Annotated in this window: 202 protein-coding genes and 14 pseudogenes (1 of these 216 only partly in view); 64 read left to right on the forward strand and 152 right to left on the reverse strand. The window is 44.7% G+C overall.

The features are described 5' to 3' along the window. Positions 1–243, reverse strand: a pseudogene (locus P4S58_RS11240) (class I SAM-dependent methyltransferase) (it extends 490 nt beyond the left edge of the window). 37 nt (positions 244–280) lie between these two features. Between P4S58_RS11240 and gloB the strand changes: the two are divergent. The 3 genes from gloB (at position 281) to P4S58_RS11255 (ending at position 3,372) form a co-directional block, all read left to right on the forward strand. Next, positions 281–1,039: a hydroxyacylglutathione hydrolase gene (gene gloB / locus P4S58_RS11245; RefSeq protein ID WP_337164002.1), complete on the forward strand. Its 759-nt coding sequence runs from the start codon at positions 281–283 to the stop codon at positions 1,037–1,039. 72 nt (positions 1,040–1,111) lie between these two features. Next, entirely contained in the window at positions 1,112–2,689 is a 1,578-nt protein-coding gene (locus P4S58_RS11250) for a LysM peptidoglycan-binding domain-containing protein (protein WP_337164003.1), read from the forward strand. Further along, positions 2,686–3,372 carry a YIP1 family protein gene (locus P4S58_RS11255; RefSeq protein WP_102968542.1) on the forward strand — a complete coding sequence of 229 codons (687 nt, stop codon included), beginning with the start codon at positions 2,686–2,688 and terminating at the stop codon, positions 3,370–3,372. The genes P4S58_RS11250 and P4S58_RS11255 overlap by 4 nt, the downstream gene beginning before the upstream one ends. Here the strand turns inward: P4S58_RS11255 and P4S58_RS11260 are convergent. The 21 genes and pseudogenes from P4S58_RS11260 to rpsB all read right to left on the reverse strand — a co-directional run bounded on the left by P4S58_RS11260 (position 3,356) and on the right by rpsB (position 25,978). Further along, positions 3,356–4,207 (reverse strand): endonuclease/exonuclease/phosphatase family protein, encoded by an 852-nt coding sequence (locus P4S58_RS11260; protein ID WP_337164004.1) that lies wholly within the window; start codon positions 4,205–4,207, stop codon positions 3,356–3,358. The genes P4S58_RS11255 and P4S58_RS11260 overlap by 17 nt on opposite strands. A 100-nt stretch (positions 4,208–4,307) precedes the next feature. After that, entirely contained in the window at positions 4,308–4,679 is a 372-nt protein-coding gene (glnB, locus tag P4S58_RS11265) for a nitrogen regulatory protein P-II (protein ID WP_337164005.1), read from the reverse strand. 47 nt (positions 4,680–4,726) lie between these two features. Further along, complete coding sequence (locus P4S58_RS11270) at positions 4,727–5,038, reverse strand: c-type cytochrome (RefSeq protein ID WP_042480094.1); 312 nt, start codon at positions 5,036–5,038, stop codon at positions 4,727–4,729. Between the two features lie 71 nt (positions 5,039–5,109). Beyond that, positions 5,110–6,411, reverse strand: a complete 1,302-nt coding sequence (gene tilS, locus P4S58_RS11275) for a tRNA lysidine(34) synthetase TilS (RefSeq protein ID WP_337164006.1) — start codon at positions 6,409–6,411, stop codon at positions 5,110–5,112. A 142-nt stretch (positions 6,412–6,553) separates the two neighbouring features. After that, complete coding sequence (gene accA, locus P4S58_RS11280) at positions 6,554–7,513, reverse strand: acetyl-CoA carboxylase carboxyl transferase subunit alpha (protein WP_042480096.1); 960 nt, start codon at positions 7,511–7,513, stop codon at positions 6,554–6,556. 45 nt (positions 7,514–7,558) lie between these two features. Next, positions 7,559–11,038, reverse strand: coding sequence for a DNA polymerase III subunit alpha (gene dnaE, locus P4S58_RS11285; RefSeq protein WP_337164007.1), 3,480 nt, complete (start codon positions 11,036–11,038; stop codon positions 7,559–7,561). Between the two features lie 76 nt (positions 11,039–11,114). Continuing rightward, complete coding sequence (gene rnhB, locus P4S58_RS11290) at positions 11,115–11,753, reverse strand: ribonuclease HII (protein WP_337164008.1); 639 nt, start codon at positions 11,751–11,753, stop codon at positions 11,115–11,117. A gap of 2 nt (positions 11,754–11,755) precedes the next feature. Continuing rightward, positions 11,756–12,907, reverse strand: coding sequence for a lipid-A-disaccharide synthase (gene lpxB, locus P4S58_RS11295; protein WP_337164010.1), 1,152 nt, complete (start codon positions 12,905–12,907; stop codon positions 11,756–11,758). 121 nt (positions 12,908–13,028) lie between these two features. Next, positions 13,029–13,817, reverse strand: coding sequence for an acyl-ACP--UDP-N-acetylglucosamine O-acyltransferase (gene lpxA / locus P4S58_RS11300; RefSeq protein ID WP_337164012.1), 789 nt, complete (start codon positions 13,815–13,817; stop codon positions 13,029–13,031). Between the two features lies 1 nt (position 13,818). Beyond that, positions 13,819–14,250: a 3-hydroxyacyl-ACP dehydratase FabZ gene (gene fabZ, locus P4S58_RS11305; RefSeq protein ID WP_171137392.1), complete on the reverse strand. Its 432-nt coding sequence runs from the start codon at positions 14,248–14,250 to the stop codon at positions 13,819–13,821. Positions 14,251–14,377: 127 nt separating this feature from the next. Next, positions 14,378–15,412 carry a UDP-3-O-(3-hydroxymyristoyl)glucosamine N-acyltransferase gene (gene lpxD, locus P4S58_RS11310; RefSeq protein ID WP_337164014.1) on the reverse strand — a complete coding sequence of 345 codons (1,035 nt, stop codon included), beginning with the start codon at positions 15,410–15,412 and terminating at the stop codon, positions 14,378–14,380. Between the two features lie 29 nt (positions 15,413–15,441). After that, complete coding sequence (locus P4S58_RS11315; RefSeq protein WP_337164015.1) at positions 15,442–15,951, reverse strand: OmpH family outer membrane protein; 510 nt, start codon at positions 15,949–15,951, stop codon at positions 15,442–15,444. 14 nt (positions 15,952–15,965) lie between these two features. Further along, a complete protein-coding gene (gene bamA / locus P4S58_RS11320; RefSeq protein ID WP_337164016.1) occupies positions 15,966–18,380 on the reverse strand; it encodes an outer membrane protein assembly factor BamA in 2,415 nt (804 codons plus the stop codon). Between the two features lie 48 nt (positions 18,381–18,428). Next, positions 18,429–19,786: pseudogene (gene rseP, locus P4S58_RS11325) on the reverse strand (sigma E protease regulator RseP). Then, complete coding sequence (gene ispC / locus P4S58_RS11330; protein WP_337164556.1) at positions 19,783–20,991, reverse strand: 1-deoxy-D-xylulose-5-phosphate reductoisomerase; 1,209 nt, start codon at positions 20,989–20,991, stop codon at positions 19,783–19,785. Before ispC ends, rseP begins: the two are co-directional and overlap by 4 nt. A gap of 51 nt (positions 20,992–21,042) precedes the next feature. After that, positions 21,043–21,885, reverse strand: a complete 843-nt coding sequence (locus tag P4S58_RS11335) for a phosphatidate cytidylyltransferase (protein ID WP_337164017.1) — start codon at positions 21,883–21,885, stop codon at positions 21,043–21,045. 16 nt (positions 21,886–21,901) lie between these two features. Next, positions 21,902–22,654, reverse strand: a complete 753-nt coding sequence (gene uppS / locus P4S58_RS11340; protein ID WP_042480131.1) for a polyprenyl diphosphate synthase — start codon at positions 22,652–22,654, stop codon at positions 21,902–21,904. A 94-nt stretch (positions 22,655–22,748) separates the two neighbouring features. Continuing rightward, the gene (gene frr, locus P4S58_RS11345) at positions 22,749–23,306 is read right to left on the reverse strand and encodes a ribosome recycling factor (protein ID WP_337164018.1); all 558 of its coding nucleotides are present in this window, start codon (positions 23,304–23,306) and stop codon (positions 22,749–22,751) included. Between the two features lie 42 nt (positions 23,307–23,348). Then, entirely contained in the window at positions 23,349–24,074 is a 726-nt protein-coding gene (gene pyrH / locus P4S58_RS11350) for a UMP kinase (RefSeq protein WP_042480135.1), read from the reverse strand. Positions 24,075–24,275: 201 nt separating this feature from the next. Beyond that, complete coding sequence (gene tsf / locus P4S58_RS11355; protein ID WP_042480138.1) at positions 24,276–25,118, reverse strand: translation elongation factor Ts; 843 nt, start codon at positions 25,116–25,118, stop codon at positions 24,276–24,278. A gap of 131 nt (positions 25,119–25,249) precedes the next feature. Then, entirely contained in the window at positions 25,250–25,978 is a 729-nt protein-coding gene (gene rpsB / locus P4S58_RS11360) for a 30S ribosomal protein S2 (protein WP_042480140.1), read from the reverse strand. 116 nt (positions 25,979–26,094) lie between these two features. On the opposite strand from rpsB, the gene P4S58_RS11365 reads away from it, so the two are divergent. From P4S58_RS11365 to P4S58_RS11380, 4 genes are all read left to right on the forward strand, one after another. Beyond that, entirely contained in the window at positions 26,095–26,331 is a 237-nt protein-coding gene (locus P4S58_RS11365; RefSeq protein ID WP_156101997.1) for a hypothetical protein, read from the forward strand. Between the two features lie 31 nt (positions 26,332–26,362). Continuing rightward, positions 26,363–27,223, forward strand: coding sequence for a type I methionyl aminopeptidase (gene map, locus P4S58_RS11370; RefSeq protein WP_255209348.1), 861 nt, complete (start codon positions 26,363–26,365; stop codon positions 27,221–27,223). A gap of 138 nt (positions 27,224–27,361) precedes the next feature. Continuing rightward, positions 27,362–29,986: a bifunctional uridylyltransferase/uridylyl-removing protein GlnD gene (glnD, locus tag P4S58_RS11375; protein WP_042480754.1), complete on the forward strand. Its 2,625-nt coding sequence runs from the start codon at positions 27,362–27,364 to the stop codon at positions 29,984–29,986. A 161-nt stretch (positions 29,987–30,147) separates the two neighbouring features. Continuing rightward, a complete protein-coding gene (locus P4S58_RS11380) occupies positions 30,148–30,528 on the forward strand; it encodes a DUF3461 family protein (RefSeq protein WP_042480145.1) in 381 nt (126 codons plus the stop codon). Between the two features lie 128 nt (positions 30,529–30,656). On the opposite strand, the gene pgpA is transcribed toward P4S58_RS11380, so the two are convergent. From pgpA to P4S58_RS11465, 17 genes are all read right to left on the reverse strand, one after another. Beyond that, entirely contained in the window at positions 30,657–31,163 is a 507-nt protein-coding gene (pgpA, locus tag P4S58_RS11385) for a phosphatidylglycerophosphatase A (RefSeq protein WP_337164023.1), read from the reverse strand. A gap of 9 nt (positions 31,164–31,172) precedes the next feature. Then, entirely contained in the window at positions 31,173–32,147 is a 975-nt protein-coding gene (gene thiL / locus P4S58_RS11390) for a thiamine-phosphate kinase (protein ID WP_337164560.1), read from the reverse strand. An 88-nt stretch (positions 32,148–32,235) separates the two neighbouring features. Then, positions 32,236–32,706, reverse strand: a complete 471-nt coding sequence (gene nusB, locus P4S58_RS11395; RefSeq protein ID WP_042480152.1) for a transcription antitermination factor NusB — start codon at positions 32,704–32,706, stop codon at positions 32,236–32,238. Continuing rightward, positions 32,706–33,176, reverse strand: coding sequence for a 6,7-dimethyl-8-ribityllumazine synthase (gene ribH / locus P4S58_RS11400; protein ID WP_042480155.1), 471 nt, complete (start codon positions 33,174–33,176; stop codon positions 32,706–32,708). Before ribH ends, nusB begins: the two co-directional genes overlap by 1 nt. Positions 33,177–33,371: 195 nt before the next feature. Then, on the reverse strand, positions 33,372–34,481 hold the full coding sequence (gene ribBA / locus P4S58_RS11405; RefSeq protein WP_337164027.1) for a bifunctional 3,4-dihydroxy-2-butanone-4-phosphate synthase/GTP cyclohydrolase II: 1,110 nt from the start codon (positions 34,479–34,481) through the stop codon (positions 33,372–33,374). A gap of 68 nt (positions 34,482–34,549) precedes the next feature. Next, positions 34,550–35,206, reverse strand: coding sequence for a riboflavin synthase (locus P4S58_RS11410; protein WP_337164028.1), 657 nt, complete (start codon positions 35,204–35,206; stop codon positions 34,550–34,552). A 4-nt stretch (positions 35,207–35,210) separates the two neighbouring features. Further along, a complete protein-coding gene (ribD, locus tag P4S58_RS11415; RefSeq protein ID WP_337164030.1) occupies positions 35,211–36,332 on the reverse strand; it encodes a bifunctional diaminohydroxyphosphoribosylaminopyrimidine deaminase/5-amino-6-(5-phosphoribosylamino)uracil reductase RibD in 1,122 nt (373 codons plus the stop codon). Positions 36,333–36,369: 37 nt separating this feature from the next. Next, complete coding sequence (nrdR, locus tag P4S58_RS11420) at positions 36,370–36,819, reverse strand: transcriptional regulator NrdR (protein WP_042480166.1); 450 nt, start codon at positions 36,817–36,819, stop codon at positions 36,370–36,372. A gap of 164 nt (positions 36,820–36,983) precedes the next feature. After that, positions 36,984–38,234: a glutamate-5-semialdehyde dehydrogenase gene (locus tag P4S58_RS11425; protein WP_337164031.1), complete on the reverse strand. Its 1,251-nt coding sequence runs from the start codon at positions 38,232–38,234 to the stop codon at positions 36,984–36,986. Between the two features lie 13 nt (positions 38,235–38,247). Continuing rightward, positions 38,248–39,381, reverse strand: coding sequence for a glutamate 5-kinase (gene proB / locus P4S58_RS11430; protein WP_042480756.1), 1,134 nt, complete (start codon positions 39,379–39,381; stop codon positions 38,248–38,250). A gap of 123 nt (positions 39,382–39,504) precedes the next feature. Then, the gene (gene crl, locus P4S58_RS11435; protein WP_042480169.1) at positions 39,505–39,894 is read right to left on the reverse strand and encodes a sigma factor-binding protein Crl; all 390 of its coding nucleotides are present in this window, start codon (positions 39,892–39,894) and stop codon (positions 39,505–39,507) included. Between the two features lie 106 nt (positions 39,895–40,000). Then, positions 40,001–41,251: an esterase FrsA gene (frsA, locus tag P4S58_RS11440; RefSeq protein WP_042480172.1), complete on the reverse strand. Its 1,251-nt coding sequence runs from the start codon at positions 41,249–41,251 to the stop codon at positions 40,001–40,003. A 131-nt stretch (positions 41,252–41,382) separates the two neighbouring features. Further along, a complete protein-coding gene (gpt, locus tag P4S58_RS11445; RefSeq protein WP_042480174.1) occupies positions 41,383–41,847 on the reverse strand; it encodes a xanthine phosphoribosyltransferase in 465 nt (154 codons plus the stop codon). A gap of 61 nt (positions 41,848–41,908) precedes the next feature. Continuing rightward, entirely contained in the window at positions 41,909–43,198 is a 1,290-nt protein-coding gene (locus tag P4S58_RS11450; RefSeq protein WP_042480177.1) for an NCS2 family permease, read from the reverse strand. Between the two features lie 265 nt (positions 43,199–43,463). Next, complete coding sequence (locus P4S58_RS11455) at positions 43,464–44,783, reverse strand: TRAP transporter large permease (protein ID WP_042480179.1); 1,320 nt, start codon at positions 44,781–44,783, stop codon at positions 43,464–43,466. Then, on the reverse strand, positions 44,773–45,390 hold the full coding sequence (locus P4S58_RS11460) for a TRAP transporter small permease subunit (RefSeq protein WP_042480181.1): 618 nt from the start codon (positions 45,388–45,390) through the stop codon (positions 44,773–44,775). Before P4S58_RS11460 ends, P4S58_RS11455 begins: the two co-directional genes overlap by 11 nt. Positions 45,391–45,448: 58 nt before the next feature. After that, a complete protein-coding gene (locus P4S58_RS11465; RefSeq protein WP_102963853.1) occupies positions 45,449–46,465 on the reverse strand; it encodes a TRAP transporter substrate-binding protein in 1,017 nt (338 codons plus the stop codon). 221 nt (positions 46,466–46,686) lie between these two features. On the opposite strand from P4S58_RS11465, the gene P4S58_RS11470 reads away from it, so the two are divergent. From P4S58_RS11470 to P4S58_RS11500, 7 genes are all read left to right on the forward strand, one after another. Next, on the forward strand, positions 46,687–48,114 hold the full coding sequence (locus P4S58_RS11470; RefSeq protein ID WP_337164032.1) for an NAD-dependent succinate-semialdehyde dehydrogenase: 1,428 nt from the start codon (positions 46,687–46,689) through the stop codon (positions 48,112–48,114). A 47-nt stretch (positions 48,115–48,161) separates the two neighbouring features. After that, a complete protein-coding gene (gene gabT, locus P4S58_RS11475; RefSeq protein WP_269348659.1) occupies positions 48,162–49,433 on the forward strand; it encodes a 4-aminobutyrate--2-oxoglutarate transaminase in 1,272 nt (423 codons plus the stop codon). A gap of 83 nt (positions 49,434–49,516) precedes the next feature. Then, complete coding sequence (locus P4S58_RS11480) at positions 49,517–51,298, forward strand: aminotransferase-like domain-containing protein (RefSeq protein ID WP_102966128.1); 1,782 nt, start codon at positions 49,517–49,519, stop codon at positions 51,296–51,298. A gap of 608 nt (positions 51,299–51,906) precedes the next feature. Beyond that, on the forward strand, positions 51,907–53,379 hold the full coding sequence (locus P4S58_RS11485; protein WP_337164034.1) for an aminoacyl-histidine dipeptidase: 1,473 nt from the start codon (positions 51,907–51,909) through the stop codon (positions 53,377–53,379). 248 nt (positions 53,380–53,627) lie between these two features. Then, a complete protein-coding gene (locus P4S58_RS11490; RefSeq protein ID WP_042480196.1) occupies positions 53,628–54,071 on the forward strand; it encodes an ATP-dependent zinc protease family protein in 444 nt (147 codons plus the stop codon). Next, complete coding sequence (gene rimK / locus P4S58_RS11495) at positions 54,068–54,973, forward strand: 30S ribosomal protein S6--L-glutamate ligase (RefSeq protein WP_042480199.1); 906 nt, start codon at positions 54,068–54,070, stop codon at positions 54,971–54,973. The genes P4S58_RS11490 and rimK overlap by 4 nt, the downstream gene beginning before the upstream one ends. After that, the gene (locus P4S58_RS11500) at positions 54,933–56,039 is read left to right on the forward strand and encodes a succinylglutamate desuccinylase/aspartoacylase family protein (RefSeq protein ID WP_102954352.1); all 1,107 of its coding nucleotides are present in this window, start codon (positions 54,933–54,935) and stop codon (positions 56,037–56,039) included. Before rimK ends, P4S58_RS11500 begins: the two co-directional genes overlap by 41 nt. 77 nt (positions 56,040–56,116) lie before the next feature. Here P4S58_RS11500 and P4S58_RS11505 read toward each other — a convergent pair whose 3' ends face one another. The 3 genes from P4S58_RS11505 to dinB form a co-directional block, all read right to left on the reverse strand. Beyond that, positions 56,117–57,472, reverse strand: a complete 1,356-nt coding sequence (locus P4S58_RS11505) for a sodium-dependent transporter (RefSeq protein WP_337164035.1) — start codon at positions 57,470–57,472, stop codon at positions 56,117–56,119. A 367-nt stretch (positions 57,473–57,839) separates the two neighbouring features. Continuing rightward, positions 57,840–58,583 (reverse strand): YggN family protein, encoded by a 744-nt coding sequence (locus P4S58_RS11510; RefSeq protein ID WP_042480205.1) that lies wholly within the window; start codon positions 58,581–58,583, stop codon positions 57,840–57,842. A 185-nt stretch (positions 58,584–58,768) separates the two neighbouring features. Continuing rightward, complete coding sequence (gene dinB / locus P4S58_RS11515) at positions 58,769–59,836, reverse strand: DNA polymerase IV (protein WP_337164036.1); 1,068 nt, start codon at positions 59,834–59,836, stop codon at positions 58,769–58,771. A 141-nt stretch (positions 59,837–59,977) separates the two neighbouring features. On the opposite strand from dinB, the gene P4S58_RS11520 reads away from it, so the two are divergent. Beyond that, positions 59,978–61,267 carry a GGDEF domain-containing response regulator gene (locus P4S58_RS11520; RefSeq protein WP_102966125.1) on the forward strand — a complete coding sequence of 430 codons (1,290 nt, stop codon included), beginning with the start codon at positions 59,978–59,980 and terminating at the stop codon, positions 61,265–61,267. A 98-nt stretch (positions 61,268–61,365) separates the two neighbouring features. On the opposite strand, the gene nqrM is transcribed toward P4S58_RS11520, so the two are convergent. From nqrM to P4S58_RS11565, 9 genes are all read right to left on the reverse strand, one after another. After that, positions 61,366–61,599, reverse strand: a complete 234-nt coding sequence (gene nqrM, locus P4S58_RS11525) for a (Na+)-NQR maturation NqrM (RefSeq protein WP_042480206.1) — start codon at positions 61,597–61,599, stop codon at positions 61,366–61,368. Positions 61,600–61,618: 19 nt separating this feature from the next. After that, positions 61,619–62,626 carry an FAD:protein FMN transferase gene (locus P4S58_RS11530; RefSeq protein WP_269348662.1) on the reverse strand — a complete coding sequence of 336 codons (1,008 nt, stop codon included), beginning with the start codon at positions 62,624–62,626 and terminating at the stop codon, positions 61,619–61,621. 143 nt (positions 62,627–62,769) lie between these two features. Then, entirely contained in the window at positions 62,770–63,993 is a 1,224-nt protein-coding gene (gene nqrF / locus P4S58_RS11535; protein WP_042480211.1) for an NADH:ubiquinone reductase (Na(+)-transporting) subunit F, read from the reverse strand. A gap of 33 nt (positions 63,994–64,026) precedes the next feature. After that, complete coding sequence (gene nqrE / locus P4S58_RS11540) at positions 64,027–64,623, reverse strand: NADH:ubiquinone reductase (Na(+)-transporting) subunit E (protein WP_042480213.1); 597 nt, start codon at positions 64,621–64,623, stop codon at positions 64,027–64,029. 7 nt (positions 64,624–64,630) lie between these two features. Next, positions 64,631–65,263 (reverse strand): NADH:ubiquinone reductase (Na(+)-transporting) subunit D, encoded by a 633-nt coding sequence (locus P4S58_RS11545; RefSeq protein WP_042480215.1) that lies wholly within the window; start codon positions 65,261–65,263, stop codon positions 64,631–64,633. Continuing rightward, positions 65,263–66,030: a Na(+)-translocating NADH-quinone reductase subunit C gene (locus P4S58_RS11550; RefSeq protein WP_042480217.1), complete on the reverse strand. Its 768-nt coding sequence runs from the start codon at positions 66,028–66,030 to the stop codon at positions 65,263–65,265. Before P4S58_RS11550 ends, P4S58_RS11545 begins: the two co-directional genes overlap by 1 nt. Next, complete coding sequence (locus tag P4S58_RS11555; RefSeq protein ID WP_042480219.1) at positions 66,020–67,264, reverse strand: NADH:ubiquinone reductase (Na(+)-transporting) subunit B; 1,245 nt, start codon at positions 67,262–67,264, stop codon at positions 66,020–66,022. The genes P4S58_RS11550 and P4S58_RS11555 overlap by 11 nt, the downstream gene beginning before the upstream one ends. A 5-nt stretch (positions 67,265–67,269) precedes the next feature. Further along, entirely contained in the window at positions 67,270–68,610 is a 1,341-nt protein-coding gene (locus tag P4S58_RS11560; protein ID WP_042480768.1) for a Na(+)-translocating NADH-quinone reductase subunit A, read from the reverse strand. Positions 68,611–69,091: 481 nt separating this feature from the next. Continuing rightward, positions 69,092–69,394, reverse strand: a complete 303-nt coding sequence (locus tag P4S58_RS11565; protein WP_042480221.1) for a BolA/IbaG family iron-sulfur metabolism protein — start codon at positions 69,392–69,394, stop codon at positions 69,092–69,094. 184 nt (positions 69,395–69,578) lie between these two features. On the opposite strand from P4S58_RS11565, the gene P4S58_RS11570 reads away from it, so the two are divergent. From P4S58_RS11570 to P4S58_RS11585, 4 genes are read left to right on the forward strand one after another with little or no spacing between them, the layout of a single operon-like run. Continuing rightward, on the forward strand, positions 69,579–70,709 hold the full coding sequence (locus P4S58_RS11570; protein ID WP_042480770.1) for a methyltransferase: 1,131 nt from the start codon (positions 69,579–69,581) through the stop codon (positions 70,707–70,709). Between the two features lie 57 nt (positions 70,710–70,766). Continuing rightward, complete coding sequence (locus P4S58_RS11575) at positions 70,767–71,342, forward strand: YajG family lipoprotein (protein WP_042480223.1); 576 nt, start codon at positions 70,767–70,769, stop codon at positions 71,340–71,342. A 10-nt stretch (positions 71,343–71,352) separates the two neighbouring features. Next, entirely contained in the window at positions 71,353–71,901 is a 549-nt protein-coding gene (locus P4S58_RS11580; protein WP_102986806.1) for a peptidylprolyl isomerase, read from the forward strand. Between the two features lie 51 nt (positions 71,902–71,952). Beyond that, on the forward strand, positions 71,953–73,338 hold the full coding sequence (locus P4S58_RS11585) for an AmpG family muropeptide MFS transporter (protein WP_102986763.1): 1,386 nt from the start codon (positions 71,953–71,955) through the stop codon (positions 73,336–73,338). A 43-nt stretch (positions 73,339–73,381) separates the two neighbouring features. Here the strand turns inward: P4S58_RS11585 and P4S58_RS11590 are convergent, their stop codons facing one another. Then, positions 73,382–74,803: an MDR family MFS transporter gene (locus P4S58_RS11590; RefSeq protein ID WP_102968966.1), complete on the reverse strand. Its 1,422-nt coding sequence runs from the start codon at positions 74,801–74,803 to the stop codon at positions 73,382–73,384. A gap of 611 nt (positions 74,804–75,414) precedes the next feature. Between P4S58_RS11590 and P4S58_RS11595 the strand changes: the two genes are divergently transcribed. The 4 genes from P4S58_RS11595 (at position 75,415) to csdA (ending at position 79,009) form a co-directional block, all read left to right on the forward strand. Next, on the forward strand, positions 75,415–76,197 hold the full coding sequence (locus P4S58_RS11595; protein WP_102966120.1) for a nucleoside-specific channel-forming Tsx family protein: 783 nt from the start codon (positions 75,415–75,417) through the stop codon (positions 76,195–76,197). Between the two features lie 114 nt (positions 76,198–76,311). Next, positions 76,312–77,205, forward strand: coding sequence for a 2-dehydropantoate 2-reductase (panE, locus tag P4S58_RS11600; RefSeq protein ID WP_337164041.1), 894 nt, complete (start codon positions 76,312–76,314; stop codon positions 77,203–77,205). Continuing rightward, on the forward strand, positions 77,198–77,797 hold the full coding sequence (locus tag P4S58_RS11605) for a DJ-1 family glyoxalase III (protein ID WP_102940401.1): 600 nt from the start codon (positions 77,198–77,200) through the stop codon (positions 77,795–77,797). Before panE ends, P4S58_RS11605 begins: the two co-directional genes overlap by 8 nt. Next, positions 77,798–79,009, forward strand: a complete 1,212-nt coding sequence (gene csdA, locus P4S58_RS11610) for a cysteine desulfurase CsdA (RefSeq protein ID WP_337164042.1) — start codon at positions 77,798–77,800, stop codon at positions 79,007–79,009. Positions 79,010–79,253: 244 nt separating this feature from the next. Here csdA and csdE read toward each other — a convergent pair whose 3' ends face one another. The 4 genes from csdE to P4S58_RS11630 form a co-directional block, all read right to left on the reverse strand. Next, on the reverse strand, positions 79,254–79,682 hold the full coding sequence (gene csdE / locus P4S58_RS11615) for a cysteine desulfurase sulfur acceptor subunit CsdE (RefSeq protein ID WP_337164044.1): 429 nt from the start codon (positions 79,680–79,682) through the stop codon (positions 79,254–79,256). A gap of 17 nt (positions 79,683–79,699) precedes the next feature. Then, complete coding sequence (gene tcdA, locus P4S58_RS11620) at positions 79,700–80,509, reverse strand: tRNA cyclic N6-threonylcarbamoyladenosine(37) synthase TcdA (RefSeq protein ID WP_337164045.1); 810 nt, start codon at positions 80,507–80,509, stop codon at positions 79,700–79,702. A 142-nt stretch (positions 80,510–80,651) separates the two neighbouring features. Beyond that, complete coding sequence (gene mltA, locus P4S58_RS11625) at positions 80,652–81,755, reverse strand: murein transglycosylase A (RefSeq protein WP_042480250.1); 1,104 nt, start codon at positions 81,753–81,755, stop codon at positions 80,652–80,654. Positions 81,756–81,830: 75 nt separating this feature from the next. Continuing rightward, positions 81,831–82,250, reverse strand: coding sequence for a DUF2850 domain-containing protein (locus tag P4S58_RS11630; RefSeq protein ID WP_171137347.1), 420 nt, complete (start codon positions 82,248–82,250; stop codon positions 81,831–81,833). Between the two features lie 189 nt (positions 82,251–82,439). Here P4S58_RS11630 and argA point away from each other — a divergent pair, with 189 nt between their 5' ends. Further along, positions 82,440–83,777: an amino-acid N-acetyltransferase gene (gene argA, locus P4S58_RS11635; protein WP_102954371.1), complete on the forward strand. Its 1,338-nt coding sequence runs from the start codon at positions 82,440–82,442 to the stop codon at positions 83,775–83,777. Between the two features lie 256 nt (positions 83,778–84,033). Beyond that, positions 84,034–84,213, forward strand: a complete 180-nt coding sequence (locus tag P4S58_RS11640; RefSeq protein ID WP_081878637.1) for a hypothetical protein — start codon at positions 84,034–84,036, stop codon at positions 84,211–84,213. A gap of 110 nt (positions 84,214–84,323) precedes the next feature. On the opposite strand, the gene recD is transcribed toward P4S58_RS11640, so the two are convergent. The 3 genes and pseudogenes from recD to recC form a co-directional block, all read right to left on the reverse strand. After that, on the reverse strand, positions 84,324–86,471 hold the full coding sequence (gene recD / locus P4S58_RS11645) for an exodeoxyribonuclease V subunit alpha (RefSeq protein WP_337164047.1): 2,148 nt from the start codon (positions 86,469–86,471) through the stop codon (positions 84,324–84,326). Continuing rightward, positions 86,468–90,087: pseudogene (gene recB / locus P4S58_RS11650) on the reverse strand (exodeoxyribonuclease V subunit beta). The gene recD and the pseudogene recB overlap by 4 nt, the downstream one beginning before the upstream one ends. Positions 90,088–90,414: 327 nt before the next feature. Beyond that, positions 90,415–93,891, reverse strand: a complete 3,477-nt coding sequence (recC, locus tag P4S58_RS11655) for an exodeoxyribonuclease V subunit gamma (protein WP_337164049.1) — start codon at positions 93,889–93,891, stop codon at positions 90,415–90,417. A gap of 191 nt (positions 93,892–94,082) precedes the next feature. Here recC and P4S58_RS11660 point away from each other — a divergent pair, with 191 nt between their 5' ends. From P4S58_RS11660 to dapD, 3 genes are all read left to right on the forward strand, one after another. Continuing rightward, positions 94,083–95,012: a LysR family transcriptional regulator gene (locus P4S58_RS11660; protein ID WP_337164562.1), complete on the forward strand. Its 930-nt coding sequence runs from the start codon at positions 94,083–94,085 to the stop codon at positions 95,010–95,012. Positions 95,013–95,102: 90 nt separating this feature from the next. Next, positions 95,103–95,399: a YebG family protein gene (locus P4S58_RS11665; RefSeq protein ID WP_102940412.1), complete on the forward strand. Its 297-nt coding sequence runs from the start codon at positions 95,103–95,105 to the stop codon at positions 95,397–95,399. Between the two features lie 248 nt (positions 95,400–95,647). After that, positions 95,648–96,679, forward strand: coding sequence for a 2,3,4,5-tetrahydropyridine-2,6-dicarboxylate N-succinyltransferase (gene dapD, locus P4S58_RS11670; protein WP_337164050.1), 1,032 nt, complete (start codon positions 95,648–95,650; stop codon positions 96,677–96,679). A 57-nt stretch (positions 96,680–96,736) separates the two neighbouring features. Here dapD and P4S58_RS11675 read toward each other — a convergent pair whose 3' ends face one another. The 5 genes from P4S58_RS11675 to rppH are packed head-to-tail and all read right to left on the reverse strand — an operon-like array spanning position 96,737 to position 102,044. Continuing rightward, a complete protein-coding gene (locus P4S58_RS11675; protein ID WP_042480275.1) occupies positions 96,737–97,588 on the reverse strand; it encodes a thymidylate synthase in 852 nt (283 codons plus the stop codon). Between the two features lie 27 nt (positions 97,589–97,615). Next, positions 97,616–98,434, reverse strand: a complete 819-nt coding sequence (gene lgt / locus P4S58_RS11680; protein ID WP_042480278.1) for a prolipoprotein diacylglyceryl transferase — start codon at positions 98,432–98,434, stop codon at positions 97,616–97,618. A 35-nt stretch (positions 98,435–98,469) separates the two neighbouring features. Next, on the reverse strand, positions 98,470–99,264 hold the full coding sequence (locus tag P4S58_RS11685; RefSeq protein ID WP_042480281.1) for a sulfite exporter TauE/SafE family protein: 795 nt from the start codon (positions 99,262–99,264) through the stop codon (positions 98,470–98,472). A 9-nt stretch (positions 99,265–99,273) separates the two neighbouring features. After that, positions 99,274–101,523, reverse strand: coding sequence for a phosphoenolpyruvate--protein phosphotransferase (gene ptsP / locus P4S58_RS11690; protein ID WP_102954387.1), 2,250 nt, complete (start codon positions 101,521–101,523; stop codon positions 99,274–99,276). A gap of 2 nt (positions 101,524–101,525) precedes the next feature. Next, a complete protein-coding gene (gene rppH, locus P4S58_RS11695; RefSeq protein ID WP_042480286.1) occupies positions 101,526–102,044 on the reverse strand; it encodes an RNA pyrophosphohydrolase in 519 nt (172 codons plus the stop codon). Between the two features lie 630 nt (positions 102,045–102,674). Between rppH and mutH the strand changes: the two genes are divergently transcribed. Further along, on the forward strand, positions 102,675–103,340 hold the full coding sequence (mutH, locus tag P4S58_RS11700; RefSeq protein ID WP_337164051.1) for a DNA mismatch repair endonuclease MutH: 666 nt from the start codon (positions 102,675–102,677) through the stop codon (positions 103,338–103,340). A gap of 250 nt (positions 103,341–103,590) precedes the next feature. After that, on the forward strand, positions 103,591–104,625 hold the full coding sequence (locus P4S58_RS11705) for an NADP(H)-dependent aldo-keto reductase (protein ID WP_337164052.1): 1,035 nt from the start codon (positions 103,591–103,593) through the stop codon (positions 104,623–104,625). Between the two features lie 38 nt (positions 104,626–104,663). Here the strand turns inward: P4S58_RS11705 and P4S58_RS11710 are convergent, their stop codons facing one another. The 6 genes from P4S58_RS11710 to brnQ all read right to left on the reverse strand — a co-directional run bounded on the left by P4S58_RS11710 (position 104,664) and on the right by brnQ (position 111,314). Continuing rightward, entirely contained in the window at positions 104,664–104,915 is a 252-nt protein-coding gene (locus P4S58_RS11710; RefSeq protein ID WP_042480291.1) for a hypothetical protein, read from the reverse strand. A gap of 154 nt (positions 104,916–105,069) precedes the next feature. Beyond that, positions 105,070–105,195 (reverse strand): hypothetical protein, encoded by a 126-nt coding sequence (locus P4S58_RS11715; RefSeq protein ID WP_269348690.1) that lies wholly within the window; start codon positions 105,193–105,195, stop codon positions 105,070–105,072. Between the two features lie 325 nt (positions 105,196–105,520). Beyond that, positions 105,521–106,852: a cyclic-di-GMP-binding transcriptional regulator VpsR gene (gene vpsR, locus P4S58_RS11720; protein ID WP_042480294.1), complete on the reverse strand. Its 1,332-nt coding sequence runs from the start codon at positions 106,850–106,852 to the stop codon at positions 105,521–105,523. 295 nt (positions 106,853–107,147) lie between these two features. Continuing rightward, positions 107,148–108,680 (reverse strand): lysine--tRNA ligase, encoded by a 1,533-nt coding sequence (lysS, locus tag P4S58_RS11725; RefSeq protein ID WP_042480297.1) that lies wholly within the window; start codon positions 108,678–108,680, stop codon positions 107,148–107,150. 32 nt (positions 108,681–108,712) lie between these two features. After that, a protein-coding gene (gene prfB / locus P4S58_RS11730) for a peptide chain release factor 2 (RefSeq protein ID WP_102954389.1) occupies positions 108,713–109,811 on the reverse strand; the annotation gives its coding sequence in 2 pieces (ribosomal slippage) (positions 108,713–109,735 and positions 109,737–109,811; 1,098 coding nt in all). Between the two features lie 198 nt (positions 109,812–110,009). Beyond that, entirely contained in the window at positions 110,010–111,314 is a 1,305-nt protein-coding gene (gene brnQ / locus P4S58_RS11735) for a branched-chain amino acid transport system II carrier protein (protein ID WP_102966105.1), read from the reverse strand. Positions 111,315–111,619: 305 nt separating this feature from the next. On the opposite strand from brnQ, the gene P4S58_RS11740 reads away from it, so the two are divergent. Together P4S58_RS11740 and srmB are read left to right on the forward strand one after the other, a co-directional pair. Next, complete coding sequence (locus P4S58_RS11740) at positions 111,620–112,357, forward strand: tRNA1(Val) (adenine(37)-N6)-methyltransferase (protein ID WP_102968269.1); 738 nt, start codon at positions 111,620–111,622, stop codon at positions 112,355–112,357. A 117-nt stretch (positions 112,358–112,474) separates the two neighbouring features. Then, positions 112,475–113,740 (forward strand): ATP-dependent RNA helicase SrmB, encoded by a 1,266-nt coding sequence (gene srmB / locus P4S58_RS11745; protein ID WP_337164054.1) that lies wholly within the window; start codon positions 112,475–112,477, stop codon positions 113,738–113,740. Positions 113,741–113,827: 87 nt separating this feature from the next. On the opposite strand, the gene prfC is transcribed toward srmB, so the two are convergent. Further along, on the reverse strand, positions 113,828–115,417 hold the full coding sequence (gene prfC / locus P4S58_RS11750; RefSeq protein WP_337164055.1) for a peptide chain release factor 3: 1,590 nt from the start codon (positions 115,415–115,417) through the stop codon (positions 113,828–113,830). A 256-nt stretch (positions 115,418–115,673) separates the two neighbouring features. Continuing rightward, positions 115,674–116,321, reverse strand: a complete 648-nt coding sequence (locus tag P4S58_RS11755) for a LexA family protein (RefSeq protein WP_209052572.1) — start codon at positions 116,319–116,321, stop codon at positions 115,674–115,676. A gap of 117 nt (positions 116,322–116,438) precedes the next feature. Between P4S58_RS11755 and P4S58_RS11760 the strand changes: the two genes are divergently transcribed. Genes P4S58_RS11760 through eexR form a run of 7 tightly spaced genes read left to right on the forward strand, consistent with a single transcriptional unit; the run spans position 116,439 to position 120,111 of the window. Continuing rightward, positions 116,439–116,690, forward strand: a complete 252-nt coding sequence (locus tag P4S58_RS11760; protein WP_000451746.1) for a helix-turn-helix domain-containing protein — start codon at positions 116,439–116,441, stop codon at positions 116,688–116,690. 55 nt (positions 116,691–116,745) lie between these two features. Next, positions 116,746–117,615, forward strand: coding sequence for a hypothetical protein (locus P4S58_RS11765; protein ID WP_337164057.1), 870 nt, complete (start codon positions 116,746–116,748; stop codon positions 117,613–117,615). Further along, a complete protein-coding gene (locus P4S58_RS11770) occupies positions 117,602–118,264 on the forward strand; it encodes a DUF6475 domain-containing protein (protein WP_337164058.1) in 663 nt (220 codons plus the stop codon). Before P4S58_RS11765 ends, P4S58_RS11770 begins: the two co-directional genes overlap by 14 nt. After that, a complete protein-coding gene (locus P4S58_RS11775; RefSeq protein WP_025610846.1) occupies positions 118,251–118,799 on the forward strand; it encodes a lytic transglycosylase domain-containing protein in 549 nt (182 codons plus the stop codon). Before P4S58_RS11770 ends, P4S58_RS11775 begins: the two co-directional genes overlap by 14 nt. Continuing rightward, entirely contained in the window at positions 118,796–119,095 is a 300-nt protein-coding gene (locus tag P4S58_RS11780; RefSeq protein ID WP_337164059.1) for a flagellar transcriptional regulator FlhD, read from the forward strand. The genes P4S58_RS11775 and P4S58_RS11780 overlap by 4 nt, the downstream gene beginning before the upstream one ends. After that, entirely contained in the window at positions 119,092–119,625 is a 534-nt protein-coding gene (locus P4S58_RS11785; RefSeq protein ID WP_000566753.1) for a FlhC family transcriptional regulator, read from the forward strand. Before P4S58_RS11780 ends, P4S58_RS11785 begins: the two co-directional genes overlap by 4 nt. Positions 119,626–119,679: 54 nt before the next feature. After that, the gene (eexR, locus tag P4S58_RS11790; protein ID WP_337164060.1) at positions 119,680–120,111 is read left to right on the forward strand and encodes an entry exclusion protein EexR; all 432 of its coding nucleotides are present in this window, start codon (positions 119,680–119,682) and stop codon (positions 120,109–120,111) included. A 30-nt stretch (positions 120,112–120,141) separates the two neighbouring features. On the opposite strand, the pseudogene P4S58_RS11795 reads toward eexR, so the two are convergent. The 26 genes and pseudogenes from P4S58_RS11795 to P4S58_RS11920 form a co-directional block, all read right to left on the reverse strand. Next, positions 120,142–123,710, reverse strand: a pseudogene (locus tag P4S58_RS11795) (conjugal transfer protein TraG N-terminal domain-containing protein). Between the two features lie 3 nt (positions 123,711–123,713). Continuing rightward, on the reverse strand, positions 123,714–125,102 hold the full coding sequence (locus P4S58_RS11800; protein ID WP_337164061.1) for a conjugal transfer protein TraH: 1,389 nt from the start codon (positions 125,100–125,102) through the stop codon (positions 123,714–123,716). A gap of 2 nt (positions 125,103–125,104) precedes the next feature. Continuing rightward, complete coding sequence (locus P4S58_RS11805) at positions 125,105–126,049, reverse strand: thioredoxin family protein (RefSeq protein WP_067206255.1); 945 nt, start codon at positions 126,047–126,049, stop codon at positions 125,105–125,107. Between the two features lie 310 nt (positions 126,050–126,359). Further along, positions 126,360–126,683: pseudogene (locus P4S58_RS11810) on the reverse strand (TonB-dependent receptor plug domain-containing protein); the annotation flags it as partial. A gap of 319 nt (positions 126,684–127,002) precedes the next feature. Continuing rightward, positions 127,003–128,035 (reverse strand): annotated as a pseudogene (locus P4S58_RS11815) (IS630 family transposase). Positions 128,036–128,145: 110 nt separating this feature from the next. Next, positions 128,146–128,826, reverse strand: a complete 681-nt coding sequence (locus P4S58_RS11820; RefSeq protein WP_305977302.1) for a response regulator — start codon at positions 128,824–128,826, stop codon at positions 128,146–128,148. Positions 128,827–128,829: 3 nt separating this feature from the next. Beyond that, positions 128,830–129,897, reverse strand: coding sequence for an ATP-binding protein (locus P4S58_RS11825; protein ID WP_337164065.1), 1,068 nt, complete (start codon positions 129,895–129,897; stop codon positions 128,830–128,832). Positions 129,898–129,926: 29 nt separating this feature from the next. Next, on the reverse strand, positions 129,927–130,193 hold the full coding sequence (locus P4S58_RS11830) for a hypothetical protein (RefSeq protein ID WP_337164066.1): 267 nt from the start codon (positions 130,191–130,193) through the stop codon (positions 129,927–129,929). A 136-nt stretch (positions 130,194–130,329) separates the two neighbouring features. Continuing rightward, positions 130,330–130,839 (reverse strand): hypothetical protein, encoded by a 510-nt coding sequence (locus tag P4S58_RS11835; protein WP_337164067.1) that lies wholly within the window; start codon positions 130,837–130,839, stop codon positions 130,330–130,332. A 39-nt stretch (positions 130,840–130,878) separates the two neighbouring features. Then, the gene (locus tag P4S58_RS11840) at positions 130,879–133,053 is read right to left on the reverse strand and encodes a YHYH protein (RefSeq protein ID WP_337164068.1); all 2,175 of its coding nucleotides are present in this window, start codon (positions 133,051–133,053) and stop codon (positions 130,879–130,881) included. A gap of 290 nt (positions 133,054–133,343) precedes the next feature. Then, the gene (locus P4S58_RS11845; protein ID WP_305977298.1) at positions 133,344–133,853 is read right to left on the reverse strand and encodes a hypothetical protein; all 510 of its coding nucleotides are present in this window, start codon (positions 133,851–133,853) and stop codon (positions 133,344–133,346) included. 10 nt (positions 133,854–133,863) lie between these two features. Beyond that, positions 133,864–134,469, reverse strand: a complete 606-nt coding sequence (locus P4S58_RS11850) for a tyrosine-type recombinase/integrase (RefSeq protein ID WP_263148831.1) — start codon at positions 134,467–134,469, stop codon at positions 133,864–133,866. Between the two features lie 217 nt (positions 134,470–134,686). Continuing rightward, complete coding sequence (locus P4S58_RS11855; protein ID WP_337164070.1) at positions 134,687–135,394, reverse strand: hypothetical protein; 708 nt, start codon at positions 135,392–135,394, stop codon at positions 134,687–134,689. Positions 135,395–135,482: 88 nt separating this feature from the next. Beyond that, positions 135,483–136,550, reverse strand: coding sequence for a DUF7146 domain-containing protein (locus P4S58_RS11860; protein ID WP_337164071.1), 1,068 nt, complete (start codon positions 136,548–136,550; stop codon positions 135,483–135,485). Between the two features lie 91 nt (positions 136,551–136,641). Further along, the gene (locus tag P4S58_RS11865; RefSeq protein ID WP_032482365.1) at positions 136,642–136,983 is read right to left on the reverse strand and encodes a hypothetical protein; all 342 of its coding nucleotides are present in this window, start codon (positions 136,981–136,983) and stop codon (positions 136,642–136,644) included. Next, positions 136,983–137,480: a RadC family protein gene (gene radC, locus P4S58_RS11870; RefSeq protein WP_337164075.1), complete on the reverse strand. Its 498-nt coding sequence runs from the start codon at positions 137,478–137,480 to the stop codon at positions 136,983–136,985. The genes P4S58_RS11865 and radC overlap by 1 nt, the downstream gene beginning before the upstream one ends. An 84-nt stretch (positions 137,481–137,564) precedes the next feature. Next, positions 137,565–139,220 carry a VWA domain-containing protein gene (locus P4S58_RS11875; RefSeq protein WP_337164076.1) on the reverse strand — a complete coding sequence of 552 codons (1,656 nt, stop codon included), beginning with the start codon at positions 139,218–139,220 and terminating at the stop codon, positions 137,565–137,567. Positions 139,221–139,289: 69 nt separating this feature from the next. After that, positions 139,290–139,730, reverse strand: coding sequence for a hypothetical protein (locus P4S58_RS11880; RefSeq protein WP_022609751.1), 441 nt, complete (start codon positions 139,728–139,730; stop codon positions 139,290–139,292). Between the two features lie 61 nt (positions 139,731–139,791). Continuing rightward, on the reverse strand, positions 139,792–140,745 hold the full coding sequence (locus P4S58_RS11885; protein WP_337164080.1) for a DUF3150 domain-containing protein: 954 nt from the start codon (positions 140,743–140,745) through the stop codon (positions 139,792–139,794). A gap of 98 nt (positions 140,746–140,843) precedes the next feature. Then, positions 140,844–141,611: a hypothetical protein gene (locus P4S58_RS11890; RefSeq protein WP_337164082.1), complete on the reverse strand. Its 768-nt coding sequence runs from the start codon at positions 141,609–141,611 to the stop codon at positions 140,844–140,846. Next, on the reverse strand, positions 141,611–142,570 hold the full coding sequence (locus tag P4S58_RS11895) for an AAA family ATPase (protein WP_088585950.1): 960 nt from the start codon (positions 142,568–142,570) through the stop codon (positions 141,611–141,613). Before P4S58_RS11895 ends, P4S58_RS11890 begins: the two co-directional genes overlap by 1 nt. Positions 142,571–142,779: 209 nt before the next feature. Next, a complete protein-coding gene (locus P4S58_RS11900) occupies positions 142,780–143,796 on the reverse strand; it encodes a YqaJ viral recombinase family nuclease (protein ID WP_337164084.1) in 1,017 nt (338 codons plus the stop codon). 60 nt (positions 143,797–143,856) lie between these two features. Beyond that, a complete protein-coding gene (locus P4S58_RS11905) occupies positions 143,857–144,000 on the reverse strand; it encodes a hypothetical protein (RefSeq protein WP_008844794.1) in 144 nt (47 codons plus the stop codon). An 81-nt stretch (positions 144,001–144,081) separates the two neighbouring features. Then, positions 144,082–144,900 (reverse strand): phage recombination protein Bet, encoded by an 819-nt coding sequence (bet, locus tag P4S58_RS11910; protein ID WP_337164086.1) that lies wholly within the window; start codon positions 144,898–144,900, stop codon positions 144,082–144,084. Positions 144,901–144,978: 78 nt separating this feature from the next. Beyond that, a complete protein-coding gene (locus P4S58_RS11915; RefSeq protein WP_337164087.1) occupies positions 144,979–145,398 on the reverse strand; it encodes a single-stranded DNA-binding protein in 420 nt (139 codons plus the stop codon). A 15-nt stretch (positions 145,399–145,413) separates the two neighbouring features. Continuing rightward, a complete protein-coding gene (locus P4S58_RS11920; protein WP_337164089.1) occupies positions 145,414–145,740 on the reverse strand; it encodes a plasmid-related protein in 327 nt (108 codons plus the stop codon). Between the two features lie 367 nt (positions 145,741–146,107). On the opposite strand from P4S58_RS11920, the gene P4S58_RS11925 reads away from it, so the two are divergent. Next, entirely contained in the window at positions 146,108–146,710 is a 603-nt protein-coding gene (locus P4S58_RS11925; protein ID WP_193284104.1) for a hypothetical protein, read from the forward strand. A 236-nt stretch (positions 146,711–146,946) separates the two neighbouring features. On the opposite strand, the gene P4S58_RS11930 is transcribed toward P4S58_RS11925, so the two are convergent. The 10 genes and pseudogenes from P4S58_RS11930 to P4S58_RS11975 all read right to left on the reverse strand — a co-directional run bounded on the left by P4S58_RS11930 (position 146,947) and on the right by P4S58_RS11975 (position 160,009). Further along, positions 146,947–147,825, reverse strand: coding sequence for a DUF2971 domain-containing protein (locus P4S58_RS11930; RefSeq protein ID WP_337164091.1), 879 nt, complete (start codon positions 147,823–147,825; stop codon positions 146,947–146,949). Between the two features lie 88 nt (positions 147,826–147,913). Next, positions 147,914–148,513, reverse strand: a complete 600-nt coding sequence (locus P4S58_RS11935) for a hypothetical protein (protein WP_337164092.1) — start codon at positions 148,511–148,513, stop codon at positions 147,914–147,916. 357 nt (positions 148,514–148,870) lie between these two features. Then, a complete protein-coding gene (locus P4S58_RS11940; RefSeq protein WP_337164093.1) occupies positions 148,871–149,851 on the reverse strand; it encodes a hypothetical protein in 981 nt (326 codons plus the stop codon). Positions 149,852–150,240: 389 nt separating this feature from the next. Further along, positions 150,241–153,932 (reverse strand): annotated as a pseudogene (gene traN, locus P4S58_RS11945) (conjugal transfer protein TraN). A gap of 2 nt (positions 153,933–153,934) precedes the next feature. After that, positions 153,935–154,963, reverse strand: a complete 1,029-nt coding sequence (locus tag P4S58_RS11950; protein ID WP_337164094.1) for a TraU family protein — start codon at positions 154,961–154,963, stop codon at positions 153,935–153,937. Then, positions 154,947–156,071, reverse strand: a complete 1,125-nt coding sequence (locus P4S58_RS11955) for a TrbC family F-type conjugative pilus assembly protein (protein ID WP_337164095.1) — start codon at positions 156,069–156,071, stop codon at positions 154,947–154,949. Before P4S58_RS11955 ends, P4S58_RS11950 begins: the two co-directional genes overlap by 17 nt. 10 nt (positions 156,072–156,081) lie before the next feature. Then, complete coding sequence (locus P4S58_RS11960; RefSeq protein ID WP_252625354.1) at positions 156,082–156,594, reverse strand: S26 family signal peptidase; 513 nt, start codon at positions 156,592–156,594, stop codon at positions 156,082–156,084. After that, the gene (locus P4S58_RS11965) at positions 156,578–156,925 is read right to left on the reverse strand and encodes a hypothetical protein (protein WP_001044650.1); all 348 of its coding nucleotides are present in this window, start codon (positions 156,923–156,925) and stop codon (positions 156,578–156,580) included. Before P4S58_RS11965 ends, P4S58_RS11960 begins: the two co-directional genes overlap by 17 nt. Then, positions 156,918–159,317, reverse strand: a complete 2,400-nt coding sequence (traC, locus tag P4S58_RS11970) for a type IV secretion system protein TraC (RefSeq protein ID WP_337164097.1) — start codon at positions 159,315–159,317, stop codon at positions 156,918–156,920. Before traC ends, P4S58_RS11965 begins: the two co-directional genes overlap by 8 nt. Beyond that, positions 159,317–160,009: a DsbC family protein gene (locus P4S58_RS11975; RefSeq protein WP_337164099.1), complete on the reverse strand. Its 693-nt coding sequence runs from the start codon at positions 160,007–160,009 to the stop codon at positions 159,317–159,319. Before P4S58_RS11975 ends, traC begins: the two co-directional genes overlap by 1 nt. Positions 160,010–160,293: 284 nt before the next feature. Here P4S58_RS11975 and P4S58_RS11980 point away from each other — a divergent pair, with 284 nt between their 5' ends. Continuing rightward, the gene (locus P4S58_RS11980) at positions 160,294–160,452 is read left to right on the forward strand and encodes a hypothetical protein (protein WP_337164100.1); all 159 of its coding nucleotides are present in this window, start codon (positions 160,294–160,296) and stop codon (positions 160,450–160,452) included. Between the two features lie 39 nt (positions 160,453–160,491). Here the strand turns inward: P4S58_RS11980 and P4S58_RS11985 are convergent, their stop codons facing one another. After that, positions 160,492–161,412, reverse strand: coding sequence for an IS5-like element ISVpa3 family transposase (locus P4S58_RS11985; protein ID WP_004393974.1), 921 nt, complete (start codon positions 161,410–161,412; stop codon positions 160,492–160,494). A gap of 319 nt (positions 161,413–161,731) precedes the next feature. On the opposite strand from P4S58_RS11985, the pseudogene P4S58_RS11995 reads away from it, so the two are divergent. The 5 genes and pseudogenes from P4S58_RS11995 to P4S58_RS12015 form a co-directional block, all read left to right on the forward strand. Continuing rightward, positions 161,732–162,190: pseudogene (locus tag P4S58_RS11995) on the forward strand (IS3 family transposase); the annotation flags it as partial. Continuing rightward, positions 162,180–163,046, forward strand: coding sequence for a sensor domain-containing diguanylate cyclase (locus P4S58_RS12000; protein WP_337164102.1), 867 nt, complete (start codon positions 162,180–162,182; stop codon positions 163,044–163,046). The pseudogene P4S58_RS11995 and the gene P4S58_RS12000, both read left to right, overlap by 11 nt. A gap of 30 nt (positions 163,047–163,076) precedes the next feature. Continuing rightward, on the forward strand, positions 163,077–164,000 hold the full coding sequence (locus tag P4S58_RS12005) for an IS5 family transposase (RefSeq protein WP_337164103.1): 924 nt from the start codon (positions 163,077–163,079) through the stop codon (positions 163,998–164,000). 23 nt (positions 164,001–164,023) lie between these two features. Continuing rightward, positions 164,024–164,230 (forward strand): hypothetical protein, encoded by a 207-nt coding sequence (locus P4S58_RS12010; protein ID WP_443089011.1) that lies wholly within the window; start codon positions 164,024–164,026, stop codon positions 164,228–164,230. A gap of 209 nt (positions 164,231–164,439) precedes the next feature. Beyond that, positions 164,440–164,559, forward strand: a pseudogene (locus P4S58_RS12015) (isopenicillin N synthase family oxygenase); the annotation flags it as partial. A gap of 108 nt (positions 164,560–164,667) precedes the next feature. Here P4S58_RS12015 and P4S58_RS12020 read toward each other — a convergent pair. The 4 genes from P4S58_RS12020 to P4S58_RS12035 form a co-directional block, all read right to left on the reverse strand. Beyond that, the gene (locus tag P4S58_RS12020; RefSeq protein WP_337164104.1) at positions 164,668–164,985 is read right to left on the reverse strand and encodes a DUF190 domain-containing protein; all 318 of its coding nucleotides are present in this window, start codon (positions 164,983–164,985) and stop codon (positions 164,668–164,670) included. A gap of 48 nt (positions 164,986–165,033) precedes the next feature. Beyond that, entirely contained in the window at positions 165,034–166,065 is a 1,032-nt protein-coding gene (locus tag P4S58_RS12025) for an HlyD family secretion protein (protein WP_337164105.1), read from the reverse strand. Positions 166,066–166,132: 67 nt separating this feature from the next. Beyond that, on the reverse strand, positions 166,133–167,695 hold the full coding sequence (locus P4S58_RS12030; RefSeq protein WP_337164107.1) for an MFS transporter: 1,563 nt from the start codon (positions 167,693–167,695) through the stop codon (positions 166,133–166,135). Further along, positions 167,692–169,167, reverse strand: coding sequence for an efflux transporter outer membrane subunit (locus tag P4S58_RS12035; protein WP_337164109.1), 1,476 nt, complete (start codon positions 169,165–169,167; stop codon positions 167,692–167,694). Before P4S58_RS12035 ends, P4S58_RS12030 begins: the two co-directional genes overlap by 4 nt. 214 nt (positions 169,168–169,381) lie before the next feature. Between P4S58_RS12035 and P4S58_RS12040 the strand changes: the two genes are divergently transcribed. The 3 genes and pseudogenes from P4S58_RS12040 to P4S58_RS12050 all read left to right on the forward strand — a co-directional run. Beyond that, positions 169,382–170,005 (forward strand): TetR/AcrR family transcriptional regulator, encoded by a 624-nt coding sequence (locus P4S58_RS12040; RefSeq protein ID WP_337164111.1) that lies wholly within the window; start codon positions 169,382–169,384, stop codon positions 170,003–170,005. A gap of 187 nt (positions 170,006–170,192) precedes the next feature. Then, entirely contained in the window at positions 170,193–170,894 is a 702-nt protein-coding gene (locus P4S58_RS12045; RefSeq protein ID WP_337164113.1) for a DsbA family oxidoreductase, read from the forward strand. Positions 170,895–170,916: 22 nt separating this feature from the next. Beyond that, a pseudogene (locus P4S58_RS12050) lies at positions 170,917–171,126 on the forward strand (IS5/IS1182 family transposase); the annotation flags it as partial. 8 nt (positions 171,127–171,134) lie between these two features. Here the strand turns inward: P4S58_RS12050 and P4S58_RS12055 are convergent. Then, positions 171,135–172,166, reverse strand: coding sequence for an IS630 family transposase (locus P4S58_RS12055; RefSeq protein ID WP_337164563.1), 1,032 nt, complete (start codon positions 172,164–172,166; stop codon positions 171,135–171,137). Positions 172,167–172,222: 56 nt separating this feature from the next. Here P4S58_RS12055 and P4S58_RS12060 point away from each other — a divergent pair. From P4S58_RS12060 to P4S58_RS12070, 3 genes and pseudogenes are all read left to right on the forward strand, one after another. Then, a pseudogene (locus P4S58_RS12060) lies at positions 172,223–172,996 on the forward strand (IS5 family transposase); the annotation flags it as partial. Positions 172,997–173,410: 414 nt separating this feature from the next. Continuing rightward, positions 173,411–173,677 carry a type II toxin-antitoxin system TacA family antitoxin gene (locus P4S58_RS12065; protein ID WP_337164114.1) on the forward strand — a complete coding sequence of 89 codons (267 nt, stop codon included), beginning with the start codon at positions 173,411–173,413 and terminating at the stop codon, positions 173,675–173,677. Then, on the forward strand, positions 173,668–174,174 hold the full coding sequence (locus tag P4S58_RS12070; protein WP_337164115.1) for a GNAT family N-acetyltransferase: 507 nt from the start codon (positions 173,668–173,670) through the stop codon (positions 174,172–174,174). Before P4S58_RS12065 ends, P4S58_RS12070 begins: the two co-directional genes overlap by 10 nt. Before the next feature lie 40 nt (positions 174,175–174,214). On the opposite strand, the gene traA is transcribed toward P4S58_RS12070, so the two are convergent. The 6 genes from traA to traL all read right to left on the reverse strand — a co-directional run bounded on the left by traA (position 174,215) and on the right by traL (position 178,321). Beyond that, the gene (gene traA, locus P4S58_RS12075) at positions 174,215–174,601 is read right to left on the reverse strand and encodes a TraA family conjugative transfer protein (RefSeq protein ID WP_004249359.1); all 387 of its coding nucleotides are present in this window, start codon (positions 174,599–174,601) and stop codon (positions 174,215–174,217) included. Next, positions 174,598–175,170, reverse strand: a complete 573-nt coding sequence (locus P4S58_RS12080; RefSeq protein ID WP_337164117.1) for a TraV family lipoprotein — start codon at positions 175,168–175,170, stop codon at positions 174,598–174,600. Before P4S58_RS12080 ends, traA begins: the two co-directional genes overlap by 4 nt. 74 nt (positions 175,171–175,244) lie before the next feature. After that, on the reverse strand, positions 175,245–176,534 hold the full coding sequence (locus P4S58_RS12085; protein ID WP_337164119.1) for a TraB/VirB10 family protein: 1,290 nt from the start codon (positions 176,532–176,534) through the stop codon (positions 175,245–175,247). Next, positions 176,534–177,433 (reverse strand): TraK domain-containing protein, encoded by a 900-nt coding sequence (locus P4S58_RS12090; protein ID WP_337164565.1) that lies wholly within the window; start codon positions 177,431–177,433, stop codon positions 176,534–176,536. The genes P4S58_RS12085 and P4S58_RS12090 overlap by 1 nt, the downstream gene beginning before the upstream one ends. Next, positions 177,417–178,043: a TraE/TraK family type IV conjugative transfer system protein gene (locus P4S58_RS12095; RefSeq protein WP_000667170.1), complete on the reverse strand. Its 627-nt coding sequence runs from the start codon at positions 178,041–178,043 to the stop codon at positions 177,417–177,419. Before P4S58_RS12095 ends, P4S58_RS12090 begins: the two co-directional genes overlap by 17 nt. Continuing rightward, on the reverse strand, positions 178,040–178,321 hold the full coding sequence (gene traL / locus P4S58_RS12100; protein WP_000433891.1) for a type IV conjugative transfer system protein TraL: 282 nt from the start codon (positions 178,319–178,321) through the stop codon (positions 178,040–178,042). Before traL ends, P4S58_RS12095 begins: the two co-directional genes overlap by 4 nt. A gap of 225 nt (positions 178,322–178,546) precedes the next feature. On the opposite strand from traL, the gene P4S58_RS12105 reads away from it, so the two are divergent. Continuing rightward, positions 178,547–178,837: a HigA family addiction module antitoxin gene (locus P4S58_RS12105; RefSeq protein ID WP_337164120.1), complete on the forward strand. Its 291-nt coding sequence runs from the start codon at positions 178,547–178,549 to the stop codon at positions 178,835–178,837. A 201-nt stretch (positions 178,838–179,038) separates the two neighbouring features. On the opposite strand, the pseudogene P4S58_RS12110 reads toward P4S58_RS12105, so the two are convergent. The 15 genes and pseudogenes from P4S58_RS12110 to P4S58_RS12180 form a co-directional block, all read right to left on the reverse strand. Further along, positions 179,039–180,144 (reverse strand): annotated as a pseudogene (locus tag P4S58_RS12110) (Fic family protein). 152 nt (positions 180,145–180,296) lie between these two features. Then, entirely contained in the window at positions 180,297–180,932 is a 636-nt protein-coding gene (locus P4S58_RS12115) for a DUF4400 domain-containing protein (protein ID WP_337164121.1), read from the reverse strand. Beyond that, complete coding sequence (locus tag P4S58_RS12120) at positions 180,919–181,479, reverse strand: conjugative transfer protein (protein WP_337164122.1); 561 nt, start codon at positions 181,477–181,479, stop codon at positions 180,919–180,921. Before P4S58_RS12120 ends, P4S58_RS12115 begins: the two co-directional genes overlap by 14 nt. Positions 181,480–181,488: 9 nt before the next feature. Beyond that, positions 181,489–183,309: a conjugative transfer system coupling protein TraD gene (traD, locus tag P4S58_RS12125; protein WP_337164123.1), complete on the reverse strand. Its 1,821-nt coding sequence runs from the start codon at positions 183,307–183,309 to the stop codon at positions 181,489–181,491. Positions 183,310–183,356: 47 nt separating this feature from the next. Further along, positions 183,357–185,506 (reverse strand): annotated as a pseudogene (gene mobH / locus P4S58_RS12130) (MobH family relaxase). Positions 185,507–185,716: 210 nt separating this feature from the next. Then, positions 185,717–188,728: a DEAD/DEAH box helicase gene (locus P4S58_RS12135; protein ID WP_337164124.1), complete on the reverse strand. Its 3,012-nt coding sequence runs from the start codon at positions 188,726–188,728 to the stop codon at positions 185,717–185,719. A 1-nt stretch (position 188,729) separates the two neighbouring features. Then, positions 188,730–190,217: an EH signature domain-containing protein gene (locus P4S58_RS12140; RefSeq protein WP_337164125.1), complete on the reverse strand. Its 1,488-nt coding sequence runs from the start codon at positions 190,215–190,217 to the stop codon at positions 188,730–188,732. A gap of 2 nt (positions 190,218–190,219) precedes the next feature. Next, the gene (locus P4S58_RS12145; RefSeq protein WP_337164127.1) at positions 190,220–191,008 is read right to left on the reverse strand and encodes an OmpA/MotB family protein; all 789 of its coding nucleotides are present in this window, start codon (positions 191,006–191,008) and stop codon (positions 190,220–190,222) included. Further along, positions 191,005–193,224 carry an anti-phage ZorAB system protein ZorA gene (gene zorA / locus P4S58_RS12150; RefSeq protein ID WP_337164128.1) on the reverse strand — a complete coding sequence of 740 codons (2,220 nt, stop codon included), beginning with the start codon at positions 193,222–193,224 and terminating at the stop codon, positions 191,005–191,007. Before zorA ends, P4S58_RS12145 begins: the two co-directional genes overlap by 4 nt. A gap of 10 nt (positions 193,225–193,234) precedes the next feature. Continuing rightward, positions 193,235–196,252, reverse strand: coding sequence for a type I restriction endonuclease subunit R (locus P4S58_RS12155; protein WP_337164129.1), 3,018 nt, complete (start codon positions 196,250–196,252; stop codon positions 193,235–193,237). Between the two features lie 14 nt (positions 196,253–196,266). Then, complete coding sequence (locus P4S58_RS12160) at positions 196,267–197,430, reverse strand: DUF4268 domain-containing protein (RefSeq protein WP_337164130.1); 1,164 nt, start codon at positions 197,428–197,430, stop codon at positions 196,267–196,269. A 9-nt stretch (positions 197,431–197,439) separates the two neighbouring features. Next, complete coding sequence (locus P4S58_RS12165) at positions 197,440–198,756, reverse strand: restriction endonuclease subunit S (protein WP_337164131.1); 1,317 nt, start codon at positions 198,754–198,756, stop codon at positions 197,440–197,442. After that, entirely contained in the window at positions 198,756–201,215 is a 2,460-nt protein-coding gene (locus P4S58_RS12170) for a type I restriction-modification system subunit M (RefSeq protein WP_337164133.1), read from the reverse strand. Before P4S58_RS12170 ends, P4S58_RS12165 begins: the two co-directional genes overlap by 1 nt. A gap of 113 nt (positions 201,216–201,328) precedes the next feature. Further along, positions 201,329–202,252 carry a WYL domain-containing protein gene (locus P4S58_RS12175; RefSeq protein WP_337164134.1) on the reverse strand — a complete coding sequence of 308 codons (924 nt, stop codon included), beginning with the start codon at positions 202,250–202,252 and terminating at the stop codon, positions 201,329–201,331. Positions 202,253–202,569: 317 nt separating this feature from the next. Next, the gene (locus P4S58_RS12180) at positions 202,570–202,869 is read right to left on the reverse strand and encodes a hypothetical protein (protein WP_337164136.1); all 300 of its coding nucleotides are present in this window, start codon (positions 202,867–202,869) and stop codon (positions 202,570–202,572) included. On the opposite strand from P4S58_RS12180, the gene P4S58_RS12185 reads away from it, so the two are divergent. Then, positions 202,762–203,010 (forward strand): hypothetical protein, encoded by a 249-nt coding sequence (locus P4S58_RS12185; protein WP_337164584.1) that lies wholly within the window; start codon positions 202,762–202,764, stop codon positions 203,008–203,010. The genes P4S58_RS12180 and P4S58_RS12185 overlap by 108 nt on opposite strands. Before the next feature lie 58 nt (positions 203,011–203,068). Here P4S58_RS12185 and P4S58_RS12190 read toward each other — a convergent pair whose 3' ends face one another. Next, complete coding sequence (locus P4S58_RS12190; protein ID WP_337164137.1) at positions 203,069–203,977, reverse strand: 3'-5' exonuclease; 909 nt, start codon at positions 203,975–203,977, stop codon at positions 203,069–203,071. A gap of 655 nt (positions 203,978–204,632) precedes the next feature. Here P4S58_RS12190 and umuD point away from each other — a divergent pair. Beyond that, positions 204,633–205,082, forward strand: a complete 450-nt coding sequence (umuD, locus tag P4S58_RS12195; protein WP_337164139.1) for a translesion error-prone DNA polymerase V autoproteolytic subunit — start codon at positions 204,633–204,635, stop codon at positions 205,080–205,082. After that, on the forward strand, positions 205,051–206,358 hold the full coding sequence (umuC, locus tag P4S58_RS12200) for a translesion error-prone DNA polymerase V subunit UmuC (RefSeq protein WP_443089012.1): 1,308 nt from the start codon (positions 205,051–205,053) through the stop codon (positions 206,356–206,358). The genes umuD and umuC overlap by 32 nt, the downstream gene beginning before the upstream one ends. A gap of 200 nt (positions 206,359–206,558) precedes the next feature. Here umuC and P4S58_RS12205 read toward each other — a convergent pair whose 3' ends face one another. Then, on the reverse strand, positions 206,559–207,224 hold the full coding sequence (locus P4S58_RS12205) for a pentapeptide repeat-containing protein (protein ID WP_337164140.1): 666 nt from the start codon (positions 207,222–207,224) through the stop codon (positions 206,559–206,561). 123 nt (positions 207,225–207,347) lie between these two features. Continuing rightward, entirely contained in the window at positions 207,348–207,791 is a 444-nt protein-coding gene (mobI, locus tag P4S58_RS12210) for a conjugative transfer protein MobI(A/C) (protein ID WP_337164142.1), read from the reverse strand. 464 nt (positions 207,792–208,255) lie between these two features. Between mobI and P4S58_RS12215 the strand changes: the two genes are divergently transcribed. The 3 genes from P4S58_RS12215 (at position 208,256) to P4S58_RS12225 (ending at position 210,745) form a co-directional block, all read left to right on the forward strand. Then, positions 208,256–209,230 (forward strand): ParM/StbA family protein, encoded by a 975-nt coding sequence (locus P4S58_RS12215; RefSeq protein WP_337164144.1) that lies wholly within the window; start codon positions 208,256–208,258, stop codon positions 209,228–209,230. A 125-nt stretch (positions 209,231–209,355) separates the two neighbouring features. Next, the gene (locus tag P4S58_RS12220) at positions 209,356–209,502 is read left to right on the forward strand and encodes a hypothetical protein (protein ID WP_223420138.1); all 147 of its coding nucleotides are present in this window, start codon (positions 209,356–209,358) and stop codon (positions 209,500–209,502) included. Position 209,503: 1 nt separating this feature from the next. Continuing rightward, the gene (locus P4S58_RS12225) at positions 209,504–210,745 is read left to right on the forward strand and encodes a tyrosine-type recombinase/integrase (RefSeq protein ID WP_337164146.1); all 1,242 of its coding nucleotides are present in this window, start codon (positions 209,504–209,506) and stop codon (positions 210,743–210,745) included. Positions 210,746–210,761: 16 nt separating this feature from the next. On the opposite strand, the gene P4S58_RS12230 is transcribed toward P4S58_RS12225, so the two are convergent. The 4 genes from P4S58_RS12230 to P4S58_RS12245 form a co-directional block, all read right to left on the reverse strand. Continuing rightward, the gene (locus P4S58_RS12230) at positions 210,762–210,956 is read right to left on the reverse strand and encodes a helix-turn-helix transcriptional regulator (protein ID WP_000127614.1); all 195 of its coding nucleotides are present in this window, start codon (positions 210,954–210,956) and stop codon (positions 210,762–210,764) included. Between the two features lie 121 nt (positions 210,957–211,077). Further along, positions 211,078–211,992, reverse strand: coding sequence for a nucleotidyl transferase AbiEii/AbiGii toxin family protein (locus P4S58_RS12235; RefSeq protein WP_337164148.1), 915 nt, complete (start codon positions 211,990–211,992; stop codon positions 211,078–211,080). Positions 211,993–212,000: 8 nt separating this feature from the next. Further along, complete coding sequence (locus P4S58_RS12240) at positions 212,001–212,837, reverse strand: type IV toxin-antitoxin system AbiEi family antitoxin domain-containing protein (protein WP_337164149.1); 837 nt, start codon at positions 212,835–212,837, stop codon at positions 212,001–212,003. A 664-nt stretch (positions 212,838–213,501) separates the two neighbouring features. Beyond that, positions 213,502–213,594, reverse strand: coding sequence for a peptide chain release factor 3 (locus tag P4S58_RS12245; protein WP_337164151.1), 93 nt, complete (start codon positions 213,592–213,594; stop codon positions 213,502–213,504). A gap of 481 nt (positions 213,595–214,075) precedes the next feature. On the opposite strand from P4S58_RS12245, the gene P4S58_RS12250 reads away from it, so the two are divergent. Next, positions 214,076–216,133 carry a putative bifunctional diguanylate cyclase/phosphodiesterase gene (locus P4S58_RS12250; protein WP_337164152.1) on the forward strand — a complete coding sequence of 686 codons (2,058 nt, stop codon included), beginning with the start codon at positions 214,076–214,078 and terminating at the stop codon, positions 216,131–216,133. 20 nt (positions 216,134–216,153) lie between these two features. On the opposite strand, the gene rimI is transcribed toward P4S58_RS12250, so the two are convergent. The 4 genes and pseudogenes from rimI to ubiT all read right to left on the reverse strand — a co-directional run bounded on the left by rimI (position 216,154) and on the right by ubiT (position 218,252). Then, positions 216,154–216,603, reverse strand: coding sequence for a ribosomal protein S18-alanine N-acetyltransferase (rimI, locus tag P4S58_RS12255; protein ID WP_102954394.1), 450 nt, complete (start codon positions 216,601–216,603; stop codon positions 216,154–216,156). A gap of 4 nt (positions 216,604–216,607) precedes the next feature. After that, complete coding sequence (locus tag P4S58_RS12260) at positions 216,608–217,012, reverse strand: DNA polymerase III subunit psi (RefSeq protein WP_102968298.1); 405 nt, start codon at positions 217,010–217,012, stop codon at positions 216,608–216,610. 223 nt (positions 217,013–217,235) lie between these two features. Beyond that, positions 217,236–217,742: a GNAT family N-acetyltransferase gene (locus P4S58_RS12265; protein WP_102940430.1), complete on the reverse strand. Its 507-nt coding sequence runs from the start codon at positions 217,740–217,742 to the stop codon at positions 217,236–217,238. Next, a pseudogene (gene ubiT, locus P4S58_RS12270) lies at positions 217,726–218,252 on the reverse strand (ubiquinone anaerobic biosynthesis accessory factor UbiT). Before ubiT ends, P4S58_RS12265 begins: the two are co-directional and overlap by 17 nt. 198 nt (positions 218,253–218,450) lie before the next feature. On the opposite strand from ubiT, the gene P4S58_RS12275 reads away from it, so the two are divergent. From P4S58_RS12275 to P4S58_RS12285, 3 genes are all read left to right on the forward strand, one after another. Next, positions 218,451–220,511, forward strand: coding sequence for an EAL domain-containing protein (locus P4S58_RS12275; RefSeq protein WP_337164154.1), 2,061 nt, complete (start codon positions 218,451–218,453; stop codon positions 220,509–220,511). 107 nt (positions 220,512–220,618) lie between these two features. Continuing rightward, on the forward strand, positions 220,619–221,632 hold the full coding sequence (gene ubiU / locus P4S58_RS12280) for a ubiquinone anaerobic biosynthesis protein UbiU (RefSeq protein ID WP_102940432.1): 1,014 nt from the start codon (positions 220,619–220,621) through the stop codon (positions 221,630–221,632). Positions 221,633–221,651: 19 nt separating this feature from the next. Next, positions 221,652–222,530, forward strand: a complete 879-nt coding sequence (locus P4S58_RS12285; protein WP_337164155.1) for a U32 family peptidase — start codon at positions 221,652–221,654, stop codon at positions 222,528–222,530. 70 nt (positions 222,531–222,600) lie between these two features. Here the strand turns inward: P4S58_RS12285 and serB are convergent, their stop codons facing one another. Then, the gene (gene serB / locus P4S58_RS12290) at positions 222,601–223,584 is read right to left on the reverse strand and encodes a phosphoserine phosphatase (RefSeq protein ID WP_102954396.1); all 984 of its coding nucleotides are present in this window, start codon (positions 223,582–223,584) and stop codon (positions 222,601–222,603) included. A gap of 91 nt (positions 223,585–223,675) precedes the next feature. Here serB and P4S58_RS12295 point away from each other — a divergent pair, with 91 nt between their 5' ends. Then, positions 223,676–224,281: a YtjB family periplasmic protein gene (locus P4S58_RS12295; RefSeq protein ID WP_042480329.1), complete on the forward strand. Its 606-nt coding sequence runs from the start codon at positions 223,676–223,678 to the stop codon at positions 224,279–224,281. Between the two features lie 108 nt (positions 224,282–224,389). Here the strand turns inward: P4S58_RS12295 and deoD are convergent, their stop codons facing one another. The 5 genes from deoD to P4S58_RS12320 all read right to left on the reverse strand — a co-directional run bounded on the left by deoD (position 224,390) and on the right by P4S58_RS12320 (position 230,508). Beyond that, positions 224,390–225,115, reverse strand: a complete 726-nt coding sequence (deoD, locus tag P4S58_RS12300) for a purine-nucleoside phosphorylase (RefSeq protein ID WP_042480330.1) — start codon at positions 225,113–225,115, stop codon at positions 224,390–224,392. 108 nt (positions 225,116–225,223) lie between these two features. Continuing rightward, complete coding sequence (locus P4S58_RS12305; RefSeq protein WP_337164156.1) at positions 225,224–226,444, reverse strand: phosphopentomutase; 1,221 nt, start codon at positions 226,442–226,444, stop codon at positions 225,224–225,226. A 32-nt stretch (positions 226,445–226,476) separates the two neighbouring features. Beyond that, positions 226,477–227,805 (reverse strand): thymidine phosphorylase, encoded by a 1,329-nt coding sequence (deoA, locus tag P4S58_RS12310; protein WP_102954397.1) that lies wholly within the window; start codon positions 227,803–227,805, stop codon positions 226,477–226,479. A gap of 100 nt (positions 227,806–227,905) precedes the next feature. Further along, positions 227,906–228,685 (reverse strand): deoxyribose-phosphate aldolase, encoded by a 780-nt coding sequence (gene deoC / locus P4S58_RS12315; RefSeq protein ID WP_337164159.1) that lies wholly within the window; start codon positions 228,683–228,685, stop codon positions 227,906–227,908. Between the two features lie 548 nt (positions 228,686–229,233). After that, on the reverse strand, positions 229,234–230,508 hold the full coding sequence (locus tag P4S58_RS12320) for a NupC/NupG family nucleoside CNT transporter (RefSeq protein ID WP_102954399.1): 1,275 nt from the start codon (positions 230,506–230,508) through the stop codon (positions 229,234–229,236). Between the last annotated feature and the right edge of the window lie 178 nt (positions 230,509–230,686).

The following is a 230,686-nucleotide window of genomic DNA, read 5'->3' on the forward strand; positions in this document are numbered from 1 at the left end:
AAGTCATCGGCGATAACTGTATGCAATGGATTTTGTTTATCCAAATGGACTTGATGTTGAATATTGCAGTTACAACTGGCAAGCTCGCAACTCAAGCCACCCAGTTTTAGCATATGATAACCAAAGAGTTTCGGGCACCACTCATCGAGCCGTGTTTGGATAGACTCACTAACCCATTGACCATTTTTCAATTGAGACCAAGAATGAGGCTTCTCAATTTTTTTCGCTGCGTGCTGGTTTCATCGCTAACCCGCTTCACCAAGGTGACTGGAGACAACTCATGTTACAGATCAAAAGCATACCTGCATTTAACGATAATTACATCTGGCTGATTCAAAATAGCGACAACCGTTGCGCTGTTGTTGATCCGGGCGATGCCACGCCTGTTCTGGCTTATTTGGAACAACACCATCTCACGTTAGAAACAATATTAATTACCCACCATCATAAGGATCATACCGGCGGAATTCGCGAGCTTGCTAAGCAGTATTCGAATATCGAAATCGTTGGCCCAAGTGATGACCCTGTTCCTTATTTGACCCAAAAAGTCACCGCTGGTGACCAAATTGAGTTGTTTGATGAACGTTTCTGGGTGCTGGGATTACCGGGGCATACTTTAGGTCATATTGGCTATGCCGGTGATGGCAAATTGTTTTGTGGAGATGTGCTTTTCTCTGGTGGTTGCGGACGAGTATTCGAAGGCACCATGGAACAAATGTTTACTTCGTTAGAAAAAATTCTAGCCTTACCAGAAGAAACCGAAGTGTATTGCGCTCATGAATACACCGCGAGCAACATTGCTTTTGCGATTGCTGTTGAGCCAAATAACGAACAGTTACAAATTTATCGTGATGAAGTGATTCGTCTTCGAGCTCAAAACAAATCCACCATTCCGACCACGCTAAGAAAAGAGAAATGGATAAACCCCTTCTTGCGTACAAGAGAGGCGAGCGTAATCAAGTCGGTAGCAAATCGCACGAAACAAAATGATCCTATATCAATATTTACCGCATTACGCGAATGGAAAAACGATTTTTAGGAATTTGCCACTTGTCAGGGTAATTAATAGACAAGTATTATCACCAGCCATTTATTGAAAAGATTGTTTTGCATGCGAGTAAAAACCAGCTGTCTGTTGGCTCTCTTATTGGCCGGGTGCCAACTTAACCAGACAGCAGAACAAACCACACAAAACGACGTTGAAGTAAACACGCCTCAACAGCAAGTCACTAAGAAAAAGCCAACGGTAGCTTCGAAACCAGTACCCGTTGAACGCGTTGTTGAACCTGTCGTGATTACGCCACAAGAACAAGAAGATGTCTGGCAGCGCATTGCCATGCAACTTGCTATGGGGATTCCCAAGCAAAAATCGGTCGACTACTACCGCACTTGGTACTTGAAACACCCAAGCCATTTGCAAAAAGTGGCTGAGCGTGCACAACCATTCCTATACCTAATTACCGAGAAAATTGAGCAAAGAGGCTTACCGCTTGAGCTAGCCCTTTTGCCAATTGTAGAAAGTGCGTTTGATGCTTTTGCTTATTCACACGGTAGCGCAGCAGGTTTATGGCAGTTTGTGCCTGCAACAGGAAAAATGTACGGCCTTGAGCAGAACTTCTGGTACGACGGTCGTCGCGATGTTGATGCTTCAACCGATGCAGCTCTGACATACTTAACTAATTTAAGTAAGCGTTTCGACGGTGACTGGCAACACGCTATCGCGGCTTATAATAGTGGCGGCGGTCGAGTTTCCAGTGCTATTCGTAAGAACAAAAGCTTAGGGAAACCTATCGATTTCTTCTCACTCGATTTACCTGAAGAAACCAGCGGTTATGTGCCAAAACTACTCGCACTTGCTGACATCATCGCTAATCAGGAAAAATACGGTATCCAACTTCCTGCCATTGCCAACAAACCCGTGCTGAAGTTAGTTGATCCTCAGGAACAACTGGATCTTGCTATCGCGGCAAAATATGCAGGCTTGGATGTTAAAGAACTTCAAAGCTACAACCCAGCATACAATCAATGGGCTACCGCACCGAACGGTCCATTCCAACTACTTCTGCCAGTCGATAAAGCCGACACCTTCCTAGCGAATGCAGCAAAGCACCGTGGAGAAGGAATGAAGTTAGTCCGATACAAAGTGAAAAGTGGCGACAGCCTGAGTGTGATTGCCGCACATCACAACACAACAACTAAAGTAATTCAGACTGCCAATAATCTTTCAGGCAACGCTATCCGTGTTGGACAATATTTGATGATTCCAACATCGGTGAAAGATGAGAAAGCGTATGTTCTGAGTGCTAATAACCGTCTGCAGAAAACCCAATCTATTGCCAGAGGCAAATACAAGCTGACTCATACTGTTACCAGAGGTGACAACCTATGGACAATCGCTCGTAAACACAATGTGTCGACCACTTCTCTGGCTAAATGGAACGGAATGGGGCCAAGAGATACCTTGAGTATCGGGCAGAAACTGGTGATTTGGAAAAACAACACTGATGGCGCGATCATCCGCACTGTTTTCTATAAAGTGCGTAACGGCGATACACTCAGTGCAATAGCCAGCAAGTTTAAAGTGAAAACAGCAGACATAGTGAAATGGAATGACTTGTCTAATAACAAATACCTGAAACCAGGTCAGAATCTTAAACTCTATGTCGATGTCACTAAGGTTAGTGTATGAACCCGTCCAGTAATCCTTTAATTATGCTGGTGGATATATTCCGTTCACCTCAAGATTGCTTTGCTGCACTGTATGAAAGAAGTGCATGGGGATGGCAGCCATTTATTGTCCTGCTGATCACTCCGTTCCTATTCTGGGGAGCTTATTTCGCAAACGTCGATTTTGAATGGCTTAAAGCTGGCTTATCCGCTCAGATGGAAGCGACGAATCCTGATCTTATTCACTTGCTGGAAGCTGATACTTTACTGGCGAGTGAAATCATCAGTGACGTCATGAGCCGAACTCTGACCATTATTCTTCTGGCGCTTTGGTTTAACCTTGCAACCCGTCAAGGCTCAACAAAATTAGGTTTCTGGAAATGGTTTGCAGCAAGCTCAGTTGTCATTTTTCCAGCCGTCATCGGCGATCTAGCTAGTTATGCAAGCATGCTGTTAAAGCATGGACAAGTGATGAGCTACGCAGCCGATCTCAACAGTGTGAATGGATTAATTAAGCTGCCGTTAACCAATCCTTGGTCACCCTTTACCAGTTCATTCCCTCTGCTACTGCCTTGGTACATTTTCCTAGGTTATGCAGCGGTCATTACTTGGACGCAAATAGAGCGCGCTCAGGCAATCGTTATTGCTACCCTGCCTTGGGTTGCTTACTACGGTATCTGGGCTATCACTATTGCAATAAGCTAAAGCTAAGCAGTAAAGGGTTATGATCAGAAGCGTCCGACTCGGGCGCTTTTGCTTTTTCTAGCTTTAAGCCCCGATAAAACACATGGTCCAAGGGCAAACCGCTGATAAAACGCACTCGGTTATCAGGAGAAAAAACGACTTCACTCAGCCCTAAAGAAGTCAGTACCTGCTTCATCACACTCATTCTCTCTTCACTCCAGCTATTGAAGTCTCCAGCAACAATGATGGGGCCAGTATGCTGACTCAATTCATTGGCTAATGCCTGTAACTGAAGTTGGTATTCATTTGTGCCATAAGTGAAGTTAACCGCATGCAAATTCACGACTGCGAGCACTTGCCCGTTACTGAGAGGATATCGAGCGTAGATTCCCGATTTAGGAAGTCTTAACCAAGGTTCCATCTCTGTATAACCACAGGCTAAGTTAGGTGTCGTCCGAGCCAGATTAATGACTCCCGCAGACTCCCCCATCACTTTAAAGGCGTTGACTTGATTACCTTCCCACCCATGCTCTGAGAGCCACTGTTTTAATCCTGTATTCAGGCTGGCTTCTTGCAACAGCAGTAACTGCGCATCTGAACTTAAACGGCTAAGTTCTTCACTCCAGCCCTCTCTGTTCTGCTTATAGATATTCCACACTAGAAGGCCCAGCTGACCTTGCTTGTCTAAAGGCAAAGCATTGTCGTCCTGATAGCAGACTAACGGTTGTCCAACGCTGTTTTCACCCACGGTGATCAGTTGAGGGTGTTCTGGAATGTTAAAAACCAGCTTATAACCAGAGAAGACTATCGCTAGACAACTCAATAAGCCTAATAACAGCAAATAGCGCTTTTTCATAACAAGTACAGGTCTGGTGTAAAACTCATAGTAGGGAAAGAAGATATCTGAATTTCACTGGCGGCGAGATGGAAAAAGAGGAGCATTCGCTCCTCTTCTTTTAAACTGCGTCTTCGTCTTCTTCGCCAGTACGAATACGGATAACACGTTCGACATCAGTAATGAAAATTTTACCATCACCAATTTTGCCTGTTTGAGCGGTTTCGATAATAGTATCGACACATTGGTCAACGACATCTTCGTTAACCACAATTTCCAGCTTCACTTTTGGCAAGAAATCGACCATGTATTCAGCGCCACGATACAGTTCCGTGTGGCCTTTTTGACGACCAAAGCCTTTGACTTCGGATACCGTCATACCCGTAATACCCACTTCAGCTAACGCTTCACGAACATCATCGAGTTTAAATGGCTTAATAATGGCTTCAATTTTTTCATGTTCATCCCTTAAACTTGTATCAATGCTCGGCATTATCCGCTAGCCCTTGAAAACAATCAAATAATTAAGTCGCTTTATACTTATTTCAAACTTGCGTAGTAAGCGGCTAAGTTAGCAATATCTGCATCGTTCAACATAGAAGCTTGAGCTTGCATTACAGGTGCAAGTCCACCCGTACGCTGACCCGCTTTATAAGCTTTAATAGAAGACACTATGTATTGTTCACTTTGTCCTTTGAGGTTTGGATATCCCGGAATAACCGCAATACCATCCGCACCATGACACGCTGCACACACCGCTGATTTTGCTTTACCAGCAGCCACATCTCCAGCGACTGCATTACCCGCTAGAAGTCCAAGACCTAAAACAACACTCAATGCTAATTTATTCATTGCTCTTCCTTATGTTATTGAATTTTCTTTTTATATCACTGCTACTACTAGGGTTAATTCTGGCACGAAAATTAACGCTTGTCCCAAACCAGCGTGCAATCTTGCCCACTGAAATCACGATCAACAAACAAATTTGCCACCGCAACCACTTTATCTTGATACATGAGTATCGGCGTGCGGCGTCTTAGCCAACTCGGCACACCGTATTCCTGAAAGAGCTTTTTCAACTTTCTTGAGCCGATCCTTCCTACCGGACATGCACTTAATCCTTCTGGATTAAAGCTCACCCACAAATCTTCCACCCTTTCTGGCAGTCGAATTTCACCCTTATACTGAGTAAGATTCAAAACACCTAAGCCATCGGGCAATGGCAGATTTTGTTCAAGCAAAATTGGGCTTTTCCAGTCTGATATATCTCGACTCTCTTCAACACAATATAGACGATTATCAAAACGGCGGATCTCTCGCTCGCCAAGTTTCAGTTTTGGATTAGCATCAGCAGTGGCCAAAGCGACTTCCTGCCAAATCATCTCTGTATGTTTACGGCTTGGCATCACCATTTGATGATTAGCTAACCATTGGCGAATGATTTGCCGACGTACACCATCACTTTTCGCGCTCAATGTATCGAGTTTCAAACTTCCGTCATCATAAAGTGCTTGTACGAGTTCATCTCGTAAGAGTTCGTCAAGCAACGCTTGTTGCTCAGCACACAACTCCGCACTACGTTGAACCGCTTGGTGAATCGATGGCCAACGCTGACTGAGAATAGGTGTAACTTGGTGACGGATGAAATTGCGCTCGTAGCGAACATCATCATTACTTTCATCGGTTACCCAAGTTAGGTGATTTATCGCCGCAAAAGCCTCTATATCAGCGCGTTTAACGCTCAATAGCGGCCGTAACATTAAACCGTTTGAAAATGGCGCAGAAAGAGCCATAGAAGCTAAACCTTTTGGTCCACTTCCTCGTTTAAGGGCGAGTAAAAATGTCTCTATCTGATCATCTGCGTGCTGACCTAAAAGCAGTACATCATTCGCTTGCACATGTTTAGCTAACACCGCATAGCGAGCATCGCGAGCAAGCTTTTCAATACTCTCACCGCATTGAGTATCCAGATGCACTCGTTCTACAGTCAAAGGGATAGCAGAGTCATCGCACCATGCCTGACAACACTCAGCCCAATGATCTGCATTGCTGCTCAAACCATGATGAACATGTACCGCCGCAATTGATGCACCGCATTCATCGCGAAAACGTTCGAGCAGCGACAACAGAACACGAGAATCAACACCTCCACTCAAAGCGAGAACGAAACGGCGGGAAGAGTATGCATTCAACTGTTGGCAAAAGTGAGAGTACAAATCGAGCATAGTAGGTTTATCAACCAGTAAGGCTATCAACAAGAAACTGGGGTTAAGTGTAACGTTAAGCCAGATAAACAAAAAGGGTTGGAATGAATCCAACCCTTTAGCAAAACAATCAGCTTTAGTTGCTACTTGTTCAGAGCAGCGATTAGCAGTAACCGTAGCTCAATAGACGTTGGTAGCGGCGCTCAAGTAGAGAATCTGTATCCAGAATTTCTAGATCCGCTAACTGACGTAGTAGTGTTGCTTTCATGTTCGCAGCCGTCTCTTCGTGGTTACGATGCGCACCACCGAGAGGCTCTTCAATGATTTCATCAATCAGTTCTAGCTCTTTCAAGCGAGGAGCAACCAGACCCATAGCTTCAGCAGCTTGTGGTGCTTTATCTGAATCACGCCATAAGATTGATGCACAACCTTCTGGAGAAATTACTGAATACGTAGAGTATTGAAGCATGTTTACGTAATCACCCACACCGATAGCCAGTGCACCACCAGAACCGCCTTCACCGACAACGTTACAGATAACAGGCACTTTCAAACCTGACATCACTTTGAGGTTTTTAGCGATAGCTTCAGACTGACCACGCTCTTCTGCACCAACACCTGGGTATGCGCCAGCAGTGTCAATAAAAGTAATGATTGGCATGTTAAAACGCTCAGCCATTTCCATCAGACGCAGTGCCTTACGGTAACCTTCAGGCTTTGGCATACCAAAGTTACGTTTTACTTTCTCACGAGTTTCGCGACCTTTTTGATGACCAATAATCATCACAGGACGATCTTCTAAACGAGCGATACCACCAACGATAGCTTTGTCATCTGCAAAAGCGCGGTCACCCGCTAGTTCATCAAACTCAGTGAAGACATGTTCAATATAATCAAGCGTGTAAGGACGCTTTGGATGACGCGCCAATTGCGCTACTTGCCATGCACCTAAGTCGCCAAAAATTTTCTTTTTCAGCTCTAAGCTTTTCTTTTCTAGTTGTGCAATTTCTTTGTCGAGGTCAACTGAGTCGTTACCACCGTGACGAGACATGTCACGCAGTGCCTGAATTTTAGCTTCAAGTTCGGCAATTGGTTTTTCAAAATCTAGAAAATTTAGGCTCATCTACCTATCCTTTTTTACTCAGCATGCCTTTGGCATTGCTGAATTTTAGTTAAATTCAAGTTCTACCTGATCATTGCCAAGTAGCTGTTGCAATTCGTCTAACAATGTATCGCTAGGTGTGACACGCCATTCTGTACCAAGTACTAGACGCGCTCGCGCATCAGGGCGCTGGTAGTATACATTGACAGGAACCGTTCCTGCTCGGTGAGGCGTAAGTATTTCACTAAAACGCTCAAAAAACTGCTCATCAATTTGAGATTGCTCTATCGATATTGATAAGCCACGGGCATATTTTTCACGTGCGCTGCCCATGTCCATGACTTCGCGCGCCGACATTTTAAGGCCACCGTTGAAGTCATCAAAGCTGACCTGTCCGGAAATCACCAAAATTTTATCTTTTTCTAACAATTCTGCATACCGTTCAAGCGCATCAGAGAATAACATCACCTCCATGCGACCGGAACGGTCATCCAAAGTCATCAGACCAATTCGGGTTCCGCGCTTAGTCGTCATCACTCGCGCTGCAATGACTAAACCAGCCACTGTAATCGATTGATCACGGCGTGTTGGCGTCGCTTCATTTAAACGACAGCTAGTATATCGATTAAGTTCCTTCAGATAGGCGTTAATTGGGTGGCCTGTCAAATAAAGCCCCAAAGTTTCACGCTCACCTTCTAGCCAAACTTTTTCTGGCCACTCAGGGACTTGGGTATATTTCTGTTCGACTTCTTCTGGCGCATCCGTCAATACACCAAACATATCTGCCTGACCAAACGCTTCAGCCTGATGGTGTTGGCTCGCCGATTTCACCGCATCGTTCAGTGACGCCATCATAGCAGCGCGGTGTGGGCCTAAACGATCCAAAGCACCCGCTAAAATCAGCTTTTCAATTACACGCTTATTGACCTTTTTCAAATCAATACGAGCACAGAAATCAAACAGGTCTTTGAAGTAACCACCTTTAGCACGTGCTTCTTGTATCGCTTCGATTGGGCCTTCACCCACCCCTTTAATCGCACCGATACCATACACGATGGCACCTGTTTCATCGACATTAAAGCGGTATAAGCCAGAGTTAATATCTGGCGGAAGTACTTTCAGCCCCATGCGTATACATTCATCCACCAAGCCAACGACTTTTTCTGTGTTATCCATATCAGCGGTCATTACCGCTGCCATGAACTCCGCAGGGAAGTGCGTTTTCAGCCATAGTGTTTGATACGATACTAAAGCATAGGCTGCCGAGTGCGATTTGTTAAAGCCATATCCAGCGAATTTCTCTACAAGATCGAAGATTTTCATCGATAATTCGCCATCAACGCCGTTTTTGATCGCTCCCGCTTCAAAGACTGCACGCTGCTTTGCCATCTCTTCTGGCTTTTTCTTACCCATTGCACGACGCAACATATCTGCGCCACCAAGAGTATAACCAGCAAGGATCTGGGCTATCTGCATTACCTGTTCTTGATACAAGATAATGCCGTAGGTTGGTTCAAGCGTCTCTTTGAGAGATTCATGCTGCCAAGTTTCATCCGGATAGGAGATCGCCTCACGGCCGTGTTTACGGTCGATAAAGTTATCTACCATGCCTGATTGCAACGGCCCCGGACGGAACAGTGCCACCAATGCGATGATATCTTCGAAACAGTCAGGCTGAAGACGCTTGATCAAATCCTTCATACCGCGAGATTCAAGCTGGAATACCGCAGTGGTTTCTGAATTCTGCAGCACTCGGAAGGACGCAGGATCATCTAACGGAATAGACTCGATACGAACAGGCTCTTTACCTTCTCTCTCCATTCGAGGGTTAATCAAGCCCAATGCCCAGTCAATGATAGTTAAGGTTCGTAGACCCAAGAAGTCAAACTTAACCAGACCAGCGGTTTCAACGTCATTCTTATCAAATTGAGTAACAGGGAAATGGCCTTCTGAATCTGCGTAGATAGGTGCAAAATCAGTAATTGTGGTTGGCGAAATGACTACGCCACCAGCATGCTTACCAGCATTTCGAGTACAACCTTCTAGGATTCGGCATTTATCAATCAGCTCTTTGACATCTTCATCTGAGTTATATAACTCAGGAAGTGCGGGTTCAGCCTTGAAGGCTTTTTCCAGCGTCATACCGGGATCTGGCGGAATAAGTTTTGAGATACGATCGACAAAGCCAAACGGGTGACCAAGGACACGCCCCACATCGCGGATAACCGCTTTTGCCGCCATAGTACCGAAAGTGATGATCTGTGATACCGCATCACGACCATACATTTCTGCCACGTGATCAATAACTTGGTCACGCTTATCCATACAGAAGTCGACGTCGAAATCGGGCATGGATACACGTTCTGGGTTCAAGAAACGTTCGAACAGCAAATCGTACTCAAGCGGATCCAAGTCTGTAATTTTCAGGGCGTAAGCCACCAAAGAGCCTGCACCAGAACCACGACCCGGCCCTACCGGAATATCGTTATCTTTGGACCATTGGATGAACTCCATTACGATCAGGAAGTAACCTGGGAACCCCATATTGTTGATTACTTCAAGCTCAACTTTCAGGCGTTCATCGTATTCAGGACGGCGCTGAGCTCTAACTTCTGGGTCAGGAAACAAGAACTCCAGACGATCTTCCAAACCTTCTTCTGATTTTTTAACCAGATATTCAGTTTCCAACATCCCTTCAGTCGGGAATGCTGGAAGAAAGTATTCACCCAATCGAACAGTAACATTACAACGCTTGGCTATTTCGACCGTGTTTTGCAGTGCTTCTGGGATATCAGCAAACAGCTCACACATTTCGTCTTCAGAACGTAAATATTGCTGTGGGCTATAAAGTTTCGGTCTGCGCGGATCTTCTAATGTATAGCCATCGTGGATAGCCACGCGAATTTCGTGTGCATCAAAGAACTCTTCTGTCAGGAACACCACTTCGTTCGTAGCAACAACAGGTAAGCCTTCTTTTTCCGCCACTTCCAATGCAAAGTGAAGATAGCTTTCTTCATCCGCACGGCTTGTTCTTATCAACTCAATATAGAAATGGTCAGCGAAGTAGGTTTGATAGAACTCTACGCACTTATCAACCAGTGGTTGGTTACCTTTAAGTAGAGCTTTACCTATCTCACCCTGTTTGGCTCCGGATAAAATAATCAAACCTTCCGCATGTTTGATTAACCACTCTTTATCAATCACAGGTTGGTGTTGAACATGACCACGCAGATAAGCTTCTGATATAAGAAGAGTCAGATTTTTATAGCCAACATTATTTTTCGCCAAGATAGTAATTCGAGTCAGCTCATCACCAAACTCTTCTGAGCGCATGGCGAAATCCGCACCTATGATAGGTTTCACGCCGCTGTTGTGTGCGGTTCCGTAGAACTTAACTAAGCCACACAAGTTGGTAAAGTCGGTTAATGCCATCGCTGGCATGCCCATTTCAGCCACTTTTTTAACCAAAGGAGGCACTTTTGACAGGCCGTCAACCATGGAGAAATCACTGTGAATACGTAAGTGGATAAACTTAGGGTCTGACATTCAATTCTGTCCTAGATACTCAATATTCGCTTTTATTGGGGGCTATTCTACGTCAATACCAAACGTATTGCAGGGCTTATTCCAAGCCTAACACGCGTTTAACGGGTCCAAAACTTCTGCGGTGTTGCTCAATCACACCGTGCTGTTCAATCGCCTCGAAATGCGCTTTGGTTGGATAGCCTTTGTGTTTAGCAAAACCGAACTGCGGGAACTCTTTGTCTAACAGTTCCATTTCCTGATCGCGAACGACTTTTGCAATGATTGAAGCAGCACTGATCTGCGCCACTCGTAAGTCACCTTTGACAACGGCAATCGTGTCCATCGGTAACTGAGGCACTTTATTACCATCAATCAGAACTAAATCAGGCTTAATGCCCAAACCTTCAACCGCACGTTGCATAGCAACCATAGTGGCTTGGAATATATTCAATTGGTCAATTTCTTTTGGGCTACAACGCCCTACTGACCAAGCGAGAGCTTTTTCTTTAATTTCAGGTAAAAGCGCGAGGCGTTTTTTCTCGCTCAGTTTTTTAGAATCATTCAAGCCTTCAATAGGGTTGTTAGGATCTAAAATCACAGCGGCGGTCACCACATCTCCAACGAGTGGCCCTCTTCCTACTTCATCCACACCAGCAATCAACTGATAGCCTTGTGGTATTTCAAACGGAGGTAACTCTTGGGGAGGCTTCTTCACTGAAGTCTTTTTTGTCGACATAATTACGCTTTCTCTATTAATTTCAGTACAGCGTGAGCAGCTCGTTCATCTGCACCTTTTCGAATCCATTGATGCATTTCGGCAAATTTTTCCAGCATCGCTTGATTGTCACCATCCAAAAGTTGGCTTACATGATGCACCAAGTTTTCTACGGTACACTCGTCTTGAAGCAATTCTTTTACCAGCTCTTGCTCGGCTAATATGTTCGGCAGTGACACATAAGGTGTTTTCACTAATCGCTTCGCCAAGAAATACGTTAATGCATTAACGCGGTAACCGACAACCATAGGACGTTTTAAAAGCATACATTCCAGCGCCACTGTGCCAGAAGCCAATAGCACTGCATCTGAAGCGGTAATGACATTACGCGCTGTATCATCCACCAGCACAAAATCGAGTTCCGGAGCCGTCTCTTTCCAAGCAGCTTCAAACTGCTCACGACGCTTCTGACTGACTAAGGCAACAACGAAACCAAGATCAGGGTATTTCTCACGCAGTTTTTGACAGGTTTCGATAAATGGCTGTGCGAGCATTTTCATCTCACCACCACGACTCCCTGGCAATACAGCTAACCAGCGGCGTGTTGGATCAAGTCCAAGAAGTTGCTGTGCTGGTAATTTATCATTTTGCAGCGGAATCGAGTCTGCCAACGTGTGTCCGATGAATTCACAAGGGACATTAAACTTATCGTAAAAGGCTTTTTCAAACGGTAGAAATGCTAAAACAAGATTGGTCGCCGCTTCAATTTTAAAAATTCGCTTTTGGCGCCAAGCCCAAACAGAAGGGCTGACATAATGCACAGTCTTGATACCCGCATTTTTGAGGTCCAACTCAAGGCGCAAATTAAAGTCTGGCGCGTCGATACCCACAAACACATCTGCCGGGTTAGAGGTAAAGTATTTAACCAATTCAGCTTTGACTTTCAGTAGACGAGATAAGCGACCAAGCACCTCAACTAAGCCCATTACAGACAACTCTTCCATATCAAAGAGTGACTCACACCCTTGAGCTATCATTTTCGGACCACCAATACCGACAAACTCTGCGTCTGGGTATTGCTGCTTAATTGCTTTGATAAAGCCTTCACCTAACGTATCACCAGACATCTCTCCGGCAACAATACCTACGCGCAGCGGCTTTCTCGCTTCAGACATACTTTTAGCCTTAAATTATGGAAGAATGTGAGCATAGCAAATGAATATCGCTAGCCTTAAAACACAAAAAGACCGCAGCATTTAAGTTGCGATCTTTTCCAATCGTCAGTTCAATCGCAAATTAACGAATGATGCCACGTTCCGTCTTTTCCAAAATGGAAATGAAACGTTCTACAGCAGGCCATTCTTGCGCAATCTCTTTCAACACTGGCAACACTTCTGCTTGCGTTTTACCTGAGCGGTAGATCTCTTTGTACGCTTTTTGAATTGCGCGAATCTCCGCTTTTTCAAAACCGTTACGTTTTAAACCTACTAGGTTCAAACCGAAAGGCGTTGCATGGTTACCCTGTGCAAGTACGTATGCAGGTACGTCTTGAACAACCGCAGAACAGCCACCAACGTAAGCATAAGCACCAACACTACAGAATGGGTGAATGGCAGATAGCGCCATTACGCCAGCGTAATCTTCGACAGTTACATGTCCGCCAAGGATCGCATTGTTACCAATGTGAGTATTATTGCCAACAACACAGTCATGAGCGATATGCGCGTTAACACAAAGTAGGTTGTCATTACCGACAATAGTGGTCGCTTTGTCTTGCACCGTGCCACGATGAATTTGCACCGCTTCACGGATCACATTGCGATCACCGATAACTACTGTTGTATCTTCGCCGCCGTATTTCTTGTCTTGGTTCTCTTCGCCAATAACAGCATGTGGGAAAATGCGGTTCTCTTTACCGATAACCGTATTACCTTTGATAACAACATGCGACATCACTTCTGTGTTGTCGCCAATTTTCACGCCAGAAGTGATGTAAGTAAAAGGTCCAACAGTTACGTTTGCACCAATCACCGCACCTTCTTCTACTACTGCGCTTGGATGAATTTTTGCTGATTCGTGAATCATCTTAAAACTCTCTACGTGCACATTTTAGTTCAGCAGAACATACAACTTCACCGTCTACTTTCGCGACACCATTAAACAGAGCGATACCACGACGTTCTTTCAAGAATTCCACTTCGATAATCAGTTGGTCGCCAGGAACAACTGGCTTGCGGAATTTTGCGTTATCGATACTTGCGAAGTAGTAAAGTTCATTTTCTTTCGATGCGCCAAAAGATTTAAACGCTAGCAAACCTGTAGCTTGAGCCATAGCTTCAAGAATCAGTACGCCAGGGAAAATCGGTAGCTGTGGAAAATGACCAGTAAACTGAGGTTCATTTACTGAAACGTTTTTAAGGCCAACCAGATATTTGCCTTCTTCATAATCTGTTACGCGATCAATCAACAAAAACGGATAGCGATGAGGAAGTAGCTCCTGAATTTCGGTGATATTCATCGTTTTCTTTTCAGTAGTCAAAGTCATATTCCTATTCATTAAATTTTCAAAAAATCTTTTCGGCATTATAGACGAAAAAGACTCGCACTTTGCGAGCCTTATCGACAAAGGTCTGTAAAATATGCCTTTAAGCGTCGTTTTTTTGCGCTAATTGCTTTTCAACTTCTTTAAGACGCTTGTTCATCTCGTCAATACGATGAACACGAGTCGCAGTCTTACGCCACTCTTTGTTTGGTTGTAAAGGAATACCTGACGAGTACATGCCTTTTTCTTCGATGCTGCGCATTACCATACCCATACCCGTGATGGTGACACCATCAGCAATAGTAATGTGGCCGTTAATAACACTTGCACCGCCAATAATGCAGTACTTACCAATTTGAGTGCTTCCGGCGACAACTGTACCACCAGCCATGGCTGTACCATATCCGATGTGCACGTTGTGAGCGATTTGAATTTGGTTATCGATGATCACGTTATCTTCGATAACGGTATCGTCTAGCGCACCACGGTCGATAGTGGTACATGCACCAATTTCAACACGGTTACCAATTCGTACAGAACCGATTTGAGGGATCTTAACCCATTCGCCACGCTCATTTGCATAGCCAAAGCCATCGGAACCAATCACTGTGCTTGATTGAATCAGGCAGTCAGAACCGATTTCAACGCCATGGTAAACACTGACATTCGCCCAAAGTTTGGTGTTGTTGCCCAATTTGGCATTTTTGCCAATAAAGCAGCCAGCACCAATCACTACGTTATCACCCAACTCTACACCTGACTCGACCACAGCATTGGCACCAATCGAAACGTTAGTACCCATGACTACGTCTGCAGCGACAACGGCACTTGCAGCCACACCATTTTCAGCCGGTGCAGGCGTCAAATCTAACGCTTGCGCTACCTTAGCAAAGGCAACATAAGGGTCAGCAACAACCAACACATTCGACGGACACAGCGATCGCTCTGACTCTTTCACCATTAACACTGTCGCTTTTGATTCCGCTAAGTGTTTGCTGTATTTAGGATTCGACAAAAAGGTCACATCGCCTTCTTGTGCGCTGTCCATCGGAGCAACACGATAAACGACAGCATTGCTATCACCGTGTAACTCACCGCCAGTAATTGCTGCTAATTCAGCTAAAGTCAGTGTTTTCATGTTTAAATGCTTTTGTCTATAAGAGCTAGTTATTTGATTGATTTAATTACTTTTTCTGAAATATTGAACTCAGGCTTTCCGTATTGCATAGCGCTGATATCAATGATCATGTCGTAACCTTCTTTCTCAGCCACTTTCTTCACAGCATCTTGGATCACTTGGAATAGCTTTTGTTTTTCTTCCGCTTCACGTTGAGCAGACGCTTTGTCCAGTGCTTGAGCTTTGATTTTGTAAGTGCTGTCCAACTGACCGATTTCGATACGCAGTTTTTCAACTTCATCTTGGCTCATCAGAGAAGAGTCACGCTTCAGTTTTTCAATCTTGGTTTTAGCTTGTGCTTGAATGCTTTGCAGCTCTGCCGCTTTATCTTCAAACTCAGCTTTCATTTTTTGCAGCACAACTTCACGCTGCGGCAATGCTTGGAATACTTGCGCAGTATTGATGTAACCGACTTTTTGCGCGGCTTCAGCTGCATTTGCGAACATTGATGAGCTAAGAACAAGAAGACTAACACCAGCAGCTTTCATCATATTTTTCAAAATACTTTCCTCTATTAGAACGTTTTACCGATGGTGAATGTGAAGAACTCTTCATCATCCCCTTCGTAAATTTTTATCGGCTTAGCCAACGAGAAGACCAGAGGGCCCATCGGTGACATCCATTGTAGTGCAACACCATAAGATGAACGATAATTGGTTGGGTCTGAGTAATCATAATAGTACTCGTTACCATAATCTGCGCCGCCATCACGGTAGTCAAACTCAGTATCCCAGACACTTGCCATATCGAAGAAAATACTGGTGCGAATTTGGCTACGCGCTTCATCCGATGCAAATGGCGTTGGAACGATTAACTCGATACTACCTAATGCGATCGCGTTACCACCAACAGATTCATCAGAGGCAATATCCGAACCATTGTTGGAGCTCGAATAATCACGATATACCGCTTTCGGGCCAGCTGAGTTTGAACCAAAACCTCTTAGACTGGTGAAACCACCCGCATAGAAGTTTTCATAGAATGGATATAAGTTGTCGTTACCATCCGTCTGACCATAACCATTACCATAACCCAATCGACCGCGAAGCAACAACGCAAACTCATGTTTCTTGGTTAATGGGAAATATTGGCGAACATCATACTGCAGTTTAAAGAACTGTGCGTCAGAGCCAGGTACGGTCATTTTATAGTAAGCACGTTGATAGTTACCCGCGGTCGGAAAATAACCTTTATTCAGGTTGTTACGCGTCCAAGATAGGTTGATATCAAAGTCATTTGTCACCAAACTGCCATCGCTATCAACATTGCTTGCCTGTGCAATCAGGAAGCGCTCAACCTGCAAGTAAGGAGACAAATTGCCGAGCTTGTTGTGTGTATAGCCGACACCAAACTCAAAGCGGTTTAGTTCATCAAACGGGAAACCCCAAGTCAGGTTGGTACCGTAACTTTCATTGGTATAGTCAACAATACCCGCTTCCGACGCTTCAAACTGGTTGTAAAAAACTTTACCACCTAAGCTCACACCATCGAGGTTCCAGTATGGGTCGCGGTATTCTAATGTGACGTTCTTTTGGTAATCGTTGGTCATTGCGCTGATACCAACGCGGTTACCCGTACCAAGGAAGTTGTCTTGTTGCAGACCAACTTGGAAACTCACACCCGATTCAGTACCGTAACCAATACCGAAGTTTACGCTACCAGAGTTGGCTTCTTTAACGTTATAAACAAGGTCAACTTGGTCTTCGCTGCCCGGAACTCGAACTGTTTGTACATCTACAGTTTCGAAGAAACCTAAACGGCTCAAACGCGCTTTACCCGTATCTATCGCTTTCGAACTTAACCAACTGCCTTCCATTTGACGCATTTCACGACGAAGTACTTCGTCACGAGTCGCATTGTTACCAACAAAGCGAATGTCGCGTACATAAATACGCTTGCCAGCTTCTACGTTGACAACTAGGGAGACTTCTTTGGTTTCGTCATTAAACTCTGGAATCGTACGAACTTGAGGATATGCATACCCCGCCTCACCAAGAACGCGTTTTACGCCCTCTTCAAGCTGAGTAACGGCAGAGCCGTTATAGGTTTCGCCATCTTCAAACGGAATCAGGGCATTGAAGTCATCTTCTTTGCCGATAAGTTCACCACGGAATTTTACGCCCTTGACTGTATAAGGTTCACCTTCAGTCAGGTTCAACGTGATATAGACACCTTTCTTATCTGGAGAGATAGAAACGTTGGTCGATTCAACCTGAAACTTTAAGTAACCACGATCAAGATAGTAAGAACGAAGAGCTTCAATATCACCTGCTAAAACCTGTTTCTGATACTTATCATCAGAAAGGAAGTTCCACCATGCAACATCAACATTGAGGTTAAAACGAGACAAAAGCTCTTCGTCAGAAAAGACTTCGTTACCGATAAAGTTGATCTGCTGAATTTTTGCAGAAACGCCTTCGGTAAAAACAAACTTCAAATCAGCGCGATTACGCGGCAACGGTGTAACAACAGCCTGAACGGTCGCGTTGTACTTACCAACACTGTAATAAAAGTCTTCAAGACCTTTTTCAATGTTGCTTAACGTTGTGCGATCTAATGCTTCGCCCACTCGAATACCTGAAGCATCGAGGTTTTGCTGAAGCTGCTCTTCTTTGATTGCCTTGTTACCAGAGAAAGATACCGTTGCTATCGTCGGGCGTTCTTTCACCTCAACAACCAGCACGTCACCGTCTCTTAGAACTTTGACATCCTCAAAGTTACCAGATGCGTATAGCGCTTTGATAATCCCTGCAACATCTTGAGAGTCGACAGAATCACCGATACGAACTGGCATTTTCAACAAAGCTGCACCAAGTGCCACACGTTGCAATCCGTTGATCTGAATGTCCTGTACAACAAAATTTTCGGCACTGTTCGCCGACACGCTGGTTGCGAGCAGTGTCGCGAAAAGGATCTTTTTCATTGCCATATGTATTTGAATTATTCCTTACTACAGCTTTTGCCTAATGCTAATCAATCACAGGCGAGTAAAATCGTTAAATAATGCCACGGCCATTAAGGAGAAAATGATTGCCCCACCAATTCGATAGCCCATTTCTTGTACTTTTTCTGGTACCGGGCGACGGGTAATTCCCTCAATAGCAAAAAATAATAGGTGTCCGCCATCTAACATCGGTAGTGGCACCAAATTTATAATTCCTAAATTCACACTAATCAGTGCTAAGAAGCCCAAGAAGTAAACCAAACCGTAATCGGCTGTCGTTCCCGCGCCTTTGGCAATCGAAATTGGACCGCTTAAATTATTCAGACCAACATCACCAACAATAAGTTTCTTCAACATATTGACGGTTAAACCAATAACTTGCCCTGTTTTTTCGACCGCTTTACCAACCGATTCAAATACACCATATTGGAGATCAAAGCGATAATTTTCAGGCCATTCTGCGACTTCAGGTGCGATACCAGCAAAGCCAATCACTTTCCCTTGAGCAACATTCTTTGCCTGAGGAGTTAAAACCAGAGATAACTCTTCACCTTGTCGTTCAACTTTCAATTGAAGTGGCTTGTCAGGGCTGTTTTGGATAGCCGTCACGACCTGTTGCCAGTCATTGATAGCAATAGCATCAATGTGCGTCAGAACATCACCAACCTCAAGACCAGCAAGCTGACCTGCCCCCCTTCGGATACACTCTGTAAAGACATATAAATTTCAGGTGTATAAGGTTTAAAGCCTAAGGCCTCCATAGCAGACTCTGATTCTGGATCAAAGTTCCATTCTGAGAGGTCTAAAGTTTTAATTTCGTCGAATCCAACACCTTCTTGAGATGTTACAGACATTACCAATTGCTTATCACCGATATGGTCGATCAAGCCCATGTTGACCGATTCCCAATTCAGTGTTTCGACACCCGCAACGGATTTAATTTGCATACCAGACTCAAGACCAGCTTGAGCTGAAATGGAATGAGGAACAACTTCGCCAATAACAGGCTTAACTGATGGGACCCCGACGAGGAAAACCAGCCAGTAGGCAAAAATCGCAAAGAAAAAGTTAAATGCTGGACCGGCAGCAACGATAGCTGAACGTTTCCAAAGTGGCTTTTTATCAAATGCATAGCACTGCTGATCAGCAGGCACATCGTCCACACGCCCATCAAGCATTTTAACGAAGCCACCCAGTGGTATCATTGAGATGCTGTATTCCGTACCATCTTTGCCAATTTTGCTCCAGATGGATTTACCGAAACCAATAGAAAATTTTTCGACTTTGACGCCACACTTTCTGGCAACCCAGAAGTGTCCAAATTCATGCACCGCGACTAATATGCCAAGGGCAACGATAAAGGAGACAAAGTTCCACAAAATGCCACTCATAATATACGCTCTTTAAGTGCTTGGTTAGCTAGCTTGCGAGCCATTGTATCTAGCTCTAGTAGGCTTTCCAAGTCGTAGGAATGTAACTGGTTATTAGAGCCACATGCTTGTTCCAACACACGTTCATTAATTACTGCAATATCGGTAAAGCGAATTTGTCCTTTCAGGAACGCCTCCACTGCTATCTCATTTGCCGCATTTAATGATGTTGTTGCATGTTGTCCTTCATAACAAGCATCAATAGCCAATTTCAAACAAGGGTATCGTTGATAATCCACGTCCATGAATGTCAGCTCACTTAAACGAGTGAAGTCTAGAGGTTTTACACTCGCACTAACTCGATGTGGATAAGCCATAGTGTACGCGATTGGCGTTGCCATGTCTGGTTCACCCATCTGTGCTATCACGGAACCATCTTTAAACTGCACCATGGAATGAATTACCGACTGAGGGTGAATCAACACTTTAAGCTGCTCTCTTGAAGCGTTAAACAACCATTTAGCTTCAATATACTCCAACCCTTTGTTCATCATGGTTGCCGAATCAACGGAAATCTTAGGCCCCATAGACCAATTAGGATGAGCAATCGCCTGCTCAGGAGTAACGCTTGCTAACGTGCTGATATCACTATAGCGAAATGGACCACCCGAACCTGTCAGCAAAATATGAGACACACCATTAGAAGTGAGATCACAGCGACCTAGCTGAGATTGCACCTCTCTAGGTAGACACTGAAAGATAGCATTATGTTCACTATCGACAGGTAAAAGTTCAGCACCATATTGTTCAACAGCATCAATAAACAACTGCCCGGACATTACAAGTGCTTCTTTATTAGCAAGCAACACTCGTTTACCCGCTTTAACCGCCGCCATAGTTGGCACTAAGCCCGCTGCACCAACGATAGCGGCCATGACAGTATCAACGTCATCCATAGAGGCAACATGACACATAGCATCAATGCCATATAACACTTCAGTGCGAAGATTAAGCCCAGACAACTGTAAGGAAAGTTCTTGAGCAGCTTTAGCCGTCGCCATCACAGCATATTGTGGCTTCCAAATCAGGCATAGCTCACGCATTTTTTCTACGTTAACACCTGCCGCCAAAGCAACAATTTGGAATTGTTCTGGATTTTCTTTAACTACTTTAAGTGTGCTAGCACCAATAGAGCCTGTTGCACCAAGAATCGTTAACTTACGCATAGCAAAACCGTTGTTAATAATAGGAATAGGCAAGACGCGCTTGCCTATCTGTTAAAGCATGAAGTAAAGAAAAGCGAAAACAGGGAAAGCGGCTGTCAGGCTGTCTATACGATCAAGTATACCGCCATGCCCTGGAATAATATTGCTACTGTCCTTGATACCGGAAACTCGTTTGAACATACTTTCAACTAGGTCACCAAGCACAGAAATAACCACCGTTACTAAGATGGTGAATAGCATGACAGGCACAGAAGAGAATTGAATGCTAAACAAGTCGGCAAATATCCACCCCACCAACATTGCCACAATAACACCACCTACTAAGCCTTCCATCGTTTTGTTTGGGCTAACAGCAGGCGCCATTTTGTGCTTACCGAAGCTTTTACCAGCGAAATACGCTCCGCTATCTGCAGACCATACGATAAAGCAAACAAATAGAACTAGACGAGCACCGTGATACGAATCAACAGCAATATTTTCTGCTCGAAGGAAAATTACACTCCAGAAAAACGGAATCAGTGTAAGAAGGCCAAACAGGTGGCGCAGAATATTGGAGTTTTCCCACCATGGGCGAGATTTAGGATAACTAATAGCTAGAAAGCTAGAGAATACCCACCATAAACTACCCACGATGAGTAACAAAAAATGAGAATCACTGAGAGAATGGAACCAAGCATCGTCTGGGACTAACCAAAAGTAACTTCCTACCCCAGCAATAACTGCGGGGACTAATGCAAGGTAACGAGAGGAAGCATTTACAAACTGTGTCCATTCCCATGAACCAATAAAGGTCACCGTTGCCAATGCAACCATGAACCAAGGAAGGGAGAGATAAAAAATGGCTAAAATCACCAAAGGTGCAAGTATGAGCGCTGTAATTATTCTTTGCTTCAAACTTTAAAATCCTATTTTATTTTTCCATCAATGCCTTGATTTGTTCACCGGTGCAGCCAAAACGACGCTCACGATTAACAAACCAAGTCACTGCTTCAACCAAACTTTCCTCACCAAATTCTGGCCAGTAAGTTGGCGTGAAATACAGCTCAGCATAAGCCAGCTGCCACAGCATAAAGTTACTGATGCGACATTCACCGCCAGTACGAATCATTAAATCAACTTCAGGAATATCTGACATGGTCAAATGTGCACGGATGGTTTCCTCAGTAATATCAGAAGCAACCAACTCACCTTGCGCAACCTTTTCCGCAATGCTTCGGGTTGCTTGAGTAATATCCCATTGACCACCATAATTTGCCGCGATATTGATCAACATGCCTGTATTATCTTTCGTCAGCTCTTCTGCCTGAGCAATTTTATTTTGCAAGCGCTCACTAAAACGACTCTTATCACCGATAACACGCAGACGTAATTGATTTTTATGCAGTTTCTTAACTTCAGTCGTCAGAACCGTCATAAACAACTCCATTAGCACACCCACTTCTTCTTCAGGGCGACGCCAATTCTCACTGCTAAATGCGAATAAGGTGACAGCTTGGATTCCTAAACGTGCGGCAGTAGAGATTGTTTTACGAACGGATGCCACACCATTCTTGTGTCCGAAAACACGAGGTTTACCCTGCTCTTTTGCCCAACGGCCATTGCCATCCATAATGATTGCAATATGTTGTGGTAAAGCTTCTGGAGAGAGTTGCGAATTTTGCATAAGGAAGTTTTGACGATAAAAAGATGGTGAAGAGTAGCATAGTTAAACGCTGTGCTGCGAGCACAGCGTTTATATCATTGAAAGTTATGAGAGATTAAACTTCCATGAGTTCTTTTTCTTTTACTGCAAGAACTTCATCGATTTTCTTCACAGCTAGGTCTGTCAGTTTTTGGATTTCGTCTTGTGCTTTACGATCTTCATCTTCAGAAATTTCTTTATCTTTTAGAAGACCTTTAAGATCGCTGTTTGCATCACGACGGATGTTACGTACAGCAACACGAGCACCTTCAGCTTCGCCACGTACAATCTTAACTAGGTCACGACGACGCTCTTCCGTTAGCGGAGGAAGTGGAACGCGGATAACAGTGCCCGCAGACATCGGGTTTAGGCCCAAGTCTGATGCCATAATTGCTTTTTCAACTTTTGGCGTTAATTCTTTGTCGAAAACAGTAATAGCAAGCGTACGAGCATCTTCTGCTACAACGTTTGCAACTTGACTTAGAGGCGTTGGTGCACCGTAGTACTCCACAGAGATACCAGAAAGTAGGCTTGGGTGCGCACGACCAGTACGTACTTTAGAAAGGGTGTTTTTTAATGCTTCAACACTTTTGTCCATACGCTCTTGAGCGTCTTTTTTAATCTCATTAATCACAATTTCACCTTAATTCTTGTTTCATCTAGAGAGTGATTATACTTAGGCGCTGATTAGCGTACCTTCCGCTTCACCCATAACCACACGGCGTAGAGCGCCAGGTTTGTTCATATTGAATACGCGGATCGGCATGCCGTGATCACGAGCCAATGTAAATGCCGCTAAATCCATTACTTTCAATTCTTTCTCAAGAACGTCGTTGTAAGAAAGTTTATCATACAACTGAGCATCTGGGTTAGCTACAGGGTCAGCCGAGAACACTCCATCAACTTTCGTTGCTTTTAGAACGATATCCGCTTCAATTTCAATACCGCGCAGACACGCAGCTGAATCCGTTGTGAAGAATGGGTTACCAGTACCTGCCGAGAAAATCACAACACGACCGCCACGTAGCTGGCTGATAGCATCTGCCCAGTTGTAATCGTCACACACACCATTCAATGGAATTGCAGACATTACACGAGCATTCACATACGCACGGTGAAGTGCATCACGCATTGCCAAACCATTCATCACTGTCGCTAGCATCCCCATGTGGTCACCCACAACACGGTTCATGCCCGCTTTCGCCAGACCAGCGCCACGGAATAAGTTACCGCCACCGATAACAACGCCCACTTGGACACCAAGCTCCACCAGTTCTTTCACTTCTTGAGCCATACGATCTAGAACGGCTGGATCAATACCAAAACCTTCTTCACCTTGAAGCGCTTCACCGCTAAGTTTTAACAGAATACGTTGATATACTGGTTTAGGGTTCGTTGTCATGGACTTTACCTTCCAAAGAGAGTTGTTGATTAACAGTCATGAATAGGCTTACTCAAGTAAGCACATTCATCACGGTTAAGCTGCTGGCTGAACTATATAACTTCGTGAGTTATACAAATGAGCGTGCTAAACATTCACCAGCTTATTCGTGAAAAGACCGCAGCCTTGGCTACGGTCTTTTTATAAGCAATTCGCTAAGGATTAACCTTTTTGAGCCAATGCTACTTCTTCAGCAAAGCTTAGGCCTTCAGCTTTCTCGATACCTTCACCAACTTCTAGGCGAACGAAAGTAGAAACAGCAGCGCCACGCTCTTTAAGGATTTCACCAACAGATTTCTTAGGTTCCATTACGAATGGTTGACCAGTTAGAGAAACTTCGCCAGTGAATTTCTTCATGCGGCCTTCAACCATTTTCTCTGCGATTTCTTTTGGCTTGCCTTCGTTCATAGCGATTTCAACTTGAACTTCACGCTCTTTAGCAACTACGTCTGCTGGTACGTCTTCAGGGTTAACGTACTCTGGACGAGAAGCAGCTACGTGCATTGCAACGTGTTTTAGAGTTTCAGCGTCGCCTTCACCAGCAACAACAACACCGATCTTCTCACCGTGACGGTAAGTAGCTAGTGCAGCACCCTCAACATATTGTACGCGACGGATGTTTACGTTTTCGCCGATTTTAGCTACTAGAGCAACGCGAGTTTCTTCGAATTTAGCTTGTAGTTCTTCAACAGAAGCTTTAGACGCTAGTGCATCTTCAGCAACTTGGTTTACGAACGCAGTAAAGTTAGCATCTTTTGCAACGAAGTCTGTTTGACAGTTAACTTCAAGAAGAACAGCTACACCGTTTGCTTCTTTGATTGCGATAGTACCTTCAGCAGCTACGTTACCTGCTTTTTTAGCAGCTTTAGCAGCGCCAGACTTACGCATGTTTTCAATCGCTAGCTCGATGTCACCGTTTGTTTCAACAAGCGCTTTTTTACATTCCATCATACCTGCGCCAGTACGTTCGCGCAGTTCTTTTACTAGAGCAGCAGTAACAGCCATTCTCTATTCCTCAGTTAAATTCTGGATAAGGTAAAAATTGAGGGCCTACATTATCGGCCCCCAATACTAACTATAACCTAGCATATGTTTCAGTTTTTGACTCATACGCTAAGTGAGACTCGGAGCCGCTATTATTCAGCTTCTACGAAACCGTCTTTTTCAGCAACTACAGCTACGTCTTTGTTACGGCCTTCATTTACTGATTCAGCCGCTGCGTTTAGGTATAGTTGAACTGCACGGATTGCGTCGTCGTTACCAGGGATAACGTAGTCAACGCCGTCTGGGTTAGAGTTAGTATCAACAACCGCGAATACTGGAATACCTAGGTTGTTTGCTTCTTTAACTGCGATGTGCTCGTGATCAGCGTCGATTACGAATAGAGCGTCTGGTAGACCGCCCATGTCTTTGATACCACCAAGAGATTTCTCTAGCTTCTCCATTTCACGAGTACGCATTAGAGCTTCTTTCTTAGTTAGCTTGTCGAAAGTACCGTCTGTAGACTGTGCTTCAAGATCTTTTAGACGCTTGATTGATTGACGAACAGTTTTCCAGTTAGTTAGCATACCACCTAACCAACGGTTGTTTACGTAGTATTGGTTGCTTGCAAGAGCAGCTTCTTTAACAGCTTCAGATGCAGCGCGCTTAGTACCTACGAAAAGAACTTTACCTTTTTTCTCGCCAACTTTAACTAGCTCAGCTAGAGCTTCGTTGAACATTGGTACAGTTTTTTCAAGGTTGATGATGTGAACGCGGTTACGAGCACCGAAAATGAATGGCTTCATTTTTGGGTTCCAGTAACGAGTTTGGTGACCGAAGTGAACACCAGCTTTCAGCATGTCGCGCATTGATACAGTTGCCATTATAAAATCCTCTATGGGGTTAGGCCTCCACATCCCCCATGCATCCGACTCCTAAGCTAATACTTGGAGCACCCCGGAACACGTGTCGGAATGTGTGTGATTTAAGATAAAAGTTAATGGAACAAAATCTGATTCGCCTATATAGAAGAAAACAGACCCTGATTCCGGCGCGCTTTATACCATATTTTTCACCTTTATGGCTAGAAAAAAATGCCTCTCGCTTGTCAGCGACTAACGCTCACTCTGGTGAAAATCCATCAATAAATGCTCAACGCTTAGAAGTCATTATAGGCGATCATAACAATTCTTATTTGAGTGTTTTCTTGCGCTTCCACTTTCCACTGATACAATAACGCGATTAGCACACACCAAGTGCAAACACGAATATATAGAGTAAAGCCGATGTCTGTAAAAATTAAGAATGCTGAAGAAATAGAAAAAATGCGCGTTGCTGGTCGCTTAGCCGCAGAAGTTCTAGAAATGATTGAACCTTATGTAAAAGCAGGTGTGACCACTGAAGAGCTGGATCAAATCTGCCATAAACACATCACCGAAGTTCAAGGCGCAATCCCAGCACCTCTCAATTACCACGGCTACCCTAAGTCAATCTGTACATCGATCAACCACATTGTGTGTCATGGTATTCCTGCAACTCAAGATACCACTTTCGGTCAATTGGTTCGCCCTGCGGTACTAAAAGACGGTGACATCATCAATATCGATATCACTGTTATCAAAGATGGTTACCACGGCGACACGTCGAAAATGTTTTTAGTGGGTGATGTATCTCCTGCGGACAAGCGCCTATGTATGGTTGCACAAGAAAGCTTGTACTTATCACTGAAGAAAGTGAAGCCGGGTATTCAACTTGGTGAAATCGGTACAACTATCGAGAAGTACATCAAAACGAACAATAAGAACAACCCTAGCACTAAGTTTTCTATTGTTCGAGACTATTGTGGTCACGGCATTGGTGCTGAGTTCCACGAAGAGCCGCAAGTGGTTCACTACAAGAACAGTGATCGCACCATCCTTCGTGAAGGCATGACATTTACCATCGAACCAATGATTAACGCTGGTAAGTTCGGTTGTCGTTTAGATGATGAAGATGATTGGACTGTTTACACTGCAGACGGCAAGAAATCTGCTCAATGGGAGCACACGATTTTAGTCACTGCTGACGGTTGTGAAATTCTGACCTTACGTGAAGAAGAATCACTCCCTCGCTTCCTCGTTAATGCTTAAGCGAAATTAAAATTGAATACCGATAAAAATATCCCTGCTCTCAGGGATATTTTTTTATCTGTTCGTATCTGTTAGATTCATTTCAACACGTACTTATTTGTTATCTCAATAAGAGATACCAGCATGGATGCTTTGACTATGCCTTTTCAGTCTCCTTTAACTTTTTCTGATGAACAACTGACCATCGGTGAGCTAAAACAACAGCTTGAACATTTTGCCCAGTATCAGAAGCAAGAATTTTTGAATCACCACCCTGTGGCTGATCTTGTTTTAGGACGTTCAGAGTATATGGATTTACTCCTGCATCGTTTATGGCAACATTTCGGGTTTATTGACAACCCTGAGCTTAGCTTAGTCGCGGTAGGCGGCTACGGACGGGGGGAACTTCATCCACTTTCTGACATCGATATTTTGATCATCTCGAACAAAAAAATCGCTGAAGAGACAGAACGTAAAGTCAGCGAATTTATTACTCTACTTTGGGATTTACGCTTAGAAGTGGGACACGCGGTTCGCACTGTTGATGAATGCTCAGAGATAGGCAGATCTGACTTGACGGTCGCAACCAACTTACAAGAAGCACGACTATTAGCAGGCAGTGAAGATACCTTCCACCGCTTGAAAATGCTGATTCATTCAGAATCTTTCTGGCCAAGCGAAACCTTCTACAAAGCGAAGATTCAAGAACAGCGTGAACGTCATGCACGTTATCACGATACCACCTACAACCTTGAACCAGATATAAAGTCTACTCCCGGTGGCCTGCGTGACATTCATACTCTAAGCTGGGTTGCCCGCCGCCACTTTGGCGCAACCTCGCTTTATGAGATGAGCCGCTACGGATTTTTAACCGATGCGGAATATAGAGAGCTGGTTGAGTGCCAAGACTTTTTGTGGCGAGTGCGCTTTGCCCTTCACATGGAACTCAAACGCTACGACAACCGCCTGACATTTGGCTTGCAGGCACAAGTTGCAGAACATTTGGGCTTTACTGGTGAAGGCAACCGAGCGGTTGAGATGATGATGAAAGAGTTCTACCGCACGGTTCGCCGAGTTGCAGAACTCAACAAAATGCTGCTAAAGCTGTTTGATCAAGCCATTTTGAACAATGGTGAAGAGTGTGAACCCGTCATCCTCGATGAAGATTTCCAACGTCGCGGTAGCTTGATCGAAGCCAGAAAGCCTGCTCTGTTTCAAGCAAGGCCAGAAACAATTTTGGACATGTTTCTCCATATCGCTAACGACTCAACCATTGATGGTGTGGCTCCGGCAACCATGCGCCAGTTACGCACTGCTCGCCGCCGATTGAACAAGTTCTTGCATACCATCCCTGAAGCACGCGAAAAGTTCATGGAACTTGTGCGTCATCCGAATGCGTTGCACAGAGCATTCAGCTTAATGCACAAACTGGGCGTTCTAGCCGCTTATCTGCCGCAATGGAGCCAAATAGTTGGTCAGATGCAATTCGACCTGTTCCATGCTTATACCGTTGATGAGCATAGTATTCGACTTCTCAAACACATCAATACCTTTGGCGATCCAGCAAATCATGACAGACACCCAATCTGTTGCGAAATCTATCCTAAATTGCAGAAAAAAGAGCTATTAATTCTTGCGGCTATTTTCCATGATATTGGTAAAGGACGAGGTGGGGATCACTCAGAGATCGGCGCGGGAGAAGCCTATGATTTCTGTATCGAACATGGGTTGTCAAAGCCAGAGGCCAAACTTGTATCTTGGTTAGTGCTCAATCACCTTTTAATGTCTGTGACTGCACAACGCCGAGATATTTACGATCCTGAAGTCATCATCGAATTTGCGAAAAAAGTCCGTGACGAAGAATACTTGGAATATTTAGTTTGCCTGACGGTTGCAGATATCTGTGCAACCAACCCAGAACTGTGGAATAGCTGGAAAAGAACCCTGCTTGCAGAGCTTTTCTATTCAACTCAACGCGCACTACGTCGTGGATTAGAAAACCCTGTAGATGTACGTGACCGTATTCGTCACAACCAACAGCTTGCTTCCGCTTTGTTACGTAAAGAAGGCTTTAGCAGCAGAGAAATTGAGTTACTCTGGCAAAGATTCAAGGCGGACTATTTCCTGCGTCATACTCACAAACAAATCGCATGGCACTGTACTCATTTACTTCGCCACAAAGATCCAACGCAACCATTAGTGATATTGAGTAAACGTGCGCCTCGCGGCGGTACAGAGATCTTTGTCTACACCAAAGACCAACCTTCCCTCTTTGCCAAAGTGGTTGGTGAGTTGGACAGACGCAACCTTAACGTCCATGACGCACAGATCATGACAAGCAAAGATGGCTATGTGCTCGATACCTTCATGGTACTAGATCAGAATGGTTCCGTGATTGAAGAAGCTCGTCATCAGGCTCTCAGTAAGCACATCGTTAACGTGCTAAAAAGCGAAAGCGCTCTCGAACTGAAAACACGTCGACTTCCTCGTCAGCTGAAGCATTTTACAGTAAAAACCACTATCGACTTTTTGCCGACCCGAAGTAAAAAGCGCACGCTTATGGAATTCGTCGCTCTTGACACTCCTGGGTTGCTAGCGACTGTTGGTGCTACCTTTTCCGAACTGAATTTGGATCTGCACGCTGCGAAAATCACTACAATGGGCGAACGCGCAGAAGACTTATTCATCTTAACCAGTCCACAAGGCAACAAATTAAGTGAAGAAGAAGAAGCTCTGTTACGAGAAAGATTAATCGAGAACGTCTCAGAGCTAGCACCAGATTGAAACTGTGATAAATAGCGATCTTGTCCACAACTTGATCTATTTAAGCAAAATCAGCTATCTAACACACTTCGAGGCTGCTACATTTACCTCAGGGTCTGTCTAAATTTCAAACTACTCAGACCCTATAAAATTGATGTAAAACACAAACCTAGAGGTCGCTTATGTTTCCACACCTCAATGGCTTAGGAATTCATGATCCTAGCCAGATAGAACGCTACTCTTTACGCCAAGAGGCGCAAAAAGATGTGTTAAAAATCTACTTTAAGAAGCAAAAAGGCGAATTATTCGCCAAAAGTGTAAAATTCAAATACCCAAGGCAGAAAAAAAGCGTTTTGGTTGACAGTGGAAGTCATCAATATAAAGAGGTCACAGAAATCAACCGCAACTTAACGTTGATTATTGATGAGCTCAATAAAATAACCCGACATGAGACACCAGAAGAAATCGATGTTAAACAGAAGATATTGAAAGATCTTCGCCACTTGGAAAAAGTGGTCGCAAGCAAGATAGCGGAAATCGAAGCAGACCTCGAAAAACTGTAAACTCAACGGTTATAAACAGAAAAGGTTCCCAATGGGAACCTTGATTTTTTCTATGATTACTGCAAAAGCTGGAATCTAATAGTCATGCGCTGTTCGTAGATTTTTGCCTTCGCAAGAATGCCGAGAGACTAGGCCATCCACCCCGCCCAATAGCCAATCAGTCCAAGACTAACAGCGGACATTACACCCGCCACTAAATCATCAATCATGATGCCTAGCCCGCCATGAACACGTTTGTCTAGCCAGCCTATTGGCCAAGGTTTTACCATGTCGAAAAAGCGGAACAAGACAAAGCCAGTTACAAGCCATTTCCAATCGAAAACTGGCAGATTAAACATAGGCACCACCAGCATAGTGATCCAAAAACCTGCGAATTCATCCCAGACAATCGAGCCATGATCATGCACTTTCATGTCATCGGAAGTAATTTGGCAAATTTTAATCCCTACGATGCTGGCAACCACCACCACAGCCACGTACAACCATAAAGGCAACTGCACAAGTAACAAGTAGAACGGAACTGAAGCCAGTGTACCCATCGTGCCAGGAATAATTGGAGACAAACCGCTTCCAAAACCGGTAGCTAGCAAATGCCAAGGATTACTTAATGAGATGAGTGATTTAGGATTCGTCATACTTCTACCTTATACATCAGCCTTGAAATGATCGTATCCTTCCAGTGACCAATTCAGCTTTTTACCTTTGTTGTGCAGTTCAAATGTGCCATGAGGTCGAATTTGACCGATACAGGTCACCTTGGTGCCCGTATGCGCAAGCACACTTTCAAGCGAACCTTTATTCTGTTCTGGCACAGTAAAACATAACTCGTACTCTTCGCCACTGGTTAAAGCACATTTTTGAGCGTCAGAAATATCACCAAGGAATTGAATGAGTTCTTTGGAGATAGGCAACAGGCTGGTATCAATAGAAGCGCCGACTTGTGAGCGATTCAAAATATGCTTTAAGTCTGCAATAAGACCATCAGAAATATCAATCGCGGACGAAGCGATGTTCAATAGAGCTTGCCCCGCCAAGACTCTCGGGTGAGAGATATAATGACGTTTTTCCAGCTCCAAAGCGAAAGGTTCGTGTCTTTTCTCAGCATCAAGCACAACACTTAGCCCTGCCTGACTGTCACCCAGTTCACCTGTGACATAAATCCAGTCACCAACTTTAGCGCCCGAACGAGTTAAAGCTCGGTTATCCGGTACAAATCCTTGCACTGTCAAACTAATGCTGAGAGGGCCTTTAGTTGTATCTCCACCTATAAGCTGGATATTGTAGTAATTCGCGAGTTCGAAAAACGCGTCACAAAATGGCTTCAGCCAAGCTTCATCAATAGAAGGTAAAGTTAACGCCATTGAGACCCAAGCAGGCGTAGCCCCCATTGCGGCTAAATCACTGATGTTTGAGGCTAATGCCTTATGAGCCACCCAAGCAGGATTAGCATCTGCTAAGAAGTGAGTGCCCGCTACTAAGGTATCCGTACTGATAGCAATACGTACACCTTCCGGCGCTTTCACAATTGCACAGTCGTCCCCAAGCGCGAGATGGACATCTTTACGCTGAGTTTGACGAGCAGAAAAATATTTATCGATTAGGTTAAATTCACCAAACATTCGGTCATTCCAATCCTGTCGAATAGACATTTGATATTCACGATATAAAAAAGGTCAGCAATTGCTGACCTTTATATGCTAAATCGAATTACGATTTTTTACGTACGTGCGGCGCTGCTTTATCAAGCACACCGTTAACAAACTTATGGCTATCTTCTGCTGCGAATACTTTCGCTAGCTCAATCGCTTCGTTGATAACGACTTTGTAAGGTACATCATCACGACGAGTCATCTCGTACATTGCAAGACGGAGCAATGCTAGCTCCATCATATCTAGGTCTTGCATTGGGCGAGACACAAAAGGTCTTAGCTTGCTATCTAGTTCCATGTGGTTAAGCACGACACCCGCTAAAAGGTCGCGGAAATAAACAACGTCAGTTTCTGGCGCAGCTAGTGCTGGTTCAGATGCGTGATGCTCTTCTTCATCATACTTACCATTTGATAAAAATTGCTCTTCAATTGTTGCAACATTATCTTTAGTAATTTGCCACGAATAAATAGCTTGTAGCGCAAATTGACGTGCATTACGACGTGCGGCTGGTTTCACACTGGCCCCCATTAGGAATCAATTTCAGAAAGAACGTTAATCATCTCAAGTGCGCTTAGTGCAGCTTCTGCACCTTTATTACCAGCCTTGGTTCCTGCGCGTTCAATAGCTTGATCGATTGTATCAACAGTTAGTACACCAAATGCCACTGGAATGCTGAATTCCATAGACACTTGTGCCAAACCTTTATTCATTTCACTACAAACATAGTCAAAGTGTGGTGTACCACCACGGATCACTGAGCCTAGAGAAACGATAGCGTCAAATTTACCTGTTTTTGCAACACGTTGCGCAGTAAGTGGCAGTTCAACTGCACCTGGGCAGCGAACCACAGTGATGTTATCGTCGCTCACCTGACCGTGACGCTTCAAAGTGTCGATGGCACCAGACAATAGACTTTCGTTAATAAAACTGTTGAAACGAGAAATCACAATCGCTACTTTTGCATTGGGTGCTGGGAAACCACCTTCTATCACTTTCATAAGCTTTCCTTTAACTCTGGTTCATCAAGTGAGAATCGCCGGATTCTAGCATAAGTTTGTGAGCTATATCTAATGGAAATTGGCTCGCGTAGTTATGAATAACCGACATTCAATCACTTGAATTAAAAATAAAGATGAAATTTAACCCGCAATAGAAATCTATTACGGGTTAATTTTAGCGCCTAGCTTTTTGGATTATTCGCAAACGTACTCAACAACGTTCAGACCAAAGCCACCTAGTGCGTGATACTTTTTGTTTGGTGAAGAGAGCAAACGCATATCACGAACCCCCAAGTCAGCTAGAATTTGCGAGCCCACTCCTACACGGCGTGACGTACCCTGCTTCTTAGCCATTGCTGGCGCATCACCACTGTCTTGCTGCTCAAACATTTTGATGCGGTGAACCAAAAGATCACTCGACTCTTCGTTGCCCAGAATGACCAGTACACCACCTTCTTCAGCTATACGTTTCATCGCACTTTGTAGAGTCCAACTGCGATCAGAGCTTCTGTTGCTATGAAGAATGTCTGTAAACATGTCTTGTAGATGAACACGAACTAATGGCGCTTTTTCCGTTAAATCGCCTTTTTTCATCGCAAAGTGAACTTGGTTATCGATGATGTCGCGGTAAGTAACCAATTCAAAATCACCGTATTCTGTTGGCAGTTTGCACTTAGCTACGCGTTCAATCGTCGTTTCTGTGTTATTGCGATGTTCAATCAGTGCAGCGATTGTGCCGAGTTTAATACCGTGCTTCTCTGCAAAAATTTCTAGGTCAGGGCGACGAGCCATGCTGCCGTCATCGTTAAGAATTTCCACAATCACAGACGCAGGTTCTAATCCAGCAAGACGCGCCAAGTCGCAACCCGCTTCAGTGTGACCTGCACGAACTAAAACACCACCATCTTGAGCTGTCAGCGGGAAAATATGCCCCGGCTGTACAAGATCAGACGCTTTAGCATCTTTTGCCACTGCCGCTTGAACAGTACGAGCGCGGTCTGCTGCAGAAATACCCGTAGTTACACCTTCTGCCGCTTCAATCGATACTGTGAAGGCAGTACTGTACTGAGCGTTGTTGTCTTGCACCATTGGTGGCAAGCCTAACTTTTCACAGCGCTCTTTGGTCATAGTCAGACAGATCAAACCACGGCCATGTGTCGCCATAAAGTTAATAATTTCTGGCGTAATGTGTTCCGCAGCAACGATTAAATCGCCTTCGTTTTCACGGTCTTCGTCATCCATCAGGATAACCATTTTACCAAGGCGGATATCTTCAATAATTTCTTGTGGCGTGCTGATTGGCATTATTCTTATCCTATTGTTAGCCGCTTAGGCGACTTCCGTTAAGTCAATCGGGTTAAAGTAGAACAGAGTTAAGCAAAACCGTTCTGTTGCAGAAATTCCATCGTCAATCGAGATTCAGGTTGTTTTGCCTGCTCTCTTCCTTGCAGTAAACGCTCTAGATAACGCGCTAATACGTCCACTTCCAAATTCACTTTTCGTCCGACTTGGAACGAATCGATCGTGGTTTCCTGAGTGGTGTGAGGAACGATGGTCAGTTTAAATGCGTTCTTACGTAAATCATTGACGGTCAGACTAATACCATCAACGGTAATTGAGCCTTTCTCTGCAACGTATTTATTCAGTTCTTCAGGTAATTCAACCCAGAATTCGATTGCTCGGCCTACGATGTTGCGCTCGACGATCTCGCCAACTCCATCAACGTGCCCCGATACAATATGTCCACCAAAGCGAGTAGTTGGCAGCATGGCTTTTTCCAAGTTCACCTTGTCGCCAGCTTTGTAATCGGCAAAGCCTGACTTTTTCAGTGTTTCCAGCGATAAGTCAGCGCTGTAACTCGTGTCATTAAAGTCCACGACAGTTAAACACACACCGTTAGTCGCAATACTGTCACCCAACTTAATATCAGACATATCCAGTTTGCCGACATTGACAGTGATGGTAACGTCTTCGCCTTTTGGTGTGATTGCGGTAAGTTGGCCGACCGCTTCGACAATTCCAGTAAACATATGATTAATCTTTTCTTTTTGATTCTATTGGCATAGGTACGGCGACAAGTCGAACGTCCGAGCCCACCAGCCGGCAATCTTTAATATCAAGTTCCAGCACTTGCTGCATATCCGTTAAGCCAAACGCGCCGAATAAACCGCGACCGTCACTACCCATAATTTTAGGTGCCAGATACAAAACAAGCTCGTCAACCAATTGCTCTTCAAGCAAAGATTTTGCAAGCGTCGCTCCAGCCTCTACCCAAATATGGTTGATATTGTGCGTCTTGGCTAATGTCGCGAATGTTTGGCGCAAATCTAGCTGACCTGATTGGTTCACTTCAACGATGACTTCAGCATTTTCATTACTAACTCGCAATACAGGAGAGTGAGAAGCATACAGTGCTAGCTGCGGATGTAATTTATTCTGCCTGTCCAAAATGACGCGAGCGGGTTGACGCAATTCGGCTTCGGGATAGTGCTCTTTTACGCTTTCTGGCAGCTCATTCCAACGCACGGTTAATGATGCATTATCATCAATAACCGTTTGGCTCGTAGACATTATTGCGCCTGCTTGTGCTCGATAATTCTGAACATTTTGGCGGGCCTGTTTTGATGTGATCCACTGACTCTTGCCGTTAGCAAGCGCGGTTTGACCATCGATACTAGCTGCCATTTTCAGTTGGACAAACGGCATGCCTGTTTGCATACGCTTAATGAATGCAGGGTTCAACGCTTTCGCATCCGCTTCAAGCAAACCGACTTCTACCTCAATGCCAGCATCACGTAGCATTTGAATACCACGACCTGAGACTTGAGGATTAGGATCTTGCATCGCACATATGACTTTAGAAACGCCAGCGTTAATCAGACCTTCAGCACATGGAGGTGTGCGTCCGTAATGAGAGCATGGTTCTAAAGTGACATAAGCGGTCGCACCGCGAGAGGATTCGCCTGCCATACGCAAGGCATGAACTTCGGCATGAGGTTCACCTGCGCGGTAATGGAAACCTTCACCAACGATAGATTCGCCTTGAGTGATCACACAACCGACATTAGGGTTGGGAGCAGTGGTAAAGCGACCTTTTTGAGCGAGCTTAATCGCTCGCGTCATCATTTGGTGATCAAAAGGGGTAAACTTCGGCATCATCTATTCTTATTCAGGGAATTTCGAGCGCTGGAAATCAGTCTTCTAACTTGGCAATTTCTTCGCCAAATTCACGTACATCTTCGAAACTACGATAAACCGAAGCAAAACGAATGTAGGCAACTTTATCTAATTCTTTCAATGCATCCATAACAAGGTTACCGATTAGCTGGCTAGGCACTTCTCGCTCGCCAGTGGCTCTTAGTTTGGATTTAATCGTGCTTATCGCAAGCTCAATCGAATCGGCGCTCACAGGGCGTTTTTCTAATGCACGTTGCAGGCCGCCAATCATTTTATCTTCATCAAAAGGTTCGCGATTACCATTCGACTTAATGACTCTTGGCATCACTAACTCTGCGGTTTCAAAAGTAGTGAAACGTTCGCTACATGCAAGACATTGGCGACGACGACGAACTTGGTGTCCATCAGCCACAAGACGGGAATCGATGACTTTCGTATCGTTTTCAGAACAAAAAGGACAATGCATACCACCTCCATAGTAAGGTTCCGTTGACTTTTCGAGCAGAACGGAACCTTGGCTAGTTTACAGGAATCACTAATATTAAGAAAACAAAAAGGGGCGTTATACGCCCCATTTCAATGGATTAATTGCTTAAAATACAGAATATAACTGCAGTTCGAAAAGAGTAATTAAGCACGAGAAAGATAATTTGCCTTACCCACCCACTTGTAACTGGTTAGCTCTTCTAAGCCCATTGGTCCGCGTGCATGCAGTTTTTGCGTTGATACCGCAACTTCTGCACCCAAGCCAAACTGAGCACCATCAGTGAAACGAGTCGAAGCGTTAACATACACCGCCGCAGAGCCCGCTGAGTTAATGAATTTTTCAGCGTTGAACAGATCATTGGTCATGATGGCATCGGAGTGGCTCGCATTGTGCTCACGCATGTGATCAATCGCTTCATCGACATTCTTAACCACTTTGACGCCTAAGGTGTAGCTTAACCACTCAGTATCAAAGTCGCCGTCTTGAGCATCGCGAATTTTTTCTGCCGATTGCATCAGGGCTTTCGCTTTCGGCTCGGCAACGAAGGTTACTTTGCCATTCAATTTCACCATCAATTTTTCAAGTAGTGATTGAGCGATATCCTGATGAACTAATAGTGTATCTAACGCGTTACACGCCGATGGACGTTGCACTTTCGCGTTTTCAATCACATCCACGGTTTTGTCCAAATCTGCACTTTGGTCAACGTAAATATGACTAATACCAAACCCACCAATAATCACTGGAATAGTGCTGTTTTCTTTACACATTTTGTGCAAACCAGCACCACCACGAGGAATGATCATATCCACGTAATCATCCAGTTTAAGTAGCTGAGAAACCAATTCACGATCCGGTTTTTCAATGTACTGTACTGACGCTGCAGGTAGCTGTGCTTTTTCTAGTGCGGATTGAATAACCTTGACCAACTCCATGTTGGAGAAAAAGGTTTCTTTTCCGCCACGTAAAATAGAAGCGTTACCGGTTTTTAAGCACAAAGCAGCGATGTCGATGGTTACATTTGGTCGCGCTTCGTAAATAACGCCAACCACACCAAGCGGTACACGGCGACGAGACAGTGACATACCGTTTTCCAGTACCTTACTGTCTATTTCGCTACCAACTGGATCATTAAGACTAATGACATTACGCACATCGTTTGCAATGCCCGTTAAACGTTCTTTATTCAGTAACAGACGATCGAGCAGTGCGTCAGATAAACCAGCTTCACGGCCTAGTTCAATATCTTTTGCGTTGGCAGATAGAATGATGTCTGCATTGGCTTCAAGCTCATCAGCAATAATAGATAACGCTTGGTTTTTCTGTGCTGTTGTCGCTGTCGCGAGTTGAAAAGCCGCGTCTTTCGCCGCTTTTCCCATAATAGTTAAGTCCATGCCTATCCTCGGTTTATTCTTGGATCACGACCATGTCATCTCGGTGAACGACTTCTGAGCCGTAATCATAACCAAGGATGTCGATAATCATTTTACTGTGTTTGCCTGCAATTTTTGCTAGGTCGGAATTTGAATATGCGGCTATACCGCGGGCGACAAGCTTTCCAGCTTTATCGGTCACTCGAACCACTTCGCCACGTGAAAACTGACCGTGAACACTCACAACACCTTTTGCAAGCAGGCTGCTACCTTTTTCATTGACCGCTTTAACCGCACCATCGTCAATCACGATGTCGCCCGAAGCAGATGGGCCCGCCAGTATCCAGCGTTTGCGATTTTCCAATGATTCTTCTAAAGGTAAGAAACGAGTCCCTTGCGGTGCATCACTTAAAGAGTCAAAGATGACGTTTTCAGCACGACCTGCGGCAATAATCACTTCAATGCCTGCTCGACGGGCAATATCGGCCGCTTGCAGTTTGGTTGCCATACCACCAGTGCCTAACGTAGTACCACTGCCACCCGCGATTTTACGCAAGGTGTCATCAATGGTTTTGACCTCTTTAATCAGTTCCGCATGCGGATCTTTACGAGGGTCGGCGGTAAACAGACCTTTCTGGTCAGTCAGTAGCAGAAGTTTATCCGCACCACATAAAATGCCGACAAGAGCAGACAAGTTGTCATTGTCCCCTACTTTGATTTCGCTGGTTGCTACCGCATCGTTTTCATTAACAACAGGGATAATGTCGTGTTCAACTAAGGCATTAATAGTGTCACGCGCATTCAAGAAACGTTCACGATCTTCAAGATCGGCACGGGTTAACAACATTTGACCAATCTTGATGCCGTAGATAGCGAACAGTGACTCCCAAACTTGAATCAGTTGGCTTTGTCCAACCGCAGCAAGCAACTGTTTGCTCGACATCGCGTTGGGCAGTGCGGGGTAACCTAAATGTTCTCGGCCTGCTGCAATTGCACCCGAAGATACAATCACCACAGAGTGGCCTTGTTTTTTCAGTTCTGCACACTGACGAGCAAGCTCGACCATATGAGCTCTATCAAGAGCAAGTGTGCCACCGGTAAGAACACTGGTTCCTAGTTTTACAACGACAGTTTGCGCTGTAGTTCCGCTTTGCTGATTCGTTTTCATGCCTTCTTCTTCAAATTGAAAACAGTTAAGAGAAGATGTTTTAGCAATCAACCGCGCTGAGCACAAGAAGAAAAAGGTGCTAAATAGCACCTTTTACGTTCAGTAACATTCAAATAGCTAAAATCACACAAATTCTGCTGATTCTTCATGCATAGAAAGCGTTAAGCCGAAACGCTCATCTAATGTCTGTTCTAGCTTCTTATGAAACTCTTCTTGGTTTTGGATAACGTCAGATAACGAAGCTTTAGGAATCGCTTTGGCTTCCCATTCACCCGCTAAGTTGTAACGTCCCGATTGATATTTTGCCTCATATCCGGTGTCTGTCTGATCAAGTACCATCCACCATCCCCAGAATTCACGTTTTTCTGGCGCCTTTTTGTCATCCACACAGGCTGCTAAACAGTCAAACAAATAGCTACCTTCTTTACATTTTCCTTCACGTAAATAAGGGCCAATTGCTTTAAATGCGGATAATAATCGGTAGTGCGTCGGATTTTTCGTCCCTTCCGGCATAGGATTCTCCATTTCCATCGATAAGAATAAATATCACTACTATTTATATGCCTTAAAAAGCATATATTTAGTGCAAATATTACTCTTAACTAATTTAGGAGAAATGTCACCTACAGAGTTCCTCTTGAAGCCACTTTATCGCCAAATCGAGGGATTGCTCATATCCTTGCGAAATTGTTTTGCTTTTTATCTGTTTAGCTTTGCCACCTTGACTAAAAATCGCCGCAAGTTGGTTGTCTGAATGTGGTGATACCGGATCACCTTCTAAACCGAGAGCCAGAATCGGCACTTTTGTGCGTCGGCTACTCAGGAAGCCTTGCGTTTTTAGCGACCAAGCCTTCAATTGACCAGATAAGCTATCGATATCTACCGCTTCTTTACCCAATCTTGATGCCAATATGTCGAGATACATTTTAGGCATTTGTTTGAGTTTGGTCGGAGATGTCCACACATCGTGGAGAGGAGCACCAATAGCGACACATGCTTTGACTTTTTCTTGCTCTAGAAATGACAAACGAACCATAGCATTGCCGCCAAAGCGGAAACCGATTAACCCAATACAAAAATGGTCGACCCAAGGTATATCGGTCAACTGATTAATCACAGCTTGGTGAAGGCAAGATGTATCCTCAGTGAGTGGCCACTGAGAACTTTGACCAATAGAAGGCATGTCGATTGTTAGCATCGCGATATCGTGTTTTGCCAAATAATCACGAAATAAGCGCCACATGTCAGTTTGTAAGCTATCCAATCCAGCACTCACGATCACTACCGGATGGGGTTTATCGGTATTAGTCAGATGTAAGTAACCTGAGAACTTTCTATTTTGATAGGTGAAATCGAGTTGCTTAACGATGTAATTGGTTAACTTGGCCGCTTCAGAGTAGGCCTTGTTTGCTAGTACTTGTGCTTGAAGAGCTAGGTTGTCGTTTTTCAGATGTGGATAACCGGCAATACTAAAGCAGAGAGACGCTTTAAAGAGCTCTTCCGCTGCTGCATCACCTTCTAATACAGAAGCGGTTTTCTGATGCTTCATACCAAGACGCGTCCACTCAAATGTCCAGTTACCGTTGTGATATCCCATCACTGTGTCAAGCCAATCGTCATCGGTACGGGAGTGTGTAGAGGATGCAATACGAGATAGCACTTCCTCTTGTTCGATAGGATTCACACCTTGCCACACCCATTGAAGGCGGCGAACATTACGATACCAAGAGAACCCTTCGCTCTGCTTCTTCTTCTGCAGAAACTCTATATTACTAGGCATGTATTGAGTCAGTGCCGATGTTTCTTTTGCTTGTTTATGCTTTACAAACAACGTCTCTGACAAGTTAATATTTGTACCATCTTCAGACATAACCCAGTCTCGCTTAACGAACCATTGATTAGGTTCATATAGTAATAAAAAAAATGACCCATGAAAGGGTCATCTTTGAGTAAATGCTATTTTTTAAGCAAAAGCCATGTTTAAACAACAGCAATGTTGGTTTATTTACGCTTACGATTTACTGGCTCAACGAAAGACAGTTGCATATCCCAAGGTTGTTCAATCCAAGTATCTTGTTCGATATCTACGATATATTCATCAACCAAGTCTTTGCCAGCCGGTTTAGCACATACAGTTACGAACTTAGCTTTTGGATACATTTCACGAATCTTACGTGCAGTATCGCCGCTATCAACCAAATCATCAATGATCAGGAAGCCTTCTCCGTCATGCTCTGGTGCTTTTAGTACACTCATATCACGCTGATGATCGTGGTCATAGCTAGAGATACATACTGTATCTACATAGCGAATACCCAGTTCACGAGCGAGAATAGCTGCTGGTACTAAACCACCGCGGCTAACACCTAGGATACCTTTCCATTGTTCTGCAGGCATTTGACGCTCAGCGAGTTCACGACAATAGTTCTGCATATTGTCCCAAGTGATAACGAATTTTTTGCTCATTGTAATAAACCTAAATTAAAACATGTGAAGCGCAGTGCAGTTCACTGCGCCTATTAAATACTTAAGCGAAAATCAATTTAGCTAGGAAAATAGCTGTCATAAACCAAACGCTAACTGAAATATCACGGCCTTTACCGCTCAAAACCTTGATCGCTGTGTAAGAGATGAAACCAAGTACAATGCCTTCAGCAATTGAGTACGTCAGAGGCATTAATAAACAAGTCACAACAACAGGTGCAGCTTCTGTTAAGTCACGCCAATCAACACTTATAAGTCCAGACATCATCAAGATAGCAACGTAGAACAATGCGCCTGCGGTTGCATAAGCTGGAATCATCCCTGCTAATGGCGAGAAGAATAATGCAAGAAGGAACAAAATGCCAACCACAACTGCAGTTAAACCTGTACGTCCACCCTCTGCTACACCCGCTGTACTCTCTACATAAGAAGTCGTGTTTGAAGTACCCAGTAGAGCACCAATAGACGTTGCTGTTGAGTCTGCTAGCAATGCTTTGTTTAAGCGAGGGATCTTGCCATCTTTACCGATAAGATTTGCTTTAGTCGCAACGCCCACCAATGTACCTGCTGTATCAAACAGATCAACGAATAGGAAGGCAAAAATCACTGAAATCATGCCGATTTCAAATACACCAGAGAAATCTAATTGTAGGAAAGTAGGTGCGATACTTGGTGGAGCAGACATAACGCCATGCCATTGAACATCACCAAAAATCAAACCTAAACCTGTAGTAAGTAGAATTGCAATCATTACCGCGCCTTTTACGCCACGGTTAACCAGACCAATTGTCAGGAAGAAGCTTACTGCTGCTAATACTGGAGAAAGACTAGTGAAATCGCCAACAGAGACAAGGGTCGCTGGGTTGTCTACTACGATTTTTGCGTTTTGCAGTGCAATAAAAGCAAGAAACAAACCGATACCAGCAGAGATGCCTGTTCTCAGTGCCATTGGGATTGAGTTGATGATCCACTCACGAATCTTAAATAGGCTCAATAGAATGAAAAGCACACCAGAGCAGAATACAGCTGCTAGAGCAACTTGCCATGTGTAACCCATACCGAGAACAACGGAATAGGTAAAGAAAGCGTTCAAACCCATACCAGGAGCTTGCGCGATTGGGTAGTTAGCAACTAAGCCCATAATGAAACAGCCAATAGCCGCAGCTAAACAGGTCGCCACAAATACAGCGCCCTTATCCATACCTGTCGAAGATAAAATGGCAGGGTTCACAAAAATAATGTAAGCCATTGTCAGGAACGTAGTTACCCCTGCAATGATCTCAGTACGCACGTTTGTGCGGTTTTCACTGAGTTTAAATAGCCTTTCCAGCATGATCGAGTCCTAATAAAGGTAAAAAGTAAACGGTTGCGTAAACGATTGGGCGCAAATTATAAAGACATCAGATCACAAATTCCAGACCGAATTTATTTTGATTTCAAAACAACTGATGAAAGATTATGCAAGGAAAATCATAGGTAGGCGGGCTATTTTACTCATGAACCCCGTTTTCGTTAATATAATGTAGCGTTTTTGCAAATGCTCTACCTATGAATATTCATCTTAGGTAGAGCATGAAAACTTGATTAATGTGGCGTTATCAAGCCATCACTTTATTGGGTAACCAGGTGACAATGTCTGGAAATACCATACAGATGATAAGCACCAACAACTGAACCAATATAAACGGTGTAACTGACTTATACAGGTCCATCATTGTCACGCCTTTTGGTGCTATCCCTTTCAAATAGAACAGCGCAAAGCCATAAGGTGGTGTCTGCACAGCAATAACAATATTTAAAATCATCAATACGCCAAACCAAATAGGATCATAGCCAAGAGCAACCGCTACTGGTGTGAATATAGGTGCACACATCAGTACGATGATAAACTCATCGATAATGAACCCCAAAAGCAGCATGATAACTTGAAACATCATGATGATAACGATGGGTGGTAAATCAAGATCACGAGTAAACCCTGACACCATTCCCTGTATTCCCATCAGCAAATGGAAATTACTGAATACAGAAGCGCCTAATATTATCCACATAGCAACGCTGACTAACATCGCCGTTTGCATACCAGACTTCATTAGAATTTCAGGTTTAAAACGCTTAAACAGAATAGAGAGCAGAATAGCACCAGCCACGCCTAACGCACCGGACTCGGTAGGTGTCGCAATGCCAGCAATAATACTTCCCAGTACCACAACAATCAGAGCAAACGAAGAGGCTCCATCACGAATGGTTTTAAATAATTGGTAGCCTTTTGGAATTTCAATGTCATTGTCAGAATCAAATGGGGCACGTTCCGGCTTAATTTTACAGCTGATAACGACATAAGAGATCAATAAAACAATCGTAATTAATGCAGGCACCATAGCGCCAAGAAACATTTTACCCACTGAGTTTTGAGTCGCTGAGGCAAACATGATCATTGGAATACTTGGAGGAATCAATATCCCCAAAGAGCCACCAGCCATAATGACACCGAGAGCGAGTTTCTTATCATAACCACGGTCAAGCATAGGTTTTAAAGCAATACTGCTCGAAGTCATAATACCCGCACCAATAATACCGACCATAGCGCCAATCATTGAACATACACCGATAACACTAATGGCAAGAGAACCTCGCACACGGCCGATCATCAGTTGACTGGCATTAAACATTGCGTCGCCAATTCCCGAACGAGTAAGAATTTGCCCCATATAGATATAGAGAGGGATAGCAAGAAGTATGAAGTTAAAAAAGGTACTCTCAACAGTAGTCGGGATAATATTAAACAGAGCCTCCCCCCAAACTAAGTAGCCGACACCCATAGCGATCCCGCCTAGAGCTAGACCGACCTGAGCTCCGAGAGCAAATGAAGCTAAAATACAGCCCAAAAGGACTAGGGTTAACATCTCAATTCCCATTTGTGCTCTCCTTGTCAAAAACGGAATTCAATTGGTCGCTATCAACCTTAAAAGGCTGCTCTTCCAACGCTATATGTTGGTGAACTTCACCATTCAGTTCGCGGCCTTTGATCAAAAAGAACAAGTTAGAAATTAACTCTGTTGAATACTGGAGAATAAAAATCACAGCTGAAACGCTAATCATCAACCAGAAATGATGCATTGCTGGCGCCCATTCACTCTGTGTTTTATAGCCGAATTGCAAACTCTCAAAAAACATCTCAAGACATACTTTTGCCATGACAGTCAGAAAACCTATCGCAATCATTCCGGTAAACAGGTCAAAAATACGACGTGTTTTTTCAGAGACTTTAGCGTAAAGAATATCCACGTTGATATGCGCTTCTTTCTGTTGGGCGTATGCTCCACCTAACGCAGAAATATAGCCAAATAAGAACAATGACGTGTCATAGCTCCAGATTGTCGGTTTACCTAAGATGTAGCGGGCAAAAACTTCGTAAAAAACAATCGCCGCCAACACAGGAAGTAAATAAGAGACCGAGCGTCCAATTAAGCCGACAATGTACTTTATGAACTGACAATACTTCAGTAAAAGGACTTCCATCATACAAATTATCCCTAAAAAAACAGGTGAACCTCTCTCGAAGTCCACCTGATTGAATCCATTACTCTTGCTCTAAAATCTCAACAAGTTGTTTTGAGTATTTATCTTCACTTGCATACTCTTTTGCTAATGTCAGACCTGCATTTTTCCAAGCAGCAACGTCTTCATCTGACGGTTTTGGACTCCATTTCAAACCTTTTGCTTCCATTTCAGCAACAGCTTTAGATTCCCACAGCTTAGATTTCGACATTTGCTCTTGAGCATGTACAGCTGTTGCCGCTTTCACAATCGCTTGTAAATCAGCAGGAAGTTTCTTCCACTCTTTTTGATTGACGACAATAGGCAGAACCTGAGCACCAGCAAGCGGTGTTGGGTACATATATTTCGCTACTTCTACGTGGTTACCATCGCGGTGATCAATCATGTTTGAACCGATAGATCCATCGATAACACCCGTAGCTAGTGAAGTGTAGATTTCACTCCATGCAAGAGACACAGGCGATGCGCCAAGATTACGCAAGAATTTGCCATAAGCACCCGGCGCACGGATTTTTAAACCCTTAAAATCTTCAAGAGAATTGATAGGTTCTTTAGTAATGATATAGACAGGAGGCTGAATGTAAGGGTCCAACCATGTTAAACCTTGTGAAGCGTATGCTTCTTCCATCACTTTACCGAAGCCTTTATCGTGAAACAGTGTTGTTAGCTCTGCTACATCAGAAGTACCACCTGGTAAGCCAACTTCTACAACACCAGCAGGGAACTCTCCAGCATGCATGGGTTGAAATGGTGCACCCATCGTAATAAGCCCCGACTTCACAGCGCTTAGAATGCCGCTGGTCCCTACTCCCTCTCCAGAATAAAGCACCTGTACCGCTATTCGACCATTTGACATGGTTTCAATGTTTTTAGCCAAGTCTTCATAGACCTCACCAAATGCAGTACCACGGCCATAAAGGTTAGCAAAACGCCAATTATATTCAGCAGCCATGCTAGCTGTTGAGGTAACCAAAGCACTGACACCAATAGCTGCAGCCAATACTGCTTTGGTAAATTTGTTTCCTTTCATTCCTAGCATAAGAAATTCCTCTTTCTCACATTGTTACACTTTTGTTAGCGATTTATTTCTTAGCTAAATATGAAGAACGGATTTCGAATGCGACAGTGCCAGAGGTGAAGTTGTTATGGTACCAGCAAGTAAGTCTTAGCTGGTACCACAGTTTTGACACAACTGGTACTTAGATTACGCAGAGTTTTGAGACTAACATGCATACAACAGACTACAAAAGAGACACAAACATGGACCAAATCATTAACAAATCACTCCTTAATGCGACCTGTCCTCAGAGTGACGATGCGATTGCTGTCATTAACCCAGCGACTGATGAAGTTCTTGCTTATATCCCGTCAGTAGATACACAAACCATTCACTCGTTGATACAAGCTTCGAAACAAGCTCAAATCCTCTGGCAGCAAAAAACGGCGGCTGAGCGTTCAGTGATTCTGAAGCGTTGGTACGATTTAATGGTAAAGAATGCTGATGATTTGGCTCGTATCATGACTCTTGAACAAGGCAAGCCTCTGGCGGAGGCGAAAGGGGAAGTGATGTATGGCGCTTCATTTATCCAATGGTTTGCTGAAGAAGGTAAACGCGTTTACGGCGAGACGATTCCTTCACCAACTGGTGATAAACGCCTGATGACGATAAAGCAACCTATTGGTATCGCGGCAGCCATTACACCGTGGAATTTCCCAATTGCAATGATTACCCGCAAAGCCGCCCCAGCTTTAGCTGCTGGTTGTAGCTTCATTGTAAAACCAGCAAATCAAACGCCACTTTCTGCCTACGCAACAGCAGAACTCGCTTATCAGGCTGGTTTACCAAAAGACTTGCTGGTCATAGTGAACAACCACTCTTCTGTGGCAGTGGGTGAAATTCTTTGTACTCACGAAGATATCAAAAAACTGTCATTTACAGGCTCAACCGAAGTAGGTCGAAATCTGATAAATCAATGTGCGGATACCATTAAGCGTACGTCAATGGAACTGGGTGGTAATGCACCATTCATCGTATTTGACGATGCAAATGTTGAGCAGGCGGTAAAAGGGGCAATCGCTTCTAAATTCCGCAACGCAGGACAGACCTGTGTGTGTGCTAATCGCTTCTATGTACAAGATGGCATTTACGATCAGTTCGTCGAGAAATTCACCGCGGCGGTTGCTGAGTTAAAAATGGGCAACGGCCTTGAACCGGGCGTTAACATTGGACCGCTAGTGGATATCAAAGCGAAGAAGAGTGTTCTTGGCTATATCGATAATGCAGTTAAACAAGGTGCAAAAATCGTTCTAGGCGGTAAAGCAGAACAAGGGCTGTTTGTTCAGCCAACAATTCTGACTGAAGTAACTCAAGACATGGATATTACCCAAACCGAACTTTTTGGTCCCGTAGCTCCAATCATTCGCTTCTATGACGATCAGGAATTGGTAGAAAAAGCTAATGACACTATCTACGGACTCGCCAGTTACTTTTACACCGAAAACATTAAACGAGCCTTCAACATCGCGGAAAAACTTGAATATGGCATGGTTGGAATCAATGAAGGGTTAATTTCAAATGAAGTAGCTCCTTTTGGCGGCGTAAAACAATCCGGCTTTGGCCGTGAAGGTGCAAAACAAGGCATCGATGAATATCTAAACATTAAGTATCTCTGTTTCGGCGGCTTTTAATCTTCGTTAGCAACTGACCGATAACCAATGAATAAGGACTATCAAACATGACCAATATGGAATGGCAAAGCCGTAAGGAAAAAGTTGTCGCAAAGGGAATGGCAAACCTTGCACCAATTTATGCAGCGAAAGCTGAAAACGCTCTAATTACCGATATCGAAGGTAAAGAGTATATTGACTTCGCGGCTGGTATTGCAGTTAACAACACTGGCCACTCAAATCCACGAATCGTGGCAGCAGTAAAAGAGCAACTAGAGTTGTTCAGTCATACCTGTTCAATGGTTACCCCATACACCAGCTTTGTTGAACTGGCAGAGAAAGTTGTAGAAATCGCACCGGGCGACTTTGATAAAAAAGCGGCATTTCTTACAACAGGAGCTGAAGCTGTTGAAAATGCAATAAAATTCGCTCGTGCGCATACTGGTCGCAGTGGTGTAATTGCATTTAAAGGCGGGTTTCACGGTCGTACCAACTTATGTATGGGGCTGACAGGTAAAGTTGCTCCATATAAAGCGGGCTTTGGTCCTTTTCCCAATGAAATTTACCACCTGCCTTATCCAAACCAATACCACGGTGTTAGCGAGGCACAAAGCTTGTCTGCGTTAGCGGATTTATTTGCCTGTGATATTGAGCCTTCTCGTGTTGCTGCGATCATTTTTGAACCAATTCAGGGCGAAGGTGGCTTCTATCAAGCACCAAACACATGGGTAAGTGAATTGCGTAACATCTGTGACAAGCACGGAATAGTGCTTATCTGTGATGAAATTCAAACTGGCTTTGCGCGCACAGGTAAACTTTTTGCGTGTGAATATTTCGATGCAAAACCAGATTTAATCACTATGGCAAAAGGTATTGCTGGCGGCTTTCCTCTATCTGGGGTTGTTGGTAAAGCTGAAATTATGGACTCAGCAAATCCTGGTGGTATCGGCGGAACTTACGCAGGCTCGCCGTTGGCGTGTCGCGCCGCACTTGAAGTTATCAACATTATTAAAGAAGATAACTTATGCGAACGAGCTCAGCATGTGGGTCAGCAATTCAAAGAGATACTGACTGTACTGCAAAAAGAAATTCCTCATATCGGTGATATTCGTCAGGTTGGCGCAATGATCGCGATTGAGCTTAATGATCCAACCACAGGACAACCGCTTGCAGATCTGACTAAACAACTGGTATTAAAGAGTAACCAGCACGGCCTCATTCTTCTTTCTTGTGGTGTAAAAGGTAACGTTATTCGCTTCCTTCCACCGTTAACAATTGAGCCAGAATTAGTCTCAAGAGGGCTGGAAATAGTTAAAACGCAACTACAGTCGCTTATATAAAATGTGTATAGAGAAAGTGAGCCTCATTTCACTTTCTCTCCTTTTTGGACTTTAGATGCGGCGGTTACATAAGCGGGGAAGCTATGCTGTATCAATTTATTCATATCGACTCGCAAGATTCGAGAACACTGCAAGATCAAATCAAAAGCGACATCGCTAAAGCCATATTCGCAGGTTTTGTTCCAAAGCAAACCAGCATCACTTCCTCACGCCAATTAGCCGAAAAACTCAAAGTTTCGCGCAATACGATTTTACGTGTTTACGAACAGTTAGCCGAAGAAGGGGTACTAATACCCATTGAAAGAAAAGGCTACTACGTTAATCCTCAGCTTGAACTGAATAATGCATCGCCCGATCAGCAAAGCGCACAATCAGTCTCAACTCTCAATTGGGACGATTACCTAAACAGTGAACAATCGCTTTCAGATGCCTCAGTAAAAGATCTTTCCAACTACCCTTATTTGTTCGTCAATGGCATGGTCGATGAAGATCTCTTTCCTGTTAGTGAGTGGCGTAAGTGCAGTATTCAATCTTTAAATAAAAGTAATCATCGTAGTTGGACATCAAACCATAATGACTATGAAGAGTTAATTGAACAGATACGTACTCGTGTTCTGACTAAACGTGGAATATTCGTTAACAAAGAAAATATCGCCATTACACTGGGTTGCCAAAATAGCCTTTACTACCTAACTCGGTTACTGGTTTCTAAACAAACGTCAGTAGGAATGGAAAACCCTGGTTACCCAGAAGCACTTGTTCAGTTTCAAGCTCGTCGAGCAAATGTAGTCCCCATTGATGTCGATGCAAAAGGGTTAGTCATCGATTCTCGTCTCAACAATTGCAATTTGGTTTATACAACCCCCAGTAATCAGTTCCCAACCACCGTTCGTATGTCACCAGAAAGGCGCAAGGCACTCATTGACTCAGCGAATGAACATGACTTTTTGATTATCGAAGATGATTTTGAACACGATGTTAACTTCATTGAAGATAGCTGCCCTCCGCTGAGGTGTGAGTATCCAACAGAGCGAATCATCTACATATCGAGCTTCACCTCTACAATTGCACCCGGGTTACGTATTGGATTTATCGTTGCGGCATCGCCGTTAATCGATCAAATCAAAGCACTGCAAGTACGTACGCACAGTCTGCCACCCAAAAGTAACTGTCAGACCTTAGCTCTGTTTCTCAGTCTAGGCTACTACGACATGCTGACTCAGAAGCTACTTAAGCGCTATAGAGAAAAATGGTTAACGATGGAAAAAGCAATGAACTATTACTTTCCGCAATCTGGAGTTACTCCATCGCTAGCCGGAACCGCTTTTTGGGTTGATTATAAGGAAAGTTTTGATGCCACTCGTTTTGAGCGACTTGCAGAAGAGAATGGTATTTTGATTAATAACGGGCAGAAGTATTACTGCTGCAACCACAAGAACAATAGCTTTAGACTGAGTTTCCAATCGATTCGCACAGAGAATATACGTGAAGGTATTGCTCAACTGGCGCGCATAGCTAAAGAAGTATTACCCAATATTAGCTTGGCCGAATGCTCCGAACCGCCATTAACAGGGCAACAGATTAGAGCTATGGTGACCAACAAAACGCTACTATCTAAAGATTGCTTCAATATCCCCTACCGGATCACTCTTCAAGCGGATGGTAAAATGATCGGAATTTCCGATCGCCCGAATGATATTGATGAGGGCTACTGGTGGGTAGAAAATGACAAATTTGTTTACCAATGGCGTAACTGGCAATTTTCAGATATTCGACACATTACTATCGTTTATGAAAACAATGAGCTGAAACGCTTTGATGAAGAAGGCTACTTCATTGGAGAAGTCAGTATTATTGAAGAGTAATACGAAACAGCAGGCAAAAAAAACGCCATCTGAGATACAGATGGCGGTGAATCATATTAACCACTCTTGGTTCACCAAGCTGTGGCTAAAAGCAAATTCCAATATATAGGGGTGAACATTACTGTTCAAATCACATGCATTTGGTCTCACTCACCAAAGCGTGTGGGGTGTAACATCGCTGATCGACATAACATCTTTCATCAATATTACGTGGGTAAACTAGCTTCGAAGTCATTACTTTCGAATTGGTTATTAATATACCACAAAGAAAATATATTACAAATATATAGTGAGTCAAATCACACATTTTCAATAAAACCTACAATCATCTCGGAATTATTGGTAATAAAATTACACAATCCGCGTTTTATTTTTGAAGTGGATTGCAAAATAAATGCAACTTATTGAGTAGTTCAATGATAACTTACGAGTTACTACTCATTTATGAATCTACTCTCACTGAAAAATCCCCTTCCGTGCTACTACTCGATTCAACGACTCAATGGTATGCTGTCACACAAATATTGCCCCGTAGACAGGTTATTTCTCTACATTATTAACCTTTATTCGCGATTTAATCGGGGTATAGATAAATAAAGGAGTCATCTATGTCTGAGTTCCATTCTGAAATTAGCACCCTATCACCAGCTCCAGTTTGGCAGTTTTTCGATAAAATCTGCTCAATTCCACATCCTTCAAAACATGAAGAAGCGCTCGCTCAAGCCATTATTGGTTGGGTAACAGAGCTTGGCTTGGAAGTTCGCCGTGATGCAACGGGCAACGTGTTTATCAAAAAGCCAGCGACACCGGGAATGGAGAATAAAAAAGGTGTGGTGCTTCAGGCTCATATCGATATGGTTCCTCAGAAGAATGAAGATACCGACCATGACTTCACCAAAGATCCAATCCAACCTTATATTGATGGTGAATGGGTAACCGCAAAAGGCACCACATTAGGTGCTGATAACGGTATGGGCATGGCGGCATGTTTAGCTGTATTGGCTTCAACAGACATCAAACACGGTCCACTAGAAGTCTTGCTGACGATTGACGAAGAAGCGGGAATGACTGGCGCATTCGGTCTTGAAGCTGGTTGGTTAGAAGGTGAAATTCTTCTAAACACCGATTCAGAACAAGAAGGCGAAGTTTACATGGGCTGTGCTGGCGGCGTTGATGCTTCAATGAAGTTCAACATCAAGCGTGAAGCAATCCCAACCAATTTTGTCATTCGTCAACTTGTACTTAAAGGTCTGAAAGGCGGTCACTCAGGATGTGATATCCATACGGGTCGTGGTAACGCAAACAAGTTACTTGCTCGTTTCTTAGCGGGGCACGCAAATGAGTTGGATCTGCGCTTAGTCGAATTCCGTGGTGGTAGCTTACGTAACGCCATTCCACGTGAAGCATTTGTGACTGTGGCTCTTCCTGCGGAAAATGAAGCGAAGTTAGCGGAGCTATACAGCTTCTATACCAATCTAATAAAAGAAGAACTTGGTAAAGTTGAAACTAACATTGTCACATTCAACGAAGCTCAGCCAACCGCTGTTGATATGTTTACAGTTGAAACGCAGAAACCATTTATTGCTGCACTAAACGCTTGCCCTAACGGCGTTATCCGTATGAGTGATGACATTGAAGGTGTGGTAGAAACGTCATTAAACGTAGGCGTGATTAAAACGGAAGAGAACCAAGTCACCGTACTTTGCCTAATCCGCTCGTTGATCGATTCAGGTCGCAGCCAGGTTGAAGGAATGCTAGCGTCAGTCGCTGAACTTGCAGGTGCATCAATTCAATTTTCAGGCGCGTACCCCGGCTGGAAACCAGACGCAGATTCAGAAATCATGCATATCTTCCGCGACATGTATGAAGGCATCTATGGTAACAAACCAAACATAATGGTCATTCACGCAGGTCTTGAGTGTGGTCTGTTTAAGAAACCTTACCCAAATATGGACATGGTTTCTTTTGGTCCAACGATTAAATTCCCACACTCTCCAGATGAAAAAGTGAAAATCGATACTGTTGGATTATTCTGGGAACAAATGGTTACACTGCTGGAAAACATCCCAGCTAAATCTTAAGCTTTTTTAACAAAAAAGCCTGACACCGAGCCGAAGCTGACAGCTTCGGCTTTTTTGCTTATGAACAAATATTTTTGTCGATACGACCATTTTTTTCATTAGCGAGAGAATAATCACTACTGTTAGAGTGCGCGTCCTTGAAGTTCCCAGAGAAGTTCACCACACTCTATTCAAGGTATTACCTCTTTTGTGGGCTGTACTTCATTTCAGCCTTAAGTAAATTCCAAACAAAACACTAAGATACTGCGATGAAAGAAAAAATGACTGTCGGATGGCGAGAGAGACTTAGCCTTCCAGGGTTAGGTATTGAAAAAATTAAAGCGAAAATCGATACCGGAGCCCGCACATCTTGCTTACACGCATTTAAGTTAGAGAGCTTTACTAAAGAAGATAAACTTTGGGTTCGCTTCTGGATCCACCCAAATCAACATGATGTGGATACTGTGGTAGTTTGTGAGGCTGAAGTAATAGAAGAGAGAACTGTACGAGACTCAGGTGGTCATGAAGAATCTCGTTACGTTATTAAGTCCGACATCAGTTTAGGCGGACAAACGTGGCCTGCGGAAATTACATTAACCAATAGAGAAAATATGGCATTCCGCATGCTTTTAGGTCGCACCGCGATGCACCATAGGATTGTTGTTGATCCAACAGCATCGTTTTTAATTCCTTTTGAGGCACCCAAGTTATGAAAATTGGTATTCTGTCACGCAACTCTTCGCTATATTCAACCAAGCGATTAATCGAAGCTTGTAAGCAACGAGGGCACGAAGTAAAAGTGATTGATGCTTTACGTTGTTACATGAATATCAATTCAGACAAACCTGAAATCCATTTTAAAGGTGAAGAGCTGGCAGGATTTGATGCGGTTATTCCTCGAATTGGCGCATCAGTTACCTTTTATGGTACAGCGGTATTACGTCAGTTTGAAATGATGGGTGTCTACCCAGCCAACGAATCTGTCGCGATCAGTCGCTCAAGAGATAAGTTACGCTCAATGCAACTGCTATCTCGTAAAGGCATTGGTATGCCAATTACAGGTTTCGCAAGCAAGCCAGATGATGTTAAAGACCTCCTAGACATGGTTGGCGGCGCACCTGTGGTGATTAAACTACTTGAAGGGACTCAAGGGATCGGTGTTGTTCTTGCCGAAACTCGTAAAGCAGCAGAAAGTGTTATCGAAGCCTTTATGGGCCTGAAAGCGAACATAATGGTTCAAGAATATATTAAAGAAGCTGGCGGCGCGGATATTCGCTGTTTCGTCATTGGTGATAAAGTTATCGCAGCAATGAAGCGACAAGGGGCTGAAGGCGAGTTCCGTTCTAACCTTCACCGTGGTGGTTCAGCATCACTGATTAAGATCACACCACAAGAACGTAAAACAGCTATTGAAGCCGCTAAAATCATGGGACTCAATGTCGCTGGTGTTGATTTACTTCGTTCTGCAAGAGGACCTTTGGTCATGGAAGTAAACTCTTCGCCAGGCTTAGAAGGCATTGAAGCTGCAACCGGAAAAGATATCGCCGGTATGATTGTCGAATTTCTAGAAAAAAATGCGGCAAGTAAAAGGACAAGAACACGTGGTAAAGGCTAGAAAATATAAGAATACAGCATACGAATTTCTGGGGGAGAAAATTCCCCCAGCAACCAAACAAGTCATCGAACTGGAAGGTGCGAAACTCTATACTCATTCGCCCCTTTCTATTCCTATCGAAATCATTCATGGCGCTTCACCGGGCCCGGTGCTTATGGTTAACGCCGCCATCCATGGTGACGAACTCAATGGTGTTGAGATCGTAAGACAACTTATCAACTCCATCGATCCTACTAAGCTCAAAGGTACTCTTATTACCGTACCTATCGTAAACGTCTTCGGCTTTATTCATAAGTCACGTTACTTACCAGACAGACGCGACTTAAACCGCTGCTTCCCCGGCAGTGACAGCGGATCGCTGGCTTCAAGAATGGCACACATCTTCTTTTCTCAAGTCGCGTTGAAATGTGATTACATCATAGACCTGCATACTGGTGCGATTCACAGAACAAACCTCCCTCAGATTCGAGCAGACTTAAGCAATCCAGAAACACTGCGTATTGCACAAGCTTTCGCGACACCAGTAATTCTGGATTCCCCGCTCAGAATGGGCTCTCTACGTAGTGAAGCAGAAAAATCCGGTATCACAGTACTGACTTATGAAGCTGGTGAAGCGCTTCGTTTTGAGCCTATTGCGATCAGTGCTGGTGTCGTTGGTGTAAAACGCGTGATGCAAACTATTGGTATGCTGCGCGCCAGCCGCAAAAAACTGCCAAGCTCAGTGATCGCAAAATCGACCAGTTGGTTACGAGCCGAAGCAGACGGTATCTTACGTACCGTAGTGTCACTCGGCGATCGTGTAGAAAAAGGACAAGTATTGGCTTACATCAACTCACCTTTGGGCAACGTCGAAGTTGAAGTCAAAGCCAACAAAGGCGGTATTGTAATCGGTCAGCAGACACTACCTTTAGTGAATGAAGGTGATGCAGTATTCCACCTCGCTTACTTCACTCAAAATGACGACATGGTTGAACAACTGGTTGGTGATTTCATTGAAGAGTTTATCGAAGTGGATTTAGAGCCACTCACCACGGGGCAAATAATGCCACCATCACCCTCGGAATAACGAGAAAATATAGACTCTCATTTTCATGCATAAAAAAACCTTGGTATCACTACCAAGGTTTTTTGTTTCGGCTTGGACTAACCAAACGACGCCCAGATAACTGTTGCCACTAAAATTGGGCAGACAAACTTCACATACCAAGGCCAGATTTTTCCAAACGTGCTTTGACGGAATTCCGGGAAGCCTTGCTCCAATTCTTTGAGCTTAGCATTACGATTCCATACCCAGCCACCAAACAAACAGAACATCAATGCGGCGGTTGGTTGCAAGTATTGCGTAGCCGTAGTTGCCACTAAGCCAAACAGTTGACCAAAGTTGTAAACAATCACCACACTAAACAGAGCAATCAGTCCACCTAATACCCAACTGGTTGGCGTACGTTTAGTGTTAAAGCGTTCTGAAACCAGAGCGACAGGACATTCCAACATAGAGATCGAAGAAGTTAGCGCAGCAATCGTCAATAACAAGAAGAACACGATTGCAAATAGCTGCCCTAATAAGCCTAGGCTATCAAACATTAATGGTAGAACCGTAAAGACTAAAGTATCTGAACTCAGTAGCGAACCATCTTCTGCGTATATCTGAACACCTTTGTTCATTGCAACAAACATGGCAGGAAGAACGACAAGACCAGCAATAAAAGCAACACCGGTATCCACTAACGTCACGTTCATCGCCATTTTCGGCAGATTCTCTTTCTTACTTAAGTAAGAGCCGTAAATTAGCATTGAGCAGCCACCAATGGTCAAAGAGAAGAATCCCTGCCCCATCGCCGCCAAGATCATTTTGCGATCAAAAATCTTGTCAAAATCCGGAACCAGATAATGTTGCAGGCCTTGCATAGCGCCTGGTTGCATCATGATGTAAATGAACAGAACACCAAATAGAACAAACAGCGCTGGCATTAAGCGAGTTGACCACTTTTCAATACCTTGTTTTATGCCACCTTGAACAATCAAGATAGTAAGAACATAGAAAACCAAAGTGCCGAATAAGTTACGTTCAACACTAAAACCTTTAAACCAAGCAGTCGCACTTTCCATACCCAGCACATCGGTGATAGCGCCGAGCATAAAGCAAATTATCCACCCACCAACAATGCTATAAAACGCTAATACTGCGCTTGGAACGCTAAGACCTAGCCAACCCACTAAGGCACCAGCTTTTTTAGCCATAGGATTAGGCGTAAGTGAACGCATACTATCAACAGGGTTTGCTTGACCTGAACGTCCAATCGCCATTTCGACCACCAGCATAGGAAACGCAACCACTAAAATGAGAACCAAATAGACTAACAGGAATGCGCCACCGCCATTACTGGCTGCCTGAGTGGGGAAACCCCAAATATTTCCAAGGCCAACTGCAGCACCTGCTGCGGCCAAAACAAACCCAAGGCGTGAGCCAAAAGTTTCGCGGGTATTACTCGATGCCATTACTACTCACAAATATCACTAAACTAGTTGACTAGTACATTAAATGAAATTGACTAGTGACACAATAAACACCAGTACAGTTTGCTGCTTTAATAGACAAATATTTAGTATTTATTACGTAATAATTAATTTACACCGACTAAACGAACGGAATGTTTGTTAAATTGTTGTACAACGTACTGATCTCGGCCATTCTTCTTAGCCAAATACAACACCTGATCAGCCTGATGAAACAATTCTTGATATCGGTTTTTCGATTTGAATACCGCCGTTATGACCGTTACCAACGAACACTAATATTGTTAAAAATAATCTCACCTTCAAATAGAACAAAGTAAAAAAAGAGCGCTTGATGCGCTCTCTTAGTTTAGATCGTAAAGACTTGGTAATTCTTTAGTTCAGGTATCTTTTTGTGCAATTCTTGCTCCTGCTCAACAATATCATCAAGAGATTCACACAGTTCTTTGCCTTCTTTTTCCACCGTAGCCTCATGCTCTCTCAAGCGAGCTTCGAACTTAGCAGTCAGTTCACTCATGGTGTTGCCTAATTCGGTCAGGTTTATCCCACCATCCTGTTTCATCTTTTCAGATACGGCATCAAACGCACTCGAGAAAAACTCCTGACTAAACATCGCTTTTGCTTTTTCAAAATCTTGTTGCCATTGCTGAGTCATAGATTCAAAGGTATTAGCAGGTAAAACGAAATCTCCACCTTGGTAATAACGGCTTTCTACGTCAGCAAAAAAATCTTTCATAGACTGTTTAACACCTTCAAATGCATTAGGTGCATCAAGGCTTGCTGCTACATCGTCTAGTAGGTCACTGGCGACATCCATTCCTTTCTGAGCCAGCTCTTTCGCACGGGGAACAGCTGAACTGACACTTTCTCGATAAGATTGGATCGCTTGTTGTTGAGAACCGTCCAACTCAATTTGTTCGCCATGAAGATAGAGACGATTACTCTCGTCCATCACAGCAGTATCACCACGGGTTGTATGTATTTCAACACTGGAACCACTTAGATGAACTTCATTTTGCACGTCGATTTTACACTGAGCAGCCCAAACAGAAGAGCTACACAATAAAGAAGCGATTAAAATTGTCTTTTTCATACCTGTCTCTCAGGCCAGTTGACCTTTAAAAATTAAATTTTGCTTAACAATATCGGAGGTTGATTAGTGATACGTTAGTGCCGTGTCAGTTATTGTGCTCAAAGCGCTTAGAGTTGAGGATATAGTGTAAATGGAACGCTTAAATACTCGTGTATCTTAAGCTAAATCAGACTATAGAAAAAAGCTTAAAAGAAACTGAGCTGCTTAGATTGTTCTTCTGGTTTTAACATCACTGACAGTCCTAGCAAGCGGATCTCTCGTCCCTTTTGACGTTTGAGAACATCACTGAGCAACTGCCTGAAATCATCCAACTCTAACTGTGGGTGGATATGTTCTATGGTCGTAAGCTGAAAGTCTGCAAATTTCACCTTAATACCCTGCTTAATGATCGCTTTATCCGGACTCGCTTTTGCTAAGCGGATATCCAGCTCAGGAAACAGTTTACCCTCGATGATTTGCCAACACTCTTCATAAGTCGAAATATTCTGGCTGAAAGTACGTTCTACACCGACAGACTTGCGCTCTCGTTCTACGATCACTTCGCGATTATCAATCCCGTGGCTCTTTTTCCATAACGACGCTCCTAAGCGGCCAAACTTTCTCAGCAACTCGCGGTAGTCACTATTCTTGATGTCTTCACAAAGAAAAAAGCCAGCTTGATGTAGCTTTTCTAAACTCACCTTCCCGACTCCGGGAATTTTCTCTAGCGGCAGCTTATCAACGGTAGATTGAACCTCTTCCGGCGTAACAACAAACTGACCGTTAGGCTTATTGATATCAGAAGCGACTTTTGCCAAGAATTTTATCGGTGCGACTCCCGCTGATGCCGTCAAATCAAGCTCATTCCAAATGTCTCTGCGAATTGCCTGAGCGATCAACGTGGCACTTCCATGGCAGAGTTCAACATCGGTAACATCCAGAAAAGCTTCATCTAAGGATAACGGTTCAATGATTGAGGTATAACGTTGGAAAATGGCGTGAATTTTACGTGATACATCTTTATATACAGACATTCTCCCGGGCACCACCAAGAGTTGAGGACACAACTTCAAAGCTTGAGCCGTTGGCATAGCAGAACGGACGCCAAATTTACGCGCCTCATAGTTACAGGTGCTCAGCACCCCTCTTTGTTTCTCATGCCCACCGACAGCTAACGGCCTGCCGCGATATTGCGGGTTATCACGCATCTCTACTGCGGCATAAAAACAATCCATATCAATATGAATGATTTTTCTCGTCGATTCTTGTTCCACACGCCACCAAACAACTGTACATAAACACAGTTATTGTAGAACCAATTTAAGCAAAACGAAAACAACTTTCTTACCCTGACAAAATACCGACACAGTCTGTCGATTAATCATCTTATTCCTACATATGCCAATTCTGTTCTCATGTATAAAAGGCACCCTGTTAAAAAACCATCAATCGGCATCGATTTCAATCAAGGCAAAGCTATCGTGAATCGTTCAAGCAACTCTGTACTCGTTATAGATGGAAGTCGCATTTTTCGTAACTACCTTAGCACTCATCTTTCAGAGCTAGGGTTCGAGGTCACTGTGTGTGAGGATCTCGTACAAACCAAGCAAGTGCTTGAGCAGCGAACTGACTTCGCCTTTGTCGTGTCGTGTTACCACCTTATTGATGCTGAAGATGGAGTGATCATCGATCTCTTATTGAGCAGAAATCTAAAAGTCGTCGTACTTACCGCTAAATTCGAGCAAGAAACTCGACAAGAATTTCTGAAGAAGGGCGTCCTCGATTACATTCTTAAAGACAGCCTAAGCTCGGTGCAATACGTCATCCCGTTTGCTAAACGAATTAAGAACAACCAGTTTCATCATGCACTGGTTGTTGATGACAGCACCATGATTCGCCGTACCATTTGTCAGCTACTAGAATCGCAATACATTCGCACGACTCAAGCAGGCAATGGTGAGGAAGCACTGCAAAAACTGACTGAAAATCCTGACATCAGCCTTATCATCAGTGACAACTATATGCCTGAAATGACTGGGCTTGAGATGATTCGCGAAATTCGCCGTCACTCTGCTCACGATGGTATTTCGATTCTTGGGTTATCTGGTTCAGACGATAAAACCATCACTGCTCAGTATTTAAAAGCGGGTGCTAATGACTTCTTGCATAAGCCGTTTAATCAGGAAGAACTGTTTTGTCGCGTAAACCAACTGCTTAACATGCAGGAAGCGACAAAGGAACTGTTTAAACTTGCCAACCAGGACGCGCTAACAGGTCTGTGGAATCGCCGTTACTTATTCGACACCGTTGGTAAAAATGAAGCCGAACGCTGCATTGCGATGCTTGATATCGACTTCTTTAAAAAGGTCAATGATAACTACGGTCACGATGGTGGCGACGCCGCTTTGACTCACATCTCAGGTATTCTCAAGGCCTTTTTCGGTGATCAAACCGTTGCCCGATTTGGTGGCGAAGAGTTCTGCATTCACTATGACGGTGAGTTCGAGAAATTCTGTAAGCAGCTTGAACGAATGCGTCGATGTATTGAAGCTGATCAGGTTGAACATCAAGGCCAAGTAATCAAATACACCATCAGCATTGGTGCCACATCCATGAAAGGTACCCTTGACCAACAGATAAAAGTCGCGGATATGCGACTGTACAATGCCAAAGAAGGTGGACGAAACCAACTGGTTAACGCCTAGAATCTAACGCCTTAAATCTAGTTCCTTAAAGCCATACTCAAACAAAAAGGGTTCTATCTAACGATAGAACCCTTTTTTAATCAAAACTGCTGACACGTTTACGCGATGCGGTCTTTTTCCCAAGCAGCCAATTTCTCAGCTCTTGCCGCTTCACGAGCTTCTCGCTTTTTGCGTGCGTCACATGGCTCAGGACAATTACACACTTTCTCAATGCCAACTGCACCTAAACCACCACAGCTGCCTTTGACGACTTTCTTCTGGAAAATATAACCGACAGCCATCGCTGCGATAACAGCCAGAAAGACGCCGAAAGTAATCAGAAACGTACTCATAATGACAATCTCACTTCTGCTATTTGCGGTTTAAGAATGGTTTGAATGCGCTTGAAGAGATCTCTTCAAAACCGTCATCCGTTTTCACAATCATAAACACAGGAATGTTATTTTGCTCTGCGATCTCAATGCCTTTGACTTCGCCTAGCACCATTAACCCCGTTGCAAGACCATCCGCTGTCATACAGGATTTATCTAATACAGTTACCGAGACAACACGGTTGTTAATTGGGCGCCCTGTTTGGGGATTGATAATATGCGAGTAACGCACACCATCACGCTCAAAGTAGTTACGATAATCACCAGAGGTAGCAATTGCATAGTCACCCGGTTCAATGACTTCTTGAATCGTACGTTCATCCACTGTCGGTTTTTCTACCGCGATACGCCAGCCGACACCTTCACGATTGACACCTTTCAAACGGATTTCACCACCCACTTCCACCATGTAGTTAGCAACGCCCTGAGATTCAATATAGTCAGCAACCACATCTACACCCCAACCTTTGGCAATCGTCGAAAGGTCTACGTACAAATGAGGAAGGTCTTTACTCAGCTTGTTGCCTTCAACACTCAAATGCTCAATACCGATGTTCGCTTTACGCTCTGCCAACTCTTCTTCGGTAGGAACCACTTCTGGACGCGCTTCTGGGCCAAATCCCCACAAGTTAACCAATGGGCCTACAGTGACATCAAGAGCTCCTAACGTCACTCCGTTAAGACGAATCGCTTCACGCACCACTGTTGCCGTCTGAGGTGAAACTTCAAATGGAGTGGTCTCTTGAAACTGGTTAAAACGGCTCAGCTCTGACGTTTTACGGTACGTTGACATCTGGTCGTTTACTTCTTCAAGTAAGCGATCGATCTCTTTGTGCAGATCTTCAGAAGACGGAATACCATCTTGTTTAAGATACTTAATGTTGTATGTGGTACCCATCGTTGGGCCGCTTAAATGAACTTGCTCGACTGGTTTTTCACAACCAGCTAAAAGCAATAAAGAAGCTAATGCAACAAGCCAAGTTTTCACTTGTTTACTCCTATAGAGATAAGTAGATATAGAGAATCCATGTGTTATTCAGCACATAAACCTTACGAGATTCTCTATACAAACTTCAAAAAATTATGGCTGACTCAAATGAGTCAGCCATTAAATCAGACGCTTAGCGGAGATTAACCACCGAAGTCATCCAACAAGATGTTTTCATCTTCTACACCAAGATCTTTCAGCATGCCGATAACAGCAGCGTTCATCATCGGTGGACCACACATGTAGTATTCACAATCTTCAGGAGCTTCGTGATCCTTCAGGTAGTTTTCATACAATACGTTGTGGATGAAGCCTGTGTAACCATCCCAGTTATCTTCTGGTTGCGGGTCAGACAGCGCACAGTGCCATACGAAGTTGTCATTCTCAGCCGCTAGGCCGTCGAAGTCTTCCACGTAGAACATTTCACGCTTAGAACGAGCACCGTACCAGTAAGACATCTTACGCTTAGATTTCAGACGTTTTAGCTGATCGAAGATGTGTGAACGCATTGGAGCCATACCAGCACCACCACCCACAAATACCATTTCAGCATCTGTATCTTTCGCGAAGAACTCACCAAATGGACCAGAAATCGTACATTTATCACCAGCTTTTAGAGACCAAATGTACGAAGACATTTGACCCGGCGGTACGTTTGGATTGTTTGGCGGCGGAGTCGCGATACGTACGTTTAGCATAATAATGCCGAACTCTTCAGGGTAGTTCGCCATAGAGTATGCACGAATGATATCTTCATCTACCTTAGACTCGTAGCGGAACAGGTTAAACTTGTCCCAGTCGCCACGGTACTCTTCAGGTACATCGTAATCCGCGTATTTAACGTGGTGAGCAGGAGCTTCAATCTGGATGTAACCACCAGCACGGAAAGGTACTGATTCGCCATCTGGAATTTGTAGCTTAAGCTCTTTAATGAATGTTGCTTTGTTATCGTTAGAGATAACAGTACATTCCCACTTCTTAACACCGAAGATCTCTTCTGGAAGTTCGATCTCCATGTCAGCTTTCACTGCAACCTGACACGCTAGACGTTCACCTTCACGAGCTTCACCTTTAGTAATGTGGTCAAGCTCGGTCGGTAGAATATCACCACCGCCAGATTTAATTTTTACGCGACACTGACCACAAGAGCCACCGCCACCACATGCCGAAGACACGAATACGCCAGAATTCGCCAATGCGCCAAGAAGCTTGCCGCCTGGAGAAGTAACGATCGATTTGTCTGCATCGCCATTGATTGAGATTGTAATGTCACCTGTTGGTACTAGCTTAGATTTAGCGAATAGAATCACTAGAACTAGCGCTAGAACAATCAGAGTAAACATCACTACACCAAGAATAATGTCCATTGACTATTCCTTAATTGTTGCGGTTTACCCGTCTTACAGTTGAACACCAGAGAATGACATAAAGCCAAGCGCCATTAGACCAGCAGTGATAAAGGTAATACCTAGACCACGTAGACCCGGAGGCACGTCTGAATACTTCATTTTCTCACGGATACCTGCAAGAGCGACGATAGCTAGCATCCAGCCCAAACCTGAACCGAAACCATAAACTACAGACTCTGCGAAATTGTAATCACGCTGAACCATGAAAGATACACCACCAAAGATTGCACAGTTAACTGTTATCAATGGAAGGAAGATACCTAACGCGTTGTACAGAGGCGGGAAGAAACGGTCTAAGATCATTTCTAGAATCTGTACTAATGCAGCGATTACACCGATAAAGGTAATGAAGTTAAGGAAACTTAAATCCACACCTTCAGCAAGCGCATCTGGTTTAAGAACTAGGTTGTAAACTAGGTTGTTCACAGGAACAGAGATGGTTAATACCACTGTTACCGCAATACCTAGACCAAATGATGTCTTAACTTTCTTCGATACCGCCAAGAAGGTACACATACCTAAGAAGAAAGACAGTGCCATGTTCTCGATGAAAATCGATTTCACCATCAAACTAATATAATGTTCCATGACAACCTTACTCCTTCGCTTCTACTTGTTCAGGCTTGAAGGTACGAATCGCCCAAATCATAAATCCGATCAGGAAGAAAGCCGAAGGTGCTAATAGCATTAAACCATTTGGCTGGTACCAACCACCATCTCTAACTAACGGTAGAACTTCCATACCAAACAACTTGCCAGAGCCAAACAACTCGCGGAAGAAGCCAACAGTGATAAGAACGAAACCATAACCCAAACCGTTACCAATACCATCAATTAAAGAAGGAATCGGAGCAGACTTCATAGCGAACGCTTCAGCACGGCCCATTACGATACAGTTAGTAATGATAAGACCAACGAAAACTGAAAGCTGTTTAGAGATATCGTATAGATACGCCTTCAAGATTTGGTCTACCACAATTACTAACGATGCAATGATCGCCATCTGTACGATGATACGTACACTACTAGGAATGTGGTTGCGAATAAGAGAAACGAAAAAGTTAGACAAAGCCGTTACAAACATTACCGCTAGAGTCATAACAAAAGCCGTTTCAAGCTTGGTCGTTACTGCAAGAGCAGAACAAACACCAAGAACTTGTAGCGCGATTGGGTTGTTATCCAATACAGGCGCTAACACACTCTTTTTAATATCTTTTGCGCTAGACATTAGTTCAGACCTCCGTCACGAACTTTTGCTAGGAATGGACCAAAGCCCATATCACCTAACCAGAAGTCGAATGTGTGTTGAACACCGTTACTGGTTAATGTTGCACCTGATAAGGCATCAACACCATGCTCAGAACCTTGTGGTGCGCCACCTTTTACAACTTTAATTGCAGGTTTGTGGTTCTCATCGAACAGTTTCTTACCTACGAACTGAGCACGCCAGTTAGGGTTTTCAACTTCACCACCCAATCCAGGAGTTTCGCCTTGTTCGTAGTATGTAATACCAGCAACTGTGTTACCGTCGGTTTCCACAGCTACAAATGCATACATCATAGACCATAGGCCGTTACCATGAACGGGTAAAATTACTTTAGATACTTTGTCACCATCTTTCACAAGGTAAACAACACTTGTGTTTGAGCGGCGAAGGATTTTTGCAACATCTTCCTCAGGAGACAGTTTTACTGATTCACTAGGAGTTTTTGCAGCTTTACGCTGATCAAAAGTTGTTGCATCACCTTTAACAAAGTCGCCACTGTCAAGGTCAATAAGACGAGGTTCAATGTACTTAGAGTACAACTCTGGAATCTTACCTTGTTCAGTGATACCTGCTACTTGAACGATTTTGCTTTGCTTATCAAGCAGAGCATTCGCTTTTTGCTTGTCTCGCAGGCCAACAGCCGCTGTCGATACAATGATTGAGCACACTAGGCTCAATGCGATAACAACAAACAGCGTTTTCTTAATGCTATCGTTATTACTTGCCATAGCGCGATAATCTCCGCTTGATGTTTTTCTCTACCACAATATGGTCGAACAGAGGAGCAAATAGGTTAGCGAATAGAATCGCTAGCATCATGCCTTCTGGGTATGCAGGGTTAACCACACGGATTAGTACACACATAGCACCAATCAAAATACCGTATGCCCACTTACCTTTATCTGTAAACGACGCAGATACTGGGTCCGTTGCCATGAAGAACATACCGAATGCGAAACCACCTAGAACTAGGTGCCAATGCCAAGGCATGTTGAACATCATGTTGGTGTCAGAACCAATCACGTTGAACAACGTAGAAAGAGCAATCATACCGATCATCACACCAGCGATAATGCGCCATGAAGCAATACCCATGTAAACAATGAATGCCGCACCGATTGCTAGAGCAAGCGTAGACACTTCACCAATTGAACCTGGAATATTACCAATGAATGCATCCATCCAAGTGATTGCTTGACCTGTTGCAGCATTCATCAGAGCACCGCTACCACCTTGAGTCCATTGACTAAGAGCAGTTGCGCCTGAGAAACCGTCCGCAGCGGTCCAAACTAAATCACCAGAGATTTGCGCTGGGTATGCAAAGAATAAGAATGCACGACCTGCTAGAGCTGGGTTTAGGAAGTTACGACCAGTACCACCAAAGATTTCTTTCGCCACAACAACACCGAAGGTGATACCTAGCGCTGCTTGCCATAGAGGAAGCGTTGGTGGAACGATCAATGCGAAAAGAATCGAAGTTACAAAGAAACCTTCGTTTACTTCGTGCTTACGCACCATACAGAACAATACTTCCCAGAAACCACCAACAATAAAAACTGTTGCATAAATTGGAAGGAAGTAAGTTGCACCTAACAGAATTTTACTGCCCCAACCTGCATCAGACGACATAGTGCCGCCTAGCATTTCAGTCAGCCAGTAATGCCAGTTGCCATCAACGATGGTTGCAAGTTGATCACTTGCGTACAAGTGATGAAGTGCAGAGATAGCCTGGCCACCTGCGTTATACATACCCCAGAACATTGCTGGGAACACAGCTAACCAAACCATGATCATGATACGTTTTAAATCAACGCTATCACGGACATGAGCGCCTCGCTTTGTCACAAGACCTGGCGTATAAAACAGAGTCGCAGCAGCTTCATACAAAGCAAACCATTTCTCGTGTTTACCACCTGGTTCAAAGTGATGCTCGATGTCTTCAAGAAACTTTTTAAGGCCCATGAAAATTACCCTTCTTTCTCAATCTTATCGAGGCATTCACGAAGTAACGGACCGTACTCGTATTTACCAGGACATACAAAGGTACACAATGCTAGATCTTCTTCATCAAGTTCCAATGCGCCAAGGCGTACTGCACTATCAGTGTCACCAGCACACAGATCACGAAGCAACAGAGTTGGCTCCATATCTAGCGGCATAACTTTTTCATAGTTACCAATTGGCACCATTGCGCGATCACTACCGTTAGTCGTCGTTGTCATGTTGAACAACTGACCTTTGAATAAGTGACCTAAGAATGAGCGAGTAACAGAGAACTTGTTCTTACCAGGCATTGCCCAACCAAACAGTTCTTTCTCACGACCTTCGCGAAGAACAGAAACCTGTAAGTGGTAACGACCTAAGTAAGCGTGTGGACCTGAAGCTTTAGTACCTGTTAGTACTGAACCAGAGATCACGCGAACTTCGCCAGGCATCATTTCGCTATCCGTCAATTGCTCTAGGCTTGCACCTATTACAGTACGGATTAATCGAGGATTATTTACGACAGGGCCAGCAAGAGAAATAACACGCTCGCTGTATAACTCACCAGTAAGGAACAATTTACCTACAGCGATAACGTCCTGGTAGTTAATGTACCATGCCACATTTTCTGCATTTACAGGATGCAGGAAATGCATGTGTGTACCAGCTAAACCTGCTGGGTGAGGGCCGTCAAAGACATGTTCTTCAACATTAGACTGAGTTGAGCGTGGTAAGCTGGTACCTTTTTTACAAACGTACACCTTACCTTCAGTCAAAGCTGAAAGTACATCAAGACCAGCAACGAAGGCTTCCGAATTGTCGTTGATGATAACCGTCGGCTCTGCTGCTAATGGATTAGTATCCATGGCAGAAACAAAAATAGCCTTAGTCGTCGAATCAACTGCAGGAACCTTGCTGAACGGACGAGTACGCAGCGATGTCCAAAGACCAGAATCGACCAGTTGAGTTTTCACCGCTTCGCGGTCAAGACTTCCTAATTGATTCGCTTCAAACTTGTCGAACGTCACTTGGTCATCACCTGCAACTTCAATCACTACAGACTGAAGTACACGTTTTGCACCACGATTAATTTCAACAACTTTACCGCTGACCGGTGAAGTAAATTTCACTCCCGGATTCTTCTTATCTTCAAAAAGAACTTGAGCTTTCTTTACTTCATCACCTACGCGAACATGCATAGTAGGACGCATGCCGACGTACTCTTCGCCAAGCAAGGCGACTTTGTTGATGGCTTTGCCATCATTAATCACCTGGGAAGGAGTTCCTGCGATAGGAAGGTCCAAACCCTTTTTTATTGTAATCATACGCACTTGCACTACTTTATCGGGAAAAAGATTCATTCATTGCGCAAATTGGAGGCGGTGGTCATCCGTACTTCTACTGGAAGTGTGTAATGACAAAACTAAACCGTCTCTAGACACGACATTATTATATCTGCCCGCCTTGGTTATTTAATCACCAAAAGCGCAACATACTTTTAAAAATCACATTACAGATTTGAGATGAGATTTATCAAGGGCGGTAGTTTAGCACCTTTTACGAATACGATGCCATTCAAGATCTCTAGATTCGTGATTTTATTTGGGCACAAATTCGTTTAAAAGGCGCATTAATAATCATTATTTTGATATGTCGCACAATTATTTTCACCACCTCAATATCAGGGTTATTTTTTGCGTTTTTTTTGAAAAAAATGGTTTTATGCCACTTTACAGAATGGTAGCTGTATTAAAATTGTTAAACAATCACCCAAAAAAGAGCGAAAAATGATCACCTAGCTCATCACTATCCACCCAAACACATCGGGCTATCTGGCGCTTTTTTCTTCAATTCATTCCACTCTTGTGGTGTGTAAGTATGTATAGCCAGAGCATGAATATGGTTGCTTAACTCTTCCGACAAAGTCTGATTCACTTGGCGGTGACGCATAATCAAACGTTGCCCCTCAAAGCTCGAAGTAACAATCACAACTTTAAAGTGACTCTCTGAGCCGGGTGCCACATTATGCATATAGCTTTCATTCACAACCTGCAGATATTCGGGTTGAAATTTATCTTGCAGCTTAGTCTCAATGACTTGTTGAATCATAATGCTCCCTTCTTTTACACAGTGATATAACAAAACCAACAAACAGTTTACTTTGGCGAGCTTTGCTTTGACAAACACAAACCATAGGTTAGGCCAACAAATTGCCAGCGAAAGGTTTATGTTTCTTGATCATCGAGCATCTGAGACAATAATAGTGTCTTTAAAACTATCAATTAAACCGAATATGAAAACTGAGCTTTCGCTATTTGAACGCACGCTAACACTTCATCGCTTCCCGATTCGTAACAATGAGCTTCTGCAAGCTTGGGATGCGGGTGATGAGTATCTGATCTCGCATATTGAAGAGCTAGCGCTAACCTCATCAAAACGCATTTTGATTTTAAACGATTCATTCGGCGCACTCAGTTGCTGGTTTTCAGCGCAACACCAAGTGTTCATGATGAGTGATTCGTTCATTGCTCACAAAGCAACACTGGAAAACTTAAAACGTAACTCTTGCAATGACGTGACACTTCTCAACACCATGGATGAGATACCTAACGACATCGATCTGGTGTTGATGCAAATCCCTCGAAATAACCGTCATTTGGTATGGGTTCTGAGTAAACTTCGTCAATCCCTAGACGAAAAGTGCCCCATTATTTCAGTCAACAAAGCAAAAGAAATTCATTCTTCAACACTGCAGTTGTTTGAGAAGTATTTGGGTGACACTAAGACATCTCTGGCATGGAAAAAACACCGTTTAGTGTTTTCTTTTGCTAATTGCACACCGGTGCCAAATGTGGATGAAGAAGTACGATGGGAAGTCGAAAACGAACAAATGAGTTTAGTGAATCTTCCCAACGTGTATTCTGGTGAGAGTCTAGACCAAGGCGCGCGCTTGCTGCTTGAACATTTGCCGAGTGAAGATCTGACAGACTTCATCGACCTAGGTTGTGGAAATGGCGTGTTATCGATAAAACTGGCGCGGTTAAATCCTAATGCCTCGATTACCTGTGTTGACGAGAGCTTTATGGCGGTAGAAGCAGCCAGACGTAACCTGAATAACAATTTGCTCACGCAACCCGAGATAACCTGTACCGCGAACAATTGCTTAGATGATTTTGAAACTGAGAGCGCTTCGTTTATCGTATGCAATCCCCCTTTCCACCAACAACAAGCGATCACAGACCATATCGCATGGCAGATGTTCTGTGATTCAAAGCAAGTTCTTAAAAAAGGGGGCAAATTATTGGTTATCGGCAATCGCCACCTCGGATACGATATAAAACTTGCTCGCCTTTTCGGTCACACACAAGTAAAGACTGTCGCTAGCAACAATAAATTTGTTATCTTACAAGCTACTAAGTATTAGGGTCTGGTGACCTTAAGCATGTTCCTGACATGCCAAAACAAACGAAAGGAATTGACCATGAAAAAACTGGTTCTCGCAGCTTCTATTGCTTTATTGGCCGCTTGCTCTGCACCTCAACAACAGCAGATAAGCTTAAACCCTACAGCTGTTTTAAGTAACAGTGATATTGTGACAAACAGCAAGTTCACTTTGGTTAGTAAAGACGTTCGCTCTGCGCAATATGTTGCTTTAGTCGATAGCGGCCGCAACAACATCGAACCTGTTCATGCACGCCAAAACGTTCGTATCGCTTTGGAGAATGCACTTTCAAGCCAGTTTGATTCTCAAGGATTCACTATCACAGTTAACAGCGAAAACATGCTGACGCTTGAAATCCAAGAAGCCTTGGTGACTGTGACTCATACCATCATGGAAAATGAGATGAACGGTAAAGTTCTGCTACAACTGACCGCAGAAACGCCAAAAGGTAAATTAGTGAAGAGCTATACAGGTACAGCAAAACGTACAGGTGCTCTAAGCGCTTCAAATGAAGATATTGAACAAGTTCTGAACGATGTTGTGAATCTCGTCCTAAAAGAAATCGCAGCGGACACAGAACTGCAAAACTATATGAAGGAGCGTTTCAATGGTTAAAACCCTATCCATGGTGAAAGGCTCTTTGGCAGCGCTCGCTATCGCTGCGAGCAGCTATGTTTGGGCAGGGCCTCAAGTTGAAGTTGAAACCACTTTAGGCACTTTCACCATTGAATTGAATGAAGAACAAGCGCCAATCAGTGTTGCTAACTTCCTTCGTTACGTTGAAGACGGCAGTTATGTCGGTACTATCTTCCACCGCATCATCCCGGGCTTTATGGCACAAGGTGGCGGTTTCGATACCGACATGAAGCAAGTCAGCACCTATGCTCCAATTCAAAATGAAGCGAGCAACGGTTTACGCAATGACACCGCGACAATTGCTATGGCTCGTACCAACGATCCAAATTCAGCCACGCGTCAGTTCTATATCAACCTCGTTGATAACGATTTTCTGAACTACGGTCAACGCCCACCGGGCTACGCTGTGTTTGGTCAAGTCACTAAAGGTTTTGAAGTCATTCAAAAGATGGCTCAACAACCTACTCGATCAATTGGCTATATGAAGGATGTTCCTGTAACACCTATCATCATCACCAACGCCACTCTGATTAAATAACACCTAAAGCTCCGATTTATTCGGAGCTCTTTTTCCGACAAGGAAAGCTCCATGCAACAAGAAAATCAATCTCTCACTTGGGTTGAAACTATCCGTAGCTACTTCGATAAACGTCTGCTTTGGGTATTGATGCTCGGATGCTCCAGCGGTTTCCCTTGGGTATTGATTGGCTCAAACATGTCTGGCTGGTTAAAAGATGCAGGACTGACTCGCAGTGCCATTGGCTATTTCGGCAGTGTGTTTGCGGTTTACGCGATTAACTTTTTATGGGCACCAGCGGTTGACCGAGTCCGCCTACCAGTTCTGCACTCTCTGCTTGGGCAGCGTCGCAGTTGGATACTCCTTTGTCAGGTTCTGATTTTAATCTGTACTCTGTTTATTGCTGGCGTAAACCCAGCGACAAATTTGATGCTGACATCCATGCTCGCCCTAGGTATTGCGATTGCTTCTGCAACTCAGGATATTGCGGTTGATGCGTTTCGTATTGATACCTTTCCGAAATCGGAATCCAGTAAACTGCCACAAGCTTCAGCTATGGCGGTGATTGGTTGGTGGACAGGCTATTCGGTTCCCGGCTATCTGGCATTTATCAATGCTGATTCAATGGGCTGGAATGGTGTGTACTACGGCATGGCTGCCATCGTAGGTGTGTTGATTCTGTTTACCCTTCTGGTTGGCGAACCAAACACCAATCGTGAAGCGCTGCAGAAACAGGCTGAGCAACGACACAACAAAGTGGTCAATTCAAAGATATTGGCTTGGTTGAGTGTAACCGTACTGGAGCCATTCATTGATTTCTTCCGCCGCAATGGTACTTCGGTTGCTATCACACTGTTGTTGTTCGTTTTCCTATTTAAGATTGGTGAAGCGTTCCTCGGCCGAATGTCTATCGCGTTTTACAAAGAAATCGGCTTCAGCAACGAGCAGATTGGTTATTACTCCAAATTAATTGGTTGGGGTATTACTATGCTGTTTACCCTGATTGGCAGCATGGTCAACGTGCGTTTTGGTATTGTTCGCGGTTTGATGATTGGTGGTATCGCCATGTCAGCCAGTAACTTAATGTTCTCTTGGATTGCTCAGGTTGGTCCAAATGAACATCTGTTCCTTGCCACTATTATTGTCGATAACTTCACCACGGCATTTTCTACTGTCGCCTTTGTCTCCTTCTTAACGGTGATGACAGGGCAAGCCTTCTCTGCAACTCAGTACGCCTTGCTAGCCTCATTAGGTAACTTCGGCCGCACCACACTGGCCTCATTCAGTGGCGAGCTGGCAGACTACTTAAATGACTGGTCTCTGTTCTTTATTCTGACCGCTTTGATGGTTATTCCAAGTTTGATCATGCTGTATACGCTGCGTCATTACTTTACAGACCTGTTAAACAAAGCAAGAAATCACAAAGAAGAACTGGTAGAAGAGAAAATAGTGAAATAAAAACAAGAGGGGACCTAAGGTTCCCTCTTGTTTACCCACTGAGTTATTCGTAGTCATCCAAATGAATGCGCGGTGCTCTTGCGGCATTCACCGCGCAGATAAGAGCAAGAGTCCCTGCGAGCAAAAAACCCGTCTGGAAAGCATTAGAAATCACAGGCTGCGGTGTATTGAGTAACTCACTGAGTGAGCCTTCTGCACTGAAATTCGGAATCAGTGAGTAAATTAATGTACCAAACACCGCTGTCCCTACAGAAGCACCGACAGAACGGCTTAGCGATCCCATTGATGTGATTCGGCCTAAATTTTCTTTTCCAGCAATGGTCTGAATTTGCAGTTGAGTCGACGGCATAACCGTTCCGAAACCCAATCCACATAAGCAACCAAATAAACTCACAACATAAGGCCCGAAATCAAACATCGCCAATGAGAAAAATGCCAGACAGCTTAACGACATGCCCATCACCGGCATCCATTTAGGGATAGCCGTTTTGGCGATAACCTTACCTGTAATATAAGAACCACTAATCATTCCCGCAGACAACGGCATCAACAGTAGTCCAGCAGTCGCAGCCGAAGTGTTAAGACCCACCTGAAGATAAATTGGTAAGAAGAACACTAATGAAAACAAGCACGCTGCAAATAAGAAGGTGGAAGTCAGTGGAATATAGATTTCTTTTTGCACTAATAGCCGCAAAGGAAGAAACGAGTGAGAAACCCTTTTCTGCTGCACGACAAACACAACTAGCAAGACAGCGAAAGTGGCCAACAACGTAATGCTGGTTGAGGAACTCCACGAAAAGTAATGCCCACCAGCAGACAACCAATAAATAATTGCAGTCATCATGCTTGGAAATAGTATTAATCCAAAGAAATCTATTGGCTTTTTCTCGACTTTACGGCTGACTTGCTCCAGTTTTGCTAAACGATACAGTGCAAATCCAATTAGGGGTAAGTTAAACCAAAACAACCAATGCCAAGTTAAATAGGTCACCACAACGCCGCCAAGCACGGGGCCACAGATACTGGATAAAGCAAACAAAGAGGCAAAATAACCTTGGAACTTTGCTCTTTGTCTGGGCGGAACATATTCACTAATCAAAGCTTGAGACAGGCTCATTAAGCCGCCACTCCCTAGCCCCTGAACAATTCGGCCAAACACTAAACCATGCATACTCACTGCTAACGCACAAACTACAGAGCCAACAGCGAAAATGCAGAGTGCAATCATCAACATCTTTTTACGACCATACTGATCACCAAGCCAACCATACACAGGTACGGAAGCCGCACCCGCAAGCATATAACCAATTGCAATCCACGATGAAAGCTGAATATTACCCAAATCTCTGACCATGACGGGTGTTGCGGTTGCTAGCAGTGTTTGATCGATAGCCGCCAAAAACATCGGCAAAAAGACTGTGGTAAAGATGGTAAGAAAGGTTTTCTTATCTATCGGCTCCGCCATGGTATTCCTTCATTGATAACCAGAGCCAACATTATACACTGAAATAGTGTTTTATTAATCTTATAGCCTCCAATAGGTCCACTTCGATACTTGATATAAGCCACTGTATAAAAAGATTAAACCAACACATTTAATAAAAATAACTTGCACAAATTATTTTTAAATGAACAAAACAAACCTTTCATTTCCTGCCTAGATTGACCACAAAAAAAAGCTGAACAAAGTCGGTCACGAAGACAGGCAAAAGCCCCAAAACTTATATAAAACAAGGCTTACAAAACGAGTTTAATACCAACCATAAACCAACTGAATATTTAGCAACACATCATCTCCCAAGCTTTATTAACAAAAAGTGTTGGTTAATCGATCTGCTTCAAAAACAACAATTGGAAAAACTTAAGTGACACAAATCACATTAAAAATGCAATAAAATGAAATATAAATTTAGTTCATTTTTTATTTAAATTAATTAGATCTAACTCACAATGTTTATCTACTTTTGCAACTTTTCTCACTTTCAATTGAGATTTAAATCGCTATCATGCACCCAAATTGGACAGGCGGTAATCAAGCCGCTCCTGAATTGATACAAAACATAGAGAGTTACCCTTATGCGTAAATCACTTCTTACTCTTGGCCTATTAGCAGCAACTTCTGCTCCAGTTATGGCTGCGGATTACTCAGATGGCGACATCCACAAAAACGATTACAAGTGGATGCAATTCAACCTAATGGGTGCATTTGATGAGCTTCCTGGTAAATCTAGCCATGATTACCTAGAGATGGAATTTGGCGGCCGCTCAGGAATCTTCGACCTTTACGGTTACGTTGACGTTTTCAACCTAGCAAGTAACCCAGGTAGCGATAAAAACGGTAAAGAAAAAATCTTTATGAAGTTCGCGCCTCGTATGTCTCTAGACGCGCTTACTGGCAAAGACCTATCTTTCGGTCCAGTACAAGAGCTATACCTAGCAACTCTTATGGAATGGGGCGGTAACTCTGGTGTTAACTCTCAAAAAGTTGGCCTAGGTTCTGATGTTATGGTTCCTTGGTTAGGTAAAGTAGGTATGAACCTGTACGGTACTTACGACTCTAACAAGAAAGACTGGAACGGTTACCAATTCTCTATGAACTGGTTCAAACCTTTCTACTTCTTCGAGAACGGTTCATTCATCTCTTACCAAGGTTACATTGATTACCAATTTGCAATGGAAGACAAATACTCTTCTGCTAGCAACGGTGGTGCAATGTTCAACGGTATCTACTGGCACTCAGACCGCTTCGCTCTAGGTTACGGTCTTAAAGGTTACAAAGATATCTACGGTATTAAAGATACTGATGGCTTCAAGTCAACTGGCTTTGGTCACTACATCTCAGCAACTTACAAATTCTAATATTTGAAGTCTAAATTGCTCGAAAGGCGCCGATTGGCGCCTTTTTTATTGCTTTCCCAGTCCTGCTCATTATCCTTAGCCGCAGAGATTATTTAGCGGTGGTTTTAGGGAAATATGAATATCGTCATTGTTGGTCCGGGTGCAATTGGCAGCCTATGGGCGTACAAGCTGCATCAGGCTGGACACAAGGTTTCCTTGTGGGGCACTAAACAAAACCAGCAATGGATGTTGGCAGCGGATGATTCCCCTGAAATTCTATTTAGCTATAACCAACCACAGACTCTTATCGATGCGGATCTATTACTGGTCACAGTAAAAGCATGGCAGGTTGAAACCGCCATAACTCCACTCCTCCCCCATGTGAACAAAGATGCCATTTTGCTATTTATGCATAATGGTATGGGGGCTGTAGATAACATCGCAGAGCTGATATCCGAATATCCGGTCATCATCGCCACCACGACCCACGGCGCACTTAAAGTAGACGCTCACCATGTAAAACACACGGGAATTGGCCAAACTCAGCTTGGCGCTTTCAACCTAAAAGGCAGCCAGTGTACCTTTCTGGTTGACGTGTTGAATCACGCTTTACCGACAGTATCGTGGAACCCAAACATACAGTTTGCTCTGTGGAATAAATTAGCCATCAACTGCGCAATCAATCCCCTGACAGCCATTCACCAATGCCTGAATGGTGCACTAGCAGAAGAGAAGTTTCGTCCAACACTGGACGCTGCAATTGACGAGTTAGTGTCTGTGATGCAAGCAGAAAAGATTCCCGTCGACAGGAAACAGCTGGTATCCACCATCGACAATGTCATTCGCGCCACTGCAGCTAATAAATCATCAATGCATCAAGATATTTTCTATCGTCGTCAAACCGAGATAGACTTCATTACAGGCTACCTTGTACGTAAGGCTCAACAACATGGCATAGAAGTGCCAGCCAATAGTGAGTTGTACAAGCAAATCCAATTATTAGAAAAATACGGAAAACATCATGACTAAACGCATACTTGTTCCTATCGCTCCGGGTACGGAGGAAATGGAAGCGGTAACCATCATTGATATTCTGGTACGTGCTGGCTATCAGGTCGTGGTTGCGAGTGCCGATTTTGAAGGCAAACTCACCATGAAGGCGTCTCGTGGCGTGACCTTAACAGCCGATTGCAAGTTGGTTGATATCGCAGATGAAGAGTTCGACGCTGTTGTTCTACCGGGCGGCGTGCAAGGCTCAGAGAACTTCCGTGACAGCACCGTTTTGGTTGAAATCATCAAGCAACAAAAATACGACGGACGCTTAGTTGCTGCTATCTGTGCTGCGCCGGCAGTCGTTCTAATTCATCATGATCTTTTCCCCGGTGCGTTAATGACAGGCCACCCGAATTTTAAAGACCATATTCCTGAAGATTTATGGCGCAACCGTCGCGTCACTTACGATGTGAACAACAACCTTCTCACCAGCCAAGGACCTGGCTCTGCTTTAGAGTTTTCTATTGAAATTATTGCCCTACTCTCTGGTAAAGCGTTAGCTCGTGAAATTGCACTGCCAATGGTTCCAGTGCCACAGCTGAACTATGAAAAATACGGTGAGGCATAAATGCTGGATATCAACGCTATTCGTGCGCAATTTCCGGCCCTGTCTCAGAAGATCAATAATGAACCTTTGGTGTATCTCGATAGCGCAGCAACCACTCAGAAACCTCAAGTCGTCATTGATGCGATTACTCATTACTACAGCGCGCAGAATGCCAATGTGCATCGTGGTAGTCACAGCTTAACCGCACACGCTACCAGCCAGTTTGAAGCGGCAAGAGATAATGTCGCTCAATTTATTGGGGCGAAAAGCAGTAAGAGTATTATCTGGACTCGCGGCGCCACCGAAGCGCTGAATCTCATCGCTCAAACCTATGCCAGAAACACGCTCAAAATTGGTGACGAAATACTGATTAGTGAGATGGAACATCACGCGAACATCGTGCCTTGGCAAATCGTCGCCCAGCAAACGGGTGCAACGATTGTAAAAGTACCAATGACGCAAGATGGCGAATTCGATTTAGCGGCGTTTCATCAGTTGCTGACCACTAACACCAAAATCGTCGCCTTAGCTCATATCACTAACGTGACTGGCTGCCGTCAACCGATTGAGGAAGTGATTCAAGCGGCTCACGATAAAGGGGCGGTTGTCGTTGTCGATGGCGCGCAAGGCATAGTTCATGAAAAAGTGGATGTCTCTGCATTAGACGCGGATTTCTACGTATTCTCTGGCCACAAACTCTATGCTCCTGCGGGTATTGGGGTTCTTTACGGAAAGCTAGATCTGCTAGAAGCGATGCCACCTTGGCACGGCGGCGGAAAAATGGTCGAGAAAGTATCATTCTCTGGCACCACTTTCTCAGGCTTACCTGGCAAATTTGAAGCAGGAACTCCAAACGTAGCCGGAGCGATTGCTTTAAGCTGTGCAATTGACTGGTATGAGAGCTTTGATAGAAATGCCATCGAAGATCATATCCATCAGCTCCAACACAAAACTTATCAGGCGTTAAGTGCGATTGATGACTTTCGTGTATTGGGCTACCAAAGTAACGCCAGCGTCTTAAGTATTGTTATGGATGGTGTTCATCATCAGGACTTAGCGACTTTGCTTGATCAACAAGGAATCGCTGTTCGCGCAGGACATCATTGCGCCCATCCTTTGATGGAAGCATTTGGTGTAAAAGGAACTGTGAGAATTTCGTTTGGTATCTACAATACAGATGAGGATGTCGAACGCTTAATTGCAGCTATCGAAAAAGCTGTCGACATGCTGTAAGTCCGCCGCTTTTAGCTGTTTCTTTGCCTTATTCCTCCATTCAATTGGAACTATGTTCAGCTATTGCCAGACAGGACGTCTGGCAAAGTGTTGACGGACACAGGATGTGGCCTTCAACACGGTAGCTCGAAACAGAGTGAAAATTGGATGAAAGAGAGGAATATCGGCAAACGGGCTTTTTGGTGACTTTTTTGCCTGTAGAAAAAGTCACATAGCCACGACAGTGGCTATCAATAAATGAAACCTAAACAGCGATCTCTTTTACTTTATCGATGATAGCCTTCAACCCATTCCCTCTGGAAGGGCTCAAATGCGTGATGAGTCCGAGCTGTTCGAAATATCCATCGACATCAAAATCTTGGATCTGTTGAGACGTTTTGCCTTCAAAAGCGGCCATCACTAGGGCAATCAGTCCACGAACGATACGAGCATCGGAATCGGCGCAGAAATGCCAGATACCCTCTTCTTGCTGGCTAACCAACCAGACTAAGCTTTCACAACCAGAAACCGTTACTTGTTCACTTTTCAGTTCTTCTGGCATCACGGGTAGCTTTTTGCCCCACTGAATCACTTGACGGTAGCGGTCTTCCCAGCCTTTAAACTGTTGCATGGTCTGCACTATATCTTCGCTGGTGATTTCTGTGCCGAAAGGTGAAGTTGGAAAAGCAGTCATGAACAATACTCCAGTGATTACTTACTGTGTTTCTGAATGATTTTTTCTACGATACGCGCAACGGCAACAAAACCGAATGTTGCGGTAACGACGGTAGCAGCACCAAAACCAGACGCACAATCCATACGTTTAGGACCTTCTGCGGTCGATTTGGTCGCACAGACTGAACCATCCGCTTGTGGGTACTTGAGATGTTCTGTTGAGAAAACACAGTCGATACCAAACTTACGCGCCGGATTGGTCGGGAAATTATGGTGCTGACGCAGACGATCTTTGACCTTCTTCGCCAGAGGATCTTGAATGGTTTTAGTCAGATCGGCCACTTTGATTTGCGTAGGGTCAGTTTGACCACCCGCGCCGCCAATCGTAATCACTTTGATCTTATTGCTGCGACAATAAGCAAGCAAAGAGGCTTTTGCCTTCACACTGTCAATCGCATCCAGCACATAGTCATAATCTTTGCTCAGATACTCATGCTGGTTGTCAGGCGTGATGAAATCATCAATCAAATTAACTTTGCATTCAGGGTTAATTAGCTTAACGCGTTCTGCCATCACTTCAATTTTGCTCTGACCAACAGTGCCAGACATAGCATGAATTTGACGGTTAATGTTGGTCACACAAACATCATCCATATCAATCAGCGTCAGTTCACCAATACCTGTTCTTGCCAACGCTTCAACAGCCCATGAACCCACACCGCCAATACCAATAACACATACGTGCGCCGCACGCAGGATATCGACTTCGCTATTGCCATACAGTCGACGAGTACCGCCGAATCGTTGGTTATAGCTATCTGAGGCTGGAGTATCGAGTTCACGCATGACAACAATCCAAATTAAAGAGGGTTCAAAAAGAAAGAGTGCGATTTATACGCACTCTTAATATAAATGTCCAGACCATCACATCCAAACTCCGCCAAACTTGTTGGCGTTGCAGGCAGACGATAACTAGCAGGCTGAAAAGTTACTCCAATTTTTCAGGTGGTAATGCCCAAGGTGCCTGTAGTGGCGAGTTCTCAAGACCTAACTTCCAAACACGTCCAAAGTGTTTGTAGTGCCCCGCTTCAGTACCCGCTCTTGGTCCCATACCATGATAAAGGTCGAGATGGTTCTGTTTTACCGCGCCACCTGTGTCTAACACAATCAGCAAACGTAATTGGTGAGCGCCAGACCAAGTGCCATCCGCATTCAACAAAGGCACTTCCGCCAAAATAGGTGTTCCCATCGGAAACAGAGTGCGATCGCCCGCTACCGAAGCCATTGGTAATAAAGGAATACCTGCCGTCCCCGTTACAGGTGCAGCCGCTCTTGGTTGGAAAAAGACATAAGAAGGGTTCTGTTCCAGAAGCTCTTTCACTGTTGCTTCATCATTCGAGTGCGCCCACTCATTGATGGCTTTGAGCGACATCTTTTCACGTTCAACCAATCCTCGCTCAATCAGCACTTTGCCAATGCTGATGTAAGCCTTGTTATTTTTACCTGCATAAGCGAAGTATTCTAAAGTGTCATCGTCACCAAAGTGCACAAAGCCACTGCCCTGCACTTCCATAATAAAAGGATCAATTCGGTTTGCCGCATATCCTAGCTCAAGCCCTTGTCCATCAAGTGCGCCATCATAGATTTGCGCTCGTGTCGGACACTCAATTTCACACTTAGGCATGCTGTGAACGGGATACTTAAAGGTTTCATCAGGAGTATGACGCAGCTCTATCACCGGAGAAAAATACCCTGTGAACAAGACATTGCCTTTACTATCACCGCCGCCTAACTGAGCAGACTGGATACCAAACTGAGAGAGCTGAGTGGTATCGCCACTTTCTATTACCCACTCGTTGAGCTTTTCATAGAGAGGGCCAAAGGTTTTAGCCATAGAAGGAGAGTTAACAACCACTTGCTCACTTTGCTTGGCAAATTCAGTAAAGTCGCGCGGTTTATTGGATTCCACCACATCCACTTTATTCAGTGTTCTGGCAAAAGGTTCATCTAAGTATTGTTGCGCTCTGTCGGTCGGTTGAGCACAACCAAACAGAAGCGCTAAGCTGGCAAGAGAAAGAAGGCGTTTGTTCACTGAAGGCATCCCATATTGAATTCGACCGAAAGGATGACAAACTAACTACCGAAGCGCAATTGCGAAATTGTTAAATTAGTTTTTTCCTGACATTCGGAAAATGGGTTTGTAATGAGCGCTGGTTATCTGCTTCATTTCCGTGTTCTCAGGGTTCGTCATTTGAAACTTGTATTCCTGCCCCGCAACCTCGAAGGTTAAATAGTGTCCGTCGAAATCATACCGCGTGGTATAAACACGCCCTTCCATCGTAATTCCATCAGGACCAATTTCCAGCCTACGAGTTGAGTAATAAGCCACATCTTGCTCCACCCAGACTCCGTAAATCTCTTGTTTCGGCGCAAGAGTGCTTTTTATTCGGTCAATCACATTTCCGTAAAGAATCGCCGCTACAATACTTCCCAAAACCAAGAGTAAGATTAGGAAGAGTTCCAACCGTTTTCTGTTTTTCACACCACTGCCATTCGCGGCAGTGTCTTGTTGTGAATTATTAAACATTTGGTCTCGATTTAATTTAGCTGCTTTAGGCATCGTATCTCTTACTTAGAACTTATTTAAATCAACACTGCCAATACAGCGTTACAAAAAATAGTCGCGTTAACCTACTAAAAACCACTTGCTCACAGGTGAATAAAAAGTCATTATTCAGACATATTTAAACAACCATAAACATAAAGAGTGCCATCAGTGAAAATTCGTAGTACCGCTCTTGTTAAAGGCTTTAGACAATCAGCTCCGTATGTTAATGCTCACCGTGGAAAAACCATGGTTGTTATGGTGGGCGGTGAAGCGATTGCCGATAAAAATTTCGCGAATATTATTAGTGATCTGGCTCTGCTACATAGTCTCGGTGTCAAAGTAGTGCTTGTTCACGGCGCACGCCCACAGATAAATCAGATTTTAGAGACAAACAACCGCACCACTCCTTATCACAAAGGCATTCGAATCACTGATGAAGAAGCGCTGGGCTTGGTTATGCAAGCAGCAGGTCAGCTTCAACACGCGATAACCGCACGCCTTTCAATGAGCCTAAACAATACGCCAATGGCCGGAACACAACTCAATGTGGTCAGCGGAAATTTTGTTATCTCTCAACCACTAGGTATAGATGATGGTGTCGATTATTGCCACAGCGGGAAAATTCGTCGAATTGATATCGATGGCATTAACCGTATGCTCGACCAAGGTTCGATTGTCCTACTAGGGCCAATTGCGAGTTCAGTCACTGGCGAATGTTTTAACTTGCTCTCAGAAGAAGTTGCGACACAAGTTGCGATAAGATTAAAAGCTGAAAAGCTGATCGGCTTCTGTTCTGAACAAGGCATCATGGACAGCGAAGGTAATTCAATTGCAGAACTATACCCTGCTGAAGTGAATAACCTGATTGAGAAAATGGAAGCTGAAGATAATTCCAATGGTGAGGAGAGGTCGGGAACCCTGCGTTTCTTAAAAGCAGCCGTAGCCGCTTGCCGAGCTGGCGTTCCTCGTAGCCATTTGGTCAGTTACAAGGAAGATGGAGCGTTAATCCAAGAACTGTTTTCTTTTGATGGTATCGGTACACAAATTGTAAAAGCGAGTACCGAGCAACTTCGCCAGGCACAGATCGATGATATCGGCGGTATTTTTGATCTGATTCGCCCACTGGAAGAACAAGGCATATTGGTGCGTCGTTCACGTGAGCAATTAGAGCAAGAGGTTCACAAATTCACCATTATTGAAAAAGATGGTCTGATCATTGGCTGTGCGGCACTTTATCCTTATCCAGAAGAGGATATGGCTGAGATGGCGTGTGTGGCTATTCACACCGAATACCGCGATGGTGACCGTGGTGCATTACTGCTTCGCCATATGAAACAACAAGCTAAATTGATGAATATAAATAAGTTATTTGTATTAACCACCCACAGCTTGCACTGGTTCAGAGAGCAGGGGTTCATCGAATACGGTGTCGATGCTCTGCCAATGTCAAAACGTCAGCTTTACAACTATCAACGTCGCTCAAAAATACTCATTCTTAAGCTTTAGTCACATAAACATAATCAATCAATAGCAGATGCAATATTTATATCTGCTATTGATTGAATAATTAGTATATTAATTTGTATTTTAGATGTTCATTAATTAATCACTTTTCATACAACACAGAGCTGTGTAAAATCTCGCCACTCGTGACATAGATCACCTTATTGCATTGAGTTGGAATTCTACCTAAGGGCTTAACTTAGGGAGAGCACGGATTGCTTCAACGATAAATAACTTATTGAAGAGCAAACTAATTTATATGAAAACCGTAATTTGTAATTCGCTACAAAGCTTCTGGGATATGGCAGATCATAACTTCCTAGAAGGTCTAGATGTACATTGCGTGTTTCCCGTCAGTGACTACCTAAAAAGCTTTATCTTAGGCTCACAAACGCGCTATAAGATCCGCAATATCACTTTTTCAAAAGCTGTTTGTTAACACCTTTTGTGGATTCGCTAGGCAGCCAAGGAAGGTTGCCAGAATCTCTGCCAACGTACTTATTAACTAAACATTAGTAACGACTCATTGTCTCAACCAGAACCGTGAAGTCACCCTTTTAAGCGTTCAACCAATCCACTCGCTCGTTCAGTCTTAAACTGAATACCTCGTTTCAGCACACCGATATCACAATACAAAGCTAGACGCTCTTTCGCTCGGGTAATACCTGTATAGATCAGTTCGCGCGTCACTATCGGACTGTACTCTGGCGGTAAAATCATCGCGGTGAATTCAAACTCACTACCCTGTGATTTATGAATCGTCATGGCAAACGCGGTTTCATGTTGAGGAACTCGGCTTGGCAATACAGCTTTTACGCTACCATCAGGAAGCTCGAAATAGACCTTCAATCTTTGCTCGGCATCCTCTTCATCTCGCATACATATGCCTATGTCACCGTTATACAAACCAAGGGCGTGATCGTTCAGTGTCACCATTACAGGGCGACCGTGATACCAAAGCTCCTGTTGAGTCTTGATCAAATTACGCGCCGCCAAAGCACGCTCAATACGATGATTCAGCCCCACCACACCAAAGTCGCCTTCTCGCACAGCACATAGCAAGCGGCTTTGACTGAACGCTTTTAACACCGATTTTGCCTTATTCGCCATAGATTCCGGCTCACTACTTTCAGCTTCTTGCTGTTCAATAGTACGTTTACCTGCGCGATGCAGATAGACGGAATAAGCATCCACCAAAGATTTGATCATCTGGTTATAGTTGTCGCTGCTTAACGGGTAGTGGTTAATATCCGAGAAATCTTGATTCCAGATTTCATCCACCTTCGCGGCTCTGCCGCTGTTTATCGCTTTCGCCAATTGTCCAATACCGGATCGGGCATCAAAACGGTAGCTTTTTTGCAGCATACACAAGCTATCTGCAACGCTGCTGTGCGAAGTCTTGGAGTGGGTAGATGAAACTGAATCGCCCAAGGTGTGGAAGCCGGTCAGTTCAGAGAGCAACTTGCCTTGCGCGGCGCTGTATCCGTTATCAATAAATGAGCAGATATCCCCCAACACAGCCCCCGCTTCAACGGAAGCAAGCTGGTCTTTATCACCAAGTAAAATCAAACGTGCATGGCTAGGCAGTGCATCGACCAGTTTTACCATCATGGAGAGATCCACCATGGAAGCCTCATCCACCACCAGCACATCTAAGTGCAGCAGGTTTTTGTTGTGATGACGAAATTCAGCGCTGCCCGGAATGGCACCAAGCAGGCGATGAATGGTGCTGGATGTGGTTGGAATAGCAGACTTTAACTCCGGCTCTACAGCTAAACTTTCTACCGCTTTGCCGATAGATTCGGTTAAGCGTGCTGCCGCCTTACCTGTTGGTGCGACCAACTTAATATTCGGTGTATGACCTTGCTGCTGCGATTGGCGAATTAAAGCCGCGAGCAATTTGGTGACCGTTGTAGTTTTACCGGTTCCCGGTCCTCCGGAAATGACCGCAAAGCGACGAGTCAAAGCTACTGCTGCTGCCACTTTCTGCCAGTTTAAACAGCAGCTAGCTGGAACGAGCGTATCCAGCGGTTGAAGATCTTCCATTCGCTGAACGCTGGTGAGCACGGCATCGATTGCAGTCCAGTCCAGTTGACCATCGTCGACCACATCAAGGAAATCACACACCATTCGCTGACGACTGACCTGAGAAGTCTCACTGCTTTTCAAGGCTTTAAAAAGAAATCGGTAGTCGCGTTCAAATAACACATCGAGCAGCTCTTTCAGCTTTTGTACATCAGTAGGCTTTAAGATCATCGGTGACCCAAAGCTCTGTAATCTGTGTGCCAGAGTGACTTCATAATGCCAGTAACGATGCAAATAGAGCCTCTGCCCATCAAACACCAGCGGAACAGCCTCCCCTTGCAAGCCAACCAACTTTGAATTTGGCAGAATTCGATTCCAATCCGCATTTACCCAAAGAGGATTCATCGCTAAAGCCGCTTCGCCATACAAACCCAGTTTGGCAGACAGATCAACGCTGCTGCCGTGACTGTCCCACAGAGCTAGGCAAATATTGCCTTTGCCCAGTTCCGCGCTGACAGCTGCCACCAATAAAAGAAAGGCACTTTTTTCCTCTGCACTCAACTCGTCGCCAGACAAAAGCGAAGCGACAAAACGAGCAAACTGGTAATCAAGCTGGCGAATACTGCCCTGCTTAGCCAAACGCGCTAACGCATCCAAAGCTTGTGTGCTCATAATCCTAGCTCCATTTGCCCAGCAGAGTTTGTGCGTTCATCCGGCTCTTTACCTTGTATTAATAAATCCAGTTCTTCTAACATTGTTTGGCTTGGTTTTGCATTGAAAATACCGTGCTGCGCTTTGCCATCCATACCGCGCAGGAACAGATAGTAAACACCACCGAAGTGTTTGTTGTAGTCATAGTCCGCTAAGCGACTTTGTAAAAAGCGGTGCAACGCTAATGCATACAACTGATATTGCAGATCGTATCTGTGTTCTGCCATTGCTGAAGCCAAGCGTTCACCGTGGTAAGCCTCGACTTCATTGCCTAAATGATTCGATTTCCAGTCCAGAACATAGTATTTGCCTTCATGCTCAAACACTAAGTCGATAAAGCCTTTCAGCATCCCCTGAACGGTGTAGAACCCCAGATCACCAGCTTTGGCAGAAAGAGGATCATGGCGTTGAACCACACGGTTTAAGGCCGGTGCGGTGAGCACTTCAATCGGCAACAAAAATTCCATCTCAACCAATCTCTGATGAGGCTGTTTTTGGTTAAGCAGTAACTTTTTACCATCTAGCGGAGTCGCCAACACATCGTTCACCAGCTTTTGGATCACAGGTAACCATTCCATCTCTAACTGTTCTAGTTCCAGCAGATGACTGATGATTTGCGTGTTGTGTTCGCTGGTTGCAGATTCAGTGAACTCAACCTCTTCAAACACGGTGTGCAAGAAAGTACCGGGGCGCGCGCCTCGCGGAAAAGTGAAAATGGTTCGTTCTATTTCCGTCTCTGTCAGGTCATCGTGTTCGTCCGCAGAATCCACATCGAAACCCGCAATCTCAATTGTTGCGTCATGTTCTTTTTGATGACTGCCCTGCTTCACCAAACCCGAGTAACTGGTAATACGCCAAAAACGGTCAATCTCACTTTGCAGCTCCTTGGCTTTAAGAGCTGGTAGTGTTTGTTCTGACGGCGTAAACACTGTGTCATGCGCTTCTGGAGGCGAAGTAACTAAGACAGAAGATAAGTGTTTTGCATGGGATTGAACGGACTGAGTCAGGAGATCAATCCCCCTTCCTGCCCGTTTTGCAACAGATAGCCGATAGCGCTGTGATGAACACCCGTTGGCTCTTTGGTTGAGCGCCCATTACGCAGAGGGGCAACACCGATAAAACAGCCATAAACCGAACGGGTTAATGCCACATAAATTAAACGCAAATCTTCCGCTAAACGTTCTTTGTCTGCCTGTTGCAGAGCCTGTTTATCACCGGTGATATCCAGCAGGGTTTCACCGCTGGCAGTGTCGTAAAACTTACCTTCGCTTGCTTCTCGATAACTGACCACAAACGGCAAAAACACCAACTCATATTCCAAACCCTTGGATTTGTGGATGGTAACGATCTGCACCAGATTTCTTTCTGACTCCAAACGTTGAATCGCTTCGTCATTGCCCCCCATGCCTTGCTCTGCATCGGTGATCGTTTGTGCCAACCAACGTAACAAGCCGTGGTCACTATCGATATCTTGAGTGGCTTGTTGCAACAGTTCGCTGATGTGCATGAAATCGGTAAGATTTCGCTCTCCATCTGGCTCTTCCAACCAACGCTCTGCAATATGACGCAGGCTTAAAACAGATCGAAGCATTGGCAGCACGCCACGCTCAAGCCAAAGCTGTCGGTACTGCTTAAACTCGTTAACGGCTTTTTCCCACTCGTTTTCATCGTTATTGAGTGCATCAAGCTGCTTCGAATTCAGCGCAAACAATGGCGATGCTAAAGCCGCGCGTAGCGCTCTGTCATTCTCGGGAGTAAGCACGGCTTGCAGTAAACGTTGAATATCTTGAGCAATAGAACTGGTAAACACGCTATCACGGTTAGACAGATACACACTGGCAATACCTTGTTTCGCCAGTGCTTCTTTAATCATTCGACCTTCATTACCCGTGCGAACCAATACGGCAATGTCACCCGCTTGAATCACTTTGTCTTTGCCACTACTAAAGTGTGCCTGACCTTGCTGCGCCGCCGTTAAAATAGTTTGAATCTGACTCGCTGTAGCCTGCGCCATAACATCCAAATAACTCCCTTTGGTAACTGGCGAACCTTCCGTTTCTTGCAACCAATAAGTCAATGCGGGTTGTTTCTCGCCGTTTAACAGCCACTCTTTTTTAGCGGCGTACGGGTTTGGTTTAACAGGTAAGAAAGGAATATCTGCATCATAAATAAACGGGCTGTCAGCCAGCTCAAATACTTGGTTAACCGCCTCTACCATATCGGCGCTTGAACGCCAGTTAGTTCCCAAGGTGTAATGGGCAGCGACCTGATTACGCGCTTTAATGTAGGTAAAAATGTCAGCGCCGCGGAAGGCATAAATCGCCTGTTTAGGGTCACCGATCATAAACAAGCCACACTCAGGATTATTCAGATAAATGCGGCTAAAAATGCTGTATTGCAGCGGATCGGTATCTTGGAATTCATCGATCATTGCCACCGGATAAAGATGGCGAATGCGCTCTGCTAGCAAGCCTTGCTCATCGCCGTCGATAGACGCAGACAGTTGACTCAACAGATCATCAAACGACAGCCACTGTTTACTCACTTTGGCTTTCGCCAACATAGCGCGGCAATGATGAATAGCGTGAGCAACTAAAGGCGCTTCAATCGTTATTGGCTCTGCTAAGAACTGTTCAATAACGTTAAAAATCTCAAGTTGAGGCGGATTACTTTTCTTAGATTTCTCTGACAGTTTGCTTTGAGCAAACTCAGATAACGCTTCAGGCACCAGCAAATCATGAGTGGCTGAACTCGCCCACTGAGTGAGACTTTCGATACGTCTCAATAATGCATTTTGAGAGTTCTTATGCAGATCGGAGCCAGTAATACTTGGCTCAATATCCTCAAGCGCAACAAGCCATTGCTTCTTGATAGCATCAATTTTCAGCAAATTGTTTTTATGCAGTTCCGCCAGATCGCCGTCCATCATAGGTGTGGTCAGTGACAATGGAATACCCGATAAATAGCCACCAATTTTTTCTAACAGTGCAGCGGGGGACGACCACAAGCGTCGAACTTCGGCCGCCAAATTTAATGGCAAAAGATAGAACTGACGACGCCAGTAGTCGGCGACGACTTGTGCTTTCAGATGACTTTCATCGGTGACAAATTCATTGTTAAAGCGGCTGCCTGATTCAAAAGCATTTTGCGTCAGCATTCGTTGACAGAAACCATGAATGGTATAAACCGCCGCTTCATCCATCTGACGTTCAGCATCCAGCAGAAGCTTGGCTGCGTAAGCGTGATCCGCAAAATCGTTGAGTAAAGGTTCAATCACGGGGTCATCGCTGTGACCACGAGAGAAGGCTAAGCGGGCATCATGAATACGCGCTCGAATACGGTCGCGTAGTTCAGCGGTCGCCGCTTCAGTAAAGGTCACCACTAAGATTTGTTCAACGGTTAAAGGTACTTGATGGCGACTTTCTTCACTTCCATGTCCCAACAACAGGCGCAAATAGAGCCCAGCAATGGTGAAGGTTTTACCTGTACCCGCCGAAGCTTCTATCAAACGCGCGCCATGCAGTGGAAACGTCATGGTCTCTAGTGGCGTTGCTACGATACTGGAAGGAAGATTCATTCGTTATTATGCCTTTCGTTAAACCAATAATTGTGTCGCAAAATTTATGTGATCTTGTTTAAGAATTTATATGTTGGTGAATGCAAGCGTCAGCGCTCAGATAGTTATGCGAGTAGCTTCACAGAACGCACCAACTTGGAACATTACACTGCACCCACTTAATGCAAACTTAGTTTATAAAATAACCACTTATAGGTTATACAAACTATCCGTTTTAAAACGCTGCCTGCATTAACACCGAATTATGGTCCCTCTGACCTGTGGCCGTACAGCGAACGCCCTACACCAATAATGATTTTCTGGCGGCCACTTATTCCTGTACTTCTGTTACTCATTTGCACTACCCACCGCATCAGCACTATCCACTAACTGCAACCTAGGTGCTTGTAGCACTAAGCAGGAAAGCAGCCGTGCCTGCTGAGCAAGTTCGTCATTCCAAGTTGGCCAGATTCGTGCGATATACGCGTTATTACCTTCACCAGTTGTGGCGTATCCGTCGTTAAAACATTCGGACATTTTTTTCAAAGATTTCTCTTCATCTTCTACCCATTTTCCACGGCTGAATCCGGCTTCAATACAGGCTAATGCCGTTTTCGGGAAATAGGCGATGGGTGATGTCATTCCCTGATAAAACAGGCGAATAAGCTCATCCAGCAACTGTTTGGCCAGTTCGCTGCTTTCAAGCGGAGGCAGAATCTGGTGCACAACACCTTCTTTGCGATCATAACCAACCAAGTGAGTTTTGCTGACAACACCCATAGCAGCATGACACAGGTGATCTATCCAAGCTGCCAGCAAATCTTGTGACCGAATGGAACCGCTACGATAACGAACTAAACCGGATTGGAAGCGCTTGGTTAACCATCCGGTTAACTGAACTGGCTTAGATACTCCCAGTACCTGACTGGTGATATTGACTTCAAAATCATCCAGCGGTGACTGACATAAGAAGTGGATTTTCTCTAACACTTCTTCGGTTTGAACGCGGTTTGATTCAAACTCCAGTTCACCAAAAGCGCCAACAGGCAATTTGCCCTGAGCACGTTGCTGTTGAATAAACTGCTGTATCCTTGCTTCTTTATCCGCTTGAACATCAACACTGAGCAACACATCAAGCAAACTGTCGCGCAGCTGGTAGCTGTTCAAACCATCCAGCGCAAAAGGTTCATCATCTTCCATCACCGCTAATGGCGGTTCAAAAACCACTTTTAAGCGACGATTGAAAAAATACTGCACCGGAAGTCGCCAAAAGCGTTGTAACTCAACCAAATCAAGTTCTAACGGATAACTCACATCCAGCAAATAATCATCCAACGGTAAATTAAATTCACCACTTGGAGTGCCCTGACGCAACGCTGCTGGCAGCCATTCTTTAGCGTAACTGCCCGCTTCACTTAAGAAAGTTTGTGGACTAAACGGCACCATAGTGTGAACAGTGGATATCTTATCCACCAGCTTTTTGCCTGAATCGTCACTTGGCAGCGCTTCATCACCCGCTAAACAATAGTTTTGCTGGCAGTATTCCAATAACTCACTCACCAGCACTGACGGTACGCGCTCAGTGTTGTCTTGAATTGATCGGCCAACATAGCTGATATACAGACTTTGCTGCGCAGAGAGAATAGCTTCCAGAAACAGGTATCTGTCGTCGTCACGGCGTGAACGGTCGCCTCGTCGAGTCCGCCCATTCATCAAATCGAAACCTTCAGGCGGCATGGAACGCGGATATACGCCGTCATTCATTCCCAACAAGCACACTGCTTTGAAAGGAATCGATCGCATTGGCATCAGGGTACAGAAGTTCACTTGTCCGGCGAGGAAACGCTGACTCACGCGTGTACCCGACAGCTTGTTGGTCAGGTATTCACTGATGATTGCTGGCGCGATGTCTTCGTGATAACCGGCATCGGCCAATTGCTCTTTAAGGGAAACCAAAGTATCGCGAATGGATTTCAGCGCCATTTCACCATCCAGATCGACAGCAAAGAAATCATCAAGCAAGTTGCTGAGTACTTCGCGCCACTCATCAATCGCTTGAATTTGAGCCAGCAACGTTCGATAACAACTGACCGTCTCAATAAAGTGCGCCAGTTTACCGGCAAGCTCAGCGTTCATCCCTTGCACCTCGTTATAAGGTGCGTAAGCGTGCTCGCCATGTTCAAACAGCGCTGTCGAAGCCGGCATCGCATAGCCCAATAGCATGCGAGAAAGACCAAATTGCCAAGTGTTCTGCTCTGTCTCTGGCAGCTCAAATTCTTGAGCGGTAGTGCCATTCAGGCCCCAGCGAATACCAGACTCTTCCACCCAGCGTTTCGCCAGTTCAAACTCGCTATCATCAAGCTCAAATCGGCTCATCATGGCAGGCGTTTCCAGTAGCTCTAGCAGCTCAGACGCCAAACAGCGTGAGTGCGGCAAATTCACCAACTGGATGAATGCGTTTAAGATTGGGCTCTCTTGGTTCGCGGTTCGGTCAGAAATCGAATACGGAATAAAACGTTCGCCAGGTGCATTACCAAACACTGCTTGAATATAGGGGCTGTAAGCGTTGATGTCCGCCACCATTACAATGACATCACGCGGCTTAAGCGTTGGATCGCGGTCAAACATGGCTAACAGCTCATCATGCAATACTTCCACTTCACGCATTGGGCTATGGCAAGCATGAATGGTTAGAGAGCGATCTTGGCTGTTGATGGTCGGTTTATGAGTGCTGCTATCAAGAATGTGATCATCTTGATGCTCTTCCAGATGCAAAATGTCGGCTTGCAGTTGTTGTAACAACGTCTCACGTGGAATATCGATAAACAGCTCATGCTCTTCATTATCATCTTGAGCCAGCAAAAAAAGGTTATCGCGCCCCAATTTTCCCATTGAAGCCAGCAAGCTATTGCCTACCGCGCTGTTGATATGCAGTTCATCTTCGGCAACATTGCTTTCAATATCGCCTTTGAGTGGCGAAATTTCGCCCGTCACTGAAAGTGTATGTTCGTTCAGCGCTAGCTGTTTGCGGCGCTGGTTTTCTATTCGAGCCAGATATTTGCGATCTCGAATATCTCCCCAGTAATGCTGACAAGGATTGGTGAACATCAGATGCACATCGATGTGCTCGCCTAATGCTTTTAAAGCATCCATATAACGCGGAGGCAAAGAGGAGATACCAAAGATAAACAGCCGTTTGGGTAATTTCTCTAAAGGGACATGACCGTTCGCAAGAGCTTCAATAAAGCGTTGATATAAGTTTGCGCGGTGATAATGCGATTGCTGCTGATGAATGACGGTGTAGTCGTAAAGCTGTTTCCACAATATCGGTTGCCACGGGTGCTCTTCACCAATCTCGTCAACCGTTTCGCCTTTCTCCCAAGATTCAATCCAATCTGGTCGGTAAACCAGATAGCCATCAAAAATATCAGCGATTTTTTCAGCCAGCTGATAGAGCTTAGACTGGTCTGCATCATCTTTGAGATAACTTTTCAGTGGTGAGAAAGCGTCCAACTCCAACTGAGTCGGTAACAACTCCATCAGTTTCCAGGTCATTGCCTCTTTGTTAAAGGCACTGCGCTTGGGAACATCCGGTAAAACATGGGTAAACATTTCCCAAATAAAGGTCGCTGGCAGCGGAAAATCGATGTTTGCCGCAACCCCGAGTTCCTGTGCCAAAGCCATTTTCAGCCACTGCGACATACCCGGACTTTGAACCAAGATTTGTTCTTTCTCAAATGGGTTTTCCAGAGGTGCAGCTTTGATTAAATGCACCAACAAGATTTTTAACGTATCGACTTTATTGGAATGGTAAACAGTAAACACAATTCACTCATGCAGTTCTCACCTAATAGCCGTTGAGATTAGCACAACTACCTGAACATTTATCTAAGCCAATATTCAAAAGGTTAACTATTCCTCACTCTCGCTTTTTACTTCATCAATAAGGTTTTTACTTAATCAGTGTTTAGCAGTAAGTTAAGTTTATTCAGTAGCGTTCAGTTTAGTTAAACAAAATCATGAGCAATATTTCTCTTAAGCAACTCAAAGTGTTTACCACTATTACTCAGCACAAAACCTTAACCACGGCGGCTGAAGCTCTGTTTTTGTCCAAGGCTGCGGTGAGTATGGCGCTGTCGGAACTGGAGAAACATATTGGTCATGCGCTGTTTGACCGAGTGAATAACCGACTGGTGCTTAATCAAGAAGGTCAAAAGCTCTTACCGCTCGCCGATGAGTTGCTCAGCCGCTCTAACGCTATCGATCAGCTTTTCGATGGTGATAACTCTTTATCAGGGCAGTTGCGTATTGGTGCTAGTGACACCATAGGCAACCAAGTCGCGCCCTACCTGCTCAGTCAATTTCGCCAAAAGTATCAACACCAGCAACAGAGTCTGTTCATTTCTAACTCTGCACTGATTTGCGAAAAACTGGTCGACTACGAACTGGATATCGCCCTGATTGAAGGCAAAACACTGCACCCACAACTTATTTCTACTCAATTCAGCCAAGATGAAATGTGCATTGTCTGCTCTCCTAATCACCCATTGGCACAGCAAGAAAAAGTCACCTTACGAGATTTTGAACAGAGTGAATGGATGTTGCGAGAAGCAGGTTCGGGATCAAGAGAGTTCTTTTTAAGGGCCGTTGCGCCGCGTATTGAACATTGGCAGGAAGCCTTTCAGCTAAACACTACCGAAGCGATTATCAACTGTGTTTCGGCGGGCTTAGGTTTTGGTTGTTTATCTAAACTGGCGGCGCAAACTGCGGTAAATGATGGTCGAATCAAGATACTGAATGTACCTCTGGATATGAAGCGACGTTTCTGGCTACTGGTACACAAAGAGAAATACCAAAGCCCGCTGCTCAAACATTTTATTGAGTTCTGTCATCAGTGGCATAAGAGTTCGGACACAGAAAATAACAACAGAAAACCGCTTGATTGATGTATCAGCTTTGTTGTCCTCGTCTGGACATTTCATTATTAAAACTGTATAAACAGACAGTAATTCAAACACCAATTTAGAGGAAGGACCATGGCTGTCATCGTTAAGTACGTGGTGGAACGCAACGGAGAAGAGAAAATGACTTTTACCTCGAAAGCCGAAGCTGACGCTTATGACAAAATGCTGGATATGGCGGACGAGCTGTTCGAACTAATCGGTAAAAGTGAACTGATTGAAGATGAAGCGAAAACCGAAGAACTGGCTATGTTCTTAGCTCAGAACAAAGAAGACGTTTTGATCGCTTTAGGTGCAAAACGCAAACCAACGCCACCGACAAAGAAACCAAAAGCAGTGAAAACGGAAGATGCCGTTGACGACGCTGCCTAAGCTTCCCTTGTAAGCTCGGTTGTTTAAGTTTGGTTTGAGAACCGCTGCCTAGTCAGCGGTTTTTTATTCCATTTAGAGAGATATATCTCCCAAAAGACAAAAGGTATCGTTCTACGGACTTATTGCTTTTTTACTCTTTTATCACTGAAAAACTCTCTTTATGATGACCATCAACAGATTATTAATGCAGCGACTTAGATCAACAGGTTGTCTGCTATACCCCATTGAAAATAATACGGAGAGCAAACATGGCGTATTTTGCACTTGGCTTTGGTACGGCAACGAAAAACCGTGATGGAAAAATTATCGAAGCATATTTCCCTGCACCGATTCTAAACCCTAGCGATGCATTAGTGGCTGGCGTAGCAGCTATCGCTGGTTACACAGACGGTAACCAAGCAATTGAAATTTCTGCTGAGCAAAGCGCGCAGCTAGCAAAAGCATTTGCTGACAACGACCAAGCAGTTAACGCTTCATTTGCAGAAAAAGCGGCTAACTCAGCACAACCACTTGTACTAGTAGTACTCGCCGCAGATGAAAAACCTCAATCTGTATCTGAAGGTTTTCTGAAACTGCAACTTATTTCAAACCGCCTAGTACTGCCACACGGCACAGTGCTTGATGGTATTTTCGGCCTACTGCACAACATCGCATGGACCAACGAAGGACCTATTGATCTGCCAGAACTGACTGAGCGCCAAATCGAAGCTCGCCTAGCAGGCCGCGCTCTTACTGTCGATTGTGTAGATAAGTTCCCTAAAATGGTCGACTACGTGGTTCCAGCGGGTATCCGTATTGCTGATACTTCTCGTGTACGTCTTGGCGCTCACGTGGGTGAAGGTACAACGGTTATGCACGAAGGCTTCATCAACTTCAACGCAGGTACTACTGGCGTAAGCATGGTTGAAGGCCGCATCTCTGCGGGAGTTCTAGTCGGTAACGGTTCTGACATCGGTGGCGGCGCATCTATCATGGGTACACTGTCTGGTGGCGGTACTGTGGTTGTTTCTATCGGTGAAAACTCGCTACTAGGCGCAAACTCAGGTCTTGGTTTCCCATTAGGTGACCGTTGTACTGTTGAGTCTGGCCTATACGTAACAGCGGGTACCAAAGTACGTATGCTGGATAAAGAAGGCAACGAAGTAGAGATCGTTAAAGCGCGTGATCTTGCAGGCGTATCGGATCTTCTATTCCGTCGCAACTCGCAAACCGGTCAGGTTGAGTGTCTGGCTAACAAGTCAGCGGTTGAGCTGAACAGCGAACTTCACAGCAACAACTAATCCGTTGTTCTGAGATCGAAAAAGGCGCATTAAGCGCCTTTTTTATTTCCATCGATTTTAAACCGAAAACGGATACTGAATTGGGTCATGGAATTCGTAACCCGTCACTTCGAAGTCATCCAAAGTTACCCACGTTTCCAAATCTTCCAGTGATTTAATCTCTGGGTTGATATGGAATTTAGGTGCAGCAAGAGGCTCACGCTTTAACTGAACGTCTCGCATCAAGGCTAATTGGTCTTCATAGATGTGAGCATTCACAATCTTATGGAACGCCTGCCCCGGTTTCTTACCGGTAATTTGTGCCATCACAGCGAGGAAGACATAAACCTGAACCATGTTGAAGTTCAAACCAAGCGGAACATCGCATGAACGTTGCGTGCTATTCAGATACAGAGTGTCACCTAGCAAAGAGAAGTGATGACTATACATACAAGGGCGCAAGCAGCCCATATGGAACTCACCTGGGTTGTAGAAATTCAGAATTTCACCGCGATCATCCACACCACGAGTTAAGTCATCCACGATTTTCTTAAGCTGATCGATATGACCGCCATCCGGTTTTGCCCACGCACGACCTTGAACGCCGTAAACTCGTCCCATGTCATCTTCACCTTTACGGTAAGGATTGTTGAGCCAAGCTTCGTTCAGGTTTGCATTGGCATCCCAAGTTTTAGTGCCTAACTTGCGGAAATCTTCTGCATTATCATAACCACGGATATAGCCAAGCAGTTCAGCAACAGCGGCTTTCCAGAAACTCTTACGCGTAGTGACCAGCGGGAACTGATTGTTGGCAACATCGTAAGTTAAATCAGCATTAATAACGGTAAGACAACGTTTACCAGTGCGTTCATTTTCAATCCAAACGCCTTCATCAACGATTCTCTGGCAGAGATCCAAATACTGTTTCACAAAATACCCTTACTTTGATTTTTTAACTTACTTATTCGCAACGCTGTCTTTGTATAGGCCACGCTTGTAAGCCCACACCATCATCAGTACACCCAGAATCACCATCGGAAGTGACAACAACTGCCCCATTGAGATGACACCACCGAGCAGAAGGCCAAGCTGAGCATCGGGCTCACGCACATACTCAACAAGGAAACGGAATGTACCATATCCAGCTAAGAATAGCCCTGAAACTGAACCAAGCGGACGAGGTTTCTTGATAAACCAGTTAAGGATAAAGAACAGAACCACACCTTCGAGAGCCATCTCATAAAGCTGCGAAGGATGACGAGGTAATGGACCACCATTCGGGAAGACAAATGCCCAAGGCACATCCGTGACTCGGCCCCAAAGTTCGCTGTTCATAAAATTACCTAAACGTCCCATACCCAAACCAAAAGGTACAAGTGGGGCAACAAAGTCAGCGACCCCAAAGAAGGTACGCCCGTTCTTTCGCGCATACCAAATCATGGCTGAGATAACACCGAGCAAGCCGCCATGGAAAGACATACCTCCAGTCCAAACTTTAAATAGGTAAAGTGGATCGGCTAAGAACATGTCGAAGTTGTAGAACACAACGTAGCCCACACGGCCACCGATAACGACCCCTAAGAATCCAGCAAACAATAAATCAGATACTTGCTCACGGTTCCAAACACCGTCAGAGCGATCTGCACGACGATTGGCAAGCCACATTGCAAACAAGAAACCGACCAGATACATCATTCCATACCAGCGTATAGAAATCGGGCCAATGGCGACCAGAACGGGGTCAATATTTGGGAACTGAAGATAACCCTGAGACATAAAATACGTTCTCTTCTACTTAATGAAAAAAGGAATTACTGAACCAGCATGGTTACAGCAACAAACATAAGAAATACAGCAAAAATTCGTTTCAACGATGCCGTTGGGAGTTGTGTCGATAATTTCGCACCAATACGCGTAGTCATCATTGAAGTTGCCGCGATGGCAACCAAAGCAGGCAAATACACATAGCCCCAGCTGTACTCAGGCAAATCAACCACCTGATATCCGCTGACAACAAAACCGAGCATACCGGATACCGCGATACCAAAACCGCACACGGAGGAAGAACCCACCGCTTTTCGCATTTCCACTCCGTGACGATTTAAAAACGGCACTGAAAGTGAACCGCCACCCACGCCTACAAGACTAGAGACAATGCCAATTCCACCACCACACAACGCCGTGATCACTGCATTCGGCATGGGATGATGAGAGAGAACTTTAATCGAACGAAACATCTGCCAAGCCAGCATCATCACAATGATACTGAATACTTTGGGAAGATATTGATTGGGAATCCAATCAGCGACCGTTGCGCCGAAATAGCCGCCAAACAAGACACCCGGCATTAACCATTTCACAGCGAACATGTCTACGTTACCGAGCTTAAGGTGGCTCAGCGCAGAAGAAAATGAAGTAAGAATAATGGTAGCTAAAGAGGTGGCTAATGCCATATGCATTAATATTTCGGAAGAAATGCCCGCCTTAGGTAACAGAAAAACCAACGCAGGAACAACGACTAAACCACCACCAATTCCCAGCAGACCTGCAAGCACGCCAACAACAGACCCTAACACCAGTAATAGAGCCAGTAATTCGAAATTCACATTTAATTCCTATTTCTTGCCAGCGCGGACAAAACCTGCAAGCCCTTGTTCTTCAATATAACCTAGCATCATATTATAAATATCTTTGCCGTAAGGCTGCATCAACGCTTTGTCAGCAAGTTCAACTAATTGTGACATTTTTGCATTTCGTACAAGGTATTTGACCTTAGCTACATTGGAGGTGTTCATACTCAGTGTGGTATAACCTAAACCGATAAGCAGCATAGAGCCTATCGGGTCACCGGCTAATTCCCCACAAACACACACCGGAATATTGTGTGTGGTACAAATTTGCTGAATTTGCTTAAGCGCCATAACAACAGCCGGATGCATTGATTCATAGACATCAGCAACGCGCGAATTGTTCCGATCTACGGCCAATAAATATTGAGTCAAATCGTTGGTACCGACTGAAACAAAATCAATTTTATCGGCAATCAGAGGAAGCAGATAGAGCATCGATGGCACTTCCACCATGATGCCGATTTCAGGCATCACTATGCTCGGGTCTAACTTCACCGCTTCACTATATGCTTGATGAATCAACTTGAGTGAATCATCTAACTCAGTGGTGCTAGAAATCATCGGCAGCAAAATACTGAGGTTATTGTGCGCTTTACTGGCGCGCATCATTGCCCTCAATTGGATAAGGAAAATATCAGGATGATCTAAGGTGAAGCGAATACCGCGCCAGCCAAGGAACGGGTTGTCTTCCTCTATTGGTAGATAAGGAAGCGGCTTATCACCACCGACATCTAATGTACGCATGACTACCCGTTTATCTGGGTAGGCATTGAGCACACTGCCGTATTGCTGAATTTGCTCTTCTTCTGAAGGAAAGCGGTGTTGCAGCAAAAATGAAAACTCGGTTCGGTATAACCCAACACCATCAACCCCTTTATTGATCGCAATATTGGTATCGGCGCTGAGCCCCGAGTTCAACATCAGCTCAATGTGAGAACCATCTTGAGTAATCGCAGGTTGATCAATGACTTCATTGACCATTTTAGACAGTTCAGTCTCTTCGTTCGCCAACGCTCGATATTCAGAGAGAATCGACTTCGCTGGTGAAATAAAGATCTTGCCACTGTAACCATCAACAATGCCGGTTTTGCCGTTGATATCTTTAAGGTTTAAAGACACACCCATAACGGCGGGAATGCCTAACGCCCGTGACAAAATAGCCGCGTGCGAGTTAGCTGCCCCTTCAATAGAAACGACGGCTAATAATTTGTCTTTAGGTAACGCAGCCAAAATGGTGGCGGTTAGCTCACGAACAACCAAGATGATGGGTTTTTCTAACTGATGTTGTTCTTGCTCTGTATTGTGCAAAAAGAACAATAGACGCTGGCCAAGCTCGCGAATGTCTTGCGCTCTTTCACGAAGATACACATCTGACATGCGAGCAAACCGGTTGGAATAACTTTCCACCACTTGTCGCAAAGCCCAATCCGCTCTGTCACCTTTTTGAATCTGAGTTTTCAGATCCTTGCGCAGCATAGGGTCATTCAAAAGGTGAGTAAACAGATCGAAGATCGCCAGTGCTTCTTTGTTAATGTCACTGTCGAGCTTTTTGCGCATTTTGCGAAAATCGCCTAATGCACTCTCAATCGCCAGCGCTAACCACTCTTGTTCACGATCGATATCTAACGTCGATGCAGGGTAAACTTCAGAAAGTTGAGGTTGAGTGTCATCCCACCAAAACTCGCCAATCGCAACCCCAGAAGAGGCCGCGACACCTGAGATCGAATGTTGCTTCTTCTTTGATAGCAACCATTGTCCCTGAGTTTGAGCGTGCGCGACAATGACCGCAAGCTGAGCTGCTAATGTTACGAGGAAAGAAACTTCCATCTCGCTAAAAGAGCGAGGAGACTTTTGCTGAACAACCAGTACGCCGAGTACTTGTTTACGGTAAATAATTGGAGTGCCAAGGAAAGAGTGGTAAACCTCTTCCCCTAGTTGTTTGAAGTATTTGAAATTTGGGTGCTTAGACGCTTCTGCTAAGTTAATCGGTTCCGCTGAACGTTTGACTAAACCCACCAGACCTTCTTCGAAGCCGATATGAATTTTATCGCCTTTGAACTTCAAGCCTTGAGTTGCCATCAGTTCTAAACGTTGCATTTCCTCATTAGCAAGATAGACAGTGCAGCACTCTGTTGCCATAGCGCTGCACGTTTGCTTTACAAAGATATCTAATGCCTGATTGACATTCTCTACCTTTGAAACCTGTTCAACTATCTCCCTTAGCTGAGAAAGCATGTCTATCCTCTTCGATTTTTGCGTTTACCTTTAACTTTCCGCTCTCTAAACGGCATCGCTAATGAAGCAAATTCCTTCATTGCACGACGATATACATCACGCTTAAAAGACACCACTTGTCTCACTGGGTACCAGTAACTCACCCAGCGCCAACCATCAAATTCAGGGGAACTGCCACGTTGCATGTTAATCTTCGATTCATCACTTTCCAAACGTAGCAAGAACCATTTCTGTTTTTGTCCAATACAGACAGGTTGAGAATCCCAACGAACTAGGCGCTTTGGCAATTTATATCTTAACCAATGACGGCTTGTCGCAATGATTTTCACATCTTTCTTTGTTAACCCAACCTCTTCGTAAAGCTCTCTGAACAACGCTTGCTCAGGAGTCTCACCTTCATCGATTCCCCCTTGAGGAAACTGCCATGAATGTTGTCCGTATCGTTTCGCCCAGAATACCTGACCATGGTTGTTACAAATCACAATACCTACATTGAGTCGGTAACCATCGCCATCTATCACTGGCAAACCTCTAGTAAAATCTGTAATTGTTCTGATTTTTCCACATATCCCCAATATGAGCAAACTTACTAGTGTGATTCACACGAGATTTATCGTCGACAACCCCTTAATAGAATAGTTTTTAATCAAAAAATAAGTTATCAACAAAAGAGTGGGAGCTAGACCACATTTATTCACGTTTTCTGTGAATAACCATGTGAAGAAGACAGTGAACTGTGTAAAAAAACATAAGCCCAATAAATACCTAGCAGACAAATAATATAGAAAAACCAATTTAACCCTTAATAAACATAAAGTTAAAATTAAATTTCTGATAATCAACTTAAAACAATAGTCATTCTATTTTTTGATCACTTAGGCAGGTTAAAGATCAACCAATATCACTGTTATCCACACTACCAAAAAAATAGCTGAAAATAACGCCAACATAGTGGTAAATGACTGTACAAACCCCTGTTTATTCATACATGAAGGTATTATTTCATCTGCTTTAATGTATTTTTTGTGGATAACTTGAGAAAAGATCATAATTTACTCACTATGTTCATTCTGTCACCAAGATCCTTTATCACCATATTTTTGCTACAATCGCCGTTTTCGTCATCAAATTAGATTATTCAAACTCAGGCTATGAAACCAGAACCGAAAAGCGAACAAGAGCTATTAGAAAGAGCTTGGCAAATAGCAGGAATGAACTATCAACAGTTAGCAGATGAAGCCAACATGATCGTTCCGCCTGATCTTAAAAAAGACAAAGGCTGGGTTGGTCAGTTGCTGGAATGGCATTTAGGTGCAAGTGCGGGTAGTAAACCCCAACAAGACTTTGAAGATCTTGGCATTGAACTGAAAAGTATCCCGATCAGCTATAGTGGCAAACCATTGGAGACAACCTTCGTTTGCGTTGCTCCCTTAACCGGAGTTCACGGGCTCACTTGGGAGAATAGCCATGTGAGAAACAAGTTGTCGCGCGTGCTTTGGATTCCTGTCGAAGGAGAGCGCGAAATCCCATTGGCACAGAGACGAGTAGGTTCTCCGCTAATTTGGAGTCCGTCTTCGGAAGAAGAAGCGCAGCTTAAAGCCGACTGGGAAGAGTTAATGGAATTTATTGTGCTGGGCAATGTTTCGCAAATCACCGCTAAGCACGGTGAAGTTCTGCAACTTCGCCCAAAGGCAGCCAACGGCAGAGTATTAACAGAAGCTTACGGCGCGAATGGAAAACCAATTCGCACGCTTCCACGCGGATTCTATCTTCGCACCCAATTTACCGCCAAAATCCTACAAAACTACTACGCGTAATTATTCGGGTTTTCAGAAAGTTACCTCGTTCATAGCTGTCATTCCCCTTATGTGAGAGGTGGCTTGCCTTGTGTGCTTCTTCCCTATTGGGTTAAGTGATAAATAAAATTCATTTCCGTTTCTACTCATTATTCGCTTATAGTAAAAATCATCTTATAAAAAGCTGTTTTAAATTCAGCGCTCTATACCACTCATTGTGGTTAACAGAGAACAAAGAAACAGTGAGTCTCGAGTTAAACAAGGAAGTGCTATGCAATATACCAAACTGCCACACTCAACCTTAGAAGTGAGTAAACTCTGTTTAGGTACAATGACATTTGGCGAACAGAACACTCAAGCAGAAGCGTTTAGTCAACTAGACTATGCTCTGGAACGTGGTATTAACTTTATTGATACCGCTGAAATGTATCCCGTTCCGGCAACGCTGGAAACTCAGGGAAAAACCGAAGAATTCATTGGCAACTGGATTGAAAAATCAGGCAAGCGTGAAAAAATCGTGCTTGCCTCGAAAGTATCTGGTCCAAATAGAATCACACCGATTCGCGAGAATATGTCGCTCGATCATCGCAATATTCATCAAGCCATTAACGACAGTCTCTCTCGCCTAAAAACCGATTACATCGATTTATACCAACTGCATTGGCCTCAACGCCAAACCAATATGTTTGGTCAACTCAACTACCCTTATCCCGATAGTCAGGAAGAGGTCACGCTAATTGAGAGCCTAGAAGCGTTGAATGACTTAGTGCGTATGGGGAAAGTGCGTTATATCGGTGTATCTAATGAGACGCCATGGGGATTGATGACCTACCTGCGCTTGGCAGAAAAGCACGATTTACCTCGTATGGTCACCATACAGAACCCTTACAGCCTCCTAAACCGTTCGTTTGAAGTGGGCCTTTCTGAAATCAGTCACTTTGAAGGTGTTAAGTTGCTGGCGTATTCGCCATTAGCCTTTGGCGCCCTGAGCGGAAAATATTTGAACGGATCTCGACCTGAAGGGGCTCGTTGTAGTCTATTTGAACGTTTCCAACGCTACTTCACTCCTCAAGGTGTCAAAGCAACGGAAGCTTACGTGAACTTGGCTCGAGAGTTTGGTTTAGATCCGGCACAAATGGCACTAGCGTTTGTTAATCAGCGTCCATTTGTCGCTTCGACAATTCTCGGAGCGACAAACTTGGAACAATTAAAAGCAAATATTGATAGTTTGGATATTGAACTAAGCGAAGAACTGCTGCTTAAAATTCAAGAGATTGGTACTACCTACTCCAATCCATGTCCTTAATAAGTTATAGGGGCTAGAGCAGTCACTAGCCCCTAGTATCACGTCGGTATTCGCAAACTTAAAACACGACGGATATGACGCACATGGCGCTTAGCTTTGGCTTCAATAGGAACACTCACACCAATCGGACGACCGTCTGGTTGTAAACCAATATCTTTCAAAAGATGAGCATTATGCCAAGGTAAGTCATAGCGGCTGCGGCGTATTTTTCGCTTCCACTCTCTTTCTTCTCGACGTAAATCAGCACGAATTAAAAGTGTTGCTAGTTTTATATAAAATGAGTGACTCATGGTATTTCTCCAGTTGATTAAAGTACTTGATTTAACAAGTAAGCTGAGAGAAATAGCGACTAAGTTAGAAAGCATCGTTAAGACGCAATAAGGGTAGGATTACCTCTAAACTTCGCTGCTATTTCCGCAGCCTGATTTAGAGGTTACGGATTAACTAGATATCTTTGTCTTGTTTGCTGATTTTTCGATCAGCCATGGACGCGGCCATACCCGCAGCAATAAAGGCGGTATTGAACGCATTACGGGCGCAAACAGTATGAACAGATACGAAATGTTTCATGATGCGCCTCCAAGCAAAATAGTTAATCCAAAAGTTAGTGATTTCAGTAAGCTAGGCTTACGGTTAAATAGTATGCAACTCAGATAATAATTCAACCCCAAAAGAATAAAAAAGACAAAATAAAACCATTCATCTATTCACCATATAAATACAACGATAAACGTGAAACATTTCAATAACATTGAGCTAATGTGAAGAATTATTAACCAAAAAAAGAGGCCACCAACTGGTGACCTCTTACTTAATCATCTATTACAGACCGATTATCCCGTGATTGAGATGCTGAATACTGGTATTTCTTTCTAATAAGCAGGAAAAACGCCGATCAATAAGTGCTGTCTGTAATCAAATTGTGCTTATTGAGTAGGCGATACATAGTGGCTCGTGATACTCCCAGCTCCTTAGCGGCAACAGATACTTGTCCTGAATACGATTCCAATACTAGCAGCAGCGCATCGCGCTCTGAACGCTCTCGAATACTCTTCAGACTACGTTTTCCGTCACTGCGCTTAGGAAGCTCTAGATGTGATTCTTCAAGCACCACTGTATCGGACATCAATACTACGCGTTTTATCTGATTCATCAGTTCACGAACGTTACCAGGCCAATGATAACGAGTTAACGCACGTGTCGCGTCTTCTGAGAAGCTTCTGGCTTGCGCATTGTACTCTTTCGAATACAGTTGTAAGAAATGACGAGCCAAAATGGCAATATCCCCTGCTCGCTCCTTCAAACTCGGCACATTGATACGCAGAACATTAATGTAGTGGTAGAGCTCCTCATTAAAGTTGCCATCTATCAATGCTTTTTCAATATCTGATGAGTTAGCAGACAGAATGCGAACATCCACTTCTTTCACTCCATCCGGAGTTTCTACCGTACCTTCTTGTAAAAAGCGCAACAGATTCAATTGCTGACTCTTTGGTAGTGTCAGGATGTCATTAAGCAGTACAGTTCCGCCGTCAGCTTGCAACAAAATAGGCATTTCACTGCCATCGTTACCGATACCAAACAGTTCGCTTTCAATTCGATTTTCAGGCATAGCACGGCAGTTTACTGACAAAAACGGTTTTTGCGCGCGTGCTGACGTTTTATGGATAGCTTTCGCCACCGTTTCTTTGCCAGTACCGCTTTCCCCATAAATCAAAATGCTGACATCAGTTGGACCAATACGCTTAATTTGATCACGCAGGCGTTTGACTGGAATAGAATCGCCTATCAAACCCATATCGCTATTTGAGCCATAATGAGGCCAAACTTTTTTCTCTAGCTTTAGCATACCAAGCTGATGACCAATGGTACTTAACAGTTGAGTATCAGGAATTGGAGCAGTAAAGAAGTCGATACAGAAGTTCACAATAAACTGGCAGATGGTGTCAGAGCTAAGTTGAGATTCACGAATAAATGCCAACCAACGAACTTGCTTATGGTTGCTTACTAGGTTTGCTATGCCATTTAAACTGAACTCATCATGACACAGGTCAACAATACCAATACAAGGCCCTGTTTCCGCAAACAGAGTATCAGCCTGACGAAGATCCGCGCACTGCGTACATCTCCACCCTACTTGCTCTAAAACAGAAAGCCATGGTTCGTATGTGCCACCGACAACTATCAACGACCCCGGTACAGAGTCCATACGGAACTGATTAGCCATGAACTTATCCTTATTATTTAAATTCTTGATTTGCCACTGCTGTTTTACGCTCAGGCAACTGACGATACAGTAACGAGACTTAAGACATTAGTCTGTCTCATATATAAGACTAGTAAGGAAATGGAAATATTTCTAATTAAAACCTTTATGTTGATCGAAAAACTCAATTAAGAAGTTGATCATTAAGTGAATACACTTTCTAGAAAAGCATTTTTCACAGATCTCAAAATTGAAGACACAAAAAAACCGCCCGTAGGCGGTTTTCTCATATCGACAGAATTCGAAACGGATTCGATTACTGCTGTGGGCGCATTGCTGGGAACAGAATGACGTCACGAATAGTGTGTGCGTTTGCAAACAGCATCGCTAGGCGGTCAATACCGATACCTTGACCAGCCGTTGGTGGAAGACCGTGCTCAAGAGCAGTAATATAGTCTGCATCGTAGAACATTGCTTCATCATCACCAGACTCTTTCGCATCAACCTGCGCTTTAAAGCGAGCGTCTTGGTCTTCTGCATCGTTAAGCTCAGAGAAACCATTCGCAACTTCACGACCACCGATGAAGAACTCAAAACGGTCAGTGAAGAATGGATTGCTATCACTGCGACGAGCAAGTGGAGAGATATCCGCAGGGTAGCCAGTAATGAAAGTCGGCTGGATCAGTTTTGGTTCAGCTGTTTCACCAAAGATCTCTTCAAGTAGCTGACCACAAGTCCAGAAATCTTCAACTTCAACGTGAACAGATTTCGCGATAGAAATCATTAGGTCACGGTTTTGTAGATCTTCTTCAGTCAACGCTTGGATTTGAGCGTGGTTTGGATTGTAGTGCTTAATCGCTTCAAACATGCTCATACGAGCATATTTGCCACCAAATTCAACCATTTCGTCGCCATAAGGCATTGCTGTCGCACCAAGAACATTAATGGCTACGGTGCTTAGCATCTCTTCAGTCAGATCCATTAGATCATTGTAGTCAGAGTACGCTTGGTAGAATTCCATCATAGTGAATTCTGGGTTATGACGAGGAGAAAGACCTTCGTTACGGAAGTTACGGTTGATCTCAAACACACGATCAAAACCACCTACAACTAGGCGTTTTAGGTATAGCTCAGGTGCGATACGAAGATACATATCGATATCTAATGCATTGTGGTGAGTCACGAACGGACGAGCTGTAGCACCGCCAGGGATCACATGCATCATCGGAGTTTCAACTTCTAAGTAACCTTTAGAAGTCATGAAAGCACGAATTGCACTTACTAGCTTAGAACGGATGATAAACGTCTTACGTGAATCTTCGTTAACGATCAGGTCTACATAACGCTGACGGTAACGCATTTCTTGGTCAGTCAGGCCGTGGAATTTTTCTGGAAGTGGACGAAGCGCTTTAGTTAGCAACTCGTACTCATCCATGTTCACGTAAAGATCACCTTTACCTGATTTGTGTAGTGCACCTTTAACACCGATGATGTCACCGATATCTAGACCTTGGTATTTCTCTTTCAGCTCTTTTTGTACATCTTTAGATGCGTAAGCTTGAATACGGCCGGAAGTCTCTTGAATAACAAGGAATGGACCACGTTTTGCCATTACACGACCAGCAATAGCAACGATATGGTTTAGCTCTTCTAGCTCTTCTTTTGTCTTTTCACCGAACTCAGCTTGTAGATCACCAGCTAGGCTGTCACGACGGAAATCATTTGGATGACCATTCGCTTTGCAGCTCTTACGGATGTGCTCTAACTTGCTACGACGCTCTGCAATCAGCTTGTTTTCTTCTTGCGCGATTTGTTCTTGATTCATTTCGTTTTGAACAGCATCAGTCATTTTGCATGTACCCTGTATTGTCGGTAAAAAGCTTAAAGGCCAGATTTCAGGCTAGCTTCAATAAATTTGTCTAAATCACCGTCTAGAACCGCTTGAGTGTTGCGGTTTTCTACGCCAGTGCGTAAATCTTTAATTCTAGAATCATCTAGTACGTATGAGCGAATTTGGCTACCCCAGCCGATGTCAGATTTCGCATCTTCATTCGCTTGCTTCTCAGCGTTTTGCTTCTGCAATTCAAGCTCAAACAGTTTTGCACGAAGCTGTTTCATCGCCTGATCTTTGTTTTTATGCTGAGAACGGTCATTCTGACACTGTACAACCGTGTTGGTTGGAATGTGAGTAATACGTACCGCAGATTCAGTGGTGTTAACGTGCTGACCACCAGCACCCGATGCACGATATACATCAATACGTAGATCGGCTGGGTTGATATCAATCGCAATATTTTCATCAACTTCAGGATAGATAAACGCAGAAGCAAACGAAGTATGACGACGACCGCCTGAATCGAATGGTGATTTACGAACTAAACGGTGAACGCCCGTTTCTGTACGTAACCAACCGTAGGCGTAGTCACCAATGATACGAACCGTTGCTGACTTAAGACCCGCAACTTCACCTTCAGATACTTCAATCACTTCTGTTTTGAAGCCTTTAGCTTCAGCCCAACGCAAGTACATGCGCAGCATCATTGAAGTCCAGTCTTGCGCTTCTGTACCCCCAGAACCTGATTGAAGGTCGATATAGCAGTCAGATGAATCGTGGTCACCAGAAAACATTCGACGAAACTCAAGTTGCTCTAACTTAGTTTCTAGTTCAGCCAATTCTGGCTCAATCTCATCAAATGTTTCTTGGTCTTCGGCTTCTACAGCAAGCTCAAGAAGTCCTTCAACATCGTCGACACCTTGATCAAGCTGGTTAATCGTTTCAACAACCGCTTCTAATGCTGAACGCTCTTTACCAAGCGCTTGTGCACGCTCAGGTTCGTTCCATACATCCGGTTGTTCAAGTTCTGCGTTTACTTCTTCTAGACGCTCTTTCTTAGCGTCGTAGTCAAAGGTACCCCCTCAGGATATTAGTGCGCTCTGACACATCCTGAATACGGTTTTTAATTGGATTGATTTCAAACATTTTTGCTTAAGCTTTATGAGTAGAATTTAACCGGAGAATTCTACTTAAAAATGTGATGAAGATACAGGAAAAAATGGGGATATTTTGATTGGAGGATATGCAGGGATTGTAGGTAGTCTGGCTCAATCTCTACCAATAAAAAAGGCGCTGAAGCTGTTTAAGAACAGTCTCAAGCGCCTCTTCAAAGCGAAATAACAGTTACACCGTTTTTTGTTCTAACTCTGCTTTCGTTGAACCACCAACAAATGTCATCACAATCATCGCTGCAAATGTAGGTAGCAACCAGCCCATACCAATTTCAAACAGTGGTAGGAAGTTAAAGAACGAAACGTCTAAGCCAGATACTTTTGCTGCATCAATCAGAGCAAACAGTAGTGACACTAGAATCACCACACGGTATGCAGCTTGAGGGTTCGCAAGCTTAGTGCGAATGAAAGTCAACGCAACCAACGCAATCGCTACAGGATATAGTGCAAACAGTACTGGTACTGAAAGTGCAATCAATTGTGCTAGACCTACGTTTGCCACTACCGCGCACGCAACACCGTTTATAACTACCCATGCTTTGTATGAGATAGGTGTGTGTGTGCTAAAGAAATCAGAACAAGCCGAGATAAGACCAATAGCTGTAGTTAAACATGCTAGTAGTACGATCACTGACAATACTAACTGACCTTTATCGCCAAATAGAGCAATAACGTATTGACTTAATACCACACCACCATTGTCAGCGTCAGCAGCAACAGAGGCACTGGTTGCACCTAGGTAGAACAGTGAAATATAAACAAAAGCCAGACCAGCAGCGGCAATGACTGCTGCACTGATTAGGTATTTGGTTGTCGCTTTTTCTTCAGTTATACCTTTCGCTCGCAGAGCATCCACAATAAGGATACCGAACATCAGAGCACCAAAGGTGTCCATCGTGTTGTAGCCTTCCAAGAAGCCTTTTGTTAGCGGCTGTGTAGCGTACTCACCTTGCGCAGCAAGCATTTGTCCTTGTGGATCAATGAAAACCCCCAAAGCCAACACAATCAAACCGATGAATAACGCAGGAGTCAGCACTTTACCGATCACGTCAATCAATTTGCCTTGAGACCATGAGAAGAACATAGCTACAGCGAAGAATAAAATTGAGAAAACCGTCAGGTTAAGATCAGCAAACAGTGGTTTTACCGCCATTTCATAAGCAACGAGACCTGTACGAGGTGCTGCAAATGCAGGGCCGATAATAATAAAGATAAGAGCTGCCATCACCAGAGACGCTTTCGCAGGAAGGTGTTTGGTTAAGTGTTCCCAGCTACCACCTGAAATGGCAACGGCAATAATTGTCACTAACGGTAGGCCTACCGCAGTTACTAAGAACCCGCTCATTGCTGGAAATATATGGTCACCCGCTAATTGACCTGCCAGAGGAGGGAAAATGATGTTACCAGCGCCCAAAAAGAACGCAAAAAGCATAAAGCCTAAAGCTATAATATCTGTTAATTTCAAAGTCTGTTTCACAGATACCCCTTAATAATTATTTGTTAATGTAATACATCCTTCGCTTGAAAAACGGCTTTCCAAAGCTCAAGAGAGGTGGCGAATAATGACGAAACTATCATCACTTAGCAACCCGTGAGCCAAAAACGCCACATAAAACCATATTTAAAGCAAAAAACCAGTTCATAACACTATATACAAAAACAAAACCAGAACAATTAACTATAATTTTAAGACATAAAATGAACACCAAATAGAACAAAAATCTATACATTTATGCAACACCAGCGTTAGTCACTTAAATTTCAACAAATACCGATATTTTCATGAAAAGTAGCACATTAAACACTAAAGGCTTTAAATTTAAGCAATTTTCGATTGAAGGTGGTCAAAGTGGCATGCCTGTCAGCACGGACGGAGTTCTTCTTGGATCGTGGGCTTTCCAAGATTCTAATTCTGCCAAAATTGCCCCATTGCATATCCTTGATATTGGAACTGGCACAGGACTACTGGCACTCATGTGTGCACAGCGCTTTCTCAATGCTGAAATACATGCGATTGATATCGATCAGCACGCTTACCATGCCGCGAAAATCAATATCAGCCATTCTCCATGGGCTAAGCGAATTGTTGTTGAACAGGTCGATATTTTAAATCTCACACAGAGTAAAACCTTCGATGCAATTATCTGTAATCCGCCTTACTTTAACGACGGTGAACACTCACAACATGCTCAACGGGCGACAGCCAGACACACTAAAACCTTAGAGCATAAGCAACTGATTCAGATCAGCTATCAGTTGCTCTCTGAGCATGGAATCGCCAGTTTTATTCTTCCCATAACGGAAGGTGAACAGTTTATAGCGTTAGCGAAAGAGTCGGGCTTTCACCTATCACGGTTATGCAAAGTTCAACCTACCGCCAATAAGCCCGTCAGCCGTCTTTTATTTGAACTGCAAAAACAAGAAACGGACACAGAGCATTCAGAGCTGATCATTCGTGATGAATTAGGCTACACTCAAGCCTTCACAGAGCTAACACGATCTTTTTATTTAAAGATGTAGAATTAAAGATGTGATCTAAGTGACGATCCATCTATAATGTGCGCCCCTAATTTTTACTGGTCAGCGATTGCTGATCGGCTTTGACTGCTCAGTCCGAGCGCTTGCGGAGTATTAACAGTGATCAAATCTTTTGCTGACTTAGAACTGGATCCAAACCTCATTGAGGCTATTGAAGAGATGGGTTTCGAACGCCCTACTCAAGTTCAAGCTGAAGCAATTCCTCAAGCCCTCGACGGAAAAGATGTGTTTGCATCAGCCCCAACAGGGACAGGCAAAACAGCCGCGTTTGTTATTCCAGCGCTGCAATACCTACAAGATTTCCCTCGTAAGAAAGCGGGTCCTGCTCGCGTTCTGATTCTGACGCCGACTCGTGAACTGGCACTGCAAATCACCGAGCAAGCGAAAGCTCTAGCGAAATACACTCGCATGAATATCTTCAGTATTACTGGTGGTGTTCAGTACCAAGAGCACGCTGACGTTTTAGCAACTACTCAAGATATCGTGGTTGCAACACCAGGCCGTTTATTGGAATACATTGACGCAGAACGTTTTGACTGTCGTGCAATTGAGTGGCTGATTCTTGATGAAGCAGACCGTATGCTTGATATGGGCTTTGGCCCTGTTGTTGATCGCCTATCGGCAGAATGTCGCTGGCGTAAACAGACCCTTTTGTTTTCAGCAACACTAGAAGGCAAAGGTGTCGATGGATTCACCGCTGATCTGCTAAATGAACCTGCGATTGTCAATGCCGAGCCACCACGTCGTGAACGTAAGAAAATCACTCAGTGGTATCACCGTGCCGACGACATGACACACAAGCTTGATCTGCTGAAAAACATCTTAACTGAGCAGTCAGAACGCGCGATCGTATTCTTAAAAACTCGTGAACGTCTAGCTGAGCTTCGTACGGAATTAGAACGTGCGCAGATTCCATGCGTTTGGATCCAAGGTGAAATGCCACAGGATCGCCGTAACAACGCAATTGCTCGCTTCCGTGACGGTTCAGTTAATATCCTTCTGGCGACGGACGTTGCCGCTCGTGGTATCGACATTCCAGACGTAAGCCATGTGATCAACTTTGATATGCCACGTACTGCGGATGTTTACCTTCACCGTATCGGCCGTACTGCTCGTGCGGGTAAAAAAGGTAACGCGATTTCTCTGGTTGAAGCGCACGATCAACCAATGATTGAGCGCGTTGCACGTTACATCAAAGAAGAGATTAAAGAGCGATACATCGAAGGAATGCGTCCTAAACACAAAAAACCAGTGTTTAAGAAGAAGAAACCTGCAACGGTGAAGAAGAAAAAGACACCGCTAAGAAGAAAGACACCACTAAAAAGAAAACTTCGGCGAAGAAAAGCAAATAATTCTGAGCGATGATTTCTGAACTATAAATAGTAGAAAGCCGATGCAATGCATCGGCTTTTTTACGTCTGGCGAAATCATACCCAATTAGCTAACTGAAGATTAATGTTCGCGTGTTGCGCGGAACTCAACTTCTGGTGAACGCTCTTGAGCCAAGTTCAGGTTAACCATAGTAGGCGCGATGTAAGTTAAGTTGTCACCGCCATCTAACGCTAGGTTACTTTGGTTCTTGCGCTTGAATTCTTCAAACTTCTTAACGTCTGAACACTCAACCCAACGAGCCGTTGCTACGTTCACGCCTTCGTAAATCGCTTCAACGTTATATTCAGATTTCAGACGAGCAACAACCACATCAAACTGAAGCACACCAACAGCACCAACGATCAAATCGTTGTTCTGCAATGGACGGAATACCTGAACAGCACCTTCCTCTGAAAGCTGAACCAGACCTTTAAGCAGCTGTTTCTGTTTAAGTGGATCTCTCAAACGAATACGACGGAACAGCTCAGGAGCAAAGTTTGGAATACCTGAGAACTTCAGTTTTTCACCTTGAGTGAAGGTATCACCAATTTGGATCGTTCCATGGTTGTGAAGACCGATAATATCGCCCGCATAAGCTTCTTCTGCACGAGAGCGGTCACCCGCCATAAACGTCACAGCGTCAGAAATGCTCACCTGCTTACCGATGCGTACGTGGTTCATCTTCATACCTTGCTTATAGGTACCCGATACGATACGCATAAACGCGATACGGTCACGGTGTTTAGGATCCATGTTCGCTTGGATCTTAAATACGAAACCAGTGAAGGAATCTTCCGAAGCTTCCACAATGCGCTCGTTTGATTGGCGCGGTTGTGGTGCTGGAGCCCACTCCGTCAGACCATCAAGCATATGGTCAACACCAAAGTTACCTAATGCAGTACCGAAGAAAACAGGGGTTAGTTCACCTTTAAGGAACAACTCAGAATCAAACGCATGAGAAGCGCCTAGCACAAGTTCAAGTTCTTCACGCAGTTGCATTGCCAGATCTTCACCAATTGCAACATCCAACTCAGAATTGTCGAGGCCTTTGATGATGCGCTCTTCTTGAATGGTGTGACCGTGACCTGTTGAGTACAGAATCGTTTCATCACGATGAATATGATAAACACCCTTGAACTCTTTACCACAGCCGATCGGCCAGCTCACTGGAGCACAAGCAATGTTGAGTTCATTCTCAACTTCATCTAACAGTTCCATTGGGTCACGAATATCGCGGTCCAATTTGTTCATAAATGTGATGATTGGAGTATCACGCAGACGAGTAACTTCCATCAGCTTACGCGTACGGTCTTCGACACCTTTTGCTGCATCAATAACCATCAAACATGAGTCAACGGCAGTCAATGTACGATAAGTATCTTCCGAGAAGTCTTCGTGTCCTGGGGTATCCAGTAAGTTCACCAACGCATCACGGTAAGGGAACTGCATTACAGAAGTTGTTACCGAGATACCACGTTCTTTTTCCATCTCCATCCAGTCTGATTTAGCATGCTGAGATGAGCCACGGCCTTTTACAGAGCCTGCGGTTTGGATTGCACGTCCGAATAACAACACCTTTTCAGTGATGGTTGTTTTACCAGCATCTGGGTGAGAGATGATAGCAAAGGTCCTTCGCTTATTGATTTCATTGAGAAAATCTTGGTTTGCCATGTATAAATTCTTTTAGTTTGTACACGGATTTGTACACACTTTTGGAAGTACTCTCTTTTCAGTTCTTCGCTTGTCAAATCCGTCGTGTTAATCGTAATTGGCCGCTATTTTCGCTGATCTTGACTTTATAAACAATCAATGGTTATCTAATCGGTTACCATTTACTCTCAGCGTGCGCCAATGCTCAGTTGTAGCTGTTTACAATCGTTGCTTCTTCAGCTCATGAACAACTGTGGCTAAACCACAAATTCCTTCGCTACCAAAAATCGATGATAGCTTGTCGTACTACACCAATGATGGTGCAGTTGCCGTTGATCGGTATTGCAGGGTATTGGGGGTTCAAAGGTTTTAGGTACTTCTGTTCACCATCAATGACCAACTGCTTAAAGGTTGCTTCTTTCGAATCATCCAAACGCGCAACAACCAGCGATCCTGAAGAGTAAGGTAACTCAGGATCAACAACGATCACTGCTCCCTCAGGTATGGATTTTTTTCCACTTGGATTTTCCATACTATCGCCTTTTACGCGAAGCGCGAAACAACCCTCATGTGCTTTCCCAATGACTTCACGCCACTCCTCAGCATCTTCATGGGCAAATCCCTCCGCTATTTCAGTCCAATCACCGGCCTGAACCCAGTTAATGAGAGGAATTCTTCCCTTAATGTCAGGCCCAACTTCTACATTACCGACCCCCAAGCCAATCTCGCCATCACCTGTGGCGAGCCAATGAGCATTCACGCGAAGCGCCTCCGCGATCTGCATGGTGTAACGAGACCTAGCCGATTTACCAGAGCAAATCTGGCTGATCGACTGCTGTTTGATACCAATGCGACGAGCCAACTCAGACTGAGTCACCCCAGTAAGCTGCAAGGCATGGTTTAGTCGTTCGGATAAAGTTTTCATAAGCCCGTATTCTACAAATAAAACTGTAGCCTTTCAACAATTTTAACTGTTGACTAATCTACAGTTTAAACTGTAACATTCAATCTTGTAACAGTTATTATTGTAACAGGAGACGGTATGGAAGTGTTCAACACGACACAAAAACATCTCCGCCGTGCCATTGACTTGGTCGGCGGGCAATCAGCATTAGCACGAGCCATCAACTCAAAACAGCAAAACGTCTGGTTTTGGTTGAATAAATCAGGGCGTGTTCCCGCTGAATTCGTTTTACCCATCGAACAAGCTACGCAAGGACAGGTAACCCGATCCCAGTTAAGACCGGACATCTATCCCGAATGCCCAAGCGAGCTGAAAGCCAGTAACCAGTAGGATTAAGGGCAAATAATGGTCAGCATTTTACGTAAACACAAAAGCGAGTTCCTCCATGCGTGATTATGGCAAGGTCTATACCCGCTTTTGGCTAAAGCAAAACGTTTTGTCCTGGAGTGACTCAGCGAAGTTGCTAGGACTGTATTTGCTTACATGCCCACATTGTAATTTGCTTGGCTGCTTTCGATTGCCGATTGGTTACGTTGCTTCTGACTTGAACTGGAATGAGCAACAGGTTGCCAAGGCTCTAAATGAGTTAGAACAAGATCAGTTCCTCATTCGTTGCGAGGAATCCGGTTGGACTTTGATTCGGAGCTTTCTGAAGCACAATCCAATCGAAAACCCAAACCAAGGTAAGGCAGCCTTTCGGTTACTTAAAGATGTACCTTCCGACTTCGTTGGTATGGCATCGCTTTTGAAGTCACTTGCCGCTTTCCAAGCTCGGCTTCCAGAAGAATTTTCATCATTGTTTATGCCTGATGGCAACCCGGTAAGGGACTCTCAACGGTCGGATGACTCTGAGAGAAGCAATAAATCAACAGTTAAAACTGTTACCTACATACAGTTTGAAGACTTCTGGGATGTACAAATACGCAAAGAAAAGAAAGCGAAAGCTAAAGAAGAATGGCTACGCATGGGCCTCAATGAAGACCATGAACTCGCCTTGGAAGTGCTAACACGCTGGAAAGAGCAACGTGACAACCGATTGCAGTATCAAGATCGGACTAAGACCCCTATGCCACATAACTGGCTTTTAAACCGGCAATGGGAAGACGAGTACGTTCGCATTGATGAAGTACAGCAATCATCGACGAGCCTAAAGGGCAGCAATCATCAATTGAATATTGAAGAAAGCAATCGTCGCATCGCTGAAAGCTGGGCCGGACCAGGTATTCGGGAGGTTCGTTCAAGTGCAGGAGGTTGATAAACGCGAGTTTGCTGAAGTTTGGGGAGCAGCTTGGGCCATGTATAGCAAAAGCGTATCACCGCAATTGCTATCCATCGCATTTGAAGCCCTTCGTGCTTATAGCATTGAAGAAGTGCGAATCGGTCTGACTCGGCATATTCAATCACCGGATACTGGGCAATTTTTTCCAAAGCCCGCTGACGTCAGCAAGCATATCGATGGCAACTCGGGTTCAAGAGCCATGATTGCTTGGAACAAAGTTGACAAGGCTGTTCGTCAGGTTGGCGCTTGGACATCCGTGATGTTTGACGATGCACTTATCCACCGCGTGATTTCAGACATGGGGGGATGGGTTGAACTCTGCAAAGTTGATGACAGGGAATACCCCTTTAAGCAAAAAGAGTTTTTAACACGCTACCAGGCTTACTTGCTGCGGGACGAAGTGGGTGAATACCCAAGGCTATTACAGGGTATTGCAGACCATCAGAACCAGCAAAAAGGATTTGATATGCAAGCGCCTGTTGCCGTGGGTGACTGGTCAAAAGCGGCACAAGTTTACACGAGAGGCATCGCCAATTTTAGCGCAGTGCCTTTGAAAAGAATAAGCCCGAAAGCCATTCAGGCGCTTCTCGGAAATCAATTAGAGGACAAAAATGAAAACGATTAAAGCAAAAACCATTGCCCTAGTGATAGCCATGTCCGCAAGCACTTCAGTCTATGCGTTTCCGGGCTATCAGTGGGAAAAAGCAGCACAAAGTGTTGGTATTGATCCAGTCATGCTCTACGCCGTTGCCTTGGCTGAGTCGGCCTCACATCGAGGTCTTAACATGACCAGTCCATGGCCATACGCAATTCGCAATGGTTCAAACGCAACCTACGCCAAATCTAAGACAGAAGCGGAGCAACTGTTAAACCAGGCACTTCAAGAGAGTGAAAAATACCAGCTCGATATTGGCCTTATGCAAATCAATTTGCATTGGCATGGGCATCGAGTGAGCTCAGCAGCCGAACTGCTAGACCCCATCACCAACCTTACTGTCGGCTCCAGTATTTTGGCCGAAGCAATCAAGTCTTCACCAAACGATTTAGAGCTTGGCATAGGCCGCTATCACAGTTGGAACGAAGAGCGTGCACGCTGGTATGGACAAAGAGTGCTTTCTATCTATCGCAATATTTTACATGAACTGGAGGTCCGTCAATGACAACCAATCACCAAGACTTCTATCAACTAAATTTGGCATACCTACACGCAGCACGGGAATTGGCGCGCATTGATCCGCAAGAGGCAGTCTTGCGCTTTGGACTTACACGCGATGTGGTTGATGCGCTGATTAATGCTGGAGTTGACGACCTGCAACGAGTGGCGACCTCATCATTCATGCTGTTTCAACCAAGGGGTAACCAAAGCCAACTGATTGAGATGGTGAAGAGCAAAGGCACAGGTATCCCAAGAATCGCTTATTTATTATCAACCCTAAACAACAAGGGGGATGCATGATTGATAACCTGTCCAAAAGTGAGTTGTTTACCCGAGCCTCGCTGCTTATTAAATACGGATTTCGAACCACCATTATCGCGCTCGATACAGGTTTGCCAATCCACATTATCAGAAGACTCCACAAAGAAGTGACTGGCAAGTCACCTTGTCCTGGTCAATTGCCAGAATCTGATGCCATCGTTAAAAGCAGAAGAGCCTTAGTTGAAGGCTCCCTGCTGATGGCGCTTTATGTCAATATTGGTGGAGACAATGTCTACAAGCAATTAAATATTGATGCTTTGATGAAGGCTTACGATGCGTACTTGGTTGCAAGAGAAGAAGCAGATCTTCCAGCTGAGATCCCCTGGAAAAAACTGACCATCAATGAAGGTTGGGTTCTAGCTCGTGATTTAAGATCACAGCTTGCATCCTTACATCGGTGTCGATGCGGCAGTCTGTATTTGACGGTATCTCAACAGCGCATTCAGCTTAAATGTCCTGTGTGCGAGATTATGGCCGAGCAAACCACTAGAGCACTTTTTGAGAACTAACATGCTGATACATGATTTGATTGTGCACCGCCCGTGCACTTTGAGAGTACTAAGATGACAAACTTACTTAAATCTTTACCAGCACGCTGCTGGGTTATATCACTGGAGCTTTTTCTGGCGACTTTGGCTGTGGCTCATTTTTTTCCATCAGAAATATTAACGGCATCTGCCAAGTTAGCGGCTTTGCCATTTCTGATTTGCACCATCGTTTTTTTCAGCTACTTGGGGTTCAAAGCAACTGCTAGTCCTATCGGCCTTATAACTGTCAGCTTAGTGTTTGTAGCAATCGCATATTGGCAAGCGAGTTGGACAATTTTCTGTGTCGGCTTAGCTTTCTTAGGCTTAAGCGGTCTAATCCGTTTGTTTCAAAGGCAACTGAAAGATACCGGTCGAGAACTAAGCCTGAGCGAAAAAAAATATTGGTACTGGGTAAACGAATTTGCAGATGGTCGCTCATCTATTCTCCCCAAAAAACCAAAAAAGTAGCCAGCCTATCACGCTGGTTACTTTCTATTTCTAGTTCCTTCCTGATGCCTGGTTATAGGCCCTAATATCAATCAAGTTGTTCTGAGCATAATCTCCCGCAAGGGATGCATTTGAGATCACCGCTATCTGCTTATCCACAAATGCTTTATCTTCTTCAGACACACTGTCAGGGATGTAAGCGCCACTCTCATCCTTTTGACGATACTCATTTAGCATTTGCTCCCTTAGGCCAAGCATTTCAGGCGACCAACTCGATGAGTCTTCAGAGTTGAATACGCGCCCCGCCAAACCTTCATTGAAAGCTTGAGCGAACACTTGACTTTGAATCGGGGTCAATCCCATTCTCTGCCCTTCGCTGTATGCTTCCTTTTTAAAATCATCAGCATACTGCTCTAGGAACTCACCATATCGATTGTTAACTGCCGCACCGAATGCCCCCGCCAACATGGCTTCAGACTTAGTGCCCCAGTTTACTTCGGAAGCATACTGCGAACTCGATCCACTGTATGCATCATTAAACGCCGTCAATGGGTTTTCCAAAGAGGTTCCTGCATCAACGGCGGCTTTTAAGCCATCCCAGGTTGATTTGCTGGCCACCGTAGCGTTGTGCAAGAAACCTCGTGAGCCAGGATCTTCAAGCGCTTGTTCTTTGTAACTCTCATAGTCTTCGCCAAAGTGATTCAAGGTATGCAGTGCTGCATCAGTATGCTTGCCACTGAAATCACCAATAGCACTGGCGCTGTTGAAGAACATTTCAGCACCAGAAACTCCGCTATCATCAGCCATAATGCGTGATCGCCACTGAGATCCAGCTTCACTGTTTAGTCCAGATTGATAGGTACTTGTGTCAGTAGCTACGGCCTGCTGAGCTTGCTGCTGATGCGCATTCAACTGTCCATCTATACCAGACAGATTGGTTTGGTAAGCCGATTGAGCTGCGTTGAACTGAGTTTGAACTGTTGCTGCATCTTCGTAGCCGCCCAATACACCCGATTCAACTTGGCTTTGAGTACCACCAAAAGTAGGTGCAGTTGATGACAAGCCTTCATTTGAGCGCGGCTGAATTGATCGTAAATCGGCTCCGGTAGCCATGGCCATAACAGTCATTGCTGCTTGATAATCATTGTCCCGTTCAGCGGGCGTTGAAGAATTGCTATAGGTTAAAGACTCCATAGCTGCGGCCACATACGCCTGATTATCATCAGGTAACAAGCGCTGATACATTGGAAGGTTTTCACGTAATCGGTTACCGGCTTCAACATGCTGGTTCATATAGCGACCTAAATAATCCATGACTTCAGGATTATCCGCCGCTAATCGGGTTAACGTCGCACCATCAGTATTTCTTTGTCCTGATAGACTGTAGCTGGCCTGATCAAGCTCACTAAAGCGGTTTGATGCCGTGACAACGTCTTGTGCTGAACTCTGAAGAGACTGATAGTCTTGGTTAGACAAGGACATCTCAACGCCAGAACGTCTTGAATCTGAAAGGTCCTTAACCATTGCATCGCGATACTCAGCACGTCGTGAATCACTTGATGCCAAGCTTTGCATCTCCCCAGTGAGCGTATTTGCGGTCGTAGATCGAGAACTGCCTTCTGATGACTCAACTTGGTCACTAAAGTTACCACCTAAATCCAAGCCTGCTCGTAACCGTGATATTTTTGGTACACGAGATGCGTCTGGCTTATCGACTCCTGGCAAGTTGCCCTGTGGGGAGTCATTCCCCCTGCACCAAGTAATCTTCCCAAGAACCCTTTATCTGCTACTTCTTTATCATCGGTATTTGTAATGGTTCCATCGCCACCGACCCTTAAGCCTCCCGATAACACGCCAGATACCAAGCCACGTACAGCATCTTTTTTATCGTCTCCAAAACCATACCGAGTTTGCAGGTCATCAGTAACCTGATTAACAACGGCGCTAGATGCGGAGTTAGATGAGCCGATCTGACGTCCAACCGAAGACAGGTTGTCGTAACTTAGCTTTTCACCAAAAGTTCGACTCATAGTATTCCCAACCTGACGACTAAAGGCTTGGGTTGCCTGAGTCATGGATTCTTTTGCAGAGCCGACCATTGAACCCACTGCGTTTCCTACAGAGAAACTGCTTAGTAGGTTTGGCGCTCCGGTCATAGCAGAACCCGTAAGGGCTGAATTCTGGAACATTGACTGTGATTGCATTACCGGGGCATTTTTCGCGACATCTGGACTTGCCATCTTTTCATCAATGGCATCACCGTTTTGAAGACGTCCAGCCAAGTGGGTTGCAGTTATTGCTGAGCCATACACGAGCATGAGCGAAATTGCCGGAACACTCGACGCCAACATGCCGCCAGTAGCTATCCAGGTTTGCAGCACTGAATCCATCTGCATCATCCCAGCAAAAGATGGCACTTCTGTACCTGCAAAGGCATCAAGAGCCGACATTTTCCCTGCAACGGTTAAATGAATATACAGGTTAATGATAGCCATGACAGGCATCCAAAGTTGAATCCAAAGCAGGATTAACAAGTACTTCCCAGCCATTCGCATCCCGATTTGGCCAAGGGCTATCACAAAGGCCATCAAAGGGGTGATGGCGTAAATGAAACCCTCAAAAAACGTCATCATCGGACGAACGATACTTTGGAAAAGAGTCTGCTCCGCCGCCCATTGTGTATTGCGCTGTTCAATCGCTTGATTAACCATAACGGCGGCGGTGAAAGCTTGATCATCCATATACTTGCCCGTCACGCTTTGCTCATAAATAGGCAAAAGCACTGACGCGGTCATGTACTCTTGGGTGTTAACCGAAGCCAAACCAAGGTTATTCAGTGCATTTCGGATCACGTCATCAGTGTCAGTGGCCGACGAAGTCCCCAATGAGGCTGACAGAACCTGTTTAAGCCTCGGAATGAAGGTTGATTCTGTCATGAGTTTCAGTTGGCTATAGGCATCGGTGCAGTCCAGATCGCTACTGCTACCACTGAGCATGATGCGCGTGCCATAAATGCGCGAATCAAACCTAATCGCAGTCATCGGGTTAGGCTCACTCAGCACCTGATCGAGGTTCTTTTGGCCAATGTCGATACCAATCAAGGTGCACTCTTTAATGTAGTTAAACCACGATTGCTCGATATCCGAGCCGCCGACACGATTTGCATCACCCAACCCAGAGCGATCCATCACCTGTTTTCTCACTTTAATCAGTGACTGTAAACTGGATGCAAAGCCGTATTCCGTCATGGCGGGAGTTGAGAACGCCGTTTCAAACAATCGCGTGATTTGAAAGCCAACAGTTGAAATCGTACTACCTGCGGCAGCAACACCGATGGGCACATTATCAACCACTCGAACTTGCCCCGTGTACGCATCCTCAATGCTCACTCGGGTACTGGGTCCAAACATGGTTGCAAAGACTAGCCATGAGACTAAAACGTGCTGAAAGTTAATCCCACGACCACCTTGCATTAAGGCCTGAACAGAGACCATCAATACCCCAATGAGCAAGCCAATCCGAACCATTGAAGTAAAGTCGCCTGTACCAGTGATCATCGCGACAGCGTTCAAGACCTGCTCTAAAAATGCCGAATCCCCGATGGAATAGATCTCCCACATTATCTATTCCCCCAGCGCCGTAGATTTAACGGTGTAATAACGCTGTTTGCGAATGGTCTGAATCACCTGGTTAAAATGCGCCAGCAATTCTTGCTCTGAGCCGTATCTTCGCTGCAACGCAGCGTATTCCTCATTGATTTGGCGACGTGCACGTTCAAGGTCTTCAGTTAACAACTTCGCATAGGCATGATCTTCTACACCAGAGGTGCTTCTCGCTGCATTGAGCATGTCTTCAACCAATGCTCGGGCCATCTCAACAGCAATAAATGGTGCCGCTCTTGAAGCAAACGACCTAGCAGCCCCTTCATTTAATGCAGAAAGAGTTCGAATCATGCCGCCAATGCTTGCAGGAGCCGAGGTCATAAAAGCCTTTTCGGTGGTGCTAGCTGCCCCTGTATTTCGAGCAAACTTAAAAATAACGCCGTTACTAGAACCTGTACCAAGAAGTAAATTTTCTACCTGTGTTGATAATCCGGTAAGGGTCACGTTAGTGATTGTTGGATTCAAACAACCGTCTTGCGTCACTGTGTCACATCGGTACATAGCGACGTTGCCGCCATGAATTAGATGCTCAATAGTCACTTTATTGCCATTCAGCCTGGTCAGTTTTGGGGCTTTACCTTGGCCATCAGCGGCATTAGCTAGATCACCAACAATGATCGAACCAGTCACCGACATAACTGCTTCAAGAAAACGGTCATCCCCCGATGCAAACCAGCTTGATGCCGAATGACGTTTCAATGCTCGCCAAACCAAATTACCTTTAATCGTTCGGTTTACATCAGATGCCGCGACACTCGAAGCGTTCTCGTATGGGTTCTTACCATTGGATTCACTCCAACTGGTAAAAACGTCTCCAGCCCCTTTAAGTGAGCTCAACATGCTGGCCTCTGTTTGCCCCTTCTTACCAAAGGCGGCCAGGGTATCGTTCACGACTCCCTGAGACATTTGACAGGAATTGCCAAAATATTCGTTCAACTGCTGGATTTTCTTTTGCAGTGTCTCCATGTGCTGGGAGCATTTCTCACACATAGCACTGAGCGCCAATTGGAATGCATATCCTTTGGCGTTTGCAGCAACAGAGCGAAGTAATTGAACAAACTGATCCGCGTTAACAAATGACAAACTTCCCGCGAACATATCAATGCCGCCACAACCAGCTTGGAATGACGGAGGCACCATAGAGACGAGGTTCTCGTTCATGATTCTGTTACGGACAACAACACTTCCTCCAGATATAACGCCACGCCGCTGACTCTCGAATACGCCAGGCGCTGTGGTGTTGGTCATTGAGCCAAACAACTGGTTCATCTCCTGTTGCAAGCTTGCTTGGCTCATAGACGAAAAACCAATCGCACAGGCGACTAGCGATACTTGGAATGCTTTTTTCATCGTTATAACCCTCCTTGTGCACGCAGATAGCGAACAAGGAACTCAGGGTCCTGTAATATTTTCTCGTTAAGCTCTTGCGCTGACATCGCAAGTGACACGCCGGGTTGAACAGGTCTGGTGGCATAGTAAGTTTGATCGTCAATCCAACCGGCTTGATGGGCTGCGAGAATGATTCGATTATTGAGCTCATCAAGGCTCATTGCGCCTTGGCCAATCGGAGTGATGACATTAGGCGGATCAACTAAGAACACGGCAGGGACAGTCGTAACGGACAACGATTGTGCTTGTCCTGAATCGACTTTGTAATTGGGAAACTCTCCACCCGGTAAAGGCATGCCATCGACAGCAATAGCAAACACCTCGAAACCGTAGTTCAAAGCCATGGATTCGATGATAGGCGCTTGAGCGTGGCAGTAAGGGCAATCCGAACGATAGAAGAAGAACAAGCCAGCCCGTTTTGCTACTTCACCTAAAGCTACATCGCGTTGAGCGCCAGCTTCTCGATCCATCCGATTGGCAGCATAGGTCGCCAAGGGTCTGCGACTGATTTCATCCAAAACAGGATCGCCCATGACCACCTGCTGACTAACATCAGCAAACTGTGAACCCTTATCCATCATGACGCGCTGAAGATACAGATAAGCCCTGACGTTCTCATTCGTCGGCTCATCAATTGCCTTGTCCATGAACGATTGCATATGCTCTCGGAACCATGCGGCACTGAAGGGCTTTAGTTCGCTCTGACTGGACTCCACGACACCAGTTTCCGGCTCTATCAGCTCATCAGGCTGCTCAGGTTCAGGAATAACCTGATACCAAAACCAGCCTTCCTGACCACGCTGATAGAATGGTCCATCACTGGCATGGGCGGGCAAGATGAATAGCAAGAAAATAATGATTGGGATGGTCACCCATAGGATGAACCAAGGGAACAAGGGGGTTCTCATTGTCAGCTCCAGAAAATTTCATAGAGCTAACATGCTAAAGATCCCCGTTAGAGCGATAGGCCAGATAGATGAAGGAATTGTGAGTGTTTCTGACTAGCTGTTGTGACCTGATACAAACAGCTAACGTCTGATGAGCCATAGATAAAATTGATCTTATAACTTTCAGCTTTGAGCGAATTGCAGACACTCAGAGAACTACCTGATAACTTAAATATAAGTCGGGTATCGACCCTAAAGCAGATTAAAAAGTCATAAGTGTCTTGCTCTATAAATTTGATAATCAACCACTTAACTCGAATAAAGGGGCAACCGTAGGCTTTTTAGTCACCATATTCACCAAGCCACCCGGCGCAGACTGGCCGTAAAGAATACTTGATGGGCCTTTAATCACTTCAACCCGGGACAGGGTTTCTATGGGTTGCTGATAGTGAGACCAATGTTGGTGACCATCACGCAAATAACCGGTAGAGGAGCTTAACTCAAAACCCCGGGAGCTAAACACTTCCCGATTGCGCTGGGTAGAGCCTGGCGACAAGCTGGCATCGTTATTTAGCACTTCACCTAATGTGGTGGCCAGTTGTTCAGCCATAATAATTTCTGGAATTACGGTAACCGATTGGGCGGTTTCAAGCAGCGGTATGTTAGAGCGCATCGCACCTGAGGCATCCTGTACCTGATAGTCATCAAAAGAAGCACCATTGATGGTGATAACCTCCATCGCGTTAGCATTTGTGTTTGCTTCGCTTTCATTTGCTGCACTTGATAACGCCACCAAGCCCAAACTCACACCAACAAAAATCCGATTTAACTGCATGAAAGTTCCCAAATTGTATTCGCAATTAAGATAAGAGGCGCTGATATTAACACAAATGCAAATAGCATCAATTCTTGTTTAAGGGAATTTTCACGACTACTTCACAATGATGGGCGTGATTGTTGATTACTATACCGAATCAACTTGAAGATGCTGGCTTGAGAACCTGAAAATTATCATTAATTCGAGATGTCAAAGAGCCTGCGATCTCTGGAAGAGTCACTGCAAAAAATTGGTCTATTGCCGCCTTGAAGTCCCGTTTTCTTTTGAAGTAAACGTTGTTCCTCGACTTCTCATTCATTACTTTCCATAGCCGCTCGATTGGGTTGAGGTTTGGACTGTAAGGTGGAAGATAATGCAGTTCAATATTCAGGACAAACGCCGCATCTTTGACTAAGTCACTGCGGTGATATCCCGCACCATCCAAGATGATATGAAGCTTATGAGCTAAGGGATAACTCTTTCTTAACTCACAGAAAAAGCGAACAATCGATTCACTGTTAATGCTTTCATAGTTGTGAACAATGGTAGCTCCAATATCCGACAAGTTCAGTGCGCCAATTAATGTTCAATCGGCTACGATTACCCGTTGTTTCAATCACTTTATCCTGACCAGTTCGTATCCAGCCATGAGATATTTTTGTTGATAGTGTTGGGTGAACTGCGTCGATAAAGACTATCGATTCATCCTTGCCACAGCTTGCCTTTAACGCTTCATAAGCCTCTATAAATGCTTGCTGTTGTGCTTCATCAAACTTGTGTGGTACGCCTTTCGGTTGCTTGTAGCTAAAACCATTGTGGTGAAGCCATTTATTCATACCAGAAACCGTGTAATCCAGTCCAAATGTCTCTTTAACGTAAGTGACAATTTGATGCGTATGAGAATAGGTTTTCTCAGTCAAATGCTCGATTAGGTGCATGGTTTGAGTAGCAGAAAGCTTGCTTTGGCTTCCGCCATTTTCAGGCTTAAGTTTTTCAGAAAGAACGTAGTCGCTGAGATGACGAGCAACGGTCGATTCATGAATACGAAGAGCTTGTGAAATCATAGTCTGACTCCAGCCTTCAGAAGCCAGCAAAACAGCCTTAATACGGTCGCAAACTCGACTATCACGTTCAATGTCGTGCATTTGTTCGAGTTGCAGTTTCTGTTGAGGAGTCAGTGTAATTTTCATGGTTCGTAGCATGATCCTGATTCTATCGAAAATCAAGCATCTTCAATGATCACGGGTATAAAAGGAGAGATAAGCGAGGGTAACGTATTGAAATAACGAATGAACAACGATTACCCGCTTTTGAATTTGTAACCCACACTGTAAACCGCGGCGATTGGGCTAGCATCCGCATCAATGGCGCTAATTTTTTTGCGTATATTTTTAATATGAGTATCGATATTACGATCGGATATGTTGTCCGTGCAGGTATACACACTATTGATAATATCTTCGCGACTAAACACCCGCCCCACATGACTAATAAACAACCAGAATATTTTAAACTCTACCGCAGTAAACTTTAGATTTTCGCCGTGAAGATACGCATCGTAGTTATCTTTGCTCAAGCGAAACCCCTCGTACTTAATGGTGTTGGCGATGGTGGGGCTTGTTCTTCTAAGTACCGTTTTTATGCGCGCAACGACCTCTTTGGGGCTAAAAGGTTTACATATGTAATCATCTGCGCCAAGTTCCAAACCCAGCAGGCGATCTTCTTCTTCTCGTTTAGCAGTAAGCATAATAATAGGTACACTCGAGAAAAGGCGCAGACGTTTGCATATGTCGATACCACTAACATCTGGCAGCATTAAATCAAGCACAACAAGATCAATATCATGTTGCTTGATATAATCCACCACGCCCTGGCCACTGGTAAAGTGAACAGTAACGTAACCTTGCTGCTCACAATACGCCACAAGAACTTCAGCGATGTTTTCTTCATCTTCAACAATGAGTATTTTTTGTGCTGTCATTTTCTAGCCTAGTAATGAAAAGGTAACCTTTACCTCTAGCCCACCTTGCGGTGAATTATCGAGGGTTATTGTTCCACCATGGGCATCGACAATCTGTTTACATAGGGCAAGCCCTAAGCCCGAACCACCGTGCTCTCTGCTGCGAGATTTTTCTACCCGATAAAAGCGTTCAAATAACTTTTCTTGATCCTGGGGTAAAACGCCAGGTGCCGAGTCTTGTAATATAAGGCAGATCGTACCATTTATTTTTTTGCCGGTTATGATGACTTGCCCGCCAGAATGGGTGTATCGACAGCTGTTTTCCAACAGGTTTGAAAATAACTGTTTAAGCCGATTTTTATCACCTTTTACCATCCATTCTTCCCCATTGTTTAAACTCTCACAGATTAGGGTTAAGCCTTGCTCGGCGAAACGGGCGGCATAACTGTCAACCAATGCCTCTAATAAGCTTGTTAAATTAACCGGTGCAAAGTCATAGGAAAGGTTGGCCATATCGTTATGTGCCAACTGAGCCAAATCATCAACAATGAGATTAAGGTTTTCAACTTGATTAACCAGCAAGGCAATACGTTTCTCGTCGGCTTCAAATACGCCGTCTTGTATGGCCAGTAAATGTGAGCGAAGCACCGTCAAGGGCGTTCTTAATTCGTGGGAAGTATCTGACACCCACTGTTGACGCATTTGCTGATTTTGTTCCAGCGTTTGAGCCAACTCGTTAAAATTATTAGATAAGGTCCCTAACTCGTCTTGGCTAGCCGGTATTATTCGGCTGCTAAAGTTACCTTTGGTTAACGCATCGGTACCGCCTACGATCTGCTTAATAGGTTTGATTAAATGGCGAGACAACACAATTGCCATAACAAAAGCCAAAACCACAACCCATAGAGTGATCACGAAGTAATTATTAAACTGAGCGGTTAAAAATGCTTTTGCAGGGCTTGCCTGGATAAACCGAGAAGGCACAAGACCTATCCAGCCGATAACGCTATCATTTAGCAAAATTGGCTCTATATGGGGGTTTTCATCTAACTTAGCTCTGCCCACGATCACCTGTTTATCTTTGTTATACAAGCTTATTCGCTGCCCCGTTTTAAGCGAATCTACAGGCCCAGACACACTCGTTTTTTTTGCGGCTCGACGATAGCCCGCCACAATTGCATGTTTTCTGCTATTGACTGCCAACTGCCCAACTCCCGATAAAATTCAGTGAGTTGATACTTAATACTGGCAACGTGATTTTTTTCCTGTTGTTCCACAAAGTCGTTAAACCCGGTGGAGAAGCTCATATATAAAAAACCAAACATCACGCCAACAAGAGCAATGTTGGTAACAAAAAAAGCTAAAAAGAATTTATGGATTAGTTTCACAGGTTTAAGACGCTTAGCGAAGATAGCGTGATATCCGTATTGCAATGTTGCATATTGATTATGTACCTACAATTCATAAAACCCAAAAGCGCATCCCCTTTTCGATACGCTTTTAGTGGTTAATCGTATGACAAGGTTAAAATGTAACTTTGGCTGTGTCACCAGGGCTAAGCAATTGATACTGGGGCTTCACAAAATTTGCATGTACTGTGCCCAAGGTTTTAGGGAACGATAAAGCAAGTTCATCGACGCGACTAAACCGGTGTTTTGCTTGGAATACAATTTCCAAATCGTGAACATCATTGCCCCCAAGATGAGTAACGTCCACTCGTTGAAAGGGAATAGCCTGGTTATTAATACGCAATACCATTTTTTTCTTAAGTGCTTTTTTCATATAATTTTTTAGCTCAACAGCGCTTAAATTTTCTGGCATTACCTCATCAATATCGCCCATAAGCCACGCTTGCTCACTTTGAAGCGCCAAGATCAAATGCGTGGTATTGGTATACACCTTTACCTCTACTTGACCATCTCGCAAGGTAACCTGTGCCGTGGTTGCTTTTAATTCATGGGCTGCAAGGTAAGGGCTTACGCTGACAATTATTGCGACAAAAAGCAGCCAGGTTATTTTAGTGATTACATTCATACAATGTGCCTTAATGCTTTGCCAAACATATCCATTATTCTATTTGGGCTGCACGATAGTGGCTTTACAAATGAGGGTGTTATCGGTTTCCAGATCCTCACCCCAGATAAACTTCGCGCTTTCGTCCCAAACAATATCGTCATAGCCATCCTTTGGCCCCACAGATGCGGAGTCGTGCTCAATCGCATTGGGCCAGCCACTGTAATCAAAGTCGCTTTTCAACCATCCCTCCGGCGCCTCTTTCGCCATAAAGGTGCAATACCCTTCTCCGGCCACAGGATTTGCTTCCCCTTCACATAATTTATTCAGTGGCGCTTTGTGCAACACCTCACATTTAAAGGCTTTATCACTTACCCCAACCACTCGTTGGGTGTCGGTATCGGTTATCTGCATGATAAAACCCCCATCGCCCATTTGCTGATTTCTGGCGCCAATGTATTCAAGGCCCGTATCATTTTGCTTAAAGTCTTTAATGATCAAATTAAGCTCAATAGGATAATTGGCAGAAAACGTAATACTTTCAGCATTAAAGGAACGCTCAGTGGTAATGGGAACGGAATCCTCAATAAGTAATTGTTCGCCAATGTAGGCGCTAAACCAGTTGTCTGCCCATGCCTCAAGTTTAAAGTGGTGTTCACCGGTAATTTCAGGGTTGGCATTTTGTTTTGTCGTCGTTGCAGTGTGTTTATTAGGTAATGACCCTCTACAAAATGTGCCCGTTTCTACCTTACCGCCATTACTAATGGTTTTTTGCGTAAACTCGTAGCAGTCTTTTCCCTCTCGGGCGGGACGATACGTAGTGAAATACTCCTCCCCCTTGTACGAATAACGCATGGTACGACTTCCATCTTCAGCAATGGTATGGGTAAGGTTTTCAACACTGCCTCGGGGTGGGCGCAGGTCGGCGCGAATTCCCTGGGTATCGCCATTTAGCGGTGCCACTCTGGGTAGTCGGCTTGTGTCCACTTCGCCCACTAAACACTGAATAATGTAGGGCGGTGTAGTCGAGGTTTGGTATCGATACCCAAACGTGGGATCTGACTGTCCGTTACACACGTCAAGCTCCCCTTTGGCAATTGGGCTTCCGTCTGGATTATTATTGCCATACAACGGATAGCCGTCGTAACCCCACCCAATAATGGCATCACTCCCCTGGTTTTCCATTGCATCAATCATACAAGTGGGTGCCGCATGATAGTGATAGTCATCCCCCCGTCCTGCATGGCCTCCGCATATATCCAGTTGCCCCAACACCACAGTGTCGTGCTGCTCATCGTAGTTGTTAACGTCTAACTTTCCCTGAGAAGAATAGTCGTATATGGGCACACCATTTACCGCCACACCCACAGCAGCATCAATGGTGGTTACCGATTGAGCCTTTTTGGGGTGCAGCTTAATAGGAGCCACATAATCTTTCGCTGGCACAGGTATTTGCTCGTTGGTCGAGGTGATGCCAGTCATCATTTCGTGTTCAGGGTACGTTGAAGAGGCTACGTATGCGTAATTTTCATCGCAAGTCACCGATACGCTTTCCCCAAAGCCAGCCTGGCTAATAGATTGCTTGATTTGAGTACATCGTGGTGAATCTACATTTGCCGTTAGGTAAGCAGAATTCAGGGATGTTTGATCATTAGGCTCGGGTTTTCTATTTGGCTTGGGCCTATCACCACCGCGACCACGTCGCTCGTAGGTCACCGACATACTGGCAGAGCCAAGGGTTATATCTTTTATGGCATTAAGCAGTGTGGCACGGTCCACTGTGGCATTGGGGTTAACAATGACAGGCGCCGACAAAGCATACAAGGTATAGGTATAGCGTTTCACCCCCGGCCCTTTAGAACAAGGTGGCGCGTACTGATTTACATTATTTACGCTGTTCGAACCGACATCACCGAGGGTTTCCCCTGCGTCGATATGGGTTTTGCTAGCTGGAATATTGTAGAGCGTCCAATACCAATGCATGCCCTCTGGTGCTTCATGATCCATAATTAGCGCATAATATTGCGTATCTGTGGGAGCGCCATGCCAATTTAACGGTGGGCTAATACCTTTGCCATCACAGGTGTAAACCATTGGTAATTTACCGTCATCCCCCACTGCCGGACTATCTAGCGTAAATCCCTGCTCATTTACTTGGGAACTCTGACTATCGCAAGCAGTTAATATGAGACAGCAAAGGGCACTCAACCAAACCGCATTCATTGTTTTCATCATGTAAAACTCCAAAGCTAGAAAAACCTTAACCCATTCGCGCCATTCACTATAGCGGACAAATGTAGAGCAATTATGTAGTTATACACCTTGTTTGCGTATGTTGCGTTTTACCAAAGGGAAGAGTGTAGTGGTCAAATAATTTTGGCCACCTGATTAGAGGATAAAATCTGGCTTCATGCAGAAAACGAATGTCTGCAACTAAGGCAAAGTAGAGATTCATGTTGTCCTAAATTGTTTTTGAAAGCGGCAAAATAATTCAATTTTGCCGCGTTTATTTCCCGCCAATGTACCTAATTGCTGAAGCCAAACTCACTAAACACTTGCCTGCAAGATTGAAGCGCCAAACGCTCGTAACGTATCTTCCTCAATTCTTCACGAATATAGCTTTCCCTCTGGGGCGATAACTCCAATAAGATTTGCAGGCCGTTTTCTCTGCCAGCCAGCATGGCTTCTTGGTCAATGAACTGCTCTAGCTTTTGAGTGATGATGGCATTCGGTTCAGGCGTTAATGGTGGGCTTTCTGGAACAGATTGTTGAAGCTGTTCCTGTTGGGAATTTTCTGTAGGGATTGAAAATAGCAACGGAGTGGCACCTGGTTGCCGCGTGACAACGATCTTGCCCTCATCAGCCAGACTCAAACTCACCCTATGAAAAACCTGTTTTAAATTTTTGCGATTGTACTCCTGTAACCCAGCGTGATCCGCGAATAGCTCCATCAATTGAGTGCCGGTCTTGGGGTGGCCATCTGCCAGTGTCGCTTGGATAAAATTCACAACTTCCTTTTTTTCGGTTTGTTTCATTGTTATCGCCTCAGATATCTAAGTTTTCTGACGCCTCAAGAGCATCCTGAACGTCAATTCCCAAGTAACGGACCGTACTTTCAATTTTTTTGTGGCCAAGCAACAGCTGAATAGCACGGATATTTTTATCGCGCTTGTAGAGGATTGATACCTTGGTTCTGCGCATGGAATGCGTGCCATAGAGACTTGAATCTAGCCCGATCGACTCGACCCATTTATGGACAATTCGATCATAAGCACGGGTCGTCATGTGAGGAATACTGTGTTTTCGGGATGGAAATAGAAAGTCATCGAACTTCAACGTTTTCAATTCGACCCAAGCTTTGACGGTTTTACGTGTCTGAGGTGTGATCTCGAATTGGACTGGTGTTCCAGTCTTTTGCTGCACGATACTTGTTCTGGCCAAGACCTCCCCTGATCGCATCACATCAGAAACTTTGAGCGATACTAAGTCACAGCCGCGTAACTTGGAATCTATCGCTAAATTTAGTAACGCCAATTCACGAGTGTTCTTTACAATTTCGAGCCTAGTTCGAATAGCCCAGATCTCCTGCTGCTTCAATGGAGCCTTCTGACCGATGATCCGGCCCTTATTCCATGCAACACGTTTTTCCATGATGACCTCCCGATTTTTTGAGAAACCATAGGGTGAAGTCACTTGGTATAGATGCAAAGCTCTCTAAAATAAAGCTCAAAAAACACACAAAATGAGGAAAGCTTTTTCAGTGAATTCCGCTCTGCATTCGAAAGCAGACGTTCGATGTAAGAAACTGAAATGTCAGGAATTGGCACATAAGAAATATTCAGAAATTTCGAATACTACATTAGCTCACTCACTCTACTGCAAAAACCGTAACCAACGTTTTCATTGAGTCCTCAGGAATCATAACAAAGTACATTTTGCTCCCCACATGCTGCCAGAACTCGGCCTCTTGGGCATATTTTTTTGCTTTTTGGATAGCGACGTTTTCTGGCAACTGAGTTTTAGTTAGCCCCGAACATAGCAGCTTTGAGCACAAAGCCTTCCAAGGATGCTTAGGTACACCGTCTGAAAGCCGTTCCACAAACCGTTCCAGTGCATGACGAGTCACAATTACCTGTCCAATGTTCGGAACATTTATTACCTCATCGATTTCTCTCACGGTAGCATTATCGACGCAGTATTCTTCGAAGGAATGAGAGAGCCATTCTTCCCGTTTTTCTACCGATATCTGTGCTTCCTGGTAACGAGTGAGCAAGAACCTAGTCAGGCTGTAAAGTGAATGCTGAGTTGAGCGTTGTTTCTGTAACTTTTTGATGGCTCCTTTACTGACCCGGATTTGAAGCCCATTACCGCTTCGGTTACTCCCCATCACCTCTTTCACTGACAGTAGGTGATGAATAGCATAAAGCTCAGCTGCAATTGGCTTTTGCTGCTCAGGTAGCTTGTCGTATTGCTCACCTAAATTGACCTTTAGCTCACCACCTCTTCGAAGGCCGGTCTTCCAGTAAACCGTAAACTCACCATCAATCTGCTTTGTTAACAGGGTTAATACCATCATGTTTGTTCTCCTGTTGATTATCTATTTTTCATTCTCCATGTTTTTTCAAATATGCAAGGCGCAAAAAATGGGGCCGAAGCCCCTTGGATCAGATATGAACTTTAGGAAAGCCCATGGCACCGTAAACATTCAGCACATCATTCCAATCCCAACTTTTCACGCCAAGTGACGTTGGTATCGGAGGGATTAGGACTTGTGTCAGAATGCCTTTCTGCCAAGCTTTTTTCTTAAGTTCATTCGCTGCATTCAGGCCGGTCTCAGAGAGATCGTGATCTGCCCAGATGTACAGCATTTTCACATTACTTGGTGGTTCAAACCTAGCCAGTAGCGTTGCATTCACAACCGACCAACATGTCTGTCCCGTAGCTCTGGTAACCGCTAAAGCTGTTTCGATGCCTTCAGAAACACCTAATACCTCACCAGGTTCACCTATCGGAATGGCACCACCAGTGATTGTTCTGTCACTTGGTATGGGCATCATCTTTTTTGGCTTTTCAACCGGCGCTTTGAATCCATCTTCACTTAGGTAGATCCGATGAAACGTGGCCGAACGCCCTTGCTGAGTAACGATTTTACCTAGCAGCGCTGGGTAGCTATCGATAAACAGACCATCTTCATCATGGTAAGGCAAGTTTGGATGAAACCTCAGCACCGAATCCCATTCAGGACGAAGCCGCGTAACAATGCCACGACGATGCAAGTAGTTCCAAACAGGTTGCGCACGAGTATCTGCAAGGGATAACGTTTCTCCCCAGGTTTGATTCAAGCGATGGATAATCGCTTTGTCCTCGTCCTGCTTTTTAGTCTTCCAGTCAACAGCGTTACTCGGTATTACCCGAGTTGGTACTTGTCCGGGTTGAATACCTAGAACTTGACCGATTGCTTCAATAGACTGAGCAAAGTTCCATCCATTAATCCAAGACAACAGTTCAAAGCCATCATGAAAGATACCGCAGGTATTACAAACGCCACCACCGGTATATTCAGCATCTTTGAACAGCCTAAAGCCATCACGACCGCCATGAACAGGACAAGCCACATGACGGCCTTTTCGAGCAATAGCGGCATCAAGTTCTGGCACCAATGTCGCCAAGATTTGAAGCCATTGGCCATTGAGATATGGCCTTACTGTTTCAATTTGTAAAGGTAACGCCATATAACCTCCTTAAGTAAAAAGCCGACTCCTACCACTGGTGGTAAAAGTCAGCTTGGGTCCTGCATTGAGCCGTTTGGTTAATGCAGGAACGTTAATCAAGCTGGATACCATGTCGTCTTAATAGCCACATGATGGAATCACGAAGCACATCAGGATCGACAACCGCAGCCATCGCGCAAACACGAAAGCAAAATGGCGCTAATTCGTCATTTTGAATCCACGACAACACATCCTTGCGCAACCGAGTACTGACACGACCGTCCAGCAACACACGGATCGCATCCAAAAGAATGCCTTCGCGTAACTGCCAGATTTCCGTGTCAGACCAAGTGACTGGGGCATCATCAAACTCAAATAGAAATTCGAGCTGTGATGATGTGTGCTGATGGGACTGCTTTTGTGATGTAGGAGAATGGGCAATACGCCCATTCATTACAGATAACCGCGTTCGGCAAGCGAAACGCAGCCCTCGGATGCGACCACTACATGGTCAAGCGTTCGAATATCAACAAGTGACAAGGCGTCACGGAGTCGATGAGTAATGCGTTTATCAGCTTCACTTGGCTCAGGATCACCCGATGGATGGTTATGAACCAGTATCACTGCTGCCGCATTGAATTCTAGCGCTCGTTTTGTTACTTCCCTTGGATACATGCTCGCAGAATCTAAAGTGCCTTTGAATAGCTCTTCAAATCGAATAACGCGATGCTTTGTATCAAGAAACAGTACGCCAAAGACTTCGTGCTCATACTCGTGCATCAGTGTTTGCAGGTATGAGAACGCCGACGATGGCTGTTCAATTTTGCGACCTTTACTCAATCGACCACGGGCAAGCTTGAGCGCCATATCTAAGATATCCGCTTCAGTCACTTGCTCAGGAACGATGTAAGTACCGGCTTCTTCGCCAGCTAAGAACTTTCTGTTTTTCATAGGAGTCTCCCCAAAAAAAGCGGAGACGAACCCATGCCCTGAAGGGGACGGAATCGTCCCCGCAGGGTGGTAAAATTGATGTGGTTACTGAATTAACAGTTGTTGTGTTACTTCGAATAACTCACGCTTCAGATCTTTGACGTCGTTAATCACGATGCTTTGAGGAAAGAATTTCTCAACACTGCGTGTTTGAATCCCTATTCCCAGCAGCTCAAAGCCACTTCGTCTGCACCGGTCAACAATGTCATGCGTGGCAGCCCAATCATCTGGGTCACCATCCGTTAGCACTATCATTAGCTTTCGCTTCTGTTTTTGCGCTAACAAACTGTTTGCCGCAAACCACATCGCTTGTGCCATAGGCGTACAACCTCGTGGTTTTTGGTCAAAACAGGCGGCCCGATGTCGAACCGATTGCTTGGGCAATAACGCGATAGAAACTTCCTGATGAATACCAGGAAAATAACTGACCGCAGGTACAACACCCGGTATACCTTCCAGTGCCATGACCAAAGCCAAAGCAGCTTCATTGGCAACATGAAAGTACTTGCGATTACCTTCGCCAATGGGCTTACCCATTGAGCCCGATATATCGACAAGCAAGTGCACAGCAGCATTAGGCGCAATGCGGGGCTGCCTTTGAATAAACAATCTCGACTCACCTGCTTGTGAAGCGGCAAGACGATGTGTTGCAACTCGAAGACCGTGCCGTTTGGCATGATTCCGATTGTCCTGACTAGACTGAACCATGCCCCTAAGTCGGGCTCGAATTTGAGCCGACTCAGACGCCGATAAGGTCAAGATGGCCTCATCACCCAACATAGCTTGCTCTGCTTGGGGCAAACTGAGTGGAGTGACGCCCTGATGTCCTTCAGCTTGCTCCGACAACACTTCTGCCACTTGGGCAAAGGTATCGGGTTCAAACTGAGCGGCACTGGCCTCTAAGGCTTGTCGCAAATTGTCAGCTTGATCAGAGTTATCTGAATCCCCCGTTTCAGCAGCATCCCCCATTGCAGACGAGTCTGTTTCTGGGGTTTGACTATCACTACTGTTATTGCTGTCATTACTCGCATCTTGTCCAATGTCATTACCGCTATCAGCATCAGACTCATCCTGTGGTGTACGAGATTCTTCTTCCAACATGGCAACGATGGCATCGACCAGTTTTAGCACTTCACCTGTAGATGCCAGGCTAGGTACTGCTGTCAGCATGGCGCTTAACCGGCTCATCGCTGCGGCTGGAAAGAGTTGTCTCACTCTTTCATCAACAGCTTGATACAAAGGAGTCAGCGCTTTCTGACCCAGAAAGTGGCATCTCAAGCGAAACAACAACCATGCTTGCAAGTTAGATGCAGGCTCAAGCTCTTCAGGTACACTCATTTGCTGTGTGTCCACCATGTACTCAATCACTTGCGAAATACTGCGCCGGGTTCCGGGGTAATCCTTTGCCAATTCGTTTTCAATGCGAACGTCCTCAATGATATTGAGAAGTGCCTTACGGATCGGCTTGGACGACGCCTTCTGCACCATGTCAAAATTGGTATGCCGAATATGCGCCGCTTCATGAGCCAGATAACCCCAAGCTATCTGTTGATAGTGTGGGTCGTCTGGGTTTGCTGTTGGGATCACAATCCGCTCACCATCGGTAAACGCATCTTGTCCTTGAATAAGCACCTTCACACCAAACTTTTCGCCATAAGCGGCGGCAACGATTGGCAGTGCGTTTTTTAATGGATGATTCATGGGAGTCTCCTAATCATTAGGGGGAATACTCCCTCAGCGGGAGCGTTTCCCCGCTGGGAATGTAAGTGTTTAAACCTGTGCTTTTAGCTTATCCAGGTCGTATTTTTGACCTAACCAAGCCACCAATTGAGCTGGACTCTCGTGCTGCTCAAATGACGTTTTAAGCTGGTCTAAACTCAGGATGTCATCCAATGTCAGACCGTACTGGTCTTGTAACTGAGTAGACACCTCGTGTTGATATTGCAGCCAGGCCCGCTCAAAAGCGGTTTGCTGCAATGCCATGTTTGGAACAAACACCATGGCCGTTACCCAAACACCTTGCCCGTCCGCATCTGCGATCAGTACAGGGTTCTTGGGGATCACGACACTATGTGTTGAGTACGATCGTTGTACTAACGTTCGACAACACGCCACTTCTGGTATCGATTCACTTTCAACCGCATCAGTCACACCACGAAAATGCGGTTCAAACTGGTTCAGTTGGCTGGGGTTATGGATGGTTGATTGCATAATTTCCTCTTACATAGCTCAGAGGACATGCGCCCTTCAGGGCAACATGCCCTCAAGGACGTTAGAAATAAAATGAGTTTGGTACAGTCGAACCAAGGTTTGGTCTGCCGGTTGGTTGTGGTATTGCACGTAAGTTATCTGCCTGAGCAGATACCGGCTGTGCGGGTTTAGGTTCAGGTTTGGGCATCAGTTGTCTGATATCCAATTGACCTTCACCGTGCATTCTCATCTTGTCTGGATCAGACAAAATTAAAATGGTCGCCATCAGTTCGTGATAGAGATTGTCTGTCACAGGGCCGGTCTTCGGCAGACGAACAAATAAATTGTCCATCGCTTCAACCATCGGCTGAACTCGATGATCCAGGAATGACAAACCATCCAACTTGTCTCTTAACCGCTTCAGAGGATTAAGGGCTCGCTGACTGATTTGATTCTTACCTGCAACGGAACGCTCAAACAGTTCATTGGCATCACGAGCCACCTCCCTAAAGAGGGTGTGTCCCATGCCATTGACCTTGTCATCTAAGCCACCAGCTTGTTCAGCCGGTTGCATTCGATAGATGGCATAATCGAACTGAAGCCGTTGTTCCACGTCTTCGATGGGTGACAGCGCACGCCGGATTGCATCTGCAAATTCCGGGTGTTTTGCAACCCAGTCAAACGTCACCTGATCATAGTTGTCCAAGAACAACTGCTTGCACTGCGCAAACTCCTGACCGATCCGGTCAAGCTCTGGAACAATCTGATCAATTCGGTCTTCAGGGACGGCATAGCCACCTAAAAACCGCACACCGACTTGCTCACACAAGCGCTGCGCTTCTTTCTTAAGCCTTTCAAAGTTCGCCAATGCCTCTGGGTCGCAAATTTTTTTACTCCCTAAGCTGGCAACATCCTTCGGTGGAAGTTGGCTGCCATTGGCTAATCTGAAATCTTCAGGCCTTAGTTTTTTTCTACCGCTCCAGATGGAACAGTCGATGTGACAAATCAAAAGTTTGTCGAGGGTTTGAATACTCATAGTGCATCCTCATGCGAGATGGGGACGCACCACTCCCAGCAGGAGCAATGGCCCCCGTTTGGGTGGTAGTAGTTGACGCGCTAATGGCAATACCACTATCAGAAATAGTAATTTTGCGAATCAGGCGACGATTGGTTGAGATCGATTTTCACAGGCATTAAGTCCAGTGCTTCAGCTATCGGGCGAACCCGCTCTAAATCACTGCCTAGCAACCGCAATACATCTTTTTCCAACTTCAGTTGGTCGGATACTTCTATCCCTTCAGGACTCGCTACTGTGAGCGAACACAATGCTGGTAATTGACGCTTAAAGGCCAGTAACAGCAACAATGGCCACGGGCCATCATCAGTGTTAACAATGCCAGCGCCTTCACCTGACACCATGCTGATTTGATTGGTACTAGGTAATCCGCTTTTGCAAAACCCTAATGACCATTCTCCAATCCTGACCTGGTTATCATCAATAACAGCCAAGCCATAGGCTTCAAGCAGCTTTGCCATATCGAACAACGCTTTTTGCGCCAGCGAGATTTGGCCATTGACGTCCTTGCGAGTACGAAACTCCCAACTGACGTTATTGGCGCACGCGACGCTATCAAGCGCATTTGAGAGTTCAAATGGCCGCCCTTGATGATCAATGCCGACTTGTCCAACAAATCGATAACCCTTGTTGATTTTCTCATTGATTCTTCGGTCTGCTTCAGCCTTAGGATCAGTCGAATCAATCAATCGCTGCTGCGACAATTGACCTGCTTTTCCAAACCGAACTTCAATCTCCTGGTTATCTGATCCAACGTAAATGGCCCATTCTTTGGCTGTCCCATCAGAATGACGGTAACGGTAAAGAGCAAAGCACTTTTCCATCATCAATCCTCCCAATGGTCACCGAAGACATCAGCGGCAATACGGTGAATGGCTTCACGTTGCTCCAACTCAGCACGAGCCGTCAAAGACCGAACCAGTGCATACTCCACTGCGTTAGGAGCGCCTTTAAAAGCAAGTGTTAACTTTGCCCAGCGCACCAAGGTCCGAGTGGACATGGTGATACTGAGTTCTGCACCGCCATCCGCGCCCCCAATAAAAAGACGGCGAATGTCACCAGCCACTTTCACCATTTTTTGGCGAAAGACTTCTGGCAAGCCTGGCGCAACGTTCTCCAGAATGGCTTCCTCTACAGAAGGCTCTGCATAGGTCGCTTCGATGATTCTAAAGCGATCAAGAAAAGCCAAATTTTGTTGAAGCACACCTTGATACAAGCCCGTCTGGTCACCGCTGCCCGCACTGTTGCCGGTAGCGATAAAACGAAACTTGTTATGTGGAATGATGATCTCACCGCCATTTTGTGCGATGACCAACGGGGCACCTTCCAAAATGTCATTGAGCCCAGCCAATTCAGCAGGCTCAGCAAGATCCATTTCATTAATGATCAGCAAATGGCCATGCTTGACAGCCAGTGCCAGCGGTCCATACACAAAGGTCATGTTGCCATTAACCAGCGTGTGGTGACCGATAAGATCGGACAACTCCAATCGACCATGTGCAGTAATTTGCTGAACAGGCCAATTCAATCTAGAAGCAACTTGGCAAATTAGCGAGGTCTTCCCGCATCCAGTTGGGCCTGTAATATACAAACCGTCACCGTCTGGGTTAGACAAGAACGCCAATACGTCACGTAAGTCTTCTTTTCTAAAGACATACTCGTCCTTGCGAACGGGAATGTTTGGATGGGTAGTGTCGGCACTAAATCCTTCCAGAACGAAAGCATCAGGAGCCGGGACATTAAACGCTTGATTCACTTGAACCAAAAATGGGGATTGTTCAGTCATGGTAAACCTCATCAGTTTTGACGAGGCCCCATGCCCCAGCAGGGAATGAAGTCCCCGTCGGGTGGTGTGTTGATTGTGGTATGGCTGTGTATGTAAGAGTTCAGCTCGCTCTATCATTCGTACCCAGCATTGGCTACGAGTGAAACTGCTTTCTGATGCACTCGATGTAAGCGCATGAGAAAGGAGCCGAAATCGGCTCCAAGTGAACGTTAAAAATAAAATGAGCTCGGCGAGTCACCTGGCAGAACCAAGTTCTCTTGCTCAAGGCTGATTTTGATTGGTGTTTCAACGGGCTGCTCTGGCTTATTGGTGCTGATACGCAACCGCTCTTGTGGCGCTTTTCGATAAGCGGCTAAAACCTGTTCGTCCAGTTCGCCTAATTTATCGGTGGCCAATTGCTTATAGTCCACCGTGCCCGCCATCATGTAGCGGCTGAGTTTGACCCCAGCATAATCCGCATGAGCGTAATTACCCATCATAGCGACCAATTTTGACTGAGCGTCTCGCATTTCCTCTTTCAAAGATTTAATGTGATTTTCCAGTCGGACCACTTCGGCATGTGCTGAGCAATATTGCCGAGACAGCGATGTCCAGCGGTATTGGGCTTCACCCTTGGGAACAAAGCAATCTTGTTCAGGACATTTTGACGGTTCTTTTTTAGTTTGAACTAACTCCCAAAACTGAAGTTCCGTTTCTTGCAATTCAGTTAAGAACGCCGCGTCTCGTTGTATTTCAAACTCAATTAGTTGATCCTCAAAATAGAAAACCAACCAACCACGCGTGCTATTGGCGACCAGTATTTGATGCTGAACTTGCACCCAATACAACTGGTACGCCTCGCTTTGTTCTCGGTGAGCTTGCACATCCTCAAAAACTGACTGGCAAGGACATTTCAGTTCAACGGGTTCGCCCGCATCGTTGATGCCATCAAAGCTAGCTCGAAAGATTGCGTTATGATCGGCTTCTGCACATAACGGCAGAAGAAAGTCATTATGCGCATTCTCAAATGCTCGCCTTGCTTGAGGCTCCAACCGAATACCTCGAAGCACATTAGGATTATTCGACAGGTCTTCCGGTAATACGAATCCGGTTTTTTCTGCCCATAATCGCCAAGGTGTTTTGTAGGGTGAACGCCCCATAATAATTGGGGCTTCAGATGCCGTAACCCCTGCAATGCGCCACTGGTGCCATGCAGGAGTACGTTGTGATAGGTCGATAACCTTCATATTGCCTCCTTTGAGGGGAGACTCCCCCGAAGGAGAGAACTCCCCTTCAGGGTTAAGTGGTTACTTTGCAGCTTGTGCTAACGCTGTTTGGTGCTGAACAACACTTGCTTGAACCGAATCAATTGCCGCGATACCGGCTTGAATCGAACCTACGACAAGGGCAACAACCAATACCAAGCGAAAAAGTGAGGCTGATTTAGTCATGGAAGATCTCCAAAAAAAGACGAGACCTTCCCCCTGACGGGAGAATAATCCCGCCAGGGTTCGTAAAATGAATGCGTGGCGCTAAGAAGCTACAGGCTGTGTGAGCGCTTTGGCTGCTTGTTGCTGTGCATTAAATATTTCTTGTTTCGCAAACGTCAGTTCAACACCTTGAAAATGTTCATTGGCATATTCCAATGCACTATTCCATGCGTTTGAAGCTTCCGCCCGCTCGATAAGCTTGTAAACAAGCCCTTGGGTTCGATCATCAACTTGCTCAGGTGGAATCACAGATGACTCAACAACGTGTGTTGCTTGGCCTTCGATAATTCGCTCCGCTTCGTCTTGATCGAAAATTCCCACAAAGCCAAACGCAATGCGGGAACACTGGATCATCGATTTATGTCTTAGCATTCGCTTAGTGTGCGTCTGCCATGGACCATCTACACGGTAAGGGCCATTTTTGCCGTTACCTTCAAAAGGCGGTCGATAGACTTCATCCAGATACTCAGTGATTTTGACTGGGTGCGAACGGTCGCGCCGGTAGATGATGCATTCCATCCATTCAGGGCATTCTTTCGCGCCATCCAGTGAGACTTTGTTTTCTGAAGTCTTGAACTCCATGCCATCAAACTGGTCGTGTTGATTGATGATGCGAGACCATCCATCGACACCTACCACTGGGATAATCCCAGCTTGTTTATCAGGGAACGCAAAAATCTCTTTGGTGAAAGGGTTCAAGCCGTACTGATCTGCAACCACCAAGAGCGCCATCATCTGCTCATTGGTCGGTGCACTACCGTCACGTTGCTTGAATGCTGTTGCTTTTAGGGTATCGAACAACTTGTTTGGATCGACACTAAAGCGCTCAGCAAAGCGTTGGATTAGCTTTGGTTTTTCCATTGTGGACTCCGACAATCAAAGTGGGAGTCTGCCCCTGACGGGAAAGTACTCCCGGCTGGGTTAAAGGGTTTTGCTCGGTTAAAAATCTGGTTCAGGATAAGTTTGTGCCCAATTAGCTTGGGAGCTCGCATCATCCGCCGGTGATGGCTCAGATGCTTTGTTCACACTATCAAGAAGCAGAAACTCGTCCGCGTCCACTTCGGTCAATCGATGCTTAATGCCATCTTTCTCCCATGAGCGCGTGCGCTGAGGCCCTTGAACAAAAAGCTTCGCTCCTTTTTGGATTAAATCTTTTGCCCTGAGCCTTAACTTAAATCCACCACGATCTCGAAAAACGACCCGATGCCATTCCGTATGCTCTTTGAGCTCATTGGATTGACGGTCGCGCCATTTCTCAGAAGTGGCCAGCGAAATGCTGGTCACTAAATCACCTGATGGATAGGCTCGCGTCTCTGGCTCAGAGCCAACGTAGCCTATGAGTGTTACTTGGTTTTTCATGATGTTCTCCTCGTCTTAGTTGAACTCTGTGCACACAGTTGCTTCTGCCCGGCTGGGCAAAGAAGACTGACGGCGCAGATAGGTTGGTATTTCGAGTAAAGCCATGTCGTACTGATGTGGCTCTTTGTAAAACGCAGATATCAAACGGGGCATACTAGGAGCTTTAGGCACTGCCATTGGACGACGTTTTGGTGTTGGTGTGAGCAATCGCTTGATTTGAGTAAGTAAAAATCGAAACGGGCGCACGCTTTGACGAGCAAGAAATCGCAAAAGCGACCAGCTCAGTTTTGCAAGCAACATAATGCCTGCGATTTGGATAATAAATCCGAAGATATATTCCATTGGTGACTCCTTATGTTGGTTTTGAAGGAGTCACCCCCAACTGGGGAAAACTCCCCCAGTTGGGTGGTGAAAAGGCGAACCGTAAGGAACGCATGGTTGAGCATGTAAAAACATGCAGGCTATTTGTTTAAGGAGGCTAGCTACCTCTTAGTACCACTGAGAAAACTCAGCGGCGGGCTTCCTTTGAGCTAATGCTCTCAGGCGCAGATATCACTGAAACAGATCAGCAATATTTGATAGTCAGTGTAACCGTCTTATCCAGACAGGATAGTTAGAAAGATGCTCAATTCTTCCACCTAGCTGAAAGGCCATTACCTCACAGAGGATTAGTCTAGGGACTGATTATTGTCATATCAGGAGCAAACTTATGGCCCAAGCAAAACCCAATTACTCAAAACCCATCTTTGAACAATCATTCACAATTAACAGCTTACAGGCGCAACGTGTCGTTGACCGTGTTTTTAGGCGCACGGTCAGTGCGCTTTACGGAATCGATGTCATCCTACGCATCATTGGCGATGAGAACGAAATTGATGAAGTGGAACAGATCATTAGCCAGTTGATCGAGGATTGCGCTAAGGCGGTAGACAAAGAACAAGCTCGTTTGGACAAACTGATGGAGTCCAACGGCATCGATGAAGTACCTGACTACACCGACCCGATTACCTTCAACGCCAAAATCAGCTCGCCTCAGGTTGGCCAGTTTGTTGGCTTAGTGCGCAAACTCGATGCATTGATGATCTCAATGGACACACTCTGGTTATCTAGCGTGCTTAGCAACAAGCAACGTGTTGATGGCAACTACGCATGGCAACAGCGCATTATCAAACTGGCTCGACGCATTATTGATATCGAAATTCGAGCACGAAAATCAGCCCAAGCTAAGGGTAAAGAAGCAGAAGTTGAGCAAGCGGTGCCGTCAACCGATGACGATATCACTGAAGAGGAAACAGATACCCCCGCCAACTAGGCTCCCATCAACCAGCCCCTCTCGAAGGGGCTTTCAATAGACGACACCTAACTGTGCCTTATAACATCTCAGATAAAGCGATTCATAAGCCTCGGATTATCATTCCAAAGGGACTGTGTTCAGTGGGCTTTGTTAATGAGCTTTGTAACACGCTTCTGGACAAAAATGTTTTAGAACTGATGCTCTATAGTGATTCTGTCAGATTAATAAAAATATGTTGATGCCATACTCGTTTGTTATATTTCTGTCATCTGTATGCTGTAATCGAACAGATCGATAGATGCCTGATACTTTTTTATGTGTTTTAGTTCATCCCTCTTGAGCTTTTCTAAAATCTGGTCTTTAGTAGCTTTATCGATCATTGTGCCAAAACAAACCGATTTTATTGCTTCACTGGGCACTTTAAACATAGCCATAAAACTTGGTTCATTGACAAAGATTGAGTAATCAACGTCTGACTTAACCTTTAAAAGGCTACTCCCAGCATTGAATACTTCACAATCTTTCCATTTTATATATTTACTTTCATCTTTATCTCTACAATCAGGGCAACCAGAAAAATACCCTTCTGGTATTAAATTTACATCGGCGTCATCTAAACAAACCAATAGTCTGTGCTCTTGTTCATAAGCCCACTCTTTAGACTTATGAAAATAAGGCTCTATAAGAGAACTTTTACCTAGTTTGTCCACTCTAGTTTTGCGATACAGCACAGGCTGAAGCCCATAACCGCTTTTAGGTTTGGTAAAGAAAGGATTGTTATGATCAAACTCAATTATGATGCCTTTGTGCTGATCAGCATAATGAGACCACATAAGTAAGTTATCATTCTCTTCAGTAAAACTCATAATCCCATGATATTCATAAAAAGGTAATGCCGTTTCGATTTCAACCCACAAATTATCTATTTTTGTGCGTCTTAAATATTCGATAATTTCATTTCTTGTTTCCCCAAACTTAGAGTATTTATAACTAATACATAAGTCTGCTAGAAAGCCTAAAGAAGGACGCACCTCAAAAGGATCGTTTAGAGCTGTTTTATGCGAAGCTCGTAATAATAAGTTATCAAAAAACTCTACCCTTGCAGGCATGTATTTAAATATTGAATGAATCACAGTACCCTCTGAGAAATATAACGCACATTTTAGTATGTTTACTTTTAGCTATATGGTTTGTTGTTCTGTCAAATATATTTAATCAAAATCAATATGATAATTTGTCATAAGCATATTTTTGCATCGAGTAATCATATGGGTACTGCCGTTCAATTGACTTTCTTAATGAATCTCTTGGTAGAGAACTCATATACAATTTAGCTGATAACTGCTTATCATATGTGTACTTTTGCATAGCATAATCATTAGGATATACTCTAGTGGCTATCTTTGTTACCTCACTATCCTCTACCACAGACATATAGCGCTTCGCTGATAATTGTTTGTCATAAGTGTACTTCTGCATAGAGTAATCATTAGGATACTCTCTAGTGGCTATCTTTGTTACTTCACTATCCTCTACCACAGACATATAGCGCTTCGCTGACAACTGTTTGTCATAAGTATACTTCTGCATAGAATAATCATTAGGATATTCACGAACAGCAAACTCTTTAACTTCATTATCTTTTACACTTTCCAAATATTTGAATGCACGTAACTGCTTTTTGTAGACATAGCTTTGCATTTTTTGATCATTTGGATATTCATTCTTCGCAATATCAGCAATCTTGTCTTCCACAGAGGCAACAACAAAACATGACCACAATAAGATCACAGAACAATTGACTGACGTAATGATTTTCATTTTTTAACCTCAATATTATTTTTTAATAGATATATAGAGAGAAAACCTGATATCAAAAACATATCAACGTATTTGTTTTCATTCCGAAAATTACTTCTAATTCAATATAGATCGAAGCTATGAATAACCTCCATGATCCTAGCTACTTTTAGCAAAGATAAAAGTATGGCAAATCACGGTTCGGTGAAGAAATATATCAACTAGGCGTAACTTCGAGTGGGACATTTCCGAGTTAAAGCATTAAATCTAACTCGTCAGTTTCGGATTAAATTTCCTATGGTTAAACGTCACATTAAGATGTGAGCGATGCTTGGCTATACTTGAGCGAAGCGAAACCGAATTACTCTTAAATACTTGTTATAAGCGTTCAAGTTTTAGTGCAATACTTTCCAGAACTCTGTCTAAAGGCTCTCCTTTATCTTCAGAGATGAGGCTAAATATCGCTTGTTCTTCCATAACATGCTTAGATTTGACTCTAGCCCAATTTTCAGTGTTTAAGTCAATCACCAAATTATCAATATAGCCAGTGATCAGTTGTAAATTTGATAGCGTTGAACGGTAATAGTGTTGGCTAGCCCCTCGACAATTTAAGCAACTATCAACTTGAATTTTTTTGACCCTATTCGGATTGTTTGGGGATTCAAAAACTCCATGATATAGGTTAGCAATTACTCGAACTTGCCCTATAAACTCTTCGATAGTTTTTAGTATTGCATCTTTCTCGGCTTCATTGAGACCTACATGATTTTTACTTAGTTCATAAGTTTCCTCAACTAAATCAATAGCTGTACCATATAGATCATTGATTGCGTCAGACTGATACTTAAGATCATTTTTAAATTTGTTAAACCTAGTCGCTTCTTGTGGGTCGGTATAAACAAAATTTGGGTCTAAACAAAATATAAGTGAGTCTACATCATTTGAATTGCTATCAACAAAGATACCAGAACCTTGTTTGAAAAAGACTTGGAAGCGCTTTTCACACATATTTTTAAGATGAGCTTCTAACCACCTCAGTTTTATTCTCGCCTTAACTCCTGTGTCGATGTACTTTTCATATGAAGCATGTAACTTCCACTGGTTTACAGATTTTGTAGCTGCATCCGCAGCTTTCGCTGAAGAGCGTGCTGCTAACGCTGTTGCCAGTGCAGCTAGAGATGTTGCTATACCAGCAACCCAAGCTCCAACATTCGCAACCCCTTGGCTTTTCCAGTCGATAGATATCCACCATTTGATGAACAAATCGTATGGATTAAAGAATATTAATCCCAAAATCAGCCCCAAACAAAAAGGGAAACTAAATGATATAAAATTTGTTATTTTCTTGTCGTCACTCATTATATTTCCACAAAGCTTATAACTGTGTATTTATAATATTATTTACAGAAAATACAGACGCCATAGCAGCAACATCTATAGGTATTATTCTTCCTTCCACTCATAAATTGCAGAACGTGTCTGTATAATCACAGTTGCTCAACTAGGCTCATAATCTTCTATTAGTATATGTAGGTCAAGAACTGACATGAGAATGTGGTCTGGAATCCTGAGCTAAACAGTTTTGGGGCATGAACTCGTTAGCTGAAGCATGATCAAGCTGCTGCAATCACCAAGTGCTAAAATGGTTACTTTATTGCGTAAATGACGCACTAAAGTAACCAGTATGGTACGTTATAATAAAAGCCATTAGAGCTAAAGTTTACCCCTTAATACCTCTCGTATGATGCTCAATTATTCCCCGAAATTTCTTCCGTCGCCTCCTGACGCAGTTTCTGAGCATCCATTCCGTTTAGCCTTTCAATAGCTCTGTCTGCGGCACTTTGACGGTTTCCATCCACGTTTAGCGTACTTCCTGAGCCTGTGAGTCGTTCCAGATCCAGTGACGGTACTTCGGGTAGGTTGCCTGTTATTGACAAGATACCTATCCATTCGTCCAGATTGACTTGGCTCCAATCTACCTGGTTTAACTGACTCGCAGTCAAACCTTCACAGTTTGGTGACTTGGCACTGCCCCAACCAAGGCCCAATTGAGGACGTACTTGTTCTTGAATGATCCGTGAAAGTGGCGAAGTAAAACAGCAATATGACTGCCGTTTTTCAACACAGGCACCTAAGAACTTAGACTTGCAGTAAGAGCCTACATAGTGGCAACTCTTCAATACCCGCTTGGCGTTCATTTCAAACTCGCTCTGCTCACATTTCCAGATAAGCTGAATGAGGATCATAGTGACTGAATAAATCATGTAGGCCGTCATAACCGTACTCAGAACCGCGCCCGCAGCGCCCCCAGGGCAAAGTTACCACCCGAAACGACACCATCGGCTCCAACCGCACCACCAACGTTACTAAACAGTGCCGATTGCGCCCCCGAACCAAACGTAGAGCCTACCCACTCAGCCGTTTTGTTGGTCAACACCTGCATAAAGCCAGTCGCAGCTTGCTCAGCTCCCGCGCCAGCAGCCGTTGATGGCCCAGCCCCCATGAGAGAGTCCCATGCAGACACAAAAGGCTCTTTAACCGCACTCCAGGTACTGGTGATTGGTTCCCTGAGCGTATTCCACGAACCATAGATTGCCGAAGACGGATTCATGGCCATGACTGCCGTATCAAGCTTGTTGACCGCAACTATCATCGTGATGTAATCCGATAGCGACACGCCACTTGGCTTTTCACAGCAATCCACTATGCCGCCAACGGCTTTTTTGCACTGGCCAGCATTACCTTTAAAGACCGTACACTCGACGTTATCTTGGCCATCAGCTCCTGTGCATGACATATCATTGGTCATAAACTGCGCCGCATTAAGCATCGCAGCGGCCTCTGCAAAGTTAGCCTGCTTGATTGACTCTGGCTCTAAACAATCTGTGCCCATACAGCGAACTGGCCCCTCACAGTTGTATTGAGTTTCCATTCGAGCGTTTTGCACTTCAACGCTTTGTCCGCAGTCATACACCAAACTTTGGATATAACAGAAGCCTTCATGACCAGCCCCGCCTTCAGTGCATTCTGTTCTGACATACTGGCAGGCCGGGTTTTGCTCTAGCGCGGCACACGTATTGGTGGTCGTATTTTGTCCGTTATTGACGATGGTTTGTGTATTACCATTGGCATCTACCCAGCTATCTGAGCTGCCCATGTTGAACTCTGGATGAGAAGTCGAAGCATTGTAGGTCGCTCTTGCCCTCCAGCATGAGAGCCCCAGTCCATCAGAACTGCCGCGACTGGTTAAATGAGCAGGAGACGAAACAACCGCCGGATAAAGGCTTCCCAGATTGGTCAACTCGCCACTACCAACCGTTAACCCGTCGATTCGTTTTGTGCCCGTATCCAAACACTGCCACTGCACCGCAGTAAACTGATCCGTTTGCATCAAGCATTGGTCTATGCCCGGATCACTTGATTGATGAACAACGTCTTGCTCTAAGTATTTGCCAGAGAAGGCCAATGAAGCGCTCAGTTTCGCAGGAGCCAAACACTTCTGAACTTCTCGGCTACAGGTATCAAAATCGACTTTGTTCCAGCCGGACTCACATCTGGAACGAGTGACCTCTTGGGGTTCATGCCACGAAATAATCGACCCATTGACGACTTTACACAATGAACCAACCAAGGTTCCTTTTGGACACGTCATTTCAGGGTATTTAATGGACGGTTTCGTCTCTGTCACCGTTTCCTTATTGCCCGTCAGTGAGAGTGTCGTTTTCCAACCATTTGCCTTAGATGGCGACTCGGTGATTTTTATCTCAGTATTTTGATTATCAAACACTCTCAGCGCCGCGTTTCCAGTTTGCATGGTGCTGCTGTGCTGTGGAACAAAACTGAGCGTTTCAGAACTAAAACAACCACGCTCAATGGACCAGCTTTGTTGATGGGTTTCAGCGGATACACGTCGCTCTAACTGACACTGAGTAAGCGTGCTGATCTTTTCGCACACCTGGTAATCCGGTACATGCTTGGTTTCAGTAAATGGCGTAATCGTCTGAGTAGGCTCACATGCCTCAAAACTACTTGGTATAAGGTTGGATACCACACACTTTGGATCGCTGATTTGCAATCCACAATCATAGGTATCGGTAAAACGAATGCATTCACCTTTATCATTGGTCTCGGCACATTCTGACGACATGAATCCACAGGAAGGATTCGCTTCAAGCACTTGGCAGGCCTGATTTTCAATCCCCTTATAGCTTTCATCATCCACACTAACTTGTACACGCCGACACAAAGGCGATATGCCAGCCACTGGGCTTGGGGCAAAGTAGGATTCACAAACTGAAACACCATTGACCACCGTACATCCGTTGGTTGATGACGGCTGATCCGTACATTGAATGCTGTAGTCTGAAAACTTAGCCGGGATATCCGCTGCTTGTTCGATACAGGACTGTGGTGACCAACTATCATTCATCACCACCTTGGTTGGATCAAAGCGCACCTTGATACGTGCATACCCCTCACCACTACCCGTAACCGATACGCGAATTTTTACCGGCACTTCTAAACCGGGTTCTACCGCTTTTAGCCTGGCAGTGAGATCGGTATTTGGATTGCGCTCCCAACTGGTACTGAGCTCGCAGCGACCTGCCGTTTCTGGTGGAAAGTTATTGTTCGGCCCAGACCAGACTTTCTGATCGCCAAGCCAAACTTGCATGTAGTCATCCCATTTAGCGTACTCAAGAACGGCTGAGGTAATCGCATCGGGGTTCACGACTTTGAGTGTGATGGCCTGTTCAAACACTTTACAACGGCCACTCCAGTAGTTGTCGCCAATACGTCCTATCCAAACTTCAAGACACCCCTCACCACAAGAGCGAAGGTTCATCGGTCCTGAAACATGCTCAATAATGCCTGCCGTGTAATCGTGAGTAATAGTGCAGCTGTTAACCGCTGTATTGAGCCTGTCACATTGCTGGTAATTTGGGCTGCCTTCACCTTGAGACTCACAGCCGGGGAAGCTTTGGGTTAATAGATTGGGGTCAGTTTGAACCGCATCAGTTAATGCCCAAAGCGGATCATTGACCATATCTGGCCGCGACCTGTCTTTGATTTCCTGTAGCGAACGAAATGCTTCACCCGTAGCGCCACTTTCGGATGCCATGCTCTCTTGGCGCTGCGTCCCCAATTGATTCATGCTGGCATCAGAACCATAAACGCCCGTTAAGACATCCAATGAGCCCTGATCCATACCAGGGAAAAGCTCTTGCAAGTTAATCGTCTCATTTCCACTGCCATTCGGCACCGACAATGTATTGCCATTGAGTGCGGGCATCGTCCAGTTTTGCAGTAATTGCTTACCTTCTTGTTGTCCGCTTAGGCCGGATTGGCGCTGCACATCAGCGGCCACACCATGTAAGGGCAAGCACGCCATAGTGATTGATGAAATACCCGCTAACACTCGGGTAAAAAGTGTTGGTTTCATAGTTAACCTCCCGAGTTACAGCAGTCTTGCCAGCGCCACAAAATGTAGAGCGCATCTTCACCGGCACCGGGGATCGTTCGCCACTCTCCCCATTTCATGGTGCTTTCACCGATGACATGCGCACTTTCAGTTTCCGGTACAGGGAAGAACATACTCATCTTGTATTGGGATTTCGGCAGCATGGGTTCGATAACAGGTCGGCATAGCGCACTGTTCCCCATTGTTCGTCTTGCAAGACCACGCCTGTGTTGAGCCGCGATTGCACGCGCCGCTAAATGGCTGGTGTTTTCAGCTAATGAGCCAAAGGCTAAGGTGTGGCCAGATAACGGGTAGAGATGGCCCCAACTGCCAGCACACCAAAACAACTGGTCGATGGGTTTACCAAGCGTTGATGAAGCAGCGTCAGCGGTACAAGCTGATATAGCCAATGGATTGGCAACGGCAGCCGCTTCAGGCTGAGTAAAAAAGGCCAGTTCATCGTTCAGCCATGTTGGGTCCAATTCCGACAAATACATCAAGTCAAAGTCCATGTAACCATCGGCATCGCAATTGCCATCCATGAACAAATCGAGCATGACCAAAAGCGGAAAGGCGTAATAATGGTAATGGTAGAAAGCGAGATCACCGGTATCGTATTCACCCTCACCATGACCACCTTGCAATCGCCTATCACCTAACGGTAAGCGAATCCCTCCCAGTGAAGGTGAACAACCTGGCGTTCTGACCAGTTCAATCAAACGCGCTGGCTCCCACATGCTGGTAACAATACCTGGCCTTGGCACGCCTAAGTTGTCTTCACATAAGCAAAATGACTTGTTTGATGCGCCGCTAGGGACATTGCCGGAGCCAAGAGGAAGCCCTGCAACCCGGATAGGAAAAATGCATGACCAGCAAACATCCGTCAGCAACTTGCCGGACAATAACCCCGCGTCTGGGCAGGTCAGTTCGGCTTTTGCTGGAATAGATGCACCCAAGACAAGCATGACAACGAGAGTCCGCACCAGACGATACGTATTATTGAGCTTTTGCATGAACAAGCTCCTTTGCTGGAATTTCTTCTATTTCAAACGCGAGTCCCTTTGCTTGAACAAACGATGGGGTTACTTGCAAATCAAAGCGCTGCTTTAGCGAGGCATTGAGAAGGTAAACAGGACTGTCCAATGTCTTTTCGATCGCATTGAGGCGATTCCAGCCTTGCGCACGGTCGAGCTGCGTGGTGATAAGCGTAATGCGGCGCAGTGTCCTATCTTGCGTCTCAAGCCAATGCGCTACTGCGTCCACTTCTTCAGCGTTCGACGCATTAAACACCACAAGCTGCTGAGTGAACGGCAAGGCTTTTAGCGGGTTAATACGCGTTCCTGCTGGGATCAATGTTCGGCCATTGGCATCCAATAGTGGCCGCTGCATGACGATGGTTGGATCAACCATTCTTATCCGATACTGCGTGGCTTTGGGTAACTCAGTAAATGTTTGGCGAGACCAGAAACGCTCAATGGCTTTTTTCTTTAACGCGCCCAAGTCAATCGACTGTAAACGCTGCATCGCTACTTGCATCAAATCCGGTTCTAAAATCGAATGAATAGGACCGCGTTGACCCAATGAACCGGTATTGCCTGTTTCAATTTGACGCTGCAACCAGTCCTTGCTGTAAACCCCTAGTGCACTTGCAGTCACCTTGTCATCTTTTATGCGGAAAATGGCAGGCACGCTAGTCACCCGCCAGTGCACAAAGGCTTTCGGATCGATTCGAACCTGAGGAACAGGATCAAGCCCCGTCATCAGGGTATGCCAATCACGGATAGCCGCCCCCAAGGTCTTTCCTTCAGGAATTCCCCGAAACAACACAATAGCGCCGGTAGCACTGGCCTCTTTAAATAGCTGCTTCAGTGAGGAATCCCCCAGTGAAGACGACGCAAATATCAACCATTCATCGTTGTGTTTGCGCGACTTAGGTTGTTCAATCGGTGAAAAAGGCTCGATAAATTCAGATGAACCATCCACAGCACTTTGTAAAATGCTGCGGCTCATTTCGACGATCTTTTTGTCCTCATCAGACAACGGATAAGGCTCTTGTGCCCAGGACACTTGAACCCAAGCCAATGGAGCAACCAACAAAAATAAGAGGCATAGTCTTCTCATCTTCCACCTCCTACCAAAGCGGCCAAGCGCGACCGACAATCTGCTCGCGCTTAACTGCATTCCAATAACGGGAGTCGAAACTCGTTGCAGCCTCGCCGGAAAACCAATATTCGTTTTCTTGCAGCGTCAATGAGCGGCTAAATTGTGATTCCGCTACACCAAGACGCTGGGCTAATGCCATGCCGGTTGAGACTTCAGCACCGTTCACCAGCACATGCTCAGGCGTCACCTTGACTTCATCCCCAGGCATCCCTGTTAGGCGTTTCAGCATCCGAGTACCGTCGTTATATAACGGAGCGAGTCCTTTTGAGTGGAAGGCATACAGACCATCCTTAACGGGCTCTTTATTCCATAGGTCAATCAGATACACCGTGGTATCAGGCAGGCATCGCTCTTGCTGGGTATCGATACCTATTCGGTAGCGCATCATGGCGTAGGTGCCTACCACGGCCATGATTAACGCGAGAGCGGTCAACCGGATGAGATATGGCCGCCAAGGCATTCTTTTACGGAGTATCTGCATGAGACACCTCCTTTGAGCCTACTGGCACAAATACGGAATCATCAGCACCCACCACCGCTTGGGCATCCAGCACGATGAAACCGGCTGCTTTTAACTTTTCAATTTGCTGATTGGTCTGAAGCAACCTGGATTCGATGTCTTGTTCGCTGGCATTGGGGCCCAGTGACAACACCGCCTCCCCAAAATCCACGACTGCAATGGGCGTACTTAACGCCAACTGGCTGTGGATGGGTTCGAGTGTTTTCATTAAAAGCCAGCTGGTCATTAAACCGCTACCAGCAATAGACAAAGTAATAGAGGCCATAAATGGCCAAAGCGTGGTCTTATTCATAGCCTCGCTCCTTCAACAACTGAGAGATGGCATCAGCAACAGAAAGGCCTTTGCGCGTTAACTGCTTAATCGCGTTTACATCTTCTGCACGGGACGAGTACAACAGCTTGTGAAACGGATCGACGATGAGGCGGCCAATCCCGGTGCCCATCTCGGTAATAAAGAAAATTTCGGAATAGACACCCGTGACGGTATGAACGGTTTTCAGGTATTCGTAGCCGCCTTCACCTAGTGGCAAGCGACCTTCTTTTTTGAGTGCGTTGATGGTTTCAGCTTTTTGGCCAAGCAGGTACATATTGGCCGAGTTTTCAGCGATAGCTTTACCTGTAGGGCTGTCATACAAATCGTTGACCGACTGCGTTACCGTTACAGCACTGCCGCCATATTTTCGAAATCGCCGGTAACCCGTCTCGATGAACTTACCGACATCACCTTGAGTCAGCAGATCCCAGGCTTCGTCAATGAACACAATCTTGCGACGATCCCGCTCACCTAAGTACATCTCTTGTTGGATTTGGTAGATAAGCTGAAGCAACACCACTTGTTGTAGGTGCTTGCGCCCCTTGAGCTCTTCTAACTCCAAAACAGTGAAACGGTTTTTGAAGCGAATATTGTTGTGACCATTAAAGAAACGGCCATATTCGCCCTGTGTCGTAAATGGATAGAGCTGCTCCCCCACGTCTTGCACACGTCGGTCTTCGTGGTTTTTCAAGGCCTCTGCCACATCATCAACCAACATGGCACGACCTTTTTTCTCCCACAGTTCACGGGTCTGACGCTTTAGATTGGCCATCTGAAAATCGGTTAATGACTGCGTAGGTGCGGCCATTGCTGCCAATAACCCAACCAACACATCCGCTTCTTCGTCATAGTCCTCAACGATTTCAAACGGATTCAAGCAAATGCCACTGTCTCGCCCGAACTGTAAGAACTCACCGTCATAAACTTCACACAACTTTTCATAGGAGCGGCCAACATCAATCACCCAGCATTGTCCGCCTTCAGATAAGTAGGAAGAGATGATTTCGTTCACCAGGAATGACTTACCCGATCCCGATTGCGCCGCGATGCAACAATTGTAATTACTGCCCGAGTCATAAAGGGACACACTCATGATCTGGCCATTGCGGGAAACAAAGTTAATCACCGGCGTGCCAGTGCCTTTCCAATCCGCAAACAAAGGCAACAGAGGGATGATATGCCGTGTCGCCATGGTCTTGAATCGAAACAAGTCGTTCATCGCCTGGCGGTCAGCACCAAATGGCAAGGCATTCAGGAAAATGGGCAAACAGAAGTACTTGTCTTCCATCAGCTCAAATCCGAGTTCTTTGAAATAGGTTCGAGCATTTGAAACAGAGCTGATCGACGCTTCTTCTGTTGGTGAAAACAGCGTTAAGGTCATATTTGCCCGAATAGGACGATCACCTTCTTGCAAGGCTTCAAAAAGAACATCAAATCCCTTTTTCTTGGCTGCAAGCACCGGCACAAACTTGAGCATCGGGCCATAGGCCTGATTGACCGCCCATTGACGCTTCGTCTCTAAACGAGATCGCATGGCCTCGGCTGAGGGAAAGTGAATGGTAACATTCAGCAAAAAGCTGCCGCGTAAACCGCGACTGCCCGTCATCATATCGCCCGCAAAACTTGCGGCATGACCAAACCAGATCCGCTCAGGCAAGCGTTTAAACGATAAGGTTTTAACTCGGTAATCACCCAGCATCAGACCTTGGCTATCCACCTTGATAGCTCGGTCATAATCCAACACTTGCTCTCGAAGTGGTTTATCTGCCTCACTGCGGATTGGTGATGGATTGCGCCAGGAAGCATCTTTTCCCCAGTTAAGCTGCGCACTTAATGCCGCGAGCCAGTTTCGGTCAGTCATCTCAGTAACGCGAAAACCAGCCGTTGCCAGCGCTTGCGAGAAAGAAGCCCGAAGCGCGGATGCTCGACTCAACTCACGCTCCGTCGGTATAGGACTTTCCAAAGGCAATTTGCAGGTGACGATCAGTTGAAAGTTGCGTACCTGAGTCTGGGTCGATTCTTCTATCGGTTGAACCGTGCCCCCATCGAGGAAATCCGCACGTTTGCGTATCGACGCCCTAAGCAATGGATCGGATTGACGATGCCGTAAGCCCATCATGCGCTGAAGGTCGGTTTGAATATCAGGGGATGCGTACAGGCCAAATTGCAGCAAAGTGTCTTTTGGCCAGTCGTTGTTGAGTAGAACATTAACCCTGTCTGCAACAGACTCATCACCACCCGGCAATGGGTCACATAGAAAACCAAAGCCAACACTCTGGTCTTCCATGAAAAACAGTTGCTCATCGTCGGAATAGGCCAATACTGGCAAGAGCTCTGAAGCGCGTTGCCCTGAATACAGAGAGGCTTTCATTAACGCCCCTCCAACCAAGCAGAAAGATCATAAGGACGGCCTCGGCTGATGCGACCATCATTGGCGACGATGAAAGGCACACCTTGAATGCCTAGGATTTGAGCCGTCACCAAGGTACGCTGCATTGGTTCTAAGTTGCAGGCATCATCCTGTTCTAGGTTACCAATCCGGCCATTCAGCAATGCATCGGTGGCCGCTTTTTTGTCACGCGCACAGCCAAGCTGGCGAACCTGACGCTCTGAATCAGGACCAAGCACTGGCACAGGGAGTATTTGGAAGGTGTATTCTTTGGTTAACGGTAAAGCTTGTTTCAAAAGCTCATGGCAGTGCGGGCATCGTGGATCAACAAAGACCACCACTTTCTTTTTGCCTTCGCCCAGCGTCAGTGGGTTCAAATCATCCATTTTTAAGCCAAGGCGACTTAAATCCAGAGTGTTTCCCGCTTCTCGAATTTCTTCAAGGCTGGTAAGCGGCTTTTTGGACCAGGCATCATAGAGTGTACCATCAATGACGAACCGGCCACTGCCTGACATGAAAACAATACGGCCATTGCTTTCGACCGCTTTCATACCCGTGACAGGCAAAGAAACCATGCCGTCAATTTTGCCAACGGGCGACACTTCAGACACAGGTTCAGCTTGAACCAAAGGAGACAGCGCAAGCGTCAGAATAATTGGAGATAGTTTTCGCATGAGGAGTCCTCGTTAATGTAAATCGAGGCTCCAGTCTATGCAGTTGTCCTATGTGGACTCGGTTAGATAGATTGAAGAAATCAGCATCTAGCTGAGGGTAGCTTCGCTTGAAAATCAGTGAGACAAGGTGGAAATTAGATTACAATTTAACCATTAAATCTGATGGGCATTGACACAGATTATGCACCGCTGAATTTGTGGTACTTACAGTATGATTTATTGCCGATAAAACTGGCTCATTTCATGCTATTGAGAACCAAAGATAAGAGAATCAGGACAAAAAATTGGCTACGGATAATTTACTTAACCTCAACGATGTTCCCATACCTTGCGGTCTGATCCGGGATGGTATTGTTTTCAAGAACAGTTTATTTGATAGCTTCCCTAAAGAAGCTCAAAGTCATTTCGAAGAATTGGCAAGTAATTTTGGCTTTGTTGCGTAATTCGGTCAGAGAACCAAACTGCCTGCAATTGGTTGATTCTTATACAATACACTGAGTTTCAGGCATACCAAGCCCTGTAAGTTTGTTCAGCGCTTTAATCATCGCGTAAGTTTCACCAACCTGAGCATTGTAGTTTCTCAGACTTAATCGCCCACCTAACAACTGCTTCACTCGATACATTGCTGTCTCTGATAGTGAGCGTTGATGATAGCCGTACCGCTTTTTCCACTTATTGTTGGAGCCGTAGAGCTTCTGGCAACCTACCGCTAAATTCCTAGGGTGACCATTCTCCCAGAAGGCTGCCCCTTCTCTTGGAGGGATGAGTGGAACAGCTCGCTTGAACCGTATGGCATCGTAGCAATCCCTTGTGTCATAAGCGCCATCGCCAGATATCTCGATAATTCTTCGGCGGGTTTGCTTGAGCAAGTTAGGGAGGACTTCTGCATCGGTAACATTAGATAAACTCAGTTCTGCCGCGACGATTTCGTGAGTGCTGGTGTCTACCGCTAAATGCAACTTTCTCCAGACTCTACGCTTCCCGTCAGTACCATGCTTCTTGACCTTCCATTCACCTTCGCCATAAACCTTGAGACCTGTTGCATCAATAGCTAGATGCTGTATTGCACCTCTACTCTTTGGTTTAAATGAAACCTCGACTTGCTTAGCTCTTCGACTGATACAACTGTAATGTGGGCAGACTATAGGGACGTTAGCCAATGAAAAAACAGAATCGATAAACCCTTGCAATGCTCTCAACGGCATTGAGAAAACTCGTTTCACCATAAGCGCAGTAGTAATGGCTAAGTCGCTGAACTGACGAGGTCTACCTCGTTTATTTTGTTTGCTCTGCTTCCACTGGCGAATGGCTTCTTCATCAATCCAGAAAGTGAGTGAACCGCGGTTGATTAAGGCTTTGTTGTACTGTTTCCAGTTCGTTGTTTTGTAGCGAGGTTTCGGCATGAGACTAGGATGATTAACTTACTTAGCCGATCAGATCGCAACCTTCTGATTTAGTTCCCTCGAATTACGCAACAAAGCCACATCAATGTGGTATTTCCCTGTTCCGGCTTGTGAGTAGCCAAAAGATGCCGTTTAAATGGCGTCTTCCAGCAACCAATCCTTATCTTCTGACGGAAGCCAGAAGCACAGTGACTTCAAGATACTCAGATGTTGCTATGGCCGTTGGCCTTGATTAAACGGAGAGCCGTATGCGCTGAAAGGTGCACGTACGGTTCGGAGAGGAGAGGCAGAGAGATAGTTCGACTACGCTCTGTCTCTTACTCTACTAGCCACAAGCGAAGGCTGGCTGTACTTGGCGGTAATTATTGACCTTTACTCAAGACAAGTAATTGGATGGTCTATGGATACCAGAATGACGGCTACGCTGGTCTGTGATGCGCTATCAATGGCGTTGTTCCGTCGCGGATTCCCCGAGCAGGTTATCGTTCATAGTGATAGAGGTAGTCAGTACTGCTCAAAAGATTATCGAGATCTCATAACTGCTTATAATCTAAAGCAAAGTATGAGTAGGAAAGGAAACTGCTGGGACAATGCTTGTGTTGAGAGCTTCTTCCATTCTATGAAAGTGGAAGCGATACAATATGAGCCAATTATGACGAGAGACCAGATGCGCCAAACGATCTTCGAGTACATAGAGGTTGATTATAATCGGACGAGAAGGCACAGTGCTCTTGGGTATCTAAGCCCAGTTAACTTTGAACAGCAAAATGTCGCTTAATGAAGTGTCCAGTCTGGCTGGAGCAGATCATATTGTCAAAGTCAACGAGGCGTTCAAAACTGTTTTTGGCTATGATGAGCCTGATATTTTAATGAAAAATCCATCTTTCCTTCGCGATGATTTAAATCAGGTAGAGCTAATCAAAAAAGCTTTTATTGAAATCGAAAAAAGTGGTCACTGGAGTGGCGAAATTGCTGTTCGAAAAGCATCCGGTGAGATTATTCATACTTGGCAATCAACATCTTCAATTGTAAAAAATGGCAAAATACAGGGCTTTATTACTACATTTTCTGACATTACCACTCATGTCAATGAAATTGAAAAGGTGCGCTTTCTAGCTTATCACGACTATTTAACGGCATTACCGAATAGAATGCTTTTGGAAGATAGGTTTGAGCAATTAAAACGACACTTAAATCGCAACAAATCAAATCAAGAAAGTACTTTTAATATAGTTTTTATTGATTTAAATAACTTTAAGATTATAAACGACACTCATGGTCATGCTTTTGGTGATAAATCTCTGATATCGTTCGCTAAAGCATTGCATGAATCAATAAGGGAAGAAGATACCGCTTCCAGAATTAGTGGGGATGAATTTGTTTTACTACTGGAACAACAAGAGCATCCTCTTGACGTTAGTTTGTTTTTTGAACGTTTAGATAAGAATGTGGCGCGTCAACTTAAGGAAAATAATTGTCCAATAAAACTAGAATACAGTTTTGGATTAGCAACATACCCAAATGATGGCGAATCACTAAAATCTCTCTTACACGTAGCAGACAATCGTATGTATGATATGAAAAAGGCTTTGTTGCTTAAATCGATGGAACTAAATCAAGAAGCTACGATCTGATCGGCTACACCCATTAATCGTCGTAGCCTCATGCCCAAACCTCGCTATAAAACAACCAACTGGAAGCAATACAATCAAGCCTTAATCAATCGTGGCTCGCTGACCTTCTGGATTGACGAGGATGCTATCGCCAAGTGGGAAGCCAAGGTCGAGCAACCAAGGAAAGGTCGCCCACACGTATTTAGCGACTTAGCCATTACCACCGCGCTGATGGTTAAACGCGTTTTCTCTATGCCGCTGCGAGCGTTACAAGGTTTTATCAACTCAGTGTTTAAACTGGCTGATATTCCGCTTTCGTGTCCACATTACACTTGTATCAGCAAACGCGCAAAAACCGTCAAGATTGCTTTTAAAACCAAGACTCGCGGCACCATTGAGCACTTGGCTATCGACTCGACGGGCTTAAAGGTTTACGGCGAAGGCGAGTGGAAAGTGAAAAAACATGGCACAGATGGCAAGCGCCGAGTGTGGCGTAAGCTGCATATTGCTGTGGATACGGATAGCCATGAAATTATTGCCGCAGAACTGAGTTTATCCGGTGTAACAGACGCCGAAGTCATGCCGAATTTGCTCAAGCAAACCCATCGGAAAATCCGCAATATCTCAGGTGATGGTGCTTACGACACAAGAGCCTGTCACGATGCTGTGCGTAGAAAACGCGCTTTAGTACTCATTCCACCGAGAGAAGGTGCCGCACTCTGGGAACAAGGGCATCCGCGTAACTTAGCGGTCAGTTGGCAACAGCTTCATGGTTCAAATAAACAGTGGAAGAAGCGCTATGGTTACCATCGTCGGTCAATCTCAGAAACGGCCATGTACAGGGTGAAGCAACTACTCGGTGGCAGACTAAGCCTGCGAAATTATAACGCTCAAGTTGGTGAGACTTACGCTATGATCAAAGCGCTGAACAAGCTTACAGGGCTAGGTATGCCTGAAACTCAGTATGTTGTTTAAGAACTGAACAACATGGGGCTACCATGTCTTCTCATCGAATTAAGCAACAAAGCCACATCGACATTGAAACGTGTGAGCAATGCGGTGGTGCTGTTAAGGTTATAGCGAGCATCGAAGATCCATTGGTGATCCAAAAGATACTTAGTCACCTGAATACAAAAAATGACGATGTCGTCGAGCTATTGCCCCCACAAAGTCGAGCACCGCCTCAGATAAGTCTGTTTGAATAAAAGCCGTTCATCATCATAAACAAAACTCGTTTGCACAACAGCGGGAGGCGCTTGTCTTGAATTCTGAATTACGTAGAAACAGTTGATTAATAGACGAAAAATAGCCGACTTTCACTCCATTAAGAATATAAAATAGATGTCAATATGGAAAATATGAGGCATCATGTATTTTGATTTTAGGAAAAAATGACGTTTTATTTTACCTATACTCCAAATCTCGTATTTCTCTGCCACTCTTCTTGCACCCAAAACCCGCTGTCGTGTTATCTGAGCGTCACACAGCAAAGAGCTATTTGCACGAACGATTGGTGGAACTAGGGGTCATTTAACCGGCCTTTTTCAAGCCCATAAAAAACGCGCTAACAGTGATGCTAGCGCGCTTTTTTCATTCTACTTTGTCATGATAAGCACGCGATTGTGCTTATCATGAGATAAGGCTATTGCTTTCCGCTATAGCCAAATTCCACTGCCGTTCGCGTATAGAAGATTTTTATGTCTGCTTGCTCCAAACGTTCCAGTAATTGAGTTTCTTGCTCAGGTGACGCAATAAAGGTGATCTGCACTGGCTCATCGGAATCATCCAACCAAGTTTTGCTGTGTGTTTCACCGTGCTGACCGACGCCCATTAAACCGCTGGATACCGTAGCCCCAGGTAACGCTAGCTCGGCCGCCAATGCCATCAAATATTCAGGCACATTATGATTTTGGTACGCTCGTCCATAATAGGTATAAAACGTAATCTGAGATCCTTTCATAAACCACCTCTTAAAAATAGAACACTCTAGTCTGTGAAGTATGCGCGCTTATTGATCCGTATGAATCACTGGGCGAACCGACATGCCCACACGCAATTGCGTCAATGCCGCTTGCCCTGGTGTTAGCTGAATACGCACAGGAATACGCTGGGTAATTTTAGTAAAGTTGCCCGTTGCGTTGTGAGCAGCAATAGGGGAATAGCTCACTAAGCTCGCTGGCGCAATATGCTCAACCGTGCCTCTTAGAGTCACATCTGGCAAGGCGTCTACTTTAATGGTTACTGGCTGCCCTTCTCGAACGTGCGCCAGTTGTGTTTCACGATATTGCGCTTCGATGTATACCTTATCAATAGGCACAATCGTTAGCAGAGGCTGACCAACATTAACGTGCCCCCCTTTACGCGCTTGAACCTGAGCGACCATGCCAGACTCTGGCGCGGTTAATTTCGCGTATGACTGCTGCAAAATAGCGCCGTTCAATTTCGCTTGAGCGGATTCTAACTTGGCTTCTGCTTGCTTAAGCTGCGCCATTAAAATCGCCACCGCTTGCTTGGTGGATTCCAAGGTCGCTTCATCGCGCTGCTGAATGGCTTGCTGGGTTTGCAAGTCTGCATCGGCTTGTTGCTTCGCCAATACGGTTCCAGCCCCATCACGGGCTAGGTTTTTAAAGCGTTTCTGATTCGCTTGCGCCAAACTTAGCTTCGCTTTATCGAGCGACAAGTTTGCTTCCGCTTGCTTAATCAAAGACCCTTGGCGGGCAATCTGTGCGTTTAAAATAGCCAACGAAGATTGCGCCGTCATCACATCGGCCTGCGCTTCTTTATGAGCAATCGCCAAATCACGCTCATCAATACTCACCAAAGGATCGCCCGCTTTGACAGAGATGTAGTCCGACACAAAAACCTGATCGACAACGCCACTAATGCGCGGCGAAATAACGGTCAAATCTGCATCAATGTATGCGTCTTCGGTCGCTTGATCTACGTTATTTGATGCATGCTTGTTTAATTGCCAAACACCGCCGCCCACGACAACAGCAACCAATGCAACGACAGCGGAGTAACGAATATTCTTAATCATGTCTAACCTATTTAAATAACTTATTAGTAAAGGCACAGAGGCCGAATTTTTCACGTTTTGCAGCCTATTAAGCAGGCTTCACCACTTTTGGCGCAGGGATATACATCAAACACATTACCAATGGGATCATCACAAAAGCAGCGATGCCAAGCCCAATGAAAATATCCTCTCCACTCAGCACCCCTGCCTGCTTGGCTAACTCTCCAGCCCAATAAGCGTTGGTGTGTACTTGCGTTTCGTAGATAGATGCTGTGTTCCAATGAGCCAACAAATCTTCAAAATGAAACTGATTGCGAACCACCATAATTTGACCAATCAAGACACCACCGACCATGGTGCCCAAGGCTCTCAAGGTGTTAATGATGCCGGATACAAATGCTCCTTCCATTGGTTGCACCACGCTGGTTGCCAAAAACAACAAGCACACTACCGCCATTGGCTGGCCGATTGCTTGCAATACTTGAGCGGTAACGAATTGCGCCGTCATCCATTCACTGGTGACATTAGAGGCCAATAAACAAGCACTACCAATGCACGCCAAACCAATAGAAAACAGAACTCGAGCATCCACCCATGATTGGTACAACAAGAAGGCAACAACAGAACCTAAGAAGATCTGCGGCAAACCTATCCACAAACCAATGGACGCGAGTTGCTCCATTCGGAAACCCTGAGTTTGTGCTAGTAATTGCAATGGCATAGATACACCACTCGCCAATACAATCAATAATGCGAAGAACAAGGTGAATCCCAAACCTAAATTACGCTTTGACAATAACTGCAAGCGCATAAAGGGGGCCGGATGATGAAATTCTGACCACAGAAACAACACCAATAAACCCGTTGCTATCATCGCGGTGCCGCGAATAAAGCTAGAATCCAGCCAGTCCATGCGAATACCTTGAGTTAACGTAATCGTCAACGCAATGATGCCGAAGACCGCACAAAAGGCACCGAGGTAATTCGCCTCTTTTATGCGCAATCTCATTTGTGGCAGCTTAGGAATGCCGTAATATACAAAGCTGATCGATAACAGGCCTAAGGGAATGACATGCCAGTACAACCAACGCCAGTCATGTATTTTGTCCAAGAATAAAGCCGCCAACCAAACAGCCACATTCGGTGCCAGTGTTGCTGTCATTGCATACAAAGCCAAACCATGCAGACGAATCGACAGTGGCAAAAAGCGCAACGCCGACATCATCAAAAGAGGCACCAAGGAACCCGCAAAGTAACCTTGCACAAAACGCAGCCCCATAAACAGTTCAGCGTTTTGTATAAGAGGCAGAAACACCGCAATGGTAATCACACCGATTTGAGCGATGATCTGGAAGCGACGCAACGAAAAAGTAATCGCCAACCAACAAGAAAATGGCATTGCCATTAACTCACCCGCCTCGTACCAAGTGGTAATCCAAGAGCCTTGATCACTACTAAAGCCCATGGCGCCTAAAAAATCGGCTTCTCCCAAAGAAGGCAAGCGGCTGTTCAAACCAGACATCATGGCCGCCAACAACACGCCCAACAAACCAATGGCTAAGCGAACGCCAAAAGCAGGGCCTGGCGGCGGAGTGGGTTTACTGGCCTGAGGCGCGCTGTCCACTACTGGACTTTGCACAACTGCGGTCATTTCGACACCTTCTCACCTGAAAAAGGTTGCTTAACATCGCCACTCCAATCACCGCCCAATGAACGATAAAGAGCGACCATGGCCAATGCTTGACTCACTTGTCCATCCATCAAAGAACGCTTCGCGGCAACCAAAGACTGTTGCGCATTCAATACATCGCCACGGTCTGCTGCCCCTTCTTGGAAGGATCTAAGCGCCGCGTGCAATGCTACTTCACGCTGCTTTTGTGCGGCATTTAAGCGACGCACACTTTCACTTTCTGAGGTCCAAGCACCCAATGAGTTCTCGACTTCATGCCAAGCTGACAGTACGGTTTTGCGATAAGTAACCGCCGCCGCTTTTTGTTTCGCTTCTGTTAATGCCAAGGTCTGGCGTAATTTTCCGCCTTCAAAGATTGGCAAGTGGAAAGAAGGCCCGACAAAGTATTGACGAAAGTCCCAGCTGCCCAAATCAGACAAATCGTTCGACAAGGCGCCAATTGAGGCAGTTAAACGAATGCGTGGGTAAAAATCAGCATTCGCCGCGCTTACTTGGGCGATGCTTGCTCTCAATTTGGCGCCCGCCATCAAGATATCAGGACGATTACGCGCTAAATCAGACGGCACACCAACCGCTAATACAGTCGGTAAAGAAGGCGCTTTGGGCTGACCGCTTAATTCAAGATCTAAAGCGTGTGGCGACAAGCCCAACAACAACGCCAGTGCATTTTTCAACACCGCTTCTTGATGCTGTAAAGAAGGCAATTTCGCCGTCACATCAGACAACTCAGCTTTCATTGTTTGCGTTTGATAATTGGTGCCTACGCCATTTCGCTCGCGGTTTTGCGCTAAACCATAGCGGCTTTTCGCGATTTTGATTTGCTCTTGAAGGTACTGCTGCTGTGCCTGAACGCCGCGTAAACGCCAATAGTTACGCGCAATGTCTGCACTTAACGAGACTTGCACCATGTCGTTTTCAAAGGCGGTGGCTTGCAACTGTTCTTTCGCGGCTTTTTCTTTGTCGCTTAAATATCCCCAGAAATCCATTTCCCAGCTTGCGCCAGTACTCAAGCTCCAAGTATCAATACGGGAAGTCGGAGCGCCAACAGCAGCAAGCGGAGCGTCTTCACTCAACCCTATGCTACTAAAGCCCCCATCGACAGACAGCTGAACATTCTTCTGAGAAGACACCAAACCCAATTGCGCGCGGCTTTCTTTCCAGCGAATCGCCGCCAACTGCAAATCTAAGTTATTTTTCTCTGCTCTACTTTCCAGCGAGGACAAAACATCATCGTGAAACAGCGTCCACCAACGAACAGGCGTCGCCACCGAGCTCGTTGTTTTAAGTGCTTCCCAATTAACACTCACCTCTGGTTTGCTGTCCTCTGCGGACAAGGTACTTTTCGGTATCAGAGCACAACCTGTCATCAGCCCTAAGGCCGTGATAACCAAGCCGCCTTGAAACCAACGGGAATATTTTAAACCCTTCGTCATATCGTATATCATCTCTAGAATTAAACTGATTAGTTTAGTTTTGAAAAACTCAAAAAACACCGAATAAAATCTATCACCATAGAACAAAATGGAAAAATTGAACCGATCAGTACAGTTGATTTTCGACTATTTTAAACCGTACGGTACACCTTGTGTCAAGTTAAAAATGAGAATAGAATCTATTTCCTCAAAAGACAAAATATGGTGAAGAATTGTGAGATCAGAGCAACAGCCACCGCAGGACCCAAAAGCACAGATTGTGCTTGAGGCGGCGACGAAAATATTCCTACAACGTGGCTTTTCAGCCGCCACCACAGACATGATTCAAAAAGAAGCTGGCGTATCAAAAGCAACGGTTTATAACCGCTACCCAAACAAAGAAGCGCTCTTTTTTGAAGTCATTAAAATGGAGTGTTCAAAGACAATTTCCCAGCTAAAAACGATTCAAGCGCCTTCCGTTAATATTGAACAAGTATTGACCGAATTTGGTCATACTTACCTCAAGATGACACTGTCGTCGAACAACTTATCCCTGTTTCGTACCGTTGCGGCTGAAGCCTTACGTTTTCCACATATCGCCAATACTTTTTACCAGTCAGGCCCTAGAGCAACGATCGATATTGTCAGTGAATATCTAGCTCACGCTGCCGATAAAAATGAGATTGACATTCAGTCAATTGGGGTAGAACAAGCCGCCTGCTTATTCATCAGTATGATCAGAGGTGAAGGTCATATGATCGGAGTGATGTTCCCAGAAGCGGTGCCCTCTCAGGTTCAAATTGAAAACTGGACAAAAAGCGCCGTGCAAACTTTTATGAAGGCGTTTGCCGTCCGGTGATGAGGGAGGTTATTTAAAACAAAAGGCTGATTTAGTGTCAAAAGCTGCCTCGCACTATCTCATGAACGCCATAGCATTGTGCAAATTTCAAGCAATCTACTTGCTCGTATCATGGTTTCCGTTTTAATCTCTAGTGCTAGCCCCATTGATATCTGGATACCTATTTAGTTTTTATTTGGAAAATACAATGAAAGATCAAATCGATATTCAGTTTGTCTCCGATGTTATGTGCCCATGGTGTGTTGTCGGCTTAGGAAACCTTAATCAAGCCTTGGCGCAATTAGACGATAAAGTCTCCGCCAACATGACGTTTCAGCCGTTTGAGCTTAATCCTGACATGCCTCAAGAAGGGCAAGATTTTGATGAGCACATCCAGCAGGAATACGGCATTTCAAAAGAACAATCTGACCAGAACCGTCAGGCCATCAAAGAGCGTGGACAAGAAGTGGGTTTCGACTTTAGCTTCAAACCAGAAAGTCGCATGTGGAATTCTTTTGACGCCCATCGACTGTTGCATTGGGCAGAACATGAAGAGAAACAAGCAGAATTAAAAAACGCCTTGTTCAAAGCGCATTTCACTCATGCTCAAAATGTGAGCGACCATGATGTGTTAGCCAGCCTTGCCGCGGCCGTAGGTCTAGACCCAAAAGCAGCAAAAGGCATTTTGGAGAGCGGTCAGTTTGCCGATGAAGTTCGCCAAAAAGAAGCCTTTTGGCAGCAAAACAACATCACATCTGTACCGACTGTGATCATCAACAACAAATACGCCATTTCGGGCGGCCAACCTGCTGACGTATTTAAAGAAGCGCTTGAAGAAATTATCAGCAAGGAAAAAGCGGGCTCAGGGAAGATGCGATTAAGTCCCCGATGTGAGATCATAGCTGCATAGTAAATCATAAACGTTACCGCCCATGAGCCAACAGTTAACCTTTGCTGATAGCGAGTTTTCCAGTAAGCGCCGTCAGACCCGTAAAGAGATATTCTTATCCAGAATGGATAACCTGCTGCCGTGGTCTCAACTGCTGGAAGTGATTGAACCCTTTTATCCTAAAGCAGGCAATGGCAGACGTCCGTATGCGCTTGAGACCATGTTTCGCATTCATTGTATGCAGCAATGGTATATACCGAATCAACTTGAAGATGCTGGCTTGAGAACCTGAAAATTATCATTAATTCGAGATGTCAAAGAGCCTGCGATCTCTGGAAGAGTCACTGCAAAAAATTGGTCTATTGCCGCCTTGAAGTCCCGTTTTCTTTTGAAGTAAACGTTGTTCCTCGACTTCTCATTCATTACTTTCCATAGCCGATCGATTGGGTTGAGGTTTGGACTGTAAGGTGGAAGATAATGCAGTTCAATATTCAGGACAAACGCCGCATCTTTGACTAAGTCACTGCGGTGATATCCCGCACCATCCAAGATGATATGAAGCTTATGAGCTAAGGGATAACTCTTTCTTAACTCACAGAAAAAGCGAACAATCGATTCACTGTTAATGCTTTCATAGTTGTGAACAATGGTAGCTCCAATATCCGACAAGTTCAGTGCGCCAATAATGTTCAATCGGCTACGATTACCCGTTGTTTCAATCACTTTATCCTGACCAGTTCGTATCCAGCCATGAGATATTTTTGTTGATAGTGTTGGGTGAACTGCGTCGATAAAGACTATCGATTCATCCTTGCCACAGCTTGCCTTTAACGCTTCATAAGCCTCTATAAATGCTTGCTGTTGTGCTTCATCAAACTTGTGTGGTACGCCTTTCGGTTGCTTGTAGCTAAAACCATTGTGGTGAAGCCATTTATTCATACCAGAAACCGTGTAATCCAGTCCAAATGTCTCTTTAACGTAAGTGACAATTTGACGCGTATGAGAATAGGTTTTCTCAGTCAAATGCTCGATTAGGTGCATGGTTTGAGTAGCAGAAAGCTTGCTTTGGCTTCCGCCATTTTCAGGCTTAAGTTTTTCAGAAAGAACGTAGTCGCTGAGATGACGAGCAACGGTCGATTCATGAATACGAAGAGCTTGTGAAATCATAGTCTGACTCCAGCCTTCAGAAGCCAGCAAAACAGCCTTAATACGGTCGCAAACTCGACTATCACGTTCAATGTCGTGCATTTGTTCGAGTTGCAGTTTCTGTTGAGGAGTCAGTGTAATTTTCATGGTTCGTAGCATGATCCTGATTCTATCGAAAATCAAGCATCTTCAATGATCACGGGTATAGCCTTGGTGATGAAGCGATGGAAGATGCGTTATATGAAATAGCTTCGATGCGTCAGTTTGCGCAACTGTCATTGGATAAAGCCATTCCAGACCGTACTACCATTATGAACTTCCGGCACTTGCTGGAAAAGCACAAGTTGACTCGCAAATTATTCAAAACGGTCAACCAATGGCTGTCTGACTGCGGTGTGATGATGACGCAGGGTACACTGGTGGATGCCACGATTATTGAAGCACCCAGCTCCACTAAAAACAAAAAGAATGAACGAGACCCGGAGATGCATCAGACCAAGAAAGGCAATGAATGGCACTTCGGTATGAAAGCCCATATTGGTGTGGATGCCAAGAGTGGCCTCACCCATACGCTGGTGACCACCGCCGCAAACGAGCATGACCTGAACCAGTTGAAGAACCTGTTGCATGGCGAAGAAGAATTCGTTTCCGGCAATGCCGGTTATCAGGGCGCAGAGAAACGGGAAGCGTTGCAAGATACGAATGTGGAATGGCTGATTGCTGAACGCCCCGGAAAAGTCCGGGCACTGAAAAAGCATCCTCGCAAAAACAAAACGGCCATTAACATCGAATACTTAAAAGCCAGCATCAGGGCAAAAGTGGAGCATCCGTTTCGGATCGTCAAATGTCAGTTTGGCTTTATCAAAGCACGCTATAAAGGACTGATGAAAAATGACTCACAGTTAACCATGTTATTCACCTTGGCGAACCTGTTTAAAGTAGACCAGATGTTAAGGCGACAGCCAAGATCTGTCTGAAATCCGGGAATAACCCGGAATAAGGCCGAAATCAGGCCTAAAACGGCAGTATATTTGCCGAAATTGAAAATTTAGCGTTCAAAAATTAGACGGTAAGTGCAAAGGCTGGTTAAAGAACTAAATTGCAGGACTTATTCGCAGTTTCCTTAGGTTAGCAACGAAACAAACTGCATACAGAGACCTAAAACGAGTTGGCAGAAATACCCATCTAGTTAACGACGATGCATTGCATAGTAGTTGAACAACTGCTCTTGGGTCGCTCTGCCAAGCAATTTACACCTAAGCTACGATCATAATCCAACCAACAACAACGGCTTTTCCCTATCACAGACACAAAAAGATAATGTATATCTATTGACTACACGCAAAAACCATTTAAACTGTGTATTAAATAGATATACAGAGGATGGTGTCATGGCTACAAAGACAGCCCCAATCAACATGCGAGTATTGCCATCAGTAAGAGACATTATCGATGCCGCAGCAAGTTTAAAAAAAGTTGATAGAACCGTATTCATTCAGCAAGCAGCACTCAATGAAGCGCATAGCATACTGGCCGAACAGCGTGATTTTATTCTTGAAGCAAAGGCTTTTGAAGCATTTGATAACGAACTTCGTGCAGAACTTCAGACTCTTGATGGCATGAAAGATCTGTTTAAAAGGAAAGCGCCTTGGGAATAAGTGCACCAACCCTACTCACTGATGAGCACCAGGTTAGCGCCTTTCAATGTGGCATCGAAGAACTCGATACTTGGTTAAGAAAACAGGCGTTAAAGAGTCAAAAGCGGGGAACCGCGAGAGTGTATGTGGTCAATGACACTGACGCCCATCAAGTGGTCGGGTACTATTCCATTGCCATGGGATCAGTTTCCAGAGAGCAAGCATTCAGTTCACTAAGAAGAAATAGTCCTGATCCCATTCCCATGGTGATTCTAGCCAGGCTTGGTGTGGATAACGCCTATAAAGGTCAAGGCATTGCGGCAGGTCTTTTAAAAGATTGCATCATTCGCTCAGTACAAGCAATGAACGCTGTCGGTGGAGCAGGCATCTTAGTCCACGCGATTGATAGCAGTGCGCAAACGTTTTACAAGAAATTTGGCTTTAAAGAATCGACGTTTGATCCTTTAGTACTCATGGCAAGGATCTGCGATATCGAAAAATCATTGTCGATAGACTGAGATGACGGCTCCCCTTTCACAAGAGAAGCCGTCAATATTATCAGGTGCCCAGTAAAACAGCGCTGATTGCTGGAACAGTTGTACCAATAACTTCTTGAGTGCTGGCAACAACAGGTAAGGTTGCAGACATAACACTTTCAACGACTGTTGGTGTGTTGTAGAGACCCATACCGCCACCAATGCCCAGAGCAAAAGCCATCAAGCTTTGGCGAGCGATACCGCCCACAATACCCACCAGAACCATGGCTCCCGCTACGATCCGTCCCAAAGTACCTTGGGTCCAGTCTTTTAGGGTATCCCACACATCGGTGAAAGCATCACCACCGGTGCCCGCAAATGAGGGCTCCGAAATCATTAACGCCATTAAACCAAGCGCACCAATGGTCATTAGGCGCTGAGTTTGAATGCTGCGAACTGCATTTGTCATTCGTTAGTTTCTCCGTAGATACTCAAGTTATCGCGCTTACCATCAGCTCCCGCTGAGGCTGAATCGCTTTGAGTCTGAAGTGGACGTAGCACTGGCGAAACCGTTCGAGGTGCTGACACCCCAATATCCCACCGGCGCGGTTCAATTTCGGTAAACACGTAGCTGGATAAATTCAGATCTCCACGGTCATCCTCCCAAGGCGCAATCCAAATTCGCATCACCCTTGAAGGAATGCGAAGAGGTGCAGATTGCTGCGACTCAGGTAATGCTGGATGGCTCAACAGTCCTGTCTCTAAATCAGATTGTGAATACCCAGAGGGAGAACCAATTCGAGTCGCCACAGCATCAATCGTCTTGGGTGCAGCGCCATTACTGGTAAGCTCATAGACTTCACGAGCGGATAAACAGCGCACACCGTCAGGCATACCTGGGCATCCATATTCACTACTCCCAAGACCCAATGAACTACAGCCAGACAATAAGGTTGAGCCGACTGCCAATAAAAGTAATCCAGCTTTAGACCACTGTTTTGACTGGTGCTTTGGGTTGTTCTGCATTGATGTCGTCATGGTTAACTTTCCTCTGGATACACATCTTATTGTCTGAAACGGACTTCGATCGGTTAGCAACATGCAGGATTTTTTCATCTTCTTGCACCTACCCCTTGTGAAGTGGCCAATGACAATGAGGCCCCGCGAGTGACGATTACTTCAATTTTCCTTGCAGCGTCCACCTCTATGACTGGGAACATATTTTCAGCCATGTCCAGATAGAACTTGGCCACTCGATCCAATGCTTTACCAGTGCCTTTAATCGCAGCGCCTTGTAATGCTTCTTGGCTCATGACTTGCTGGTACAACTGAGTATCACCGGCATTACCCGTCTGAATCGTCGGAACAGGATTTACATCAAATGCGCCAGCCAAGCCCTGAAGGAATCCGGCCATCATCGATTTGGCCACCAGTTGGCCTTGTTTCGACACTAATCGGCCACGAATACCGGCTTTGCCGTCTTCACCCACGGCATAAGAATCCAGTCGTGTTTCAATGACGCCACCATCTTCTCTCACACATGAAATGGTCTCGCCTCGCAAATAAGCACGCTCAGAGCTCAAATCACCGTAACCTGCGGCGATCAAGAAACACTCTTTGATATCCGCTCTAAATCGGTTGGGTAAAATGGCTTCCTTTTGAATCCTCAGCAATGCAGGAAAAGGCTCACGTCTTGCGGACTCATGAGTAGGAGCATCCAAACCCGTGATCAAAGTACCCGAGATGATGCTGCCCGCCGGTAGATACAAAGGCGGCGCGTCTTGCACAACAACGTCTGGTTCGACAACCACTTCAGGCTCAATCATACGAATCGTGATTGGCGGCAATGGAACATCTCGTGCTCGTGTACCTTGACCATTGACTGGCTGCTGATAGAGCGGATCAGGCAGCGGCGCATTGGCAAAATAGTCGTCTGGGTTAGACGGCAGTGGCTTTTCGTCTTTAGGCAATTCCATGGCAGATAAAGGCACTTCAAAGCGGCTATTTGTGCCTTCAACTGCTGCATCACCTCCAGCGCGTACATCATCAAGTTCCGCTCGAAGGCGAGCCAACTCCGCATTGACCTCACTGGGTATAGAAGGCGAACCTGGGTTTAACCGTCCTGAATCGACGTCACGACGCAAGCGCTCAACTTCACGACGTAACTGTTCATTGCGCTCACTGAGTAGTTTTACGTTTGCAGCCAAACTATCGACCCCAACATCACGAGTATTGGTATCCGTAAGAATGTGCCGGATCGTTTCCTGTCGGTTCCGACTGCTCGCGCCATCATCAGGATTAGGTGAAAACACCATCACCATAAGGATGAGACCACCAGCAATACCGGCAACAGATAGGCCCCGCTTCATGTTCGGGCTCATTTGTTCCCATTGTGCTTTCATCAAAGCTCACCTCCCACAAGAAGCGAAGGTCGCTGACTTTCCACCGCTTCTTCACGATGATTGCGAACAACCACATACAACTCAGTCTTTTCACCCGGCAACAAGATATTGCGAGGCCAGTAGGCGCTTGCCACTATATCTGGTGCATGACAGGCTATTTCACTGGCTTCTATCGGCTCATCGGCAAAGCTTTCAACCAGTCCTACATAGACGGTGAAGTAATGTCCCGTCACAATTTGCCCCTGCTTAAAACCAAACTTTAAGCCCGGCTGAAAACATTTCGGGCTTGTGTCAGTTTGGCCAGCTAAACGGATGTCATAGCCTTGTGGTAACTCATTTAATGCAAGGCGTCTGAGTAAATCACGTAAGCTATCGACGTATGGCTGAGCCGTTTCCCAAGTGGCGGCTTTTCGGTTCACGACGCCCTTAATAGGCCACTGCTGACCATCAATAACTAAGGTGATTTCACGCGGTGGAATACGACGAGGTACTAAGGTGACAGATAATGCGGGCGCTTCCTGACGAGGCGGAGTGATGTAAAGTGAAACCGGTGATTCTTTGTCCGTGGCCACATATACAACATTCCCCTTGATTTGCGTCTGAGCATCACTGGTTGTTCTCACCTGAGGCGATTCAAACGGCGTCACAATCCGATTCAGATGCCCAAGCGCTACAGGGATCAGTTCATTAACCCCCGGTGTCATTAGTAGCGTTGTTGGCACATCCGTTGAAACCGTATTGGTTTGAACAGGTGGATTTGCTGTAGCAGACTGCTTCATCACACTGGCTGGCACAATCGGCAATTCCACGTCTGCATACGACGCTTGAGATAACAGGACGCCACTCAAGCTGATTGCGATTAAGCTTGGTGTCATCCATCGACTAATTTTGGTTCGCATCATTCACCCTCCGGTTTTGCTCTTGGGTCAACTTTTCACGAACTCGCTTCGTTCTAGCTTGCCCCTCATACGTATCCATCCAGCTAAGTTTTGGACGGTATTGCTCAATATCGATGTCAAACTCATAGGTGCGAGTTTGGCGCTGCTCATCGCCAGATGGTCCAGAGACCAAGGAATAACCGGTCACAAAGACATGGCCGGTTTCATACTCATACTCCACTTGTCTGGGTTGGAATTTGAGCGTGACTCGGTCCTCACGGATCTGTCTTGCCTGAATCTCCAGTGCATCGACCACTTGCTGGTACACCGCAGGTGAAAGTAGCGGTTCGATAGCAACCCGGATAAAGGACACATTGCCCGGCGTCACGTTGCCCATAAGCTCAGCTAGGTAGAGCCCCCAGGATTCCAGGTAAGGCTGAGTGGCTTGGTTTCGTGACACTTCAGCTGTTTCAGACAAGGTTGGTGGTTGAATGGCTACCACGGTATTGCGAGAAAATGCCGCTACCGCAAGCAGCAAGTTAGATAGCACCAGCACTGCAATCAGAAACCGTTGCCATCGGTTCTCTAATTGCGTGCCTTGCCATGATTTTAAAAACACGTCGAACTTCACGGCAGATAGCTCCTGATAAATGGGTTAGGGATCGTCTTGGCCTTGGTTGGCAACAGTCCGGCCCAGTAGATGGCGTGAAGAATAAAACCATCTGGGCGACCATCACGAAAACGCCGATAGAGTTTGGTTGTTACCAACCCCAACAGGCATAAAACCAAGGCATTACCGGTAAAAATGCCGATCACTAGCCCCAACAGAATGGGAGCCATCTCATCGGCACTCCAAAGCAGGAAGTGCGGCGGGTCATCGATATAGGACGGAATACTCACAGGTTCCATAGTCACTCCTCGTTGTTTGAATTGAGAAGTGAAGGATGCCTTGGGATTGGTAGCTTCAGTGGTCAGCTAGATGCCGAATTCTTGAAGGTTTTGAGGTGGCTTAGCGATTCTGCTCTTACAATCATATTGATATCGTAAGCTTAAGGGTTACTATTAGTTCTTGGTAATTGGCGCATTACATTCAGATTTAACCGACGTGATGCAGAACTACGAGGATTATCACTCATGACTATGCATAACCCCGCTCACCCTGGTGAGATATTAAAAGAGTTGGTCATCGAGCCATTAGAGTTGACGATTACCGATGTTGCAGAGCACTTAAATGTAAGCCGTAAAACCCTGTCCAAGGTATTAAACGGACGAGGTGCAATTACTCCAGAAATGGCCGTACGCTTGGAACTGGCTTTTGCTCAACCCTCTGCCTACCACTGGTTGCGCCTGCAAAATGCTTATGATTTATCAGTACTCAGAAATCAAAAGGCAACGCTGAAAGTCCAATCTTATGAACTAGCGTAGGGGTAAAATTGATGTCTCTAAAAACATTGAAAGAAAAAGCATTTAGAAATCTTAACGTTGCACGAGAATATCATAAACTAAGTCGCGAATTTGCTCTCATCGAACAGAAACTTACACACAAAGACGCTCGAACACGTAAACCTTAAGCTAGTTGAAAACTGTCGCTAGTTCTATTGGCGAATTCTCTCAATGTTCGTGTTTTTAACTCAAGTGCGCGAGCTTATAACGAGTACTCCTCCCCCGGCTTCACTTTTGACCAAGCAACCAAGCTCGACCAAAGCCGCTAAATGACGAGACGCGGTTGGCTTACTCACTTTCGCCACTTTATGATATTGCGACGTATTAATGCCTTGGTCAAAATCCCCATCAAGCATTCGATTGAGCACTTTTACTTGTTCCGAGGACAGTCGCGTTTGATCGACATTTCGCCAGAAGTTTGTTTTAAAAACCGTTTGGTCGATTTCTTCGAGCACATTGGTGAATGTTTCACCTAAGGTGTTTAAAAACCACATAAGCCAAGCAGTAATATCAAGTTCACCTTTCTGGGATTGCTCTAATATTTCGTAGTAGCTTTTACGGTTGGCTAAAATCGCCACTGACATTGCATAGAAACGGACAGATTGGCGCTCAGCCTGGGCCAGCGCCAAATCAGTGAGTAAGCGGGTGATCCTGCCATTGCCGTCATCCAAAGGATGGAGCGTCACAAACCAAAGATGTGTTATCGCAGCTCTAAGCAATGGATCTAAAGCTGGGTCCTCACGAGAGTCATTAAACCAGCGGATAAACACGTCCAGTTCGGACTCAAGCACATCTCGGCTTGGCGCTTCAAAATGCACCGTGGGTTTATCAATCCTACCCGATACTACCTGCATAGGCTCATCCCCACGTAACCGCCCCCCTATAACAGGGTTGAACAAGGTGTAACCCTCAGGAAACAGCCGTTGATGCCATTGCAATATTCTTTCAAGTGAGAGCGGCGAGTCTAAATTCTCCGCCGCATCTAACATTATTTCTGCTAGGCCATCTGTGCGTTCAGTGGTTGGAAATGGTTTGTCTTCAGAAAGACCGAGCTTATTAGCCAAGGAAGAGCGAACAGAAAAAGCATTGAGCTTCTCACCTTCAATGGCACTCGAATGAATAATGTTCGCCAATAGCGTGTCTAACATACTTTGCTTTTGGTCTTTAGGTTGGCTCGACATCTTGCCCAACAACATTCCTTGGTGAAAGCGAATGTCTCGTAACTTGGGGTCAATAACCTTTTCATCCCAGATAAAGTTTGGCCAGTCATCTTGTTGCCAGATCCACATATTGTCGCCTTTTGATTTAAATAACAGCCTATTCAAATCATAGTATGATTAAAATGAATCCAACAATCAAATCAAATATTGATGTTAATAATGCGGATATTCATATCATCACTCGATGTTATCACTTGTCTTGGCAGTCATTAACACAGGCCTCATATTTTCTTCTGCAAGTGGCTTAACGCCAACCCCGCCATCAATGTCAAGCCGATGATCAGCGACGGTAACACCACCGGTGGAATGGCCAGCGGAGCAAACAATCCCATAAACAGAAAAATGACGCCTGAGCCCAGGATAATCATGCTGTAGCGGTGAATGATAGGGCTCGAAAATTCAAAGGTTGTCTTCTTAATCTTCCAGGTCATCAAGCCGTCCCACAGCGCTGGTAACATGAGAATAAGCGCAAAGGGCAACCAGACCATCAGCAAAGCAAATCGAGTGAACACTTGGTACAGCACATCAAAAAATGCCTGAATACGGTCTTCTACCCACACAAACCAAAAGCCTCCCATGTTCTCCATCCCTTTAGAGCGCAGTCGCTGCTCTTCCGTGGGGATTAGAAAATCACGCACAGATTGCTCCATCTGCGTATCCACAACCCATGATTGATACCAGCCATGGCTAGTTTGACCAATCCAATAGCTTGTTTGTGCGCCCAATTGGTTTTGGATCATCTGCTTCTCTTTATTAATAACCCGGCCAGTCCAATCACCGGGCACTAATACGCCAATGGCAATAATCTCCAGCATTAGTGCCAGACACAGCAGCCAAACCGACTTATGCTTGCTCATGCCAAATATCCTCTTCTACTCGTGCTAGCATGGCTGCAACGGTTGGCGTCATAATCCGGGCTTTAATCACTTGTTGAAGCCGCTTTGTCGTCGTATGACCACTGACATAACGCACTTCGATGCGTCCTTCAGCCAGATACGCCATTCGATTTGGACGATTACGCATCCAGGTGTGGAAATAGACACCATCCACAGCGGCCCACTCGAAATGATCAGGATCACGCAGCCGAATCCCCGTTAAAGCACTGGCGGCAGTCCAGGTCAGTGCCTCAATGAAATGCCACAGTCGTACACTGTCATCATCACAACTGACTTCTTCATAACTGCCCAAGCCATTACACAAACACAAATCAAAGATGGAATGGCCATCTAACGTGAACGCATCTGTTAAATAGTCCGCCAAACAGTGCACTGAGGCCAAAGCATGAGGCCAGTCGGTTTCAAGTAGTCTTAAAGCTTCCTTGAACTGGGGGTTATGTTGCTGCCACTGAGCGAGCATTTCTTTACTGGTAAGTGTTGTCATTTTCAGACAGACAGAATGATGCATACAGACTCCTTATGCTGCCTGTGTAGAGCTGGTTAAAATAGGAATGCGGCCTTTGATCACGCGGCCACCTGAAAGCTTGGCGATGTACTCCAGGTTGGGAAGCTGGCCTAATAACTGCGGTGGAAACATATCGCCTTCTTCCTCCATCAAGCGTTCGCCATGATTGCCGGTAAACAACGCGGGGCTGTCCGAGTTGGACGACATACCTTGAGTTTGCATGATGTACTGCAACCGAGTCTTAGGCAGATTGTCAGTAATATACTGCTGCGTTTCGGCGTCCATCACCCGAAGGGCTATCAAGTTGTTGATGTTACCTAACACCTGGCGAGCCTTAGCTTCACTGCCTGTTCGAGCTGCAAAGTCAGCAAAGGTCTGAGTAGCAATCACACAACGCATTTTTGCGCCACGGCCTTTGTTGAGCAGTTGAATGAAGGGATCGTTGACGACTTCAGCCGCCTCATCGATGAAGATATTTACGGGACGATTTTCAACACCATAGTTATAGCGGTCACCGGCCACGGCGGTGAGATCGGATAAAAGCAACGAACCAATGGCGCTGCCAACCATGGCGTCGGTCAATGAATCCAAGCCGATATACGCCACTTGGGCATTGTTGATAATTCGGCCAGAATCCGTAATTAACCGGCTGTCATCCACATCGTTTGCAATCGGTGATAGCAGTGGGCCAAGTTCACTTGATGTGAGCATATTGAGCACCGGCATCAATGAGGCCACCATCTTGGAATAGTGGGTTCTGTCATGCTCAAACATACTCAAAAGGCCTTCCAAATCCGTATTGGCGGCAACGGGCTGAATGCGTTCGTAGTAAAAAAGCAGCATCGCCATAGCTTGTTTAGCCAAGGTATTGGCTTTTTCGGTAAAGCGCTTGATCTCCACACTAAAGTTCGGATACACCTGCTCCCCCCAGGCTGTGACGGCTTTTACTACCAAGCCTTCTGGGCCACCTTCCAAGAATCGCCTCAGTGTCTTCAGATCAGGACGTTGTGAAGTAAGCAACAAACCTTGCACGATGTTATTCAGTGCCATTTGGCCAAATGCTTTAAATGGATCAGCACCGGTTTCGGATGGAATTAATGCCGCAATTCGGCTGGCAATTTCAGTGCCCCGGTTAAAGTTTCTCAGGGGATTAAGACGTACTGAATGCTCAGGAAAACCCGGATGAAAATACACAAAGCGCTCAGGACTACCGGTGGCAATACAGGCTCGCTGCGCATTATCCTTAAGTTCCTTGTCTCCCTTAGGGTCAATAATAATGACGGCTTCATTGCGCAAAATGGCCTGAGTGATCATCGCATCAAAGCATCGGGTTTTTCCGGCACCGGTCGTACCGACAATTAAGGTATGGCCTTCTGTGTGACCAACTGGTTGGTACACATCTTCTTCTTTGGGCTCAACACCATGAATCCAGGTCGAACCCATTTGCTTGCCGTGGCCCTGGTTAAGTAAGGTTTGCTTATCCCGCTTTAGGATTTCATAAGCGCGTTGAGCATGGCGTTGGTCCCACTCAAAGCCATACCCTAACCACAATTCATCAGGATGTTTTGCCATCACTTTTTGCAAATGCGACAGCGCCATAAAAGCCAATGGTTTGCCTTTTAGCCCCTTCTGCAACTGATAAAGACGGTAAGCCTCAGGCAGGCGATACAACGCCATGCCCGAGGAAATCCCTGTCATCCACCAAAATGGCTCAGGTGGCAGCTCAGTCAGCATTTCTGCGGCAATCGCCCCAGTGGCCCCAACCAGCCAGCCTGCTGCTGCCATGGCTTCATAGTTCGTGCGCCAGGGCATCTCATATGCGTTTTCTTTCATTCATGCTCCGCAAAATAACCGTTTGCAATCGCTTAATTTCAAATGGATTAACGTTTAGCGTGAGCGGTAAACAGAACCGTTTCCCCCTCATCAAACTGGCATTGGTCACTGGCCGATATCCCCCGAAGCAATTGCCCGGCAGGAATACCATGTTCATTGGCGACTTGGCGTAAGGTTTGAATCGTGACGCGAATACCATCGGCACTATGATCCACGTCTGGGTAATCGCCATCGGTCAGTAAGATGGGCAAATCTTTCACAAAATTAACCATCTGTTGGCGCTGCGCGTGTTTAGGGTCTGTACTTAAGTTCGCATTGGCCGCAATCGGCTTTTGCTTACGCTCCGCTGTTGTGGCGGGCTCTTTTGCTTGAGCATTGCTTGTATTAATTCGACTCGGACGCAGTGAAGTCTCTTCGTTCTGAATAGCTGCCGCCGGTTCTGCATCTTGTTTGGAGAGGTCTATCAGTGCAGTTAGTACTTTTGAAATCGATACCTTCAGCAGTAACCCTTGCTCCTGAACTCCATTATTCGAGGTCACAGTTCTGGCCTTACGTGTTGGGTTTGCGGGATCTAATTCAAGCCAATCTAATTGACTGAGTTCAGCAAGCAGTTTTCGAGGAGCACACCAAGGCCTTACGGCATCGGGATAGCGGATCAGTATCTGTTCACCAACCATAACCAACGCACTGCTGGCCTCTGGGAGCCACGCTAAAGATTCAGGTAGATTCAATGCTGCTTCGTTTTGCTGATTTACGTTATCTGCGATAGCAGCATCGCTTGAATCGTTTGGCTTTTCGCACTCATCACCTGGAGTATTTTCAGTTGCCTGGGGGTTATTAACATCACTGGCATGACGAAGTTCATCATCTTGCTCGGACGAGTTTGTCGATGGTGACTCATCCGATTTTCTATGTTCGATTGATGATGACTCTTCAGGCAAGTCTGGATGCTCACTGGAACGACTCTGAGGCTCTGCTTGTGTTTGCTTTCTTGCTTCCCATTCAGATTTGCTAAACAGTGCCACGCTACTTGGTACATTCGAGCTGAACAATAAATCGGCCTCAGATATATGCAGCATGGGTAACCAGATTGGCTTGTCGTCTTTGATCAGTACTTCAGGGGCAAGGCTTTCATATCGCTCATTTGAGCCGGATTTCGTGGCCAATCCTCGCTCAATGAGGATGTCCGCAAGGGTATCGGGATCTCTTGGGATGCCTGGTATCTTGTCTTTGGCCAATAGCTCAATGATGTCCTTAGCCGCGCTTTTCCAGACCAGGTAAAGATTGGTTGATTGATTTGATTTTCGTACCCAGACTCTGGCGTCTCGCTGATTGACTAACCATTGGGAACTGGCAAGTAATCGCCTCATGGCATCAAGTAGATAGCGTTCGACTGGGACACCAAGGGCATTGTCGTCAACGGAAATTCGTTGAGCTTTCAGGTCTCGCTGGACACTTATTTGATCAGCTTCAATGACCAATTTAGATAGAACATGATCGGGATCGGTATTGCCAATCGCTTCCAGCATGGCTTGCAAAATCTCAGGGCCCGGCTGGGTTAACCAGGCGAGCAACTCAGGTGTCATCACCCGGTTTAACACCAGAATTGAGAATTGCTCGTGCCGCTTGCAGCGTCCGTCGCGCCAGCGAATAAAATAACGTTCAATGCTGTTGTTACTGGTCCACTGAGATAATGTTTCTAAAAAAGGGTTCCACTGATAGCGTCCATCTTCATCTGTGATGGACAGGTCTGAAACGGGCTTACCAATATCATGGAACAAACCGCCTAATGCCGCCGCAACACGCCACCTTGGTTCCAGTTCTTTTTTTCAACAGGTGTGCCACTGGCAACAAAGATGATCCCTTCAGCAGCTTGTGCAGCCCAGAAAGCAACTTCCAACGAATGACGTAATAAACCACCAGCACCACTGTGATGATGATGCTCAGAAGCTGGCAACAAATGAACATAAGCAGCCAGATGATCAATGCAGGGCTGAATCAGCCTTTGAAACTCACGCTGATTAAAGCCAAGTACCTGGCGCAGTTTGGCAATTAGCTCGTCTTGTGTGGACTGCAAATCTTCAGGTGACGCAGCTGGCAACCCCTTCAGGAATGGCGGGTAGCGTGGAATGTCTGCATCCAGTTGCGATGACAGTTCTGGTAATGCTTTGGCTTGAAAAAATAGGTTTTTGAACATAGTGAACCTCCGACACGATAGTGTGAAGGTTCAGAAAAGAAGCAGTACAAAAATAGATGAAAAAAAAACAACTTATTCGCATGACTTAAACACAAATCGACTTGAAGCGACATCGTTAGTTAAACTCTATCACACATTAGATGTGCCAATGAGCTCACTCACGCGCTCCCTTACACTTCACCCAGCAGTCTTGTTCTATAAAAAATATTCTCAGAAACACTGAGCAAGCTCATGTGGTTCGATAGTCGGATTTGCTACAACCGCATCACTTAAATCAACTTTGTTTGCCAGTAAGCCATTTAAATGTTGGTCAAAAGATCGCAAGTTGGGGTGAAGCGCCATTGGAATATAAACATTCACATTCCTCGTTTGTCCTATCCGGTAAACCCTATCAGTAGCTTGAGCTTCTTTTGCCGGGTTCCAGTGTCGTTCAAGATGGATAACGTTATTTGCCCCAACAACAGTGAGCCCCACACCTGCAGCAACAGGAGACATTACAATAACACCAAAGCCTGCTGATGTTTGAAAACGATCAATAATCGCTTTACGGGTTTCAGTTTCTTTCTTAGTTTCGACAGCTGCAGTATCACCGTTAATAATGTCAACTTGAACCCTAAATAAGCTAGTTACCAATGCACAAACATATGCTTGAACCGCTTTTGTTTCAGCAAAAACCAACACTTTCTCAGCCCGCTTTTCAATTTCTTTAAGTACTGCCAGTAAGGACTGCAATTTTACAGACAATTGAGCTTGCTTGAGGAGATCATTACTATTTTTTGGAATTGGAAATTTTGCATCGATTTCATGGTGAATACTGGCAACTTTCAATTTCCGTAAACTTGGTAAAATTACCCCACGCTTATCTTCAGCCGAGTAGGTTTTAACCCTGTTAATAATATCATCGTAATAGGTGAGCTGTGGGCCAGACATAAAACCTGACAATATTGACAAATAATTACCTTCTCTAGTGTCTATATCGCCATTAAAAATCTGCTTTTCTGGCAAACCTTTAAGCTTTTCGGCCTTGGTACGTCTCAGCATATAATCCCCCACTTTTTTACGCAGATCTCGCCCAATAGAGATACGCACTTCATTCACCTCCTCTGGGGAGACCGACAAGATCGGGGCAATAAAGTCTTTTCTGAAAGTTTGCCAAGCTCCTAGTAAACCAGGAACAGCTGTATCAAATAAACACCAGAAATCCTTAAGCGTATTTTCGACAGGAGTGCCAGTTGCCAACAATTTGAAATCTGCTTTAAGGCCTTTAGCTGCGCGAGTTGATAATGCGTTTGGGTTTTTAAGGTTTTGCGCTTCATCGAAAGCAACAATACTCCAGTCAACTCGACTTAATGAAAACTGATAATCCCGAAGTGTCTGATATGTAGTTAATACCAGACGCCGGGGCACATCGAGCCGATCCGAGCCATATACCTTACCCACTTTCAGTGCATAACGTATAGATTCGGCATCCTCAATTAGGTCAACATCTGCAAACTCCTGCAATGTCTCCCGTCCAGCGCCTTCTACTCTATATCGCGCCAGATCACCACCAGCTTGTAGGATAACAATATCGCTAAATGGTGTTCTATCAAAGGTCACATCTACTTCAGCCTGCCAGTTTTCCAGCAAACTTAATGGTGCAACAATCAAAACAGGCTTTTGAGATATTTGTTGGTGGCTACAGCGTCGATACCACTCTGAAATGGCCACTAGTATCATATAGGTTTTACCAAGCCCCATATCATCAGCCAATAAGGCACCGCTGGGTTCAGCTGTTTCACTAATTTGCTCTAAATGAGCAAGTAACCAACGTATGCCCTCTTCTTGATGGGGAAAAGGCAATCGTTTAAGGTTATCTTTTACAAAATTAACCTGTGTTAAATCCAAACCAGTAACACGTGAATCCTTGGAGTATTCGATATATTCATCATTACTGTCTATTGCAACTACGGCTCTTTCAGGTGCAATGACAACTTTCTCATCATCCGAATTTTGTTCATTCTTAGAGTGGGTAAACCAGCCCTCATCTATAGAAGCTTGAATATCATTGAGTGTGCCATTAACTTTGGCTCTATCAGAAACATCTATGATCTGGCCATCGATATCAATCATATCTGCACCAGTTTTATTGGCGTCATCAAATAACGCTTTCACCTCATCAAGCTTCTGCTGATCTTGCACAATGCTCGCTAACCTCTCAGGCGGTTCAATAATGTATTCCCCCTTACCGAACCAATTAACGCCCGATTTCTCAACATCTCCAAAATAACGTTGAGTAAACTTCTCCGCTCCATGAACCCTTACAGAAAACCCAGTATCCAAGTCAATTAAAGCTGCACTTAAATACGCAGTTGGAGCTTTTAAAAAGGAAGCGACTTGAGTCTTTGGAATGCGCCGGTTTGTCAAGATTTCTTGCGCAGCCTCTAGTCTTCTTTCATCCAATAATAAAAACTTATTTTTTACTCTTAAAATACAATGATTATCATCAGAGTTTATCTGCCCCAGCCGAGATTTTATATCGTCAATATTAAAACCTGCACCAAACGAAGGTGTAAGTATTAAATCTCCGTTTGGCAATGCATCAACCGCTACGCCAACTGTTTCGGGCTGAACTATGTCGATATTGTCAAAATGAGCCAGACCAATTATCATTCCTGCTCTTTTTGCCAATTGAAGCTGGAAAACTAACCAGTTGTTTTCATACTCACCACGCGTTTCTTCTGGTAAATTTTGATGATGTTTTAGTGCCTGCAAGGCCCGCCACTCAGCGGGCTGAAGCATAAACATTTCACTATCACTTACCTTCAATAATGGACCGTATATACTAAAATGGGGAACAGCTGAGCCATCAGGTAATACAAGTTCAAGCATCGCTTTGAAAGCAGACTTACTAGTGTTACCTTCAAACCTAGTAGCATAGCTACCTGGATAAAAGCCGGGAAAATCAAATAATGAAATAAAGTCTTCACCTAATTCCACAATATCTTCCGATAGAATGGTAAAGCCATTAATATTTTTTACTGCTTTATTTTGCTCTACCATGCCTTTTAAGTAAGCGAGCTGCATACCAAAGTAAGGGTTTCGAATTGCATAGCTTTCTTCATCAGCAAGTACTTTGCGATCAATAATAAAATCAACGCCCTCAACTGGGTCTACACGCCAACGTAACAAACTTGCTTGCCCTGATAACTTTAATCGCTGAATTAGATCGCGAATCCCCATCCTAATAAACTCCGAATTTTTCTTTATATTCTCTATATCGAGCTGCACCAATTAATTCGTAGGCTGAAGCTGAGATGCCATTTTTTTCTAGAAACCGAATCGCATTATGCTGCCAATTTAAATGGACGTCATGCCTCAACTCTTCTATTCCATCACCACTTCCAAACTGCTTATAATAAATCAGCGCAACCTTTGTTCTGAACTCTGAATCAACGAAACTCCGCTTGTTGTAGTCCAGCAGATTTATCTGAGCCGGTAATTTATCCAATAATTTCAATGTGAAGCTATGGCTTCCCTCAATCATATGCACCTTACCTGCAAGGTTTAAATAGATCACCGAAGTTTCTGCGGATTTTACGAGCGCATATTCAGGTAGCTCCTCTTTTTTATAAGATCGACGCAGATAATGCTCAGCATGTTTACTTAAAAATAACCTCGATTGAGTAACAAGCCCTTGTTCTAACAACCCCTCCATAAACTGTTTACGAGGCTCGAACATGCGCTCCATGTCACCGATACTACCATCGCGAGCACTTTGCTCCAGCACCTTTAAAAATAGGGAGAGATCGAAGCGACTAAGCCAGCCACGCATCAAAACAATTCGCTGCTCACCCAATAACACCCACCATTTTTGATAGTTAACACTTGAAGTTGGAACCCTGGGATCGCCAGCAATCGTCAGGATCAAACTTTGCCATACTGGCGAGATTACCATACCAGCAGAACGATCAATTAAAATCTCCAAAATGGCATGCCCAAGCAAACGGATATCATCATATGGAGAATTAAATACATCTTTTTTGACAACCTCATGCAAAATATCGTGCTCGGAACCAACCGGTATCGTTTTTAACGTTTCGAGGTAATACTGATAGCGGCACAGGGTAAGAAATCGACCATTACTAAAGCCATTTAGCCCGAACTCTCGAAACACACTATCCAGATCGCTTTGTTTGCTTTGAGCAAATGCCACCACCTTTGATGGGCCTGAAACTGAGAACAATACAGACTCATATTTTTTGTATGAGGCCAAGTCACTTGTCGAGGCTGATAGCGACAATTGATTTAGCTGTAACATAATAAAAGAGCGCCATGCTGCCAACACCTCGGCACTGGCAACGGTGTCGTAGCGTACTAAATATGCACGTATCAATTGCATGAGAGATAACTTGCTCATGGGATTTCTAGGAATAACCAAAGAATCCAAATGAGCACGAGTCAAAGAAACCTGATTGACAAAATCCTCCGACGAAGCTAACAAAAAGGTAAATGCTCTAACATCAACACTGCTATTTATATGCTCTACAAGCTTATCTATACGTCCCTGCAAAGCGATATTAAGTAATTTCAAGCAAGCTTTCTGAAAATTGTCAGAGTTGGTTCCAGCTTTACGGCCAATATGCTTTACCTTTTGCTCAGCATCTTTTATCAGCTTGAAATCTGAGTCATTCCAATCTGGCAAATTAAAAGTCAAATCAGGTAAGCGCATAGTTAGTTCAACACCTGTTTTACCGCTTGATAGTCCTCTAATGCGGGCCGACGCACAGTAAAGCGAATATCTATCCTACGATTTTTTCGCAGCGATTCGTCATCACTGATCACTCCATCAGGACACAAACTTGGATTAACTATCTCTGTACTCCCAATAGAACAGGGGACAGGCCGAGTTTCAGCATAGCCGCTAACTGAGAACAATTTTTTTCCGACATGATTGGTCAATGCATCTAAGCGGGCGCCTTCATCCATCTCTTGGTTCCAGTAATTCCATACAGATATTGCCCGAAAGGTCGAAAGCCCCCAGTTACCTTTGATACTCTGGTTACGGTAAGGCACTGGGTCGGTATGCCCCTCAACAAAAATAGTATCTAGATATTTCCAGCGTTCTTCCTTGACAATGCTATTAAATAAAACCTGGCCTATGTCTAAGGCATTTTGCTTTGAGCGTTCATCATCAGGTATATCAAAGCGACCTTGCGCAAAGGTCAAAACATCTTCAGGAATACGTAGAACCGTATCGTTATCGCTAATTTTCACAGGAATATTCATAGAGTTCAGTTCTTGCTCAATTTCACGCAATAAATCTTTTCTCACTTGCTCAGCTTTAGCAATTTCACGTATGGCTTCATCCCACTGCTCACTCTTTTGCGTCAGCTCCAGAATAAGCGCCACTGCAGCTAACACAAATATCACCAGCAAGCCCGCCATAATGTCTGAAAAAGAAATCCAATAAGGGTTTTCCTCATCTACTTGATTGCTAGAATGGCGATTTAATGATCTCATACCATATTACCTTGTTTAATATGAGTAACCTTACCATCAATTTCATCCACTACACTACTCAATGTCCTCACCGCATCGGTCATAGATGAAATGTAACTATTGGTGTGTTCATTCCAGGTATTAAGTCGCGTTACAGTCTGGTCTTTGACACGATCACTATAGTCTGACAGCAGATCAGCCACCTGTTGCTGGACTTGTGTTAAGTGCGATTGAAGCGATTCCAACAACATATTGAAGTGATTGTCCACAGCTGTTAAACCGTTCTCTGCTTTGCCTGATGCTTCATTTAAGGTTCCTGACGCGTGAGTGATCTGTTCACCAGCACGCTGTAAATTAGTAACCACCTCTTTAAATACTTCAGCTGAGGCTGAATTTTGTTTTGTAACCTCATCGGCGTGCTCCAGCGCATCAGACAATTGCTGACCAAAGGTATCGATAGCTGCTTTAAGGTTTGAAGAGAGCAAAGCCAATTGGTTTGAGCCCGCTTTTAATTCAGAAGAGACTGTCTGCATCGAGGACGTAGCACTTTGATGACTAGATGACAACGAATCGAATCGTTCAATAACACCACGTAAACCAGCCAATAGCTCTTTGTTTTGCTGCTGTTGAGCCGCAAGAACACTATCAATTCCTTTTGTTACCCCCTCTTGTACATACTGAAAACCTGAAAGTTGCTCTTGTAGCTGTTTCTGCCTTACCGCATCTCGTCCCTGCTGCTCTTCCATTTGCTCTGATAGCTCCCCCTGAACCGCTTTCAGGGTATCTGCATTTTGTTTAGATAACTCTGACAGCTGGTTTTTAAGGCTACCCATAAAGTCTGCCATACTAGCACTGATGAGTTCTTGTCGTTGCTGTTCATGTTGACGCTGAGCCTCTTGCTGCTCCTGCTGGAGTTGCAGCCTTAACGCTTCACGCTTTTGCTGCTCTGCAATTTGCCCTGATAGCTCTTTTTGCACATTTTTCATCGTCATTGCATTTTGCTCAGCTAATTCAGAAAGCTGTGTTTTAACGTTGCCTATAAAGTCATCCATGGTATTGCTAAGCTGCATTTGCCTTTGTTGATCTTGAAGACTTTGAGCTTCCATCTGTTGTTGTACAGCACCATTTACTTGGTTAAGGATATCAGCATTTTTATGCATAATATTGCTTACCTGCCCCTCCAGTTTACTGGCAAACTGATTTAATCCGTTTGTCATACCAACTGATGCTGCAGTAATGTCTTTAGCTGCCTGCTCCATCATCACTTTTTGAGTGTCGCCAGCTGAACCAACGCCCTGTAAGAAGCGATCAAGTAATGATTCCAACGCTTTCTCTGATCCTGAATGAGCGTTGTCCACTAAGCTCTGAATAGCGGGTCCAAGTATGTTGTTCAAGCTTTGAGCAACGCTTTCACTGATGACATTAGATGCTTCTTGCATGGCCTCTTGCATTTTATGGCCAATTTTTTCGTCAAGTTCCGCTAAACGGTCGTTACTTTGGCGAGTAAAGTCTTCAATATTCGACAAGCTTTGTTCTGCCGTAATGCGAGGATAAAGATAATCAACTTCATTTTGAAATGAGCTGATCGAGCTACGAATATTTCGTTCTAAAAATTTCTCAAAAAAGTTAAACGTCACACTGGTGAAAACACCCCATACTGAGGTCATAAACGCAATGGACGCCCCACCGATCATACCAAAAATACCGTGAGTTAATTCATCAACTTTAGCATTACTAGGATCGAGTTCACCAAGGGGGCCTAAGCCTAATTGCAAGCCAGCAAAGGTACCAATTACCCCTATGGCGGTCAAAAAGCCTGGCACAGCTGCTAACAAACGATTTTCGGTTAGACGATGTGCAATAGTATGGGTATTAAAAAAATGCGCCGCATCCAACGTATTACAAAGGCGTTGTTTTTGAGGGAGATGCACTAATGATTCGTCAAATTCGCGCCACAACCGACCGAGCTTCGGCTTTTCTAATGCATTATTGACTAGCTCTCGACGTCGTTCCAATAACTGCTCAGCGGTTAATCCTTTGATTAGCTTTTTATAAAAGCGTAAGCGTGAACTAGCACGGTAGTAATTAAAAATCGATAAAACTGCAAAGATGAATACTAATATAAACAAAGCAGCCACAAAGACCGCACTTAACCCTTCAGGGGATGTATAGTCACCTTGCAACAAGCGAGGAAAATCTGGCCAAAGCTTAGCCAAGCTATATTGTTTTATATCCATTTCTTTACTCCTAAGCTTCGACTAGCAAACGCATACTGTTCATCAATGATGTTTTAAAGGCTTGATCGGCAGCCCATAACTTGTAGAAGTCCAAATCATCTTTGCGTTTTTGCAGCATGATTTCTTTAAACATCTTCTCAAATGCTAATTCCTTATTATGCGGATCAGCATTGTCAACATATTTCGACTGAAAATCGGGATGGTTTTTCATTGCTTCACGCATACTTAGAATTCGAATGCGCTGCTCTTCAGGTGTGGCACTCCAGCCCTGGAACCATCGTTCATTAAATGTGCGAATGATTTCATCCAGCGGGTCAGTTTCTTTTTCACCGCCATGCGCCCCACGTGGGTTCGGATTTTGAGGATCAAGCTCCGCTTCTTGGTCACTAAGCTTAATGCTGTGGTTAAGCTTCACACGTTGCAAACCGTATGAACTCAGATCGACAGAATCGAGAAGCTCATCAATAGCATCTGCATCAGGATCTTCCACTTTCAATTTCGGTATTAAAAACTTCAGGAACCAAAACAGTTTTTCCCAGCTGACCATTTCATAAGGCATGATAGACGCCATCTGCCCATAGATTTTCACGAACTGCTTGGCTTTAATCTTAAAGTCCACTTTAGCTTCAGCTTCAAGCTCCAGCTCATGGTCAAACCGTGCTGCTGCAACATCAATGATTGGACTGAGTGTCTGAGCGTCTTCATTCTTGAAATAACGCGTCACAAAGTCTTCAACTTCATACCATTCGTACACACCGACATCGTCCATTTCATCTTTCAACTCGTGCAGCACGTTTATATCTGTAGCCTGCGACAATGACGTAGCTGTGTAGAAAGGATCGAATGCTGACTGAATATCTTCAACCGAGTTAAAAAAATCTAAAACAAACAAGTCTTCAGTTTTTTTACCCCATTTAGGCGCACTTCGATTGAGACGAGACAATGTCTGTACACACAAGACACTGGCGAGCTTCTTGTCCACATACATGGCGCAAAGCTTAGGCTGGTCAAACCCAGTCAGATACTTGTTAGCAACCACTAAAAGTCGATACTCATCGGTATCAAACATATCTTTGGTATCTGACTCGGCAAAACCATTAATATCTGCTTCGGTATATTCAATACCGTCAACTTCTTTGGTTCCTGAGAAAGCAATGGCAACTTTAAACGGGTTTCCTTGCTCCTCAAGTATCCGCTTAATCGCTTTGTAGTATCGAATGGCCGTCTCAATATTTTGAGTGACCACCATTCCCTTACCTTTACCTTTGAGCTTTTTCGCATTCACGACATGTGGAACAAAATGCTCCAGCATAATCTCTGCCTTGGTATCAATCGTTTGCTGGCTTCGCTCTACATAAGCTCTGAGTTTTTTCTGCGCCTTTTTGGTATCAAACTCAGGGTTATCAGCGATTGATTTCTCAATCTCATAATAACTTTTGTACGTCGTATAATTTGCCAGCACATCCAAGATGAAGCCTTCTTCAATGGCTTGTTTCATCGAATACAAGTGAAACGGCTTGAAAGAGCCATCTTCTTGGCGTTGACCAAATTTCTCCAAAGTGCTGTTTTTTGGTGTCGCTGTAAATGCCAGGTACGACGCATTCCCGCGCATCTTGCGCGATTTCATCGCCTGAAGGATTTTATCCTGAGCATCTTCTGCCTCTTCGACTTCAGACTTGCCCATCGCTCGGTTCATATTGTCATGCGCCGAACCAGACTGTGAGCTGTGTGCTTCATCGATGATCACCGCAAAGCGCTTATCACTAAGATCGGCGATACCATCAATAATGAACGGGAATTTCTGAATCGTCGTTATAATGATCTTTTTGCCATTTTCGAGCGCCTGCTTAAGCTCAGATGACTTGTTCGCCGGGGCAATAATGTTCTTTACTTCAGAAAACTCTTTAATGTTATCCCGCAGCTGCTTGTCCAATAGGCGTCTATCGGTGACCACAATCACAGAGTCAAACAATGGCTGCTCCAAGCTTTTTCCGCCTGCCACATCAGACGATGCAGGATAGGTTTCAATTAACTGATAAGCAGCCCAGGTAATAGAATTAGACTTACCTGAACCAGCCGAGTGTTGAATTAAGTAAGTCTGACCGACACCGTGCTGGGCGGCATGGTCCACCAATTTTCTCACCACATCCAATTGGTGGTATCGAGGAAAGAACAGGGTTCGCTTTGGTAATGGATCTTTGCTTGACCCATCCAGACGCACAAAATGCTGAATAATATTCGCCAAGCTTTCTTTAGTGAATACTTCTTGCCATAGGTATGCCGTTTTATGGCCAGTTGGGTTAGGTGGATTACCCTGTCCAAGATTGTGTCCTTTATTGAACGGCAAGAAGAAGGTACTGCCACCTGATAACTTGGTGGTCATATACACTTCGTCGGTATCGACCGCCATATGCACTAGGCAGCGGCCAAAGGTCAGCAATGGCTGAGTTACATCTCGATCATCTCGATACTGCTTTTGGCCGTGGTAACGTGCTGTTTGCCCGGTCCATGCGTTCTTCAACTCCAGCGTTATCAATGGTATTCCGTTGATAAACAATACCATGTCGATTTCTTGTAGGGGATTTGCCATGGAATAGCGCACTTGGCGAGTACAACTAAACACGTTATCTGCAAAGTTTTGCTTTACCTTCTCACTACTGCTTGCCAAAGGGGTTGGATAGAGCAAATTGAAATGAGCATCGTCTACGCTTAGCCCTTTCTTAAGTAAATGAAGAATGCCATGCTTCTTAATCAATCGGTCAAATCGTTCAAGTAACTTACGCTGCCAATCTGAGAGGTTGTTCTTTTGCAGCTTGGCCAACTCTACTTCTTGTGTCTTTTGTAGAAATTGCCAGAAAAAACGTTCATCAATGGCATATTGCATATTAAAGTCACTAGCAGCACCAATGAAGTATCCAGCACCCAGTGACTGCTGACTCAGCCCCTCTTTGAGCTCTTCAGTACTGATCCCAGCCAGACATTTCTCAATGGCCGACTCTAATGCTTGTTCATTGGTTTGACTGACCATAATTGTAAGTTCCCTTAATCAAAATTCTTCTGTTTCATTGCCTCAGCCGCTTTTTGCAGCGGTCCTTTCAAGGCTTTTTCTAACTTTGTCATCTGCTCTAAATGCCACGCAACCGCTTGGGGCCACGTCTCTTTATTAAACCCATCAGCTTTGGTCGAAAACTGGATACGGCAAGATTTCTTCTCATCCAGCCTCATCCACTCAAGTTCTGCACTAAAAGTATGCTCAATGTCTTGTTTGGACTGACTCAACAAATCAAAAAGGTATTTATTCTCTTCGGTAACCCCACGGCTGATCCAAAGCTCTACTCGAAGCTCTTTTTGCAGAAATATCAGGTTATACGGACACCCACTTAGCCCTGAGCCTGCTGATAACCAATGATCTTTGCTTGGGCTAATGTTGTTATAGAGTTGGCAAGCGCTTTTCTGAAACGCCTCTAAGGCTCGCTCCCAATACTCGCGACGCACGGTATGGCGGTTTTTTAGTACCACTTCGGTGGTTTTTTCTTCCGCTTCCTTGGCATTAATGCCGATCATCAACTCTTTCGCTTCTGGCGTTGGAATGATCTGGTCAATATTAATCAGTAGCTGTTCACCCAGTGAATAAGGCGTGATTTTGAAGCAGGCAATGCTAATGCCTTGACCCAATAACCACAGCGCGGTGCTGGTCACTTCTTTGCGAAAGTTCGCCGCAACTAGCATAATTCGCTGACTGTTACCTAGATTGAGCTTTAACTCATCCAGATCGGGCGCATCCAAAAACTCACATATTCTCGCCGAGGCACTTGCAGGGGCATTTAACAGGTCAACCTCGCCTGTTACAGGCTCATAGCGGTCTAAGTACTGCTGGTAAATTTCAACGATTTGCGCTTTGGTTAAACTTGCACAGTAAGAGGCATATTTAAGGGCCTGCCACACCACATCTCGGCCACTGTCGTCCAGCTTGTTTTCAATAATGACCAAGTTGCCATCTTTATCCAATGCCAGTAAATCTAAGCGTTCACGGGTGTCATCAAAGCCATCAAACTCCTTTTGAATAATCAGTAGCTCTTCACCGAGTGCGGAAGGCTCGTGTGCCAACCATTCCTGAAGATGCTTGCGCTCAGTAAAGCCCAACTCACTGAACTTCTTTGTCCTAACAGGACTAATCCTGTTGGTTTGATGATTTACCGTGAACATATTCGCGTCCTATTGCTCAACCATTTCTGGGGTGATCTTGATTTTTCCTGTCACGGCGCTGTTGATCAGGGTGGTTTTGTATTCTTTGAGTTTTTCGATTTGTTGCAGTTGGATCTCAATGGTCCTTTCAAATTTTAACGTTTCATTTCTGAGAAACCCAACTATCTTCTCTTGTTCAATTTTTGGTGGGCACGGCAATAAAAAATGTTTAAAAAACTCATTATTCAATATTGGTAAAGTCGTATAACTTGCCACACAAAGCATTACGCTTGAATACATACTAATCAGATAATGCATAAACTCTGCGTTTTCATGGCGAGAACTAAAGCCCGTTATTTGTTGGTTAAATGCTGAAGAACTCTTGAGGTAAGCAGTCTTACCACAAGTTGCACCTATACCAACAATTAAGACTGAATCACCTGGAAATATCTTTGCTTGCCCATGTTTAATTGCAAGTTCAGATATAGTCTTTTCTGACTTAACAAGATAGCCAGCATTTAAATCTTTCGGATTATACCAATCAACATTTCCATCGAAGTATTTTGGCTCAGAAGTTGCTGGGGTCGTACCAGTCTGAATGGAGTCAAAAATGAATTTCATTTTTTTCACTTCCCAATGCGCTGGAATCTTACCAATCCAATCCACACCGGAATCTTTCATTGGCACATTAGGATCAAGTCCTTGGGTTACCGCCTGTTGGATGATGATCTGCTTACGCTCTTTCAGCAGGCTAATTTGCTGCTCTTTGATCGCAATCGCATCATCGATTTGCGCGGTTTTCTTGCCGAGAAAATTTGCAATTAGGGACTGCTCTTCTTCAGAAGGCAGGACAAAAGGAATCACCTTCATCCTTGCTTTTGAAAGATCCCACTGGCCAATCCTTACACCATCTGATGCACTACCAAAAAACGATACGTATAACTTACTGCGTATAGCCCAATTGAAAAACTCAGGATTTATTGCCTTTGTAAAATCAAAAACAAAATACGCAGGACTTACAATTCCAGTGAACTCTGATACTCCGTAGGAACCCTGCCAAGCTTTCATTTTATTCATACCAAACTGACCTTTCTCAAGCTTTTTATAGCCGCTAAGATCGTCTGGTATAAAATTGTGATTTGACTCTTGATCATCCACGTCTCTCTCAATAACACCTCGTTCGCGTGTTATAGAAAGCAATGGCAATTCAGGGCAATTTTTGAGCGATACTGGGGATAGGCACGAGCCCAACTTAACCAAGTCCCAATGCTCTGGTATTTCGCCAATCCATTCATAACCAGAGTCACTATATTGATCATACTTTGGCGTTGAGGTGATGCTTTCCATTAGACTTCTCCCTGAATTTCCGCCACTTTCACGCCTAATATTTGTGCAATCAAACCCTCAGCCTTCTGCTCTAAATTGATAATATCAGTTGCTACTTCTTCAAGACTACGTAATGGCTTATGCAGATAGAAATACTTATTGAAGCTGATTTCATAACCAATTTTTACCGTATCTAAGTTTATCCATGCTTCATCAACATGAGGCTTCACTTCGTTTAGGAAGTACTGGTAAATGCTTTGCTGCTCTCCGTCTTTACGTAGGGGAACAGATTCTGTGTCTCGCAAGTCTGAGTTGGTCTCGTAAGTGATGTACTCGCCTTTTTTACCGCCTTCTGTGGTAGGAACGGGGTAATAACCAAAATCTGGCAAGTCAGCGACTTCACACTCATAGCGCTCCAGCAGGTCGTTTAATTTATCACCCGTTAATTTAACGATCTTTTTCACCACTTTCTTGGCGGTTTCGTCATACCAGCTCACCGCGTTCAGGATGGCATTTTTCTCAGGTGCTGAAAGCTTAATGGCATGAGTTTTTAGCGATTTATCAACTTGGGTTTTAAAGCTATTGAAGTCATCAAATTCAATGCTACCTATGTCAGCCATCAGCGTTTCTGCTGTTTCAAGCAATGCTTTTAGCGCCAGCCAGTGTTTCACATCAAGCAGTTTTGCCTTAGCCTTGGCATTGAGACTGATGTCGTTATCTTCACACCAAGAAAGAATGTCCTTCTCAATAGATTTTAAGAAGCTCTTTTTCTTTTCAGAACCCTCTTTGTTATTCTCTGGGGCAGTTTTTTCGTAAACGCGTTCGCCGTGCTCTGCGTACACGTACTCCATCACTTCACTAAGCTGCTTATCAAAACGCAGTGGGGCTATTGCGTCTTGAGTGAACTTGGCTCTTCGGCGGTCTGGGCGCTCGATAGTGACTTTGTAGTAGCCAAAGTCGTCATTACTAAACACCTTACTGGCGATACCAACAGGATCATTGTTTGCATCAAGTGCTCTTTCAACATCCTCACACGCGAGGTAAGTATCGGTAATTTCCGTGATGTGCTCAGGCGCAAATTCGCAGTTTTTGTTACCTAAGTTCTTACGCAACTTACGGTATAGCAAGCTGGCATCAATCAGTTGCACCTTGCCTTTGCGTGCTTCAGGTTTATGGTTGTTCAACACCCAAATGTAAGTGGTAATGCCGGTGTTATAGAACAGGTTATTAGGTAACTGAACGATGGCATCTAGCATGTCGTTTTCAATGATGAAGCGACGAATGTTACTTTCGCCACCGCCCGCATCACCGGTAAAGAGCGAGGAGCCGTTATGAACAGAGGCAATCCGGCTGCCTAATGGGCTTACGCTCGGATCTTTCATCTTGTTGACCATTTCCATTAAAAAGAGCAGCTGGCCATCACTTGAACGTGGCGTGGCATCCACCACTTCGAGATTTCCCCAATAGTCTTTCAGGCTAACCTTAAAACGTGGGTCAATTACGTCACTGCCGTCTTTAATGTGCTTCTGTTCAGACGCCCAACTCTTACCGTATGGCGGGTTAGACAACATAAAGTCAAAGCGTGAAGCCGCAAACTCGTCGGTAGACAAGGTTGAGCCTACTTTGATGTTCTCAGGGTTGTTGCCTTTGATCATCATGTCCGATTTACAAATCGCGTAGGTCTCGTCGTTGATCTCTTTGCCGTAAAGGTAAACATCTCGGCTGTCGTTTGGATATTTCTCTTCAATGAAGTTTTGAGATTCAGTCAACATACCACCGCTACCACACGCAGGGTCATACACTGTCATGGTAAGCGGTAACTGGTCTTTCACTGGGTCAAACACCAGGTGCGTCATCAATTCAATCACTTCACGTGGCGTAAAGTGTTCGCCTGCTTCTTCGTTGTTTTCTTCGTTGAACTTGCGGATCAACTCTTCAAACACGTAACCCATACCTAGGTTAGTAAGGGCTGGCATCTTGTTGCCATCCGGGTCTTCGACCGTTTCATGAGTTAAGTTTATGTAAGGGGAAACAAACTTTTCGACCACATCAAGAAGGACTTGCTTTGAGGCCATGTGACGAATTTGCGATTTGAGGTTAAAGCATTCAATGATTTCTTTAACGTTATCGCTAAAGCCAAGCAGGTACTCTTCAAAGTTGGCGAGTAGTATCTGTTGGTTATTAGTCGCGGTGTTGAACAGGGATTTCAGCGTCCATTTAGATGTATTGTAAAAGACATAGCCACTGGCCGCCTTCAATGGTTCATCATCAAGCTCTGTGGCTTGCATCTCTTCTTTTTGGAACTTTACCTCTTCAAGAACGGCTTCTTTGGTGGGTTCTAGTAACGTATCTAAACGTCGTAATACCACCATAGGTAAAATCACATCACGGTACTTACCGCGAACGTACACATCACGTAAGCAATCGTCGGCAATGTTCCAAATAAATGAGATGAGCTTGTTATGTACACTATGATCCATTTTCTTTTCCTGTTCAGTGTTGGTTGCACCCCATTAGGTTGCTGCAACGGCTTCACTATAAATTTAAAATTCTGTTCTTTATGTAACGCCTATATGGCCGCTACATCGTTCGATTAACTTGTTCTGCCAGGCGCTAGATTTAGGTTTGTGACACCATAAAGTGCCTGGCTGTTACGCAACCAAAGCTGATACTCAAAGCCCATTAACGAGTGTTCAGTGGAACAATCCACATGCCATTGGCGTAGCAAATACCCAGCGGTTGCTGCTCTAATCTCAACCTTTAGAACGCCACCAGTCATGCCATAATCCAGCTCAATCGCTTCGCTATGCTCTATGCGTGGGTGCGGCACCAACTCGAGCTCTACAAAGCGATTCCATTGCCGATCTTGGGTTTCGAGCTCCGTTTCAGACAACGTAGAGTCTTCAAGCACAACCGCTGCTTTAATGCGGGTCAATACAAAGTCACGGAACTCACCATGCTTGCGGTCAAAACCACGAACATGCCAACGCAGGCCATTATCCACCAGCGTATGCGGCACAATTTCACGCGTTGTTTCACCACTCGATAACGACACATAGGTGATACTCAAGGCTTTGCCTTTGTGAATGGCCTCGGTGACTTTCGCTACTATCGATAAACTCGGCTTGTTGAGATGATAAGGTGCTTCACAAGCAAGAGGTGGTTTTACCTTTCCAGTGAAGCCATCACCGTACCCTTGGCTAATGGTTGCCAGTGTTCTCACAACGTCATAGTCGAACAAGGACTCAAAAGCTTCACCACGCTTATGTAACTTGAGCTTTTGGTCATACTCAATGTTGCTTGGCGCAAGCTCACGGTACATTGTGAAGTCTTTCGTTGCCTGTGCAGCAGCTATGCTGAAGCGATCGACTAAATCCGCCCGTACCGCTTCGCCCTTAAATAATAAGGTGAAATCGATGTGGGCAATGCGATCCCTGGTTGCTTGTGGCAACTGCGCTATCTGCGAAAGCCTATCTGGCTTCGCCACTACTGTTTGTTTCAGACCATCATTTGTCATGTGTCTTGTTTATCCAATTCAACCAGTTTCTTAAAACTCTGTTTATCAAGTAATGACCGACATCGTGTAATCACATTGAATAGCGTCTCTCAACGCTACTCTTCATCCGCAATGAAAAATCAATCTCTACTGGTTGAAGCTGGACAGATGGACATAAAACACTGAATAGGCTTCAACCTAATTAATTTTATTAGGTATCATCCTATCACAAATTATTTTGTAGGGAAGACTAAGCGGCAACTTTTTGATCTTGATTGCAATTGCCGCTCAGGTATGGACGTGAAGGCCTTGTTTCGTGTCATTGCTGATAGCCGCTATCAATGCGCCACCCGAACCAGTGGCACCACGATGTTACCGCAATGAGATACCCCTTTATCCGACTCAGTAGACATCAGAACGCGTTGCTCACTTTCCCGAATGCGCCTGGCAACTTCTGCCTGGGCTGGTAGCAATGGCAGCATCCCTTCAGCAATCGCGTCCGGTGCAGACTCTTGGCCACAGGACATCAAGTGCTTCCATGGATCTTTAAGAAAGCGCTCGAACGTGATGCCAAATTCAATGATGCGGGCAGAGACGAAGATTTCGCCCCAGTATTCAATGTAGGTGTCTTGGTACATGGAAAGATTCCTCTTGTTGGTTATATACCCTGCCTACTTGCAGTCGCAGCGGTGTTACCTGCATTCGCTCACCCCAATCACATAGAAGATCTATGCTCATGGGGACTCGCTCACTTGCCGCCTAGCTGCAACACCAAGTAGTTTGGGTATAACGTAAGTTCACTTTCCATTTTCCAGAGGTTTTCAAATATGCAAGAGGCTATGACAAAGCTTTAAATCGATTGCGGGCATCTTTGTAGTCATAGTGGGCATGTTCTGAGCCACGATAATACAAACCATCCAGATACGTTTGCTCCAGTGGCAACTCGTCTTCGCTGATTTCGCGCCACCAATGTTTGTTGGCACCTTTAACACCGTCATGCCAACGGTAACCACGCTCTTTTAGATAGTCCTTTACATCAAACGGCGCACCAAACGCACGAACTAGCACAGTACGCCTGTCTGCTTCTGACAATAAGTTTGCAACGGTCTCGGGCAACAAATAGAACAACCAGGCCATCGCCAAACAATCGGTTGCAGCTCGGTGTCCTTCATAGAACCAACCTAAGCGAAGCAGCAGGTACTCAAGTTTTCGACTTTCAAAACCCAGCGCCTTCCAATCTATGCCACTGGCTGAACAGGCCCAAGATAGATGTCCTAATGCGGCAAACCGCTTTTCAAAGAAAGGACGATCAAACTGAGCATTGTGTGCGACCACCAGCGGATCATCGGATAACCAACTCGCTACAATTGCATCATCAATGCGCTGGCCTTGCACCATATCATCGGTGATACCGGTTAACTCGGTGATCAGCTCGGGGATTGGCTTGCCGGGATCTTCATACAGGCTGATCACATCAACAATCGACACAATCCGCATAGCTGATGGGCTGTAAAGCACCTTAACCATACCAAGCTCAATAATGGACTCGTCATCGGCAGACAGTCCAGTTGTCTCTGTATCGAGCAGCACCATTGGCTGTTCATCACCGACTATAGGTGAAAGTTCAAGTGGCCAGGACTGCGGCTCACGCGTTAATGGAATACGCTCCAGCAATCTAAAATCTTCTGGTCTTTCTGGGATATCCGCGAGGCGCTCTAGCGGAAATGGCGCTGGGGCTCTTGTCATTGATGGTTCCTCTTCAATTCTATTATTCGCTTTGGGTTATTTCACTGTGCCCTGTTCGTTTATAAACGCATTTGTACAAAATGCACCTTGGATACCTCAGCGTTTTTTTAATCTTTCTAATGGTTGAACCCATGTATGAAGGCTTTGACTAAGTCTATCAGAAAGCCTTAGCCAAACCGTTTAGGTAACCCTTACCGATACCCTTTACGTATGGCTTAGCCAACCCCTTTTCAAACGGTTGCAAAAGGCTTGAACTGAGTTCGACTGAGCATTTTAAAGATGCTCCTGACTTCGCCTTAAGCCAGTAAATTCAATACGAAGCGGAATTTTACTAACTGTTTTTAAACCCTTTGCAAAGGGTTCAACAAGCCTTGTCTGACGGTTACTTGACCCATGCGTTAACCAGTAGCAGTAACAGGATCAGTAACAGAAACAAGAGCAGTAGGCAGAAGCAGTATTGTCCAAGCCTTGCAGGCTTTGACGAGGGCGAGCGATCCCCCACATCTAGTTTTTCAACACAAAAAATAAATCACCGACAACACAGTGTCTTACTCGAACAACTACAGTTTTACCTACAATTTTACTTGTAGAAATCAGCATAGCATTAGATACTGTATAAACAAACAGTATCAATTGTGATTTTTCGAGGTTCTTCATGAGTGTCTCGCTGATAGGCCGTAGCGGCGCACTTGCCTTCATCAAAGCCAAGCGCCTTCGTATTCCATTGTTCATGGAACGTGTTTCTGCTGGTTTTCCCTCCCCAGCGCAAGATTATGTTGAGCAAACGCTCGACCTTAACGAGCTGTGCATCAAGCGACCGGCTGCAACGTTCTTTGTGCGTGTTGAAGGTGATTCAATGATTGATGCCGGGATTCACCCAGATGATATTTTGGTGGTTGATCGCTCTGTCCAAGCCGAACACGGTGACATTGTCATCGCGGGTATCCATGGTGAACTCACGGTAAAGGAGCTTCAACTAAGGCCGTGCGTCATGCTGATCCCAAGAAACCAGGCGCATGAGCCCATTCATGTTTCTGAAGGGACAGAGTTAGAGATATTTGGTGTGGTCACCAATGTGGTGCGAAACATGCGCCGCAAGTCGTGACTATCCCATGCCAGTATTTGCCTTGGTGGACTGCAACAACTTTTACGCCAGTTGTGAGAAGCTGTTTCGTCCTGATTTAAAAGATACGCCGGTTGTGGTGCTGTCCAATAACGACGGCTGCGTGGTTGCACGGTCACGTGAAACCAAGTCACTCGGTATTAAAATGGGTGTACCCGTCTTTCAAATCAAATCTGAAATTCAGCGCCATGGCATTTTGACATTCTCGTCCAATTACGCGTTGTACGCAGATTTAAGCAGTCGAGTGATGCGCACTTTGGAGGAGATGGCACCACGAGTAGAGGTCTACTCCATTGACGAAGCGTTTTTGGATTTAACCGGTATTGAGTCTGCCATATCCCTTGTCGAGTTCGGACAACAAGTGCGAGAGCGCATAGGCCACTGGATTGGGATCACCGTCTGTGTAGGCATTGCACCGACTAAAACACTCGCCAAGCTGGCTAACCATGCCGCAAAAAAATACCCTGCCACTCAGGGCGTTGTAGATCTAACCAATCCAGATCGGCAACGTCGATTGCTCGCATTAGTCCCGGTTGATGATGTTTGGGGCGTTGGTCGACGGCTTTCTAAGCGTTTAAATGCGTTGGGTATCACCACAGCCTTAGACCTAGCCAATGCCTCTCCTAGAGCCATCAGAGACCAGTTTTCGGTGGTTTTAGAAAGAACCGTCAGAGAGCTCAATGGTGAGTCGTGCATTGAACTTGAAGAGATCCCGCCAACTAAGAAGCAAATCGTCTGTAGCCGTTCATTTGGCGCAAAAGTAACGCAATTTGAATTGTTACGTGAAGCCGTATGTGAATACGCAACCCGCGCCACTGAGAAGCTTCGCAAAGAACAGCAGCAAGCCAAAGTGATGACCGTGTTTATACGTACCAGCCCCTTTAAGGACAACGAGCCGCAATACAGCAACTCCGCATCGGGCGAGTTGTTGATACCCAGTTGCGACACGCGGGATTTTATCGAGCTGGCCAGTCACTTACTCAAGCGGATATGGAAGGATGGTTTTCGTTATGCCAAAGCGGGTGTCATGCTGTCTGACTTTTACGATCCTGGCATGTTTCAACCAGGACTATTCGATGACGTATCGACCCGCTCTAATAGCCAGCAGTTAATGTCTGTATTGGACACCATTAACCAAAGCGGTGCCGGAAAGGTTTTCTTTGCTGGACAAGGTACGAAGAAAGATTGGTCGATGAAGCGAGAGCATTTGTCTCCCGCTTATACAACACGCTGGGACCAGTTACCGCGAGTGAAATAATGAAATAAAAGTAAATTAACCACACAGCTAGACATAGAAAGGAGCTTTACTAAAAGTTTATAGGCACAAAGAACAAAAAATGCTGTCACTGTCATAAAATCCAACACCATAGGCATCACCTCCACTAACGTTTTAACGACTTCAACTTTCAACCCGCATCGGTCCGTAGACTGGTATCCGTCCGTTATCGTAGGTATTTTCTATGTTGCTGTGGGCCGGGTAATGTCTAAGCTATCAGGATTTCCAACCCTCCGCAAGAATGCCGAAATATAACTCAATGTATAGAAATCGGACTCTAGTGTGTTTAGCTTAGACAAGTTATTGATTAGGTAGTTAACTCCGAATTCATCAAGCAAAAAATCCAGTGCAATTGTATTTACTTTGCCGCCCTTCCTATGAAGCACCCCGGATTTTCTTATACAAGAATTCTCTCTCAAAACATCAACAATACTCATTAAATCAGAAGGATACTGAGCACCATCAGGAAAACTGTTATATACCTTGCTGTTTTGAAACTGCTTACATGCATGAGTGTTAGTACTTAAAATATAACAATCAACAAATTCGACACCATGTAACTGCATACGCTCAAAGGAAGTTGAAATCAATATGCATCTTTCAAACTTAAGGCCGTCATGTGTACACTTTTTAAAATGAGTTCCCTGTAACAAACAGTTTTCAAATCTCACATTATTGAGATTGCAATATTTGAACTTTGCACCAACCAGAGATGTATTTTTGAAATGTGACCCGCTGAATACGGAGCTAAAACTCGAAGTTTTATTGAAGTTTTTGTTGTAAAATTTAGTGTGCTCTGCCTGCTTTTGCACATAACTATATCGATTATTTTTTTTGTTCCTTGCCATAACTCTTCCTGTTAAGCCTAAATTTTCAAACAACTATACAACAGGAGAACCTAGTCTCCTTGATTTTTAAGGAAATCATATACGCCATTTCTGTTTTTTTGCTGCTTTAGAAAATCAAATACGTCAATATGCATTGACTCTTCGACGAAGCATGTTGAGCTTATCAACCTGGCGTCGAACATCACTGAAGAATTCTTCTTTCTCCATGGCCAGCGCTAACTCCCATTCTTTGGCTAGACCTTGGCAGTCCAAAAATGAGTATCTCAGCTTTGTCTTTGAAATACGCAGTCCCTTACTAAAGACTACGCGCTTGCCTCGTTGACCGTGAAAACTGTTGATGTACCACTCAATGCCAAAGCCATACTTAAAGTCTCTGATACGGACACCAAGCAGCCCCCAGTCTTTAAAGGGCGCATTCTCTCGAACCTTGTAATGGGTAACCCAAAAGTCATCAACTTCAGCTCTTGCCAGCGCTTTTAGCCTGTCCGTTTCTTGCTGCAATAAATTTGATACTTCTGATTTCCATTGTTCATTGACGATTTCTACCAAACCAATTTCCCCATCCAATTAACCCCAAAAGCCAAAACCACTATCCGTTTGGCTTTTGGATCGAAACGCCAAACGTAAAACTGCCGTAACAATCACTGTTTGGCGTCTCGATATAAATCAACTCGCGCAATCCCATACCTGACAAGGGATACAGCCCGATTTCACTTAAAAACGCCTAAAAAGACGTATCGTCATGAAGATACAAACCGTTTGGCGAGTTCAGGCCAGAATGCAAACGACGTTTGGCGTCTCGATTTTTTTGGCTCTGTTATCCGCCGCCAAACAGAGCCTATTCTCATACTTTTGCGAAAATGCAATAGGCAGATAGATGAAAGGATTTGTCACCTTTCTGCCCACCGCCAGTGCACCGAATCCTGATAATGACATTTGAGTGAACCGCCAGAGCACTTGGAATTGCCCAAGCGTGAACAGCGCGGTTGATTGAAAACCGTTAGAGCACTTTGAGTGCACAGGAGATAAGTATGTTTGTACTAGGCGTAGATATCGGTTACTCGAACCTGAAGCTGGCAATTGGCCAATCAGGCAGTGAACCGAAAACCATTATTCTACCTGCTGGTGCCGGTCCTGCGGATCGTATGCCAGAGCGTATCGGTGGAGGCGATGATGACACTTGTTTGTATGTGTCTGTCGATAATGAGCGTTGGGCCGCTGGTGTGCCTGCTGGACGCCTTCAAGGCTGGGAACGAGAGCTCCACCCGGAATATCCGACCACAAAAACCTATAAGGCGCTTTTTCATGCTGCCTTGTTGATGGCTGAAACTGAGTCCATCGATTTGGTTGTCACTGGATTACCGGTTTCCCAGTTTCATGAACCGCAACGTAAATCTGACCTTGTGAAGCGTTTAAAAGGTGTCCATCAAGTGACGCCTAAGCGCAGCATCACCGTTCATGACGTCAAAGTGCTGCCGCAGCCTGCCGGTGCCTATATGGATCTGGTTCAAACAGGTGGTGATTTGGGCTTAATTGAAGAAGGTCGCGTCGTCGTCATAGATCCCGGCTTCTTTTCTGTTGACTGGGTTGCCCTTGAGGCTGGAGAAATTCGCTACAGCTCCTCAGGAACCAGTCTTCAGGCTATGTCCGTGCTACTGGAAACCATTGATAAGCTGATTTCGGAAGATCATGGTGCAAAAGTCGGAATGGATCGACTTGAAAAAACCATGAGAACCGGCGACTTGCAGGTGCTGCTATTTGGAGAAAAAGTCGATATTTCACCTTATCTGAATGCTGCCATGAAAAAGGTAGCGCCTGTTGCTCTTACAGCCATGCGCCAATCCATGCGTGACGAAAGCATCAATGCGGACTTGGTATTGATCGCCGGAGGTGGAGCCATGGCTTATAAGGAAGCGGCCAAGGAGATTTTTTCACGAAGCAAGATCATCGTGCCGGAACAGTCTGTTTTGGCGAACGTCCGAGGCTTCTGGTTTTATGGGGCCTGATTATGAGAGTTGTCGTCAACATTCCCCCAGGGAGCCACCCTGAACTGCTCAAAGAATTAGAAAAGACGCCGCCACGGGAACGCGCTGAGCGTCTGCGGATGCTGGCCACCTTTGGGTTAATTCACATGAGCCAACCCAATCTATCCACGACATCTGTACCGGTGGATGGTCTTGCACCAGATGGTGAAGTTACTTCTGAGAGTACAGCGCCAGAACCCAAAGCAGAATCACGTAAACAATCACTAAAATCAAAACTAGGGTTGGGCTTATAACATGGCGTTATCAGTTAGCTGGCTCGATGCCAGGTTAAATAAAGAAGCAAAAGAAACCGCAGTAAAAGCCGACCGAGATGGGCTAAGTGCTCGGGTATCGCCCAAGGGCAAAATTGTTTTTCAGTTTCGTTATCGTTTCGATGGCAAGCAACAGCGGGTAGACATAGGTACTTACCCACTTATGAAGCTTGCTGAAGCCAGGAATGAGCTGGATAGGTTAAGGGCAGTACTTGATCAAGGCCGAAACCCCAAGCTCTACCTACAGCAGGAACGGGCTAAGTATTCTGCTAATCAAAGCTTCGAATCGATTTTTCGAGACTGGATAGACTCTGCCGGTAAGCAAGGGCTAAAGGAGAAAACGTGGCACTATCAAAAACGCAGCAGTGAAATATATTTGCTGCCCCGACTTGGCAAGTACCCATTAACTGACATCAATGAATTATCCTTGCGTAACTGTCTTCGTGAGGTTTCGGAGTCGTCCCCTTCAAACACAGAACGCCTAGTTTCTGTGCTGCATAAGTTTTATGACTGGCTGATAGATGAACAGATTTTGGAAATTAACGCCGCCGCTGGGATCACTGCAAAAAAGGTCGGCGGTAAGAAAGGCAAACGAACTCGGGTGCTAAATGACAACGAGATCAGGATACTTTGGCGCTATTTGCATGAGTCAAAAATCACTGAGAAGAATCGCATCTACATAAAACTGCTTCTCTTATTGGGAGGGCGCAAGGGCGAACTCATTCAAGCTGAAAAGCATCACTTTGATTTGCAATCAGCAATGTGGACAGTGCCTATAGAGATCCGCAAACAAGGTGAGAAAATTGGAGCGCCAATCATGCGGCCATTGATTAGGCCTGCTATTGAGCTGATTGAACTGGCGATGCAGATGAGTAAATCAACTTACTTGTTTCCCGCTAACGGACAAGAAGAGCTTGCCACAAATGGCTTTGATACCACTATTCCTAACAATGTGAAAATCTGGGCTCGCAGGTCGCTTGGTATTGAGATGGAACACTGGTCTATGCATGATCTTCGCAGAACGATGCGAACGCGAATGTCAGCCATCACCACGCAAGAAGTTGCCGAGTTGATGATTGGCCACAGCAAAAAAGGGTTGGATGCTATCTACAACCAATATCAGTACCTGGATGAAATGCGTCATGCTTACGACGTTTGGTATCAACAGCTAGAGACCATCATCGAGCCGACAGGCTTTCCATTCAACTGGCGTTTCGGACAATAAAATAAAAGAAAGAGGCTCAGTCCTCTTTCTTCTCATACTCCTCCAAATCTTCAATGTGCCACAGCTTGTTTCGTGTATTTCGGTTGATACGAGGTTGCGGCAAGCTGCCATCTTTTATTCTTCGCCAGAGCGTCGTATAGCTAATGTGGTAACGAGCCATCACTTCGTAAGATGTTAGAAAAGGGGTTACCTGGTGCGCTACTGCTGTCATCTGCATTCTCCTGAAAATCAATGTAAAGCTATCATCGCCTGGTTCATCACTTGTTGATGGTCAGAAAGATGCATGATTTTTTCAGAAGATCAGCCCAGCATAAATGCCTGTATTTTTGACATCAAACACCGAGAACATCTTTCAACTTTGCTAGGGCTTGTGTATGTTTGTCATTCGGCATTTTTGCTAAATTGATTTGTTTCCATTTAATAGCAGGAAGCTCACTGACTCCATCTAAGCCTAGTAAAGACCAATCAGGCTCTCGATTTTTAAAGGATAGCAAAAAAGACTTTTCACTATCGGTCAGGCCTTGGTGAATGAGGTCTACTAGGCGCATCCTTACGGCTTCCAGCTCCACCAACGGAACATCCGTCTCGGCCATGTTGGTAAATTCACCTTCATAGGTGGCAGTAATATCCTTAAATTGCGGACTGAGTAACTCAGCCATTGGCCGATTATGGCTTGATAAATAAACGAGTAATGCTTTACGAATTTCATCCGTTAGGCCTTCATTCTCCAAAAGCCACTTCACATCAAATAAGTCTCTTGGATGCTGTCTATCTAATGCTGCACATATCTTTCCTGCATACAAATCAGCTAGATCAACAACAGGCATTTCAACATAGCCAAATTCGTCTTCTACAGCTGCGCATACTTCCATCAACTTTGGTTCATAAACAGTACCGCGCAATACAGGTGATAGCTCGACTTTGATCTGCACACTGTTGCGAGCAACGATCAACCTTAGAGCATCGCGTTTTGAGCGATAGGCTTCCGTTAGCTCGATGTCTTTAAATGCTATTTTTAAATCTGAGCTAATAGCATCAAGTGCATCGCAAATTTCCTGCAAGGCATCATCACGGCTCTTCATTGGCAGATACACCAAATCAATATCGACCGATAAACGAGGAAAGTCTCTGACAAATAAATTGATTGCTGTACCACCTTTGAGGGCAAAGCATTGCTGTTTGGCAACGAAAGGCAATACCTGTATCAAAAGCTGTACTTGTTTGTAATAAATACTATTTCTATCCATCGCTGAACTTATCCTTTACTTGCTAACGCCATATGCTGAGGTACGGTTATCAGATACTCTGTATCCAGCTTCCCACCTTTAGCAACAACACGCTTACCTGAACCTAAGTCGTAATTTTCTACATTTAACTTATCAAACCAAGGATAAGCTTGGCGTTTTGCAAACCAAAAGAATAAGCGTTTGACCTTTACGCTTTTACACACCTTTAAGAGCGCATCAAGCTTTCTTGGAGATAAGTTCACTAACCCCTGCATTAGCTCATCGGCATGTTCAAATGACACACTTTCAGGCAAATCCATCAACACTTCCAATATGGCTTTTTCCGGACATGAAAAATATATAGGTGGTAATTGCTCTCCCCATTCATGTTTTTTAACGAACGCTATATCTTGGGATAAACTATCAGGCCACAGTTTACTTGTACTATGTCCTTCGAACTTAATTGGCAATGACAGTCTCGCAAGCCAGGAAGGAAGCTTTTTCGTTGCATATAAATGAATATGAGGCGTACTTCCTAATGATAAATATTGCGACAAACCAGATATGGACAATGCTGACAATCCACCGACCACGATAGACGGAAGTTGTTCATCGACACTTTTTTCCATCATACGCTGCATTGAAGCTACTACGCCTTCCCAAGTGACTGCTCGGGAATACTGACTGTAAACACCTGTAGCTAGTAGCAACAACGTATCGGTTTTGACAGCATTATCTAACGCATGAGCACTCAAGCCTTGCTCTGCAAGCCACTTCTTTGTAGCTAACATGCCATAAGGTAAAAGAGTTTTAAGAGATTGCTTATATGACTCTTTCACCGTTTCACGTTGGGAATGACTAACCATTTCTAAACACCAAACCCTTCTTCAAGTTTATCTCTTTAGGATTTCGCGGCGTAAATCGCCGTAAAACCTAGTTTTAATAAACTAACACAACAAAGGGAAGTTTACCATTTTTTCTATTTACGGCGAAAAACGCCGTATAATTTCCATTTGTTAAACCAGCCTAGCTATTAACCCAAGCGATAAAATATCAAGCCCCATCCGCAGAGGTACTTATTGGCTCAAACCTATGAATAACATGGGCTACAAGGCGGTTTGTGTCATGAATTGCAAGCAACACGCCCTACGAGAAAAATTTGTACACACTGTTTGTACACTCGTAACGATGAGACATCAAAAACAACAATGATGACACCTATAAATTCAAAAACTTACAAACAAAAACTAGAGATGATCGCATTTATTCCGCTTTTGTAATGTCGAAACCAAAGTACCAAAAGCAAGAGGTACTTTCTTCATCAAACCCAGTAACCACAAGGCCTACAGCCAGATTTGTGTCATGGAATTTTCGCCAAAGGCCTCTAAAACGGAATTTGTACTCAAGTTTGTACACACTTTCCGAGGTTACGCTTGAACATCATTGAAAAGCAAAGAAACGAGAAAAAGACAAAAAGCCTTTAAATTCAGTACGTAGAGATGTGATTGTGGTGTGCAATGAAAGGTGATTTTAAGCGTTGAAAGGCTGGGCGGCATCAGGGTGAGAGATAATCGCGAAAGTCCTACGTTTGTTGACTTCGCTTAGAAAAATCGGGTCTGCCATTTGATCATTCTTTTCGTTTGAGCACGGATTCAGGGTACAAACAGCCACCTGCAAGGTGTTACTCGCACAAATCCGTTAGTTAATCGTGATTGGCGGGTATTTTCGCTGATTCTGCCTCCATAAACAATCAAAGCTTATATAAAGTAGTATCCACTGGCGGATTGGACTAGAAATGAAAACAAAAACATCATTAATTTCAGTCAACTAAGACAAAAACACAAAACACCTCCTAGCCCGTCAATTAACTAAAAACATCAATATCAGATAATCTCACTATTTCTATTGAGAAGATTAGCTAATTAACTTACTGTAAATTTTAATCTTATTTGTGCGACACAGGGATAGCACAGCGAAATGGCAAGTCCTGTAGGATTTCAAGATAAGCCACCATTCAAAAGTTAAACAAACACTCATTATTGGGGATTAATTTTCAGCCAAGATGGGCTATAACTTTAGAAGAATAAAAGGACTTTTGGGCGCAATGGCTAAAACTAGACAGCTAAATTCATTGGCATTTAAACAAGCCAAAACTGTGTTCTTGGTATCAGTGATACTGGGGATATGTTTTAGTTTTTATCAAATTCTTATCGACCTTCATCAAGAGCAGAAAAAAGTAGAAGAAAGTTACCATTTCAAGCTCATGCAAAGTTATGCCAATGCTAGCCTTGCTGCCTATCACTTAAACAACCTTCTAGCTGGACAAGTTGCCACCAGCTTAATGGCGGATCCCGCTATTTATCGTGTAGAAATTATTGATGATTTCGGTGATACGTTAATCGTGCAGCAGCGCCCTATCCCGGATATGAACGAGTTTGTCAAACTGCTTTCTCACTACTTCACTCCGAATATCCCAAGCTTCACGACCGATCTGCACAAACCGGAATCAAATGTATTGGTTGGCCGCTTAAGTTTCTCTGTTGACGGTACTTCTCTAGCAACAGAATTCATCAACAAAACTACTCAGGTGCTTCTGTTTGATCTGTTGAGAAATGTTCTGTTGACCAGCATCTTGCTACTTTTCTTTTATCGGAAGCTCTCCTTACCCATCATCAACTTAAACAAATGGGTTCGCTCGCTCAAACACAAGCAGCACATCACACTTCCTCCAGTCCGAGAACATAAAGATGAGATCAGCGAACTGGCTTTTACTTTCCACAAGTTGTGGAAGGACAGAGAAGAAGCAGAAGCAAAACTTAATCAACTTGCTTATTACGATAGTCTGACTGGGTTAGCAAACCGTAGCTTATTATTGCAAAACCTATCAGAAGCGATTGATAAAGCGCGACTTCTCAAAACTACGGGAGTGCTTTTTTATATCGACATTGACCGCTTTAAAACCATCAATGATTCATTAGGCCACACTATCGGTGACAAGTTGATCAAAGCGATTGCTCTGCGGATGGAAGGGTGGGCTAAAAAAGGCTACATGCCAGCACGAATTGGCGGTGACGAGTTTGCTATTCTTAATCACGATGTCGCCGCTAGAGATATCGAGAGCGCTGCCAAGCAGCTACTTGCTTTAATTTCAAACCCCTATTTAATCGATGGTCACCAGCTCTACTGCACCGTTAGTCTTGGTATCACAACCTTTCCAGAGAACATCACCACAAACATTGATCTCCTGCGTCAGGCAGACACAGCCTTATACCGTGCCAAAGTGGGTGGACGAAACAATTATGTTTTTTACAAACCCGAGATGCAGGCGCAAATTGAATCGTTCTTAGCCATAGAAAAAGGGCTGCATGAGGCGCTTTCAAATAATCAGCTTGAACTCTATTACCAGCCTCAAGTAGACATTCACCATAATATCGTCGGTGTTGAAGCATTGATTCGCTGGAATCACCCTCAAAAAGGTCTGTTACCACCGGGATTATTTATGCATATCGCAGAAGAAACCGGGCAAATCCTTCAAATTGGCAACTGGATTATAGAACAAGCTTGTTATCAGTATGCACAGTGGAAAAAAGCCGGAGTGCTTCCGCCACATTTCCGCCGCTTAGCCATCAACATCAGTCCTTTACAATTTGCTCAAGACAGCTTCGTTGAGTTTATCAATGACATTTTGCAACAAGTGGAAATCTCAGGGGAACATATAGAACTTGAGATAACCGAAGGTCTGCTGCTAGAGAATGTTGAAAGCTCTATGGAGAAAATGGCAAAGCTCAAGCAGAACCACATCAATATCTCTATCGACGATTTTGGTACAGGCTACTCGTCGCTGCGCTACTTAAAGCATCTCTCTGTCGATATGTTGAAAATAGACCGTTCTTTTGTGACTCAACTTCATTTGGATGAAAGTGATCAAGCGATTGTCGATACGATCCTCATGATGGCTCGAAGACTCAATTTGGAAGTGATCGCGGAAGGGGTGGAAAATATTGATGAACTCAACGCGCTAAAAGAACTAGGATGTGAGCAATTCCAAGGATATCTATTTGATAAACCACTGCCAGTAAATGACATTGAGCAGCGCTTTCAAGACAATCACTATAAAGATATGGCCAACCATAGCCACGTTATTCGCCTTGGTAACAAATAGCCACCAGCCTCGACTAGCTGCTACAAGAAGAAGTAGTAGCTCATGATAATGGCGTCTTCTTTACCTTTTTCTGTCGGATAGTAGTTCACTCGGCGGTCTATCTCGTTGAAACCGAGATTTTGGTATAGATCAAACGCGCGAGTATTACTTTCTCGAACTTCAAGCCAGGCACTCTCCGCTTTGACGTCTTCACAATGAGTTAAGAAAAATTCAGCCAATTGCTTACCATAGCCCTTCCCCTGCACCGCAGGATCAATCGCGATATTAAGCAAAGAGACTTCACCTACGATGTTTTGTGCGTAGAAATAGCCAATCACTTTATCGTCTAGCAGCATACAAAAGTGACAAGCACCTCGGCTGTCTAGCTGACGAACCATTGACTCTTTCCAAGGATGGCTGTGAGCCTGCTGCTCGATTTGCCACACTGAATCCAGATGTTGTTCTTCTATCGGTAAAAACTGAATCGACATAAAATTAATTCGCCTCGTAAGAACATATCTGCTGCCATAAATCGCGGCGGTGTTGGGTGTTACCGTCTACTTCGGACAATGGTGGTGTGTGGAGTTTTTTGATGCCGGAAATACTTGTATCATCGCAACCAGCAAACCAGATCCACTCTAGGCTTGAGAGATCTAGACTCGTCAGATTGTGTAAATGAGCATGCTGAGCTTGCTGCAAATCCACATTGAAGCTCTTCAACACTCTTTCAAACAGTGTCACTTCGCTTGGGGTTGGATAGCTTTCACTGACCAGCAACAATTTACACTCTTTGTCTAACCCGACTTTCGAAGCTTGATAACCTTGTAAACGCTCAGGATGAACCAGCTCCCAGCTTTGAATTCCCATCGCTTGTAAGTATTGTTGCTCTTGATTAGGCATAGTAATGATCAGTTCAGGCCTGTTGGCTAAGTAGTACATGATGATGTAAGCGAATGCTAACAAACTTCCTATGGAATCACCACAGCTCATAGAGAGCGTAAAGCTATTAAGCCATCAGCCGAAATTGCTTGTTCAACAGGTGATAACTCGAATAGAAATATCTAGATAAATCAACAAAGGTAAAAAGTAAGAAGAAGCGGACGCTTCTTCTTAATGGAACGATTTAAGCGAGTTCATTAAACTCTGGGCAATATTCAATTAGCCCTTGGCGGTTATCGAGTTCGTTTTCCCACAATGCGACAATTTGAAATGCGTCCGCAGGTACTTCCCACTGGCATGTAAAGCCGAATTGATTGGCAGATTTAAAGCCAAAACGTTGGTAGTAATCAGGGTTACCAAGAACAACGCAGGCTGGATAACCCAGTTCACCAAGAGAAGCCAAACCTTCGTTAACTAACTCTGCACCAATGCCCTGTTTTCGGTACTCTGCTTTTACGGCTAAAGGAGCTAAACCTTGCCAATTAAGATGCTCACCAGCCAATGATACTGGGCTAAACATCGCGAACCCCACCACTTCGCCATCGTCTTCACAGGCAACCAGTGACAGCGTGCGATTACCATTCTCGCGCAGAGCCATTACTAAGTTTGCTTCCGCTTCGGTATCAAATACCGATTTCAGTAATTGGTCTACAACCAGAATATCGGCTGGAGCCTCAGTTCGAATAAGCATTCACTACCTCTTTATGTGCGTTAGGTGCTTGCATGCCTTTATGCACAAAATCGGCCAGTTGGTGAAGTAAAATTTGCAAAGCTTTCGGTAATTGTTCCAAATCCACACTGTCCATCAAGTTTTTGACTTCTAAGCCTAGCTCGGTATCGCCTTCAATTGACAGTCTGCGCTGGAAAAATAACGTGTCCGGATCTTCTTTGCGACCTGCAATCAGAACCAGATCATTCAAGTTGCCGCTGAAACTCACATCTTCATCTTTAATGTTGTCTGCAACCACAAGCTTGTCGTCTTCATAGCTGACATACCAACACAAGTTCATATCGCGGATTTCAACTTTTAACCACTTGCCTTCGAGGAACTCAAAATCACCATCTTCAAGCGCTTCATGGAAGACCATTTTCATGCCATCGAGTAAGGCTTTTTTTGCACAAACTTAGGCAATAAGTGGACTGGAGATCTCAAAATTGATGCTGCATTTTGAACTAGTTGAATACGAATGTTGTTAATCACGCCCTTTATCCGTTACCTTTGTCTTTGGAAAACTCATCATACGGGATGTGATAGTGGCGAACCCTGTTATGCATCAAGAAATTGTGCAACGCAGAGAAGCTTTTCTAACCGTGAAATCAACGTTATAGTTAGTACGTATCGCTCTTAAATAATTCTTATTGAACAAATAAGCGCTTAAACACAGTTGGTAGTTTCTTAATGCCGTCGCAAATGCCTTCGCAACATTTACAGCACTGGTTCGCAAAAATAACGTCTAACAGTCCGTTCTTTTTTGCCATATTAGATGACCAACATAATTATGTCATGGTCAACGAAAGGTATTGTGATGTCTCGGGTTTAACCGCGACTGAACTGGTTGGAATGAATGACTCGCAAATTCTTGGCGAGCGATTTTACAACCACCTCAGAGGCTATTACCAAAGAGCATTCGATGGCGAAACTCTAGAAGCTGAAATGACGCTCCATGACATCGACATGGAAATGAGTCTTCACTTCTCACTCTCTCCCATTTTCAGTGACAAAAAAGACGTGGAATACATTGTTTTCCATGCCATTGATACCTCTGAAAAACAAATCCTCATCCGCTCTCTGGAAGATTCTGAAAATAAATTTTCGACCCTGACCACTTTATTGCCGGATGGCTTACTGTTAGTAGAAGATGATTTCATTATTTCAGCCAACCCTTCAGCAGCGCGCTTACTGGGATTTGAAGATACCTCAGATTTGCTGGATGAAGAGCTGTCACGCTTGTTTATTGATGAAAAAACCAAAGGCGTGTTTAACGCTAAACTGGGTGAGCTTTTAACAGATAACCCACTGGTATGTTTAACTGGCCCTCGTTGTGGTTTTGAGCGCCGAGTACAGCTGCATGCTGGTACAACTCAAATACTGGGCAGCAACTCCCAGTTAATTCTGATTCAGGATGCTTCTCAAGCGACGAAACAGCTTTCCGCTACCAGTCATACAGATATCCATGTCGATTCATTAACAGGCTTGTACAACCGATTAGGTTTTACTAAACGCCTAGAGCATTTAATTCAAAACGACACGCCACTGGTGATGTTGTATTTGGATATCGATAACTTTAAGAATATCAACGACTCTCTGGGTCACCACATCGGCGACAAAGTGATTCAGGAAGTGTCGTCACGTTTGAAACGTTTACTGCCACAACAAGCAATTTTAGGCCATTTGGGTGGTGATGAATTTGGTCTGATTTTGCCAGAACCAGAACACAACCGCTCTGCTGAAATGCTGGCTGAACGTATTATCTCTCTGATCAACCAGCCGTTTGATTTGCATCACTTCAGTAAGCGCCTAGCCTGTTCGATTGGTAGTGTGCAATATCCGGGCGACGGTAACGACGCTCGTATTTTGCTGCAAAATGCCGATACCGCGATGTATGAAGCGAAAGATCGTGGCCGTAACCGCCTTATCAAGTTCCACGATCAGATGAACAAAGAAGCGCGCATGCGCTTATGGCTTGAGATCGAACTGCAAAAAGCCCTTCAGCAGAATGGCTTAGAAGTGTGGTATCAACCAAAAGTGAATGCTCGTGATTTCAGCGTCAACGGTGCAGAAGCTCTGGTTCGCTGGAAACACCCTGTAGAAGGCTACATCAGCCCTGCGGCATTCATTCCTGTCGCGGAAAAAGCAGGTTTGATTGAACACCTTGGCCGCGTGGTCATGCGTGATGTCTTTGCCACAGTGAAACGTTGGAAACAACAAGGCATCCTTCCGGGACGAGTGGCGATCAACATCTCTCCAGAGCAATTTGGTAACCCACAATTAATCGACTATCTCGAGAAGCTACTGCGTACGACATCGCTTGATCCTAGCTGTATTACTTTCGAACTGACTGAAAGTGCCGTGATGAGCGATAGTGAACACACCTTGCAAATGCTGAACGCAATCAAGAAGTTAGGCTTCAACCTCTCTATCGACGATTTCGGTACGGGCTACTCATCACTGGCGTATCTTGCACGATTCCCTATTGATGAACTTAAGATTGACCGTGCTTTCATTACTGATATAGATACGCTACCTAAGCAGATAACCGTAATCGAAAACATCATTAACCTTGGTCGCTCACTGAACTTATCTGTGGTTGCAGAAGGTGTTGAAACACAACAACAAGCAACCCTGCTCTCCAACCTGAATTGTCATTCAATTCAAGGGTTCCATTTCCATCGCCCACAGCCTAAACATGAAGTGGAAGAACTGTTCGCTAAGCACCGTCGCCACCGTAAATCACTCTAAGTGAGTAAATTTTTCCTTATTCACTGAAACCTGCCTTACATCAAATTGATATCCATTGTTTATTCTTAAAATATGGTCACTTTTTCATAAAAATAAGTAACCGAGCAATGGAACTTCTCTGTCCAGCTGGTAATTTACCCGCTCTAAAAACAGCCATTGATTGTGGTGCAGATGCCGTTTATATCGGCTTCAAAGACGACACCAATGCCCGCCACTTTGCAGGGTTGAATTTCACAGGCAACAAACTGAACAAAGCCGTTCAATATACTCATGATCATGGAAAGAAAATCCATGTCGCATTAAACACTTTCGCTCATCCAGATGGTTTTGAACGATGGACTAACGCTGTCGATCAGGCTGCGGATCTTGGTATTGATGCATTGATCGTGGCTGACGTTGCGATTCTTGATTACGCTGCGAACAAATACCCAGATTTGGAACTACACCTTTCGGTTCAAGCGTCAGCAACCAACGTCAAAGCCGTTGAGTTTTACCACAATAACTTCAACGTTAAACGAGTGGTATTGCCTCGCGTACTCTCTATCCATCAAGTAAAACAGCTTTCACGTAACATCCCTGAAGGTGTTGATCTTGAAGTGTTTGCATTTGGTAGCTTATGCATTATGTCGGAAGGTCGCTGTTATCTCTCCTCTTACATGACGGGTGAATCGCCAAATACGGTCGGCGCGTGTTCTCCAGCGAAATATGTGCGCTGGCAAGAAACTGAGTCAGGCTTAGAGTCACGACTGAATGAAATTCTTATCGACAAGTACGCAGCAGGCGAAAATGCGGGTTACCCAACCTTATGTAAAGGTCGCTTTATGGCGAACATTGATGGTGAAGAAAAACGCTACCACGCGTTAGAAGAACCAACCAGTCTCAATACTCTTTCGCTGTTACCTGAGCTTTTCGCAGCGAATGTTGCCTCAGTAAAAATTGAAGGCCGTCAGCGTAGCCCTGCTTATGTAGAACAAGTGACGCGCACTTGGCGCGCAGCGATTGATCGCTACCTTGCTAATCCTCAAAGCTATCACGTAGAAAGTGCTTGGGATGCCACACTTGCAAACGTATCTGAAGGCACGCAAACCACGCTCGGTGCATATCACCGAAAATGGCAGTAATCGGTAGTAAGGGGAAATTATGAAATACGCACTAGGCCCGCTACTTTATTTCTGGCCAAAACAAGATGTCGAAAACTTTTACCAACAAGCTAAAGAGAGCAGCGCTGATGTTATTTATCTGGGCGAAACGGTTTGCTCCAAACGTCGTGAGATGAAACCACAACACTGGTTTGATATCGCTAAAGAGCTATCTTCTGCTGGTAAACAAGTGGTTCTTTCGACAATGGCACTATTTGAAGCGCCAAGCGAAATCAACGTACTAAAGAAGTATATTGATAATGGTGACTTCGCGATTGAAGCCAATGACGTTTCTGCTATTCAGATGGCTCATGAGAAAGGAATACCTTTCATTGTGGGGCCTGCCGTGAATACCTATAACGCGTACGCACTACAGATCTTTCTAAAGCAAGGTATGACTCGCTGGTGTATGCCTGTTGAACTATCTCGCGATTGGCTTAACAACGTTTTGCTTCAGTGTGAAAAGATCGGTATTCGCAATCAATTTGAAGTGGAAGTATTTAGTCACGGCTATCTCCCTCTCGCCTATTCAGCTCGCTGTTTTACTGCTCGCGCAGAGAACAGAGCTAAAGATGAATGCGAAACCTGCTGTATTAAGTATCCAACCGGTATTCAAGTCAGCAGTCAGGAAGGTCAATCCGTTTTCAACTTAAACGGTATCCAAACTCAGTCTGGCTATTGTTATAACCTGATGAACGACTTACCGAGCATGGAAGGTTTAGTGGATGTGGTTCGTTTAAGTCCTCTGGGTGTCGAAACCTTCCAGCACTTAAACAATTTCAAACAAAACGAACACGGTGGTCATCCAACCAAGTTAGAGAGTCAGCAATGTAATGGTTACTGGCATCAACTGGCGGGGCTGGAAGTAAAAAACATCTAGTAGATGTGACATTAAAAAAGCGAGGTATCAGCCTCGCTTTTCTGTATTTCAAATTAAACTCAGACAGACCTTACGGCTTACTTTGCCAGCTAATTTTCTGATGCTTAACCAAACCAGCAGACAGAATACACAGCACACCACCAAGGCCAGCGTAACGCACCGCAGTTTGCGCTTTAGCTTCGACTTTTGGTTTGGCATGGAAAGCAACGCCAAGACCAGCTGCTTCCATCATCACAAGATCATTCGCGCCGTCACCAACAGCAACAGTATTGTGCATTTCAATATCAAACTGAGTCGCGAGTTCCTCTACGATATCCGCTTTGGTTTGAGCAGTCACAACATCGCCAAGCACCTTGCCGGTTAGCTTGCCATCGATAATTTCTAAGGTGTTTGATTGAGCATGATCTAAGTTGAGCATCGCTTTCAAATGATCAGAGAAATAGGTAAAACCGCCAGAGGCAATCGCGGTTTTCCAGCCAAATGCTTGTAGCGTTTCAACCAGTTCTTGCAGCTCTTCCATCAAAGGCAGTGTTGAACGAACAGACTCTAAAATCGATTCATCGGCACCACTCAGTTTTCCAACACGCTGACGCAGGCTTTGTTCGAAATCGAGTTCGCCTTGCATCGCACGTTCTGTCACTTCAGCGACTTCATCACCAACACCCGCAAGCTTGGCGATTTCATCAATACACTCAATCTTAATTGCTGTAGAGTCCATATCCATCACAATCAAACCCGGTTTTGATAAATCAGGCACCTCATTGATGCGAGCGTAATCTAAACCTAAACCCTGTAAGATTTTCTCATGTTCGCCCGTCAGCTCACCGGACATCAAAGCGACTTCATAAGGACCGACTTTCCACGCATCTATAATGGCGTTGAAATAACCGGTAAAGAAATCAATATCGTCAAACTGCTGCGCTGTTAAAAAGTGGCCAAAAACAATCCAGTTGGCTTTGCTTTTGTCTAGTTGACGAGATAAACGAGTTTCAGGCAGACGATTGATAAGAGACGTATGTTTTTTGATAGCTAGCATAATAGTTAAGGCATCCATGTCTTCGTATAAGCAGACGTTACCCTATTGCAATTTAAAAACGCAAGTCTCAATATGTGCAAAGTCTGATTTTCTTTGGATTAACTCGATTATGGACGGTTCTTTGTTCTCGTTTCGTATGGTTATTCGCCTACTAACCTTACTGCTGTTGATTGGTATGTTCGTTATCACAATTAAAAATAGTGTTGTGATCAGTAAAGGTAACGAACGTATTCAAGCAAACCAGCTAGAAACACTCACGAAGGTATTGATTACTCAAGCCTCGCTAACCGCAGGCAGAAGTATCGCAGAGCAGGATCAAGAGCGTCTGCTTAATCTCACCAATCAACTTGCCCAAGACCGCTTGGTATTTGATGCAACGATTTATGATTCTGAAGGTGTAAAACTCGCCTCCAGTGATTCAGCGCTAAGCGTAAGAGAAGTGCTTGGTTTGGATACACCTTTGCAAACGGCAAGTATTGGTCGCCAGCAACTTGTTGAGCCTGTGATGCATGATGGAAACCTGATCGGTTTTGTTCGTATTACGTTTGAGACTGGTAAGGTGACAGCGATTTCCGATCATCACTATCGTAAGAGTGATCGCTACATGTACCTGATGGTTATCATGAGCTTTATCAGTGGCGTGTTGTTCACTCTGCTACTGAAACGTAAGCCGAAGTCGAAAGGTGAAAACCTGTTGCTGCAGAACGCGGAATAGCGTTTTAGTTGAGAACGTTAGCTAAAACGCACCATATAAACAAAAACCTCAGCCAAAGCTGAGGTTTTTTCTTTTATTCAGAATAAATAAGCAAATAGATAAGAAAGCTTAGTAACCTTCTTGATCACCAATCAATACTGAATCTAATGCGATAAGCATCATGTCGTTAAACGTGGTTTGACGCTCTTCAGACGTGGTCGCTTCGCCTGTTTTGATGTGGTCAGATACAGTACAGATAGTCAGCGCTTTTGCACCGTATTCTGCAGCAACACCGTAGATACCCGCCGCTTCCATTTCAACACCAACGATACCGTATTTGTCCATTACGTCGAACATAGATGGATCTGGCGTGTAGAACAGTTCAGCAGAGAAAAGGTTACCTACTTTCACGTCGATACCGCGTGCTTTTGCTGCTTCTTCTGCCGCTTTTACCATTTTGTAATCTGCGATTGCAGCAAAGTCATGGTCTTTGAAGCGAATACGGTTCACTTTAGAATCCGTACATGCGCCCATGCCGATAACGACATCACGTACTTTGATATCTTCGTTAACAGCACCACAGCTGCCCACGCGAATCACTTTCTTCACGCCGTAATCTTTGATTAGCTCAGTTACGTAGATAGAACATGATGGGATACCCATACCGTGGCCCATAACAGAGATCTTACGGCCTTTGTAAGTACCAGTGAAACCAAACATATTACGTACGTCACACACTTGAACCACATCTTCTAAGAAGGTTTCAGCGATGTATTTCGCACGTAGTGGATCACCCGGCATCAGTACAACGTCTGCGAATGCACCCATTTCAGCATTAATATGAGGAGTAGCCATTATCTTGTTCCTTATGATGTTAGGTGCTCGAATTGCACCTTTACCAAACTGATAATTGGGGCTCAATGCTATCCTATCCACTCAGATAGAGACTAAGCCCCTAAGAAATTACAAAAAGTTCTTACCGTAATCCATTGGCGAAATGCCAAAGTAGCTTGCTAGGCTTTGACCAATATCAGCGAATGTTTCGCGACGGCCTAATGAACCCGGAGCCACTTTCTTACCGTAAACAATCACAGGGATGTGTTCACGAGTATGGTCAGTACCTTGCCATGTTGGGTCACAACCATGGTCAGCCGTCAGAATCAGTACATCATCTTCTTGCATTAATTCTAGAACTTCAGGTAGACGCTTATCGAAATATTCTAGTGCTGCGGCATAACCTGCTACATCACGACGGTGACCGTAAGCTGAGTCAAAATCAACAAAGTTAGTGAAGACGATAGTGTCATCACCCGCTTGTTGAATCTGCTCTAGTGTTGCTTCAAACAGCGCAGGAATACCCGTTGCTTTCACTTTCTTAGTGATACCGCAATTTGCGTAGATGTCTGCAATCTTACCGATAGACACTACGTTGCCCTGCTTCTCTTCAACCAGTTTTTGCAGCACAGTTGTTGAAGGTGGCTCAACAGAAAGGTCGCGGCGGTTACCCGTACGCTCAAATTGACCTTTACCAGCACCAACGAATGGACGCGCAATAACACGACCAATGTTGTAATCCGCCAGTTCTTCACGGGCAATTTGGCAAAGCTCAAGTAAGCGATCTAGACCAAAAGTCTCTTCGTGACACGCGATTTGAAATACTGAGTCAGCTGAAGTATAGAAGATAGGCTTGCCAGTCTTCATATGTTCTTCACCTAGATCATCCAGAACCTGCGTACCAGAAGCGTGACAGTTACCTAGGAAATCATCCAGACCTGCGCGAGCAAGAATGCGATCGGTCAGCTCTTTAGGGAAACTGTTTTGTTTGTCAGTGAAATAGCCCCATTCAAATAGAACAGGAACACCAGCAATTTCCCAGTGACCAGACGGAGTATCTTTACCAGAAGACAGCTCAGCCGCATGACCATAAGCACCGATGATGTCTGCTTTATCATCCAATCCCGGAGCAAAACGACCAGTAGACTCTTTGTGCGCCATTGCAAGACCAAGCTTAGACAGGTTTGGCAATGTTAGTGGACCTTTACGATCAGCGTTATCTGCTAAACCTTGTGCACATTGATCAGCAATATGACCGAGTGTATCTGCACCAACGTCACCAAAATCTTTAGCATCCGCGGTTTCGCCGATACCGAATGAATCTAAAACTAAAATAAATGCTCTTTTCATAACTCTTTCCTCACCAATCTTTCCTGAACGAACTACACGTCTTCTGCACGGATCTGACGGTAAACATCAGGAGTTGGGACGTATTCACCACCGACTTTAATCGCATTTTGTAGTGCGTTTGCCGCTTCTTGCCACTGCTCTTCACTACGCGCGTGAATGAACGCTAACGGCTTATTGCTATCTGCAACTTCACCAAGGCGAATGAAGTTATCAAAGCCTACTGCGTAATCGATAGTATCTGTTGCTACACGACGACCACCGCCCATACCAACCACAGCCATACCAATCGCACGAGTATCCATAGCCGATACCACACCCGACTGAGCTGCGTACACAGGTTTGATGATTTGAGCTTTATCTAAGTAGTTTTCGTAGTTTTCAACGAAGTCTGCTGGGCCACCAAGTCCTGCAACCATCTTACCAAAGCGCTCTGCTGCTTGGCCGTTGTCCAATACTGCTTGCAGTTTTTGACGAGCTTCAACGCTGTCTTTGGCTAGTTTTCCTAGCACCAACATTTCAGCACAAGAAGCCATAGTCACTTCAAGTAGACGAGGGTTACGGTATTCGCCCGTTAGGAAACGAACCGCTTCACGTACTTCAACAGCGTTACCCGCAGAAGAAGCCAATACTTGGTTCATATCCGTTAAAATTGCCGTTGTTTTGGTACCAGCACCATTCGCAACCGCAACGATAGATTTAGCTAGTTCTTCTGACGCTTCATAAGTTGGCATAAACGCGCCAGAACCTACTTTCACGTCCATCACTAATGATTCAAGACCTGCGGCTAATTTCTTCGAAAGAATAGAAGCAGTGATCAGCGAGATATTATCAACGGTTGCTGTGATATCTCGTGTTGCGTAAACGCGTTTATCTGCTGGTGCTAAATCACCAGTCTGACCGATGATCGCCACACCTGCTTGCTTAGTCACTTGACCAAACACGTCATTCGTTGGAGTGATGTTATAGCCAGGGATAGACTCTAATTTATCAAGAGTACCGCCAGTGTGGCCTAATCCACGACCAGAGATCATAGGAACATAACCACCGCAAGCCGCAACCATAGCGCCTAGCATCAGTGAAGTTACGTCACCCACACCACCTGTCGAATGTTTATCAACAATCGGGCCATCAAAGTTCATATGGCTCCAATCGATAACCATGCCTGAATCGCGCATTGCACAAGTGAGAGCGATACGCTCTGGCATTGTCATTTCACGGAAGAATACAGCCATTGCGAAAGCTGCAATTTGTCCTTCAGAAACCGTGTTATTCGCCACACCTTGAATGAAGAAGTTGATCTCTTCTGTGGTCAGGATTTCTCCATCACGTTTTCTTCTGATTATTTCTTGAGGTAAATACATTAGTGCCTCCCTAGCCCCGAACCAATTGGATGGGTAACTATGGTTTTTTACTATTTAGAAATGAAGATGGCGCAATGCGCCATCTTGTAAAACAGAACGATTAGTAAGCCGCTGGATCAGCTTTCTCGTTTGTTACTTCTAATGTATTTAGTAGATTGGTTAGCAGGCTTGACGCACCGAAACGGTAGTGACGGCTGTCCACCCACTTATCACCTAGGATTTCGTCAGCCATCGCTAGGTAATCACGAGCATCTTCAGCTGTACGCACACCACCTGCAGGTTTAAAACCTACAGTTTCAGCAACGTTCATGTCACGAATCACTTCTAACATCATACGTGCGTATTCAGGCGTTGCGTTTACTGGCACTTTACCTGTTGAAGTTTTGATGAAGTCTGCGCCTGCTTCGATAGAGATTTGTGACGCTTTTTTGATTAGTGCTTCTTCTTTTAGCTCACCCGTTTCGATGATCACTTTAAGAAGAACAGTTGAACCACAAGCTTCTTTACATTGTTTAACTAAGTCGAAACCTACTTTCTCGTTACCAGCAATAAGAGCACGGTAAGGGAAAACGACGTCTACTTCGTCAGCGCCGTATGCTACTGCTGCTTTCGTTTCAGAGACTGCAATTTCCACATCGTCATTACCGTGTGGGAAGTTAGTTACTGTTGCAATGCGAACTTCTGGGGTTCCTTGCTCACGAAGGGTCTTCTTAGCAATAGGAATAAAGCGAGGGTAAATACAGATTGCAGCAGTATTGCCTACTGGGCTTTTTGCATCGTGACAAAGCTGGATTACTTTCGCATCCGTGTCATCATCATTCAGTGTTGTTAAGTCCATCAGTTTAAGTGCACGTAGTGCTGCTGCTTTTAAATCGCTCATTTCTAACTCCGATCAATATATTCAATTAGTTCACTACCAAGGCGACTGTCATACGTCTATTTTGATAGCCACAAATGAACGGACTTGGTTCCTTGAAGACTCGGTGAGTGTTTAAAGTTCACCAATTGCTATCCTTGTCACCGCACAGTACCCATTTGGGTCTATGGCACAACAATCTGTGATTGCGGTGTCTTTCAGTTTCAGTATCAGGCAGTTTCAGTTTTAGACATTAGCTGCCTTTCAAAAACGCCGTTGTGGTTAACCTATCCAATTGGCTTCACTACGTCGTTTTGATATTCGCTTACTTCCTTCGGCAAGTGAATACAGTATAGATATTTATCACAAAACTGTAGTCCCATTCGAAGAGCAAACGGTTTGTATCTCAAAAATGGTCAATTTCTGACATCCTTGAGACACAAGGCTTTTCAATGCAATCCATTACAAAAAATCACTCTTTGTCATGCCCTGAAAAGCAAAAACACCCCGCAGCAATATTCTTGCTACGGGGTGAGATTAAACGGCGTCTATATATCGTTCTCTAAAACAAATTAGAAAGAGATAAAGAAGCCAGCAATTGTTGCAGCCATCAAGTTAGATAGCGTACCAGCAATCACTGCTTTGATACCCATACGAGCGATATCGTGACGACGAGTCGGAGCTAGACCACCTAGACCACCTAGTAGAATCGCGATAGAAGATAGGTTCGCGAAGCCACATAGAGCGAATGAGATGATAGCTTGAGTCTTAACAGACATTAGCTGACCCGTTGCCGCAACTACTTGAGCGTTTTCACCCACGTATGGTACGAAGTTTAGGTAAGCAACGAATTCGTTTACAACCGTCTTCTGACCGATGAATGAACCTGCAATTGTTGCTTCTTCCCACGGCACACCGATTACGAATGCTAGAGGAGCAAAGATCCAACCTAGAAGAAGTTCTAGAGTTAGCTCAGGCATACCGAACCAACCACCTAGACCGCCTAGGATACCGTTTAGAAGAGCGATCAGACCGATGAATGCGATTAGCATTGCACCAACGTTCAGAGCAAGTTGTAGACCTGCTGCTGCACCGCCCGCTGCTGCGTCGATAACGTTAGCTGGTTTGTCATCGCCACCTTCAAGAGCATCTTCAATGTTCTCTTGTGGTTGATCAACTTCAGGGAAAAGGATCTTAGCGAACAGTAGACCACCTGGTGCCGCCATGAATGATGCTGCAACTAGGTACTCTAGTGGAACACCCATTGATGCGTAACCCGCAAGTACACCACCAGCAACAGAAGCCAAACCACCACACATTACTGCGAACAGCTCAGATTGAGTCATTTTTGGAACAAATGGGCGAACAACAAGTGGAGCCTCAGTTTGACCAACGAAAATGTTAGCTGCTGCAGACATAGATTCTGCGCGAGATGTGCCTAGAGCTTTCTGCAGACCACCACCTAGAATCTTAATTACCCATTGCATGATGCCTAGGTAGTAAAGAACTGAGATTAATGCAGAAAAGAAAATCAGTGTTGGAAGAACACGGAAAGCGAAGATGAAGCCACCGCCACCGAACACTTCGAACATCTTGTCAGAAACAAGACCACCGAATAGGAAAGAAGTACCGTCATTACCGTAGTTAATAACGTTAGATACCCCGCTAGAGAAACCAGCAAGTAAATCGCGGCCCCATGGGACATAAAGTACAAATGCACCTAGTGCAAATTGGATAGCGAATGCGCCACCCACGGTTCTTAAGTTAATAGCTTTGCGGTTATTTGAAAGTAGTACTGCGATTGCAAGTAAAACGATCATACCGACTAGGCTCATAAACGTACTCATAGTTTATGGCTTCCTTATAGTTTAATTTGGCGTGTTAAACATTGGGTTGTTTTCGGGGTGCGATTATACGCATCTCTCACCGCAAAAAGTAATATATGCATCACGCATTTTTAGGTAATGGTTCAACATTACATTCAAAAACAAGAAGCAAGTCACAATAAAACCCTAAAACAGCGGG

The organism is Vibrio sp. Hal054 (assembly GCF_037162405.1).
In the GTDB taxonomy this organism is placed as follows: domain Bacteria; phylum Pseudomonadota; class Gammaproteobacteria; order Enterobacterales; family Vibrionaceae; genus Vibrio; species Vibrio diazotrophicus.

Coding starts and splice junctions, on each gene's coding strand:
- P4S58_RS11465 (WP_102963853.1), bottom strand. CDS start 46,465: ATGCTAGGAATGAAAGGAAACAAATTTACCAAAGCAGTATTGGCTGCA.
- P4S58_RS11805 (WP_067206255.1), bottom strand. CDS start 126,049: ATGAGAACCCCCTTGTTCCCTTGGTTCATCCTATGGGTGACCATCCCA.
- P4S58_RS11580 (WP_102986806.1), top strand. CDS start 71,353: ATGGTGAAAGGCTCTTTGGCAGCGCTCGCTATCGCTGCGAGCAGCTAT.
- lgt (WP_042480278.1), bottom strand. CDS start 98,434: ATGTCTCAGGGTTATCTTCAGTTCCCAAATATTGACCCCGTTCTGGTC.
- P4S58_RS12225 (WP_337164146.1), top strand. CDS start 209,504: ATGGCGTTATCAGTTAGCTGGCTCGATGCCAGGTTAAATAAAGAAGCA.
- P4S58_RS11800 (WP_337164061.1), bottom strand. CDS start 125,102: ATGAAAAAAGCATTCCAAGTATCGCTAGTCGCCTGTGCGATTGGTTTT.
- P4S58_RS12030 (WP_337164107.1), bottom strand. CDS start 167,695: ATGACCGCAGTTGTGCAAAGTCCAGTAGTGGACAGCGCGCCTCAGGCC.
- P4S58_RS11925 (WP_193284104.1), top strand. CDS start 146,108: ATGGCCCAAGCAAAACCCAATTACTCAAAACCCATCTTTGAACAATCA.
- bamA (WP_337164016.1), bottom strand. CDS start 18,380: ATGGCAATGAAAAAGATCCTTTTCGCGACACTGCTCGCAACCAGCGTG.
- P4S58_RS12085 (WP_337164119.1), bottom strand. CDS start 176,534: ATGAAAGCACAATGGGAACAAATGAGCCCGAACATGAAGCGGGGCCTA.
- P4S58_RS12295 (WP_042480329.1), top strand. CDS start 223,676: ATGGACGGTTCTTTGTTCTCGTTTCGTATGGTTATTCGCCTACTAACC.
- nqrE (WP_042480213.1), bottom strand. CDS start 64,623: ATGGAACATTATATTAGTTTGATGGTGAAATCGATTTTCATCGAGAAC.
- crl (WP_042480169.1), bottom strand. CDS start 39,894: ATGCCGGAAGGGACGAAAAATCCGACGCACTACCGATTATTATCCGCA.
- csdE (WP_337164044.1), bottom strand. CDS start 79,682: ATGACTGCTTTTCCAACTTCACCTTTCGGCACAGAAATCACCAGCGAA.
- P4S58_RS11425 (WP_337164031.1), bottom strand. CDS start 38,234: ATGGACTTAACTATTATGGGAAAAGCGGCGAAAGACGCGGCTTTTCAA.
- P4S58_RS11955 (WP_337164095.1), bottom strand. CDS start 156,071: ATGAGAAGACTATGCCTCTTATTTTTGTTGGTTGCTCCATTGGCTTGG.
- gloB (WP_337164002.1), top strand. CDS start 281: ATGTTACAGATCAAAAGCATACCTGCATTTAACGATAATTACATCTGG.
- P4S58_RS12275 (WP_337164154.1), top strand. CDS start 218,451: ATGCCGTCGCAAATGCCTTCGCAACATTTACAGCACTGGTTCGCAAAA.
- P4S58_RS11365 (WP_156101997.1), top strand. CDS start 26,095: ATGGAACAAAATCTGATTCGCCTATATAGAAGAAAACAGACCCTGATT.
- frsA (WP_042480172.1), bottom strand. CDS start 41,251: ATGTCTGAAGATGGTACAAATATTAACTTGTCAGAGACGTTGTTTGTA.
- zorA (WP_337164128.1), bottom strand. CDS start 193,224: ATGGATATAAAACAATATAGCTTGGCTAAGCTTTGGCCAGATTTTCCT.
- ptsP (WP_102954387.1), bottom strand. CDS start 101,523: ATGCTTTCTCAGCTAAGGGAGATAGTTGAACAGGTTTCAAAGGTAGAG.
- P4S58_RS11640 (WP_081878637.1), top strand. CDS start 84,034: ATGAAAACCGTAATTTGTAATTCGCTACAAAGCTTCTGGGATATGGCA.
- lpxB (WP_337164010.1), bottom strand. CDS start 12,907: ATGTCTGAAGCGAGAAAGCCGCTGCGCGTAGGTATTGTTGCCGGAGAG.
- P4S58_RS11410 (WP_337164028.1), bottom strand. CDS start 35,206: ATGTTTACTGGAATTGTCGAAGCGGTCGGCCAACTTACCGCAATCACA.
- umuC (WP_443089012.1), top strand. CDS start 205,051: ATGTGGTGCGAAACATGCGCCGCAAGTCGTGACTATCCCATGCCAGTA.
- P4S58_RS12180 (WP_337164136.1), bottom strand. CDS start 202,869: ATGTACCAAGACACCTACATTGAATACTGGGGCGAAATCTTCGTCTCT.
- glnB (WP_337164005.1), bottom strand. CDS start 4,679: ATGCCGAGCATTGATACAAGTTTAAGGGATGAACATGAAAAAATTGAA.
- glnD (WP_042480754.1), top strand. CDS start 27,362: ATGCCTTTTCAGTCTCCTTTAACTTTTTCTGATGAACAACTGACCATC.
- tcdA (WP_337164045.1), bottom strand. CDS start 80,509: ATGCGTGAACTCGATACTCCAGCCTCAGATAGCTATAACCAACGATTC.
- tilS (WP_337164006.1), bottom strand. CDS start 6,411: ATGCTCGATTTGTACTCTCACTTTTGCCAACAGTTGAATGCATACTCT.
- P4S58_RS11710 (WP_042480291.1), bottom strand. CDS start 104,915: ATGAGTCACTCATTTTATATAAAACTAGCAACACTTTTAATTCGTGCT.
- P4S58_RS12105 (WP_337164120.1), top strand. CDS start 178,547: ATGACTATGCATAACCCCGCTCACCCTGGTGAGATATTAAAAGAGTTG.
- P4S58_RS11545 (WP_042480215.1), bottom strand. CDS start 65,263: ATGTCTAGCGCAAAAGATATTAAAAAGAGTGTGTTAGCGCCTGTATTG.
- P4S58_RS11270 (WP_042480094.1), bottom strand. CDS start 5,038: ATGAATAAATTAGCATTGAGTGTTGTTTTAGGTCTTGGACTTCTAGCG.
- P4S58_RS11480 (WP_102966128.1), top strand. CDS start 49,517: ATGCTGTATCAATTTATTCATATCGACTCGCAAGATTCGAGAACACTG.
- umuD (WP_337164139.1), top strand. CDS start 204,633: ATGAGTGTCTCGCTGATAGGCCGTAGCGGCGCACTTGCCTTCATCAAA.
- ribD (WP_337164030.1), bottom strand. CDS start 36,332: ATGCCGAAGTTTACCCCTTTTGATCACCAAATGATGACGCGAGCGATT.
- vpsR (WP_042480294.1), bottom strand. CDS start 106,852: ATGGCTAATCAGTTCCGTATGGACTCTGTACCGGGGTCGTTGATAGTT.
- P4S58_RS12120 (WP_337164122.1), bottom strand. CDS start 181,479: ATGCATCATTCTGTCTGTCTGAAAATGACAACACTTACCAGTAAAGAA.
- nqrM (WP_042480206.1), bottom strand. CDS start 61,599: ATGAGTACGTTTCTGATTACTTTCGGCGTCTTTCTGGCTGTTATCGCA.
- dapD (WP_337164050.1), top strand. CDS start 95,648: ATGGCGTATTTTGCACTTGGCTTTGGTACGGCAACGAAAAACCGTGAT.
- serB (WP_102954396.1), bottom strand. CDS start 223,584: ATGGATGCCTTAACTATTATGCTAGCTATCAAAAAACATACGTCTCTT.
- bet (WP_337164086.1), bottom strand. CDS start 144,900: ATGGAAAAACCAAAGCTAATCCAACGCTTTGCTGAGCGCTTTAGTGTC.
- P4S58_RS12305 (WP_337164156.1), bottom strand. CDS start 226,444: ATGAAAAGAGCATTTATTTTAGTTTTAGATTCATTCGGTATCGGCGAA.
- ubiU (WP_102940432.1), top strand. CDS start 220,619: ATGGAACTTCTCTGTCCAGCTGGTAATTTACCCGCTCTAAAAACAGCC.
- P4S58_RS11490 (WP_042480196.1), top strand. CDS start 53,628: ATGAAAGAAAAAATGACTGTCGGATGGCGAGAGAGACTTAGCCTTCCA.
- deoC (WP_337164159.1), bottom strand. CDS start 228,685: ATGAGCGATTTAAAAGCAGCAGCACTACGTGCACTTAAACTGATGGAC.
- P4S58_RS11895 (WP_088585950.1), bottom strand. CDS start 142,570: ATGACTGAACAATCCCCATTTTTGGTTCAAGTGAATCAAGCGTTTAAT.
- P4S58_RS11560 (WP_042480768.1), bottom strand. CDS start 68,610: ATGATTACAATAAAAAAGGGTTTGGACCTTCCTATCGCAGGAACTCCT.
- P4S58_RS11470 (WP_337164032.1), top strand. CDS start 46,687: ATGGACCAAATCATTAACAAATCACTCCTTAATGCGACCTGTCCTCAG.
- dnaE (WP_337164007.1), bottom strand. CDS start 11,038: ATGTCAGACCCTAAGTTTATCCACTTACGTATTCACAGTGATTTCTCC.
- gabT (WP_269348659.1), top strand. CDS start 48,162: ATGACCAATATGGAATGGCAAAGCCGTAAGGAAAAAGTTGTCGCAAAG.
- rimK (WP_042480199.1), top strand. CDS start 54,068: ATGAAAATTGGTATTCTGTCACGCAACTCTTCGCTATATTCAACCAAG.
- P4S58_RS11605 (WP_102940401.1), top strand. CDS start 77,198: ATGACTAAACGCATACTTGTTCCTATCGCTCCGGGTACGGAGGAAATG.
- P4S58_RS11570 (WP_042480770.1), top strand. CDS start 69,579: ATGAAAACTGAGCTTTCGCTATTTGAACGCACGCTAACACTTCATCGC.
- P4S58_RS11785 (WP_000566753.1), top strand. CDS start 119,092: ATGATTGATAACCTGTCCAAAAGTGAGTTGTTTACCCGAGCCTCGCTG.
- P4S58_RS12230 (WP_000127614.1), bottom strand. CDS start 210,956: ATGACAGCAGTAGCGCACCAGGTAACCCCTTTTCTAACATCTTACGAA.
- pyrH (WP_042480135.1), bottom strand. CDS start 24,074: ATGACAACGAACCCTAAACCAGTATATCAACGTATTCTGTTAAAACTT.
- P4S58_RS12245 (WP_337164151.1), bottom strand. CDS start 213,594: ATGGCAGACCCGATTTTTCTAAGCGAAGTCAACAAACGTAGGACTTTC.
- P4S58_RS11880 (WP_022609751.1), bottom strand. CDS start 139,730: ATGCAATCAACCATCCATAACCCCAGCCAACTGAACCAGTTTGAACCG.
- P4S58_RS11920 (WP_337164089.1), bottom strand. CDS start 145,740: ATGGAATATATCTTCGGATTTATTATCCAAATCGCAGGCATTATGTTG.
- P4S58_RS11780 (WP_337164059.1), top strand. CDS start 118,796: ATGACAACCAATCACCAAGACTTCTATCAACTAAATTTGGCATACCTA.
- rimI (WP_102954394.1), bottom strand. CDS start 216,603: ATGTCGATTCAGTTTTTACCGATAGAAGAACAACATCTGGATTCAGTG.
- P4S58_RS11510 (WP_042480205.1), bottom strand. CDS start 58,583: ATGAAAAAGACAATTTTAATCGCTTCTTTATTGTGTAGCTCTTCTGTT.
- P4S58_RS12235 (WP_337164148.1), bottom strand. CDS start 211,992: ATGGATAGAAATAGTATTTATTACAAACAAGTACAGCTTTTGATACAG.
- nrdR (WP_042480166.1), bottom strand. CDS start 36,819: ATGCATTGTCCTTTTTGTTCTGAAAACGATACGAAAGTCATCGATTCC.
- P4S58_RS12165 (WP_337164131.1), bottom strand. CDS start 198,756: ATGGAAAGCATCACCTCAACGCCAAAGTATGATCAATATAGTGACTCT.
- csdA (WP_337164042.1), top strand. CDS start 77,798: ATGCTGGATATCAACGCTATTCGTGCGCAATTTCCGGCCCTGTCTCAG.
- P4S58_RS11520 (WP_102966125.1), top strand. CDS start 59,978: ATGTATAAAAGGCACCCTGTTAAAAAACCATCAATCGGCATCGATTTC.
- recD (WP_337164047.1), bottom strand. CDS start 86,471: ATGAGCACACAAGCTTTGGATGCGTTAGCGCGTTTGGCTAAGCAGGGC.
- P4S58_RS11500 (WP_102954352.1), top strand. CDS start 54,933: ATGCGGCAAGTAAAAGGACAAGAACACGTGGTAAAGGCTAGAAAATAT.
- P4S58_RS11875 (WP_337164076.1), bottom strand. CDS start 139,220: ATGAATCATCCATTAAAAAACGCACTGCCAATCGTTGCCGCCGCTTAT.
- mutH (WP_337164051.1), top strand. CDS start 102,675: ATGAAACCAGAACCGAAAAGCGAACAAGAGCTATTAGAAAGAGCTTGG.
- P4S58_RS11380 (WP_042480145.1), top strand. CDS start 30,148: ATGTTTCCACACCTCAATGGCTTAGGAATTCATGATCCTAGCCAGATA.
- P4S58_RS12090 (WP_337164565.1), bottom strand. CDS start 177,433: ATGCGAACCAAAATTAGTCGATGGATGACACCAAGCTTAATCGCAATC.
- P4S58_RS12205 (WP_337164140.1), bottom strand. CDS start 207,224: ATGGCAAGGAACAAAAAAAATAATCGATATAGTTATGTGCAAAAGCAG.
- P4S58_RS12160 (WP_337164130.1), bottom strand. CDS start 197,430: ATGTTCACGGTAAATCATCAAACCAACAGGATTAGTCCTGTTAGGACA.
- lpxD (WP_337164014.1), bottom strand. CDS start 15,412: ATGAAAACACTGACTTTAGCTGAATTAGCAGCAATTACTGGCGGTGAG.
- nusB (WP_042480152.1), bottom strand. CDS start 32,706: ATGGGGGCCAGTGTGAAACCAGCCGCACGTCGTAATGCACGTCAATTT.
- P4S58_RS11715 (WP_269348690.1), bottom strand. CDS start 105,195: ATGAAACATTTCGTATCTGTTCATACTGTTTGCGCCCGTAATGCGTTC.
- P4S58_RS11455 (WP_042480179.1), bottom strand. CDS start 44,783: ATGGGAATTGAGATGTTAACCCTAGTCCTTTTGGGCTGTATTTTAGCT.
- traA (WP_004249359.1), bottom strand. CDS start 174,601: ATGACAAATGCAGTTCGCAGCATTCAAACTCAGCGCCTAATGACCATT.
- P4S58_RS12025 (WP_337164105.1), bottom strand. CDS start 166,065: ATGATTAAGAATATTCGTTACTCCGCTGTCGTTGCATTGGTTGCTGTT.
- P4S58_RS11890 (WP_337164082.1), bottom strand. CDS start 141,611: ATGATGGAAAAGTGCTTTGCTCTTTACCGTTACCGTCATTCTGATGGG.
- P4S58_RS12250 (WP_337164152.1), top strand. CDS start 214,076: ATGGCTAAAACTAGACAGCTAAATTCATTGGCATTTAAACAAGCCAAA.
- P4S58_RS11965 (WP_001044650.1), bottom strand. CDS start 156,925: ATGAATAAGACCACGCTTTGGCCATTTATGGCCTCTATTACTTTGTCT.
- P4S58_RS11550 (WP_042480217.1), bottom strand. CDS start 66,030: ATGGCAAGTAATAACGATAGCATTAAGAAAACGCTGTTTGTTGTTATC.
- P4S58_RS12140 (WP_337164125.1), bottom strand. CDS start 190,217: ATGCGCTTACCTGATTTGACTTTTAATTTGCCAGATTGGAATGACTCA.
- prfC (WP_337164055.1), bottom strand. CDS start 115,417: ATGGCAAACCAAGATTTTCTCAATGAAATCAATAAGCGAAGGACCTTT.
- P4S58_RS11250 (WP_337164003.1), top strand. CDS start 1,112: ATGCGAGTAAAAACCAGCTGTCTGTTGGCTCTCTTATTGGCCGGGTGC.
- P4S58_RS11575 (WP_042480223.1), top strand. CDS start 70,767: ATGAAAAAACTGGTTCTCGCAGCTTCTATTGCTTTATTGGCCGCTTGC.
- P4S58_RS12215 (WP_337164144.1), top strand. CDS start 208,256: ATGTTTGTACTAGGCGTAGATATCGGTTACTCGAACCTGAAGCTGGCA.
- P4S58_RS11460 (WP_042480181.1), bottom strand. CDS start 45,390: ATGATGGAAGTCCTTTTACTGAAGTATTGTCAGTTCATAAAGTACATT.
- P4S58_RS12240 (WP_337164149.1), bottom strand. CDS start 212,837: ATGGTTAGTCATTCCCAACGTGAAACGGTGAAAGAGTCATATAAGCAA.
- radC (WP_337164075.1), bottom strand. CDS start 137,480: ATGAAAAACAGAAAGTTCTTAGCTGGCGAAGAAGCCGGTACTTACATC.
- P4S58_RS11950 (WP_337164094.1), bottom strand. CDS start 154,963: ATGCAAAAGCTCAATAATACGTATCGTCTGGTGCGGACTCTCGTTGTC.
- P4S58_RS11740 (WP_102968269.1), top strand. CDS start 111,620: ATGAAAAGTAGCACATTAAACACTAAAGGCTTTAAATTTAAGCAATTT.
- P4S58_RS11765 (WP_337164057.1), top strand. CDS start 116,746: ATGCGTGATTATGGCAAGGTCTATACCCGCTTTTGGCTAAAGCAAAAC.
- deoD (WP_042480330.1), bottom strand. CDS start 225,115: ATGGCTACTCCTCATATTAATGCTGAAATGGGTGCATTCGCAGACGTT.
- P4S58_RS11590 (WP_102968966.1), bottom strand. CDS start 74,803: ATGGCGGAGCCGATAGATAAGAAAACCTTTCTTACCATCTTTACCACA.
- ribH (WP_042480155.1), bottom strand. CDS start 33,176: ATGAAAGTGATAGAAGGTGGTTTCCCAGCACCCAATGCAAAAGTAGCG.
- P4S58_RS12000 (WP_337164102.1), top strand. CDS start 162,180: ATGTCGCTTAATGAAGTGTCCAGTCTGGCTGGAGCAGATCATATTGTC.
- P4S58_RS12055 (WP_337164563.1), bottom strand. CDS start 172,166: ATGAAAATTACACTGACTCCTCAACAGAAACTGCAACTCGAACAAATG.
- P4S58_RS11630 (WP_171137347.1), bottom strand. CDS start 82,250: ATGTTTAATAATTCACAACAAGACACTGCCGCGAATGGCAGTGGTGTG.
- P4S58_RS11860 (WP_337164071.1), bottom strand. CDS start 136,550: ATGGCGTTACCTTTACAAATTGAAACAGTAAGGCCATATCTCAATGGC.
- P4S58_RS11845 (WP_305977298.1), bottom strand. CDS start 133,853: ATGAAACAAACCGAAAAAAAGGAAGTTGTGAATTTTATCCAAGCGACA.
- P4S58_RS11855 (WP_337164070.1), bottom strand. CDS start 135,394: ATGATGGTATTAACCCTGTTAACAAAGCAGATTGATGGTGAGTTTACG.
- P4S58_RS11565 (WP_042480221.1), bottom strand. CDS start 69,394: ATGATTCAACAAGTCATTGAGACTAAGCTGCAAGATAAATTTCAACCC.
- P4S58_RS11505 (WP_337164035.1), bottom strand. CDS start 57,472: ATGGCATCGAGTAATACCCGCGAAACTTTTGGCTCACGCCTTGGGTTT.
- P4S58_RS11840 (WP_337164068.1), bottom strand. CDS start 133,053: ATGATGAAAACAATGAATGCGGTTTGGTTGAGTGCCCTTTGCTGTCTC.
- P4S58_RS11760 (WP_000451746.1), top strand. CDS start 116,439: ATGGAAGTGTTCAACACGACACAAAAACATCTCCGCCGTGCCATTGAC.
- tsf (WP_042480138.1), bottom strand. CDS start 25,118: ATGGCTGTTACTGCTGCTCTAGTAAAAGAACTGCGCGAACGTACTGGC.
- P4S58_RS11975 (WP_337164099.1), bottom strand. CDS start 160,009: ATGCGAAAACTATCTCCAATTATTCTGACGCTTGCGCTGTCTCCTTTG.
- fabZ (WP_171137392.1), bottom strand. CDS start 14,250: ATGAATATCACCGAAATTCAGGAGCTACTTCCTCATCGCTATCCGTTT.
- P4S58_RS11450 (WP_042480177.1), bottom strand. CDS start 43,198: ATGCTGGAAAGGCTATTTAAACTCAGTGAAAACCGCACAAACGTGCGT.
- lpxA (WP_337164012.1), bottom strand. CDS start 13,817: ATGATTCACGAATCAGCAAAAATTCATCCAAGCGCAGTAGTAGAAGAA.
- P4S58_RS11665 (WP_102940412.1), top strand. CDS start 95,103: ATGGCTGTCATCGTTAAGTACGTGGTGGAACGCAACGGAGAAGAGAAA.
- nqrF (WP_042480211.1), bottom strand. CDS start 63,993: ATGGACATTATTCTTGGTGTAGTGATGTTTACTCTGATTGTTCTAGCG.
- P4S58_RS11850 (WP_263148831.1), bottom strand. CDS start 134,469: ATGGAAAAACGTGTTGCATGGAATAAGGGCCGGATCATCGGTCAGAAG.
- gpt (WP_042480174.1), bottom strand. CDS start 41,847: ATGAGCAAAAAATTCGTTATCACTTGGGACAATATGCAGAACTATTGT.
- P4S58_RS12020 (WP_337164104.1), bottom strand. CDS start 164,985: ATGAAAGGATCTCAGATTACGTTTTATACCTATTATGGACGAGCGTAC.
- ispC (WP_337164556.1), bottom strand. CDS start 20,991: ATGCGTAAGTTAACGATTCTTGGTGCAACAGGCTCTATTGGTGCTAGC.
- P4S58_RS11960 (WP_252625354.1), bottom strand. CDS start 156,594: ATGCAGATACTCCGTAAAAGAATGCCTTGGCGGCCATATCTCATCCGG.
- P4S58_RS11595 (WP_102966120.1), top strand. CDS start 75,415: ATGCGTAAATCACTTCTTACTCTTGGCCTATTAGCAGCAACTTCTGCT.
- P4S58_RS11485 (WP_337164034.1), top strand. CDS start 51,907: ATGTCTGAGTTCCATTCTGAAATTAGCACCCTATCACCAGCTCCAGTT.
- uppS (WP_042480131.1), bottom strand. CDS start 22,654: ATGCAAAATTCGCAACTCTCTCCAGAAGCTTTACCACAACATATTGCA.
- P4S58_RS12175 (WP_337164134.1), bottom strand. CDS start 202,252: ATGACAAATGATGGTCTGAAACAAACAGTAGTGGCGAAGCCAGATAGG.
- accA (WP_042480096.1), bottom strand. CDS start 7,513: ATGAGCCTAAATTTTCTAGATTTTGAAAAACCAATTGCCGAACTTGAA.
- P4S58_RS12080 (WP_337164117.1), bottom strand. CDS start 175,170: ATGACGACATCAATGCAGAACAACCCAAAGCACCAGTCAAAACAGTGG.
- P4S58_RS12285 (WP_337164155.1), top strand. CDS start 221,652: ATGAAATACGCACTAGGCCCGCTACTTTATTTCTGGCCAAAACAAGAT.
- deoA (WP_102954397.1), bottom strand. CDS start 227,805: ATGTATTTACCTCAAGAAATAATCAGAAGAAAACGTGATGGAGAAATC.
- proB (WP_042480756.1), bottom strand. CDS start 39,381: ATGAAAACGAATCAGCAAAGCGGAACTACAGCGCAAACTGTCGTTGTA.
- P4S58_RS11940 (WP_337164093.1), bottom strand. CDS start 149,851: ATGAGTGACGACAAGAAAATAACAAATTTTATATCATTTAGTTTCCCT.
- P4S58_RS12045 (WP_337164113.1), top strand. CDS start 170,193: ATGAAAGATCAAATCGATATTCAGTTTGTCTCCGATGTTATGTGCCCA.
- P4S58_RS11900 (WP_337164084.1), bottom strand. CDS start 143,796: ATGAAGGTTATCGACCTATCACAACGTACTCCTGCATGGCACCAGTGG.
- P4S58_RS12065 (WP_337164114.1), top strand. CDS start 173,411: ATGGCTACAAAGACAGCCCCAATCAACATGCGAGTATTGCCATCAGTA.
- P4S58_RS12220 (WP_223420138.1), top strand. CDS start 209,356: ATGAGCCAACCCAATCTATCCACGACATCTGTACCGGTGGATGGTCTT.
- pgpA (WP_337164023.1), bottom strand. CDS start 31,163: ATGACGAATCCTAAATCACTCATCTCATTAAGTAATCCTTGGCATTTG.
- P4S58_RS12260 (WP_102968298.1), bottom strand. CDS start 217,012: ATGCCTAATCAAGAGCAACAATACTTACAAGCGATGGGAATTCAAAGC.
- P4S58_RS12265 (WP_102940430.1), bottom strand. CDS start 217,742: ATGCTTATTCGAACTGAGGCTCCAGCCGATATTCTGGTTGTAGACCAA.
- P4S58_RS11555 (WP_042480219.1), bottom strand. CDS start 67,264: ATGGGCCTTAAAAAGTTTCTTGAAGACATCGAGCATCACTTTGAACCA.
- traL (WP_000433891.1), bottom strand. CDS start 178,321: ATGGAACCTGTGAGTATTCCGTCCTATATCGATGACCCGCCGCACTTC.
- P4S58_RS12010 (WP_443089011.1), top strand. CDS start 164,024: ATGTCTTCTCATCGAATTAAGCAACAAAGCCACATCGACATTGAAACG.
- P4S58_RS11935 (WP_337164092.1), bottom strand. CDS start 148,513: ATGAAAATCATTACGTCAGTCAATTGTTCTGTGATCTTATTGTGGTCA.
- rnhB (WP_337164008.1), bottom strand. CDS start 11,753: ATGTCGACAAAAAAGACTTCAGTGAAGAAGCCTCCCCAAGAGTTACCT.
- traC (WP_337164097.1), bottom strand. CDS start 159,317: ATGAAAGCCTCTCTGTATTCAGGGCAACGCGCTTCAGAGCTCTTGCCA.
- P4S58_RS12115 (WP_337164121.1), bottom strand. CDS start 180,932: ATGAGCAAGCATAAGTCGGTTTGGCTGCTGTGTCTGGCACTAATGCTG.
- P4S58_RS12320 (WP_102954399.1), bottom strand. CDS start 230,508: ATGAGTACGTTTATGAGCCTAGTCGGTATGATCGTTTTACTTGCAATC.
- P4S58_RS11835 (WP_337164067.1), bottom strand. CDS start 130,839: ATGAATGTAATCACTAAAATAACCTGGCTGCTTTTTGTCGCAATAATT.
- P4S58_RS11260 (WP_337164004.1), bottom strand. CDS start 4,207: ATGAAAAAGCGCTATTTGCTGTTATTAGGCTTATTGAGTTGTCTAGCG.
- P4S58_RS11755 (WP_209052572.1), bottom strand. CDS start 116,321: ATGAAAACTTTATCCGAACGACTAAACCATGCCTTGCAGCTTACTGGG.
- lysS (WP_042480297.1), bottom strand. CDS start 108,680: ATGACTGATGCTGTTCAAAACGAAATGAATCAAGAACAAATCGCGCAA.
- P4S58_RS11585 (WP_102986763.1), top strand. CDS start 71,953: ATGCAACAAGAAAATCAATCTCTCACTTGGGTTGAAACTATCCGTAGC.
- thiL (WP_337164560.1), bottom strand. CDS start 32,147: ATGTTTGGTGAATTTAACCTAATCGATAAATATTTTTCTGCTCGTCAA.
- P4S58_RS12170 (WP_337164133.1), bottom strand. CDS start 201,215: ATGGATCATAGTGTACATAACAAGCTCATCTCATTTATTTGGAACATT.
- P4S58_RS12155 (WP_337164129.1), bottom strand. CDS start 196,252: ATGGTCAGTCAAACCAATGAACAAGCATTAGAGTCGGCCATTGAGAAA.
- P4S58_RS12135 (WP_337164124.1), bottom strand. CDS start 188,728: ATGGGGATTCGCGATCTAATTCAGCGATTAAAGTTATCAGGGCAAGCA.
- P4S58_RS11705 (WP_337164052.1), top strand. CDS start 103,591: ATGCAATATACCAAACTGCCACACTCAACCTTAGAAGTGAGTAAACTC.
- ribBA (WP_337164027.1), bottom strand. CDS start 34,481: ATGCCAATCAGCACGCCACAAGAAATTATTGAAGATATCCGCCTTGGT.
- P4S58_RS11820 (WP_305977302.1), bottom strand. CDS start 128,826: ATGACAGCACAAAAAATACTCATTGTTGAAGATGAAGAAAACATCGCT.
- P4S58_RS11905 (WP_008844794.1), bottom strand. CDS start 144,000: ATGACTAAATCAGCCTCACTTTTTCGCTTGGTATTGGTTGTTGCCCTT.
- P4S58_RS12035 (WP_337164109.1), bottom strand. CDS start 169,167: ATGACGAAGGGTTTAAAATATTCCCGTTGGTTTCAAGGCGGCTTGGTT.
- P4S58_RS12190 (WP_337164137.1), bottom strand. CDS start 203,977: ATGACAAGAGCCCCAGCGCCATTTCCGCTAGAGCGCCTCGCGGATATC.
- P4S58_RS11255 (WP_102968542.1), top strand. CDS start 2,686: ATGAACCCGTCCAGTAATCCTTTAATTATGCTGGTGGATATATTCCGT.
- traD (WP_337164123.1), bottom strand. CDS start 183,309: ATGAAAGAAAACGCATATGAGATGCCCTGGCGCACGAACTATGAAGCC.
- P4S58_RS11775 (WP_025610846.1), top strand. CDS start 118,251: ATGAAAACGATTAAAGCAAAAACCATTGCCCTAGTGATAGCCATGTCC.
- rpsB (WP_042480140.1), bottom strand. CDS start 25,978: ATGGCAACTGTATCAATGCGCGACATGCTGAAAGCTGGTGTTCACTTC.
- P4S58_RS11985 (WP_004393974.1), bottom strand. CDS start 161,412: ATGCCGAAACCTCGCTACAAAACAACGAACTGGAAACAGTACAACAAA.
- panE (WP_337164041.1), top strand. CDS start 76,312: ATGAATATCGTCATTGTTGGTCCGGGTGCAATTGGCAGCCTATGGGCG.
- eexR (WP_337164060.1), top strand. CDS start 119,680: ATGACAAACTTACTTAAATCTTTACCAGCACGCTGCTGGGTTATATCA.
- P4S58_RS11915 (WP_337164087.1), bottom strand. CDS start 145,398: ATGAAAAACCAAGTAACACTCATAGGCTACGTTGGCTCTGAGCCAGAG.
- P4S58_RS12005 (WP_337164103.1), top strand. CDS start 163,077: ATGCCCAAACCTCGCTATAAAACAACCAACTGGAAGCAATACAATCAA.
- P4S58_RS12145 (WP_337164127.1), bottom strand. CDS start 191,008: ATGAGATCATTAAATCGCCATTCTAGCAATCAAGTAGATGAGGAAAAC.
- P4S58_RS11865 (WP_032482365.1), bottom strand. CDS start 136,983: ATGAATGGGCGTATTGCCCATTCTCCTACATCACAAAAGCAGTCCCAT.
- P4S58_RS11885 (WP_337164080.1), bottom strand. CDS start 140,745: ATGAGTATTCAAACCCTCGACAAACTTTTGATTTGTCACATCGACTGT.